This window comes from Salinimonas profundi (genome assembly GCF_014750655.1).
Taxonomy (GTDB): Bacteria; Pseudomonadota; Gammaproteobacteria; order Enterobacterales; family Alteromonadaceae; genus Alteromonas; species Alteromonas profundi_A.
Genome location: NZ_JABBXD010000001.1, coordinates 459,459 through 690,144 on the forward strand (window position 1 = coordinate 459,459; position 230,686 = coordinate 690,144).

Sequence of the window (230,686 nt, forward strand, 5' to 3'; positions counted from 1 at the left end):
TAAATGAATTTGCAGCATCCACAGTGCGGATATCGATGGGCTTATGATAGCTGAGCGCTTCCTGCATGCTGGTTGACAATTTGTCGTAGTTTTTTTCGTAAAATGTAATATCGGAATCCAACGATTCCGGGTCGGGCACATCAGGCATATCGGCGTACTGATGTGTCATGCCGCCCTCGACAGTCTGGAAAGAAGCGGTCATATAAAATATATTGCGGCCATCCTGAATGGCTTTTACCCGTCTGGCGGAAAAGCTGCGCCCATCGCGGACAACTTCAACATCATATACGACCGGCTTTTTGGCATCACCGGGCAATAAAAAATAGGTGTGAAAAGAATGAACCACGCGATCGTCTTCTACTGTGTTGTGAGCAGCTGCAAGCGCCTGTCCCAGCACCTGACCGCCAAACAGTGCCCGGAAACCGAGATCCCAGCTTTGCCCTCGAAACAAACCTTTTTCGATGGACTCCAGTTCAAACAACGAGGACATTTTAACCTCAGACATGGTTTATCTACTCCATTTCACTAATAACTTTGGGATTACGGGGATAGTATTTTTCCGGTTGCTGCGCCTTATGCTCAAAAAAGCGCGTATCTTTATAGGGCAGCTTCATGAATCCTGAAATTCCCAGTCCGCGAATCCTGGGTACCGCTTCTACAATATCGGCTAATAACTGTTCAAATTGTGCTTTCTGACTATGATCAAGCAACATGTAATAACTATGGATTTTCAGATGAGCAGGCAGTGCCTCAAAGATAATACACCCTGTATGATGAATAGTATTGAGTTGCTCAAGGCGTTGCATTATCGCGTCCGGCAACTTAAGTAATTCATCGGGATCTTCACCATCTTCAAAATATGAATGCGTTCGACTGGTATCCTTTACTGCCGGCGTGCGGGAAAGTTCAAAAGGAATGCGACACGTCGTATCCGGAAGGAAGGCTTCATCAGCAGAGTCGCGTTCAATATGGATAGTATCTTTTGCATTGAACATACAACATTTAAAAATACCAGAGCGATGAATGGCGCGGGCCAGATTAATCACATTATTCACAGACTGCTCAAATGCCGCCTGCCTGTTCACATCGTAAAGATTCAGACTGGAGTCGACATAGACGCCATCTGGCTCCCAGCGAATAGCCATGCCCCCTACTACGGGAAACTTGCCTAACCGGCTGACGGCGGCAATAAAACCTTTTTCAGTTTCACCCATGCCCATCAGATAATTTTTATAATATCGCTCAAACTGCGCATCATTGATGTATTTAAGTTGCGCATCAGCTTCAGGCGCATGCTGGCGAAGGTAAGATTTTCGTGAGCTGTAAACGACGGTTTCGATGTCTTTATGCTCACTGCCTACCCAGACCGGTATCAACGGTGCCAGTTTTACCGGCACATCATCACCAAATACCATTTGATTTAACACATGCAAATGGGCAAACAAATAATCGGCACCCGAGCGCTGGTCACGTGGATTATCACTGAGCATATACGACAAAATATTAGCCAGCATTTTCGGCAAGCCCAGCGACTGTGGCGTGATGACTTTACGTCCGAACCGGCTCGACTGGCCTGATGCCAGCGCGTAAATAGTACTGGCCAGTCCCTGTTCATCAAATCTGGGGGATGACAGCGCGCCATTTAACTGCTCGTCCCCGATAAAATAGACATCGCCCAGCCTTGCATTGGTTTGCTGCATGTCCGAAGACATCAGGTCCATGACATTGGAAACAACGAACTGCCCTTCATTGTCCAGCTGCGCAAACACCGATGAGCCCCAGTCGATAAGCTGCACTCGCTCGCTGAGGGGGTCCCAGACCAGATTGGACGGTTTAATATCGCCATGCACAATCGGCTTAGGTTCTTTGTGTTGGGTATTACTGCGCAACGCAATAAGGATATGGGCCAGTTGTACAGTGATCTTAACAATAATACGCGCGGGTAACGGGCCGACCTGAAGGCTAAGCTGTTCAAGATCATCGCCTTCTGCACGCTGCATAACTAATATTGCCTGCTTCCTGACCTGCTGAAATGCAACAAGGGGCGGCACATTGGGGTGGGTGACCTGAGACAACATGAAAGCCTCATCTTCAAGGCGGTCTCTGACATGCTGAGGCAATGTGATTCTGGAAAATTTAAAAACATGTCGGGCACCGGATTCAGCCACGCCAGCGAACACAAAACCAAACGCACCTTTGCCTATCAGGCCAATCTCGGAATATCCCAGCTGTGAGAGCTGCTCAATACAGAGATTAACCCAGTCTTTTAGCTTCTTTGCATCAGCATGACTGAGCAAATAAATAGACTGCTCTTCCGGGATATAAAAGTGTTTGAGTGCAACCGCTTGGACAGTCATGATGCTTCTTGCTTTAACCATTGCAGCGAAAAGCGGGCGTCCGGGCCTATCGCAAGACATGCTTCTTTCATCGCCTGAGTAAGATGTTCATCAAGTTGCCAGGCTGGATTTATAATACACACGCCCGAACCATACATACCCGCATCGGGCGTATTTTCAGTTACCGTAAGCTCGGCTTTGAAACAGTTTTTACCTAATTTAGCAATATCCTGTACCATTTCCTGACACAGTCCGGCTTTTTCTTTTGCCCGTTCGGACAATAACGGATACCAGACCACTGCCTGCGCATTTTGCCACCGCTGTAACACGGTCGTAAGCGTTGTCTTTACCTGCCCGTATTCATCTTTAACTTCATAGGGTGGATCGATAAGTATCGCGCCGCGGTTAGGTGTTGGCGGCGTCATGGCGATCAGTCCTTCCAGTCCGTCCCGGTGGTGCAAATGAATACTTCCATTCTGGCCGTGCGATGAACCAAACGATGCCAGATTGCTTTGCAAAGCAGGAAATTCAGCAGGATGTAATTCCATCATATGCGCAGCATCCTGAGCCCGCATCGCACGTGCAGCCAAGCCGGGAGAGCCAGGATAAATACCCGCCTCCATCATAGGTTGCACAATTGCCATGTAGTCGGACAGCAAAGCGCTGGCTGGCTCAACGTCATCCAGTCTGGCTATTCCGCTATCATATTCGCGGTTTAGCATCGCCTGCTCGCTGTCAAGCGCGTACTGGCCAGCGCCCGCATGAGTATCAAACAGGACAAATGGTTTTGTTTTGCGTTTTAAATGAGAAATGACACCCAGCCAGGCGAGGTGTTTAAGAACATCGGCATGATTGCCTGCATGAAATGCGTGACGGTAACTAAGCACAAAAATCCCTGCGAAAAAGCCTATCTTGCTATATTACCTTTGCCAGGGAGCAAATACCAAGAGCACATAACAAAATGCGCCCCTGGTACATTACAGGTTATCTCAAATGCATGAGCATACTGGTTGGATTCGACAGATAACTGCACCACAGATTATTGAACCTGACCATGGTTGCACCGTCAATTATCCGGTGATCACCTGACCAGTTCACCTGCATGAGGTGTTGCGCCATAACATTACCGTTTTCATCAAAGCGCGGTAACTTTTGTGTTTTACCCAATGCCACGATGGCGGCTTCAGGTTTATTGATAACCGGTGTTGCCGTCATACCACCAATCGCACCGATATTTGAAATACTGATGGTGCCGCCTTTAAGCATATCACCGCCCAGTTTCCCTTCTCTGGCTTTATCTATAATGTCCTGCATTTGCTGAGCAATCTCAAACAAGCTCAAATCCTGAACACGTTTGATATTAGGCACCAGCAGACCAATTTTTGAATCAACCGCAAAGCCGATATTGTGATCATCGAAGTAGGACAACTCCGTGGCATCATCGTTTAGCTGGCTGTTAATAATCGGAAACTCAGTCAAAGCCAGCGACAGCGCTTTTACAAAAAAGGGCATAAAGCTCAGCTTCACATCTTTTTCAGCAAATACCGGTTTCAATTCGCTGCGCAACGTCATAAGCGCATCCATTTGCAACTCATCGCTCACCGTGAAATGAGGAATGGTTTGTACTGATGCGGTCATTTGTTTAGCCATTGCAGCACGGATACCTTTGACCGGCTCTGTGGTGATACCACCAGACGGCTTGGCGGTACTTTGTGCAGGTTGCGAAGACGCTGCTTTATCCGCTTTATCCTCGTCCCTGGCAGGCGATGTGATATCCAGCACATCCTGCTTAAGGATACGGCCTTTTTTACCTGAACCTTCCACGTTAGTCAGATCAATGTCTTTTTCTCTGGCTACACGGCGAACGGCCGGGCTGGCCAACACACGTCCGGGAATTTCAACCGGTGGCTCAAAGTCGCCATCGGGCCATTTTTGCTCCTGAGACTTTGAGACATTGCTTGTCCCACCGGCAGAGGCAGACTTATCCGATGGCGTGGCTTTGCTGGTCGACTCTGGCTGTGCCTGGGAAGGCGAATCCCCTTCTCCTTCAACTACCAGAGCAAATAAGGGCGCGTGTACTTTTGCAATATCACCCTGCTGATAGTACAGCTCGTGCACCTCACCTGCATGCTTAGCCGGAATCTCCACCATGGCTTTATCTGTCATGACTTCAACGACAGGCTGGTCTTCTTCTATGGTATCGCCTTTAGCGACATGCCATTTTACAATCTCGCACTCAACAATACCCTCACCAATATCAGGCAGAATAAAATCTTCAATCTGCCCCTTACCAGTGCTTGCTTCCTGCGCCTCATCCTTTGCCGCGTTATTTTCACGGCCCGGCACTTCCTCTTCCGCGGTAGGTGCCTGCGCTTTTTCGTTTGCTGAAGATGCCGGCGAGTCAGCAGTGCTTTCATCACCTTCAACATCCATTGCAAAAAGAGGCTCATGCACTTTGGCAATGTCGCCGACTTTATAATGCAGCTTTCTCACTACACCTGCGTGCATTGCCGGGATCTGAACAGTTGCCTTGTCAGTCATTACCTCAGCAACAGGCTGATCTTCTTCAATGGTGTCGCCCTCAGCAACCAGCCATTCAAGCAATTCACACTCTACAATTCCTTCACCGATATCCGGTAAAATAAATTCTGTTGTCATTCCGGGCCCCTAGTACTTCAGTGTACGTTTGATGGCTTCGTACGTTTTAAGCTCATCTGGCATATATTCTTTTTCGTGTGCCAGCGGATACGGTGTATCCAGGCCGCAAACACGCGCGATGGGCGCTTCCAGATACAAGAAGCAGCGATCCTGAATAGTCGCTGCCACTTCACTGGCAAACCCACCGGTCAATGGCGCTTCATGGTTAATCAGCAGGCGACCAGTCTTCATCACAGACTCTGCCACTGCATCGGCATCCCACGGTAAAATGGAACGAAGATCAATGATTTCACAAGAGACACCGTCTTCCAGCGCCATGTCCGCTGCTTTTTGCAATATCTCAATCTGTGCGCCCCAGCCCAGCAGCGTAATATCGCTTCCTTCCTGCACGGTATCGGCTTTACCTAAAGGCAATTCATAATCTTCTTCAGGTACATCGCTCACCGATGCGCGGTACAAACGCTTAGGCTCTAAAAACAGCACCGGGTTATCGTCACGAATAGAGGCTAACAGCAAGCCCTTTGCCTGATAAGGGTTGCGCGGGATAACAATTTTCAGACCCGGACAATGTGCAAAAAACGCCTCCGGTGACTGACTGTGGTAGTGACCACCGGCGATCCCCCCACCATAAGGGGTTCGGATAGTCAGTGTGCCGCAGGAAAACTGACCGCCTGAGCGATAACGGAACTTTGCAGTTTCGTTCACAATCTGGTCAAACGCCGGAAAGATATAGTCACCGAACTGAATTTCCGCAACCGGCACTGAGCCCTGTGAGGCCAGACCATTTGCAAAACCGATGATGCCCTGCTCTGTCAAAGGCGTGTTAAAACACCGGCCCCGACCATATTTTTCCTGTAGATTACTGGTGGCTCTGAATACACCGCCGAAATGACCCACATCTTCACCGAAAACCATGACGCGTTCGTCCTGATCCATCACGGTAATCAGGGCATTATTAATTGCTTGTAAGAGATTCATTTTCGCCATTACTTCACTCTCCCTGATGTTTTTGGATAGGCGTCGGGATACTGGCGGATATGGTCTTTTAGATTATCCAGCTGCTCTTTTAAATGCCATGGCACTTCATCGTAGACGTCACTGACGATATCTTCGATGGGATTGATTGACACTTTTTCTGCTTCTTTAAGTGCTTTGAGCACTTCCTGACGCGTCTCATCAATGAGCTGCTTGTTGGCCGCTTCATCATACCAGCCTTTTTGCTGCAACCATTTGGCCATGCGTTGAATGGGATCTTTAGCACGCCATTTATCTTCTTCTTCGCGCGAACGGTAGCCCGTCGGATCATCAGAAGTAGAGTGCGCGGCAAGGCGGTAGGTCATTGCTTCAATCAATACCGGACAGCGCTCTTCCAGTGCCAGCTCCCGGGCACGTTTGGTGGCAGCAAATACAGCCAGAGGATCGTTACCGTCTACGCGGATTGTTTTCACGCCGTATCCCAGACCACGCGAGGCGATGCCGTCACCGGCAAACTGTTCTGCGGCCGGCGTTGATATGGCATAACCATTATTACGACAAAAGAAAATGACCGGGCACTTCAACACTGCAGCCATATTCAGGCCCGCATGGAAGTCTCCCTCTGATGCCGCGCCTTCACCGAAATAACAGATAGTAATGGCATCGTTACCGGCCATTTTCTGTCCATAGGCGTAACCTGCAGCCTGTGGGATCTGCGTGCCTAGCGGTGACGAGATAGTCATAAAGTTAAGTGCCTTATCACCATAGTGAATGGGCATCTGACGGCCTTTATTAGGATCTTTTTCGTTACTGAACATCTGGTTCATGAACTGAGAGGTGGTATAACCTCTATAGGCCAGCGCGCCCTGTTCACGATATTGCGACATAATCATGTCGTCCGGTGATAATGCAGCAGCACTGCCGACAGCTGCCGCTTCTTCGCCGGTAGAGGCCAGATAAAAACTGATACGTCCCTGACGCTGTGCACCAATCATACGCTCATCCAGGACCCGGATGTATTCCATGGTGTCATATATTTTACGGGCGACGTCTTCGCTAAGCGCAGGTTCCTGTGCCTCATCGTGCAGCGTGCCATCAGGCTTAAGGATTTGCAGCATGGGTATATCAATCAGACCATTTTCAATAATATGGACCTGATGGGTGGTTTCTACCCGTGCCAGATGATTTCTGTCTTGCACTGTGAATCCCTCTCGTTGAGTTGAGGTAAAAAACGACTATGTAATGATGGTCTATGCTAGAGCATGTTCGATTTACAGACCTTGCTATTTACGAATCGAAACACGACAAAAGAAAATACTTTATCCTTTAATCATGGCTATGATTAGGATTACCGTCCTAATAATTTAACCAGCCATTAAACAATCTCCATATTATTTAACATTTTCATCCTTTTGGGACTGATTACGGTAATGTAATCAATACCGTCCAATTTGATGTTGGATTATTCATCAACTATTCATGTCTGAACTGGTATAGTGAATTAATAATCGATTCATCAGTTTATGGAGTTTCACTTTGACGTCGATGATGACCACACTTGCGAGCCTGCTGCTGACAGCAGGGATGACAGGAAGCGTTACCGCACAGCCCACTGACTTTAGGCCTTTGCACCCTACCTCTCAGGGAAAGGCAACCAGTTATAATCAGGTACGGCCCAACAGTATGGATGCTGACGACAGGTCGCAGGTTTATATTGTTCGGTTTGAAGCCCCCTCTGCCGTGCAATATCATCAGAATATTATCCAGCCTGCAAAAAATCAGCTAAACGCGCTGGTCCCGTACACGTCATCTGAACCTGTGAGTCAAAGCAGTAATGTAATCGAGTACGTCAATGCACTCCAACAGAAACAGAAACACCTTCTTGATGCCATGCGCAGTAAGATAGGTAATTTTACGGTACTCAACCAGTATCACTACGCCATCAATGGTGTAGCAATAAAAGCAAGTGCGGAACAAGCTAGGCTGTTGCGCAGCGTTGACGGTATTAAAACTATCGAAGCAGACGCCGTTCGCACCCTTGAGACGGATACCGGGCCATTGCTTATTGGTGCCGATAATGTCTGGGCTGGCACAGCAGGAAGCACCCCAGCGACATTCGGTGAGGGGGTGACCATCGCCGTGCTTGATACCGGTATCAATACCGATCATCCCTCCTTTGCTGATATCGGCGGCGATGGCTACGACCATACTAATCCACTGGGCTCAGGTAATTATCTGGGTGATTGTGCCAGAGGGTCTGCGCAATTATGTAATGATAAGCTAATCGGCGTTTACAGTTATCCGGCAATTACAGAGGTCTACACTGACACCGATGTGTTTGAAGAGGCGCTGCCGCAAAATGGCGAAGACTATAACGGTCATGGCACTCACGTGGCCGCTATTGCCGCCGGCAATATTCTTAGCGATGTGGCTGAAGTGTTGCCTGATGCCGGCCAGACACAAAGTGATGGCATCGAATCGGGCTTTATCTATGAGCAGATTTCCGGTGTGGCGCCCCATGCAAATATCGTCTCGTTCCAGGTATGTCTGCCCGGCGAGGACGACGATACTTACAATGGGTGCTACGACTCTGTCATTGCCAAAGCCATAGAAGATGCAATTGCCAGTGGTATTGTTGATGTCATCAATTTTTCTGTTTCCGGCGGTGGCGATCCCTGGACCGGCGCGGTAAACGAAGCATGGCTGGCGGCGCACAGTGCCGGCATTTTTACCTCTCATTCTGCCAGTAATTCCGGGCCTGATGACTTTACTACAGAGAAACAATCCCCCTGGATGACCGTAGTCGGCGCCACAACACACGGGCGTCTGGTGGACTACGAAAAACAAATTCAGAATTTTTCAGGTGGCACATTTACGCCTGCTCCGATGACCGGCTCCAGCAATACCGGGCAGATTCGTGCCCCGGTCATTTATGCCGGTGATGTTCCCAACCCGAATGATCCCGGCAATGATCCGGCACAATGTCTTGAGCCCTACCCTCAAGGTACATTTAATGGCGAAATAGTGGTGTGTGACAGGGGCGATATCGCCCGTATTGAGAAGGCAAAAAATGTTGCTGCCGGCGGTGCTGGCGGATATGTGCTGGCAAATACAGAAGGCGGCGCGACCAATCTTGCCAATGACACCTACGTAATCCCCGGCATTCATATTGATGCGCAGGATGCGGAAACCTTACGAAGCTGGCTCGCTTCAGGCAGCGAGCATATAGCGACAATTACCGCCGCAGATGGGGGTATTTCAGTAGATCCAGACGCTGCCGATATTGTTGCTGATTTTTCCTCGCGTGGGCCAAACTCATTAATCAGTACACTGACGCCCCATCTGACTGCACCCGGCGTAGACATATTTGCTGCGTTTTCTGATGAGCATTTTGGTCATGACATAACAGGCCCGGCACCGGCAGACTTTGCCTATTTGTCAGGCACATCTATGGCAAGTCCACATGTAGCCGGTTCGGCTGCACTGATTAAAGCGGCGCATCCTGACTGGACCCCTGATGAAATTCGTTCTGCCATGATGTTAACTGCACAAACAGCCGTACAGACCGGTAACAGCGGCCGCGCAGCCAGCTGGTTTGATATGGGCGCCGGACGCGTTCAGATTGATGCTGCCATGCAAAGCTCTCTTATTATGAATGAAACAACGGCACGATACCGCAATGCAGATCCTTCTTTGGGCGGCGAGCCTCGCAGTTTGAACATGCCTGCAGTGATAGATAGCGAATGTTTCAATCGGTGCACCTGGCAACGAACGGTAACGGCCACGCATGATGGTAGCTGGACCGCTCAGGCAAGCAGTGATGGCAATGCCTTCTCTGTTTCTGTGTCGCCGACTGCTTTCTCACTGGCTGCAGGTGAGTCACAAACGCTCACCATTGCAATGGACACCGAGTCGCTGAGCAACAATCAGCGAGGCATCGGGCAAATAAGTCTTACCGGTAACGATAATGCCATACTCCATATTCCGGTGGTGGCGTTTGCCAGTAATGGCACTATCCCGGATGCAATTGATATCGAAGCGCATCGTAATTTTGACAGCTTGCTGATTGAAGATGTGTACACCACAGAAATCAGTCAACTCACTGCGTCGTCTTATGGTTTCACGCCGGCGACAAAAACCGTTGAAACCCTGGCACCTGATTCCGATAACAGCGAGCTGTTGGACGATACCAGTGATGGTGTATATATGCTGCCTTTGACACTGGCCAGCTCTGATATACGTCTAGTGGCAGAGATCACCGACTCTAGCGCCGACGATATGGACTTATTCGTTATTTATGACCAAAATCAGAATGGCATACCGGAAGTGTCGGAGATAATTGCAGAAAGTACCTCATTTAACGTCACCGAGTATATTAGCCTGGAGCGCCCACAGCCCGGAGACTATTGGGTGGTCGTTCAGAACTGGGCCGGTTCGGGCGCTTCACAGGATGATTTTACACTTTATACCGGTGTGTTAAGTAATGCACTTAAATCGAATCTTATAGTAGAGGGGCCCGAATCGGTCGCAGCAGAAGAAGAGTTTGATTTGCGTTTGACCTGGGCATTACCTGAGGCAGTCATTGGCGATCGCTACTATGGTGCCTTCGCGCTTAGCAGTGATGCGAACGCCACCGCTGATGTGGGTTTTAGTACAGTGGATTTAGTCAGAGATCGGGATGACGTCTATCTTACCACTGAGGCGCCTGCCAGAGTGTCTGTGGGAGATATTATTCCCTTTACCGTTAATGTAATAACCAATGATACTAACCAGGATCGTAACTACGTCATTGATGTAACCCTGCCAGATTCTCTGGCGTTGGACACCAGCAGTGTAACGGGCGCCTCGTCAGTTTCTGACAATCAGATTGTCTGGGAAGTCACGCAAACAGCAGTAGAGACGCCTGAACAGCAGGTGGCCATCACCACTGCCGCTACAGACCTGCAATGCCAGGATGGTGCTGACCAGCTGGAGCCGTTTTTCTCCTGGACACCCGATGCACCCGATGCCCGACAATTTAAAACGTTTACCACCCCTGTATCCTATCTGGGCCAGACACAGACACATGTGACGGTGACGCAGAACGGCAAGGTGAATTTTGATCCTACGATGTCTCTTCAGACCATTGAGCAAACCGGGCTTGAAACTATTTCTGCACTTAACCAGATAAGCCCGTTTTATATACCGTCGGATGCAGCCACAGGCATGGCTACCCGGATGGTCAAAGATAGCCAGAATAACTCAGTGATCCAGTGGCACGATACCCAGTCGGAACACAAAGCGGCGCTGTTGCTGCGCGCAGGAAATGATACGACTCTACCCTCTATCGTGATGGCGTTTGATGAGGCAAATTCCCTGGCGCCTGCGACCGCGGTTAACAACGGAAAACCTTTGTGGCAACCAGTATCGGTAACCACGCGTCAACGTGATGCTGTCTGTGTTTATCCGTTGAACGCCGCAGTTCAGGTAGTAGCACAGCTACAATTCGAGGCGCGGGTAACGGATGCGGCAGCTCCTGGCCCCTTTGATATTCAGGTGGTATCTGCCATTACAAATGTCGAAGGCACTCGCGAAGAACGGGCTGCTCAGTTTACCGGCGTACAGATCGAAGCGGTTCCGCAGGTCGCAATTAATGGTGGCGCTGTAATAGCCATAACAGCTGGTCAGTCCCGACAAATCAGTGTTACTGCAACGGATGCCAACGGCGATAGCTTGCAATACCAGTGGACGCTGAGCAGCGCGGCAAACGCCACACTGTCTAACGCGACAACGGATACCGTAACGCTTGTCGCCCCGCAGGTAAGTGAGCCAACGGATTTGTCGCTACAGGTAACCGTGACAGATAGCTTTGGCAATCAGGCGTCTGATACAACCACCGTATCGGTATCACCTGCAACAACGCAAAACCGCAATCAGAATAGTGGCGGCGGTGGCGGCACTGTTCAGGGGTATATTTTACTTATTCTGTGTGTGATGGCGCTGTTACGCAAAATAAATGCTAATGCTAGTCGTCGGCACTGATGATGTTACTTTCACCTATCGGCTGGTAAGTGGAAGGTTTGTCGATGGGTACGGCATTTAATGGCTGGCGAATTTTAGGTGTCAGCAGATAGTTAAGCGTGCCTGATGTCATCATTGGGTTGAGCCAGTCCTGCATGCTGCCATCACTGGCACTAAGCATTAACGGGCTGGCTTTTTTATGGATATGCTGAAATTTATCATGAGGCGGCAGCGTAACCACTGAGCATGAGTATTCTGTCAGTGACTGGCCCGAATCCGTAGTGTAATGCCAGGTCCGATAGAGACCGCCCAACGCCAGCGCGTCATCTTGCGGCACCATCATATCGTGATAATATTTTTTACCTTCAATATTGATGGTTTCACCGAAACCGCTGGCGGGAATTATACAGCGCTGGTTTCTGTAGGCCTGATAACCGGCACTGCCGCGTTTGTTCAGTTTATCGTAACGGGTGTTAAAAGAGGTATACCGGGATGGTTTGAAGGCACCCTCCGGGGAGGCTTTTTCCAGTAATAACCACCAAATGGCATTCACCATCTGACGTTTATCATCGGCAGCGTTGAAAACCACCGATACCCTGTCGGTGGCACCTATGAAACGGGAAAATTGCATCCCCTCTTCTGGCCAAAATTGTATATCAAGTTGTTCACACAGGGCTCTAACACCGGCAGAGTCGGTAACATTAATTCTTCCACACATACACCCATACCTCCTGTTGGTTAGGGCAATGATGAGCGCGCAGCGTCCTCCTCAAGCGAGTCATCGTCTGAATCCATCGCCCCGCGAATCATCTCGTCAGATAAACGCTTGCTTGGTTGTACGCCAAGCCCCCGAAATTGTTCGACCTGCCTGACCAGATTGCCCCGCCCGGTAGATAATTTCCCCAGAGCACCGTCAAAATGCTTCTGCGTTGCTTCCAGGGATTTACCAATTTTATCCATATCAGCAACAAAACCGGTGAATTTGTCGTATAGTCGCCCGGCCTGCGCTGCAATTTTTTGCGCATTCTGGTTCTGGTATTCATACTGCCAGATATTGTTAATCGTTCGAAGCGCAACCAGAAGGTTGGTCGGGCTTACCAGCATGATATTGTGGTTAAGCGCCAGGGTCACTAAATCCGGCTCTTCTTCAATTGCCAGTAAGAATGCCGGTTCAACCGGTATAAACATCAGTACATAATCAAGGGTTTTGAGCCCTGCCAGTTCCTGGTAGTCTTTTGCGCCCAGCCCTTTAATATGCCCTTTTACCGAGCTGACATGTTCTTTAAGAAGCTGGCTGCGTTGAACTTCATCTTCTGCGTTAAAATAGCGCTCATACGCCGCCAGACTCACTTTTGAGTCAATAATGACATCTTTATCATTGGGCAGATGGACGACCACATCGGGTTGTTGTAACCGGCCATGGTCGCTTCGCAGTGACACCTGCGTTTCGAATTCATGCCCTTCACGCAGCCCTGATTCTTTTAAAATACGCTCCAGGACTACTTCACCCCAGTTACCCTGTTTTTTATTATCACCCTTTAGCGCCATGGTAAGAGCTGACGCTTCTTCGGTAATGCGCTGATTTAATTCTTTGAGCGACAGTATTTCGGTTTTCAGCGACGCGCGTTCCTGGCCTTCACGGTTGTACTGATCACTGATTTGTCGCTTAAAGCTTTCCAGTTGTTCTTTAAGCGGGTTAATCAGTGCGTCCATGCCGGATTTATTCGTCTGGGTAAACGATTCGCTTTTTTCGGTGAAAATCTTATTGGCAAGATTCTCAAACTGCGTTTGCAGACGCTGCTCGGCTGCTTCAAGCATGGCTATTTTTTCATCGTTAGACTGTGCGCTTTGTTTGAAACTGGCAGACTGCGCCTCATGACGTGCGTTAAGTTGTGAGTGTGCCTGCTGAAGATCCTTCAGCTCCTGGCGCTGGGCTGCATAATCTGACTCAAGACGCGCCAGCTGAGCGGCCTTTTGCCCCAGTTCACCGATTTGGTTTTGTGCATCGAACAGCCGTTCCTGCGAAACGGCCAGTTCGTCCTGCTTTGCCGAAAGCTGTCGGTTAAAATATAACTCGGCCTGCTCAGTTTGTTGCTGCAACAGGTGGTTTTGTTCGGTCAGCGAATTCCGCTCAAGCGAAAAGCGACGCTGGCAAAGCCAGTATGTGACAAGCGCGCCGCTTACTAATCCCGCCAACGCGCCACTGCCGATAAGCGTCAATGCTTCTGTATTCATTCTTTTTATGTCCGATAAAACAAAAAACGGGCACTTGTCTCAAGTGCCCGTCTTATCCTACACCAGCAAAAGCTTATTTAGCCAGTTCGCTGTCCAGTTCTTCTATTTTCGCTTTCCAGATTGCCGGGCCGGTTTCGTGTGCATTGGCGCCGGTGCTGTCTACCGCAACGGTAACCGGCATGTCTTCTACTTCAAATTCGTAGATAGCTTCCATACCTAAATCTTCAAATGCCACAACCCGCGACTTTTTAATCGCTTTGGAAACCAGATAGGCAGCGCCGCCTACGGCCATCAGATACACCGCTTTGTGTTTCGCGATGGAATCCACCGTTGCCGGGCCACGTTCTGCTTTACCAATCATGCCGATAAGGCCGGTTTGCTCCAGCATCATATCGGTGAATTTATCCATGCGGGTTGCTGTGGTAGGCCCGGCTGGTCCAACAACCTCCTCGCCTACAGCATCCACAGGGCCGACGTAATAAATGAAGCGGTTAGTCAGGTCTACCCCGTCAGGCAGCCCTTCGCCATTTTCCATCATCGTCTGAATACGTTTGTGCGCAGCGTCGCGACCGGTAAGCATTTTGCCGGATAACAATACCGTCTCACCCACTTTCCAGTCCAGAATGTCATCTTTGGTCACTTCATCAAGATTAACGCGACGGGTATTTTCACCAACTTCCCAGGTTACCTCAGGCCACTCTTCAAGCTTAGGCGCCTTCAGTTCAGCAGGCCCGCTGCCGTCAAGATGAAAGTGGGCATGGCGAGTCGCCGCGCAGTTAGGGATCATTGCAACAGGCTTCGAGGCTGCGTGGGTAGGCACCGACATGATTTTCACATCCACCACGGTGGTCAGACCGCCAAGGCCCTGCGCGCCAATACCCAGGCCATTTACACGCTTGAAGATATCCAGGCGAAGTTTTTCTTCGGTCGTTTCGGGCCCGCGTTCCATCAGTTCGTGGATATCTACCGGATCCATGAGGCTTTCTTTGGCCAGTACAGCTGCTTTTTCAGCGGTACCGCCAATGCCTATCCCGAGCATCCCCGGTGGACACCAGCCCGCGCCCATTGTCGGCAATGTTTTTACTACCCACTCTGCGATATCATCGCTGGGGTTTAGCATCACCATTTTAGATTTGTTTTCAGAGCCACCGCCTTTGGCTGCGATCATCACCTCTACCTGATCACCGGGCACCATATCAATATGCACCACAGCAGGGGTGTTGTCTTTGGTATTTTTTCGTGCACCTGCCGGGTCAGCAACAATAGAAGCACGCAGCGGGTTGTCAGCATTGGTGTACGCACGGCGTGTGCCTTCGTTAACCATTTCCTGAACAGTCAGATCCGTTTTATCCCAGCTTACGCCCATACCGATTTTGACAAAACAGGTCACAATGCCGGTGTCCTGACATAAAGGGCGGTGACCCTCTGCAGACATTCTTGAGTTAATCAGAATCTGGGCCATGGCATCTTTAGCCGCCTGACTTTCTTCTTTCAGGTATGCCTTTTCAACCGCTTTGACATAATCCAGAGGGTGATAATAGGAAATAAACTGCAACGCATCTTCGATGCTATCGATAAAATCTTGCTGACGGATAACGGTCATGTCGTCCTCTTTAACTCGTCGGTTCGTGGTGTGTGCTTTTCAAAAATGCGTATACTAGCGTATCTCGCACTGCGGCACCAACAAAACGCAGTACGGTAGTCAAATTGAACACCGGCCTTGCAGGCCCGAAAAAAAGAGAATCTGAAAGCTGTTATGAACGACAAGGTAGAGCGCACGCTGCTGATTGAACCGCTTGACTATGAACAAGACACGTTTTACACCCTATTTGCGCAGGTTGAGCAACAGCCGTATTCAATGTTGCTGGATAGCGCGGCAGATACTGACGGTCGCTATCATATTATGGTCTGGTCACCACGCTGGATCGTGACCGCAGCCAATAGCAAAGTGGTCGTGCGCGACTGTCATACTGATGAGACTGAAATAAAAAACGATGCCCCGCTGGCGTGTGTCGATGCCCTGATGAAAGCCACCATGGCTGAAAATACCGTTCGCACAGATAATCAGACACTTTACGATGCCCTGCCCTTTGTTGTGGGTGCTGCGGGCTTATGTGGTTATGATCTTGGTCGTTACTATGAAACGTTACCGGATAAAAACCTCACCCCATATGCGTGTCCGGATATGGCGATTGGTATTTTTGAGCAGTCTGTTATTGCCGATACGCACACCGGAAAGCTGTATCATTGCCGCTTTAGCGATATTCCACCGTTATCTGAACAACTGGCAGAAATAACTACTCCTCCTGAGGCTACCACTCCCTTCAGACTGACCAGTGACTGGGCGTCGAATCTGACGCAACAGCAGTATAATGACGCGCTATCACGTATCCACCAGTACATTGTGGCTGGTGACTGTTATCAGATAAATATGGCGCAGCGTTTTTGCGCGAAGTACACCGGCAGTGAATGGCAGGCGTACGAAGCGCTGCGGGAGCAAAACAACACTCCATTTTCAGCGTTTATCCGCTTGCCCGAAAGCTGTGTGCTGAGCATTTCGCCCGAGCGCTTTTTAAGTGTCAGAAATAACCAGGTACAGACTAAGCCTATTAAGGGTACCCGCCCGCGCTTTAACGATCCTGATAAAGATGCAAAAAGCGCTGACGCACTACTTAATGCTGAAAAGGATCGCGCGGAAAACCTGATGATAGTGGATCTGCTCAGAAACGATTTGAGTAAACATTGTAAGGCGCACAGTGTAAATGTACCGCATTTATTTGCGCTGGAATCGTATGCCGCCGTGCATCATCTGGTCAGCACCGTTGAAGGTACATTGAAAGAGGATGCATCAGCACTGGATTTATTGGCCGGCGCCTTTCCCGGTGGCTCTATTACAGGGGCACCCAAAATCCGGGCGATGGAAATAATTGAAGAACTGGAGCCAGACCGGCGAAATATTTACTGTGGCAGTATCATGTATTATGGAATTAAGCGGGATATGGACTCAAGTATTACCATTCGAACGTTATTAGCCGAAAACAACCATCTGTATTGCTGGGCGGGCGGCGGTATTGTACTTGATTCACATGCACGTGAGGAATATCAGGAAACCCTGGATAAGGTTTCCCGTATCCTTCCTGCACTGGAAAACTATCGTGAATAAGGCAGAGTTTATCCATCGGTTTCAGCATGCGCGGCAGGTCAGTCTGGAGCCTGATTACCCGCTCACACGAAAAGGTCGCAGTGCAGCGGTGCTGATCCCCATGCTGGATTTTGATGACGGTATGCATGTCATTTTGACAGAACGGGCTCATCACTTACGTCACCATGCCGGTCAGATTAGTTTCCCTGGCGGCGGCTATGAACCGCAGGATGAATCCCTGATCGATACGGCACTGCGAGAAGCGTTTGAGGAAGTGGGACTGCCGCCTTCACATGTTCAGGTTATTGGGGCAATGCCCGACTATCGCACCATCAGCGGCTACCACATCAAGCCTGTGGTTGGCTTTGTTCAGCCCGGATTTGAATACCGTATTGACCCGAATGAAGTAGCCAGTGTTTTCGATGTGCCATTATCACATCTAATGGATAAAAAGAATCACCTGGTTCACCATATCACACGCAATCATCAGCAATTTCCGGTCTATTTTATCCCCTGGCAACAACGCATGATATGGGGTGCGACTGCTGCCATATTGCGGAACCTGGCTCACCACCTCGGCTAAAGTGAACGAATGTTTCATTCTGGCACTACAAGATTATCAAGATTTGTTTACATTGAATTAGCTTTTCTCATCTGCTGATTAGCTTTTCTGTATTGTAGTTGTAGCAACATACAGGCAAGATCACACAAGATTCTTATTGGGGATAGAACCAGATTTATGATTAGTGTATTTGATATGTTCAGTATCGGAATTGGCCCATCCAGTTCACATACCGTGGGGCCGATGCGAGCCGGTGCAGAGTTTGTATCAGAACTAGCGCAGGATGGCGTACTGGAAAGTATTGATGGCATCAAGGTTGAGCTGTTTGGCTCACTGGGACAGACCGGTAAAGGTCACGGTACCGGCAAAGCTGTGATCCTCGGGTTGTTGGGCGAGTCGCCAGAAACCATTGATGTTGACAGTATCGATGTCACCCTTGAAGGCATTCACGACAGTCAGAAAATTCTGCTTAACGGTACACACGAAGTTAAGTTTCCAAATAAAAATGCGATAGTATTTCACCGTCGCAAAACCTTGCCGCGCCATGCCAATGCACTGACATTTTACGTGTATAAAAATAAAGAACTCGTGCGCGAGCAAACCTACTACAGCATCGGTGGCGGCTTTGTGGTGCGACACGAAGATTTCGACGAGACCAAAGAGCACGCAATGTCGGTGCAGGAAAAGGTGCCCTATCCGTTTAAAACGGCTGAAGCACTGATTGACCTTTGCAAAACGAACGGCATGCGTGTCAGCTCTTTGATGCTTAAAAATGAAGCCGTGCATCGACCGGTTCATGAGGTTCAGGATAAGCTGTTTGAGATCTGGCAGACCATGAAGTACTGCGTGCAGCGCGGTATTGAAAGCGAGGGGATCCTGCCGGGCGGGCTTAAAGTCGTTCGTCGTGCACCGGCTCTGTATCGTCGCCTGCAAACCGAGCACACATCAGATCCCATGCAAACGATGGACTGGGTGAATCTGTTTGCGCTTGCCGTGAATGAGGAAAATGCGGCAGGCGGTCGCGTTGTTACGGCTCCCACCAATGGTGCTGCGGGAATTATTCCGGCGGTATTACACTATTTTGATAAGTTCATCAGACCGGTTGATACCGAGACGGCAGCCCGATTCTTACTCACGGCCGGGGCCATTGGTATTCTTTATAAAGAAAATGCCTCTATTTCCGGTGCCGAAGTGGGCTGTCAGGGCGAAGTCGGCGTGGCCTGTTCAATGGCTGCTGGTGCACTGACGGAAATCATGGGCGGCTCCATTCTGGCCGTAGAAAACGCCGCTGAGATTGGTATGGAGCACAACCTGGGCCTGACCTGTGATCCGGTGGGCGGTTTGGTGCAGGTACCCTGCATTGAGCGTAATGCCATGGGTGCCATTAAAGCGATCAATGCATCCAGACTGGCTATGCGCGGCAGTGGTGAGCACAAAGTGTCGCTGGATAAGGTAATTAAAACCATGCGCGATACCGGCAACGATATGAAAACCAAATACAAAGAGACCGCCCGTGGCGGCCTTGCGGTTAATATTATCGAGTGCTGATAATCAACGTGGCGCTACTTCACCGGTAGCGTCACGCCTTTAAACATTTTTTCCACCTCATCATTGTTCTTAAGCATCATCGCCTTTTCCACCTTGTCTTTGGTCAGGTGAGGCGCAAAGCGTTCGATGAAGTCATACATGTAGCTACGTAAAAACGAGCCTTTTCTGAAGCCAATTTTTGTTGTGCTGTAATCAAACAAATGGCTGGCATCAATTTTCACCAGATCACTGTCGAGCTCTTCACTCACTGCCATTGACGCAATAACACCAATTCCTACGCCCAATCTGACATACGTTTTAATGACATCGGCATCGGTGGCAGTAAAAACAATTTTAGGGTTTAACCCCGCACGTTCAAACGCCTGATCGAGCTCCGAACGGCCGGTGAAACCAAATACATACGTTACTAACGGATATTCGGCAATATCGCTGATATCGATGCTGGTTTTTTTCGACAGCGGATGGTCTTTATTGACAATAACGCTGCGATTCCAGTGATAGCAAGGTAGCATCACCAGGTCGTTGTAAAGATGCAAGGCTTCGGTGGCTATCGCAAAGTCTGCCTCACCCTTGGCGGCTAAATCAGAAATCTGCGAGGGCGTGCCCTGATGCATATGCAGCGAGACACGCGGATATTTGTGCATGAACCCCTGAATCACATCCGGTAAGGCATAACGTGCCTGGGTGTGGGTAGTGGCAATGTTCAGCTTACCCTGATCAGGTAGCGTGTGCTCTCTGGCAACCGATTTGATGCTTTCTACTTTTGATAAAATCTGGCGGGCAATATCTATCACATCGCGGCCGGCATCAGTAACGTGGGTAAGATGCTTACCACTGCGACCGAAGATCTGCACGCCCAGTTCGTCCTCAAGCATTCTTACTTGCTTGCTGATCCCGGGCTGCGAGGTGTACAGGCTTTCAGCGGTTGCTGATACATTAAGATTATTATTAACGACTTCTACAATGTATCTGAGTTGCTGTAATTTCATGCGTGATAACCCTTCGCTACTGGCGCTTCCCGTTAAGTGTGTTAGTGTTATAACCAAAACCGGCGCGCATTGCTATTGCCATTTTCGGTTATACACCTATTCTTATATCAAAAATATAGGCATTTATTCAATTTTAAGTTGATACCAGTATATGCGCCAACAGAAGTATAATGACGCCGTGATGCAGGACTTTGAAGCCGCCCCGCCCCAGAAAATAGAGTTTTCCTCTGTGCTCGCCGCTGCCGTGCACGACATGAAAAATTCGCTGTGTTTACTCATTCAGTCAATTGAACAGTTATCTGACAGCATTGATGCTGCAAACATCGCCGCCAGTAAACATGTCGCAGATGTTCATTATGAAGCCAGCCGGCTCAACACCAGCCTTGTACAGATTCTGTCGTTATACCGTGCACAGCTTGAAACGCTGCCCATAACCGTTGATGAGCATTTTGTCGCTGACGTCATTGAAGATGTGCTGAACGCGGTAAAGCTTTCCGTTAATCAGCGCAATTTCAGCGTCACCATCGATTGCGACCCGGACCTGGCCTGGTATATGGACGGTGAGCTGATTTATTTACTGGTTAATGATGCCGTCATCAATGCCCTTCGCTACGGTAATCACGCTATTCATGTAAGTGCCAGAGTGGCCGATAACAATCTGATCATACAGGTTGAGGATGACGGGCACGGTTATCCCGATACCATGCTGGCACAAAGCACCCGGGCCCTGAGCTCCACAGCGGTCAGCCAGGGACGTACCGGATTAGGTCTTTATTTTGCCCGTCTTATTGCCAACGCCCATAACCGACACGGTCTGCGTGGTGAGATTACCTTGCAAAATGGTGGAAAACTTGGCGGGAGTGTTTTTATGGTAAAAATACCGTAAACTCTGCCGTTATAATAAAAAAGACTGTCCTGTGCCTGCGTGCCGGAGACAAAGTGAAAGCGAACGGAACCAATATCCATGTTCACCATAATCATCATAATGATCGTTGTGCTTATCATAGCGGCCATCTTTATCAATGCTTTTCAGCAACACCGTGCCAAAATGGACGCAGAGCGCCGTGCTGAAGTATCTAAGCAGCGTAATATCATTGATGAAACTGAAAACATCATTATGGCGTGTTCAAATATGCCGGTATCAGCTCGCCTGATGCAGGTCCTTCACCGTCGAGTCTACAACGCCCTCAAAGCATTAAATGATGCCGGTGCAGGCAATAATGATATTAAACAGCGTCTGGAAGATGCCGAAGATCGCACGCAGGGTGACGCGGATGCCAATGAAAAGATGAGCGAATTTTCGTTGCCGGATAATGATCGTCTGATTATTCAATATATTCAGGCGGTTAAAAAGTTACGCGTACTGCTTCGCTCAGAACACTCAAAAGGCAAAGTGGATACCCGTACGTTCATCGAAGAAGACAAAGCGCTGGAGCGCTTACAGCTTAAAACTAACGTAGAAACACTGATAAAGCGTGGTCGTGCGGCTATGCAATCGGGCATGCTAGGATCTGCCCGCCAGTACTTTGAAAAAGCCATCAGCGCGTTGGAAAATCAAACCCAGCGTGATGAATATATCGAGTCCCGCTTAAGACAACTAAGCCAGTGGCTTGAAAGCATTCAGGACAACCTGAAGTCCGCGAATGCGGAAGACCGCGCCAAGCGCAAAGAAGAAGAGCGCGATGAACTGGATGAGTTATTCGCGCCCAAGAAAAAATGGTAATTACAGACACGTCGCGTGGCATTGTTCCCACAATGCCTGCGCTGCTACTGAAAAGCTCTGTCGATCTGCGCGAATCATACCTACCCGTTTAACCAAAGGGGCGTTACGCAACGCCACACACACCAATCCGTTACGCTGCATTTGTGCCTGACAAAGCTGCGGTACCACCGATACGCCCAGTCCCTGTGCAATTAGTTGGCCGACTGAGCCCAACTGTCCGGTTTCTGCCACGATATTGAGCGCGCCATACCTGTGCGATATCTGTTCGGTCCATTTTCTGACTGCAGAACCGCGGTTCATGGCGATTACCGGGCTTTGCAATAACGCTTCAAATGAAATGGTTTGCTCTGATGCCAGTGGGTGTTCAGGGTATAAAACGGCCACAAAGGCATCGTCAAATAACGGAGTAAATGTCAGTCCTTCTGTATTTTCAGGCTCAAAGGTAAAGCCTATTTCAGCCCGGCCGGCGAGCACTGCGTCAATGGTATCTTCCATTACCACATCCATTATCCGTAGCCGGATATTGGGGTAAGCCGCGTGGTACGCTTTGAGCAAGGTGGGCAGACGTGATTCGGCAAACGATGGCATGGCGGCAATGGTCAGCCTGCCCTGTCGCACTGCAAACAAATTTTGCATTTCCTCAAACGTATCATCCCACTCATTAACCAACCGGCGGGCACTGGGTAACAACGTTTCGCCTTCAGGGGTTAATTGCACACGACGTGTGCTTCTGCTGAATAACTTTCCGCCTAGTTGCTCTTCCATTTTTTTTATCGCACTGGATAGCGCAGGCTGTGTGAGATGCAGCTTTTCTGCTGCCTCGGCGAAGGTGGATGATTCAGCGACGCTTAAAAACGCCACCATGTTGCGGTATGAGACAGCCATATTGATAAAAATAATTTATTAATATTGATATAAAATTAATTTTACAAAATTTTTGCAAGCACAGATACTCTTATTGTCTTTAATTCACACAAAGGAGCGTCAGATGTCAGGTTTCGATAAGGTCGTGACCAGTTACGAAGAAGCAATGGAAGGACTCACCGATGGCATGACAGTTATTGCCGGCGGCTTCGGACTATGCGGAATTCCTGAGGGGCTAATTGGTCAGATCAAAACCATGGGGGTCAAAGACCTTACCGTGGTATCCAATAACTGTGGCGTGGACGGTTTTGGCCTGGGCATTTTATTAGAAGATCGCCAGATTCGAAAAATGGTGTCTTCCTACGTTGGCGAAAATGCATTATTTGAAAAACAATTGCTGGCCAATGAACTTGAAGTTGAACTGACACCGCAAGGTACACTGGCAGAAAAAATGCGCGCTGGTGGTGCCGGCATTCCGGCCTTTTACACGGCAACCGGATACGGCACGCCGGTTGGTGAAGGCAAAGAAGTAAAAGAGTTTAATGGTCGCCCCTACATACTTGAAGAGTCCATTACCGGTGACTTTGCCATTGTGAAAGCCTGGAAAGCCGATCGGTATGGTAACTGTATTTACCGACACACCGCCAGAAACTTTAATCCTATGGCCGCCACCGCAGGTAAAATTACCGTGGTTGAGGTTGAAGAAATAGTCGAAGCTGGTGAGCTTGATCCTACACAAACGCATACGCCAGGCATTTATGTTGACAGGGTCATCAAGGGGAGTTTTGAAAAACGCATCGAGCGCAAAGTACTGGCAAAGGAGGAACGTTAAGATGGCTTTAACCCGTGACCAAATCGCAATGCGCGTCGCTCAGGAATTTAAAGATGGCAGTTATGTGAACCTGGGTATTGGCATTCCTACCCTGGCTGCTAACTATGTCCCCGATGGCATCGACGTGATGCTGCAATCAGAAAATGGTTTATTAGGTATGGGCCGCTATCCGACTGAAGCGGAAGTCGATGCCGATATGATCAATGCCGGTAAAGAAACGGTGACGGCTATCAACGGCGCTTCCATATTTGATTCTGCCGAAAGCTTTGCCATGATCCGCGGCGGCCATGTTGATTTTACTGTATTAGGTGCCTTTGAGGTTGATGTAAACGGCAATATCGCAAGCTGGATGATCCCCGGTAAACTGGTTAAGGGGATGGGCGGTGCCATGGATCTGGTTGCCGGCGCGAAAAATATCATTGTGACGATGACCCATGCCGATAAGCATGGTAATTCTAAGTTGCTTTCAGAGTGCAAGTTGCCGCTTACCGGTGTCAATTGTATCACCCGTATCATTACCGATTTAGCAGTACTGGAAGTGAAAGACGGGGCTTTCCATCTACAGGAACGCGCACCAGGCGTAACTGTTGATGAAATACGTGAAAAAACCGCAGGAAAACTCGTCGCTGAGGGCGATATTCCTGAAATGCGCGTGTAAACACTATTCGGGGCAGACGCAATACGCTTGCTCTGCCCCAATTTTCTTTCTATCGCCTTTTATTTAATAGCAGCTTGATGGATAATGCGCCGGGTTTCATATTAAGGGCACGGCTTTGCAAATCAGCGATCTTCCGGTACATCATAAAATCATCTCCCGTCTTCAGGACAAGAGCTTCGACACCCTGACCGAGATTCAGGAGAAGACGATATTACCTGCTATGAGCGGCAAAGATATTATCGCATCGTCACAAACCGGCTCGGGCAAAACCCTGGCGTTTCTGATCCCGCTGGTAAATCGCCTGCTGAATCAAAAGGCGCTGAGCAAAAAAGATCCACGCGCAATGATTCTGGCCCCTACCCGCGAGTTGGCCAAACAGGTCTTTACCGAAGCCAAAAGCCTGACGTCGCAATTGAATTTACCCTGCGCTTTAATCGTAGGCGGTGAAAACTACAATACCCAGACAAAAGTGCTGCGAAAGAGCCCCGCCATTGTGGTGGGAACGGCTGGCCGAATTGCCGATCATCTGGAAGATAAAACCTTCTTTCTGAACGGACTTGAAATGCTCATCTTCGATGAAGCTGATCGCATGCTGGATTTAGGGTTTGCCCCACAGCTTAATCTGATTAATCAATATGCCGATCACCGCAAACGCCAGACCATGCTCTTCTCGGCCACCCTTGATAACCTGGCCTTACAGCACATCAGTAAAGCGTTGCTAAAAGCGCCGGTGCGTATCAATGTCGGACTGGCCACTGCTATTCATCAGGACATCAGCCAGCACATGTATTTTGCCGATAATGTCGAGCATAAAAATACTTTACTGACACAATGTTTGGGTGACACCGACTACAATCAGGCGATTGTGTTTACAGCGACACGAGAAGATACCAACCGTATTTGCGATATGCTCAATGAAGATAATCTTCATGCCGTAGCCCTTCGTGGTGACTTACCGCAAAACCAGCGGGCGCAGATTATGAGTGAATTCAGCCGGGGTCAGCACAGTATTCTGGTAACCACAGATGTGGCGTCACGGGGTCTGGATTTGCTTAAAGTTGGTTTGGTGATTAACTTTGACTTGCCCAAGCAATCAGACGAATACATTCACCGCATTGGGCGTACTGGCCGTGCCGGACAAAAAGGCACAGCGATTTCCTTTGTTGGACCACGGGACTGGCAAAGTTTTGAAAGTATTAAAGCCCATGTCGATTATCCGGTAGCTTGTGAGGCTCATCCTGAATCTCCTGCTGAATTCTCCGGTAAAAAACTCAAGAAACCTGTTAAAAAGAAAACGCAGGATAAGCAGTCTGAAAAAACAGCAGAGAGCAAAAAGCCTGCTGCAACAGCTAAGAAACGCGTCAATACTACTGCAGGAAAGGATGTTGGAGATATGCCGATTGTTCGCAAAAAGCGCCAGGCTGATCCTGAGGCTGATTCAGACAATGATGATGAGTAAAATGCAAAAGGCGTAAGAAGAGATACACGTCGGCTCAACGTGCAAATATTTATTTTTGTTTCCTATAATATCGTGCTCAATCATGAGCACGATAAGACTGTAAAATGAATGCCTCGTACCATTGACTCAGCATCACGGTTCCGCCACCGACAGCCTCACTCAGATTTATGACCACCCACTCTTTCCTTGATATCGCAGCGCATCTGATAAGCAAAATTAATCAACTTTTGAGATCGTCATTGTGACCGAAAAAGTTCATCCCACTTTGGTGTATTTCACGCCTGAAATACACCGTGAAAAAAATTTTGTTTGGCGATACGATAGGTTATGGATAGACGCGCTCTGAAAATGGTGTAAATGATTACCCCGTTTCGGGTGATATTAAATTGTTAGGTGCTACCTATTGAATTCATGTAATTGTCGTAATCTCGAAAAAACTTTAGCTATAAAATCTTCTCGTGATTCATTTGTTGCTAACTTTAAAAAACTAGAAACATCAAACGAAAATTGGGCTGAAATGTTCAAGTGCAATGTTTGTGAACAAAGGTGGGTGGTACAAGTAGGGGCAGAGATGGATAGAGAATATAATTACGCTTTTAAAACCGAAGTACCAACCTTAAGCGCATTCGATTTTAAGAAAGCAAACTTCGATTTAGAAGTCCACAAACATGGTGGTTTTAGCAATGACACTTGTATGATCCTTGGTTGCGAACAGAAAGCCCTTAAAGGAATTGCGTTTTGCCCAAATCACAAACTCTAAGAAGTTTCTTGCACGCACCTAACAAACAAATAATGGCACTCGCTCTCGCTCGTTGGGACGCAAACACGTGCGCGGCTTCGCCATTATCGCGCACGCGTCCACGCCCCATATTTGGAAGTTATGCATCAAGGAAAGATAAGTGAATGTTTCATTTTTAGCAGAGCAAAGTCATCATTCTAAGACCATTGCACAGTGGTATTACGATGAATGGGCTAAGAATTACAACGTCCCGTTCAACGCAGTTTTTGAAGACGTGAAAAGTAAATCAAAATCAAAAAATGATGTTCCTCTCTGTTTTGTGGCAACAGAAAATAACGAAGCCGTTGGCGCTGTTGAACTGAAACTCTATGAGAATAAGCAGTACGACTATAAACATTGGTTAGGTGGTTTATTTGTTATCCCAGGTTATCGACGCTTAGGTATCGGGAAAAAGTTAATTCAGCTTGCATTAGATCATTCTCAAAAATTAGGTATAGAAGACCTTTACTTACAATGTAAGAACGAGCATTCATATCTATATAGCTCATTCGGATTTACCGGCATCCACTTGCTATCAGACAGCACTTGCGTCATGGTTAGAGGGGTGTAAATGCATAACAAACCACTGTAGCCGCTCGCAGGCTCGCTGGGACGCTAACACATGGGCTGCATCACTTCGTTCCTAATTTTAGCCCATGTTTTATCACCTCTTAGTGGGGTGTTATAAATTTTAAATGAGGCGATGGTCGTTGAATCCAATAGAAGAGCAAAGACAAATCATTGATCAGTTGTATCATGGAATAATTTCTTGTCTGCCTAATACTTATACAAGTGCAGAGTGTTTATTTGAATATGATCACGGCTATGATGATGGTAGTTACTCAGTTGGCTCTCAACTTACTTATTTTATTGATGATAATAAGTTTACTGACAGAGCTGTAAGATTTAACAACATGTCTAGATTAGTTGTGGAGTTACATAAAAAAATGCAGCAGCATACGGGTGGCAACTGGGATTGTTTTAAAATTTCCATAGCTGATGACGGTTCAGTAAAAACAAATTTTGTTTATTAGGTACATCTTTGGAAAAAATTTATAACAAGTGACTCAAACGGACTCCGCAAAATTTTCGCGCTTTTTGCTGGCGCAAAAGGCGCGCCAATTTCGCTCCACCGTTTAGCCAAGCGTTATGTTTCTTAGGAAAAGAATGGAATCGAAATTATTGAAAGTAAAACTACAGCCTAATTCCAAAGAGAAATTGTTGAAGCTTATTGAATACATTAAGCAAAGACCTAACGAGCCATTTTCGGAAATGCAGCAAAAAGGTTATTTTTGGGATTCATTCTTCATGGATGGCGAAGGCAATCTGTATATGGTTTTAAAGTCCGAAGACTTCTCTTCTATCATGCAAGACGAAACATCTTTGATCGAGACTGAGTTCCGTTCGCACTACGAAAAGTTTCGCACAGAATGTTGGCAGAAGGCTTCATACCAAGACATCGAAGAGATATTTTGCTTCAATGAAGAACTGTCGTTTTTGGGCATTGTGCATGGAACATAACAAGGCGCTAAACACGTGTGCCACTACGCGGCACACTGCGACAGTAACGTGGCGGCGTTTGAGATACTCGCCGCCACGTTACTGCCTGTTAGCTTAGCGTTATGCCTAGGACTTACCCAAACTTAGTGGGTAAGTCCAGTTACAAGGAGAAGTTACCAGATGGAACCAAATTATTCAGAGTACTCAATTACAGAGCTAGAAGATGCTCTAGCCAATATAGATAGAGAAGCCTTTCCAGAACGGGCAGAGCAATTGAAAGACGAATTAGTCTCGCGGCAGCCATCAAAGAAAAGCAGTCTAAATACAGCTAGTGAGGATTTTGAACCAAACGAACAATTCTTCAAATGTCCGACCTGTGAAAAGAAAATAGGCTTTTTCTCTAAAACTGCTAATACGTGGGGAAAGAAAAAAACATGCCCACACTGTAACTCTCCATTCGAAACATCGGTTAAGCTTAAGGTATTCGCTATCGCATTTATACCTGCGTTTATTATTCACCTTTTCATATTGCGCCCGCTTTTAGTTGCTTTTGGCTTACATGGAGCAATAAGTACCGGCATAATATGTGGCACTCTCTCGGTCCTTGCCATGCGTTACAGGAAAGTCCAGAGCACTAATGTCACCTAACAAAAAAATATGTCGCCCGCAGGCGGCTTCGCCATTGTTGCCTACCTGTTTGTGCCCCATATTTAGAAGTTATGTTGCTTGAAGAAGTATGAACGCTAGAAAATATTGGACACCTGGAAATTACATCCAAATTCCTCTAGACGACAATAGATATTGTTACGGGGTAGTAACGGTCATGGAGAGGCTAGCTTTTGTGGATTATTGTGATGTTAAAGCGCTCGAACCGGATGAAATAGTCGCGCTTCCCATATTGTTTGAAATCTCTGCAGCCAAATATACTATTAAAAAAAGCGCTTGGTTAGTTGTGGGTAAAGCAGATTTAAATGAAAGGTTTGAAACCAAACCATTCTTTTACAAGAAAGATATTATTAGCGGTAAATACAGTATCGTAGACTCCACATGGTTGAACGAAGTTCCTGCTACAGAAACTGAATGTCGGAATCTGGAAAAAGCTGCTGTCTGGGAACCTTGTCATATCGAAGATAGACTGAGACAGCACTTCGGGATTCAATAGCGCAACATAACAAACCAAGTCAGCGGGACAATAATACACAGGCTAAGTCGCTTGGCTCTAATTTAAGCTCGCGCCACAAGCCGCTGAAGATGATTAGGCATTTATAAAAAAAGATTGGCGTTTGCGAAGCTTATTTAAGACCTTTTCTCGCCACCAGCACATTTTTTATCGGTTAACATATAACCACTTGCTCCTGTTATAGGGGTGTGCTAAATTCCGCACCGCATCTCAGGGACGACCCTGAGATGGCGTTAACTGACGGGGACGACCCCATTTACAGGTGTCGTTATGAATTGGTTAATACTTATCTTTGCGGGTTTGCTTGAGGTTGTCTGGGCTGTTGGCCTGAAATATACCCAGGGATTTACCAAGCCCCTCCCCTCTGTTGTCACTGTTATCGCAATGGCTGCAAGCTTTTACTGCCTGAGTCTGGCAATGCGCTCTCTGCCTTTGAGTATCGCCTACACTGTATGGATCGGTATTGGTATGGTGGGTGCCGTCCTTTTTGGAATTGTCTTTCTTAAAGAGCCAGTCAATCTGTTTAAAATTATCAGTGTGCTACTGATAATTGCCGGAATACTGGGTCTTAAGTTATCGACTGTTTCATAACATGGTGTTCAGCAGATAAACACCTGCACAGCGTAAGTCATGTGCTGCGTTAACAAGTAGCCCATTGAGTCAGGCCGAGCCGCTATACGAAATAATGGCCGTTTCAAAACAAATTACATGTTTAAAGGGGGGGCTCAGGGGCTATAATGAAGCGTTGCATTGCCGGTTAGCACAGGCTCTTCGGCGAGGCTTGAAATGATTACTGCGGTGCCGGTATCAGGTATCTGACCGTCAATGCACTACGCTCTTATAGCATCGCGGGGGAATGACATTTTTTAGCGCTAAAATGCCATAGCAGCCTGTTTTATTTTTTTACTTAGACGATTAGAGAACAAGAGATTTATTAATGACAAAATTTGACGACAGAGTTAAAGAGATAGTCGCAAAACATCCGAATTTGACAAAAGAGGAAGCGATGAAAATCGTTACCGAAAAAAACGAGCGTAAAAAGAAAAAAAGAGCTGAAAAAAACAGTGGCAAAAAAGACGCCTGAATAAACCAGATGCATTAGCAGCGTAATATCGGTGATTGGCTGGTCCGACGCTGCTAAGACTGGAAAAGATATGATAATCATAAATCACGGCATAACGGAGTGCCTGTTAAGCAATGAGTAAAACGCAGATCAATAACCCGCTACACGGGATCACACTTGAAACCGTCGTCACCCGACTGCAGGAACATTACGGGTGGGATGGATTAGCTTACAGAATTAATATTAACTGCTTCAAAAGCGACCCGTCTATCAAATCCTCGCTGAAGTTTTTACGCAAAACGCAGTGGGCAAGAGACAAAGTTGAAGACCTGTATATTAAGACTTTTGCTGAGCCGTCTCCCTGGGGGGATACGACAAAGCCGTAACTGCACATACGCTGCCAGCTCAGCAGTTATAGCATCAGCCGGGCGCTGTCTTATCATTTTGTGTAGTCAGTAAACGCCAGTATAGCGAACATGGCGTCCCGACCAGGGAAAAACACAAAGTATGTCTGGCTGAGAACAATAACTGCACGTAACCCCTGAAGCCTCCTATACGTTGTCACAGTTATTAAAGGGAGCGATATTAGGTGAATGAGAGCAAGCTAAAACGTGCTGAAGATCGCGCCTTTTATCTGTTTCTGGTCTGCGTGGCGCTGATTCCGTGTACCATTCTTTTTCAAATTTTCTTTTTGCAGACTGACTGGGCGGTGCTCGTTGGCTCTGTTAAAGCCTTTTTTATAGGCGGTACTGTCTGCCTGATACCCGGAACCTATGCTGGCTACCGGCTGGCTCGCCTAAAGGTTAAGTCTCGCACGCTAAAAGCTGTCCTCGTCCTCTCACTTTTCTGGTTTTTATCAGTCGCGTCTGTTTATATCTATACCAGGTAGTGTCTCAGTGCTTCTTTTTACAGTCTAATCGCATTATCACAGCGGTTTATCATGGAATTATCACAATGAAACTCTCATACAGGGTTAACGAATATGTTAGCTGTGAACAATTTATCGCGCTTTTGAACGCTTCGGGGCTGGGCGAACGTCGTCCTGTTGATGATAAACAGTGTATTGAGGGCATGCTCAACAATAGTAACCTCATTATTGCAGCCTGGCATGACGAGCAATTAGTAGGTATAGCACGCAGCGTGACAGATTTTCACTATGCCTGTTATCTGTCAGACTTAGCGGTTCATAAAAACTATCAGCATCTGGGGCTGGGAAAAACGTTACAAAATCTGACGCAACAGAAACTTGGCCCAAACTGTAAAATTATTCTGCTCGCGGCGCCTGACGCCAATAGTTACTATCAGAAACTGGGCTTTACCAGTCACCCGCGCTGTTGGGTGCTTGAAAGAAACAAGCGTATTAAAGAATAATCTTGCGTCAGGGCGTACCGCTGATCTGAAGGACAACGTTGAACCAAATCAGAATTGGACTCTTACTGACTTTTCTTGCATCAGCAATCGTTATTTTCTAAGCAATACTCTCCGCCCATCTGCCCTTCTTCCTGTTAGTGTTATCACTAACCTTTTTGGCGGTGGTTGCCGCGGTCAATAATAAGGATGGTATTGTGCTTTTATTTACTGCACTGGTACTAAGCGCATTGCTTGCATGTTGTGGGCTTATCGCTGTGGTACTGTTGGTCTCAACTTTCTATGGTCAGGCGTACGACCCGGTTTCATCCGTAATCCTTGCAAACTGCGGAGTACTGGGACCTTAGCTTTGCGTTATCTGCTAACGCGAATCAGGGCCGTTAAACCTGAACTATGCCCCGCTCAAGGGATGAAAAATTATGAAAACATGGATTATCTGCACACTATCATTTCTGGCCGGGGCGCGGTTGCCGCGTTTTTTGGTCTTAAAATGCTGACAGCCTCATGGCAGGCTGAAGTGCTTGTTCAGAATGACATTTATGCACGACATCTGAAGTATATAGCCAATGACGATATCGACACATTGATTACCGAGAGTTGTATGGCGCTGGCATCAGGCCTGAGAAACTATGCAGAGTTGGAAACTGTCTTTTGGGCCAGTGATGCGCCCTACTATTCTCAGGGTATGGTAAAGGAGATAAACCAAAGCGCACACCTGATGCTCAAAAACAATGATACATGCAATAAAACGTAAATTAGAACCTTCTCATTGTTGCCGGGCGACCCCGAACCGCTGTATTTTGATGGTCTATTAATAAAAACTTACTCTGCACATCACGGAACGATTCACTATGACGTATACAATGACCCATTTGAACGCGCACAAAACATCACTTACGTTGGCTGGTACCCTGGCACTGGTGTCCGTTATCACCTCTGTGTGTAGGGGTATTTTGCTGCTGCTTGGCAATAATGTTCACACCTCTTTCAACTTTCTTTTTACTATCTCGGGTTCGGGCATTCTCTATAACAGTTTGATGCTGGTTATCACCCCACTTCTGACTTTTGTAATGACCTATCTTGCGATACTGGTATTTTGTTGCCTGTTCAACGTAGTAGCTAAATATACCGGTGGCGTAAGCGTGTGCTTATCAGCCGTGGACAAGTCGTAGCACATTATTACGTGAAAGCATGCGCCATCTGGGTGTGAGACCAACGCGTTTTTCTGCTGCGGCTGTCAGGCGAAACACGTTGTTTATGTGGCAAAGAATAACTTTCACGGTCTATGTGAATAAATGTTTGCCCTGTTGCGCAGATTACCGCTAATTTGCTATCGGGCGACCGCTTAATTTTTGGTTAACGCGCAATTCATTCATGGTTAAAGGAGGCGATATGGCGTGGGTTTATTTAGCAATTGCCATACTTTCAGAGGTCGTAGGTACATTAGCATTAAAAATCTCTGATGGTTTCAGTCACGTGACGGCCAGTATTGTCTGCGTTATTGCCTATGGCATCGCGTTTTACTGTTTATCACTGGTGGTGAAAAGCGTACCTGTGGGCATCGCCTATGCGATTTGGGCAGGTGCGGGGATTGTCCTCATCACCCTGTTATCTGCATTGTGGTTTAAGCAGATCCCGGACATACCCGCCGTACTCGGCATGGTGTTGATCGTAGCAGGGGTGCTGGTTATCAATCTTTTTTCTGATTCAGTGTCGCATTAACTGATATGGACCACGGCTGAACAGGCGTACCCTCTCACTGGTAATTGGCTGGTTCTCTGTCATCGGCAGTGTCGATGATGGCGGCCAGTTTTACTCACCGGTGACTCGCTTATCATTCGTGATGAACAGGCAAAGCCGATCACTATACCGCTGTCGCAAGTTTTCTTTATCGGCACCAATTGTGAGGCGATTAAGCGCAGTAAGGGCATAAAAAAGGTGAGTTATTTTGATCAGCCAACTGTCATAATAGCACTGCATCTGCTGCTGGAAACTGTCAGAAAGGTCTACGTTGGGCTTGATACACACGAGGTCTTTATTGAGGCTCTTTACTAAGCAAAGCACAAGCATATTGCCTGATGCATACAAAAAAGCCTGACGTTAATCAGGCTTTTTTGTAGAAACTAAAGATTAATATTCCCACCAGCCTTCTTGCCACCAGGATAGAAACTCTTCAAAGTCGATATAACCATCATCGTTACTGTCGATAAGTTTAAAGCCTTCTTCTACATGACTGGCTTTTGTCTTTGGCGACAGAACGGTTAATAATTCAATGAATTCAGGCAGGTCAATCTGACCGTTACCGTCACGGTCAAAAAAACTGAAATCGCTTTTTATCTCAGCAATTTTTTCTTCTGAAAGTTGGGCGCTCACTGATAATCCCTATTTCTAACGTCTACATAATAAGGTTTTCAGTGTAACGCCCCGATTGCTGGCTGTCTACGCCTGTTTTTCCTTAGCTTTTAATGCGCGCTGCCGCTGCTCTTCAGCTTTTTCCTGACGGCGCTTTTCCATTGCTTCGCGAGCTTCAGTGCCTACATGCTCTTCATTGCGCGCTTTGGCCAACTGGACCTGCTTTTCCCGCTCTCTGAATCGCGCGATTTGCTCATCTGAGTGCGTACCAAAGCAATTAGGGCAGCTGACGCCCGGCTCATACTTATCGCTTTGCTTATCGTCTGCAGTAATGGGTAAGCGACACGCGTAACAGGCTTCATAATGACTTTTTTGTAAATCGTGATTAACCGCCACGCGGTTATCAAAAACAAAACAGTCTCCCTGCCACAGCGACTCTTCCTTGGGTACATCCTCCAAATACTGAAGGATACCGCCCTCAAGGTGGTATACCTCTTCAAATCCCTGCTCTTTCATGTACGCGGTGGATTTTTCGCAGCGAATACCGCCGGTGCAGAACATGGCGACCTTTTTGTGCTTGCCGGGATCCATGTTTTCTTTTACGTATTGCGGAAACTCACGAAAGGTTTTGGTATTGGGGTCGACCGCGTGCTGGAATGTCCCAATCTCGATTTCATAGTCATTGCGGGTATCTACCACAAATACGTCCGGATCGCTTATCAGCGCGTTCCAGTCCTGGGGTTTGACATACGTACCCACTGTCTGGCGCGGATCGATCCCCTCTACGCCCATGGTGACAATCTCTTTTTTCAGCTTCACCTTGGTGCGATAGAACGGCTGCTCTTCGTGCAGTGATTCTTTGGTAGAGATAGGATTAAGGCGTGAATCGGCATTTAACCAGGCAAGCAGGTTATCGATGCCGTTACGCGTACCGGATACGGTACCATTGATGCCTTCGGCGGCCAGTAGCAGTGTACCTTTAATACCCTGCTCTTCCATTTTAGCTAACAGCGGCGCGCGCAGCTGTTCGTAATCTTCAAGCGCGACAAATTTGTACATCGCGCAAACGATATATTGACTCATTGTATTGTTTACCTTTGCGAGTTGGAACGTAAAACCAGTGCAAAATGCGGCGGCGAATATAGCAAAGCCAGCACAAAATTTCCAACCAAAGTGTCAAACCAACAATGAACCAGAGCCCTCCACTACATCGGCAAGTCGAGTAGCATCCTGCTGAATTTCTGTATAGAGCGCTGCTTCTTGCTTATGCCAGCGACGCTGTGTGGCATAGCTGCAGTTAGCCAGTATTTCCGGGGCTATGTGACGGGCGTTATCTTTATGACTAAGCGGTTCCGGGTGCATGGCCCGCCATAATATCAGACCTGCGCCGTCATCGCTTTCAACCATCCTGGCGTAGTGTGGCTGCGTCTTAAAAGTCTCATCCGTGGCACAGGTCGGGCTTTGACGGTAATGATTCAGTTTCTCTAGTTGCGCGCTGATATCAGTGGCAGGTTGCTCATCAGCTGCGACCGTTAACGGGGTATTGCCCGGTTGCAGCTGAATTGCCAGATACAGTGAAAACAGCGAGGCATTATGAGAGGCGCGATTAAGCTGCCCGCCCCACTCAAGGCTTTGTCTGGTGATGGCATCAGTTTGAAAGGCCACGTCTGACAACACAATACTCCGGTTTTTTGCATGCTATAAACGGTATCGGAACAAAAAGTTTTTTCTTTAATGCTGCACAGGCATCACAGCCTGACAATATGTGCGTATAATAGCCTGATATACCTGAAGTCTACCAAGGTGGAACGGATTCACGAGTTATGAAGTACGCTGACAAACGAGTGCTTATTGTTGAGGACCAACGGCCTTTCCTGATGCTGCTCAAGGGGCTGCTGCAGTCCATGGGGGCCACCGAGGTGGTCACACATTTGTCTGCTGAAAAGGCGCTTACGGCGTGCCGTAAAGAGAAGTTCGATATCGTCATTGCCGATCTCCACTTGGGGGCAGAGCAAAAAAATGGTTTTGAACTGGTGGAAGAACTCAGGTTATCGCGGTTGATAAAGCCCTCTGCCATTTTTGTGCTTATCAGCGCCGATAGTGCCCGCCCCGTGGTTTTAGGGTCTATCGAGCGGCGACCGGACGATTATATCGTTAAGCCCTTTTCGCAGGCACAACTTAAAAGTCGAATCAGTCGTGCCTGGCAAAAACGTCAGGCGCTTTTACCGGTTTACCGCGCTATCCACGATGACGATACTAAAAAGGCTATTTCTGCGTGTCAGGAAATAATCGCGTTAAACACTAACTACCTTCACTCTACTGAACTGCTACTTACTGAACTACTCTGGCAAAGTAACCTATATTCCGACGCACTGACGCTGCTTGAACCGTATAAAGACGCTGCCGGCGTACAATGGGTTCAGGTCGCACTGGCGCGCACCTATTTATATCTCGAGCGGTTTGAAGATGCCATCCTGATGTGCCAGGCAGTGCTTGTGCAAAATCGATTCAGTGCAGAAGCCTTTGATATCATTGCCCAGGCCAGACAAGGCCTGTCAGAGGGTGAAGAAGCGCTCGCCGCAATTGGCCAGGCCATTAAGCTGTCACCCTACTCGTTACCACGCTATGTTGCGGCATGCGACATTGCCCGCAGCAATGATGATTTTATTTTTGCCCATGAAGCATGTGCCGCTATCTGGGATTTGTCCCGTCGCACTGCACATCAGGATATCGCGCATTGGTGCAGCTTTATTCGCAGCATGTTGGATGTGGCTGAACACGCTGATGAAAAGCGTGTCAAAAACCGCTATCAGCAGGATGCGCTGTTACATCTGCAGCGTGGCAGGCATGATGAGCGCGTAGTCAGGCTTAATCCGGAGTTTGATTTTGATATTTTCGAGCAGGTGATCATGGCGCGGGTTGCTGCTTTGGACGGCAAACTGCTTGATGCCAAGCGTGCTTTGTTTATGTCGCAGCAGGATATTGAAGCGAAATACGAAGAATACCCGGTAATGTACGCGCCGGATTCTTTGAATGTGATGATGGAACTGGGTGAGTTTGAAGAGGCGCAGCCTATCATTTCAATGCTTGATAAACATGCAGAGGCAGCGGGCAAACATATATTAACCTCTGCTCAGGGAATGTCGAAAAGGTCCAGACAGCGCCATAAACAATTCCTTAAGTTTAACCGTCAGGGTATCGGACTCTATCAGGAAGGTAAATTCGAGCAGGCCAAAGAGCAATTCTGCCTGGCGCAGGAATATGCACCGGTCAATACCGGCGTGGCGCTGAACCTGCTGCAGTGCATTATAAAACTGACCCATGGACGCAAAACGAGCAATGAGGAGTTGGTCAGCGAGTGCCGGCGGCTGAATAAAATGTTGCATGACATGCCACTTAAAGCGCAGCACAAAGAAAAATTTGAAGCCCTGAGTGAAGACATTGACGCGCTTCTTGCCAAAAAATAGACCGATGCTGTATTTAAAAGCTGTGATTCAATTAGCCGTTGCTCCTTCCCATCGGCCTATACCAAAGTTCATAAACCCATTTGCCCGTACTGTTGTTAATATTGCATTAAACACATGAAATTATACGAGTGAAACGATATACCTGCGTCTCACTTAGGGTAAAGCGTATATCCTGAACTGTCGCGTTTTGGGATTACATAGCGCGATGATACCCGGAACAATATAAACAACATTACAGGGCAACAGCCCGGAGTAAAAAATGACAGGTTATCTGTTACAGGCTTTTATCTATCTTGTCGCCGCGGTGGTAGTGGTGCCTGTTGCAAAACGTTTAGGACTTGGCTCCGTACTGGGGTATCTCATTGCCGGCGTACTTATCGGGCCGGTTCTGAATCTGGTCGGCAATGAGACGGAAACCATTCAGCATTTTGCTGAATTTGGCGTGGTGATCATGTTGTTTCTGGTGGGGCTGGAACTAGCGCCGCGGGCTTTATGGCGGATGCGTCACAAGCTTATCGGATTAGGGGGCCTTCAGGTTGGCGTTACTGTGCTGTTTGTTACGGGCTGCGCGATACTGTTGGGCCAGGTCTGGACCATCGCCCTGACCATCGGTCTGATTTTCTCGTTGTCATCCACTGCGATTGTTTTACAAACATTTCAGGAAAAAGGCCTGCAAAAAACCCAGGGCGGGCAACATGCTTTTTCGATTTTGCTGTTTCAGGATATTGCAGTCATTCTGATGTTAGCACTTATCCCGCTATTGGCACTGCCCGAGCTTGCTGAAGCTGCGCAGGCTGCCGGTTCGAAGGACGGCCATGCCGGTGCTTCCCACTGGCTAACCGCATTGCCGGGTTGGGCGTATGGCCTGGTTGTTATCGGTGCCATTGCCGCCGTCATTATTATTGGTCATTACTTCAGCCGGTCGCTATTCAGATTTGTGGCTGCGTCTGGCTTGCGGGAAACTTTTACCGCAACAGCGCTGATGCTGGTCATCGGCATTGCCGCACTGATGAATCTGGTTGGCCTTTCGCCTGCTCTGGGCACCTTTCTGGCAGGTGTCGTACTGGCTAACAGTGAGTTCAGGCATGAATTGGAATCGGCAGTTGAACCGTTCAAAGGTCTGCTTCTGGGACTGTTTTTCATCACCGTAGGTGCCGGCATAAATGTTGATGTGCTATTGGACAATATCGGCATAGTTACAGCCATTACATTATCCGTGATTGTGATAAAAGCAGGCATACTGGCAGGGCTGACACGATTATTCTCAATTCGCGGGACGGATCGCTGGCTGGTAACGCTAAGCCTGGCGCAGGCCGGTGAATTTGGTTTCGTACTGGTCAATTATGCTCTGCAGAATCACGTTATTCCGGCACAAACAGCACAGCTTTTATCACTTGTTGTCGCGCTTTCAATGTTTTTGACCCCCGGATTGTTTATTTTGTATGAGACGGTAATCGCCCCTCGTTATACGAAAAAAACTAATGCACAGCAGCCCGATGTGCCAGAAGAATCCGGTACGGTGGTCATTGCGGGTATAGGCCGGTTCGGGCAAATCGTAAACCGCCTGTTGGTTGCAAACGGTGTCGCCACGGTGGTGTTGGATGTCCGGGCAGAACAGGTGGCACTGATGCGGCGAATCAATACCAAAGCGTATTTTGGTAATGCGTCGAAGCCGGATATTTTGCACACCGCCGGGATTGCCGAGGCTAGTATGATGGTGATCGCCATCGATGATCGTGAAGCCAGTGTTACCCTGGTTAAATATCTCAAATCGGCAATGCCTCATATCAAAGTACTGGCCAGAGCATTTGACCGGGGGCACGGGTACAGGCTTCGGTATGCAGGGGCTGATTACACGGTCTCGGAGACCTATCATTCGGCATTGGAAATGGGCGCAGAGGCGTTACGCCAAACTGGTTTGCATGAAACGCTGGTTGAGCAGCGTAAAGCAGTCTACCTGAATATAGAGGCTGAGCAGTCAGATGGCCTGTATGCCGCCTGGGCTGATGATGCCTCTGGTGAAAGAATTGATAACAACTACCTCAAACTCTTTATGCAACTGGAATCACGCATTGCCGAAGCCATGCAGCAAAGCCATGACGATGCACAAACTGAGGTTACATCGCGCAACAGACAACATCGAACAGAAGACAGCGGTCCAATGTAGCTGTTAAGTTACGCAACGACAACGCTATTGGCTAAACCCTGTTGCGAGTGTGGCGTAAATCTACCGGCGTTGATAACTACAATTGCGGCAGGACCATGAGAACCAATATAGCGACGAAAGGCCCAGTAAAGGCCTTTCGCATCCTGTCTTCATTCTTTTAACGATGCAATGTCATCGAGCCAGCCATCCACTTTTTCCAACAAATGTTCTTTTTGTCTGTTAGTCATGGTGGGTACCAGTTCGGCCGCCATATCCAGATAGCGTTGACGATTTTCATCTCTGAGTTTCAGGTAAGCGTCACTACGGTAATCATCCGGATTTTCCAGAAGGTAAGTGAGATCCTGGACAAAGGTGTCACTGCTATTACGGGTTATAAACAGTCGACGCGCGGCATTTTGAATATCACGGCGATACGTGATCCACTGCATGCCTGATCGTTCAAATTGCGGGGCATACCGGGCAATAATGTCTTCCTGCTGATCAGTTAAATCACCCAGTCTGTCTTCAAACTCGTCTTCTATATCGTCTCTGAGATCCTCAATTCGCTCCTCTTTGCTGTCCTCTTGGCGCTCAAGGATTGACTCTTCTTCCTCTTCGTTTTCTCTTTCCAGCGCTGCAAACAAGTAAATAACCTGCTCATCATCAAGACGGCTGGCTAATTGTGCCAGCTCAGGTGCCAGCTTATCTCTGATTGCATCAATATGACCTTTGCCCTTATCCAGATGCCAGGCAATGGTCTGGCGATCCAGGGCATCGTTTTGAATCTGTTGTCGTAGCTGTTGTAACTGCTGCTGATATTTAGAGAGCTCTTCGCTGCGATGCCAGTCGATCCAACTATCCAGCTTTTCGTCAAACAATGCTTCCTGACGATCTTTGAGCTCTACGTAATCATCCATATACCAGTAAATTAACCAGTCCAAATTGTCATAGGCCAGTTTTGATGAGCACCCGCCACACAATAATACGATAAATATACACAGCCACTTTCTCATTAATCTTCCTGATTTTTTTGCTAAATTTGTTGTCAGATATAAACGCTTCTGGCTCAGATACGAATAAATAATGTATTCAGACCGCCAGTTTTACCTCTGACTGCAATGTACTGTGGAAAGTTGCCAACTGTTTGATTAAAAAGGTTTCAAATTGTGACAAAGCATATCGCTATTTTAACATCAGGCGGTGACGCCCCCGGAATGAATGCATGTATACGTGCCATCGTCATTGCCGCAGACCGACTGGGTTACCAGATTTCAGGCTATCTGCGCGGCTATAACGGGTTGCTGGATGATCAACGTATCACCCTTACCTGCGAACGCATGCACAATCTGCTTCAGCAAGGCGGAACCATTTTACACAGCGCACGTTGTAAAGCATTTACCACTGAGCAGGGCTTAAAAAAGGCGGCTGATAATCTCACTAAATCGAATGTTGACACCTTATTTGTTATCGGTGGTGATGGTTCATTTCGCGGTGCTCATGCACTTGGCCAGATCTGGGAGGGGCAAATCATCGGCTTGCCGGGGACTATCGACAACGATGTTGCCGGAACAGATGCAACCATTGGCTATTACACGGCTATTGAAACTGCAGTCAGTTCCATTGATAAGGTAAGGGATACGGCCGATGCATTTGACCGGGTATTTATGGTTGAAGTCATGGGCCGCCATGCTGGGTTTCTGGCCCTAAGCGCAGCGCTGGCCTCGGCATCGGACTATGTTATTTTGCCAGAGCGATTTTCAAACGAAGCAGACACATTGACGCAAATTTGTACGCAGATACAACAGCGACAGGCGAAACGCGGCCCCGTCAGCTATGTCATCGTTCTGGCTGAAAATGTCTGGCCGGGTGGAATCAATGATTTGTGTGTCAGGCTTGCCAGCCAGAGCAACATGGAAGTGAAACCCGTTATTTTAGGTCATGTGCAGCGCGGTGGAAGCCCCGTCAGCCAGGACCGCCTGCTCGCCGTACAGCTGGGCACCTACGCGGTAACGCTGGTTGAGACTTCCACCAGTGGTGTCATGGTGGGTACGTATGAGGATAAAGCGGTAACCGTGCCATTACCGCAAACCTGGGAAGATGCTAAACCGTTGCCTGACGATGCCGTCACCACTATGATGACACTGATGAACGAGCGTTACCGGTAATAATGATGTACCCGCAACAATGCCCTTACATCTTCATTGCAGCTTTCACCTTATCACGATGACTGCGGCTGACTTTTAATTCAGTATCGTTCTGCAATATGAGGTGATACTCGCCACTGATGTGACTTACCAGCTTTTTCACAAAGCGAATATTGGCAATGGCCGAACGATGGACGCGTACAAACCACTGTGGGTTCAGCTCCTGCTCCAGCTCTTTCATGGTTTTGCGCATAATATGCATACCGTCAAGGGCATGGACACACATATAGTCGCCTGCCGCATCAATCCACTGAATATCCTGCACAGCCACGCGCGTCACCTCGGAACCATCTTTGATGGCCAGCACTTCCGGGTATGGATTGGTGTCGATTGATTCTCCACTGGCGAGCTTCTGCAGAATAGTCTCGTAATCATCGCCGGTTAAATCAGCGACCAGACTCGCCAGTTTACGCGATTGCTCGTCTTGCTGCTGATTTGAAAGATGCTCGCGGACTTTTGTCAGTGCTTCTTGAAGCCTTTCATCATCGGCTGGCTTTAACAGATAGTCCAGCGCATGCACATCAAATGCTTTAATAGCATAGCTGTCATACGCGGTGACAAACACAATCAATGGAATGGGCTGATTGAGTTCCTGCAATTTGTGAATAACCTGAAAGCCGTTGAGCCCGGGCATCTGGATATCCAGAAAAACCAGGTCAGGACGGTGCTGGGAGATGGCACTCACCGCATCTAAACCGTTTTGGCACTCTGTCACCAGTTCGATATCGTCATACCGCTCAAGGCGGGCGCGTAAACCGCGACGAGCCAAAGGTTCATCGTCAACAATGATGGTTCTGATAGTTTGCTTGCTCATAATTTGCATTCTTTTAATTCACTGGGAATACGCAGTCTGACTCTGACACCGGTGGGCTGATTATGCTCCACTGAAAATGCAAAATTACGATGATACAACGACTGCAAACGTTCCCTGATATTAACCAAGCCGACGCCTTTTTCTCTGGAAAGCTGACCATCCTTAATATCAGCTCCGGGACCGTTATCGGCGACGTCCAACAATAAATCATTTCCAAATTTTCTGGCAGAAATGGCAATTCTTCCGCCCTGCTCCATTTTAGATATGGCATGCTTAATCGCATTTTCAATGAGCGGCTGAAGAATCATACTAGGCACCAGCGCATCCTCACAGGAAGGCTCTATATCCCATTCAACTTCCAGCCGATCATCAAATCTTACTTTTTCTATCTCAAGATACAGACGCAAGGCCTTAACTTCCTGACTAAGCGGCACCCGCTTAATAGGATCATTATCCAACGAGTAACGTAAAAAGTTACTCAGCCGCGACACCATGGCTTCTGCAGTTTCGTTTTCTTTTAGCAATATCAGCGTAGAGATAGCATTAAGTGTATTAAACAAAAAATGGGGGTTTAACTGATAACGCAACATTTTGATATGCGCCTGATGCGCCATCGTGCTGGCTTTCAATGCGTTCTGCTTTTCTTTTTGCAGCATCTGAAAATTTTTAATACCAAAATACAGGCCGCTCCAGCAGCCAATCATAATCATGGAATTGATAGTATTTGTGAAATACATATACCAGGCATCGGGCCGATAGCCGTGTTTGTAAATTTCCCAGTAATTAATATTCTTGATGACCGCCCAGATGAGGGCCGTAACATAGCAGGCCAGCAACACAACACCTAACATCTTTAACGGTGAAAGATGGCGGGCGCGCCGGAAGATATAGCGAAGCGGTATAGTTACCAGCCAGCCGGCGTAGGCGTTAAGCAATATGATAAAAACCCAGATAGGGCGAACGTCATGCAGAAAAGAACCGATATAATAGATAAGCGCAAACCCTGCCCAGCCCATGCTGTGAAAGGTCCAGAAAAGTCGCTCATTGCTTTCGAATGTTTTTTGCCAGCGGCTCACGTAACTACCGGATTTCTTGGATGTTACGTGCAATTATACGCATAAATATCAGCTCTGCGTGTCACACTATCGTAAACCTGTGCTATCTGGTCGCACATACGCCTTTTGCACCTGTTGTATTAATATCCAATATTCATACGTTTAAGCCAGTGCACCCACCACCATGCCGGGCCCACCAGCAAGAAGCGAAGATCTTCCAGAAAAGATGGCTTTTTGCCTTCTATTTTGTGACCGATAAACTGCAGGATCCACATAACAATAAACAGTGCCAAACAGAACTGCCACACTGATATACCGGCATTTTCTAACAAAGCAATTCCTCCAAAACATGCCAGCGTCAGTAGCGTCATTGCTGCGCCAATGGGGCCTGATAAGCGAAAATAGTAGTACAATACCGGAATAGAGATGATGTGCGCCCAGCTTACATCAAACTGAGCCAGCCATTGAGGCACCGGGATAGCGTATAACAGGCCAAGGGTTACAAAATAAATACTGGGTACAGCAATAGCGTGAATTAGGATATTCGTCTTATTCCGGTGACTTTCAGAATAACGATCTAACAGGTGTTCTATCTGGCGCATTATCAGCCCTTCTACTCATAATATAAAATGTGCCTTTCCAGTAAGGTGGCTACTGCGTCCTGCTTTTCATCAAATTGCAGGCCGATATACACATAGTCATTTTCATAGGTCACATTTTTAACCAATGCATTAATACTAAGGGTTTTACTTTCCAGTTGATAGTCTAATGTTAATATTTTGTTACCGTCAAATTCCGGCATAACCTGCTGTTTTATCGCTACCCGACAGCCCGATACGGACGCATCGGTGATAATCGCCTTTACCGGCTCATGACCTTCCACGGTGGCCTGTACACCTATCCCCGGATAGCCACGTTTCACTGCCCGCAACCCTCGCGACTGAAGGGATTCAGGAAAAGAGGTGATGAGTACTGACAAGGGATTATGCAGCAGGCGTAATACTTTAACTTTAAAGGCTATGATGGTCCCGCTATCACCTTCAAGCACATGTCTGATGACAACCGTATTCCCGGGTAAAAGAAGATCGCGGGTGGATGCCCATTTCGCAGTGGTAGGAATGGAGAAAAACAGCCCCTGCCCTTCTTCCATGCCTACATAGCGGGTTCTGACTCGTTTGGGCGCGGTGGGGGTTGCTATTTGCAAGTCGACACCATCACCCACGGCGATATCACGTAATAGCTGAAGTTCCTTCTGCGCTAACATACGACGGCTCCTGAGCAATTGATAGCTATCTGTTTTACCATCAGTTTAATCTATTGAAATGCCTGCTGCTACTGACATTAGCAACAATATTGGGCATCATAGGGGCAACATTTATTTATAATAGTCTGATTATGACAACATCAATAGCGCAGCCACACTATGAGCTGTCGGTCGCTTCAAAGCAAAAGCATATTTTTAGTGTAACGTTGCATGTTCCGGCGTCAGAGCAGGACACCATTACACTGACGCTACCGGCCTGGATCCCGGGAAGCTACATGATTCGGGATTTTGCCCGTCACATTCTCAGCATTGATGCGCATACCGCAAGCGGCGAACCCAGAAAAATAGAAAAGCGAAATAAACAAACCTGGGTTATTGATAGCCAGAAACAGGCGATTACCGTTAGCTATGATGTCTTTGCCTTTGATTTATCCGTGCGCTCTGCCTTTATAAATGACCAGTATGCATTTTGTAATGGCACATCGGTATTCCTTCAGGTTACCGGTATGGAAGACAGGCCCCAGGATTTAACTATCCATCAGCCCGATGAGTCAGACTGGTTACTTGAAACCACCATGCCGGCTTACGATAACCGTTATCAGGCCAGCGATTATGCTGAACTTATCGACCATCCTGTTTTTATTGGCAAGGCCCTGACAAAGAGCTTTATCGTAAACGGTGTTGAGTTTGTAGTGTTATTCAGCGGCCAAGACCCCATCGATATTGACAGAATTTGTAACGATCTTGTCCCTGTTTGCGAACACCATCTGTCGCTTTTCGGTGAACCCTCCCCGGTTGACCGGTATGTGTTTATGACGCTGTTGAGCAATGAAGGCTTTGGCGGACTGGAACACAGAAGCTCAACCGCACTGCTCTTTCCCCGATTTGAACTGCCTTTAGTCGGTGAATCTGCGACACATTCTGACGGCTATACCACATTTTTGAGTCTTTGCAGCCATGAATTATTTCATACCTGGCATGTAAAGCGCATCAAGCCAGAGGTGCTGGTCGCGCCGGATATGGGCAAGGAGGCGTTCACCAATCAGTTGTGGATTTACGAAGGCTTCACCAGTTTCTATGACGATCTTACACTGGCCCGTACCGGGTTGATTACACCTGAAAAGTATCTGGAAATTGTCGGTCAGAACATCACCCGATTGCTCCAGTCAGGCGGTCGTCACCGTCAGAGCGCCGCTGAATCCAGTTTTGATGCCTGGACGCGCTTTTATAAGCAGGATGCCAATTCAGCGAATCATATCGTCAGTTATTACACCAAAGGCGGTATCATTGCGATGGGCTTGGATTTGCTGTTACGTCGCCAGAGTGACGGCAAATACAGCTTGGATGATGTGATGCGCTTGCTGTGGGAACGATATGGTAAGGAAGTTTCAGGAACGCCTGATGATGTTATACGCACCCTGTGTAAACATGAGCTGGATATCGATGTATCCGAGTATCTTGACAGTGTGGTTTACGGTACAGATGATGTCGCCCTTGAAACCTGGCTTGACGATATCGGTATTCAAATTAAATACCGCCCTAAACAGGGCTTATCTGATAAGGGTGGGACGCCCTCTAAAAATACAGTGTCCCGCTTTCAGTTCGGCGCCAATATTAAAAATGCGGCAACCGGCGTGACTGTCGTTCAGGTGATGGATGCGTCGCCGGCGAGCAACGCGGGCATACAAACCAATGACACTATTATCGCGGTAAATGACTATATCGCCAGTGAAACCCTCTTGCCCAGGGTTATCAGTGCAAGTGAAAACGATTCCGTTAAGCTGACTGTGGCACGGGAAGGAAGGTTACTGACATTGACCATGGCACTTGAGCCGCTGACCGACGATGCCTGCTATTTTGTCATAGAGGATAAGGAAAAATTACAGCGCTGGTTAAACACACAGCGCTAGATAAGGGGCCGTCTCAGTTACGGGGCGGCACCAATAATTCCGGGTCAAGGCGCTGGTTATTCAGATTAATCCGCCAGTCAAGATGGGGCCCCGTGGCCCGGCCTGTTTCACCGATGGTGCCGACCTGGTCGCCCTGGGAAACGGTATCACCCACACTCACCGTCATGGTATCCAGATGCAGAAATGTGCTGAAAACACCCATACCGTGGTCAAGCACAATCGTATAACCTGAGTAGTAGAGATCATCAGCCAGCGTCACCGTGCCGTCAACCGGTGCGACAACAGGTGTGCCGGTAGGCGAGCCTACATCGAGACCGTAGTGCGGACGGCTGGGTTTACCGTTTAAGATACGCTGGCTCCCGTATACTCCGGTCACAGGTCCATCGGCTGGCCAGATAAAGCCGGTGAACAGCGCATCGCTGTCAGATTGCGCCGAACGCGCCTTATATACATTAGCAGCATCTTTTTGAATCCGTTTTAATACAGATTCCGGTGGCGTCACCATTTTTTGATCCAGGCCATCAATGCGCTGCGTGACATAATCGCGCTTAGTCAGGGTTAATGTTTTTCGTTGCGTGGTGCCATCGGGTAATGTCCACGCCAGCGTGTGGGTAAGACTATCGTCGCGATCAAAGCCAAACACAAATTTGCCTTGCTGGTTAACGGGCAACGTATCACCGTTTAGTGTCACCTTACTGCCGGCAGGCAATTGTCCACGCACCAAACTTCCCTGTGTCAGCTTACCATTTAAAGTAAGTTCATTGGCTGCCACAGTGCCTGTTGCCGACATCGCCACACTTAACAAAATACCCGCTAACATTCTTTTCATACTTTACCCGCTACCATTGCACCTTTACCCACGCCTTCATACGCCATGACACGCAGCTCACCGGAGCCAGTTCGTTTGCGCTGTTCATCAAAAATAAACTGGGCCAGACATTCCACGGTTGAATCAGTGTCAACAATTTCACAATATTTGCGTGGAATAATAAGTTCAAAATAGCCCTGAGACGATTCGTAGGCACAACAGTAGTAATCCAGTGGATTATCCAGTGAGCCTGACGAGCGGCGCGCCTCATAATCAATAATATCTTCGCGGGTGATAATGTAGATATCTTCCCAACGCTGCGCCCAGTACTGCTGACTTTCAAGACAGGCCTGTTCATCAATGAATATGCCAATTCTGGAACGGTGACCGTGGGCAATACGCTGACAATTACCGTCATGCTTTTTAAGCCCGTGCGTATAATGATAAAACGGCGTGAGAATTTGTTCCGCGCGCAGTTTCAGCTCAATATTGGCGACATTTTCCGGCAAGTGTGTGGCGATCACTTCCCGCATATAGCTGCCAACAGATGCCATGCTTACTGTATCTGCGTAGACAAATGCATAGGCTTCTGCCGGACAATACAGCTGAATGATTTCATCACTTTCAAGAGTGAAGCGCACTTCTACCTGCTCATCATCCAGATGTGTAATAGCGGCACCTGAGTGTTCAGCAGGTACCAGAAGTTTATGATCGACATATTCGTCAATCAGACGTTTTAAATCTTTTTTTACCTTACCGAAATCCTGGATCATGCTTTCATCATTCAGGTCACCATCAAGCATGACATCAACAATCCAGCTTTCGCCTACCATGCCGCGACGGGGGCACAGGTAAGAAAAATCCATTACGGTTAAATCGTTTACAAACAGTTGCATAAGTACCTTACAACTAAAATTTTCTTTATTATACGGCAAAACGCCAGAGTGCTCACCCGTATATGCGGCCGTTTAACTACCTGACTGGCGATTCAGCTGGTCTTTGAGGTTCGGCGGAATACCTTTGATTGTCAGCGTGTCCGTGGTTGGATCATAAATGACTCTGTCGCCCAACAGTTTCCGCTCGAAACTGACACTGACGCCCGCGCCGGCACCGGTAAATTTCGCCAACTGGCGCAGCGCGGCCGGATCTGGCTGAATGTCTTTTTCTAACGGCGTTTCAAGGGATTTGGTAAATTGCTCAAACGAGTGCTGTTCGTCTTCGCGGGCCGGTAATCGGCCTGACAGTTCGCTGACTGACAATGTTTCACCGGTATCTATCTTTTCTTTGAAATACGATTTCACCTCTTCACGATGCTGCTCTTGTTCATGACGATCAAGATTTTCGCCTGCCAGGTAAGCGTCTACCGAGGAAATAAGCTGTTTGTTTTGCTGTTTAACATCCACCAGTTCTTCACAGCCAATAAAGTCCATGAAAAAGTCGGATACTTTTCTGCCCATCCGGCCTTTGATAAAGCTAATGTAGCGCCGCTGTTCAGGCTGGGTATCAAGTTGGGTGAGATCTATTCGCACTGCCAGTTGCATTTTTGCCAGATCCAGATGCTCCCGCTCGTAAAGCTCCAGCGACTGGTCTACCTCAACGTGTGCACGGGTATTTAACAACGCGATCATCAGATACTGTGTGGCCAGATATTCATACTGGCAGAAAATCAGAAAGCCGGTCTCAACGCTACCGACGTTAACTAACGAATCAATCAGCCGTTTGGTTGCATCTACTGAAAACTGATGAAAGCGTGGTTCAAGATCATCGGCGCCTTGTTTCTGCGCCTGCATAAATGAAGACAACGCCTCGGCAAATTGCCCTGCCTCATCACTGACGCTTTCTGACTCTTCGGTGTCGTCAACCTGCGCGAAATGACCAACACCTTTGCCCGGCTTAGTATTAAAGCTATGATTAATCTGATGAGCCAGGTGCTCTATCTGTGGCGTGACAGACAGACATTTGTCTCTGGGGACCGCCTGAATCTTTTCCTCTTCGTTGACAATCAGACGATGAACAACAAAGTGGTGTATAAGTGCGCTCATAGTAGAAAAGGCATCCTGTTGATTAAAAATTGAAAATTTACGATATAGAAAGCGCGAATTATGAATGAATGATTGTTATCACTCAAACAACGATTATAATCGCACTATCTATATTACCATTCTTTTAAAAGAATAAATGACACAAAAGAGGCGTACTAATGCCCCAGAACAGCCGTTATCAGGATACGGAATTTGAAGCGTTAATGAATCAGGTAATTAAAACCCTGGAAGAAAACAACGCAGACCGCGATTTATCGTTAATGGTGTTGGGTAATGTCATTACTCACATTTTTGACACGCAGGTAAAACCAAACGATCGCGCTGCGATGGCAGAAAAATTCGCCAATGTGCTGGTTAAAAGTATCAAACAATAATACTGAGAAGTTATGATTTTAGCTGAATCCCCACGCCGCCAGCGGGTGACAAAGTTAGTTAACTGGGGGCATTGGTTTGCGCTGGTTAATATTGCCATCGCTATCATTATTGCATCGGTCTTTATCTTTTCCTCACCGTTGCCTGATACTGCGCTTGGCACAGCCTATTTATTTGCAAACTGGCTGGGACACATCAGCTTCATGACCTTCTCGGGGTTTGTGATATTTATCCTGCCACTGTGTTACCTGGCCACAAAACCCAATATTATCAAAGCCTGCGCGTCGGGAATTGCTGCTATCGGTCTGGCACTGCTGGCATTTGATGCTTTACTGTACAACCGCACCGGTTTTCACATCAGTTTCAATTCAGCCACCTTGCTTAAAAGCGAGGCACAAACCCAGATGAATCAGTTTACACTGCAGGACTGGGGATTTCTGGCGCTGCTGTTTATTGTCTGGCTGGGTTTCCAGCTTATTTTAGCCAATGCAATATGGAAACGTATTGCGCGTTTGCAGCAACACCGCATAGGGGCGCCGGTCACCAGCTTTTTTGTCCTTTGTTTTGTCAGCAGCCACGCGATTCATGTTTGGGCTGATGCGCAGCTGTATCAACCAGTAATCAAACAGGACAACATGTTTCCTCTGTCCTATCCGGCGACAGCAAAAACAACGATGTCACGCTATGGCCTATTGGATCTGGCGCGCTACGAAGAAAGAAAGCAGCTACAGTTTGATCCGGACATTCACAAGATCACCTATCCCATCAAGCCCGTTTATTGCTCGGTAGAAAGCACGAAAACAACGCTGATGATTGTACAGACCGACTCTGCGCCGCTGGATGACTTGTCACAGTTTAACCTTACAGAAATGGATAATTATTATTCTACGGCGTCGTCACTGGAAGGACTGGTGATGACGACACTGTTTGGGGTACCTGAAATTTATCAGGACACATTACGAACCGAGAATCCGGTACTGCTCGCGTTGCCGGTTGCACTGGAAACCGCAGTATCCATTCATACCAATGCGCCGCTACCTAACGCGCTTCTGGAAGGATTCAGGCAGCCAGTGACAAACACGCATGACGGGCTGCACATCGCGTTTTTGCCGGCTGCACAAATTAGCAGGATGTTGAATCAGGATGCCTTTGCGAAAAGCAACATTCTTATTGCATCTGGATTTCAGCCAGACGGCGGAATCGCACGTGGCCGCTTGCTTACCAATCTGGATATTCAACCAGGTCTTGCCAGCACGGAAGATCTTGCCCCCACTATACTCAATGCGTTGGGATGCTCGGCACCGGTGCCGTATTATTCCACAGGTCAGAACTTGTTAGCACCCAGCCGTAACTGGCTGGTCAGTACATCTGGCGAGCGCATTATTGTGATGCACGATAACCAGCGCATAGAAGTATTGAGTAATGGCAGTTATGAAATAACCGACCTTCAGACGCAGTCGCGCAGTACAGATAATCTGAATGTTGACTTACTCAGCCGGGCAATTAAGCATCTTACCCGGTTTTCGTCGCCGCAATAATTTGCGGTACCAGTGTCACAACCTGGGCAACGGTATCAGCCTGAAATACACTGGCATTACTTAACGCAGGCGTAGGTTGTGGCTGCTTACTTACGTAACATTGTGAGGCCAGTCCGGCGGCAGCACCGGCCTGAATATCGCGCCAGCTATCACCTAACAGAACGCTCTTACTCAGGTCCGCACCCAGATCGTTAGCGGCACTGAGCAGCATACCCGGGCTGGGTTTTCTGCAATTGCATTGTTTTTTATAAGGCGGCTTCGCCTCTGTAGGATGATGCGGACAATAATATACCGGAATAAACGGCATGCCCTTTTCAGCAAAGGCTTCCCGCATCCAGTGCGTTAACGCGTGAAAATCTGACTCAGTGTAAAAGCCGCGACCAATACCGGATTGATTGGTTACCACTACCGGCAAAAAGCCGTGCTCTACAAATGCCCCAACCACATCAAAAATACCCGGAATAAAACAAAATGCCGATTTGTTACCTACATAGCCCTTGTCTTCGTTGATGATGCCATCTCTGTCCAAAAACAAAAGGCGGGTCTGTTTATCATGCTGATTCATGATGTCTTACACCAGGTGCGAATCACAAAATCAGCCGTAACCTGTTTCAACGTTGCACTTAACCTCTCACGCTTTTCAGGTTGCAATTTCCAGTAAAGCGGCGTCATCCCCAGCAGACCTGAACGACGCCTGTCTTCCTGTAAATCAACACTGAAACACACTTGCGCCTGAGACGTCATGGTGAAGGCCACGCTCTCATTCACGCTACTATCATGTTTTTGAGGGTTCTCGTAAATATGCTGCTTGAGCTCAAACAAGTGCTCCGGACCAGGATCGACGGTAATCAGCTTTCCGTCGGGTGCCAGTATCCGGGCGTACTCTGTATGGCTCCCGGGTGCAAAAACCTCTAATACGATATCCACTGATTCGCTTAGCACAGGCAAGTGATAGGAGCTTGCCACAATGTACTGGCTTTCTTTATCGGCTTTTGCAGCACGCTCTACCCCAACCTTGGCAATATCATTGGCCGCCGTGGTCAGCGAACTAAATTCTGTCGATAACGCGCGGCGCAGATAGCGGATATAAGCGCCCTCACCACACCCGGCCTCAAACAGGCTGATAGCTGCTTTATGCGACGTCTCTTTGCGAATTTGTTCAGCAAGCTCAGCCATCAGAGGCGCATAACCACCGGTACTGTGAAATTCCCGTCGGGCAGCCAGCATAAGCTTATCATCGCCGGGCTGTTTGGAATTTTTGCTCTGAACAGGCAACAGATTCATATAGCCGCTTTTGGCTTTATCGAACGTGTGATTATTCTCGCAGTGCCAGAATTTTTCTGTCAGTTGAAGTGGTTGTTGGCAGAGTGGGCATTGCCACATGAAACATGTTCCGAATTACAAAAACTGGAACAAATGCTAGCAGATATGTGTTCAAAAGCGAAACCGGGTCAGTGTCTGCCCGGTTTCGAGGTGTTTACTTTTGCGATGAAAACATCGAAAAAATGCTGGAGAAGTCTTTATCAGCGAAACCATTTCCCTGGTGTAACCGGTAAAGACTCTGTGCAAGTGCCGCCATGGGCGTAGACGAATTATTCTGCGCCGCAGCATTCATGGCCAGTGTCAGGTCTTTATTCATCAGCTTTACCATAAAGCCGCCAGAATAATCGTTGGAAGAAGGCACATTTTCCATTACTCCCGGACACGGATTGTACTTTTCCAGCGTCCAGTTGGCGCCAGAGCTTTGCAACATGATATCGCTCATGACCTTTGGATCCAGGCCGTTATCAATCGCTAACTGTAAGGCTTCACTGGTACCTGCCATAAGCACAGCAAGCAGCATATTGTTGCAAATCTTAGCTACCTGACCGGCACCTAATGGGCCGGCATGGAAGATATTTTTGCCCATATGCGCCAGTACAGGACGCGCTATCGAGACGGCTTCCTCCGATCCACCCATGATAAACGTCAGCGTACCGGCAGCTGCACCGGCTGTACCGCCTGATACCGGCGCATCCACAAAGTGCCGGCCTGATGCTTCAATCGCTTCACCCACGTCCCGGGCGCTTTGTGCATCGATGGTGCTTGAGTCAATAATCAACGCATCGGATTTAGCGTGCGTGATAATACCGTCATCACCCAGATAAAGCGATTTGACATGTGTGGCGGCTGGCAACATGCTAATCACCACGTCTGCCTCGGCAACCGCTTCTCGGGCACTGCCAGCGGACTTAGCGCCTTTAGCACACGCTGCTTCAACGGCCGCAGGAACAAGGTCAAAAACAGTTACATCACACCCTGCATCGAGCAGGTTTGCAGCCATTGGGCCACCCATGTTACCCAGACCGATAAACGCTATCTTTTTCATGATTTCTCTCCCAGTTGCGCAAGCGGATGTGTTTCATCCTGCCAGGGGTCGCTGAAGAAATACTCAACAACCTCATCAGGCACCGATGCAACGTCATCAAACTTCCATTGTGGTGCATTGTCTTTATCAATGAGCAGTGCTCTGATACCTTCCTGGAACTCACCGTATTCACCACAGTGACAGGACACGCCAAGTTCTGTGCGAAAGCATTCAGCAAGGGACAGTGATTGTCCGCGTTTGATTTGCTCATAGACCAAATGTGCGGTGACAGGCGAGCCCGCTGCCAGTGATTTTTGCGCTTTTGACAGCCATTTGTCGTCGCCCGCATCCAACCTGGCGATGTTTTCAACTACCGCGGTCAGTGAGTCTGCGTCGCAGGCACCATCAATGGTTTGCCTGTGCGGTTCGACCTGACCGGCCACACGCTCGTCTTGCGCCACATCAAAGCGTTGCAAAGCCTCGGTTACCGACTGGCTGGCCGCTTCCGGGCTGCTGACATCGCATTGGGCCAGTGCACTAAGAACAGCCTCTTTATCATCAGCCCGACAATAATGGTCTGCAAGACCAATATAGAGTGCATCTGAGGCATTGATGCTGGCACCCGTCAGCCCCAAAAACAGGCCGGTTTTGCCGGGTAAGCGCGGCAGAAAGTAAGTACCGCCTACATCAGGATACAGGCCAATGGAGATCTCGGGCATAGCAAGCCGGGACGCGTCAGTCACCACGCGGTGCGATGCGCCAGTCATCAGCCCCATTCCACCACCCATCACAATGCCGTGTCCCCATGCAATAACGGGTTTATTGTAGGTGCGTATGGTGTAATCCAGCGTGTACTCAATAGTAAAAAATGTTTTTACAAAATGCGGCACACTGTCAGGACTGTCTTTCATTGCTTTGTACATGCTGACTATATCGCCACCGGCACAAAACGCTTTATCCCCGGTTGCGTCCATTAATACAAATGCCACCTCATCACGGTTAGCCCAGGACTTTAACGCCCCAAGCATGATCTCCGCCATTTCCAAATCCAGCGCATTAAGTGCTTTGGGTTTATTGAGTGTGAGATGGCCGGCCAGCATGCCGTTCGCCAGAGGAATTTCGCTGACAGTAACAGGTAAAGTCTGACTGTGTTCAGTCATTGCTGCCTCCTTTGTGCCTAAAGCACTTCTCGTTCATCTGCAATCAGTCGCCGGCCAATGATCACCCGCATGATCTCATTGGTCCCCTCAAGGATTTGATGAACACGCACATCCCGCACATGGCGCTCCAGCGGGTACTCTTTGATATAACCGTAACCGCCGTGAAGCTGCAGCGCCTCGTTACATACGTTGAAACCAACATCCGTAGCAAAACGTTTGGCCATAGCACAATAGGTGGTTTTATCCGCGTCATCGTTATCCAGTTTCCAGGCTGCCAGGCGAACCATCTGGCGCGCCGCTACCAGCTCGGTGCCCATGTCAGCCAGTTTGAATTGCAATGCCTGAAAGGCCGCAATGGGTTTACCAAACTGCTCACGCTCCTGCATATAATCACGGGCGGTATTCAGTGCCTGTTGTGCAGTTCCCAAAGAACAGGTGGCAATATTTATGCGTCCGCCATCCAGGCCCTTCATGGCAAGTTTGAAGCCTTCACCTTCATTGCCCAGTAGCCACTGTGAATCAACTTTAACGTCTTCAAATGTGATCATGCGTGTAGGCTGTGCATTCCAGCCCATCTTTTCCTCGGGCTTGCCATAGGTAATACCCTCGGCATCCGCCGGAACCGCAAACGCAGACACACCTTTAGCACCCGATTCACCGGTTCTGGCCATAACCACCAACACATCCGTGCTGCCGGCACCGGAAATAAACACTTTTGATCCGTTGAGTAAATAATGATCGCCGTCTTTACGTGCACTGGTTTTAAGGGATGCGGCGTCTGAACCGGCCCCGGGTTCGGTCAGGCAGTAAGAGGCCAGTTTTTGTCCGGTGACCAGTGATTCACACCACATCTGTTTAACCGCATCCTGTCCCCAGGTAGCAATCATCCACGTTGCCATATTATGGATAGTGAGCATCGCTGTTGTGGTCGTACACCCCATCGCCAGTTGCTCAAATATTATGGATGAGTCCAGACGGCTAAGGCCCAGGCCGCCGGCTTCCTCAGGTGTATAAAGCCCGCAAAAACCCAGTTCGCCGGCCTGCTGAATAGCCTCTACCGGAAAATGATGCTCGCGATCCCACGCTGCCGCATTAGGCGCCAGCACCTCACGGGCAAACTGACGCGCGGTGTCAGCAAAAGCCTGTTGATCATCAGTAAGTTCAAAATTCATAACCGCTACTTACCCCAGTGAAATTGTCATATTCGGGCCACCCGGAATATCATCTTCCAGCCAGCGCGATGTGATGGTTTTGGTTTCTGAATAAAAGCGAATCGCCTGTTTACCGTATGCATGCAGATCGCCAAAGAACGAGTTTTTCCATCCGGTGAATGAGAAAAATGGCAGAGGAACCGGGATCGGAATATTAATCCCTACCTGTCCTACTGTAACCTCATGCTGATACTTACGTGCTGCAGCACCGTTTGACGTAAATATTGACGTACCATTACCGTACGGATTGTTGTTTACCAGCGTCAACGCATCATCCAGTGAGTCCGCGTTCATAATGGATAATACCGGACCAAAGATTTCTTCCTTGTAAATATCCATCTCGTCAGTTACATCGCTAAATACGGTCGGACCGATCCAGTTACCATTTTCAAAGCCCTCAACCGTAAAGTCTGACCCATCTACCAGACAGGTTGCGCCCTGCTCTTTGCCACTCTTAATAAGACGTAATACACGCTCTTTTGCCTGCGGGCTGATGACTGGCCCATATGCAGAATCTTTCTTATCCCAGGGGCCTGGCTTAACGGCTTTAATACGTTCAGCCAGCTCAGGGATCCATTTTTGTGCTTCACCCACAAACACCGCGACCGAAATTGCCATACAACGCTGACCTGCTGCACCGACAGAGGCGCCCACCAGGTTATTCAGAACATGCTCTTTATTGGCGTCAGGCATAATGACAGTGTGGTTTTTCGCGCCGGCAAAACACTGAGCGCGTTTCATATGCGCCGTCGCGGTGCGATAGATGTGCTGACCCACCGGTACAGAGCCGACAAACGAAACCGCCTTGATGTCGGGGTGCGTTAGCAGCGGTTCAACCTGTTCTTTACCACCGTGAATAACATTGAGTACGCCATCGGGTGCGCCGGCTTCTTTGAAAAGTTCCGCCAGACGAACCGGCGTCAAGGGATCCTGCTCAGAGGGTTTAAGTACAAAGGTATTACCACAGGCGATAGCCAGCGGGAACATCCACAGTGGGATCATCGCCGGAAAGTTGAACGGCGTAATTCCTGCGCACACACCAAGTGGCTGTGTATAGCTGTAGGTATCAATGCCACGCGCAACATTTTCTGCTGTTTCGCCCATCATCAGCGAAGGCACATTCATGGCCTGTTCAACCACCTCAATACCACGCCATACATCGCCCATCGCATCATCAAAGGTTTTACCGGTTTCCTGCGCCAGTGTTTCCGCAATATCTTTTTGATGTTCTTTAAGCAGCGCCTGATAACGCATCATCAAACGAGCGCGTTCTGTGACAGGGACATCTTTCCAGGTTTCAAAGGCTGTTTTTGCAGAAGCAATGGCCTGCGTGATTTCTTCCTCTGTCGCACATGGCGCTTGTGCTATGACTTCGTTGTTGGCCGGATTGGTAACATCAATGTACTGAGTTGTATCAGATTTTTTGAACTCACCATTGATTAATAAGGGTACATGTTTCATCGCTGTTTCCTTAGATAAACGGACGTTGGAGACACCTTAACTCTGGCTCCCCTTGACGTAAACGTTAACCATAAACGTAAGGTTGGTTTTTTGTAAACATAATGTGACATGAAAAGTCTCAGAATGCGATGACTGATTCAACACGTCAGACGAGATAAATATGAAGTTATGATGACGGTGCAATTCTGTGCTGGTATGCTCACCAGTGATGTCGCCTCATACTGCGTACTGTCAGTATTAGCCAAATATAAAAAATGACACTGACAAACGATTAAATGACTTACCGCGTTGCAATTGTAGAAGATAATGCCACTGCCCGGGCCACACTCAGAAGCCACCTTCTGCAGATTGAGCCGTTTACGATCAGCAGCTTCAGCCAGGGAAGTGAATTACAGTCGGCGCTGCGTGTCCAGCACTTCGAAATTATCATTTTCGACTATTATCTGGGTGAAACAAAAACCGGCGTAGAGTGGCTTACTACCCTGCGTCAGGCGCGCTTTATTCGTCCGGGTACCGGTATTATCTTTATCACCTCGGACAGGCTCCCTCAGACGATTGGCGAAATTATCGATTGTGAGCCTGATTTATTACTGATCAAGCCTTATAACCTGCAGACCTTATCCCGTGGCATCAAACAGTATCTGACCTACCGAAAAGTTGCGCACAACGCGTTGCAGGCGCTTGATGACCAGCGGCCTGACAAGGCGTTAAAGTTGCTAAAAGCCTCTCTGGAGCAGGAAATACCGCTACGTATTCGTACCGATATTATCAAACTGAAAGCCCGCCTGTTGTTTGAGTCTGGTGACATACAACAAGCCCGACAGCTTTACGAAGCGGTGTTAGTAGATTGTGAGCGTGTGCTGTGGGCGCAATGGGGCAAGGTTAAGTGCCTGTATATGGAAGGGCGTTGGCATCATTGTCAGGACGATCTTACCGACCTAATTGAAAGTGAGCTGGCAAAAAACAAAGCATTTGAATGGCTGGCCGGCCTCAGTTTTGAACAAAAAGCCTACGAGAAGGCAGAGTATTATCTTGATCACATCGCTTTTTCAGCATTAAGTATCGCCGCAACGCGATTAAAATCACTGACCTATCAGCGCCAGGATCGTGTGCTTGATGCCATCGAACTCCTGCAGAAAAAACGCCACGCGCATACGTCATCAAAAGAAACCTTTAACGAATTCACCTTTGAGCTGGCTGAATTTTATCTGTCTATTGCAGAACATCAGCCTGCTGCGAACCGGAGTGAAAGCCTCAGTCAGGCGCGCCGCCTGATAGGTGTGGCTGGCCGCCACAACCATGACGCACAACACGGTCAGAAACAGGCTGTACTCATGGCGTATGCGGCAGTGTTGGACGGCGATGAGCATCGCGCACAGGTCTTGTTCGATCATGAAACCACAGAGTATTTTGCACGCACCGATGCTGCAACACTCATCAATGCCGCCAAGGTCTATTCGTATTTACGCCAACCGGAAAAAGTCAGGGAGATGTTGTCACTGGCTCACGACAGAACACAGGACAATCTCAGTCTGGCCCAGCGTACCTCTCATCAGGAAGCATTGCGCACCGCCGAGCAGCAGCTGGGCGTTGCCGCTGAGCAAGCTTTTGAACTCAATGATATTGGCACCAAATGGTTTTTACAAAAGCGTTATTTGAAAGCCATGTATTACTTTTATCAGGCCCATACATTGCTACCCGGAACGGCGGCATTTGCGCTTAACCTGTTGCATTGTATGACTGAGGCGGGGATAGCCAACTACCGGACAACCAGTGCACAGGCACTGTTTACCCAGCTCACCGCCACGACTTTATCTGCCTCCAATCAAAACAGACTGCAGAAAATTGAAAAGATGTATGCAAACAAGCCTGAGTTAAACAGCGGCGCCAATCATCATTAGTTGACTGTCGCGATAATACTGACTGGCTACTCAGCTGTGAAAGTACCGGCTGTGATTCTGATATAAAGGCATACATCAGGGATGCAAACGGGTTAGCAGGCTGGAGGTGTCCCAGCGCCCTCCTCCGCATTTTTGCACATCAGCATAATACTGATCTACCAATGCGGTGAGAGCCAGTGTTGACCCGTTTTTACGCGCTTCTTCCAGTGCAATATGCAAATCTTTACGCATCCAGTCTACCGCAAAGCCAAATTCGTACTCGCCGTTCATCATTGTGGCCGCTCTGTTTTCCATTTGCCAGGATTGCGCCGCCCCTTTGCTGATCACCTCAATCACTTGGTTACAATCAAGGCCGGCCCTTTCACCAAAATGCAGTGCTTCTGCCAATCCCTGCACAATGCCAGCAATACAGATTTGGTTCATCATTTTTGCCAACTGTCCACTGCCAGCATCGCCTATACGCTGAACGTGCCGGGCAAATACCTGCATAACGGGCAGCGCACGCTCAAAGGTATCAGTGCGGCCGCCGACCATAACCGTTAGCTGCCCGTTCTGCGCACCGGCCTGTCCGCCAGAAACAGGCGCATCCAGAAACCCGATTTGTTTGTCTGCGCACATCGCATCCAGCTGACGAGCCAGTTCCGCTGATGCAGTCGTATGATCAATCAGAATACTGTCAGGCTTCATAGCGGCTATAGCCTGCTGCGCCACTTCGCTAACATCGTTATCATTGCCCACGCACATCAACACGATATCCGCACCGGTAACAGCGTCAGTTATGGTGTGTGCCATTTGACCGGCGTAGTGCTTACACCAGTTACTAACTTTTTCCGTAGTACGATTGAATACGGTGACGTCGTATCCGTTGTCTGACAAGTGACCTGCCATGGGATACCCCATAACGCCTAAACCAAGAAAACAAACTTTTTTCATTGCTATACTCTGCGTATGACTGATTAATAATGCTTATGCTGCCACAAACTGTGCGAAGTGCATAATGAGACAGTATGTCGTGTTTTTTTTGTCTAACACAATCTTTGGATGACAAGTATGCAATGCAAAATTGGTGTATTTAGCTGTCAGGCGTATGATCGCGACACCCTCAGCCAGGCGGCAGCCCAACATGCTGGTGCAGAATTACGGTATTTTGAGACCGCACTTACCCAGCAATCCGTTTCGTTATGTCAGGGACTGGATACGGTATGCGTATTTGTTAATGATACGCTGGATGAGTCTGTGGTCAGCGCACTGGCAAAGCTGGGCGTACGACATATTGCACTACGCTGTGCTGGTTATAATAATGTGGACTTAAAAGCTGCCAAAAAATACCGCGTGTGCGTGACACGTGTACCAGCCTATTCACCACACAGCGTTGCCGAACACGCGATCGCCCTCATGTTAACGCTTAACCGTAAAACCCACCGTGCGTTTAATCGCGTCAGAGAGGGAAATTTTAATTTAAACGGACTGATGGGCTTTACCCTTCATGGTAAACGCGTAGGTGTTATCGGCACAGGACATATCGGTAAGGCAACAGCCCATATATTAAAGGGCTTCGGCTGTGAGGTACTTTGCTATGATCCTCAGCCTGATAGCACACTGGCAATTGACTGTACCTATACATCAATTCACGAAATTCTGAGTAAAAGCGATATTATCACGCTGCACTGCCCGTTAAATGACGACACCTATCATCTGATTAACCGCCAGAGTATCGGACAAATGAAAGATGGGGTTATGCTGATTAATACATCCAGAGGCGCCCTGATTGATACTAAAGCAATGATTACCGGCCTGAAATCTGAAAAAATCGGCAGTCTGGGTATCGACGTTTACGAACAAGAGGCATCGCTGTTTTTTTCTGACCATTCGATGGAAATCATTCACGATGATATTTTTGAGCGCCTGCAAACGTTTCCGAATGTACTGATTACCGGTCACCAGGGCTTTTTCACCCGAGAAGCCATGGAAGAGATTGCCTCTGTGACACTCGCTAATATTGTAAATTTCTGTCAGGGAAGATTAAGTGATAACAACCGGGTAATTTAGTTTTTCTCGAGCATAAGATGAAAATATTTACCCATCCAGCAAAAGGGCTCCTGTGCGCGATATTGTCTTTCAAGTGTCAGTAGCTGCTCAAAAATATCGTCTGATTCGGGTTTGTTTTTCATGTAATCATGAAAACACCGGATCCCGGATTTGGCTAACACTGTCATATTTTGCTGCTCAACAAAATTAATCACATCCACTGGCCGCAAGGCATTCGTGGGATTGAGCCTGACCTGGTTTTTAACCTTCAAGCCTCGCGCAATATAATCAAAATTGCCATAAACCGCATTGGTGAAAAGCGCGGCATCACGGTTAAAAAAGCTGAGACTTAACCGGCTGCCCGGGCGCATCTTTTCAGCAATAAATTGAAGCGCGTCAAATGGCTCGGCCAGCCATTCAAGTACAGCATGGCAAACAATCAAGTCATAGGAATCAAGCTGCTGGATTTGCTGAAGTGGGCAGTGAGTTATATCCACCTGGGGAAAATCATGTAAAAGATCAGCCGCCAGGTTAAGTATGTCCCGGGAGGCATCGGTCAGCGTGACATGATGCCCCTGAACGGCCAACTCCCTGGCCATAATGCCTGTACCACCGCCAATTTCAATGATCCGCTGTGCTGGCGTATCCAGAAACGGCTGTATTGACTCCAGTAACAATAAGTGACGCAGTTTCCCCTTGGTTGTGCCATAAATATTTCGCACGAACTTATCGGCAATACCGTCAAAATACTGGTCAGTGGCTTTCATTTTGTTTATTTACACTCAGGCTGGATTATCAATGTCTATGAAGGTGGTCGCCAGCCCGAACTTTTCCTGTAAAAATTCGCCCAGCGCCTTTACGCCATAACGTTCGGTCGCGTGATGCCCACAAGCGAAAAAATGAATGCCCTGCTCTCTTGCACTATGGATCGTCTGTTCAGAAACTTCACCACTGATAAACGCATCAATGCCCGCCTGCGCGACACTGTCGATGAAGCCCTGTCCGCCACCCGTACACCATGCAACAGTGGAAATGGGCTGATCAGGATCCCCTTCAACTAACGGCGCTTTACCCAGTGCAGCCTGAATATTGTCCGCCAAATCCTGTTGCGAGACCGGGGTTTCAAGCCGTGCTTCGAAAACAATTCTCTGGGGACTGATATCAGCGTGTGGCCGGGCATTTTCAAAGTTAAGTAATTTGCCTAATTGCGCATTGTTACCCAGTGTCGTATGCACATCTATGGGCAGGTGATAAGCAAACAAATTAATGTCATTTTCCAGCAGCGACTTTATACGTCGCTTCTTCATGCCGGTAATGACGTCGGCTTCACCTTTCCAGAAATAGCCATGATGAACAATAATAGCATCTGCATTTTGTTCAATAGCCGCATCAATCAGCCGTTGCGATGCTGTAACACCGGTAATAATTCGCTTAATACGATCTTTACCCTCAACCTGCAGTCCATTGGGACAATAATCTTTAATATCTGCGGGTTTGAGTAGGCCATCGAGAACTCGCTGCAATTCAGTTCTGCTGATCATTTAACGCTCCTGTCGCCTGCAATTTTATGGCGGCAAGTGTAACAAATGTAAACGGAAAATGTGGAGTTATTGGCCGGCAATTCCGGTAGCGACAAAAGGAATCAGATGGTCGATAACGCCAACCACATCAACGTCCTGATTGAAGTCAGAATGGGCAATTTGCGTCAATGCACTGCTTGATGACATCGAGAAGACAAAGGCGCCCATGGCAAAATGTAAGCGCCAGAAAAGTTCATCGTTTTGAATATCCGGTAGTCGTCTGTGAATTTCAGTGAGCAGCTTAGTAACACTGTGGCCGTAATGCCCCATAATGAAACGGCGCAGGTGACCTTGCGTCTCGTTGTACCCTTTGCCCAGTAACATCACAAAAGTTGCAGTACCATTCGGGCGAACGTCATTGAGACACAACATGGGCGGGACTAACGCTTCAAGCAACTCAACGATGCCCTGTCTGCCGGTGGATAAGGGAAGTGAATCCAGCGTCTCATCAATCCGGGGCATCAGAATATCAAAATACCGTTTGAAAACGGACTGGATAAGGTTTTTTTTGCTGCCGTAATGATAGTTGACCGAGGCGAGATTGACACTGGCACCGCTGGTAATGGCACGCATTGAAGTTTGGTCGAAGCCCTGCTCAGCAAACAGGGCTTCAGCCACATCCAAAATCTGAATTTTGGTGGGTTTTGTCATTATTGAACCAGTGGTTAATGGAACCAGGTGCGTGTTTGGCTCCACAACCGCATGAGTTGCTGCTGTGCCACGCTGGCAAATGACATACCCAGCTTTTCAGCCATATTTTTCTTATGCGAATATTTTACGCTGTAAATTTCTTTGTCAGGGTAAGCAGACAGAATATAGTCATCAGAGGTCATTATAGTATCCACCAGACCGAGCTCTTTGGCTTTAACGCCTGGCCAGAACTCACCCGTGGCGACTTTCTCTATGTCCATTTGTGAGCGTTGCTCACTGACCCAGTCTTTGAACAGTACATGAATTTCTTCAATTTCCTCACGAAACTTTTCGCGGCCTTCATCAGTATTTTCACCAAATACTGTTAACGTGCGTTTATAAGCGCCCGCCGTATGCTGTTCAAACTCAATGTCATTTTTCTTCAGCACTTTATGAAAATTAGGTAACTGCGCCAAAACGCCAATTGAGCCAATATACGCAAACCGGGAGGCCAGTAGATTATCGGCAACGCACGCCATCATGTAGCCACCACTGGCAGCGACTTTATCTACAGAAACCGTAAGTTTGATGCCTTTGTCTTTAATACGATGCAGCTGTGCGGCGGCCAGACCATAACCATGCACAACTCCCCCTCCACTTTCCAGCTTGACCAGAACTTCATCCTGCGATTCGGCAACACACAAGATCGCTGTGACTTCTTCGCGCAAACGTTCAACTTCATGGGCATCCATAGACCCTTTAAATTCAATCACAAACAAGCGTGACCGATCCTGTTTTTCTTTATCCTTGTCTTTCGCTTCTTTCTTCTGCTGCTTAGCCAGTTTTTTCATGCTCGCTTTATCCAGCAACACAGAGCGTGCGTAATTGGTGATGTCTTTTAATTGTTCGTTTAAAGAGGCAATCTCAAGGTGGCCCTTACCAGGCTTTTGACGATTTGCAGCACCGACTACCGATGCCACAATAATTACAAAAGCGGCAACAAAGGTGACGGCTTTTGCCAGAAAAAGCCCATATTCGTACAGAAACTCCAAGTTTGACTCCTGCTACTGATTGTCAGTTTATTTAGTGAGTTAATTTTGCTGGCATAAGTGTACCAGCGTTCACCTGTCGTGACGACATTGATGTTGTTTAGCGCATAAAAAAGGCCAGCATCTGCTGGCCTTTCACAACATCAAACTGTTAGTTGGCAACAACATCCTCGTTGTTGATTTGAATAACAGTACCTTCAGTAGCAATATAGGTTGCCACCTCACGCTGCATTTCTTCAGTGGTTGCCGCACTGGCATCAGGGCTAAGACTTGATGCGTGTGCGCCTTCGGTAAAGCGAACCTGACCTGAAACCGGATCGCCGGTCACCGTCGAGCTTACTTGCTCCAACCCGATGATTCGAGCCAACGGATTCTGGCCTGACAGCGGCAAACTGGTAGATACCGGGATCACCTGATCAGGCTTGTTTTCTTCGCTACCATCACCTACAACAGTCATCATGTGTACCGGCGTTGTTTCCCCCAGCGTCATGGCGTAGTTGTTAGGATCACCCTTATCCAATACTGACTGGGCAGCAAAAGCGAACTCACTCAGTGTTGCCTGCACACCCGCCGCCTGTTCTGGCGTCAGGGCCGCTTCAAATTGTGTCACTGCTGCGACTAATTGCTCCTGCGTAACATCCGTTGTTTCGTAAAGCTGCTGCAACAACCCCTGAAACTCTTCTGAGGACTCAGACAGCAACAAGCCTTTGATTAGCGGACCGAAACGAGGTGACTCAATCAGGAATTGCGCCAGACCACCTCCCGGAGATTCCAGAGACGCAACATCTACGGCATATGCACCATCAAGGGCCGCCAAATCGCCACCCATTGATGAATTTGCAACCGCAGCAAAGTTACCGCCGGTAATCGCACCCAGCGAGACGCCCATCACTGACACACGACCCAGGTTAACGTTGACATCCTGGTCAGTCGTCATATCCATAAGTGCATTCATGCCCAGGCGAAGCCCTAGTAAATCTGCAACGCTTTGACGCAAATTGTCACGAGCGGTAGGCAAGCTGCCTAAATTCATATAATGAACCGGGGTTACGGTTGTAGCATTGATATCGTCAGTTCCATCCATATCAACATCAAAGCCACGCGAGCCATGCAGAGGCTGGTCAATAGCGACAGTAGCAATACCAGCCAGAGAAAGGGTTCCGGTAATCGCCAGCATGTCTTCTTTCTTGCTGGTGATGCCATGATACAGAATAACGACCGGCCACCCTGATTCTGGCTGACTGATAGAAAAGCCAAGTCCTGCTGCCACCGCAGGATCAGGCACGGTCACCTGAACATCCAGTTGCTGCATACTTGTTGCCTGAGGAACAGGATTAAAGCGGGTTACGTTACGCTTAGGATCGAGTTTTTCACCTTTGACACGCAGGTCAGCCAAACCAAGCTGCTGACACAGAGGATTATTTGGACCGGCTTCGGCAGCGGCTTTGGTTTCATCAGAGACCGCACCTAACACAATGCCGCTGTCACAGGCTGCATGCCAGAACTCATTGACCGGCGCCATGGGGTTCTCTTCAGTTGGTACGCCAAGGTAATAAGGCAGCGTAATATTTCCCTGATAATGCTTAGCGGCGCAGAACGAGCCGACTTGCTGCAGCAAGCCACTGGCCAGCGGCTGTGCAAATTCGTTCAATGCGCCGTAGGTCGCAGCCATTTCACCTGCGGCCGTAGTCAGCAAACCACTACAGGTTTGTAACCCGTCAAAGCCACCCGCTTCAAGCGTAGCCTGAATCGCACCTTGCGTTGCCTCATCCAATCCTTCGGCGCCCTGAGCAACCGCGCCGGCAAGCACCTCGTCACTAACCAGGTTTAACGCCTCCATAGCATTAGTTGCACCTGTCGAATCGTTAACCTGAAGCGCAGGTAAAGATTGACCGGCGGTAGGATCGCCCGCAGCGACTTTCGCTGCATACGTAGAGATAGCCACCTTTTTAAGTGCTGAAAGAGATTGCCCTACTGACTGAGTCGTGAACGCGGAGACATATGTCAGCTCCTCACGGGAAAAGCCCGCCTCTTCCAGCGGCGTTACATAGGTATTTACCAGCGTTTGCAACTGCAGCTGCGACGCGGTAGAAAGCGGCTTAGTATCAATATCCTGCTTAACCAGATCCCATGTTGTCGACCCCATGACAGATTTACCACTGGTATCCTTCAATCCGGTGGTCATGATCAACATATAACCCTGAGCAGATTTCAGTGGACGCAGTGGAATCACCGAAATGGTATCGCCATCAACCAGTCTGAGCGCATAATCAGTACCCAGTTCCAGCGCATCACCAACTTTACAGCCAGATGATGGGATTTCAGCAGCGGCACAATCCGGATCACTCTGATCCAGGCCTAATGTTGCTTCATGAATATAGATACCGGCACCAAGGGTCGACTCATCAATAGCGGTGTCCCCTGGGGTTTCAACATCGATGACAAACGGATGTTGGGTTGACCAGCCATCCAGGGTGTTGAGTGCTGCACGCGGATCGCTGAAATCATTCGGATCAGCCACTGGAATATTCAGTGTATAATCAAAAAATCCATCATCGCCGGGCAGCATAAGTAAATCGTTCGGCGTATTCAAATTACCGTTGGCCGGGTCAAAGACAATACGGGAAAAGGGTGTCTGATCGGGCGTATCCGCCTCTATATCATCAATTGATTCGCCTGAGCCTCCGCACCCTGCTAACCCCAGTGCCATGGCAACACTGGAACTGATAAGTAGTTTTCTCATTGTTTCTCCCTATGACTCATTGTTTTTATTGTCTGTCTAAACCCCTGACCCTGTCTGCCCGCTGGCAGGCACCTTAGTCAACGATACTGACATCAAATCTGATTTCTAACATGTAAGACCAGTTTATTATTAAGCAATATTATTGACTTTGCAGCAACTTTGCAAAACTTTGTTAACTTTTTATTTTCTTTATTAACGTTGCGCTTAATCCTGCGCGTTTACCCGCTGAACCGGCATACGCTTTCATCGATTCGTTTCCCGTATTATGCTTGCGCTATAACCTACTTATCAGGGAGAGTGAATGAACGATTATAATGCGCCAGAAAACGTGTTAAGTGAAAAAGTGATTCTGATTACCGGTGCCGGCGCCGGTATTGGGGCTGAAGCAGCAAGAACATTTGCCCGTTTCGGAGCCACATGTATTTTGCTGGGACGAACGGTCAGTAAGCTCGAGGCGGTTTATGATGAGATTGTAGCGGCAGGATACGCTGAGCCGGCAATTATCCCGCTGGATTTAAAAGGCGCTACGGCAAAGAACTATGAAGATATGGCGCGTACTATACAGGATCAGTTCGGCCGTCTTGATGGCGTGTTACATAATGCCTCTGTGCTTGGTCAGCTCAGCGCATTTGAAGATATTCCCGAAGACGAATGGCAGGATGTCATACAGATAAACCTGACCGGTGCTGCGCTAATGACGCAGAAATTACTTCCGGTGCTCAGACTTGCCGACCATGCATCGGTAGTATTTACCACATCCAGTGTTGGCAGAACAGGGCGCTCATTCTGGGGAACTTATGCGGTGTCTAAATTTGCCACTGAGGGCATGATGCAGGTGCTTGCCTGTGAGTATGAAAACAGGAATGTGCGTTTTAACTGTATCAATCCGGGCGGCACGCGCACAGATATGCGGGCTAATGCCTTTCCGGCAGAAGATCCTCAGACACTGAAAACACCGGCAGATATCATGCCGTTATATTTATACCTGATGGGTGACGATAGTCTGGCAGTAAATGGTCAGTCACTGGACTGTCAGCCAAAATAAAAAGCCGGTTTTGAATGATTCCATAAAAAAAGGTTACCGTCAGGTAACCTTTTTTCGAACATAGAGTAGATAATTACTGGTTCTCGATCTTAGCCCATGTGTCACGCAGACCCACCGTCTGGTTAAAGACAAGCTGACCTTCACTGCTGTCTTTATCACAACAAAAATAACCCGTGCGTTCAAATTGCCAGTTACCGTCATCCACGGTGGCGTGCGCCAGACTGCTCTCCGCGTAGCCATTTTTTACAATAAGTGATGCATCATTAATAGCATTGACAAAGTTTTCCTGCGCAGCAGGATTTGGTACGTTGAATAACCGATCGTACAATCTGAATTGCGCCGGAGCAGCAGTGTTAGCATCTACCCAGTGAATAACGCCCTTCACTTTTCTGCCATCGGCCGGATCTTTACCCAGTGTCTGTTCATCGTACGTACAATAAATGGTTGTGATATTGCCAGCATCATCTTTATCAACACGCTCAGCCTTTATCACATACGCATTACGTAACCGGACTTCTTTACCCAACACCAGGCGTTTGAACTTCTTGTTTGCCTGTTCACGGAAATCTTCAGCTTCTATCCAGATTTCACGGCTAAACGTTATTTCACGGATACCCATTGACTCATCATTAGGGTGATTAGGGGCGGTTAAGGTTTCGCTGCTGCCTTCAGGCAGATTTTCAATGATAACTTTTACCGGCTCCAATACCGCCATTGCTCGAGGTGCATTGACGTTCAGATCGTCACGGATACAGGCTTCCAGCATGCCCATTTCAACCATGTTGTCCATTTTGGTAACGCCAATACGCTTACAAAACTCGCGCACGGCGCCCGGTGTATAACCGCGGCGACGAAGGCCTGCGATCGTCGGCATACGCGGATCGTCCCATCCACTGACATGTTTTTCATCCACCAGCTGAATAAGACGACGTTTACTCAATACCGTGTATTCAAGGTTAAGACGTGAAAACTCATACTGACGTGGGTGTGCGTCAATGGTGATATTGTCGATCACCCAATCGTAAAGACGACGGTTATCCTGAAACTCCAGCGTACACAAAGAATGAGTAATGCCTTCAATCGCATCAGAGATACAATGGGTGAAATCATACATAGGATAAATGCACCACTTATCCTTCGTTTGATGATGGTGAGCAAATTTCACACGGTATATAACCGGATCGCGCATACACATAAACGGTGATGCCATGTCTATTTTCGCGCGAAGACTACACTGCCCTTCCTGATACTCACCGTTCGCCATCTTGGCGAATTCCTGCAGATTTGTCTGCACATCGGTATCACGATATGGGCTGTTGGAACCTGGCTCGGTAAGCGTCCCACGCAGCGCACGCATTTCATCGTGGGTGGAAAAATCCACATACGCCAGGCCTTTTTCAATCAGCTCGACAGCGAAACCATGCAGGCGATCAAAATAATCAGAGGAATAACGGGCCTCTCCGGACCACTCAAATCCCAGCCAATGCACATCTTCTTTAATGCTGTTCACAAAAGAAATGTCTTCTTTTGCCGGATTAGTGTCATCGAAGCGCAAATTGCAGGTGCCCTGATAATCTTCGGCAATGCCAAAGTTCAGACAAATGGATTTAGCGTGGCCAATATGCAAAAAGCCGTTAGGCTCGGGTGGAAAACGCGTTTTCACCTGCTGGTGTAACCCAGACGCCAAATCTTTATCGATAATCTGCCGGATAAAATTGGTCGGACGATTTTCAGTCTCCGCCATTCGCGAATTCCCCTTAATAAACATAGTTAACGAAACAAAGCGAGTATAACATCACCCTTTTACAGGTGATATTTTTTCGTCACCTGGACGCATTAAACGCTTAAAATACCGACGATTACCGGCTATTTATCGCCAGACGGGCCGCTAAACAGCGGGAAAATGACGAATTTATGGTATCGTAGCGTAAAACAGGGTGTGCCTACACCGCATCAAAAAATAGTGTTTATGAAAGAAAAAGCAACCTCCTTTGATATTGCACACCGGGCAGGTGTTTCCCAATCTACCGTATCCCGCGCGCTGAACAACAGCCCACTGGTCAGTCAGGAAACCCGCGATCGTATCGTACAGATCGCCCGGGAACTGAATTATCAGGTGGATAAAAACGCCAGTAATCTTCGCAAACAAAAAAGTAATACGCTTGCGCTGTTACTGTTTGAGGACCCCACCACCGATGATTCACTGATCAATCCGTTTTTCCTGTCCATGCTTGGCAGTATTACCCGCGCCAGCGCCAGCCAGGGTTACGATTTATTGGTGTCGTTTCAGAATATGCAAAGTGACTGGCATGCAGAGTATGAAGATTCAAATAAGGCGGATGGCATCATTTTGCTGGGCTACGGCGATTATAGTGCTTATCGCAGCAAGCTGGACCAGCTCGAGGAGCAAGGTACGCATTTCGTGCGCTGGGGGGCGCAGGATAAAGCGCACCCGGGCGTAAACATTGGCTGTGATAATTATCAGGGCGGTTATGATGTGACTCGCCACCTAATCGGCCTGGGCTATACCTCTTTTGCCTTTATCGGCGATAACGGTGAGGATGCTCCTGAATTCCGGGCGCGGTATCTGGGGTTTACCGATGCACTGAACGAACATGGCCTGTCTGCAGCGTCGCAGCGTCAAATTGACGCTCACTCTACAGAGCCTTCCGGCTATGCGGCAATGCAATCCATGCTAAATATGAAACCACTGCCCCGGGCGGTTGTCTGTGCGTCTGATTTAATTGCGGTTGGAGTTTATGACGCGCTTCGCGAAGCAAACCTGCGTATACCGGAGGATGTGGCTGTGGTCGGGTATGACAACATTCCGATTTCTGGTTATACCACCCCTGCTTTGACAACAGTGCGTCAAAACACGACCAAAGCCGGAGAGTTGCTGGTCAATACATTAATAAAAGCGATCAATAAAGAAGAGGTTGAGGATTATCTGATGCCGGCTGAGCTTATCGTGCGCCGCTCGTGCGGCGCGCAATAAGGGATACATCACTGACGTTGCATTTGTTGCCGGGTTGTTTCCAGCAGCCCGCTGTGTGTCACAGGTGCATTTAGCACCCAGACCTGGGCACTGTTGGGTGCTACGGTGGTTGTAAGTTTACCGTTTGAAGACACCGTGCGGCGCTGCCCGGTTAATTGCTCTTCCCAGTCACCCGTCTGCAGCCACTTGCTAACAGTCATCTGTTCACTTTCATCGCCTTTGTTTAACAGGACCAGCGCAATTTGCCGGGCGTTATCGTCCTGCACGATTCGATAGAAGGCGGCGGTATTTTCTGTGAACGTCAGGTTTACCTGAAGCCCCCGCTGTAGCGCCGGGGTTTGCTTTCTGACATTAGCAATCGTTTTCAGTGATTTATAAATGTCATGGTTACCAGCATTGTCGATGGCATCCTGGCCAAGGTAGTTACGGTTACCAGCATGCTCAGCTGTCCCTCGCATGAATCCAATTTCTGACCCCTGATACACCACGGGAATACCGCGAGCAGTGAATAACCAGTTATGGGCATTGATGAAGCCTTCGTCACTGGCCTGCATGCGCGGCATATCATGGTTGTCATAAAAAGTCGTGAGCTCGTAGGGATTCGCATACGGCCCGTGCGTCAGGAACAGCACGTCCCGTAATTTTTCATAACCCTTACTCTCAGGTGCGTTATTTTCCTGTTGTGATGCCTCTTCTGTTGACGCTTCTCCAAACACCTCATTCATCGCTTTTTGCATTGGAAAGTCCAGTACACTTACCCCACCATTTTTGGGTAATGTGTGCTGGGCAATGAAGTTTGCGTCGTAAACAAAGCTTTCACCAAACATGAAAAAATCAGGATGCTGCTCGCGGATTCGATCTGACATCGTGCGCCAGAAATCGTGCGAAACATGCCGGATGGTATCAATTCTGAAAGCGTCGGCGCCCTGCTCTATCCAGTATAAATAGGAATTAATCAGATAATCCTGAACATCAGGATTGTGCTCATTCAGATTAGATAATTTCGCTAAGTCGGGATAAGGATGAAAGAACGCCTGTAAAGGTTTATCAGTGTCCAGCTCGGTAGGATGCAGGTTTTGATGATCTGCAACCAGCTTACCCTCTGCATCATACAGTTCACCATAACCGGGCTGGTCCTCTGGCATGGTATAGCTGGGAGAGCCATGATTCGCCACAATATCGAACACAGACTTCAGCCCGTAATCATCACGCATTGCCCGGGTATAGTCCGCATAAGATAAGTTTTCGCTGACCAGATGCTCATCGGCTTTATAAAAATTGGTCGCCCAGTAACCATGATAGCCTGTTTTGCCACCATCTTTGAACTGACCACCATAGCTGATGGGCTCGTCTCCGGTGAATGCCTGATCCGGATTATCCAGTACCGGCGTTAGCCAGACCGCGGTAAAGCCGAGATCACTGATATAGTCACCATTATTGAGCACACCTTGTAAATCGCCGCCCATGTATCCAACATTGGCAAACTTGCCCTCCGGCCCATCCAGGCGTAGCTCCCAGGTCGGATGCTCTCCACCCTGGTCTTCATGGTTGTTAGATGGATCGCCGTCGACAAACCTGTCGGTTACCACAAAATAAATTGCCTCTTTGGCGAATGGATTATCTGTTCCCCTGATAACCTCGCTTATCTGCGAGACTGATTTTTCCGGTGAATGGTTTGATGACTGGGCACAACCAATCAGTGCAACGGTGACACTTGCCGCAAGCAAATGGCGACTAAAACGTTTTAACATAAACATCCCTTACTCTTGGCCAGATGCAGGTTGATCAGGCTCTTTAACAAAAAAGACAGCCATGGCACCCGCAATCATTGATACACCTGCCACAACGATGATGTATTTTGCCTCGTTATCAAAAACAGCTGACAGGATATAGCCGGAAAATAAACCGGCGACAATTTGTGGTACGGCAACAGTAAAATTGAAAATTCCCATATAGACACCGGTCTTTTGCGGTGGCAGTGCACCTGCCAACATCGCATAGGGCATTGCCAGAATCGCAGCCCACGCTATACCTATCCCGATCATGGGGATTAGCAGTTTCACCGCGCCCAGTGGTACCGTAACTTCAGTAATAAGCAGATCGACATTGGTTGGGGTGAGATCCTGGAACACCAGAAAGCTGACATAGCCCAGGCCGCCGGCAAGCAGCGATAAGCTGTAAACCAGCTTACGGCCAAATTTGTCAGCCAGCCGGGCCAGAAACACAGAAAATACAGCCGCAAATACAGAATAGGCAGCAAACAGAATTCCCACCCAGTCGCCAGCCGCGCCCTTAGCCAGCACGATCTCCTGGGGGATGACCGCCAGCGTAGACAAGTAGCCGGGATCGAACCATTTTTTATCCACATTCCAAATATGCTGGGTAATCGCAGGCGTGGTATAAACCCACATGATATATAAAGAAAACCAGGAGAAAAACTGAACAACTGCAAGCTGTTTCATGGTGGTGGGCATATTAGCCACCAGCTGTAAGAATGCTTTGAAGCGTTGCCCTATGCTTTGTTTAGTGTCTGGCAGTGGCTCGTCAGTGACATCTTTGTAGTAATTGTATTCTTTGGGCGCGTACTCTTTGGTACGTACTACCGTCCAGATAACACTACCTAACAGCACCGTTGCGCCAATATAGAATGCCCACATCACTGATGGTGCGACTTCGCCCAATTGTGCGGTATTTTCAAGACCGATAACATTGGTCAGCAAAAACGGTAAAATTGAACCAATAACCGCACCAATATTTATCAACAAAGACTGTACAGAGTAGCCTATGTTACGTTGCCGGGGTGGCACCATATCTGAAACCAGAGAGCGGAACGGCTGAAAACAGATATTGAAAGACGCGTCCATCAGCGCCAGCATCAGAGCACCGAATATCATTGGCGTCATTAATGCCACGAACAATGGCGCGTTTGGCATTAGAAACATACCGATGGCAGCAGCGATGGCACCGGCAAGAATATAAGGACGCCGCCGTCCCAGCCGGTTCCAGGTTCTGTCAGAGGCAGCCCCAACAATAGGCTGGATAATCAAACCCATTATCGGTGCAACCAGCCAGAACAACGAGAGTGAGTGGAGATCGGCTCCCAGATCAGAAAGAATGCGTGAAACATTGGCATTTTGTAGCGCAAAGCCAAACTGCACACCTAAAAAGCCGAAGCTGACATTCCAGATTTGCCAGAAGTTTAATCCCGGTTGTTTTGTGTCCATAGTTACCACTAATTATCGTTATTGTTGTTTGTTTACTGTAATAGCCAGACCGTCGCACTTTGAGGTGCAACATCGACCTTAGCGTTTTTTACACTTAGCGACTGTTTATCTTGCCACCCTACCGCGGTAGAGAAACGTTTCAGTACTGGTTCGAACCGTGATAGCGCGACGCTGGCTACCTCATTATTTTTATTGAGTATAACCATCGCGCCTTCACCGGCATCATTCGTCCTGAAGTACACATAAATGCCATCAGCAGGCGCAAAATGCGTAAACTTGCCGGTGGCAACAACAGGATGGTCTTTTCGTAATGCCAGTAATGATTTAATTCGATTATACGCTTGGCGTTGCTCGTCTGAGAGACCCTTCTGTGTAAAGGCGTTCACCTTGTCACCCTGCCAGCCACCCGGAAAGTCGCTTCGAATAATCCCATGGTCATCGCTGTCCGGATTCGCCATTAAAATTTCCGTTCCGTAATATACCTGAGGAATACCGCGCGACGTGAGCAGGAATGTCATCGCCATGTCCCACAGCGGATACGACTCCTCAAGCTGCGTGTAAATCCGGCTCATATCATGATTATCGCCAAAGATAACCAGATTGTAAGGATCACCATAAATAAAGTCGCCCGCTAACAGATTATACAGACTGACAAGACCGGTTCCCCAAGTTTCCTTATCTTTCAGTGCGTTGACCAGTGTATCCTGGAGCGGAAAATCCATAACGCTGGGCAGCGAAGATGCATAATTATCAGCCCGGTAAGAACCAGCCTGCCAGTAAGCGGTAATGACCGGATTGGTTGTCCATTCTTCACCCACAATATTGAGGTTTGGATACTCGCTGGTCAGGCGGGCTGTCCAGTCGGACAGAAACGCTTTATCAGAATACGAGTAGGTATCAACCCGAATGCCACTTAAATTCGCGTATTCAACCCACCAGATTGCGTTTTGAATCAGATAGTTGGCCAGATAAGGATTTCGTTGATTCAAATCTGGCATACTGGGCACAAACCAGCCATCACTAAAGGCCTGCTGATCCGCTTGCACACCATGTGGATCATGTAATGATTCGCGTCGGTGGGTGGTAGGAGAAAACTGACCATCGTGATTTATCCAGTTCTTTGCCGGCATATCTTCCATCCATGGGTGGTTGCTGCCGATATGATTTAATACCATATCCATGATGATGCCTACGCCTTCGTCACCGGCCTGATGGGAAAACTGCCGATACTGGGAGTTAGTACCGTAACGAGGATCAATCTCGTAAAAATCGGTGATGGCATAGCCATGGTAAGAGTGGTCATCCATAGCGTTTTCCAACAAAGGCATTGACCAGATTTGCGTAAAGCCCGTGGACGAAATATAGTCCAACTGATCAATCAGCCCCTGAATATCCCCGCCGTGCCGACCACCAGGCGCGCTTCTGTTTGCTTTATCCTGCAGACCCGACACAGAATCATTGGACGGGTCGCCATTGGCAAACCGGTCAGGCGTTACAAGATAGATGGTATCTTTTTGATTAAAACCCTGGCGATTGGCGGAGTTGTGCGCCCTTTTTTCAATGGTATAGAGGGCTGAATATAACTGCTTACCCTGCTTACTAAATGTTAACGCGTAATCGCCAGGCATCAAATCAGATGTATCAACGTCAATAAACAGATAATTCTTGCTATCCAATGAACTAACCTTGTCTATCTTGAATGTACTGTCTCCGACAGAAACCGTGCTACCCGCGATATCAGGGGCGTGTACCATTAACTGCAATGTTGATGCGCCCATGTTCGCCCACCAATTGGGAGGAGAAATCTGGGGACCGCTTTCAACGCCTTGCGCTGAAAACACGACGCTAAGCGTCGCCAAGCATGCCGGAAATCGTAAACGAGTAGTTCGCATGAATAATCCTGTTTGTAAAGCCGGTGTGTGCTTACCGGCACTTTAGGTTAACAGGATGTTACCCTTTGCAGCCTGTGGTTACCAAGGGTTTGCATACGTATTCACGACTGTTGATTAATGCGCTTAGCGTAAGGTGCTATGCGTAATGCCAGCAAAACAATGAATAAAACAACAACACTATCAGGTTACGCGTAACCACGTAACGCACTGATTTAAAATAAGTAGTGGCAATATTAGTGGTTACAGACCACTTGCCGGTTATTTCATAGCCGATGTTGAAAGAATAAGCGATTGATTTTTAGCTAGTGAAAATTTTATGCTTATCACCCCATTATCAACCCGGGTAGCTACAGGTTCATTGTTTAACAAATCCACCATGTTAATACCCGATGCAACAACGCTATCGCTAAATAATCTTCGTGGAATATCTACCGCTCCAGTTACCGTATCATCACCGAAATGACTGATTACGACCAGGGGCGCCTTATCTAGTGTTCTCATGAAACTATACGTCGAATTCTCATCAGACGCTGTTCTGATAAATTGCTGTAAAGATTGAAAGCCGCCCTGCATTGCCGGATGAAATGCTGCAATAGTTAACACATGCTGATAATACGTACGCAGTGCCTGTTCTTTTGCGGTTAACTGTCCACCATCAAATGCACCTTCGTTCATCCATCTTTGATGCGCCGGCACACCAGCATAGTCGAAAATGGTAGTACGGGACGGATCGCCAAATCCGGTTTCCTCGCTGCCATCCTCACCCACTTCCTGACCAAAATATAACATAAATGGCGCGCGACTATTTAGCGCCGAGACCACCAGTGCAGGTTTGCCCCTTTCTGCATTACCGGCAAATGGCGCAGAGGCGATGCGTTGCTCATCGTGATTTTCCAGAAAATGCAACATGCTGTCGGCGATATCAGAAACCTCGTTTGTGGCGTTATCGATAACTGAGACGTCTTTGCTGCCCTGCATAACGTCTTTGATGGAATCGTATAAACCCACCTTATCGTAGAGGTAATCCATTTTGCCAAGATGCAGATAATCACGGTATCGATCCGGCTGATATACTTCTGCCAATAAAAACGCATCCGGATTTTCGTGTTTAATCGATGCGTTTAAAAATGACCAGAATTCAACAGGCACCATTTCTGCCATATCAAAACGAAATCCGTCAACGCCTTTATCCAGCCAGAATAAAGCAATATCCCGCATCTTGTACCAGGAGTCAGGTAATGATTTGTCTTGCCAGAATGCAAAATGTGCATCTATGGGTTTTGTTGCATAATCAGCAGGTAAAGCCGGGAAATCGTAAGAGCCATCTGGCCTGACGCCATAGTTAATTTTAACGGTTTCATACCAGTCGTTGACATCAGGCTGCGCCGACCGTGCCCCGTTGCCCGTCCATTTTGCCGGCGACTCATCAAACTTGCCATCTGCAAGAGGGTGTTCTGCGCCGCCCATAGGATCAAAAGAAGCAGAGTGCGCTGGTACATCAAATGATGAGCCCGGCACATAATAAAAGTTATTGTCTCTGTGATAGGCGACCGAGGTGTCATCCCCCTCCCCAAGCGCCGTTATCCCATTTGGTAGCTTAAATGGAGAATAATCCCGTGCGACGTGGTTGGGCACAATATCGATAATCACTTTCATGCCGTTGGCATGGGTACGTTTCACCAGCGATTCAAATTCCTGCATGCGAAAAGCCGGATCCGTCGCTAAATCAGGATCCACATTATAGTAATCCTTTACCGCATAAGGTGATCCTGCCCGGCCCTTTATGACATCCGGATCATCTAACGAAATACTATATTGCGTATAATCAGTACTTGTAGCGTGGTGAGGAACCCCCGTGTACCAGATATGCGAGACGCCTAGCGCTCGAATTTCAGACAATGCTTTATCGCTGAAGTCAGCAAACTTACCGACACCATTTTCTTTCATTGAGCCCCAGGGCTTGTTGGTCGAATTTTTATTGCCAAAAAGACGGGTAAATGCCTGATAGACGACGGGCTTCTGTTGTTCTGGATAGCGTGAATCGGATGATTCGGATGGATAGTCAGCAGAGTGCGAGGTAGAACATGCCATCATTACCAGGCCTGAGATAAGCGCAAGTGCAACCGGTACATGCTGTCGTAGTCGTAGGTTCATGGATATCGTCCTTTTAACAAATCTGGCAAAGCATACCTGTTAAAAGAACGTTAACCCATTGCCTGCATACGTATTCAGTATGAATTACGCTGCGCGTTGCTCTTCATGAATCTTAGTTAAGATAGAAGGCTGGTGGCGGAAAATAGCACCAAAGTTCGGTACTTCTTCCAGCTCGTTCATAATTTTGCGCTGAAAGCGCTGTAACGCAGGTGAAATCTGTTGCATGAACTCCATTGGCGACAACTGAAACGCTGCGCGTTTACCATGATAATCAATTTCATTGCCTAGCTGCTCGAAATTGATACCCAGCATTCTTAAACTGCGTGCCAGTCTCGGTTCCATCATTACATATACGTTTTCGATGTCACGCAGTATACAAATGCTGGCAGCGAAAAAATACAACGCTAATGAAAGATAAGGGAAGTTACGGCCAGGCGCATTACTTTTAAATGCACCACTTAATGACTTACCTGTAACAGGCGACACGTTGCTGTCAGAATGACGGCGACGGAATTGTTTAGGAATAGCCAGTCGAGAGATTTCGCACACCTGAAAACGAGGGTAACGCTGTGGGCTGTGCTCATCCATCCGGATTGCTTCCGGACAATTTTGCTCAACAGGCAGTAGTTGTCCGGGGTGTTGGGGCATAACCAGACGAATAGTACCGGCACAATCGCCTGTCGCTTTGTGTTTGATATAACAACTCAACGCAAACTCATCGAACTCATCAACTTCCATTTTCGATGCTCTGGGTGGCTCGAATCCCATCTCTTCACAATAAACCTGGTGACGGGTTTTGAAGCACGTACGTTGTTCATTTTCATCATTGGCAACGACAAGTGTGAAGTGTTCAAAGAAATGATCAGCAGCGGCGTCAATGACTTTATTCATTTTGCGACGTATTACAGGCCGAATCATATGCTTGATTCCTGGTACTTTGTGTACTCTTTTAAAAGCATTTAGCAAGCGACGTTTCACTTTGGCTCCCGTTACTCAGTTATTATACAGTTGCAAACACTCCTTAAAATGATTCCCTGCTGCGCACAAACAAAGATCGTCGTAGATCTCGCGCGCTGATAAGACTGCCGGATCAATAACCTAAAGTAAACCTTATATTTCAGATCCGCTGGCTGTAACAGGTCGGGTGTTAACCGTAAGAAAACTCATTTTGAGGAAGGTATTATCACGTGCGAATTGTATTACAACATCTGTGCCAGACTGTAGAAAGGTAACGATAATTGAAAATTTAACCTGAGTTCTGTGTACTTATTTCAGACTGCTCTGGTCTCTCATTAACACCTATACCATGCGCATCGCCAGGCCGACTTTATTAATTTTTATTCATTTATACAAAGAGATACGTCTCTAAATCTGAAGATTGCATTGGTGTAATCTTGCTACGTAATTCTACACAGTGGGCTAACGACAGCCAGCGTATGAATGACGTAAAATTAGACCAAAGACTACCTCTATCGTATGAGCGCTTTTCGAACCGAAAATGTCGAAATCTGATAGCTGACATCTAAAATGCCTTTAGATGAGCAAAATTTGTTGCAAATGTGCATCACCCAAATTATCAGTATTGCCACAAAACGGTACATATTCTTAGCATAATCTGATTTATCGCTTTAAAAACATAGTGTTAATTCGGTGTGTTGCAAAAATGAAACATATATATACTGGCAACAGTTTGCCGTCAGTTTTTTACCCGGGTCCGATTATTGATATCGCGACTGGCCTGTATAAGGCTATTTCCGCCCCGTAACTCTGATTTTGCCAGTCTGTCGTACAGCAAAACATTGACGGTTGCAGCCAGATTCATACAACCATTTGTTGGTATGTAAACAACATCCCGACACCAATCAACAATATCCTGACTGACAGAGCCATCCTCAGGGCCAAATACATAAAATGCATTCTCAGGATGGGTGTATGCTGGCAACGGCGTCGCCCCCTCTACCAGCTCAACCACGACCGGCGTAGCGCCTTTCGGTAAGGCCACTTGTAGTGATTCGACACCGATTGTAGGAATTTGCTTATGCATCTGGCGGGTATCAGCGTTGAAATCCTTAGCATACCCATAGCGCTGACCGGTATAAAACACACTACTGGCACCGTAACAGCCCGCTGCGCGAAGAATGGATGCCACGTTAGTGGCTGATTTGGGATTGATCAGACCTAGACTGACAAGTCCCCATGCAGAAAAATGGGAATACGAATTCATAGATTACTGAATTAAAAAAACGGGCGCAGAGTATGCCAAAACCTTCATCGCTTGTCATACTTTACACCCGATGCCACTTATCGGGTCATGCTGATCGAGCAGATACGCTCTACATGTCGCCACAACGACCCTTGACGTATAAGTTGTGCAGCCGCCTCAATGTCAGGAGCAAAATAACGATCTTTATCATAAAACCGCACGCTGTTTCGCAATAATCCATGTACCGACTCCAGCGGCTCAGACGTTTCCAGAGGACGTCTGAAGTCAATGCCCTGTGACACGGACAACCACTCGATAGCAAGTATACCCGCGACATTTTCAAAGATATCTCGCAACCGGCGGCCGGCGAACGCCGCCATGGATACATGATCTTCCTGATTTGCCGAAGTTGGTAACGAATCGATGGAGGCCGGATGAGCCAGCGTCTTGTTCTCACTGGCTAGTGCAGCGCAGGTTACCTGCGCTATCATAAACCCTGAATTTACACCGCCGTTTTCAACCAAAAATGGCGGCAGTCCGCTAAGATTAGTATCAATTAACAGTGCCATGCGCCGTTCTGATAGCGCGCCGATTTCACTGAGCGCGATGGCCAGGTTATCCGCTGCCATCGCAACGGTTTCAGCATGAAAATTACCGCCAGATAAAATATCTTCATCATCGCTGAATACCAGTGGATTATCTGACACACCATTGGCCTCAACCATAAGCAGCTCGGCGGCATTGCGAATCTGATGCAACGCAGCCCCCATTACCTGCGGTTGACAGCGCAGTGAGTACGGGTCCTGTACTTTTTCACATCCTTCATGAGAATCGCCAATGGATGACGTTAAGAGCAGGTTTCTGAAAAGAAATGCCGTATCAGTCTGACTCTGGTGGCCTCTTACTGCATGAATGCGCTCGTCAAAGGGTACCCGGGACCCCTTGGCTGCATCCACAGCCAGAGCCCCAATCGCTGCCGCGCTGTACCATGCGTTTTGCGTGTAAAACAGGCCTTCGAGCGTAAATGCCGTGGATGCCTGGGTCCCGTTTAGCAGCGCAAGCCCTTCTTTAGGTGCCAGTGCAATTGGCGACAAGCCGGCTTTTTTAAGCCCTTCCTGTGCAGAGCAACGCTTTTCATCAATGATTACCTCACCCTCGCCCAACAGGACCGCACTCATATGAGCAAGCGGCGCCAAATCACCGGATGCTCCCACCGAGCCTTTTTGAGGGATGGCTGGCCACACGCCATGGTTAAATAAGCTGATTAACGCATCTATAACCTCAGCCCGAATACCGGAATAACCTCTTGCCAGTGAGTTTATCTTCAAGAGCATCATCAACCGGACAGTGCTGGTATGCATGAATTCGCCAATGCCCGCGGCGTGAGACAACACAATACTTCGCTGTAATAATTCCAGCTCGTCGGTGGCTATCCGGGTATTTGCCAATAACCCGAATCCGGTGTTTATCCCATAAACGGTGCGCCCCTGCTCAAGCACATTTTTAACCGTTTGATGAGACGCATGAATAGCCGGATAAGCCTGATCATGCAGTGTAAGTATCATGTGTTCATCAAGACAACGACGACAGTCTTCAAGCGTTAACTGGCCCGGATACAGTGTAAAGGATTTAGTTGTCATCGCTGACTCCTGTCATGGGTAAATCTAAGTGGTGTTCTTTAGCGCACTGCAGCGCCAACTCATAGCCGGCGTCAGCGTGACGCATCACTCCGGTGGCCGGATCATTGTGCAGAACTCGCGCGATTCGTTCGTCTGCTTCTTTACTTCCGTCGCACACAATAACCACCCCGGAGTGCTGGCTAAACCCCATTCCTACGCCACCGCCGTGATGCAGACTAACCCAGGTAGCGCCGCCAGCAGTGTTAAGCATCGCATTAAGTAATGGCCAGTCAGACACTGTATCCGAGCCATCCTGCATGGCCTCTGTTTCCCTGTTAGGTGAGGCTACTGAACCAGAGTCAAGATGATCACGTCCTATCACAACCGGTGCGGCAAGCTCTCCGGTCCGAACCATTTCATTGAACGCCAGACCAAGTTTCTGACGCTGTCCTAAGCCCACCCAACAAATTCTTGCCGGCAGTCCCTGAAACTGAATGCGTTCTTTTGCCATGTCCAGCCAGTTGTGCAGATGTGCATCATCGCTGATAAGCGCTTTGACTTTTGCATCTGTCTTGTAAATGTCTTCCGGATCACCGGAAAGCGCCACCCAGCGGAACGGCCCGATACCGCGGCAAAATAAGGGACGGATATACGCTGGCACAAACCCGGGAAAATCGAAGGCGTTAGTGACTCCCTCTTCCAGTGCCATTTGTCGGATGTTGTTACCATAATCAAGAGTTGCCGCCCCTTTTTTCTGAAGTGCCAGCATCGCGTTAACCTGCACCGCCATCGACTGCTTAGCGGCTTTAACGACACCCGCCTCGTCAGTCTTGCGTGCTTTGGCGGCCTGGGCCAGCGTCCACCCCTGAGGCAGATAGCCATTTAACGGGTCATGTGCACTGGTTTGGTCGGTAACCACATCCGGCAGGATGTCCATTTGATGAATTTGCTCAAACACATCGGCTGCATTGGCAACCAAACCGATTGATACCGGCTTATCTTCCTGTTTTGCCTGCTCAAGCATTGTGATCGCCTCATCCAGCGATTGAGCTTTTTTATCCAAATAGCCGGTCCGGATACGAAAATCCACGCGGCTTTCATCCACTTCCACAGCCAGCATGGAGAAGCCTGCCATGGTGGCAGCCAGTGGCTGAGCGCCGCCCATACCGCCAAGCCCACCGGTCAGAATCCATCGGCCTTTGGCATCGCCATCAAAATGTGCTTTAGCGACACTGACAAAGGTCTCGTACGTTCCCTGAACAATGCCCTGTGAACCGATGTAGATCCATGAACCGGCTGTCATCTGGCCGTACATCATTAACCCTTTTTGATCCAATTCGTTAAAGTGCTCCCAGTTAGCCCAGTGTGGAACAATATTAGAGTTAGCAATGAGCACCCTTGGCGCATTTGAATGGGTGGGAAATACACCGACAGGTTTACCGGACTGCACCAGCAACGTCTCATCGTCTTTCAGACGCATCAGCGTTTCGACGATTTTATCGTACGCCGGCCAGTTACGTGCAGCCCTGCCTATTCCACCATAGACCACCAGTGATTGGGGGTGCTCGGCCACTTCCGGATCCAGGTTGTTCATTAACATCCGAAGTGGAGCCTCGGTTTGCCAGCTTAATGCGTTTAATGACGGGCCCCGGGGGGCTTTTATTGTGCGTGATGCATCTTCACGGTTCATATTGATTCCTTAATCGCGGAGGTAAAATTAAGATGTGCGCCCAGCCGATAACGCTGTCCGGGATGGGTAAGTGTCGCCAGACTGACAATGCCTTTGGCGCAGTACGTCCGCCGACTGATACATAAACAGGGCTGCGTGACATCAATATTGAGCAGCGCTGCATCTTGTGGCTCAGGGAGTATGGCTTCCACACTGTGATCAGCTTCGGTGAGTGGCGCCACCTGATTTAAATACTGATTCACTGAAATGTTTGTAAAATTCTGTTCTAAAAACAGGGGCGCCAGCACCGGATTGACCAGCCTTGACTCTAACTGCACCGGCTGTGCATTTTCAAAATGGACCAGCTGAATAAAAAACAAACTGGCGCCCTGCTCCACCGAAAAGTGACGCGCCTGTATTGCATCGGCTGCACAGGCATTCTGACTGATAATCTGGTTGCTGTAGTGATGGCCACGGCTTTCTATTTCTTCTTTTATGCCAATAATAGTGAGCATTGAGCTCATTGGCCGGTTATCACTAACAAATGTGCCTACCCCCTGAGTACGGGCCAGTATGCCTTCATCCACAAGTTCTGAGACTGCTCGTCTTGCCGTCATTCTGCTAACACTGAAGCGTTCTGCCAGTTGATTTTCAGAACCAATCTGATCGCCCGGTGACAATGCTCCCTGTTCTATTTGCTGTATGAGAGCGGCTTTAATCTGAATAAATCTGGGCTGCATTTCTCGTGACCACCTGTTAATTTATTGTTACTCTACCTGCAGCAACTTGTATATACAAGTATAAGCTTGTTAATTGCCGGTTCGCCTACGAGGTGAATTATCGCTTCATTTTTCCGCTGACGTGACAGGAGCTTTCATGACGACAACGCAGATAAAAAACGTAAATTTGGCCACCATGACGGGCGCGAAAAACGATACGCTGGCAATTCAAGAAAACACCGAGCTGTGGCTGCAAGGCAGCAAAATTCTGGGTATTGGCCCTCAGCAACATCAGGATTTTGTTCATACCGACACGGTAGATGCACAGGGCATGTGGTGTTTACCCGGCTTTATTGATTGCCACACTCACCTTGTCTATGGCGGCAGCCGCGCCGGCGAATTTCAGCAACGATTAAGCGGGGTCAGCTATCAGCAAATTAACGAACAAGGGGGCGGCATAAAGTCCACGGTTGCAGCCACACGAGTGCTTGATGAACAAGCCCTGTTAGATGCCGCAATCCGACGCACCGCCAGGCTGACCGAAGAAGGTGTAACCACTGTTGAAATTAAATCCGGTTATGGACTGGACAAAGATACCGAGACACGAATGCTGACCGTCGCCGCCCGGGTGCCCGACCATTTACCGGTGAATGTTCAGCGAACGTACCTGGGTGCACACGCCCTGCCTGTGGAATATCAGGGCAACAGTGACGGCTATATCGATTATGTCTGTCAGACAATGATGCCCTACATTGCGCAGCATAAACTAGCCAGCGCCGTGGATGTATTCTGTGAGTCGGTGGGCTTTTCACTGACGCAAACCCGACGGGTGTTTGAAGCGGCACAGCGATACAATTTGCAGGTAAAAATTCACGCTGAGCAACTCAGTGACAGTAAAGGCGCCAGGCTGGCTGCGGAATTTCAGGCATTAAGCGTCGATCACATTGAATATCTGCATGAGGAAGATATCAGCGCCATTGCCGATGCGGGCTCAGTGGCAGTGCTTCTTCCCGGTGCATTCTATTTTCTTAAGGAAACAAAGCTACCGCCAGTAGAGGCACTGCGCTCACATCAGGTACCAATGGCCATTGCCACTGATATGAACCCGGGGACATCACCGGTTTCTTCCATTCTCATCTGTGCCAACATGGCCTGCATTCAATTTGGCTTAACGATTGAAGAAGCCTTGCGAGGCATCACTGTTAATGCCGCCAGGGCACTGGCACTTCCGTTAAAAGGCCAGCTGGCCGCTGGCTACGATGCCGATTTATGCCTTTGGGATATTGATAGTCCGGCAGATCTAATTTACGAAATTAATGGGTTTCGTCCATCTGCAAAATGGTTAGGGGGCAAGCGTGTCTTATAAAACATTATGGCAGGGTCGCACCGATACAGAAGATGGGGTGAGAGGTCAGCGCTGGCACCAGGTTGTCAATGTGGCGCCGACAGATTCGCAACGTGACACAATAGCACTCATTGGCTATCCGGTGGATCAAGGGGTGGTCTTAAACAAAGGCCGACCGGGCGCGGGAGGTGGTCCCAATGCATTACGCCAGTCGCTATCATCATTGCCCTGGGTTATTGAAGGCTCACTTTCCGATCACGGAGATATCTCCCCGCAATCAACTTTACCACAAACGCAACAGCGCTATTCTGACAGTGTCACTGAATTGCTATCCCATCATCAGTGCGTGCTAGGACTGGGTGGCGGACACGATATCGCCAGAGGCAGCTTTCACGGGTTGCAGCAGTTCACGGGCAAACAGGCACGAATCGGGATTATTAATTTTGACGCGCACCTGGATTTACGCAAACCCGCACCGCACTCCTCCTCCGGAACGCCGTTCAGAGATATCAGTGAATGGTGTAAAAACAATAGTCGAACATTTAATTATTGCTGCATGGGAGTCTCAGTTGCCGCTAATACACCGGCACTGTTTGATTACGCCAGACAAACAGACACGCTGTGGCTGGAGGATATTGATTTTGATCTGAACACAGCAACATCTGTTTTACCCACTTTTTTAAGTCGTATTGATACGCTTTACGTTACCGTATGCATGGATGCATTTCCCGCCTCCGCCGCGCCGGGCGTTAGCGCCCCCGCGGCGGTTGGCATCGACGCGGCGACTGTGATTAATCTCATCCGCTGGTTGGGCAGATATTGCCGACAACACACCATCACATGGTCGCTTTCGGACATAGCAGAGCTGAGTCCTTTTTTTGATAAAGAAAATAAGACCGCCAGGCTCGCAGCGCGTATTGCGTTTGAACTTACCCGTGCGATGACAAAATAATGTAAATATTGTGTTGCCATTACATTGCTCTCTGGTTAAATTGTAAGCGCTATCATTATTTTCTAATGTCGGTTTTGGGATGACCGGCATTATTGAGCACCAAATAATGTAAGCGCTAACATACCTTGGAGATACACATGAACTTGCGCAAAGCAGCAATTTTGCTAGCTCTGTCGGCGGTATGGCAACCCGCGTATGCCTCATTACTGACTAACGGAGATTTTGGAACCTGTACCCTTGACGGATGGAATACTGATTCAGACGGTAACAGTGTAAATAGTGGTGATTTCACAATCCTATCAGATGGGGGCACCTGCAGTGCTCGCATTTACATTGACCAAAGTAACATATTTGCAAACACGCTTTATCAGCGTATAGATACATCAACTCTTGGTAGCACGCCGCTTACCCTGTCTTACGACTTCACTGTCGATAGCGAATTACAGGGCCAGGCGCCTTTCACCGCGGACTACTTTACTATCGGCTTCGGTGATGGCTCAGGCCAGCTGTACAATGCCGATGGCGAGTTCGGAAGCCTGTTTAATCAGCCCGATATTGACGGACCCATGGCCTACCAGGGCGAGGTTACCTTAAGTGAAGAACTTAATGAATGGGATATGCTAACGCTTGAAATACAGCTTATCAGTAATTTTGATGCCAGCCCGGCATGGCTGACCGTGAACAGTTTTTCGCTGGATATTACTAACGAACAAGTAGCTGTATCCAGCCCCGCAACCGTCCCCCTATTACTGTGTGCATTAGGCTTGATTCGTCGCCGCACATCAAATAAGCAGGAGTGCTAAAATGAAAAAACATCTTATTCAACTTGCTGTGGTTGCCGGGCTGGCTCATCTGCCGCTGGGCACTGCCATGGCGCAGTGGCAACCAGCAGATGAAACGCTGGATGTGAAGCAGCGTCGTGCTGCTTTTGATCGCATCAACCGACAGTTCAGTGTACTTGTTAACATTACAAATAACGGTAACGACGTCATGGACATGCCGCTGAGACTCAATATTGATAACAGCACTCATGTGGTTACAAACGCCGAACAAGACGGCGATATCAGCTTTATTCCTGTTGACAATGATAAGCTGGCACCCGGTGAAAGTATTCGTGTACCTGTGTATCTGGCGTTTGCACCTAAACGGTTAATCCTGGATGTTTCGCTTATGGAAGACGCCGGGCCGGGTAATAACTGGACGCTGGTGTGGCAGGATGAATTCAATGAATCGGCCATCGATACGACAAAATGGGACTTTGAGCAGAATTGCTGGGGCGGCGGTAACAACGAACAACAATGTTATACCGACCGAGAAGAAAATGCCTATATCGAAGACGGCAAGCTGGTTATCAAAGCGCAGCGCGAAGACTTTACCGGTCCGGATAATCCGGAAGGCAACCCAGACAGTGTCACAACACTGCCTTACACATCCGCGCGCCTGCGTACATTAAATCAGGGCGACTGGACTTACGGTCGCTTTGAGATCAGAGCCAAACTGCCCTTTGGCCAGGGCACATGGCCGGCCATCTGGATGCTGCCCAGCGATTACAAATACGGCACCTGGGCTGCATCTGGTGAAATCGATATCATGGAAGCGGTGAACCTGAAGACTCCTTCTGATGATCCGGCTGCACAGGGTGCGCCAGAAAACCGGGTATACGGCACCTTGCATTTTGGTCGTACATGGCCAGGCAATGTGTATGTAGAGTCAGACTATCACCTTCCCAATGATGTAAACCCTGCTGATGGGTTCCACAACTACGCTATTGAGTGGGAACAGGGCGAGATCCGCTGGTATGTTGATGGTTATCACTTTGCGACTCAAACGCAGGATGGCTGGTATACGCAATATCAGGACGAAAACGGGCAATGGCAGACAGGTGTTGGCGATGCACCATTTAACGAACGCTTTCACTTACTGCTGAATCTTGCAGTCGGTGGGGCATGGGCTGCAAACACCAACGAAAAAGGCATTGATGAATCCGTCTTCCCACAAACCATGGAAGTAGACTATGTTCGGGTTTATGAATGCTCTATCAATCCGGCTACAGGTCAGGGCTGTGCCACCATCGGTGACAACCCGAATCGTCCGGCAGGTATTGAGCCTCCACCATTACCAGGCGAAAATTCTTTAGCGGGTAACGGGCCTGTCTTTATGTTGTTTGACGATATGTTAAACGATGCGCTGGCGGTGCAAAGCTACAACCCTGAAGGCACGGTGTCCAGTTATACAGAAGCCGTTGAAGGCCGCGGTGATGTCTTCACAATGGAACAGGTCGGGAATGTTGGCAATGTCTTTTTCAATGCTGATGCACCGCTGGATCTGCAGCATTTTGAACAGTTAGGTAAGCTGAAGTTTGATTTGCGGGTATTAAGTCAGGCCGAGGGCGCTGAACTACTGGTCAAAGTGGACAGTGGCTGGCCAGCCGTTGGCGATGTAGCTATAGAAATAAACGACGATCAATGGCAGCAAATCAGCCTGGACGTGTCTGCGCTGGTTGAGGCAGGCAACCGCTATGCACCGGGTAATACAGCGGACCTGGCACAGGTCTTAAACCCGTTTGTGCTTGAGGCTAATGGCCCGATGCTGATTCAGGTTGACAATGTTCGTTATGAGTATGATCTGGCCGGTAAATCAGAAGTGGTGGTTTACGATGAGAACGATCAACCGCCGTTTGCTGTGGGTCAGTATGTCGCAAGTGGCTCTGTGCAAATGGAAGATGTTTTGAGTGAAGACGGTGCGTATGGAAATGTGAAGCAGTTCAGCTTTAACACCAACGAATCCGTCGTGTATTTTCAGACAACCGCTAATAACGAAGGGCAGACCCAGAAGATTGACTTCAGTGGTTTTGATACCTTGTCGTTTGATTTAAAAGTCGTGGAAGATCCACGTGCAGAGCAGAACTTTTTCATCAAAATGGACTGCGGCCACCCCTGCTCTTCCGGCGACTTTGCAATAGCGACACCACAGACAGGAATCTGGACACATTACGATATTGCTATTTCCGATCTTATCGCCAATACCGGATCGACTCTTAATCTGACGCAAGTCGACACGCCACTGGTTATTTTCCCTGCCTGGGGTAACCAGCAAGGCGTAGTCATGCAGGTGGATAACATCGTGTTATCGGGTGAAGGAAGCACATCCACGCCCACACCCAATGTTGTCACTATCACTGATTCGTTGACGGTTTTCGATGAGGTAATGGCACAAGGCTGGTCACTGTGGGATTGCTGCGCCAATGCTGACCTGAGTATTGTTGCTGATAACGATCGTGGCAATGTTGCACAAATTGACTATTTCGGGCCTGCACCTACCGTCTCAGGATTCAGGGCGAACATTGCACATGACGCTACAGCAATAGAATCTGGCGTGCTCTCATTTGCAATGAAAATGGTCAGTGCACCTGATGATGCCAGTGCTGAACTGCTGCTTAAAGTTGAAGGTAATGATGGTAGTTACGCACAGGTACCGGTAGCGATGAATCTTGAGGGAACCACGCCACAGACAGGCCAATGGCAACAATACAGCTTTTCGTTAGCTGATTTGGCTGCACAGGGGCTTTCTCTGGATAAAATTAATCTTATTATGATGTTCCCTGAGTGGAACAAAGCTACAGGTGCTGTATTACAGATAGATGATTTGAGGCTATCGTTATAATCGGCACGCGAATGAAGTAAGAGCACGAAAGCCCGGCATGACCGCCGGGCTTTTTTTATTCATTTCTTTACATAACAATCCACTCATTTTCAGAAAACTTTTCAGCTATCTTTTTATTATTGAGTCGTTAGCTGTTTGTGAATGCTATACGAACATCCGTTCTGCCTTCGCGCTGAAATTCGCCCACCTCCTACTGATTAATCGTTACAACACTCATAGACACAGTATGAGACCGGTTATATGAGCAAATCAGGAGCCAGCGTCACGATATTTAAGTTTGTGGATAGATAGCCGCTTAACTCACTCAGGTAATGAAAACAGTCACTGAGTTATAAAAAGCCAAACAGAAATTTAGTCGCTAGCGCTTAGCGTGGTATCAATGCATAAGTAGCAGGATCAAAAAAGCCGCAGAAAGCTGCGGCTTTTTTACAGAGATTATCGTTTAGAACGAATAGTTAAACCCTAACAGGTAGTTGGCGCCATAGGACTGATGCAATGTTACCTGTCTGGCATCAGTACCAGCAGTCTGAACATCTTCTTCATCAGTCAGGTTCTGCGCTTGCAGCGTAACTCGCAAGCCTTCCAGAGACTGGATGCCTGATTCGCTGAAGTCATAACCAATCTGCGCGTCAATAAATGTCCCGCCCTGGTTGGTAGAGTCAGACAGCGCAAGGCTCAGACCACGTGTTTCTGTCAGATAGCTTGAACGCTTAGTACCTGCTACACGGAATTCGAATCCGGCATTTTCGTAATACAGCGTCAAACTGTAGTTTTCATCTGACAAACCGGGAATACGCGTTTCAGTCGTACCCGGAGCGGCGTCAGCTTTACCATCCAGGAATGTGGCACTGGCAAACATACCAAAGCCTGTAAGCGATTCATGGATCAAATCAGCCGGCAGGCTTCCCTGGATTTCATAACCTCTAACGAATCCTTCGTAACCATCTTCCGGGCGTGAACGTTCACCAACAAATAAAACGGGCGCCTGGTTGCCTGTTTCATCAGAACTTTGATGAATCTCAGGCATATAGAATTCAGTAAAGTCTGCTGCGACGGCATTACTTCTGTGCCAGTTCTTAAGATCTTTGAAGAAATAGGAAATAGCCACATAGCCAGTATCAGCAAAATAATTTTCATACGCTAAATCGATTTGATTTGCTTCATACGGCTTAAGTTCTGGGTTACCAGAGCTCGCGCCCCACGGGCTGTTATCCGGATCATCACTTAAAATCTGCGCATCATTGTATGAGAAAGTGACCTGGCTGTTAGGGCGCATATCATCCATACGTGGACGTGTAAGCACCTTAGCAAGACCCAGTCGTACAAACTGGCCTTCTGCAATTTCAGCACTAAGGTTCAACGTTGGTAACATATCAGTATAATCTGTACCACCTGATACCGGTGTCGCTTCAACAAAGCCCAGGCTATCTGAGGTCGTAGCAAATCCTGTAGATTGCTGATCAGCATGAACAATTTGTAAGCCGACATTACCGCGGATGTAAATACCATCAAATTCGGTATCAAGGTCAAGTTTGGTGTACAGCGTGGTAAGCTCTTCATCAACGTTGTAAGTATCACCTAAACGGTCAGCCTGTACAGTTTGTGCATCTAACTCGCTATAATAGCCACTGTTGTATAAGCCTAGTGAGTCATAAGCCAATACGCCTTCGATACCAACAAAATCAAGCGGTACTGTACCCAGTACATCAGGAATAGCTCCGTCATTCGGATACTCCGGCGCCGTCAGGTAGGCACCACGGTTAACCTTAGATTTAGAGCGATCAGAGAATATGGCACCGACCTCAATACCAGTCACCATGCCCCACTCCACAAAACCTTTTGTGCTTAAGCGATAAGTAGACAGCTCTTCTTCAAAAACAGGATCGTTAACAAACCCATCCTGCTGATCTGCAAAATAAAGACGATTTCCGTCAGCATCAATTAGTGTAGGTCCCCAGCTTTGCGGCCCCGCTAAGCGAATCAGTGACGGATCGGTCAAGTCAGCTGTAGGAATAGTCGGATGGTCTGAGAACATCACGCCATCACCGGTCATTTCCCAGGAACGCGCTGTTGCCACGCGACCTTCGGTACCTGCGCGACCAGTACCAGAATAACTTTCTACATCGGTAATCGTCTTGTCAACTTTACCGGTAGAGATATCCGCGTTGATGCTCCAGTTGTCATTTAAAAGATATTCAACATTTAAACCAAACGTTTTGAGTTCGGCATCCTGCTGGCGCACATCGTTACGGACAACGCTAAAGAAACCATTATGGTAAGCGCGTGTGGCCAGTCCGTCCTGAATTTCAGTGACAGTATAATCAACACCACCCCAGACTGGGCCACCTTCTTCCACACCACGACGCGCGTCGTCTTCAAGAAAATCGATGTAAAGTGCGTCGAACTGCATGTTGAGATTATCAGTAGGCGCCCATTGAATCACAGCAGCCAGAGAATCACGTTCCATCATCGCTGAGCGCGCAAAGCTGTCATGCCCGCCTAAGATTGCCGTACCTTCCGGAACTTCCAGACCATCAGCGCCTGTTCCAGCTTCAGCATTAGGATAGCCCCAACCGCGGAACTGTTGTTCCTGTCGCGGAGATTCCATCGTCGCAAATGTTAACGCTACGCCTAGCGTATCGTCAGCAAACTGATCGATGTAGTTGACTGAAACACGGTGACCATTGTCGTCGAAATCCGGGTTAGCGGCATCTTCAGCATTTTGTTCATAAGTACCATTGATGGTAAACGTTTGCTCTGCAACCAGTGGTTTTACGGTTTGCAGATCAACGGAGCCACCGATATTTTGCGTGGTCATACCCGCTTCAGGCGTTTTATAAACAAGAATATTTGAGATGATCTCGGTAGGATACAGATCGAACTCAACACCACGGTTATCACCCATACCTAGCAGCTCGCGGCCGTTTAACGAGGTACCCACGTAGTTCTCGTTGAAACCACGTACAGAAATACCACTGGTACGGCCGTTGCGACGCTCACCTGATAGGCCTGGCAATCGTGCCAGAGATTCTGCGATACTGGTGTCAGGAAGTTTACCGATATCTTCTGCTGACAGCGCTTCAACGATGGACGTGTTATCCATCTTAATCGCCTGGGCGCGTTGCAGGCTGCCGCGAATACCAGAAACTTCGATAACTTCAACAGCAGGTTCATTTGGCTGCGCAGTATCATCTTGCTGAGCAAGGGCCGGAGCACTGATTGCTCCCAGACCGCTAGCGATAAGAGCAGCGTTAATCATATTTGGTTTAAAGTGTTTCATTTGTAGGTGTCCCATTACTATCCACAGAACCCTGCCCTTATTGTTATCTCTCTGGCAGGCAAGATGTAAAATTTCAGGATAAATCCTATCCCCAAGCCTTCCCTGCTACAATATTATGCATACGTATTCATAATTTTATTTATACATCTGATTAACAGAAGTAAGTCCTCTTGTTACATGATATTTTCATCAATCTCACTTTAAGTTTATGTATTTTAAGGATTTTTATTTTTTAAGACCAAAAGGATCATGCCAAATTTTAAAAATTAATTAACGGGGAGATTGAAGAAGATCAGGTGTTAACCGGGGATTAAAATATGCATTTTTTATTACTAACGACGCTATCGTACTGATTGTAATAATGAGAGGTAGATTTTCGGACATAAAAAAGCCCGCCAATAAGCGGGCTTTTATGATGGATTGGCTGATTACCAGCCTGTTGCTTCACGCAATGCTTTACCGATATCGGCAAGTGAGCGAACGGTTTTAACACCCGCATCTTCCAGAGCTGCAAATTTCTCGTCAGCAGTACCTTTACCGCCTGCGATGATTGCACCTGCGTGACCCATGCGCTTACCCGGAGGTGCCGTCACACCAGCGATGTAAGAAACAACAGGTTTAGTCACATTCTCTTTGATGAAAGCTGCGGCTTCTTCTTCGGCAGTACCACCAATTTCACCAATCATGACAATGGCTTCAGTCTGAGGATCGTCCTGGAACAATTTCAGAATGTCGATGAAGTTTGAACCCGGAATAGGGTCACCACCGATACCAACACACGTAGACTGGCCAAAACCTTCATCAGTGGTTTGCTTAACGGCTTCATAAGTCAGTGTGCCAGAACGCGATACGATACCCACTTTACCTGGCTTGTGGATGTGACCAGGCATGATGCCGATTTTGCTCTCTCCCGGTGTGATTACACCCGGGCAGTTTGGACCGATAAGGCGTACACCCTTGGCATCAACGTACTCTTTCACGTAGAGCATATCCAGCGTCGGGATACCTTCAGTGATACAAACGATGAGCTCAATGCCAGCGTCTGCCGCTTCAACGATAGAATCTTTACAGAAAGGCGCTGGTACATAGATTACAGATGCTGTTGCACCCGTTTTCTCTACTGCTTCACGCACTGTATTAAATACAGGCAGACCCAGGTGCTCAGTGCCACCTTTACCAGGTGTAACACCACCAACCATTTGCGTACCGTACGCAATGGCCTGCTCTGAGTGGAACGTGCCCTGTCCGCCAGTAAAACCCTGGCAGATTACTTTTGTATCTTTATTAATTAAAACTGACATTATTTGCCCTCCGCTGCTGCAACAACTTTCTGCGCCGCATCGGTTAGCGATTCAGCAGCAATAATATCCAGACCTGAGTTCGCAAGAACGTCACGGCCCAAATCAGCATTGGTGCCTTCAAGACGAACAACAACTGGCACTTTAACACCTACTTCTTTAACAGCACCGATGATACCTTCTGCAATCATATCGCAACGAACGATACCGCCGAAGATGTTAACCAGAACGGCTTTAACATTGTCATCAGACAGGATGATTTTGAATGCTTCTGCAACACGCTCTTTGGTTGCGCCACCACCAACATCCAAGAAGTTAGCTGGCTTGCCGCCATGCAGATTAACGATGTCCATAGTTCCCATGGCCAGGCCTGCACCATTAACCATACAACCTACATTGCCATCCAATGCTACATAGTTCAGCTCGTATTGTGCTGCATGCGCCTCACGTGAATCTTCTTGTGAAGGATCGTGCATTGCTTTTACTTTAGGCTGACGATACAACGCGTTGCCGTCGATACCAACCTTCGCATCCAGACAGTGCAGATTGCCGTCGGTCTTGATAACCAGTGGGTTAATTTCGATTAGCGCGACGTCAAGTTCTTCAAACATTTTCGCCAGACCCATGAAGATCTTAACAAATTGTTTGATTTGATCACCTTCAAGACCCAGTTTGAACGCCATTTCACGTGCCTGGTAAGGCTGTGGGCCAACAATAGGATCAATCTCAGCTTTCAGAATTTTCTCTGGCGTTTCTTCTGCAACGGTTTCAATTTCAACACCGCCTTCAGTAGACGCCATGAAAACGACGCGGCGTGTGCCACGGTCTACAACAGCACCAAGATACAACTCATTTGCAATATCAGTACAAGACTCAACCAGAATCTTGCTCACCGGCTGACCATTTTCGTCAGTCTGGAAAGTTACCAGATTCTTGCCCAGCCAGTTTTCAGCGAAAGCACGAATATCATCTTTGCTTTTGAACAGCTTTACGCCGCCCGCTTTACCGCGACCACCTGCGTGGACCTGACATTTTACAACCCATTCTTCACCGCCGATGCGGTCTGCAGCTTCTACAGCGCCGTCGGCTGTATCAGAAGCGTATCCTTCAGAAACAGGCAAGCCGTATTCTTTGAACAGCTGCTTACCTTGGTATTCATGCAAATTCATGGTGTTTCTTTCCGATTATTAGTAAGACAAAAGCCGCTTTAAGCGACTTGATTAACTTGACTGACTACGCGAGCGATTCTCGGTAGTCAGCGTTGTGCCAGATGCGACCCAAGCATACCTTCAGGCAGCATCTGCACACAATTCACTGAGACGAAAGTCTTAAACGTCTAAAAGAAGACGTGTTGGATCTTCCAGCATTTCTTTCACTGTGACCAAGAATCCAACTGACTCTTTACCGTCGATGATGCGGTGGTCATACGATAATGCTAGATACATCATCGGCAGAATCTCTACTTTACCATTGACCGCCATAGGACGATCCTGGATTTTATGCATACCCAGTATCGCACTTTGCGGCGGATTGATGATAGGCGTAGACATCAGTGAACCAAAAACACCACCATTAGTGATGGTAAAGTTACCACCCTGAAGCTCTGCCATTGACAACTTGCCATCGCGACCTTTAATTGCCAGCTCTTTGATGCCTTTTTCTACACCCGCCATGCCCAGAGTATCTGTATCTTTCAATACAGGTGTCACCAAGCCTCGAGGTGTTGAAACAGCAATAGAGATGTCAAAGTAGTTATGATAACAGATATCGTCACCATCTAGCGATGCGTTTACTTCGGGGAAGCGCTTGAGGGCTTCGGTCACGGCTTTTACGTAAAATGACATAAAGCCAAGACGTATACCATGACGCTTCTCAAAGCTATCCTGATACTGCTTACGAAGTTCCATGATAGGTTTCATATTAACTTCGTTGAACGTTGTCAGCATTGCTGTAGAGTTTTTCGCTTCAAGAAGACGATTAGCAATGGTCTTACGCAAACGTGTCATTGGTACACGTTTTTCTGTGCGTTCACCGGCAGGCGCCTCAGACGGTGCTGATTGCGTTTCGGCTTTAGACTGTCCGCCACTACTTGCTTCGCTTTTGCCTGATTTCAGATATTTCTCGACATCTTCTTTGGTAATTTTACCGTTTTTACCCGTACCTTTTACGTCAGAAGCGCTAATGCCTTTTTCGGCAAGCAGACGACGAACAGACGGACTCAATGCATCACTGTCTGACTCTGCACCGGCATCGGTCGAGCCTTCCTCAACCTGCGCTGAGCTTTGCGATGCACCACCTTCAGAGAATTTTGCAATAACCTCTTCAGCGGTAACAGTAGCGCCTTCTTCTGCAAGAATCTCTGACACCGAGCCATCGGCAGGCGCCACGACTTCCAGAACAACCTTGTCAGTTTCAATATCAACCAGGTTCTGATCACGGCTTACCTGTTCACCCACAGACACGTGCCAGGTCGCAATGGTCGCATCCGCCACAGACTCAGGCAGTACAGGCACCTTCACGTCGCTCGTTTTGCCACCTTTACTTTCTGTTTTAGCTTCTGTTTTTTCCGAAGACTTTTCATCATCTGATGATGAGTCGCTGCTGTCAGATGACGCAGATTTTTCTTCGCTATCAGCATCTTTGCTTTCAGCTTTGCCGTTCTCATCAAGCTTCGCGATAACCTGCTCACCCAGAACAGTTTCACCTTCATCATCGATGATTTCGCTGATGACGCCGTCTGCAGGTGCGACAACTTCCAAAACAACTTTATCTGTTTCAATATCAACCAGGTTCTGGTCGCGTTTTACCGTGTCACCGGGCTTAACATGCCAGGTTGCAATCGTGGCATCGGCAACTGACTCAGGTAAGACCGGAACTTTAATCTCTATTGTCATCACTGTTCCTTATTTAATCGTGAGTGCGTCTTCAACCAGAGCTTTTTGTTGCTGGTTGTGGACTGATACATAACCTACCGCAGGTGAAGCCGATGCTTCACGGCCGGCATAAGATAACTTGGCGCCTTCAGGAATGGTCGCCCAGAAGTGGTGCTGGCTGTTATACCATGCGCCCTGATTCTGCGGCTCTTCCTGACACCAAACCCAATCTTTCACGTGGCTGTAATTGGCCACTACTTTAGCACATTCTTCTGAAGGGAATGGGTAAAGCTGCTCCAAACGTATAATGGCAACGTCTGTTTGCTCATTTTTGCGACGCTGATCCAGTAAGTCGTAATAGACTTTGCCCGAACACATCACAACACGCTTCACATCAGACGGATCCAGTTCATCGATTTCGCCAATAACATTATGGAATACGCCGGACGCTAATTCCTCAAGTGATGAGGTCGCCTGAGCGTGACGAAGCAATGATTTGGGTGACATAACAATCAGCGGCTTACGCATAGGGCGTAGCATCTGACGGCGCAGCATATTAAATACCTGAGCCGGCGTCGAGGGCACACAAACCTGCCAGTTGTGATCGGCACACATTTGCAGAAAACGTTCAAGACGGGCTGAACTATGTTCCGGTCCCTGCCCCTCATAACCATGAGGCAGTAAGACTGTCAATCCACACAACCGGCCCCATTTTGCTTCACCAGAGCTTAAGAACTGGTCAAACACAACCTGTGCGCCGTTGGCGAAGTCACCAAATTGTGCTTCCCAGATTGTCAGACAGCTTGGCTCCGCTGTGGCAAAACCGTATTCAAAGGCCATAACGGCTTCTTCTGACAACACTGAATCATAAATTTCGATAGCGCCCTGACCGTCACGAATATTTTGTAACGGCATATAGGTTGAGCCATCGGTTTGATTATGCAAGACAGCATGACGATGAAAGAAAGTCCCGCGACCCGAATCCTGACCGGTCAGACGAATGCTTGTTCCTCTGTCCACAAGATCTGCGTAAGCCAGATTTTCTGCCATACCCCAGTCGATACGCTTTTCACCGGCGGTCATCGCCTTACGGTCCTGATACAGCTTGTTTACCCGAGAGTGTAGCTTTACATCCTCAGGGTATGAGCTGATTTTCTCGCTTAGTTCTTTAAGCTTGTCGATACTGATCTCATGGTCATATTCAACGTCCCAGTCATGACCAATAAACGGAGACCAGTCAACAGAATGCTCTGTCATAGGTCGCCATTCATCAACAACGCATGCACCATGATCCAATGCGGCGCGGTAATCTTCGAGCATTTTATCTGCATCACGCTGCTCAATGACCCCTTCAGCGATCAGCTGGTCCGCGTACAAGACGCGTGGCACTGGATGCTTCTTGATTTTTTGATACATCAGAGGCTGTGTGGCGTTAGGTTCATCGGCTTCGTTATGGCCGTGACGACGATAACAGACCAAATCAATTACCACATCTTTCTTGAACTTATTGCGGTACTCAAGCGCCAGCTTGGTGACAAATGCTACTGCTTCCGGGTCATCAGAGTTTACATGGAAAATCGGCGCCTGCACCATTTTCGCAATATCAGTACAATATTGCGTTGAGCGGGTATCTTCCAGTTTTGATGTTGTAAAACCAACCTGATTATTAATGACGATGCGAACCGTTCCGCCGACCGCAAAACCACGGGTCTGAGACATATTAAATGTCTCCTGGACCACGCCTTGCCCTGCAATCGCCGAATCACCGTGAATGGTGATAGGCAACACTTTGCTTGAGTCATTATTACGACGAACCAGACGCGCACGCACCGACCCCATTACCACAGGGTTTACAATCTCAAGGTGAGAGGGGTTGAATGCTAGCGCCAGGTGAACATTTCCACCGGGAGTGGCAAAATCTGACGAATAGCCCGCGTGATACTTAACATCACCAGAACCCAGACTGTCATCGTGCTTACCAGCAAACTCGTCAAACAGCACCGACGGGTTTTTGCCCAGTACATTAACAAGAACGTTTAAGCGGCCACGGTGCGCCATGCCCACTACAACTTCTTTGGCTCCTGCGGTCCCCGCTTCGCTGATTAATCCCTTAAGCATAGGAATTAACGCATCACCGCCTTCCAGTGAAAAACGTTTAGCGCCTGGGAATTTGGAGCTTAAGTATTTTTCCATACCATCAGCAGCGACCAAATCTTTAAGAATTTGTTTTTTCTTATCGGTACTGATTTCTGGTTTTGCCTGTACGGACTCAATTTTTTGCTGCAACCACCGTTTCTGTTCGGTATCGGTGATATGCATATATTCTGCACCGATAGATCCACAATAAGTGCGGTTTAGCGACTTAAACAAATCGCCCAGAGACATCGACTCGCCATTATAGGCATAAGAACCTGTATTGAACCGAATATCAAAATCATCTTCAGACAGATTATGGTGAGCCAGCTCCAAATCACGCACCCGTGGCTGTTGCCACAATCCTAAAGGATCAAGGTTGGCGTGCTGGTGACCACGAAAACGGTAGGCATTAATTAATTGAAGTACTTTGACCTGACGTCCGTCAGAGGACGTCGCCCCTTCCTGAGAAGGGATAGTCATTCGCGCCGTTGGCCCTAATGCGGCTAGCTTTTTAAACTGGTCGCGAATCACTGAGTGATTTTTTTCCAGCTCTGCACCTTCAACTTTGGGCAGGCTATCGAAGACTTGTCGCCAGGAATCTGAAACACTTTGCGGATCTTCGAGGTATGCTTCGTACAATTCTTCGACATAGGCGGCGTTCGCGCCAGCCATGTGCGATGAATCCCACCACGCTTTCATCTCGCTTTCTTGCATTTTTGTGCCTTGCTACGTTTTTAGAAACTGAAATAACACGAGACGCTATTATGACTGTTATTTGCAACAGAACCAACCATTTAGGTCACGTATATAAAAAAATAGCCATCCGTAACCGGATGGCCATTTAGAGCATCACATTCTGTAAAACTTCAGTTTACAGAAAAATAACTAAACAGCCCGCTGTAACAGCATTGACTTAATCTGACCAATCGCTTTAGTCGGATTCAGACCTTTCGGACAAACGCTGACACAATTCATGATGCTATGGCAACGGAATACGCTGAATGCATCATCCAAATCGTTAAGACGCTCTTCCGTCGCGGTGTCACGGCTATCGATCAGGAACCGATATGCATGCAACAAACCTGCCGGGCCGATGAATTTGTCCGGGTTCCACCAAAAGGACGGACACGATGTCGAACAACATGCACACAAGATACATTCATACAGACCATCTAGCTTAGCGCGCTCTTCAGGAGACTGAAGATGCTCGCGTGCCGGCGGCTGCTTTGCATCATTAATAAGAAATGGCTTAACTTTTTCGTATTGTGTATAAAATTGTGTCATATCAACCACAAGGTCACGAACGACCGGCAAACCCGGTAGCGGGCGAACCACAATTTTACCTTTACCTAGTGCAGAAACCGGAGTAATACATGCCAGACCATTTTTGCCGTTCATGTTTACGCCATCCGAGCCACATACACCTTCGCGGCACGAGCGGCGCAGCGATAATGTTGGATCCTGCTCTTTCAGTTTGAGCAGCACATCCAGTACCATTAAATCAACACCGTCTTCCACTTCAAGTTGATAGTCCTGCATACGCGGCGCGTTATCAACCTCAGGGTTGTATCGATAAATTGAAACATCTAGCTTCATAACGGGTAACCTCTTTTAGTATGAGCGCGCTTTTGGCGGGAATGCTTCCCGAAGCTTAGGCGACATGTTCACCTGGCGCTTCAACATAGACTCATCTTCCGGACGATAGATAGTGTGGCAAAGCCAGTTTTCATCGTCACGATCCGGATGATCGAAACGGCTGTGCGCGCCACGACTTTCTGTACGGAAGTTTGCTGCTACTGCTGTGCTGTACGCGGTTTCCATTAAATTGTCTAATTCAAGACACTCAATACGCTGCGTATTGAAGTCCATGCTCTTATCATCCAGTCGGGCGTTTTGCAGGCGTTCGCGGATTTCACGCAACTCTTTCAGGCCATCGGCCATTGCATCACCTTCGCGGAATACAGAGAAATTAAGCTGCATGCATTCCTGCATGTCCTTTTTAATCTGAACAGGATCTTCGCCTTTACCTTTATCGGAGTTTTCCCAACGGTTAAAACGAGACATCGCTGCATCTAAATCTGATTCGCTGGCATCACGGCTTGGTCCCATTTCGCTTAACGTCTCACCAAGGTGAAGACCGGTAGCGCGGCCAAACACAACCAAATCAAGCAACGAGTTACCGCCCAGTCGATTTGCACCATGAACAGATACACAGGCAATCTCACCACAGGCAAATAAGCCTTTAACAACCTGATCCTTGCCATTTTCATCAACACGCAATGCCTGACCATGAACATTCGTCGGGATACCACCCATCATGTAGTGACAGGTTGGGATTACCGGAATCGGCTCTTTAACTGGATCGACGTGCGCAAATGTTCGAGACAACTCAAGTATACCCGGTAATCTCGATTCAAGAACGTCTTTGCCTAAATGATCCAGTTTCAACTTGATATGAGTCCCCCAAGGGCCATCACAACCACGTCCCTCACGAATCTCGGTCATCATTGAGCGCGCCACAACATCACGTCCGGCCAAATCTTTTGCGTTTGGTGCATAACGCTCCATGAAACGCTCGCCATCTTTATTAAGCAGATAGCCACCTTCACCGCGGCACCCTTCGGTCACCAGCGTACCAGCGCCAGCAATCCCTGTTGGGTGGAACTGCCACATTTCCATATCTTGCATGGAAACGCCTGCACGTAGTGCCATACCGACGCCGTCACCAGTATTGATGTGAGCGTTAGTGGTAGAGGCGAAAATACGGCCTGCGCCACCCGTTGCAAGTACTACTGCACGGGATTTGAAATAAACAACCTGTCCGGTTTCGATATCGATGGCAGTACAACCAACAACATCGCCATCCTGGTTTTTAACCAGGTCCAGGGCGTACCATTCACTGAAAACTTTTGTTTTGTTTTTTACATTTTGCTGGTAAAGCAAATGCAGTAACGCGTGACCAGTACGATCTGCTGCTGCTGCAGTACGTGCTGCTTGCTCACCACCAAAGTTTTTGGACTGACCACCGAATGGGCGCTGATAAACTTTTCCATTTTCGAAACGTGAAAATGGCAAGCCCATGTTTTCCATCTCAAGAATGGCTTTAGGGCCTGTCTCACACATGTATTCGATAGCATCCTGGTCACCAATGTAATCAGAACCTTTTACTGTGTCATACATGTGCCATTCCCAATTGTCTTCATGGGAATTGCCCAGCGCTACGGTAATACCGCCCTGGGCAGACACTGTATGCGAACGCGTTGGAAAAACTTTCGACAAAAGCGCACAGGACTTACCTGATTGCGAAATTTGCAGTGCAGCACGCATACCTGCACCGCCGGCGCCAATTACGATGGCGTCAAATTCATGTACTGGTAAACTCATATTACACACCCCACAGAACGAACAGGCCAACTAAAACATACGCAAATGCAATAAGGTTGAGAATCCATTGCAACAGACCGCGCACTTTGACTGATTTAATGTAGTCGGTAAGAACCTGCCACAAGCCGATGCGAACGTGGATCATAACTGATACCAGCGCCGCCATTGTAAACACCTTCATCGCCAGACCAGAAAACAGTCCACGCCACTCTACAAACGTGATGCTGTCTGTGGTGATAAAAAACCACGCCATGACGAGTGTAAACGCAAAAATAATAACTGCGGTGGTACGTAACGATACGTAATCCTGTACACCATTACGTTTAACGCTTGCCTGATTCGTTACCATAGTACTACTCCCAATACGATGGTCAGAATAATCCACAATGCAATGATTGCCTTTGCACTTAAATTACCTGATTCCAATTCTTCCCAATATCCCATGTCCATAACCATATGACGTAAGCCGCCAAGAATGTGGTAGGTCAATGCTGATAAGGTGCCAATCGCAACTACTTTACCTAAGACACCAGCCATAAGGCCCTGTACCTGTTCGAACCCTTCAGGCGACGATACAGATACCGCCCATGCCCAAATTACAAACAGCAATGCGAAGAACATCGCGACGCCGGTGATACGGTGAAGAATTGACGAAATAGCAGAAGGAGGAAATTTAATGGTATTGAGCTCTAAATTTACTGGTCTTTGCTTTTTCACAATGTATGCCTGTTATATCCGTAGGGACTATGAATCACTCGTTGTTTTTATGTCCTGACTAAGCGATTCAGTTTATTTCTGTTAATTGTCTCTTCCAATGAGATGTTAACAATTTGTGAACGTGTCGTTGCCTGAAATAGGCAGAAAAACCTTCCCTAAATCAAGCACGCATGAGTATATCTACCGCACTGTATAATTACAATTTTTTGTGCCGCTATCACACCATGGTCTTAGATAGCTGTCATGGATATGCAACTTGGACAGATTATGATCAGAATCATCGCTGGGCATAGTATAAACCTGGCCCGTCGTTGACTGAAAAAAGCACCTGTTCAAATATCACGCAGCACAGTGGCGCGAGTTGCCAACAGATTGAGACCGCGAACTGCTTCGCTCGTCAAAAGTCGGAATACTAATTTGCATATCACCGTATATATTATTGTGTTGGGCAATATTTGGCTGTGAAGTTTTTTTAATCGATGTATGAATACCGCGGTGGTAGACAGGTTTATCACCATAGGCAATCTAGAATATTTATTGTACAAATATGCATTTAAATTGACTTCTGCATGCATTTTAAAGTACAAATACGCCACTTTTCCCAGCAGGACGTCATATTTTTGACGATATTGCTGAAAACAGAACCATTCTGAGGAGAGCAATTTATGGCAGATCAGAAAGCCATTTTAAAAGCCGGTGATAAGGAAATCGAACTTCCGATTTATTCCGGTACCGAAGGACAAGACGTTATAGATGTACGTTCATTAGGCGCACATGGGTATTTCACTTTCGACCCAGGCTTTATGGTCACAGGTTCTTGCGAGTCAGAGATCACCTATATTGACGGTGCAAACGGTGTATTACTTCACCGCGGTTATCCTATTGAAGAGCTAGCCCGCGATGCGAGCTATCTTGAGGTGTGCTACCTGTTATTAAACGGAGAAGCCCCTAACAAAGAAGAATACGAAGAGTTTCGCGCAACCATCACGCGTCACACGATGGTGCATGAGCAAATCAACATGTTCTTCCACGGCTTCAGAAACGATGCCCACCCAATGGCAATGTTGTGTGGCACTGTAGGTGCAATGTCGTCGTTTTATCACAGCGATCTGGATGTTGGTAATCCAGAAGAGCGTATGCGAAGCGCGCACCGCCTGATTGCTAAGATGCCGACACTGGTAGCAATGTGTTACAAGTACAACATCGGCCAGCCGTTTGTTTACCCGCGTAACGATTTGAGCTACGCCGCTAACTTCCTGAATATGATGTTCTCAGTACCTGCAGAAGATTATAAAATCAGCCCTGCGGTTGAGCGTGCGATGGACAGAATTTTCACGCTTCATGCTGATCACGAGCAAAATGCATCGACTTCGACAGTACGTCTGGCAGGTTCATCAGGCGCTAACCCTTACGCATGTATTGCTGCAGGTGTTGCGTCACTATGGGGTCCTGCCCATGGTGGTGCGAATGAAGCGTGCCTGAATATGCTTGAAGAAATCGGCAGTGTGGATCGTATCCCTGAATTTATTGAACGCGCAAAAGATAAAAATGACCCGTTCCGTCTGATGGGCTTTGGTCATCGCGTTTATAAAAACCACGACCCTCGCGCAACTGTTATGCGTGAAAGCTGTCACGAAGTACTTAAGGAACTGGATTTACAGGATCCGCTACTTGATGTTGCAATGGAGCTTGAGAGAATCGCTTTGGAAGATGATTACTTTGTAGAGAAGAAATTGTTCCCGAACGTTGATTTCTATTCCGGTATCATCTTAAAGGCAATCGGTATTCCAACAAACATGTTTACCTGTATCTTCGCCCTGTCTCGTACAGTTGGCTGGATTTCACACTGGCACGAAATGATGAGCGATTCGAAGCAAAAGATTGGTCGTCCTCGTCAGCTTTATAAAGGCTATAGCCAGCGCAAATTTGACCCTATCAAATAATGCGTTGCATGCTTCAATATTAAATAGCGCCCATTGGGCGCTATTTTTTTAGGGGGCGTATTAGCCTATATCTAAATAGTGAAAGGAGAACAGAATGCCCTATCCGGCCGTTGTTTTAGGCGTTGCAGGACTTATCCCGTTTATTGGCTTGCCACTGTTAGCTGTGACTGGCGTGTTAGGTATCTTTGAGGCAATGCACTACTTCACATTGTATTCCGCCGTGCTTTTGTCATTTTTTGGTGGTGTTCACTGGTATGACGCTATAGCAAACCGGAATACGGGTCATCAACTTTATGTAGCTATGTTGCCTACCATCGTCGGTTGGCTGTGCCTGATACTGGGAAGTGATGTCAGAACGCTTGGGGTCCTCTCAATCGCTTATCTTGCAATACTTATCTATGACAAATTTACCCTGGCGTTGCCCAGGGATCTCATCATGAGCTACACAACATTGAGGATAGGATTAACCACGGTTGTTGTACTTTCCCATGCATTGATGATTTATCTGATTAAATAAAAAAAGGCACCTAAAGTGCCTTTTCCTTTTATACTCGTTTACTCCGCTCGAATTAACGTCAGTAATTCAGCTGTTTTCTCTTCCATGAGCGGTATATCGCCCCGAGACTCAACGTTAAGTCTAATCACTGGCTCCGTGTTTGATTTACGTAAATTAAAACGCCATTTGTCAAACTCAAGGCCTATGCCATCCGTTTCATCCACAACGAGCGCTTCTGCTTTGTACTTAGTAAGCACTCTGTCCAATGCCGCATCCGCATCCTTAAGCTTGCTGTTTATTTCACCGGAAGAAGGATATTTATGGATGCGCTGCTCGACCATTTGCTCCAGTGTCTGTTGTTTCGTGCAAATTAACTCAGCGACCAGTAACCAGGGGATCATGCCTGTATCACAATAGGCAAAATCACGGAAGTAATGGTGGGCGCTCATTTCACCGCCATAGACTGCATCTTCTTTACGCATTCTTTCCTTGATGAACGCATGTCCGGTTTTGCATTTGACAGGTCTGCCGCCTAGCTCCTGAACAATATCTTCAGTATTCCAACAAAGCCGCGGATCATAGATGATGGCTGCTGAGGGATCTTTTTCCAAAAATGCCTGCGCCAACAATCCAACGATATAGTAGCCTTCAATGAAATTACCTTTTGCATCAAATAAGAAACAGCGGTCGAAATCGCCATCCCAGGCAATACCAAAATCAGCATTACTGTCTTTGACAGCCTGTGCTGTATCAGCACGATTTTCAGTCAGAAGCGGATTTGGAATGCCGTTAGGAAATGATGGGTCCGCATCGTGATGGACTTTAATGAATTCAATGGGTATCTGACGTGCTTTGAAAGCCTCTTCCAACGCATCAACAACTTTACCTGCAGCGCCATTACCTGAGTTGGCGACAATTCGCAGCGGAGTAAAGTGCGATGGATCCACATAGCCCAGAATGTGTTCGATATAGGCTGACATGCAGGAGTCTTGTCTGTACTGGTTTGAAGCCTCCAGTTTGTCGCGGCGAATGTGGCCATTCCCCTGATAAAACGCATCAGGATCAATCGACTTACCATCAGTGTAGAAGTCTAACCGCTCCTTTACATAGTCATCATCCAGCTCTTCAGCACCAAGCTGTATAGCCTGAAGCCCGGTATCACCACTGATAGGAATTGAGCCTGCTTTGACCAGTTTCATGCCATTGTAGTTGATTGGGTTATGGCTAGCGGTAACTTCAATACCACCATCAACGTTAAGATGTTTCGTGGCAAAATAAATTTCTTCTGTACCAGTCATCCCTAAATCGACAACAGACGCTCCACCATCAATCAACCCTGCACTTAGTGCCAGTTTGAGCGGCGCTGAGGTAAGTCGGACATCGCCGCCGACTACCACGGTGCGCGCAGCCAGAACGTTAGCAAACGCATAACCAATACGATAGGCGACACTTTCATCCAGCTGCTCATTAAGCTCACCGCGAATATCGTAAGCTTTAAAACACGTAATCTTCTGGCTCATTCCTACCCCTGCTTTTCTGTTCGGCCGTAACGGTCAGAGAAGCGTACGATATCGTCCTCACCCAAATAAGCACCAGACTGTACCTCGATCAGCTCCAGCGGAATTTTTCCCGGATTTTCAAGGGCATGAACTTCACCAATTGGAATATAGGTAGATTCATTTTCGGTAACCATGCGCGTGTTTTCACCAATGGTTACACTCGCGGTACCTGATACCACTATCCAGTGCTCTGCACGATGGTGATGCATTTGCACAGACAATTTTTCGCCCGGCTTCACAGTGATCCGTTTAACCTGAAAACGCGCACCATGATCAATTGAGTCATAGCTTCCCCAGGGGCGGAATACTTCGCGATGGAATTCAAATTCAGGACGTTTCTCTTCTTTCAGGCGGTTTACTACCTTTTTGATGTCCTGGACCTTATTTTTATTCGCAACCATGATGGCATCTTTGGTTTCAACAACCACGACATCATCAAGGCCAATAACAGAAATGAGACGCCCCTCTGCGTTGATATAACTATTGTGTACGTCCTCCAGGATGGCATCACCGACCACGGCGTTACCATTTGCGTCTTTGTCGGCAACATCCCATAACGAAGACCAGCTACCTACATCTGACCAACCCGCATCAAGGGGAACCATCGCCGCTTTTGCTGTTTTTTCCATAACAGCATAGTCAATTGAATCATCTGGACAGGTCGCAAAAACATCTGCATCAATGCGGATAAAATCAAGATCCTGCGTCTCTGTTTCAATTGCGCGTTTGCAGATATCCAGAATATCGGGGTGATATTTTTCCAACTCTTCCAGATAACGGCCGGCTTTGAACATGAACATGCCGCTGTTCCAGAAATAATTACCGGAATCAACATACTCTTTCGCTGTACTCATATCTGGCTTTTCCACGAATTGCTCGACGACAAAGCCCGTATCCAGCTCCTGAGAGGCCTTTATATAGCCGTAGCCGGTATGCGGGCAGTCCGGAACAATTCCGAAAGTTACCAGATAGCCAGCCTGAGCCAGCTGCTCTGCTTTTTTAACTGACGCCTGAAATACCGCTTTATCTTTAATCAGGTGATCAGCGGCCAGAACCAGTAATGTTTCGTCGGCGTCACTTTGCAACGCATGCAATGCGGCCAACGCAATGGCTGGCGCTGTATTACGTCCCACAGGTTCCAGCAATATTCCACCATGCTCGATACCCTTTTGACGCAACTGCTCAGCCACCAGAAACCGATGAGAATCGTTACAGATGACAATTGGTTCTCTGGCATCCACACCGTCTAACCGGGAAAGTGTTTCCTGTAACATCGTCTGTTCAGAAGTAAGAGCAAGAAATTGCTTGGGTAGAGCAGCACGTGATTTAGGCCACAAGCGGCTGCCTGAGCCACCTGCAAGAATTACTGGTTTCATTTTCTATCCTATGAGTTTACAGCTAAAGCGCTTATATCCTGGCGACATAGTAATTGAGCCTCACAACTCAATCAACGCAACGCTTTGTGATAATGTCGATTGTTACTTCAATAATGGCAAAATGGATGAAAAAAGTATCGGGTTTTCTGCTCCTAACACTTTTTATGTATACAAATTCACCAGCATGCGTGTTGACTTGAGTAATGATTGCTAATTTACAAGCAACAAACAGACCACTACCCCATGTTGACTAATTTGCGAGGCGCTAAAGCGATTCCGCTTCTACCCACCAGTATTTGTTATTCAGGAAACAACGCGTCACGACCGTGCGGTTTGTCCAGATGTAGTTCAGGCCCTACCGGCACAACTTGTGTTGGATTTATCATGGTGTGGCTATAGTAGTAATGACGGGTGATATGGTCCATGTTCACCGTATCACTAACCCCGCGAACCTGATACAACTCGCGCAGGTATCCACTTAATGCTGGATAATCATTGATTTGCTGTCGATTACATTTGAAATGACCATGATAAACGGCATCAAAACGTATAAGTGTCGTAAATAGGCGCCAGTCCGCTTCTGTAATTTGTGTGCCTGCCAGGTATCGTTGGCTCGTCAGGCGCTGCTCAATGGTATCAAGAGCGCGAAACAGTGCATTTACGGCTTCTTCATACGCGTCCTGCGTAGTCGCAAAGCCTGCTTTGTAAACGCCATTGTTTATATGGTGATAAACCAAGGCGTTAACCTGATTGATTTCTTCCTGTAGCTCAGCGGGATAATAATCATCGTGGTTTTGCGTAATATGGTTAAACTCACTGTTAAACATGCGGATAATATCTGCAGACTCGTTGCTGACAATGGTCTTTTTTTCCTTATCCCACAATACCGGTACGGTTACCCGGGTAGTAATGTGCGGGTCGACCATCGTATAGATCTCCCGTAAAAACTGCTTGCGGTAAAGGGTGTCCCCGGTTGCATCAGGGTAACCGGCAAATGTCCAACCTTCGTCCAGCATTTCCGGCGACACCACAGAAACACTGATATGTGACTCAAGTTGCTTTAATTTTCTGAAGATCAGTGTGCGATGAGCCCAGGGACAAGCCAGTGAGACATACAGATGGTACCGTCCCGATTCAGCCGGAAATTTTGCGTCTTTATCTGCGCTTATCCAATCACGGAATGATGCCTCCTCGCGCTTGAATTTCCCGCCGTTGCTATCAGTGTCATACCATTTGTCTTTCCACTGCCCGTCTACCAGTAGTCCCATTCTCGCCCCCTGTAATATGGCATTATATTTACATTATGGGTGTAAAACGGCGCAGACTCAGTTTCGGATTGAAGTACTTACAAATAACGCATTATTTGCGCTGTCAAGCGTTACGTACAACCCTGCTTGTTTGATATAATCGGCGGTAATAAACCTCTTTCTCTCATTCTGACATACAGGTAGTTATGACTGATAAGCAACGGTTCGGTGGTATTTCACGTCTTTACGGTCTGGCTGGAACAAAAAATCTGGCTGATGCTCATGTTGCAGTAATCGGAATAGGTGGTGTGGGATCCTGGAGTGCTGAGGCGCTGGCCCGCTCGGGTATTGGTCAAATCACGCTTATTGACCTTGATGATGTCTGTGTGACCAATGTTAACCGACAAATACATGCACTGACACAAACGGTCGGACAGCCCAAAGTTGAGGTTATGGCAAGCCGGTTACGTGACATTAACCCATCGATTATCGTTAATGCTATCGAAGATTTTGTCACCCCTGAAAACGTTCGCGATTCAATTCACCCTGCATTTGATGGCGTTATCGAAGCCACCGACAGTATTCGCGCCAAGGCTGCAATTATCTACAGTTGTAAGCGCCAGAAAATTCCGGTGGTTACAGTGGGCGGTGCAGGCGGCCAAATTGACCCGACAAAAATTACCTGTGCTGACCTGAGCAAAACGATACAGGATCCGCTTGCAGCTAAATTACGCGCTGCTTTACGTAAAGATTATGGGTTTAGCAAAAATTCCAAACGACGATTTGGCGTCGATTGTGTATTTTCGACCGAACAATTACGTTACCCGCAACCGGATGGTAGTGTATGCTTCAATAAGTCAATTATGGAAAATGGCACACGTCTGGATTGCGCGGGAGGCTTTGGCGCGGTCGTTACTGTTACCGCTACGTTCGGCATGTTTGCGGCAGCCAGACTAATAAATAAACTCACCGAAAGTTAGCCGTGTGTTAAATATAAGAATAAGGGTAATACATGCAACAACAAGAGCTCGAAGTGTTGATGAAGGATTCAGCAGCAAATGCTGTAGAAACCGCGCAAAGTGAGTTTTCAGTCAGCCTGGACTATAGCACGCAAAGCATCAGACTCGTGGATGATGTCATCTTGATGTTCTTAGAAAAATTTCAGGATAAAGCGTTAGAGGACACAGCCGTATTCACAATATGTAATATTTATGGTGCGTACTTAGGCGAAGTTTTCAAAAAGCAGGTTGGCGGCACATGGCGCTATGATGACTCTGATCCTGAGGCGCCTTTCGTGCTTCTGGATGTAGGCGAAAACTCTTACGCATTTGCAGGTATCTGCTATGAGCGTTTAGTTAATGACAGCCAGATAAGTGTCTACAATTACTTTGACCTGGCATTGCAAAGTAAAACGCAGTGATATGTCATTTTTGCCAGTCAGCCAGCATCAGACGAAGGTGCCGGCTTCTGGCAATGAGCACGCCCAGTACCATTAAGCTAACTATCTGCGCAGCCAGCAAAGGTTGAAACCGCCAGTCGAGCGCCTGTAATTGTCCACCAACGACTATCAGCGATGCACCGATACCTGTCCACATGACCGCTGGCATGTAACGCCACCATTTTATACTGGTCTTTTTCCACAACCGCTCACGATTACCCAGCAACAGCGCAACGATAATAAATGGTAATGTAACGGCAAGTTTTGACCACAATAAGGTTTTTTCCGGATAAAACATCTCCAGCAGTTGCGTTGTATGTCGCCGGCTGGCAACGGCAAAGAGAAAAATAACCCAGTCAACACTGTTCAGTATTAAAAACCAGTATAGCCAGCGAGGGGGCCTGATAATACCGGCTTCATCATAGCAATGGATAGGGAGAGGCAGAACAGGCATGCGGCGCCTTCCATATAAAAAAAACAGTGTATGGTAACCAAAGCAACGGAAAATTCAATGGAGGCAGTAAATATTGCCGGACAGGCTTATCTGTTATTAATTGATGAGACCGAACGATGCTTAATGTTACAATGTCGCTATCATGCACGACTAAAACGCATTGTAGCAATAAATGACAGTAGAAAAATTTTCCCCCAATCCTACCACTACCCTGAGCACGCCAGTTAAGGTGCTTGAAGCAAGCCAAAGTAAATCGGCACGGCATACAAACCGTGCACGCATAGGCTTCATTAGCCTGGGTTGTCCGAAGAACCTGGTCGATTCAGAAAGAATTCTTACGCAACTGCGTACTGAAGGATATGATGTTGTTCCCACTTTTAATGATGCTGACTTGGTAATTGTAAATACCTGTGGGTTTATAGATGCAGCGGTAGAAGAGTCACTGGATACCATCGGAGAAGCGTTGGCAGAAAATGGCCGGGTGATTGTAACGGGATGCCTGGGCATTAAAGATGATGAAATTCGCGAGGTTCATCCTAACGTACTTGCAGTAACCGGCCCGCATGCTTATGAGGAAGTGGTTAATCAGGTTCACGAACATCTTCCTAAGCCCGGACACAATCCATTCGCGGATCTGGTACCTGACCATGGCATTAAGCTAACCCCGAGACACTACGCTTATTTGAAAATCTCCGAAGGCTGTAATCATCGATGCACATTTTGCATTATTCCGTCGATGCGTGGCAACCTCATCAGTCGTCCGGTGGGCGAAATTCTGGATGAAGCAAAACGTCTTAAAGCCGGTGGTGTTAATGAGCTACTGGTTATTTCTCAGGATACCAGTGCCTACGGGGTAGATTTAAAGCACCGTACTGGCTTCTGGAATGGTATGCCAGTGAAAACACATCTTAAACAGCTTAGCGAGAAACTGGGTGAGCTGGATATGTGGATACGTTTGCATTACGTGTATCCCTACCCTCACGTTGATGACCTGATCCCCCTAATGAACGAAGGTCGCATCCTGCCCTATTTGGATATTCCTTTGCAGCATGCCAGCAAGCGCATTCTTAAACTGATGAAGCGTCCGGGCAGCGCAGATCGTACCCTGGAACGCATTAAAAAATGGCGTGAAATATGTCCTGAGCTTATTATCCGTTCAACCTTTATTGTTGGTTTTCCCGGTGAAACAGAAGAGGAGTTTGAAGAGCTGCTTACGTTTATTCAGGAAGCCCAACTGGATCGTGTTGGGTGCTTCATGTATTCACCGGTTGAAGGTGCAGTAGCCAATGACTTACCCGATCCGGTACCTGAGGCAGTGAAGCAGGCACGTCATGCTCGCTTTATGGAGATTCAGGGGCAAATCAGTGCGCAGCGTTTACAGCAACGTATCGGAAAAGAATATCAGATCGTTATCGACAGCGTTGACAGCGAGGGCGCCGTAGGCCGCACCTATGCTGATGCGCCGGAAGTGGATGGTGTTGTGCATCTGAACGGTGTGTATGATGTGAAGCCGGGGGACAGGTTATGGGCCGAAGTGATACATGCTGATGAGCATGATATCTGGGCAGTACCGGCTGAGGAAGATGCTGAAGAGGCATAAAAATCAGGGCAGCATACCTGCCCCGTTTAATTCATATTTTTAAATTTGCTCACCACAGCGCTGGTACCGTCGGCACCGGCGCGTGTTGCTCCGCCAATCAGCCATACCTGATCATTAAAAACAACCGCGCCCAGACCATGTCTGGGCATCGGCATCGTAGACACCTGCTCCCATTTTTTTCGCGCTATGTCATACCGCCAGACATGGGTGAACACAGCCCCACCGTCGATAAAATGCTCACCGCCAAATACATAAATACTGTGCCGGTAAGCAACACATGCCAGCCCCGCCTGCTTCTTCGGTAAGGGCTTGAGTGTTTGCCATTGCGCGGTCGACGGATCGTACATTTCGTGGGTATCAAGATTACCAGCGTCAACCTGACGTCCGCCGATAACGTGGATTTTACCCTGATATTCAACGGCACATGCACTGTTACGCGGTGTAGGTAATGGCGTCGCGGTTTTCCAGACACCCGCTTCACTGTCGTACACACCATGCCAGTCAGTGTCTGTATGATCATGCCAGCGGCCATTGGCACGCCCTTTTACCGTTCGTCCACCGATGAGATGTATTTTATCGTTTAGTACGACGGAGACGGTTTCTGAGAGCGTTACCGGCATGGGGCTTTTCTGTTCCCAGGTTCCTGTTGCTTTATCGAAGCGCAAAATAGAATCGGTGTTAACCCACTGTCCGTCGCCAGCAGTAACAAATCCGCCAAAAGACCAGAGTGCATCTTTCCTGGCCACCAGCATGGCGTGATGACGTGGCTCCGGTAATTTCGTCAGTGTTTGCCAGGATTCAGAAGACGCATCAAGCCGGTAGACCGTATCTTTAACTGTTATTCCCTCATCGCCCTCAGATAACCCGCCGGCCACATAAATTTCGTTACCGTAAACTGCCGGATATATCTCCTGCGTGGCTTGTGGTAACGCCGGACCAGCTGACCAGTAATAATCAGGCGCACTACTGACAACAGGGCTAAGTAATGTGGTGCAACACATCATGAGTGCGATCCACCTCACCATGGTAGCGTATCCCCGTTCGCGTGATGGAAGTGACCGGTGTGCTCAAGTTCCAGTTCATCCAGACGCTGTAACAGACCTTGCGCTGCCGTTGTCGTATCAATATCACCGGCATTATTTACCATTTCGGTTTGAACAAAGCCGGGGTGTAACAAAGCGACCGGAATACCACGATCTTTCAAATCAATTGCCATTGACACGCCGGCGGCATTCAATGCCGCTTTGGACATTCGGTAACCATAATATCCGCCGGATCCGTTATCGCCCATAGACCCCATTCGGCTGGTGACAAATCCTATCTTGCTGCCAGCTGATAAGTTTTTCAGCAAGCATTGTGTAAGCAGCAACGGGCCCAGTGCATTCACTCTGAATTGATAATCAATTGTGGCAGGGTCCCAGTCTTCAAGCGACTCTTTGCCTAACACGCCAGCATTGTTAATGAGTAAGTCAATAGCTACCCCATCCAGCGGGGCAACGCTCTGCCCCAGCCCTTCCGGATTAGAAAGATCAACACCACAAAGAATTCTGGCATCAAGATTGTTCAATTCATCACTACTGTTTCGACACAGTGCATACACCGTATCGCCGCGCTCGATGCATGCTTTAGTCAGAGCAAGGCCAATTCCACGATTAGCACCGGTAATCACTACATTCATAGCTATGTCTCCGCTAATTAGTTGCCAGGGATTTTAATAGCGCCTCGAGGTCCTCAGGTGTATCAATGCCTACGGGTGGAGGCGCACTGGCGACATCAACATGAATTTTATCTGCGTACCACAATGCCCTGAGTTGCTCTAAGGATTCTGTTTGCTCAAGCGCGCTCGGCGCATAACTGACATACTGCTTAATGTAACGGGCACGATAGGCATATAGACCAATATGACGAAAAAAGCTGCCAGGGTTAACAGGCTGGCTGTTTTCAAGCATTGCCGCGCGATCATAGGGAATGGGTGAACGCGAAAAATAAAGTGCCTCACCCTGATGATTGACCACGACTTTGACCATATTCGGATTGCAGATATCCGCTTCATCGCTAAAGGGTGTAGAGAGTGTCGCCATACTTGCCTGCGGATTCTGGCGCAGATTCACCGCCACCTGCCGAATATTTTCTGCTGGCACGAAAGGCTCATCGCCCTGCACGTTTACTATTACTGTGTCATCAGCAAGGCCGAGCGTTGCAACGACTTCGGCCAGCCTCTCCGTGCCGGAGCTATGGTCATCCCGGGTCATGCAGACTTCACACAACGATGTCGCAACGGACGCAATGTCATTAGAATCAGTGGCCAGAATTACCCGGTCTGCACCGGCTTCGAAAGCCCTCTCAATCACATGCTGGACCATTGGCTTGCCATTGATATCAACCAACGGTTTACCGGGAAATCTGCTGGATCCGTACCTGGCAGGGATAATTACTACAAAAGACATGCCATTACCTATTGCTGTTGTTCCAGCTCATCGCTGGTTAACTGGTTAGCTTCGCTTTCTATCAGCACCGGGATCCCATCTTTTATCGGATAGGCAAGCCGATCGTAACGGCACAGCATGCCAGACTTATCCTTGCTCAAAACAAGCTTCCCTTTACACACCGGACAGGCCAGTACATCCAATAGCTTAACGTCAAATGTCATTATCGTGTTCCTTTTGTGTGTTTGAGGTGTGTCAGCTTCTTATCAAGCTGATGATAAAAAGTGTCAGGCAAAGTGGCGGAAACTTCAAGATACCAACACGCATCATGACCGATATCCTGCATTTTTACCGCATCTTTTTGCGTCATGATTACCGGGCCAGACGGAATATCTCTGGCCTGGAAAACATGGTGATCAGAAAATGTAATCGTACGCTGACAGTTTATACCCATCTGCTCTAGCTGTTTAAAAAAGCGCGGCGGGTTGCCAATACCTGCAAGCGCGTCGCATTCGGGGTATTTTGCCGCAAAGGCTTCGGGCGACAACTGCTGCGTCGGGTCGCAAACATTAATTATGTTGCCAGCCGACAGTGTCATTGGGTATTGAAAAGCGCTGACCCCCAATAACTCTGCCGATTTGTAGTTGCTGACATTATGAATGATGCAGTCAACAGTATTCAGGCGCCATGTACCTTCCCGCAGCGGTCCCATAGGTAAGAGGTACCCGTTACCGTAACGGCGATCATCCATCACAACGCATTCTATATCACGCCCCAGAGCGTAATGTTGCAGCCCGTCGTCACAGATGATGATGTTACACTGACAATGCTGTACCAGATAATCAGCACCCCGCGGGCGTTTAGGATCGATAACGACAGGAACCCCGGTTCGCTGTGCAATCAGCTTAGGTTCATCGCCCACCAGTGATGCTGTATCTGCAGGATCGACCTGATAGGGAAATTGCTTTTGCTCCCCGCCGTAACCGCGGCTCAGTACGCCGGGCCGCCATCCCTGAGCTTTCAGATAATCGGCTAATGCTACAACAACCGGTGTTTTACCATTCCCCCCAACACTGATATTGCCCACGATGATGACAGCGGCATTTTGTGGTTTATGGGTGGTCATAAAGCCCGCTTTATACAGATAACGTCTGAGGGTACTTAACAGCCAGAACAACGCGGTGAACACGGCCAAAAACCATACCCATTTGCCCTTACCATACCAGGCCTTCTCCAGTTTACTCACCTGCCATTCCTATTGATTTTCGCCGAACTGCAGGGCGTGAAGTTGTGAGTAAGGCCCATTATTGGTCAGTAATTCTTCATGTTTACCGCGTTCAATAATTCTACCCTGCTCGACCACCATAATCTGGTCTGCCTTTTCAATCGTGGAAAGCCTGTGCGCAACCACAAGACTGGTGCAGGATTTTTGTAGTGTTTCCAGTGCATCCTGAATAAGCCTTTCAGATTCTGTATCCAGTGCTGATGTGGCTTCATCCAGAATCAGAATCGGTGCATTGGCAAGAATGGCTCTGGCAATTGCTATTCGTTGACGCTGCCCGCCAGATAGCATCAGGCCATTTTCACCGATAACAGTGTCCAGCCCTTCCGGTAACTGTTCCACAAATTCTGTCACGTGCGCCATGGCGGCAGCGTCTTCAATTTCTTTAGGGCTGACATCCTGATTTGCGCCATAGGCAATATTATTTGCAATAGTATCGTTGAACAGCACTACATGTTGGGAAACCAGCGCAAATTGTTTGCGCAGTGAGGTTAGTTCTATCTCTGACAGTGGTATGCCATCAACCGTAATCGTGCCCGCCTGGGGTGAATAAAAACGGGTAAGCAGGGATGAAATAGTCGACTTGCCGCTACCGGAGCGACCGACCAGCGCAATGGTCTGGCCGGGCTCTGCACTAAAACAAATGTCAGTCAGCGCCGGACTGGACTTGTTCGGATAGGTAAAGGTAACGTGATCGAATTTGATACTGCCGTGCGCCCGGTCAAGCCGTTTATTGCCGGTATTTTCTTCGGGCGCTTCATCAAGAATTTCAAAAATACTGGTACAGGCAGCCATACCCTTTTGAAATTCGTTATTCACGGTTGTCAGTTGTTTAAGAGGTTTAAGCAGCATTACCATATAAAAAACTACACTGACGAAGGTACCGGCTGTCAAATCTTCCATCATTGATGGCAGACTCGCCATATACAGGACAAACGCCAGTGCTATGGATGCAATGACCTGAATAGAGGAAACGCTTAATATTTGCGTCACCTGTAATTTCATATTTTGCTGACGGTTGTGGTTATTCTTGCGCTCAAAACGCGACTGCTCTATGCCCTGACCACCAAACATAAGAATCACTTTATGCCCTTTCACCGCTTGCTCGACAGCAGCGGTCACGGTTCCCATGGATTGCTGGATACTGCGGCTGACTTTGCGAAACCGTTTACTCACAATGGTAACGATAACCGCGACAACCGGACCAATCAGAAGAAAAATCAAAGAAAGTTGCCATGAGTAATAGAACATGACGCCCAACAATCCGATGACCAGAGCGCCCTCCCGGACCAATGTCAGAAAGGCCTTACCGGCAGCATTAGCCACTTGTTCCGTATCGTAAGTAACTTTACTGATGAGCGTACCTACCGCCTGGGTGTCATGAAAAGCGACAGGCAGATGAAGATATTTTTCGAATAACTGCTGCCGCATTCGCATGACGACCTTCGCGCCAATCCACCCCAGCGTGTAGGTTCCCATAAAATTAAAAATACCGCGCAGTATGAAAAGGGGCACAATGGCATACGCAGCTATCTTTAAAAACTCACTATCGTTGTTAGATAGCGAATCATCAATCAACGTTTTCAAATGCGCAACAACATAGGTATCCAGCGCGGAATAGCCAATCATTCCGATAATGGCGACTGAGAATTCTAGTTTGTAATCTTTAAGGTAACGTAAAAACCGTCTGACCTGGCCTTTGGAATAATCCATCTGTTGCATGTATTTCATTCACCACATTTAAAATCGCCGCTATTGTAACTGTTTAGCGGCAATTTCCATAGGCTGATATTCCCCACCACCAATTCGACGCGTTACTGCCGGTGGTACCATCTGCGTGAGGTGCTTCGCGAGTGTACATGTACGGCAACGTTATCCGGCAACATCCTAAATCTCATATAGCCGGATTCAGAGGTTTTCATTTGTCTGGCATTAAGTCTCTGGTAACGTTGCGTGACGGATAAGGCGGGAAACCCCCACCGGTTATCCCGGCCTTGTGTATAAATCACCCATCTTGGCGATGTCGCTTTTATGAGCAAATTACCGGACGAGGTGCGACTTCCATGATGCGGTGCGATGACGATGTCTGCATCAGGTAAACGCCGCTTATAAAGTAACTCATATTCTGCCCAGCGTTCTATGTCCCCGGGAGCAAGGACCGTATATTCGCCATCACTTACAACCAGTACGCATGAATAATTATTCCCCTTAACGTTCGTGCCCTGCTCTGGCCAGACTGACGTGATAGTCAGTCCGGCGAAGGCCTGAGAAAATCCATTCTGACATTTATCGACAGGCGTGATGATGGAGGCGGGTTTAACTATCTGCTTGATATCAGGTAAAAAGGGCAACCCACCTGCATGGTCATTATCATGGTGGCTGATAAAAACGTGGTGAATCTGCGTGATACCAAGCCTGGTTAGCGCAGGCGCAACCTGACTTTTTATTACACTGTTTCCGGCATACGCTGCACCGGTATCAATAAGGACACCGTCATTGCCTCTGGAAACCAGCAATGCGGTTCCCTGACCCGCATCGAACACATGCAGGTACCATTGGGAAGCATCAAACGCCAACCTGTCTGTCAGAGCCGGGAAGAATAACACACCAGTCAGATACCACTTTCCTTTAAAGGAAGGCACGAAAGCGATCACCACACCAAGCATGATACACAGAAGGCTCGACGTGGAAAGGGATAGCGTTAACAGGGGAATATCTTTTGTCAGCGTTTTAATAAGCGCCATCAGATGGCCTACTCCGGTGTCGAAGGTATAAAGCAACAATATCGACAAATCTGGCAGCACATTGATAAGCAGAAGGCCTGTAAGGCCGACAGGCAATAGTAGTGTAACAACAGGAATCGCAATAACGTTGATGAGCGGCGCTAGCACAGATTGCTCGCCAAACCACATCAGCGTTAGCGGCGACAACGTAATGCTCAACAATATCTGTAGCTTCACTGCCCAACGAACTTTGTCGTAAAAGGTAAGAAGCGAAGGATTATATCGCCAGGTCAAAAACCAGATGAAAATAACAGCGACAATACTTAAATAGAAACCGCCAGAAAACAGCGAGAAAGGAAACAACAGACAGCACAGGAAGATCATTAGCCAGATTTTTTGATGGGCACTGACATGTCTGGACATACACTGCTGCCATAAAAACACCCCTATCAGTAACAGGGCTCTGACAACTGGTAGCTGCCAGTCAGCAAGCGCGGTGTACATCATACAAGCGAAAAAATTAACGATTGCCACACCCCGTCGCAGGTTCCATTGCGCCGGTGCAACAGGTGACAGATGCAGCAGTGGCAGTAAAATACGGGATACTACAGCAGCCCACAATGCGACTAATCCCAGATGCATACCTGAAATACTGAAAAGATGTGCGGTTCCACTGCTTGCTAACAGTGCCCAGTCAGCCGGTGTCATCAGATTTCGATTACCCACCAGCAATGATTGAGACCATTTTTCGTTAGGCATATCGAGCGTGTTAAGCAAACCGACCATACGGTCATGTAAATGCGACGCTTCTGGCGTGAGCGTCGATTTCAACTCTTTAACGTTCCCGGTTCTCACTATCTTTTCAGATAACAGCCACTTAGCGCGATCCGGTGCGCCGGGATTTAACAGGCCAGCAGGCTTTTTCAAACGCGCGGTAATTTCAAGTATTTGACCAGCCGATGGGCAAGATTCACCTGCCAATCGCCAGTAAAGTAAAAAGTTGGGCTGCAGAATGTTATCAACAATGCGATTGGTCAGAGGCACTCCCTGTAATCGACAAACGTCATCTTCTTCTCTTCGGCTTTCTGTCACTTTAAACCTAAAAACCGAAATTTGTGGATTATTCTGTTCTGGCAGTTGCCAACACAGGTACCAATACCCTAAACTCGCCATCCATACACACCCGGCAATAAAACCAACAATAAATGAACGGGCAGAATATGTACGCAACCCGGGCAAACTATTTCTTGCTAACCGGGGTACAAAAGACAGATGCCGTCTCAGACCTGCACCTAAGTGGAATAAACAGGCAGCGATTAACATAACTGTCAGTAATAACGGATGGGGTAAAACAGGCCAGACAGTAGCTGATAAACAGGCAACAGAAAAGCCCGACAGGGTCAACGTTATTTTCTTTTGCATTGATTAATCTGCTTCGTTTTTGGCCCTGGTTCCAGATATGCCTAGAAAATTTATTAAACGATTTTTGCCTGACCACCAGAAAATAAAGCAAAACCGTGCGCTGAGTATGTTTGGCACACTGTTACATGAGCCCAATCTCTGGCATCTAAACCGTAAGTCCGCCAGCGGTGCCTTCGGTATAGGGTTATTTTTTGCTTTTTGGCCGGTACCTTTCCAGATGTGGTTGTCAGCAGCAATGGCAATCCCGTTTCGCGCTAACCTCCCTTTGTCTGTGGCAACGGTGTGGATTACAAACCCCTTTACAATGCCGCCAATATTTTATGCTGCTTATAAGGTAGGAACGACTGTACTTGGGACCGAATCGCGACACTTTGAGTTTCAGTTTAACTGGCAATGGGTTGTCGAAAGCATTACAACAATCGGCCCGGCCTTTTTAGTTGGCTGCGCAATATGTTCTGTGGTCGCCGGACTGGCAGGATATTTTGGACTCAATTGCGTATGGCGCTTTTCTGTGAAAAAAGCATGGGATGCGCGCAGAGCAGCAAGAGAAGATAAACAAGCTGATTAAATATATGTTTATCTGCTAGCCTCTTTATACTGAAATACCTCTTCAAGCGGTTTGCCGAATACGCGTGCAATTTTAAATGCGACCTCCAATGATGGAGAATACTTCCCTTTTTCAATTGCCATGATGGTCTGACGAGTCACCCCTACCCGCTCAGCCAATGCTTGCTGCGTCATCTCATCTGCCATAAAGCGCAGCGTCCTGATTTTGTTGGCTATCTGAAAAGTACCCGTCATCAGCTTTGTGCACGATATAAATAGAGTTCTGTGGTAAACCTCACCATTTCCGCAATCCAAAAAATGGTCAGCAGTTTTAGTTCGATGGGCGCCAGTGCGTAGCGAATGAAAGCCGAGGAGGACTCCATTGGCGTATAATGATTTATCACTTGCTGTACGATGCAGCTTATTACACCAATAGCTAGTACCCAGTAAGCGGCGTTTGTACCTACCAGCCGATAACCACGTTCTCGCTCATCTTCTTTTTCACCGGCACCGCGCTGATTGTCCATCGCCAGCGCAAGATGCAACACAACCTCAATAATGATAAAGCTAACAACAACACGGAGAATCAATGCTGCACTCTCTTGTGGTCTGACAGCATCACCCGCGATCAGCGCATGATAAATATTATCGGCATAAATTGAGGCAATTATTACTGTCACTAACAGCGACACCCACAAACTTTTTTCTCTGAAAGAAAACATCTGTCCATTCCAATGTTTTATATGTTTAACCAAGAGTAATATAAAACAAACACAATGTTAAAAATTTTATACATTAAATGTAAATATATGTGATCAGAAAAATGAATTTATATTTGGATTATCCGGTTAGGTGAATGGGTAAAAGTGTGTTGCATAATGCTGACCTGCATCAGGCCAGCATATAAATTGCACTGATGAAAGGCGACTACGTATAAACACCGAACTGACGAAGCGATGCAATAAGCTTTTCTTCATCCCAGATATCAAGCCCCAGGTCCTGTGCCTTGGATAATTTGGAACCGGCTTTTTCGCCTGCAACCAGAAAATCAGTATTTGCAGAAACTGAACCTGCAACCTTAGCACCAAGCTGCTGTAATAGAGATTTCGCCTCACTACGCGTCATTTGTGTTAATGAGCCCGTTAGCACACAGGTTTGACCGGCTAGTGGCTGTTCACCCGCTGGCTGCTCTATTTCAGGCCAGTAAACGCCCTCATCAAGCAATGCATCAACAATTTCGCGATTATGCGGCTCATTGAAAAAATTAAAAATGTGCTGTGCAACAATACTACCAATATCGTTGACTTCCTGTAGCGCCTCTACATCTGCCTGTATGACCTTTTCAAGGGTTTTGAAATGCATTGCGAGATTATTCGCAGTGGACTCACCAACCTCACGAATGCCTAACGCAAACAAAAACTTAGGCAAAGTGGTTTGCTTTGATGCTTCCAGTGACGACAGCAAATTTGCAGCGGATTTTTCCGCCATACGCTCAAGGCCAATAAGACGTGACATATCCAACCGGAAAAAATCTGCAGGGCTTTTCACCATATCGGCATCCACCAGTTGCTCGATAAGTTTATCGCCTAGTCCATCTATATCCAATGCTTTACGTGATGCGAAGTGCTTTAACGCCTGCTTTCTCTGCGCGCCACAGATTAAACCTCCTGTACACCTTGCTACCGCCTCATCATCGAGCTTTTCAATATTTGAATCACAGACCGGGCAGGTAGCCGGAAATTCTATATCTTTGGCATCATCAGGACGCTCATCGAGTATTACTGATACAACCTGCGGTATCACATCACCCGCGCGGCGAATGGTAACGTGGTCTTTAATTTTTACCCCTAAGCGTGTGATCTCATCCTGGTTGTGTAAGGTCGCATTCGATACCGTTACGCCACCCACATAAACCGGTTTCAGCCTCGCTACGGGCGTGATAGCACCAGTGCGTCCGACCTGAAATTCAACATCTTCCAAAACGGTTACTTCTTCCTGGGCAGGAAACTTCTGCGCAATTGCCCATCTTGGCGCTTTGGCAACAAACCCTAACCGTTGTTGCCTGGCAATATTGTTAACCTTAAACACAACGCCATCAATATCATAGGCTAAGGATTCACGCATGCTGAGGATTTTCTGATAATACGCCAGGCAGCCCTTACCATCCGTGGCAGTGTCTACTTCAGGACACAGAGGCATGCCCCAGGAAGCAACCAAAGCCAGACGTTCGCTGTGCGTATCAGGTAATGCGAAATCGTCCGGCGTCACTAAGCCCAGTGAATAGGTATAGAACATCAATGGACGTTTGGCTGTAATTTTAGAGTCCAATTGCCTTAAGCTGCCTGCAGCCGCATTTCTCGGGTTGGCAAAAACTTTCGCACCTTGCGCTTTTTGCCTTTGGTTAAGTTTTTCAAACCCTGCTTTTGGCATAAAGACTTCGCCGCGGATCTCCACCCTGCGTGGAATATCATCTGCATTCAACCGCAGGGGTATATTCGCAATCGTCTTTACATTCTGAGTAATGTTCTCACCCACCTGACCATCGCCGCGGGTCGCAGCTCTGACAAGTTCGCCCTCTTCATAAAGCAAACTTACCGCCAGCCCGTCAAGCTTTGGCTCACAGCTAAAAGCAATCGACTCACTGTCTTTAAGCCGGTCTTTTATTCGCTTTTCAAACGCCAGCAACGCCTCATCATCAAAGGCATTATCTAACGACAGCATCGGCACTTCATGGGCTACCTGCTCAAAAGCAGACAATGGGGCACCGCCCACCTTCTGGCTGGGCGAGTCGGTCGTTTTTAATGCTGGATGTTCAGTTTCCAGTGCAATAAGCCGCTGCATAAGCCTGTCATATTGAGCATCCGGGACGCTTGGCGTATCCAACACGTAGTATTCATGATTGTATTGCCGTATGCGCTGTTTAAGCTGTTCGATTTCCTGCTCAGGATGAGAAGAGTTATCTGCCATAGTATTAGATTTATCGCTTTATAAAGAAAAAGGCCATCCGGAAAGGATGGCCGAGAAAAGTTATGCCCGTGAAACGATTCGGCGCCGCTCGAAGTCTCTGATTTTTTCGATATATTGTTGCAAACCTTGTTTGCTCAGCACACTGCGTCGTCCATCAAGCACCTGAGCATCAAACTCATCGGCTATTTTGCGAGCGGCATTATGCATCATATTAAATACCTGGTGTGCATCGCCTTCAATCGGCAGAATCATAAACAGTGACACACCCTTGGTCGAAAAGGTTTCCAGATTATCGATATCAAAGCTCCCCGGTTTAAACATATTGGCCAGACTAAACAGCACGGGCCCCTTCCCATTGGAATTTACATGTCGGTGAAAAATATCCTGATCACCGAACTTAAAGCCAAGGGTCAAAAGCAGAGGTAATAATGCTGCACCGGAAATTTCGTTATCCTCAGCCGCTTTCACATTCAGAATCAGCACTTCCTGAGCAGACGAAGATGACGTTGAATGACCTCTTGTATCGCCTGTGTCACTGCTTGCATGAGTGTGATCTGGCTGCGAAGCAGGCTCATCGAAATCAATACGCATCTGATCATCGCCAAAACCAGGCTCCTGACGCTGCTTCGATGGTGCCCGACTGCGGCGTTTTTTCATAAATCGGTCGGTGCTGTCGGTGTCTTCTGGCTGACTTTCCTGAGCCGCAGGGCTATCAAGACTGAACGAGGGCACATTGTCATCAGGCTGAGGATCGGCTTTGACGACGCGATCCGTGCCTTTTAATAAAAACCCGGGCGGTTCGGGAATAGCGTCTCTGGCTTCATCGGTTTCATGAGCACTCGCATGGCTGCCTGCCATATGCGGTTTAGGATTGGAAACCACCGACCCGTAAAGCTTCTCTTCCGGGGCACTGGTCAGCGATTCACGGGAAGATTCATGAGTGTCAGAATTTGCTGAGTCGCTGTTTTGTTTATCAGATGAAGCGGGTTTAGATGTTTCCTTACCACCGTGTTTGGAAACCGCATCGCGACTGGCACTGACTACGCGGACTTTACCTAACCCAAGGTCATCAAAGTCGTTGGACGGACCGTCATTGTCATCGTCAGGCGTATCCCATCCATCGTGCTCAAAGCCAGGCTCCTGCCGGTGACGTGCGCTATTATCCCATTCCCCTGGCTCGACACGCTCACGGGAATCAGGCTTATTACTTTTTCTGATTTTCCATATACCGTGGGCAAGCACGCCTAAAATGATCAGGGTGCCTACTACCAGTAACGACAGACGTAATTCATCTTCCATCTTAATTAAGTCGCCCTTTGTTATGATTCTACAAATGCCATGGCTTCGTCGACATCAACCGCGACCATACGTGATACGCCGGGCTCAGCCATCGTAACGCCAGTCAGGTGCGTCGCCATTTCCATAGCAATCTTATTATGGGTGATATATATAAACTGTACTGTCTGCGACATTTCTGACACTAAGTTACAAAAACGCCCCACATTGGCATCATCTAACGGCGCATCCACTTCGTCAAGTAAACAAAAAGGTGCCGGATTCAGCCGGAAAATTGCAAACACCAATGATAAAGCGGTTAGTGCTTTTTCTCCACCGCTTAATAGATGAATTGTGCTATTTTTCTTACCCGGTGGCCGTGCCATGATGGTCACCCCGGTTTCAAGCAAATCGTCGTCAGTGAGTTCAAGATATGCCGAGCCCCCTCCAAATACTTTGGGGAATAGCGTCTGGACATCTTTATTGACTCTGTTAAAAGTCTCTGCAAACCTGTCCCGTGTTTCTTTATCTATCTTCCTGATTGCCGCAACCAGTGTTTCAAGGGCATCATTAAGATCTGCGTATTGTTCATCCAGGTGCGCCTTACGCGTGGACTGCGCCTCAAACTCCTCGACTGCCGCAAGATTTACCGCACCCAGACGGGTAATGGCTTTTTCGGTATCCTCCAGCATTTTCTGCCATTCGCTGTCGCTGGCATTGTTGTCCAACGATGCCAACACTGGTTTCAGTGAATAACCTGTGCCATTCATTTGTTCCAGTATTGCATCACCCCGGGCGCGGGTGCTTTCAATATCAACTGTCAGACTATCAATCGACTGCTGCCTGCTGGCGATCGATGCTGCAATGGATTGCGTGTCCTTTTTTCCCTCGTCAATAATTGACTCAAGTTCGTTGAGCGTCGTGCTTGTCTGCAGAATTTCAGTCTCAACAGCGTCGCGTTGCGCTAACAATAACTGTAGCTCGTGCTGCTGCTCCTGTGCCGGAGAGGAAAGTTTTTGCAGCTCTTCATTTAACTTATTAATACGTGCCGCGTAACTTTCCAACTGCGCCTGGTTACGCGTAACCTGCTCAGCATAACGTTCTACTGCATGCTGCTGCTGACTGAGCGCCAACTCAAGCTGATGGCGCTGATTCTGGTATTGCGAAAGCATCGTGCGCTGGGAAGAAACGCTGGCGGACAGTCTTTCCTTTTCTGTCGTTAATGTTTCAGATTGTTCAGACAGTTCACTGAGAATTGCCTCCTGCTCTTCGAGCGACGCTGACAATTGTGCTAACTGGGCAGTTTCCTGTGCTTCAGTTTCAAGCTGTGCTTCAAGCTCATCCTGTTTGCGTGTCAGTTCACTCTGGTGCCGCTCATAAAGCTTCACCGCCATTGCCTTACGTTCAGAGGCCGAATCATGCGCCAGCCGCTTTTGCTGTAGCGCCTGTTTACTGTCCTCATAAGCTTGTCGAGCATCGGACACGTTCTGTCTGGCAGCGTCACGCTGCTGCTCAAGCGCGTCGACCTTTTCACGGTTTTTCTTCAGCGACGCGCTGAGCGTCGCAATCTGATTCTGCCGGCGAACTGCCCCGTCTGCGGCATTATCACCTGGTGTGAATATCCAGCCCTTCGCAACAACGAAACCATCACGACTTAACAGCAAGTCTTTATCCTGCATTGCGGGGGCCCGGCTTAAGGCTTCATCCAGATCGCTGCAAAGATAAATCTGATTAAAATAAACCGGCACCGGTTCGTCTTTAAATAAGGCGTGCGCCAGTGTTCCCGGAGTAATGTCTTTTTCTGTCCCAACCGTTTGCGTAATGGCGAGATGGCCGCCCGCGATTAGCCCGGGCTCAACATTGTTTGTATCATTAAACTGTACTGGCTGATGCAAAAAGCGTAGTACGCTCTCCACTGCCGTTTCCAAAGAAGCCGGCACAGTAAGCGTTTGCCATAAGGGTGTAACCAGTGCACTGTCAATGTCTTCCAGACTATCTTCCTGCAGCGTTTCCAGCGCGGCGAGTTTTGATGTCAGAATCTGGTTTTGCTGATCTGCACTACGGTATGATTGTTCCAGTTTTTCCAGTTCGGTGACACGAATATCAAGCTCGCGATGATTTTGGTCACAGGTCTGCGCCATGACGTCGATATCGCCTTTCAATGTCGAAATCGCGCTGGTCAACTCCGTGATCGTTTCGCTGTCGGACTGTCGACTTATTTCCTGTACCTCGGCCTTAAGTTCACTGATACGCTGGCTGGTACGTAATTGCATGGACAGTGCCGATTGGATCTGCGCGTGAGACCGCTGTACTGCGTGCCGGGCTTCGTTGTACTGACTATCGTGAGTACGGGTCTTTTCAGAAAAACTGTCCATCTCACTTTGGGCCAGTTCAAGTGATTCCTCACACTGCTCGAGTTGTGCACTGGCGGTTAAACATTGTGGCTCAAGCGTCTCAACCTGCGCGCGGGCGCTTTCATGAGCACGTTGCGCTTCAGCGGCTGACGCTGTAACAAGGTCCTGTTGTGTGTGAAGATCATCAATTTCAGCATTAATCTGCTCGGTGCGCTGTTTACTATGTAGTGCATTTTGTTCGAGGCGGGTAATATCGTTAGCTAGTGCGAATGACTTTTGCCGCAGATCATCCAGCGTATCTTTTTGATCCTGTGCTTTTTCAATGTAGCGGATCAGCCCGGCCTCATCGCCTCTGAGCTTAGCTTCTAAACTGTCGAGCTCCCGCTGCTCACTGTGCTGGCGCTCTGTAAGCCTGGCTATTTTTTCATCATGAGCAAGCCAGCGAATTGCAGTAAGCTCAGCTTTATACTGACGCTGTCTGGCTTTCAGCGCTTTATAGCGCTGAGCAGCAGCAGCCTGACGTTGTAGCTTTTCCAGTTGTCGGCCCAACTCCCCGCGAACATCATCCAAGCGCTCAAGATTTTCGCGGGTATGACGGATACGATTCTCGGTTTCTCGTCTGCGTTCTTTATATTTTGACACCCCCGCGGCTTCTTCCAAAAAGATTCGAAGCTCCTGCGGCTTGGATTCTATCAGTCTGGATATCATCCCCTGTTCGATGATGGCGTAACTTCTTGGCCCAAGTCCGGTGCCCAGAAAAATATCGGTAACATCTTTACGACGACAACGGGTACCATTTAAAAAGTAGGTGGACTGCGCCTCTCGGGTAACTAACCGCTTAATGGCAAGTTCATTGTAGCGGGCATACTCGCCCCCGACTCTGGCCTGGCTATTATCAAAGATAAGCTCAACTGAACACTGACCCACAGGCTTTCGGCTCGAGGAACCGTTAAAAATGACGTCTGTCATTGCATCGCCGCGAAGGTTTTTGGCTGAACTTTCTCCTAATACCCATCTGACAGCATCAATGACATTGGACTTGCCGCAACCATTGGGACCAACGATCGCCGTCATCTCCCCGGGAAAAGGAATAGTGGTTGGTTCAACAAACGACTTGAAGCCGGCCAGTTTGATTTTAGTCAGGCGCACAAACAGGCTCTCCAGCCAAAAATGTATGCAGACCAGTCACGTAACTTATCATCCAGATGTCCGGGTGTTCATACGCACCGTATGGGAAGTGGCATATTGGAATTATTATTATGCGCAAAACTTTAGCAGAACTCACAGGCTGTAACAATTCGCATTTGAAACTAAGGGGATAGCTTCATGTATACTATCATTTTACCCTTTCTGACAGGAGCAAAAATGATAGCAAGAAGCGGTGTTGCGTATTTCACCAGTGGCTTTTCTCTTATTCGGACAAAAGGCCTTAAACGCTTTGTCTTTATTCCGATGGCCGTAAACCTATTACTTTTTGCAACAGCGTTTTACTTTTTATTCGGTCAGATAGAAATGGGCATTGCGTATTTGATCAACCTTATACCTGAATGGCTTGGTTGGATCCAGGAGGCATTGGTTTATCTGCTTTGGCCCGTTGCTGTCATTTCCGTGCTGCTGGTATTTGCATTAATTTTTGGCACCCTGGCTAATTGGATAGCCGCTCCCTTTAATGGCATTCTCGCTGAAAAAGTAGAGCGCCATCTGACGGGTCAGGATATGGGCGATGAAGGTGTGCTGAGCCTGATAAAAGATGTGCCCCGAACGCTGGGCAGAGAGTTTTCCAAATTCATCTGGTATCTACCCAGAGCAGCGTTATTTTTTCTTATTTTTCTTTTCGTACCGATCGTGGGTCAAATTATCTGGTTTCTTTTTTCAGCCTGGATGCAGGCCATTGTGTATTGCGATTATCCTTATGACAATCACAAAGTGCCATTTAACAGAATGCGACTCCACCTTAGTCAGCATAAAGGACGAGCAATGACATTTGGTATGATGGTCAACATCTTCTCATTGATACCCGTGGTGAATTTTATAGTGATGCCTGTCGCAATTTGCGGGGCAACAGCGATGTGGGTCAATGAATTACGCGAAGAAGTCGTGCGCTAAAAAATGGACAAATGCCCTACTCAGCCTGCCTGGTGGCTTGCGCGTTAAACGCGTTGTAACGATCAAGCCACTTTCCAGCGCGCTGCTGGTCACCCGCGTAATGAAAGTGCTGGAAAAAGTTCATAAACACGGGCCGTTGTGCTTCAGGAGAAAGCAGTTGTTTTTTCCACAGCTCAAGATATATATCAGGAATTACACCACTGTCATGGTGCTCCATAAACGTTATCTGACGACTTGGTTTATAAGCATTGACGGCCACCGAGCTGCAGGACTTCGACGCCCCGATAGCGACGGTTTTATTTAACGCCTGCCACTGGTCAAGCGTGGCCAAAGGTTTATAGGTAATTTTCCCATCCACAATCAGATTGGGGGCTTTTGCGCCGTCGCAATACTGCTGTGCAGTATCAAGCGGTAGAGGATACTCATCCACAAAACCAGCAAAATGTGCCAGTTCATGCACCAGGACCGAATAACTGTCTGATAAATCCAGATACATAATTCCATTATGGACATTCGCTTTGCCCGCATCGCCTATCATTATGATGTGTGTTGCGCGAGTACTTTCGACCGGCTTCTCCAATTGACGGATATCGCAGCCCATACGACCTGTTTGCTTCCAGTCAGACGCGCATCTAACGCTATCCTGGCTTAACCAAATGGGTTTTTGCAGGCAAACAGGTAATGATTGAAGACGTTCGTCGGTTATAAACGCCTCGTAAAGCTGACTGGCACGTTCAATACTGGACAACGATGTCGCGAACATCTGAATTTTCTGGGCACACTGCTGCTTTTGCGTCCAGGGTGTGAACGTCACTGCCTGAGGCGTTTGTACCTGATAATCCTGAATGATCTCCAATAAGCGTTTGGCCATGGCATGGTGATTAATGGCTGCGCGTTGCAACAACTTCATGCCACCTTTCATGTCCCCTTCCTCAAACAACATCCGACCTAGTTGAAAAGCACTTTGCGGATAGGCATCGGCGGTTTTCTCCAGCCACGGTCTGGCTTTATCAACAGATTGATTAAGCAGATACAAATCCGCCAGCGCGGCCTGTGCTGGTGCGTGGTGTTGTTCAGCAGCCCGAATAAGCCAGTTCTCCCTGACTGCCATGTCGTCGCTGGTCATGGCGTAGGCAAGCTGTGCGTCGGCAACGCCCCCGCGCGCTGCCAGGCGCAATAAACGCTCACTATTGGTTGCATCCTTATCCAACTGATATAGCGCCCACGCCGCTTCAGGCTGACGCAAGCTCACCAGCTTTTCAAGCCAGAATGCGTTTTTATCAGCAGCGGCCAGCGACACTAATCGTTGCCGGGCTTTTTCGCTACCCAATAGCGAGGCTTGCCACAAAAGCGGTTCGGGCTTTTTGGCATGACTGGCGTTATTCAGTAACTGAGGAAGATGAAAACTGCTGTCACCTGCGACCAGCACAAGTGCCAGCAAGGCAATGATTAACCCACGCATAGTAAAAGTGTTTACTGAACTTCAGTGGCAGGATCACGAAGCCGCTTTAGTTCTTTGCGAGCGTAGCGATGTTCGACATAGTCATGGACATTGGTACTGAGCGCAAGTTTGAAATAATTTGCCGCCACACCCTGATTTTGCTTTTCGCTATGATATTTACCCAGGTAAAAGTATGCCTCGCATAATCTTTCCGTCAGTTCCCGCTGGTTTGATACCCCCTCGATTAGCGAACTGAGGAGCTGCTCTTCCTGCACGCTACCGGTATACAAATCAATGAGACCGATTGCCCAGTGGCCGGCAGTCAAATCTGAACGTATGCTTTTGAGATAATCCTGTGCGTCCTGTTCATTCACCTTCGCCATAGCGAAATAGAGCCATAGCGCGCGAAACGGGTCAGAAGGCTCCTTGAGATAGAATGTTTTAAGATCTTTAACCGCAAGATCTGAGCGATCACCGTAATAAAGAGCAATGCCACGGTTTAAAAATGCAAAATCATAGTCAGGATTAATATCCAATGTTGAGTCAAAAGCTTCATAGGCCTGAATGTATTCATCTTGCTGAATAAAATGAATACCAATTGAGTTATACGCCTGTGCCATATCCGGTTTAAGCTGTAATGCCTGACTATAGTCAAACTGTGCCAGGCCACCTAAACCGACGCTGTCATATAACATGCCGCGCTGATACGTCAATTCGGCACGTTCTTCATCACTCAGATCGCTACTGTCGAGAATCTGGTTATAACGAAGAATCGCCATTTGTGAGCGAGGACTGACAGGAACCGGTTCAGCAAGCAACAAGTTGCCCATCTGGCCGCGCGATTCGGGTTGAGGAGTCTGCGCGCAACCAGCCACTGTTATGGCAGTGAATAAAAAAAGAATGAGACTTATCAGTTTGTGCATGTTAAAAATGGCATCACTTTAGTAAACAGGTATATCGCATAACGACATTATGCTTTACCCGGGAGCAACCAATCATAAAATGAAAGCCGCTTCCCTGATGGAAATGACTGGCGCAACCTTCGCCCATTTGCCCTGAAAAGTAAAGCTTATCGATGTTTTTGCAGGAATAATATGGACAATAAAATTATTCAAAAACTCGTAGAAAGTGCCTACGACGCTCAGACACACTCACATTCGCCCTACTCCGGATTCAAAGTGGGTGCAGCTGTCCTTAGTAAAAACGGAAATATTTTTGCCGGCTGCAATGTGGAAAATGCGGCGTATCCTCTGGGACAGTGTGCAGAGGCAACCGCAATAGGCGCAATGATAACCAGCGGTGATAAAGCAATAGACGCCATCGTCATCGCCAGCCCCAATGATGATGCGTGCTTTCCCTGCGGCGGCTGTCGTCAGAAAATTGCTGAATTTGCTGACGATGATACGCCCGTTTATATGGTGACCAGGACCGGAAGTTTACATCAGGTCACCATCGGCGAATTGTTACCTTTCGCATTTCGCGATACAGCACTGGCAAGCTAGAAAATGATGTTACTCGCTGGCAGATTTTTTCTGCTGGCGGGCATTTAAGGCATCTAATTGTTGCTCGGTAGCAGGCAGCTGATAATGTTCTTTCCACTCGGCGTAGGGCATCTTATAGATAATTTCGCGTGCAGCTTCATACTCCAGCGTTTCGCCCCGCGCCTGGGCTTCAGCTACATACCATTTTGCCAGACAATTACGGCAAAAATCAGCTAACACCATCAAGTCGATATTCTGGACATCTTTGTTGGCATCCAGGTGATCAAGCAATCGTCTGAACGTCGCCGCCTCAATTTCAGTTTGCGTTTGTTTTTCCATTTTTTTCTCCAATAAAAAAGGAGGCCTCAGCCCCCTTTTAATCAGCGATAATAATTATTCGCCCTGCTCGTTTTGTTCTTTAGGTGCAGGTTTTTCCAGCAACTCTTTGATGCTAAGACGAACACGATTCTGACGGTCGATTTCCATCACCTTCACGTCAACCATCTGACCTTCTGACAGGTAATCGGTCACTTTATTCACACGCTCGTGAGCGATCTGTGAAATGTGAACAAGCCCTTCTTTACCAGGTAGTACTTCGACAAAGGCACCGAAATCAACGATACGCGTGATTTTACCATGGTAAGTTTTGCCAACTTCGATTTCTGCAGTCACCTGCTCAATCTTGCTGATAGCGATATCAGCCTTTGCACGCTCGGTAGCAAAGATCTTGATTGTACCATCGTCTTCAATTTCGATGTTCGTGTCTGATTCTTCAGTAATCTGACGAATCATCGCACCACCTTTACCAATTACATCACGGATCTTGTCCTGATCAATCTTCATGGTATAGATGCGCGGTGCAAATTCGCTAAGCTCATCACGGTGACCGGAAATCGCTTCGTCCATCACTTTTAGAATATGCAGACGAGCTTCTTTCGCTTGCTTCAGCGCGATCTGCATGATTTCTTTTGTGATACCTTCGATTTTGATATCCATTTGCAGCGCAGTGATACCTTCAGTGGTACCCGCTACTTTAAAGTCCATATCACCAAGATGATCTTCGTCACCCAGGATGTCTGAAAGTACCACGAAGTTCTCATCGCTCTTAACCAGACCCATAGCAATACCGGCTACAGACGATTTGATTGGTACACCTGCATCCATCAGAGCCAAAGACGTACCGCAAACTGACGCCATTGACGAAGAACCGTTAGATTCAGTGATTTCAGATACTACACGCACAACGTACGGGAAGTCTTCTTCACTTGGCATTACTGCCTGGATACCACGTTTTGCCAAACGGCCATGACCAATTTCACGGCGCTTAGGCGAGCCCATCATGCCCGTTTCACCGACACAATATGGAGGGAAGTTGTAGTGCAGCATGAAGCGGCTGTCACGTTTACCCTGAAGCTCATCGATCATCTGCGCATCACGTTCTGTACCCAGTGTTGCTGCAACCAGCGCCTGCGTTTCACCACGGGTAAACAACGCCGAACCGTGTGTACGCGGCAGTACACCTGTTGCTACGTCCAGTGCCCGAATCATCGCAGGATCACGGCCATCTATACGTGGCTCACCGGCAAGGATACGAGAACGTACTACGTCGCTTTCCAGATCGTGCAGAAGATTCAGCACTTCTTTTTGGTCCTGCTCTTCATCCTGCGCGATAATATCGGCAAGCGCTTTCTCAGTCACAGCATTTACTGCGTCTTTACGTTCCAGCTTATCTGAAATCTGATAGGCCTGAACCATGCCGTCATGTGCGGCGGCTTTAACTTTCTCTTTTAAAGACGTGTTTTCTTCAGCTGGCTGCCAGTTCCACGACTCAGTGCCGACTTCTGAGGCAAACGCATTCACAGAATCAACTACAGTTTGTAGCTGCTCATGTCCGAACATGACTGCACCGAGCATAACATCTTCAGAAAGCATGTTTGCCTCTGACTCAACCATCAGTACTGCGCTTTGTGTACCAGCAACAACCAGGTCAAGCTCGCTCTCTTCTTGTTCAGAAGCGCGGGTATTTAAGATGTACTCACCATTGGTATAACCAACGCGGGCAGCGCCGATAGGCCCGTTAAACGGAATACCGGAGATCGCCAGCGCGGCTGACGTACCAATCATTGAAATAACGTCAGTAGGAATTTCAGGGTTGGCAGACATAACTGTCACAACAACCTGTACTTCGTTTTTGAATCCCTCAGGGAACAGCGGACGAATCGGACGATCTATCAAACGCGCGATTAATGTCTCACCTTCTGAAGGACGTCCTTCACGCTTGAAAAAACCACCCGGGATTTTACCTGCTGCGTAGGCTTTTTCCTGATAGTTAACAGTTAGCGGGAAGAAATCCTGATCTGCTTTGGCTTCTTTTTTACCAACCACTGTTACCAGTACAGATGTGTCATCCATACTTGCCATAACAGAAGCTGTTGCCTGACGAGCGATTACACCCGTCTCCAGAGTCACAGTATGCTGACCATACTGAAATGATTTTGTAATAGGAGTCACTATTTGTCCTTTATGTCTCTGTATCTATTTTTTCGCTTTTAAACGCGGCGCCTAGTATAGCTTTGAAATCAAATCAATACCATCCACAGATGGCTAAATGACGATTCCAAACGTACATTCGCGTTTCATTCTGCGCGCTGTAAAACTGTCGCTACCCTATCAATGGCGACACAAAATGCCAAGCACGGTCAACAGACAGAAAGCCAGATTGCTCTCCTGTGCGTGCATGAGATTACAATTTTGATAATAACTATCGGTATTGTATGTATTTTCATCAAATTGCCATATTTTAGCGTATGATAGTAATAGAGGTTTGTTGGAGTAATCTATGCTTGTATTACGATTAAACAAAGCAGGAATGCCGCAGGACTGGATCCACCCGGAACAGGCAGCACGATTGTACTGTCAGGAAAAAGTCATTTTTGAGCTGGGCGACGATTGTCGGATTTTACACGGCGGGCATAATCGTCTGGGGATACAAAGTACATTACGACTGGCTCCGATTATAGCCTGCGAGGGTAAAGTTACCGACCTTTCAGGTAAGGTTGCGCTGACGAATCGCTATCTGTTCAGGCGGGACAATGATATATGCTTGTACTGCGGACATGCCTTCTCACCCAAAGTATTGACCCGCGATCACATTCTGCCGCGTTCACGGGGCGGAAAGGATAGCTGGACAAATGTTGCAACTGCCTGTCAGCGTTGCAATCATGCAAAAGGAGCGCGTACACCGGAAGAAGCCGGTATGCCGCTTCTCGCTGTGCCTTTCCGGCCAAATGTTTACGAGCGATTCTATTTGATGAACCGGCGAATTTTAGCTGACCAGATGAATTTCCTGGCCAGCCACTTTTCGCGTCAGCGAGACTGGCAGGTAATGATTTAGCCTAACGCAGGTTTGGCTTCTGCCTCCTGCTCAGCCAGCGCGCGATGCCACAGGTTCATCCAGTCTGCCGAAATTTTTTGCTGCAGATCATGTGCCTCGTCAGTTGGACAAAACAGGGCAACAGAAATAACAGTGTGTCCCAGCTCATTGGTTTGAACTCCGATAGTGGGATCGATCTGAATGAATTCCACTTCCATATGACGTTCAATAAGGCTTTTGTAACGTTCTGCTACATCGCGGTAAAAGTCACAGTGCGCTTTGGCCCTGGCGATAAACGATGGCAGCAACGTATAAGGGTTTAACTTTGGTTCGTTAGTGATAGTAAACGTATGCAGCTTATAGCGACGTAAAAAATTCAGGTTCTTAACCACTTGCGTCACCAGGTGACTGTTGGGGACATAGACGTGCTTTCCTGTATAGTCATGCGTTTCCTCATCAACTTCCAGCAGCGCCGTTTTCGCCCAGTCCATCTCAACGACCTCACCAACAATTTTATTCATCTGAACCCAGTCGCCAACACGAAACGGTTTCGCCCCCAGGTAATAAATAAACCCCAGAAAACATTGAATGAACTCACGCATCGCAATAACAATGGCGACCATAAAGGCTGCGATGGAAATGGCCAGACTTTGAATCTCGGAGCTCCACACCAGGATAATCAGTATCACCAGGAGCCCATTACTGATCTGCTCTAAAATATTGATGGTATGACGACGATCTTCACCACGGCGTCTGCTGCGCAGGCGAATGAGCTTCAGCGCGAGTCGCTGCAAGCCCAGAAAAAGGACAATGATTATCGCTGACGTGACAATTTTATTATCAGCGGCGAAAGCCGTAATTTGCTGCCAAAGTACATCCACAGAATAAGGCAATCCTGATCTCCTGAATTTAACGATTAAGCGATTGACGCCCATAAAAAAACACCGGGCTGGCCAGCCCGGTGCTCATTATGACGAAACCCTAATTCAGGAACAATCCCAAACCATTAATTTCTGATTTGCCCTTCACCATTAACCAGATACTTTTCAGTAGTTAGTGACTCAAGACCCATAGGGCCATAAGCATGCAATTTGGTTGTTGCAATTCCAATTTCAGCGCCCAAACCAAGCTGACTACCATCAGAGAAGCGCGAAGAAGCATTGACCATGACAACCGAAGCATCAACGGCTAACTGGAACTTCTTAGCGGCGTCTTCATTTTTGGTACAAATAACTTCAGTATGGTTACTGCCAAATTTAGCGATATGATCGATGGCTGCATCAAAGTCTTCAACAACGCGCACAGCAATCTCTAGTCCAAGATATTCTGTACCAAACTCATCGTCGCCGATGACATCTGCACCATCAAAGTATTTGCTACCTTTCTCATTCACATGAATTTTTACGTCATGCTTGGCCAATTCTTCAGCAACACGAGGTAGGAAGTCGTCAGCTACGGCCTGATGGACGACCAATCCTTCCAGCGCATTACACACACCGGTACGTTGAGTTTTGCCGTTAAGCAGAAGCTGCAGCGCCTGATCAAGATCCGCATCCTTATCAACATACAAGTGACAAACACCCTCAAAATGCTGAATAACGGGCACTTTAGAATTATCAGTAACGTAATTAATCAGGCCTTCACCACCGCGAGGAATAATTACATCAATATAATCACGTTGCTCCATCAGTTCCTGCATCAAAGCACGATCCGGATTAGGCACAACCGTAATCAATGCTTTAGGCAGGCCATGTTTTTCCAGCGTATCCTGCAGCAATTCGGCAATCGCCAGACTGGAATCTAAAGCCTCTTTACCACCACGCAGTATGACAGCGTTGCCCGATTTGAAGCACAATGCGCCAGCATCTGCAGTCACGTTCGGACGTGCCTCATAAATCATACAAACCACACCCAGTGGAATGCGCATTTTACGAATCTTTATTCCATTGGGACGCGTACCGAAATCTCTGACCTTGCCGGCCGGATCTTCTAAATCAATTATTACCTCGATACCCGCAGCCATATCCTCGATACGATCATCATCCAGGATCAGACGGTCAATCATTGCGGCATCCAGATTATTTTCTTTCGCTCTGGCAACTTCTTTTTCGTTGACTGCTTTTATCTTGTCTTTATTAGAGCGAATGGCCGCTGCCATATCTTTAAGTACTTCATTCTTCTTGGCAGTATCAAGAATCGCCAGCTTTTGAGCGGCTTTTTTTGCATCTTGTGCTAATTGCGTAATAATACTCATTCTTTCTCCAAATTTGCTAAATGCTGATTTGAAATAATCGGGCCAGTCTTCTCTTCGAATTCAGAGGCGAATTCTTCATTATCCTGTTTGGCTATGAAGTTGAGCAGACAACTGCTGTAATTTGATTTTGCTTTTACTAACTTCGTGCCATCGTCTTTTCTGACGAGAATAGTGTCACCGACAGAAAACTCGCCCTTGACATCAATTATTTCACTACTGGTTAATTCTTCCGTATTGTCTTCCAGTGAGGCCGCGAAATTACTTTCAACAATCACCTCACCCTGTGCATTAGAGGTATGCCTCATCCAGTGCACATTTTCTTTCATCGGTACTTCATACGCCTGGAAATGTGTTCCCGGATTTTTTCCATCTAACAACATGTTAAAGGACAACTCAGTAAATCCGTTGATGATGAACGTATCAATACCGTGAGAAACCGCTTTTTCCGCCGCTTCAATCTTGGTGCGCATACCACCTGTACCTACACCGCCTTTTACAGCACCGCCGGCCATCGCATAAATACTTTCATCAATATTTTCGACCCATGAAAGTAATTTTGCATCATCATTTTCATGAGGATTTTTATCGTAGAGCCCGTCGATATCTGAACAGATGATCAGCGCATCCGCATCCGCTGCCGCAGCAACCATTGCTGATAGATTATCGTTATCTCCCACTTTCAGCTTATCGGTTGTTACAGTATCGTTTTCGTTAACGATAGGCAGAATCTGGTTATCTAACAACGAGAAGAGCGTTTCCCGAATACTCACATACCGTTCTCTGTCACGAAGGTCTGCGTGAGTGAGTAGGATTTGAGCTGACGGGAAATCAAAAAGCTTATCCCATGTAGAGATCATCTCAGTCTGCCCTGCAGCAGCCATTGCCTTTTTCACTGCGATATCCGTATTTTCCTGATTAGGAAACATGTGCGAGCCAGCAGCAACAGACCCTGAAGATACCAGAACGACCTGGATTCCTTCAGCGCGGCATTTAACAATAAACTGCGCGATGCTCAGCAGATAGTGACTACTACACCCTTGTTGATTGGGTGCAATAAGTGCACTTCCTACTTTAATTACAATGCGTTTCCAATTTGCACGATTCATAGCTTCGATCACCTCAAGACTGTTGTTCTGCTAGTTCCTGACTGGCTTGCTGATACATTTTCTGCACATTCTCGGCAGGTTTTGTATCCAGCGCTGACACCACCCACAGGGTTATAGTGCTCACAATAAACCCTGGAACAATTTCGTAAATTACGCTGCTAAGTGTTTTGCCGTCGCTTAAAACTGGCGCGTAAATCCAGAATAAAACGGTAATTGCACCTGTAATAATTCCCCATAGTGCAGCCTTCTCAGTCAGGTTTTTCTTATACAGACAAAACAGCACTAATGGACCAAATGCAGCGCCAAAACCTGCCCAGGCATTACTTACCAGCGAAAGAATAGTATTTGATGAGTCCATTGCCAGTAGTAACGCAACAATCGCTACACCACCAACGCCGAACCGACCGATAGTAACGGTCTTTTTCTCACTCACTTCTTTTTTAGAGATCACTCTGTACATATCTTCAGTCAGCGAACTTGCAGAGACCAACAACTGAGACGAAATCGTGCTCATGATTGCTGCAAGTATTGCCGCCATTAAAAAACCACTAATTAATGGGTGGAACAGAAGTTGTGAAAATAAAATAAAGATAGTTTCAGGATCATCGACCTGTAATCCGAATTGATTGGCATAAGCCACGCCAACAAACCCAGTAGCTAACGCACCAATAATTGTTACCAACATCCAAGACATGCCGATATTGCGCGCTGTGCTTACCGCTTTTACAGAACGAATCGCCATAAACCTGACTATGATGTGCGGTTGACCAAAGTATCCCAGTCCCCACGCAAGACTCGACAATATTCCAATCATTGTCATCCCTTCCCAGGATGCGAGAAGTCCCGGAACCGATTCCGATGCAGCCGCGCTCATTTGCTCAGCGCTGTCAAACTCAGTAAATGCCACAATGGGAACAAGAATCAGGGCAACGAACATGATGCAGCCCTGAACAAAGTCGGTCATACTTACGGCCAGGAATCCACCTAACAGGGTATACGACACCACAACGCCCAGAGTAATTATCAGGCCCCAGTGGTACTGCACACTAAACGCACTTTCAAATAGCTTGCCACCGGCAACCAGGCCCGCAGACGTATATAGTGTGAAAAACATAACAATAATGGCAGCAGAGACCATTCGAATCGGGGAATTTGCCCGGCCGAACCGTTTGGCAAAAAATTCAGGGACAGTGAGAGAATCATCCGCAACTTCGGTATACACACGCAGCTTTGGTGCAACTAAAATGTAATTTGCCAGCGCCCCGGCCAGCAGACCTATTGCGATGTACATTGCGTCGAAACCCGTGACGTACATTGCACCAGGTAACCCCATTAGCATCCATCCACTCATGTCAGATGCGCCGGCTGATAATGCGGTTACCTGGGGACTCACCGCACGTCCTCCAAGGATATAGCCAGAAATGTCGCTGGTTGATTCCCGGTAGGCAAATAAGCCTATTCCCAGCATAGCTAAAAAGTAGATGGCCAGTGAAATATAACTTTCAATCGGCATACTGCGTCGCTGACTCCTGTGTTGATTATACATCGCGATGGCGCACTCATGGTTACCTGACTACGGTAATTCGTTAAGTACGTGGATCTTCACATCGCCCGTTAATTTGAGTTCTAACTATATCAGTCAAAAACATTTAAATGCAAATGATTAGCCATTTAATACTGACTAAACCATAACTTTAAACTAAATCTTTATAAAGCTGATTGTTAACATTCAAAACCTTAAGCTTGTAGAGGCTTATGCACGTATGACGTGGTTTCAAATCACATGTTACTTACATTTGCATTTGTTAACATCACGTTAATCGAGCGACTTTTCATGCAGATAACGTGACTTTTTATTCATTTCAATTGAATTATATTTTAAGCGCTTTGTTTGCTTATAATTTGACCTAGCACCTTTTCAGTCTCTGCTATCGATGCATCGCTTAATCCTAATTCATCAACAATATCGCTCATGGTTGAGATCAGCGGCTTGCGACTATCGTCCTCTTCTACGATGGAATAGATGTTAGGATGAAGATAATACTGACGACATACCGTTGGCGTGTTGCCTAGCATCGTTGCGACATGACTTGTAAGCGTAGCAGGCCAGCTACGCCGTTTATTTTCCTGAACTTTCAAAGCTACTTCCGGCATTGAGAAAAGCGCGAACCGACTAGCTCCCCAGGTCCTGAAATCCTTACACGAATAATCTGCGCCTAAATTATCGTGAATAAACTGATTAACATCATCAGAGTCAACATCATGCCAGCGCCCTCCTTTATCCTCGTACCGGAAAAGTGCATACCCTCTTTCTTGTGCACTTTGCGCAACAAGATCAGCAAGTTTACTGTCTTCAACCTCTACGTTTCGTGGCTTATTATGTTTACCCACAAAAGATAGCGTTACGTGCTCTTCATCCTGCTGTACGTGTTTTCGCCTCAGTGTGGTCAGTCCATAGGTATTATTTTGTTGTGTGTAACTACGATTGCCGATACGCAGACCGGTATGATCAAGAAGAAGACATACAAGAGAAAGGGTTTTTTCCGGAGTCCAGTTGTCTTTTTCGACTCTTTCCCAACAATACTGTCGAAATTCGGGCAGGACACTTCCGAAGCCAGCCAGCCTCTCGAACTTCAATGCCTGTTGCTGCTCATGCCATTTTGGATGATAAATATATTGCTTCCGATCTTTCGCATCATAGCCGGTAGCCTGTAAATTATCAGAAGGGTTCGTGGTAATTCTGACGTCTCGCCAATTCGGAGGAATTACCAATTTCGTCAGTCTGTTTATGACTCTGGAAGATTGCACCTTCCTACCGCTCAGGTAAAAATACTCAAACCCTTTACCGCGTCGCTTTCTCATTATTCCTAATTCAGAGTCTGCCATACACCTGCTGCCTATCAATGTATTGTCGGACGTGCCCGCCCTGTTATGACAAAATAATACGCAGTTATGCAAAATCAGGACTCATCATTACAATTCCATAATCTGTGCGCGGTATCACAATGACATTGCTAATGTGTCTAGCATTATCTGGCTTGCCAGTAACTATTTGGTTCAGGAAATTATTGCCCGTTCTCAAGCAAATATTTCCTGAATCCCCCTCCGCGCAGTCTTATAGATTGGCTAAGGCGGATAAATCTCACTTCTTTACAGCCAGTTAGCAGAAGGCACGGAACTTGATTGTCAGATTGTGTTCAATACTTCTTATATTCAACACATTTCCTTGAATCTTGGAAATCAGCACTGTGTATTGACTAACAATCTTATGAAATGGTGAACAAATGAATCAAAGATCAAATCTTGATGAAATGCGAGAAGCTATTTTAAGTACGGCACATACGCAGGTCGCTGCCGTATTTGACAGTGAAGCATCTGCGCGGGCATCAATCAGCGAGGTGGAAGAAGCCACTGATGTTGATGACCAGCAGATTACTATTGTTAATCCGTCAGACGCAAATTTCAGCGAGAAGCTGGAAGCAGATAGCCAGAAACTCGGCAAGCACATGTGGTATGCCCATCTATTACTCGGGGCAGCCGGATTGATAGTAGGCTTGATGGTTGGGTGGTTGTTAGTTAATTATGGTCCTGCCCTGACGCAAAGTAATCCACTGTTTACTTACATAGCGATGATCAGCCCGGGCATTTTCGTCGGATTATTTGTTGCCGGCCTTATCAGCTTGCGTCCCGATCGAAGCGAGATTATCGATACAGTCCGGCATGCCATTCGTCGTAAGCACTACGCTGTCGTTATCACTATGAAAAAGCATCAGTCGGTAAAAACAGTGACGGAAGTTCTTTCACGAAAAAGTCATAAAGTGGTTGATGCCGCATCATAAAAAAAGCGCCGCATGGCGCTTTTTTATTCACGTTACCAATTAATTTCTTTTTTATCCCTGAAGAACTTACCAGAAGGACCATCTTCTTCAAGCTGTCCAAGCCAAATCGCTGTTTCAGCGCCTTTTTCAGGTGAACGCGGCGCATCTCTTCCGCCCATCCGGGTATGGACCCACCCCGGACACATTGCATTAATTTTAATATTAGAATGGTCAGCTGTCTCATTAGCTAATTTTACTGTCATCGCGTTTAGCGCAGCTTTGCTGACTGCATAAGCAAGTGGCCCTTCCATGCCTTCAGCAAATGACCCATAGCCGGACGATACATTTACAATCCGACCATAACCACGGTCTATCATCCCTGGCAACACCTGCTGGCATAATGCAAACGGACCGTTCACATGGACCTGCATCGAACGCTTCAATTTAGCCAAATCGAGCTCCTGCCAGTTTTCGTCGTCCATCACACCGGCATTATTAACCAACACATCAATTCTGCCGAACACTGCAGCGGCGCGGGTAATATTGTCAATTACTGCCTGTTCGCTGGACAGATCCATTTCAATGATCTGAATGTCAGCGCCCACAATATCTTGTTTTACTTCTTCGCCGGCTTCTTCATCGCGACAGCCCAACAGCACTTTACACCCGGCTTTCGCATACCCCCTGACAATTTCAAGACCGATTCCCCTGTTTCCACCGGTAACAAAAACAATTGGTGTCATGATTTCTCCTGTCTTTTAAGTTGTGATTTATCTTTAAAATAGGTTTCAACATATCGGGTTAGCACCATACAAAGCGGGAAAATCGCCGCCCACACTATTGCCAGAGTGAATAGTGTCAATCCCAATGATTGAGGAAATACCACCGCCCCGAACCGTTCACCCGCCCAGTAGCTTATTGGGCCAAAAATAGCGCCAAGTAATGCGCACAACAGTGTCTTACTCTGTAAATAATTCAGGCTGTAGGGCAATGTCAGGCCAAATGCACCCCATAGTGCAATCAGCCAGAAGGGGATGGGCACGACAAAAACTGCTGAGTTGAATAAAAACAGATTTGCCAGCGTCAGCGCGCTATCAACAACGCAACCCAGTACGATAACGATGGTAAGCAGAACCATATCCCTTGTTTTAGCAGGAGATATAAGAAAAAAAGCGACAAAAAGTAAGCCTATCACCCAGATAAACTCGTACTGTGTAAAAATCGCCAGAAACCAGATTGTCTGAAACCAGATAAAATTCGCAGCTTTATTTAACATACTGGAATTCATGGCAAAAATTCTGCATTAGCTGTATCCCGTTTTTTATAAAAATACGCATTACGAAGACATGTTGAATTAATTACGCATTATCGGGTCGACGGTTCATTCGCCAGAATGACGAATAATTAAATCTATAAGGGAGTAAGCACGTTGAAAATGGTAAAGTATTACGTTCTGGGCGCAGTCGTTTCTATTCTGCTGGCTATTTTCATTCCTTCAATTGTCGCTGCGATTTTCTTTGGCTGGATTGCTTTTTCTCTGGCAGTAGTAAGCTTTGCTTACATCTGTAATTACCCTTCACTCTTCCGCAAGCGGGAAGATGGCTCTATTCCTTTCTATGTGCGATGGGCATTCATCCCTTTTTTAATTGGTACTGGCGCATACAATCACTTCGCGAGAAAATACGATAAAGTGCCCGCGATTCAACAGATTGATGAAAATCTCTATCTTGCCTGTCGTCTGTTTTCTAAAGACATTGAAGAGATGAAAGAAAATGGGGTTACGGCCGTTTTAGATGTCACTGCAGAGTTTGACGGTCTCGACTGGACAGCGCATCAACTGGATCTTGAATATCTCAATATTCCCGTCCTTGACCATACCAGCCCCACTGAAAATCAGCTAAACACAGCGATAAACTGGATTGAGCAGCAAATTGACAGCGGCAGAAAAGTCGTTGTGCATTGTGCGTTGGGTCGGGGACGCTCGGTACTCACCGTCGCTGCATATCTTCTGGCAAAAGATTCGCGCCTTTCAGTGATTGATGCCCTCAATACGATTCAATCGGTGCGCTCTACCGCTCGATTGAACAAACGCCAGTTAAGCTCGCTTAAAAAGATTAAGCAAGGCGGCAGGCTACAACTTACACGATCTCTGGTGCTTATTGCTAATCCTGTCGCCGGCGGCGGTAAATGGATGATGGAGAAAAATGATATTCTTGCTCAGTTAAATCCCCATTTCAGAGTTCATGTGCTGGAAACCAGTAAAGAGCAAAATGGTACCGTCATGGCCGAAAAAGCAATCAGCGAGGGTGCAGATATCCTCGTGGCCTGTGGCGGGGATGGCACAATCGCAGAAGTCGCGCATGCCTGTATCGATCGCAATGTCATACTCGGTGTCATTCCGCTGGGAACTGCAAATGCTCTGAGTCAGGTCATCCACGGCTATTATTCAAAACTTGTTCCCATCAGCCACGCGTGTGACGTCATAGTGGAAGGGAATACCATACAAATGGATACTGCACAGTGTAACGATAAACTAATGCTGTTAGTGGCAGCAGCGGGCTTTGAAGAACAGATGATTTCATCGGCGGATCGTGAGCAGAAAGATGCCGGTGGTCAGATGGCGTATCTTCGTGGACTGTGGGAAGCCATCACCCAAAACGATGTGCAGGAACTCGTTGTCACCTTTGACAATGATGAGCCAGTGACCATTACTACTCCCAGTTTTGTTATCGCCAACGCAGCTCCATTGACGACAGCGTTGGCTCAGGGCGGTGATGAACCTGACATGACAGACGGAAAGCTTGATATCACGTGGTTGCAGCCTCAGGAGCAGGCAGACCAACAGTTCTTATCACTCGCTGAACTGGTTTTTTCCAATCATGATTATAAGAAACAATCAGAGCGCCTTGAACACAGACAAGTAGAAAAAGTCGTTGTTGAGTTTAAAGAAAAGAGCGACTACGCCCTGGACGGCGAAATTCTTCAGGCTAAATCAATCACAGTAGAAACAAAGCCTGCCAGTCTGACGATATTTAATTACAGGCAGCCAGACTAGCGGTTATTCGCTGAAATAAATACCGTTTTTCTTTACCCGATGATCAATGTCGGGCTACAGCGGGTAAACAGATTTATTAGTGGCCAATAAAGTTTACCTATGAGTTACCAATCAAATTTTGATGATTTTAATGACTGGATAACAGACGTGTTTCCCGATCAAAGCGAATACTTACAAGCGACCCGCGAAATAGCCCGGGACGTTGTAGATGTTTACAACGCCCATGACCCGTATAAAAAAAATGACGTGTTGCGCCGGCTAAGTATACCGGAGCGCATTATTCATTTTTCTGTTACATGGCTAAACGATAACGACGAGGTTGAAATTCATCAGGGTTGGCGGGTCCAGCACAATGGGACGATAGGCCCTTACAAAGGAGGGTTACGTTTTCATCCAACCGTCAACGAATCTATTCTTAAATTTCTTGCCTTCGAACAAAGTTATAAAAATGCCCTGACAGGCTTACCCATCGGTGGAGCAAAAGGCGGCGCTAACTTTAATCCTAAGGGGCGTTCAGATCGTGAAATTATGCGATTTTGCCAGGCATTTATGGGTGAGCTTCAGCGCCATATTGGCCCCTACACCGATGTGCCAGCTGGGGATATCAATGTCGGTTCACGGGAAATCGGTTATATGTATGGCGAATACCGACGCATCAATAATCGGTTTGGCGGCGCATTGACCGGAAAAGATCTGAGCTTTGGCGGCAGTTATGTGCGCACAGAAGCCACAGGCTTCGGGCTAATCTACATGCTGCAAGCTGTGCTTAAAGAACATCACGAAAGTATTCAGGGTATGCGAATTGGCATTTCAGGCGCCGGCAACGTTGCACTGCACGCCGCGCTTAAAGCTGCAGAACACGGCGGTACAGTTATCACGCTATCTAACAGTCGCGGATACCTTCATTATGACAAAGGGATTTCGTGTGATGATATTAAATGGGCAATAAACAACAAAGGAAAAGAAGACAACATTCTTACAGCACTCGGCGAACGTATTGGTGCTGACTGGCATGACAGTAAAGCGCCCTGGCATGAAAAAATGGATATTGCCCTGCCCTGTGCCACACAGAATGAATTGGACGGAGAGGCAGCCAAAACTCTGCTTCAAAACGATCTGAAGTATATTCTTGAGGGCGCCAACATGCCCTGTACGGATGACGCGAGACAAGAATTTGAGCGAAGTGAAACGCCTTTTGTGCCAGGCAAAGCGTCAAATGCTGGCGGCGTGGCAATATCGGGTTTGGAAATGTCTCAAAATGCGAGTTTTCGTCGTGGTTCATATGAACAGATTGATAAAACTCTGGAAGATATCATGCAAAGCATTCATCAACAGTGTGTTGAAGAGGGCAAAGAAAACGGTCGAATTAATTATGCAAAAGGCGCCAATATCGCCGGTTTCAGACGCTTAGCTGACGCAATGGTTGCACAGGGCGTTTAACCGTTTTTGCATACCGTTGTGTAATAACTACGAAACAAGCAATAGAAAATCGTGATAACAATGTTAGAGAACAAGAGCAAAGTCATGATTTAATTAGATTTTTATAGTGATGCGTTGATGGTATGGAATTAGCTTGTTGTATTGAAAGACGGTAGAAAGGAGTAGCTAATGAAAATTTTTGATGAGCTTCGTGAAGATCATGAAAAGCAGCGTACATTATTAAAGATTCTGGCTGAAACCAGCGGCGATACCCCCGCCAGACGCGAGTATTATTCTCAGTTAAAAGAACAACTGGAAAGTCATGCTGTTGCGGAAGAGCGCTATTTTTACTCCAGATTGATGGAGTCTGATACTACTGTTGAGATGTCCCGCCATGGTATCGCTGAACATCATGAGATAGATGAGTTAATCGAAACGCTGGATCAAACAGACATGGGCTCATCTGCCTGGCTGACGCATTTAAAGTCATTGCAGGAAAAGGTAGAGCACCACCTTGCAGATGAAGAGCAAGAATTCTTTCAGGTAGCTGGTCGGGTCTTAAATGACCAGGAGAAAAATCAGTTAGCTGGGGAGTATCGTGAAGAAATGGAAAAAGAACTGGCTAAGCACTAATAGCAGTTAAATTAACTAGGAGAAAAATCATGTTGAAATGGGCACTGATATTTTTAGTCGTAGCAATTATTGCCGCTATCTTTGGCTTTGGCGGAGCAGCAGGTACAGCCGCCACCATTGCACAATACTTATTCTACGGTTTTGTTATCTTATTGGTAGTTTCACTGATAGCATCCGTTGTTCGTGGTGGCTCACGAAGATAAATGGCCAACAAAAATGCCTTTCCGGAACTGACAGTCAGGTTCCGGACATGGTGGGAAGGCGTTAGCACCAGCTATTGGTTTATACCGGTATGCATGATGCTAACGTCTTTTTTATTGTGTTATTTATGTCTGACATATATTGAACGAACAAAATTACCCGATAATTTGCAGTCGTTAGTTCCAATGGTGACCCAAAACGGGGCACAACAGATCTTATCGACTATCGCTTCGTCAATTATTACTGCGACCAGCATTGCCTTTTCAATGACGGTTGTCGCGCTTACTCTGGCCTCCTCACAGTTCGGACCACGGTTATTAAGAACATTTATGCTCGACCGGGGCACTCAGTATGTTCTTGGGCTACTTGTCTCATCTTTTACATTTTGTCTTATATCGCTACATCACTTAAGTAGCATGGTCGAGAACGACGATGCGCTTGCTATTCTCAGTGGTATTTCTGTTGTGGTCGGCATTCTGGATATATTTGCCATCATTTTCTTTATCCATCACATCGGAAGATTTATACAGGCAGATGAAGTTATTTTCAGGTGTTATGACGAACTGATGCAGAATATTGACGAACTTTTGCCCAAACCGGAAGATGCGCCAAGAGAAAGAGCACTACCAGAAGCGTTAATTTCAGATTCACATTTTCAGATTGCGATAAAAATTGACAAAAGTGGTTATGTGCAGTCAGTCAATTATGAAAAGTTGCTGACCAGTGACTATGAAGGTCTTGAGGGAATAGAAGTAAGAGCAAGGTCAGGAGACCATGTTTTCCCCGATGCTTCGGTGCTGATAATACACAGTCGATATCGCAAACCACCTGAACATTACCAGGATTTACTTGACCTGATTATTCTGGGCCACCGAAGAACGCCTGTCCAGGACCCTGAGTTTGCGATAAGTCAGATGGTAGAATTAGCTCTGCGTGCACTATCACCAGGGATAAATGATCCCATCACAGCGATCTCATGTTTGGATAGATTGACAGCCAGTTGTATTTACATGAGTAAACGCACCTTTCCGGCTCAATGTGTAATGAATAAAGAAACCGGCGTATGGTTGAAACGACGAACTTTTAGTATAGAAGGGGTCATTAATACAGCATTTGACCAGATAAGACAGGCGGGCAAAGACCACGTGGATATTGCACTGCACATTTTGTTTTGTCTGAAGACACTGACCGCTCACCTACCCGACTATTTACATCCATTATTAAAACTGCAAGCTGAATCAACCTACCAGCTAATTCTTGATAACCCCTTAAGTGAACAGGATAAGAAAACAATTAATAATGCTTTTATATTCTTTCGCTAAGTAACGAGTATGCGCTTAACACACAAAAAAGCCTGGTGATGACCAGGCTTTTTTTCGTTCTATCGGGTAGCGATAATATAAACCGCGTGGACAATTCCTGGAATATAACCAAGCAGTGTCAGAAGTACATTTATCCAGAATTGCGCGCCTATACCAACTTGAAGAAAGACGCCTAACGGTGGTAACAGAATTGACAAGATAATACGTAAGATATCCATTTCGCGTTCCTTTAATAATAAAGATAGTTGTATACCCGTACGTGGTTGCAAGTCCTTTGCCACACTCAAGTATTTTGACGAGATGCTTGGTTTATTTACCCCTTCAGCGCCAGGCCCCGTGCAGCTTAGCCTCACAAGATGCAGACATCAGCGACCGGAACGTAGAATTGCCTGCGCCAATCAGAAACAACAAGTTACTTGGAAGTTATCAATACACAAGTGTAAATTATACACTGTCACTTTATCGAACACGGTTAAAAGCGCTGAAGCAAAGGTGGCTAGTCAAAGAGCGAGAGAGAATTAGCTGACTGTTGTCTTTGAAACATCTGCTGTTGAAGCGGGCCTGCTAAACAAAAACAGTATTCAATGGTCTGGAGCGGTAAAGAAAAGTCTGAACGGTTTAATATATTAGTGACCCCGCTCCGGCGCAGCAAGTTTATTGCAGTACCAGAGCGGGAAATCGAGTCGTAACAAATTTACTTCTTACGACGTAATTGCACTAACCCAGCCATTGATAACGCAAGAATAGCAAGTGAAGAAGGTTGTGGTACCTCTACACTGATATTACGAAACTGAGTAGAGTTACTGCAATTTTCATCATCACAGTCATTCATAAATACGAGGTATTGGTACTGGCCATTCAGGGCAGAGGAAAGATCGATGTTAAAGCTTTGCCATGTAGGCGTACCGTTATCCAGATTATTAAAATCATAGCGGAAAGCTTTACTTCCCCAGTTCTGGGTACCAGAAAGATTAAAACCGAACACACCGTCATTTCCGTCGATGTTCTTTACAGTCTCACCGTCAGCAACCATAACACCACCGATTTCAGAAGGCATACCCGGGTTGTTGTCACCTTGCGAAATGCGCATGTCGAAATTAAGTGAGTAAAAACGGTTGTCAAAGTTCAGACTGCGCAGACCAAATAAATCTTCAGTTGAGATATACGTCCAGGCTTCAGTGCCTAGGTCGAGACGGCCGCCATCTACATCACGAACTGTGTATTCGCCTTTATTTTGATTGGAATCAGATTTGAAATCACCCTGAGCAAAATTTTCGACAATATTAGTTTCAATAACTGCAGAATGAGAGGCAAAGCTTAGCGCTGACAGACCTAATGCAACAAACACGTTTTTCATATTTAATAACCTACTACTAAATTTATCATCCAGATATTACTACATATCCCTGAAACCCAACCAAAGCAAAGATAATGCCAAAGCCGTAGGTGCTTGTTATTTATGAAAAAATTAAGAAAGCGAAATGATATAAAACAAAACTGTAAAATAGTCAGACAGTACTATGACTGTTTTTATTACACCTTTATTAGTAATTTAAAGGTGTGCGTTTAACGGTGTCCGTTTACATTTCATCTGATTTCAAATGGTCATATCGATAGTTATTTTGGATCAGCATTTTGCTCGGATGATTCAATAACGCCCTACTTGGCTAGTTCCCCATGAATTTCCGCTCAGTGAGTTACATGGGCCATGTAGATCCATTTTGCAATGGTTTCGGACATGTAGATTGAAAATGAGAAACAGCGAGGAGTCTAACGAAATTTAAATTTTTTCGTGTAATTATCAAAGGCTGAATGACCGCATCTGGTAAACCTGCAACACCTATGTGGCATGCATTAATCTTCTTTACTGCACATTCACGTAAATCGCTTAACGAAAGAGGATTACCCGACTGAACAAATATTTATTTACCGGCAACAAAAAAGCCTGCACAACATAACTGTACAGGCGTTAAGATTTGGTGCGGAAAGCGGGACTTGAACCCGCACGACCGAAGTCACCACCCCCTCAAGATGGCGTGTCTACCAATTCCACCACTTCCGCAAAACTTTTATCAATCAGGTGTATCAGACGACTCGTTGTCATCGCCACCCGGAATATCTTCTTCTGTAACTGCTGGCGCAGTTTCTTGCGCTGGCGCTTCAAGGTTATTCCAATCATCTGACGGGCTCTCACGATTTGCCGTTAAATTACCCAGAGTCAGACTTATCAAAAAGAACAACGTTGCTAATATCGCCGTTGTACGTGTCATAAAGTTGCCAGAGCCAGAAGAGCCAAACACGGTGTTTGAACCGCCAGCACCAAAGGAGGCTCCCATGTCTGCACCTTTACCTTGTTGAATCAGAATAAAGCCAACAAGAATAAGTGCTACTACCAAATAGGCTACTAACAGAACTTCGTATACCATAACTTCCTCGTCAAATTGCCGCTTGGCAAATTGCCATAAAATCGTCAGTCTTCAGACTGGCTCCGCCGATCAGGCCACCATCAATATCAGGCTGACCAAATAGCGCTTTAGCATTATCAGGCTTTACACTGCCGCCATATAAAATGCGGGTGCGATGAGCTAACGCTTCATCGTGTTCAGTCAGGGTCTTGCGAATAAAAGCGTGTACTTCCTGAGCCTGCTCCGGTGTCGCAGTCTTACCTGTACCTATAGCCCAGATAGGCTCATAAGCGATAACGGCATCATTAAGCGTATCAGACGTCATTTCTGCAAACAGCGCCGCTATTTGTTCGCCAACAAAGGATTTCACGTCGCCCGCCTCACGAACTGATAGGGATTCCCCGACACAGATAATGGGAATCAATCCAGCCTGTTTGGCTTTTGCTGCCTTTTTGGCTACCAACAAATTGGTTTCGTTGTGATCTTCACGACGCTCAGAATGCCCGACAATAACATACTTTGCACCAAGTTCCTTGAGCATATCCGTCGACATGTCACCGGTATGCGCCCCATTATCTAAATGGCTAACATCCTGAGCCCCGAGTGAAAAATGTTCGTTATTGAACATGCTCAGGTACCCATCTGGTGGACATACGACGACATCGAGCCCTTCAAATGATTGCGCATTAAGCGAATGGCTAAATGTTTCAACCAGAGAACGACTTCCGTTCATTTTCCAGTTACCCGCAACCAATGGCGTTCTGTTATTTGTCATGCTTAGACCTTACCCTGTCTGTAAAGCGGGCGTGATATTAACGATATACGCCCGAATATACAAGTGGAAAAATTGATAATGTATCGAATTTCAGTTAATTGGCCACTTCACGAACAACATCGGCTATCTTCTGTGCCCACGCTGTTGCATCTGAAGCTTGCTCAGCCTCAACCATGACCCGAATAAGAGGCTCCGTACCACTTTTTCGTAACAATACCCTTCCACCATCACCCAGTGCTTCTTCCGCTGTTGCTTTGGCATCAAGGACCTGAGCCATTTCAAGTGGATTTTGCGGTCCCGGAGTATACCGGACGTTAACCAGCTCCTGCGGATACTTTTCGAAGCCCTTACTGAGATCATGAAGATTCATGCTGGCGCGTAACATAGACGTTAACACCTGCAGTCCGGCAACAATTCCGTCTCCTGTCGATGCTAAATTAAGGTTGAGTACGTGCCCGGAGCTTTCACCACCAATTGCCCAGCCTTTACGCTGTAAAAGCTCCATGACATAACGATCACCAACAGCACTGCGTGCAAAGGGAATACTTAGCTTTGTCAGTGCGTTTTCTAACCCCAGATTAGTCATTAGTGTACCGACCACGCCGCCCTGCAAACGACCTGACTTGAGCGCATCACGGGCAACAATATAAAGAATTTGATCACCATCAAGGATATTCCCCTTGTGGTCTACCATCATGATGCGATCACCATCGCCATCCAACGCAAAACCCAGGTCGGCGCCTTCTTCCAGCACGCGCTGTCGGATACCTTCCATCGATGTCGCACCTACCTCGTCATTGATATTTAAACCATCAGGTTTAGTACCTATTTCAATGACATCAGCACCCAGCTCTGACAACACATTCGGCGCAATGTGGTAAGTTGCCCCATGGGCACAATCAACCACGATTTTCAGCCCCTTTAATGATAAGTCCGAAGGGAACGTTCCTTTACAAAATTCAATATAACGACCAGCAGCATCACTGACTCTTACGGCTTTGCCCAATCTGTTAGACGCCACACATTCCATTGGCTCGTCCATCATCTTTTCAATAGCGATCTCAATGTCGTCGTCAAGTTTGAAGCCGTCTGCAGAGAAAAACTTAATTCCATTATCATGATAAGGGTTATGCGAGGCACTTATTACAATCCCCGCTTCCGAACGAAAAGTACGGGTAAGATAAGCAATAGCCGGTGTAGGCATTGGCCCTAATAAGCCGATATTAATGCCTGCCGCTGACAAACCAGATTCCAGCGCAGACTCAAGCATATAACCGGAAATACGGGTATCCTTACCTATCAGCACCTTATTTGTACCTCTGCCAGCAAGCACTTTACCTGCCGCCCAACCCAGCTTCACCACAAACTCGGGGTTGATCGCACTTTCACCCACTTTGCCGCGTATACCATCAGTACCGAAATACTTACGCTCACCCATTTCTTTATTCTCCTTTTAAAGTGTAGTCACGATAAGCATTAACGATTGCAATCACATCAACCGTTTCCTGCACATCATGCACACGAATTATTTGTGCGCCGGCCTGTGCGGCGATTGTGGCAAGCGCAAGGCTGCCTGCCAGTCGTTCGTTAATCGAATTATTTAAGACATTACCGACCATCGATTTACGGGACATACCTACCAATAATGGGTACCCCATCTCTTGGAGTCGGCCTAAGCCCGCTAACAGCTGATAATTATGCGCCAGAGTTTTTCCAAAACCAAAGCCGGGATCCAGAATTATGTTGCTTTTATGTATACCAGCGTCTGAACAGGCTGCTATTCTGGCGCTTAAAAATGCCTGGACGTCACTGATAACATCGTTATATGAAGGGGCGTTTTGCATTGTCTCAGGCGCGCCCTGCATATGCATCAGACAGACCGGAACGTTGCACTCTGCGGCTGCGTCAAGCGCACCGGGCTCCTGCAATGCTCTGACATCATTTATTAACGCCGCACCGGCGCTTACCGCTTGCCTCATGACTTGCGGTTTACTTGTATCCACTGAAACAACGGTGTCGAATCTGTCAGAGAGAGCCTCAATAACAGGAATAACTCTTTCAAGCTCTTCGTCAAAAGATACCAGAGGTGCTCCAGGACGCGTCGACTCCCCCCCTACATCAATAAATGCAGCGCCAGCCTGAACCATGGCTGCACAGCGATCTATGGCGGCATCTACACTATTAAACCGCCCCCCGTCCGAAAAAGAATCCGGGGTCGTATTTATTATTCCCATGACCACCGGTCGGGTCAGGTCTACAGTTTGGTTTTTGAAATTCAACGTCTTCACCATTTATGGATAATGGGATACTTTAGGCAGGAAATATTAGATCGATTATCACAAATGAAAAAGCGCCAGCAAGGTGCTGGCGCTTCAACTATTAACCCGGCAAGTCGCCTGGTTTACCTACTGAGGGCTTATCGACACCATCATCGGTAATTTCACCTTCTCTGGCAGGTTTACCACCACTGGGCTTATCACCGCCATCTGGAGTGCGATCATCCCAATCTGCAGGAGGACGAACATCGGTACGGTTCATCAAATCATCAATTTGCTTTGCATCAATGGTTTCGTAACGCATTAACGCATCTTTCATTGAATGCAGAATATCGACGTTCTCTTCCAGTATGGTTTTCGCTCTGTCATAGTTTCTGTCTATGATGGCTTTGATTTCAGCATCGATGGCACGCGCTGTGTCATCAGACATGCTGGACGCCTTAGACATCGACTTACCTAAAAAGACTTCACCCTCTTCTTCGGCATACAGCATCGGCCCCATTTTACTGGACAAGCCCCATTGTGTGACCATTTTACGGGCTATTTCAGTAGCTCGCTCAATATCATTTGAAGCGCCCGTCGTGACTTTATCGTCACCGTAGATTATTTGCTCAGCAATACGGCCACCGAACAAGCTGGAAATCATGCTCTCCAGATGCTGTTTGGAATGACTGACACGATCTTTCTCTGGCAGATACATCGTCACACCCAACGCTCGGCCGCGCGGAATGATGGAAACTTTGTATACCGGATCATGCTCAGGAACCAGACGACCTACAATGGCATGTCCAGCCTCGTGGTACGACGTCATCGCCTTCTCATCTTCAGACATCACCATCGACTTGCGCTCTGCGCCCATCATGATCTTATCTTTAGCTTTATCGAACTCTTCCATCGATACTAAACGCTTGTTAGCGCGAGCGGCAAACAACGCAGCCTCGTTAACAAGGTTAGCCAAATCGGCCCCTGAAAAACCAGGTGTTCCGCGAGCTATAACAGCAGGGTCTACATTATCAGCCACCGGTACCTTGCGCGCGTGAACTTTAAGAATCTGTTCACGTCCACGAATATCCGGTAATCCGACCACAACCTGACGGTCAAAGCGTCCGGGACGCAATAATGCAGGGTCTAGTACATCCGGGCGGTTGGTTGCAGCAATAACGATGATGCCTTCGTGACCTTCGAAACCATCCATTTCAACAAGCATCTGGTTAAGGGTTTGCTCACGCTCATCATGACCACCACCAAGGCCTGCGCCACGCTGACGACCAACAGCATCAATCTCGTCAATAAAAATGATACATGGTGCTGACTTTTTCGCCTGCTCAAACATGTCACGAACACGCGATGCACCTACACCGACGAACATTTCCACAAAGTCAGAACCAGAGATTGTGAAGAAAGGCACCTTTGCTTCACCGGCAATCGCTTTTGCCAGTAGTGTCTTACCGGTTCCCGGTGGACCCACCATCAACACGCCTTTAGGAATTTTACCGCCTAATTTCTGGAATTTAGAAGGATCACGCAGGAAGTCTACCAGTTCAGACACATCTTCTTTTGCCTCATCACAGCCAGCGACATCCGCAAAAGTCGTTTTAATCTGATCTTCACCCAGTAGTCGCGCTTTACTTTTACCAAACGACATAGCACCGCGACCACCGCCGCCCTGCATTTGTCGCATAAAGAAGATCCATACCGCGATAAGCAGCAACATAGGGAACCAGGAAATGAAGATAGACGTCAAAATTGACGGCTCTTCAGTAGGCTCACCATAAATGCGGATATCTTTTGAAGCTAAGTCAGATATTAATTTATCGTCATAATAAGGAATGTACGTGACAAACGTTTCGCCGGAACGCTTCGTTCCACGAATTTCCCGAGACTCGCTGTCAATGCGGACCTCACGGATGTTGCCCTGATTAGCTTCTTTAAGAAAGGTTGTGTAATCCGTCTGCGCTCGTGTCGACTCTCCCGGAGAAAAACTCTGGAAAACTGACATCAGAACTACAGCGATGACTAACCATAAAATTAAATTCTTTGCCATATCGCTCAATGCTACTAACCTCTAAAAATACCGGAATAAGCCTGTATAATCAGCATTATCAGTACGTTACTGTACTTAACTGCTATACAAAACCGGACGAATGTCGTTCCTTTTTGCACTATCTGTAAGCGTACTACACTTTATAGCCGCAAGCCACCAGATAGACTTCCCGCGAACGTGCTCTGGATGAATCAGGCTTTCGGGTCTTGATTGTCGTGAATGACTGGCGCAACGCCGTTAAAAACTCGTCAAAGCCTTCACCCTGGAATACTTTGATAGCAAAGTTTCCTCCTGGCTTAAGCACCTGATGACACATGTCCAAAGCCAATTCACACAGATACATGGACCGCGCCTGATCGGCCGCATTATTGCCAGACATATTCGGTGCCATATCAGACAACACAATATCTACGTTGTTCCCATCGATTCTGTTCAACAATGCATTGAGAACTGCCTCGTCGCGAAAATCTCCCTGCAAAAAATCAACGCCGGCAATAGGGTCCATCTCCAGTATATCGCACGCAATAACCTGTCCGTTACTGCCGACCAGATCAGACGCCAGCTGCGACCATCCGCCCGGCGCCGCGCCCAGGTCAACCACCGTCATACCCGGCTTTATAAGCTTATCTTTTTGCTGCATTTCCTCAAGTTTGAAAACCGCACGAGACCGTAAGCCCTGCTTTTGTGCTTTTTGCACATAATGGTCATCAAAATGCTCTTTGAGCCAGCGCTTACTGCTGGCTGAATGTTTCTTTTTAGTCATCGCCGCACTTTGTGATTGGGAATGTGGTCAAGATGGCGTTAGAATATAGGTTTTCAAGTTATAAATGCTAAATAATTAAAGAAGCAGGTAATGAAACTTTCCAATAAACAAAAGCAATTTCTAAAAGGTCTGGCCCATTCACTGAAACCCGTCGTTCAACTGGGTGGCAATGGTCTTACAGAAGGTGTTGTCGCAGAAATTGATAACGCGCTGAATCACCACGAACTGATTAAAGTTAAAGTGCCTACTGATGATCGTGAGGAAAAAACACTTATAAATGATGCCATCGTCAGGGAGACCGGCGCGGTGAAGGTTCAGGTTATTGGTCACATGCTTGTTCTGTATCGCCCTACCGAAGAGCGTAAAATACAATTGCCAAAACAGTAAATAATCCTTTTCTTCATTTTTGCTTTCCATAGTTATTTAACTGTTAAACAAGTAAGCTTTATGCCTCTTTTTCGTTAACAGGAATTAAAAATGGATGTAAGTCAAATTACGGCTATTGTAACTGGTGGGTGCTCAGGCCTTGGGCACGCTACGGCGATTGCCTTGCGAGAAGCCGGCGCGAAAGTCGCATTGTTCGATTTAAATGATGAAATGGGTGCGCAGCGCGTTTCTGAGTTAGGCAGCGATGCTACCCGCTTTTTCAAAGTCGATGTTCGCGATGAGTCTCAGGTACAATCCGCTATCGACAGCGTAAAGTCAGAATTTGGCGATATTCATGTATGTATCAACTGTGCTGGTATCGCGCCCGCTAAGCGCACTCTGGACAAAGACGGCAACGCTGCACCTCTGCAGGACTTTCAAAAAACCGTCGATATCAATCTGATTGGTACATTTAATGTTGCGCGGTTGGCTGCAGCCGCAATGAGCGGACAAGGTATGCTCAATGATGATGGTGAGCGTGGTCTGATAATCAATACCGCCTCTATTGCCGGCTATGAAGGCCAAATTGGTCAGACCGCTTATGCGGCAAGTAAGGGTGGCATCATTGCTTTAACCTTACCGATGGCAAGAGATCTGTCTGCGCTGGGTATTCGCGTAAATACGATAGCACCGGGCGTGATGGGAACGCCACTGCTGCTGGCCATGCCAGAGAAGGTTCAGGATGCGCTGGCAGCTAATGTCCCCTACCCTAAACGACTGGGTTACCCTGAAGAATTTGCCAGTCTGGTTACTCATATGATCAGTAATACCTATATGAATGGCGAAACGGTTCGCCTGGATGGCAGTTTGCGTATGCCACCGAAATAGATATTGCTTACGCACATTTACAGCAAGCTACAGTAAAATAACAGGTCTTATTTTACTGTAGCTTCTTTTGTCGGAACTCTACTCTTCACCGCCATTCACGATAAGCGCAATGTTATACAAACGGTTCACCGCCAAATAGTTAATAGTATTTTTGGGATAGCGACCACGAGAGCTCAGGGCTCCCGCTTCCTGCTGCATCAACAGACTGAGCGCTTCGTCCACAGTTTTTACCGGATAAATATGAAACTGGCCACGGGATACTGCATCAACAACCGTATTATCCAGAACAAGGTTCACTTTGTTCGAATAAGGAATGATGACCCCCTGCTCACCGGTCAGTCCCCGGTGCCGACACAGGTCAAAAAATCCTTCAATTTTTTCATTGACACCACCAACAGCCTGCACTTCGCCGTATTGATTGATTGAGCCGGTGATTGCCAGTCCCTGCAATGCAGGCAGCTCGGTAAGCGCAGAAATAAGTGCTACCAGCTCTCCCAGCGAGGCGCTGTCACCATCAATATGGCCATAAGACTGTTCTAGCGCGATATTAGCCGACAGTGTAAGAGGAAAATGCTGCGCATATTTGTTACCCAGGTAACCGGTCAACAACATGACCCCTTTAGAGTGAATAGGCTGACCGAGTTCAACCTCGCGTTCAATATCCACAACGCCATTAGCCCCGGCGTATACGGTCGACGTAATACGTGCTGGGGTGCCAAACGCTGTATCGCCTATCTCCAGTACCGTCAGACCATTCACTGTTCCTACAGACTTACCTTCGGTGGCAATAAGCACATGGCCTTCTTTTATATCATCAAGTAACGTTTGACTGACCCTGCCGGTCCGGCGTTTTTTCGCATGCAAGGCGGTTTCGATATGTTGCTCCAGCAATACGGAATCTTCAGTTTTTTTACAAAAGTAAACCGCTTCATTCACCAGTTCGAGAATTTCGGCAATGTGGGCAGACAGCTTATTTTTATGTTCTGCCATTCGTAAAGACTGGTGTATAAGACGGTGCATCGCACAGGCTGCAACTTTTTCAAGTCCCTGCGTCTGAACATGTTTGTTCACGCGTCCGATAAAACTGTAGAGGTTACTGTCTTTAGCCGGTATTTCGAGATCAAAGTCGACCAGGACACGGAATAGCTCATCGAATTCATCATCGTAATCCTGCAACATATAATAGAGATCCCGGGAGCCCAGCAATATCACTTTGACATCCAGGGACATCGGCTGTGGATTCAGTGTAATCGCATTCACCATCCCGACTTCCTGCTGCGGCAGGTCCATTTTCAGAATACCCGACTTAATTGCACGCTTGAGACTGTCCCAGACATAAGGTTGCTCAACCAACTGGTCAGCATCAAGTAGCAGATACCCTCCATTTGCCTTATGCAGCGCGCCAGGGCGTATCATCCGGTAATCGGTATACACCCCGCCATGCATATTCTGGTATTCGATGCGACCGAACAAGTTTTGCCAGGTGGGGTTGGATTCGTAAATGATTGGAGCACCAGCATCATATTTATGCGAGACAAGAATATTGGGCAGATATAACTCTTCCAGATACCCTCTTTTTTCAGCATCGTCAGACTTCTCTTCACGCTGCTCATCAAGCCAAATCTCAGCAACAGTATTTGGTAAATGTGTGCGTAACTGGCGCAAGTATTTCAGGACGCCGAGGTTATCGGCATACGCATGCTCCAGCGCCTTGATTAATGGTTTTACCCCACCTTCGGCCGTCTGCCGGTTGAGGGTTCTTAGCTGCTCGGCATTTTCACGTCGCCATACCGGCAAGCTGAGTAAACTTTCACTAAGTCGATTTTCTAACTCATCAATTAAATCAAAAAAGTGCTGGCGTCGGGTGGTATCAAGCTGCGCAAATTGCGTTTCGGTGGCAGGTGCGTCCTCAATAACGGGCACAAAGTTGATGGTGCCTGACTGTTCCTGCATCACCAGCTGATTGGCATTCGCGTAACGTTCAACCCCGTCTACCGCCTCATCATACTTTTGCTGATACGCGCGGTTGATTGCAGCTTTTTTTCGTTGATAGCCAGGCGTGTCAAATGCTGCAGGAAAAGTAGCCAGTACATCATCAATCAAATCTTTCATCGCCTTTTGAAAACGATGGGCTTGTGAGGCTGGTAATTTTAGCAACAGCGGCTCACGCTCTTCTTCAAGATTGGCAATATAGCACCAGTCGTCGGGCGAGCTGAGTTTCGCCGCCGCACGTTCAATGTGCGACTTTACTAAAGAGAACCGCCCGGTTGCCGGTTCTCCCATAACGTACAGGTTGTAGCCAGGCGCGGTGATGCCAAGCCCGAACGCCATTGCTTCCTGAGCACGTTCCTGACCGACAAAAGACGCCTCGACGGAGGCAGGATCATTAAGGGTTTGCTCAATAAAGCTGCGATCAAGCGTCGGCGCCAGCTCATCGTGAGAAATTGCCGGTATCGTCTTAGCAATTGGCATAGCGATTCGATTACTCTTTTGATAGTGCCCCTGCACAGCGACCTTTCCAGATACATCCGGAATACATTCGTTGTACAGTGCCATAATACATAATAGGGTTATTATTCCAGTCTTGTCAGGATAACGCTATGAAACGCGCACATTTTCTATCAGGTTTTTTAGTTTTAAACGCCGCAGTGGCACCTGAGGCGTTCGCCGAGGTTACAGAAGTCTCTGAGCATGGCTTTGTCATCAGAAACTCATTTGTAACACGTCAGCCTGCAGATACGGTGTGGTTATCGCTGATTAATGATGTCGATAACTGGTGGCCTAAAGATCATAGCTGGTGGGAGGGCACGTTTTCTATCAATGCAACCGCAGGCGGCTGTTTCTGCGAAAGAAAAAATAACAAAAGTGCCGAACACATGCGGGTAAGCTATGTCGATCCGCCCGTTTCACTGGTGATGACAGGCGGCTTAGGCCCCCTGCAGTCGATGGGTGTATATGGTGCGCTAAACTGGCAGATAACCCCTGATGACGGTCAGACAAGGGTGACACTTACCTACCAGGCACAGGGCTATCTGCCATCGGGTTTTAAACAACTGGCCCCGGTGGTGGATCAGGTCCAGGCGGGTCAGCTGGCGCGTTTGCACGCCTGGCTACGTCAAACTTATCCTGACTAAGCATAGTTTGGACAGAAAAACCCGTGGCGGCTATTGTGGGGCGGCGGGCCCCTGGGGTATTCTATGCCGCTAATTATTTCTACCTACAACCAACGCGGAATTTTCGATTTTCATGGCCGAAAAACAGTATAACCCGAAAGAGATTGAGCAACAGGTTCAGCAGTACTGGCAAGAAAACCAGTCTTTTAAAGCAACTGAGAATCCCGACCAGGAAAAATTTTATTGTCTGTCGATGTTCCCGTATCCCAGTGGCCGACTCCATATGGGACACGTGCGCAATTATACCATCGGCGACGTCATCAGCCGCTTTCAGCGTATGCAGGGCAAAAACGTGCTACAGCCTATGGGCTGGGATGCGTTTGGCTTACCCGCCGAGAATGCCGCCATTAATAATAAAACCGCGCCGGCAAAATGGACTTATGCCAATATTGACTATATGAAAGGTCAATTGGCGTCTCTGGGATTTGGCTACGACTGGGATCGTGAGGTCACGACCTGTAAAGCAGATTACTACCGTTGGGAACAGTGGTTCTTCACCCGTCTATACGAAAAAGGCCTGGTGTACAAAAAAAATGCCACAGTCAACTGGGATCCGGTTGATCAAACCGTGCTCGCTAATGAACAGGTGGTGGACGGACGTGGTTGGCGCTCAGGCGCCCTGGTCGAACAAAAAGAAATTCCGCAATGGTTTATTAAAATTACTGATTATGCTGAAGAGCTGTTGACCGACCTGGAACAACTTGATGAGTGGCCGGAGCAGGTTCGTGCCATGCAGGCAAATTGGATCGGCCGTTCTGAAGGTGTGGAGATAACTTTTGATCTGGAAAAGCCGGACACTGAGCTTTCAGCGTTGGACGTTTACACGACCCGCCCAGATACACTTTTTGGTGTGACCTACGTAGGTATTGCCGCACAACACCCTCTTGCTGAAAAAGCCGCAGCCACCAATGACGCTGCCGCACGCTTTATTGAAGAATGCAAAAACACTAAGGTTGCCGAAGCAGAATTGGCGACCATGGATAAAAAGGGTTGTGCCACCGGATTTTATGTCATTCATCCTTTAACCAAAGAAAAACTGCCTGTATGGATTGCTAACTTTGTTCTGATGGATTACGGCTCCGGCGCTGTAATGGCGGTTCCGGGGCACGACCAGCGCGACTGGGAGTTTGCTACCAAGTACGATTTGCCCATCAAACAGGTGGTCGAACCCGCTGATGAAACAGACAGCCAATGCGATCTTAGCCAAAGCGCCTACACCGAAAAAGGTAAATTAATCAATTCTGGTGGCTTCAGCGGGCTGGCGTTTGAAGACGCTTTCGACCAGATAGCTGCTGAATTAGCCAGCCTGGGGCATGGCAAAAAGAAGGTGAATTACCGGCTACGGGATTGGGGTGTCAGCAGACAGCGCTACTGGGGCTCTCCCATCCCGATGCTGAACCTGGAAAATGGTGAATCGGTACCTGTTCCGGCAGAAGATTTACCGGTCAGACTGCCTGAAGATGTTGAGATGGATGGCGTCACATCACCGATAAAATCGGATCCTACCTGGGCCTCCACAACGTACCAGGGCCAGCCTGCTACCCGGGAAACAGATACCTTTGACACCTTTATGGAGTCATCCTGGTACTATGCGCGCTACAGTTGCGCGCAAAATCAGGACGCTATGCTGAATCCTGAACAGGCTAATTACTGGTTGCCTGTAGATCAGTATATTGGTGGTATCGAACATGCAATTTTGCACCTGCTCTATTCACGTTTTTTCCATAAGCTGCTGCGCGATGAAGGTCTGGTTAAATCTGACGAGCCCTTCAAACGCCTGTTATGTCAGGGAATGGTGCTGGCAGACTCTTACTACAGTGAAGATGAAGTGGGCAAAAAGACCTGGCATGCTCCTTCTGATGTGTCCGTTGAGAAGGATGATAAAGGCCGGATAACCAAAGCCTGGTTAACCACAACCGGTGAGACTGTCACTCATGGTGGCATGACTAAAATGTCAAAGTCTAAGAACAACGGCATCGATCCTCAACAGGTTATTGACCAGTATGGTGCTGATACCGTGCGTTTGTTTACTATGTTTGCAGCGCCGCCGGAACAAACCCTTGAGTGGATTGATTCAGGTGTTGAAGGTGCAAACCGCTTTTTACGTCGTGTGTGGAAGCTGGTACAGGACCACCTGGTACATACCGATGTACCTGATATCGATACATCAGCGCTAACCAAAGCGCAGAAAGATTTGCGCAGAGAAGTGCATCGTACTATCGAAAAAGTTACTGATGACCTGGGTCGTCGTCAGACATTTAACACGGCGGTGGCGGCTGTTATGGAGCTTTTGAATCACCTGCAAAAAGCGCCGGCAGATGATGCGCAGGATAAAGCCATTATGCGCGAGGCGATTACAGCGTTACTGCAGCTTCTTAACCCTATTACGCCACACATCTGCCATGATTTATGGCTGCAGTTAGGTCATACCCAGCCGGTAGAACAGTCCGGCTGGCCGGTGGTCGATAAAGATGCGCTGGTTGAGGATGAAAAGCTGATCATCGTTCAGGTGAATGGCAAGTTGCGGGCGAAAATTACGGTCAGTGCTTCAGCCAGTAAGGATGAGGTAGAGACAGCCGCAGTCTCGCATTCCAATGTTCAGCAGTTTACTGACGGCAAGACGATCAGAAAGGTGATTGTCGTACCGGGTAAGCTGGTCAACATTGTCGCTAACTGATGCCATTCATGCGCAGTGCGATTATGCTGATAACAACCTGCCTGGTCATGGCAGGTTGTGGTTTTCACTTGCGGGGATCTCAGACACTTCCTCCTGACATCAATGCCGTGGCATCAACTTCCGTCGTTGCCCATTCACTATTAAAACGTGAACTTGATGAACGACTGAGCGTCTATGAAATTCCGCGAAAACCCTTTGACGCGGTGACGCGCGAAGATATGAACGACACCGTCATTATAAGGTTACTTCCTGAGACTATTGAGCGACGACTGCTGTCAGTATTTTCTACCGGCCAGGTTGCTGAATATGAGCTCATCTATGGCGTAAATTATCTGGTGACCTTTCCCGGGCATGATCCCATAAAAGCGTATTTTGAAATAATGCGAGATTATCAGGATGATCCGGACAAAGTGCTGGCCAAGTCCAGAGAACTTGACCTGGTAGTCAGCGAAATGCGTAAAGAAGCAGCGGACAGAATCATCCGCCGACTGGCTTTACAGGCCAGCGAGCTGTAGACCTGATTATGCAGGTATATCCAAATCGCTTCGAGAGCGAAATTGCCGGGTCACTTAAACCCTGCTATATGCTCTTTGGTGATGAGCCACACCAGAAACTCAGCATGCTACAGTCTGTTCGGCGACACGCCCGCGAACAAGGATTTGATGAGCGTACGGTGCTGGTTGCCGATAAAGATTTCAGCTGGTCACAACTGATTGAGGCCACGCAAACACTGTCATTGTTTTCAACTGCCCAGATTATCGAGTTGGAGCTTCCAACCGGTAAACCTGGCACCGAAGGCAGTAAAGTTTTGCAGGATATCGCCCCGACGCTCGGCCAGGATGTGTTGTTGGTAATTCACGGTCCGAAAATCGGCAAAGATGTACAGCGGGCTAAATGGTTCAAAGTCCTGGATGACATCGGCGTTTTTTCCCTTGCCTACCCCCTTGAAGGCAAACATCTGGATACTTGGCTTAATCAGACGCTAAAAGCATTTTCCTTATCAGCGGACGCTGACGTAATTCAATTGATTGCGGAATTTACCGAAGGCAACATGTTGGCTGCCTATCAGGAAATTGAAAAGCTTGCGCTGGTTTATCAGGGCCAGCATGTGGATCGTCATCAGGTAGAGGCGATCATTGTTGACCAGTCGCGCTTCAATGTATTCCAGCTGGTTGATGTCATGCTAAGCGGTGATCAACAGCGCTGTGTGAAGATGCTGTATCGTCTGGAAAGTGAAGGTATTGAGCCAACCATCGTGTTGTGGGCCCTTGCCCGGGAGTGGCAGCTGTTATGGAAACTGAAACAAATGCTCAACCGGCATGAAACCATTCAATGGCAGCGTCATGGGATCTGGCGTAACCGGCAGGCAGGTTATCAGGCTGCGCTGTCGCGCTTGTCGATGACGTCACTGGCTGCATTGCGTGATCAGTTGCGCGACGCTGATATTGCCTTTAAGCAAAATCAGGTTGTCAGGCCCTACGTTAAGCTGTGTCACCTGACATTATTGTTTATGGGCATGCCCGCCACGCTATCACTGGGTGTCTGATGGACGCTTCTGTGATATGCCTGCTTGGTGGCACCTTTAATCCGCCACATGAAGGACATGTTAAGGCCGCACTGGATGTAGCCTGTGAAATTCATGCGCCTTCGGTCGGGCTTATGCCATGTCGCATGCCGCCCCATAAAGAAACAGAGGGCGTCTGTGAAAAACACCGGGTAGAAATGACCCGGCGTGCCACCCACAATCACCCGACGCTTTATACCGAATTAGCGGAGCTGGCGCTCGACGAGCCGTCATATACGGTAAAGACCCTCCAACATTTGCGTAAAGAGAATGCACAATCGTCGATTATTTTTGTGATGGGTGAAGATTCATGGCATTCGTTGACCAGTTGGTTCAATTGGCAGCAATTACTTGATCTTGCGCACATTGTTGTTATGCGACGTCAAACGACAGAAAAAAAGTTAGCACCTGCGCTTGTAAAGATAAAATCAGACCATAAAATATGCGACCCGGCTAAGCTTTACCAGCAACCGGCTGGCTTTATCTATTTTGCCGAAACCCAACTGCAGCCGATTTCCTCTTCGCAACTCAGAGCAGCGTTGAGACAATCTTCATCCCATTCATCGTGGCTTGATGACTGGTTGCATCCATCTGTACTACACTACATAAGAGAGAATAGACTGTATGTCTGATACCGCACCGTCACGGGGAGAACCTTTGCAGAACACAGAATTAAAACAGTTTGTGGTCGATAAAATCGACGACATGAAAGGCCGGGACATTATTGAAGTTGATGTCGAAGGTAAATCTAACGTCACCGATACAATGATTATTTGTTCGGGTAACTCTAAACGTCATGTTATGGCTATTGCGGATAATCTTCTTGTTGAAGCCAAGCACGCTGGCCACCCCCCGCTTAGTGTTGAAGGCAAGGATACCGGAGACTGGGTATTGGTTGATCTTGGCGAAATCATCGTGCATGTTATGCAGGATGAAACGCGGGATTTCTACCAACTCGAAAAGTTGTGGGCGTAAATTAACCACTGATACAGCCTGACATGTCTGATAGAGCAGGATGTAGATTAGAATAATAAGAGAGTGGCGCTGTGCGAATTCAAATAGTGGCTGTGGGCACAAAAATGCCCGACTGGGTAAGTACCGGAGTAGAAACTTTCCTTAGCCGCTTTCCTACCGATATGCCCGTTTACTTTACTGAAATCGCTGCTGGCAAGCGCGGTAAAAACGCAGACATCAAGCGTATTTTACAAAAAGAAGGTCAGGCGACATTAGCAGCCATCCCGAAAAGTAATCGCATTGTCACGCTTGAAGTTAATGGTTGCCCCTGGGATACCCCTAATCTAGCCAGTCAGCTTGATAACTGGAAGATGGATGGCCGCGATGTCTCGCTTCTTATCGGCGGGCCTGAAGGGCTTGCGCCGGAATGTTTGCGTGTTTCAGAACAGCGCTGGTCACTGTCTCCACTGACCCTGCCCCATCCCCTGGTTCGAATCATCGTGGCTGAAAGCTTATATCGGGCCTGGTCCGTTACACAAAATCACCCCTATCATAGAGAGTAAACCGATTGGCTCGTAAACGTCAGCATATTCGCGATCACAGTGCAGAGGCCAACCTGTTTGCCCGGCGCTGTGCTATTGCACTGTTGATCGTAATTGGAATGCTGGGCGTGGTCGTCAGCAATCTGTACAGCCTGCAAATCAGTCAGTTTGAAGACTATCAAACGCGGTCAAACGGAAACCGGATAAAAGTGTTGCCGGTAGCCCCTAACCGCGGTCTGATTTACGACAAAAACGGTGTACTGCTGGCGGAGAACCGTCCGGTTTTCAGTCTTGAGGTTATTCCTGAACAGATAGATGACCTGGCCTCCACCATCGCAGACTTGTCTGCCCTGATGAATATCAGCCAGGAGGAGCAGGATGATTTTTTCAACACTCTGAAAAGCCAGCGACGCTTTAAACCGGTTGCGCTGAAATCACAGTTGAGTGAACAGGAGGTGGCCAAGTTTTCCGCCCACCAGCATCAGTATCCTGGCGTATCAATTGAAGCGCGCTTGTCCCGCTATTATCCTTATGGCGATACGCTGACACATATCCTGGGTTACGTTGCCAAAATTAATAAAACTGATTTACAGAAAATTGTCGAGGCCGGCCAGGAAGCCAACTATGCGGCCACCCACGATATCGGTAAGCTGGGTATCGAAAAGTTTCATGAAGATCTTTTACACGGAGAAGTGGGTTACCAGCAAGTGGAGGTAAACAGTCAGGGTCGCATTATCAGAACTCTGGATGTCGATCCGCCGGTACCGGGTAAAGACATTGTACTGAATATTGACCTACAGCTGCAGATGGCCGTGCAGAAGACGCTGGAAAATCAACGTGGCACCGTGGTTGTGTCAGACCCGCACACTGGCGGACTACTGGCAATGTACTCCAGTCCAAGTTACGACCCCAATTTGTTTGTGCACGGCATCAGCCGGGCCAACTATGCCGCGCTGCTCAATTCGCCTGACCGACCGCTGATCAACCGGGCCACTCAGGGGCAGTACCCGCCTGCCTCCACCATTAAGCCTCACCTGGCGTTGATTGGACTGGACTCTCAGACCATAGATAAAGGCTATACAATCAACGATACCGGTCGATTCCGACTGCCTAACGTCTCCCATGTCTGGCGTGACTGGAAACGTTGGGGACATGGCAAGGTCAATGTCAGTAAGGCGATTGAAGTATCCTGTGATACGTTTTATTACGATCTGGCCTATAAACTGGGGATCGATAAAATCAGTGCCGCGATGACCGACTTTGGTTTTGGTGACTATACCGGTATCGATCTGTATGAAGAGTCTGATGGAAATATGCCCAGCCGGGGCTGGAAAAGGGCCCGCTTTAATCAGCCATGGTATATCGGCGACACCATCCCTGTTGGTATCGGACAAAGTTTCTGGACGGCTACACCAGTGCAGCTTAATCAATCCATCAATACATTGATAAATCGTGGTACACGCTTTGTGCCTCAATTACTGCACGGCTATATGCAGGACAATGGCGAGGTGATTGCTGAGCCGCCAAAAACGCTTCGGCCGTTTTTAGTACAGCAGGACAAAAACTGGGACATCGTGTTAAATGCCATGTGGAAGGTGGTCAATGGTGAGGAAGGGACCGCGCGACACGCCTTCGACGACGTGCCCTATATCTCAGCGGGTAAAACCGGAACCGCACAACTTTTTTCTATTGGTCAGAACGAGTCTTACGAAGAAGACGAGGTTGCTGAGCATCTTCGGGACAATGCAATGTACGTCGGGTTTGCCCCTTTCCAGGACCCTGAAGTGTCAGTAACGGTGGTAATTGAAAATGCCGGTGGCGGCAGTTCCAACGCCGCCCCGGTGGCGCGACAGGTCATGGATTACTACTTTGAAAATATCTCAACAACCCGCCTGCCGGAGGATGAAAGTCAGACCCAGGATGCAGCACCATGAAGCAAAAACGCGCAACGCTGAACACCAACGCCCCACGGTTTCTGGAACGTTTTCACATCGACGTCATACTACTGATGGGCCTGCTCACCTTAATGGCAGTAGGAATGGTCACCCTTTACTCTGCCTCAGGACAGGATATTGCTCAGATGGAACGTCAGCTTGCCCGCCTTGCCGTAGGCCTGGGGGTTATGCTGTTTATGGCACAGATACCGCCGATGGCCTATCGACGTTTATCAACCTATGCCTATATAGCCGGACTGCTGATGTTGGTAGCTGTCTTACTGTTCGGTGACATGGGCAAAGGTGCACAGCGCTGGCTGGACCTGAAAGTGATTCGTTTTCAGCCTTCTGAACTTATGAAGCTGGCAGTGCCCATGATGGTGGCCTGGTATATCAGTAAATTTACCCTGCCACCGCGAACCATCCATGTTGTGACCGGCTTCACACTGGTCGTTATTCCTACGGTTCTTATTGCCAAACAACCTGATTTGGGGACCTCATTACTGATTGCCAGTTCGGGGGTATTTGCAATATTTCTGGCCGGAATGAGCTGGCGTCTTATTGGTATTGTCGCGGGGTTAGGCGGGGCTTTTTTGCCTGTCATGTGGTTCTTCCTGATGAAAGAATACCAAAAGCAACGGGTGTTAACGTTTCTCAACCCGGAAAGCGATCCCCTTGGAGCAGGCTACCACATCATCCAGTCTAAAATAGCCATTGGCTCTGGCGGTGCGCAGGGCAAAGGCTGGCTTCAGGGTACACAGTCTCAACTGGAGTTTTTACCCGAGCGTCATACCGATTTCATCTTTTCGGTTTTCAGCGAAGAATTTGGCCTGCTGGGTGTGATTGGTTTGCTGGCAATTTATGTTTTTATTATCTGCCGCGGGCTGATTATCGCCACACGGGCACAAGATGCGTACAGTAAATTACTGGCCGGCAGCATTACGCTGACCTTTTTTGTTTATGTTTTTGTCAACATGGGCATGGTATCAGGATTATTGCCAGTGGTAGGCGTTCCCCTGCCCCTGATCAGCTATGGTGGCACGTCTATGGTGACATTGATGGCAGGATTTGGCATTCTGATGGGAATAGGAACTCAGAAACGTTTTTTATCACGATGATGAAGTCAGTATTACGTTTAACGGTAATAGCCGGCGTCATAACGCTGGCCGCTTGTCAGGCACCGGGCCGATACGCTCAGAAGCAGGATTCTGAGCCTACCTTTGCGTATGAAGAGCCGCTCATGGAAGATATGATGCCTCGTTACGAGCCCTACCGCACCTTCAATTCCCGTCCTTATGAGGTGTTAGGTAAGCGCTATTATCCGTTGCAGACCGGTAAAGGGTATGAGGAGGAAGGCCTGGCTTCCTGGTATGGTCAGAAATTTCATGGCCATCTGACCTCAAATGGCGAAGCGTACAATATGTTTATGATGACGGCGGCACACAAAACGCTGCCGCTACCAAGCTTTGTCAAAGTTACAAATCTGGCAAACGGCAAGACCGCCGTTGTCAGAGTTAATGACCGCGGGCCATTTCATGATAATCGCATCATCGATTTATCATATGCTGCAGCGAAGAAACTGGGCTATCAAAAACACGGTACAGCCCGGGTGAAGCTGGAAGTCATTCATTTCGACGAAGATAATAATGTTACCGTAGGCAGTGCGCCCACCGTCTCTTACGAAGAATATGCCGGGCTTACGCCCTCCGAACCGGTAACAGTGACGGTGAATGCAGCCAAGAAGTTCAGTGTTGAAGAAACAGATGTGAAAGCCTCACCGGTTTTCGACAACACCGAAGGTGACAACGAAACATTCATACAGGTTGCCGCGTTAAGCGATCTGGATAAAGCCAAGTCGGTATCGACCGTATTGTCTGCGCTGTATCAGGTTCCTACACAGATTCCGTTTATCGACGATATTTATAAATTGCGTCTCGGTCCTCTCAAAGATCGCTTTCAGGTGCAAATGTTATTGGAAGAGTTAAAAAATAACGGTTACCCGAATGCTTATACAGTACAGGGAACGTTATAATTTTTTCGCCGGATAGGGATGTTCCTTAGTTTAGCGTCTCAAATTGTGGCAGGAATATGGAAATCTGCAGTTTATGGTCGGAAAAAGATAAACTTTTACCCCGTAAACTAGTCCTATACCGGGGCTTGCGATAGAATCCTGCGCTAAGACCCAGTTAGCAACATCAACACGGTATTAAATAAATCATGCATAATTATAATCTACGCGCTAACCCGTCGACATTTGCTCGATTTTTATCAGTTTTAGCATTCACTCTGACATTCTTCAGCGCAGCGACGTTTGCCGCTGTTGTTACGCCGCCTGCACCCGATGTCGCAGCCGAAGGTTTTGTCCTGATGGACAATGATACAGGGCACGTCATTGCAGAAAAAAACGCGGATATGCAGCTTGCCCCGGCCAGTTTGACCAAGATGATGACGACCTATGTCATCGGTAAAGAACTTGAAGCGGGCAATATCAGCCTGAACGATGAGGTGACTATTTCAGAAAACGCCTGGGCGAAGAAATTTCCGGATTCATCAAAAATGTTCATCGAAGTGGGGACCCAGGTGAAGGTCTCTGACTTACTGCGCGGTATAATTATCCAGTCGGGTAATGATGCGTGTGTTGCGATGGCTGAGCACGTTGCCGGGTCTGAGAGTGCATTTGCCAGCATGATGAATGCCCACGCGCAGTCATTGGGAATGACATCTTCGCATTTTGTTAATAGTCACGGTCTGCATGATCCAGACCACTACACCTCCCCGCGTGACATGGCAATTCTGTCCCAGGCGTTGGTGGATGAAACCCCTGAAATCTACGGCATGTATAGCGAAAAAGAATTCAGCTATAACGGTATCAAGCAATACAACCGAAACAGCCTGTTATGGGATAAGAGCATGAACGTGGACGGCATCAAAACCGGTCATACGTCAGATGCCGGCTATAGCCTTATCACCTCTGCCAAGCAGGGAGATATGCGTTTAATTTCTGTAGTAATGGGCACAGATAGCGAACGTGCCCGTAAAGTAGAAAATAAAAAGTTGTTGCGCTATGGCTTCAGATTCTATGAAACCGTAACGCCTTATAAAGCCGGCGAAAGCTTCGTATCTCATCGCATTTACATGGGCGACAGAGAAACAGTTGACCTGGGAATCAATCAGGCCACGCCTATCACGATTCCGCGCGGTCAGGCTGAAAACCTGGAAGCAAATTTTGAACTGGATAAAAAGCTGGAAGCACCTTTGGACAAGGGTCAGGTAGTCGGCACGCTTTACATTCAGCTGGAAGGCAAAGATGTTGCCGAATATCCGCTGGTTACCTTACAGGAAGTGAATGAAGGTGGCTTATTTGACCGGGTTTGGGACTGGGCAATGTTACAAATCGGTTGGGAAGAGTAATTAGTTATTATTAACTAAACCTAGTTCTCATGCGGCCAGATTTGTTACAATCTGGCCGTTTTTATTTGCAGTCAAGGATATCACATGGATACCCGTTTTGATGAATTACTGGATTTCCCGACATTCCAGACATTTAAAGTACTGGGCGTAGCGCACGATGACCTTCCCGGTCAGGTTGTGGCTTGCCTTCAGGAACACGCACCTGGCGATTACTCGCCGGCAGTTAAGCCAAGTGCAAAAGGAAATTATCACTCTGTTTCTGTCAGTGTTAAGGTAACCAGTAAAGAACATATGGAAACCATTTACACGGAGCTTGCGAAAATTGAATTGGTCAGGGTTGTTTTATAAGTGAGCAATCAGCCCTCCCCTTTAATAGTTCGCCAGCTGGGACGTCAGGCATACCTGCTGGTATGGCAGAAAATGCAGGCGTATACCGATGAGCGCCAGGCTGATGATGCAGATGAAATCTGGCTGGTCGAGCACGATCCCGTTTTTACGCAAGGCCAGGCAGGTAAAGCTGAACATATTCTCATGCCTGGTGATATCCCTGTCGTAAAAGTGGATCGCGGTGGTCAGGTAACCTATCACGGCCCGGGTCAGCAGGTGATTTATCTGCTGCTGGATATCAAACGCCGTAAACTGGGTGTCCGGCATCTTGTGAACGCGATGGAAAACGCCGTGATTGCGCTATTGGCAGCAGATGATGTGGTTGCTTATGCCAAAAAGGATGCGCCGGGCGTTTACGTTGATGAAAAAAAAGTGTGTTCGCTGGGTCTGCGCATTCGCCGTGGTTGCTCATTCCACGGTCTGGCACTTAATGTCGCGATGGATCTTGAGCCTTTTACCCGCATCAACCCCTGCGGTTATGCCGGAATGGAAATGACCGACACCCGGACACTGGGAGGCGCAGATTGCCTTGAAGTTGCAGGCCCTGCCCTCATAAAGAAGATACTGAACGAGCTGGATATCCAGCAGACAGAATGTAAAGAAGGTTTTGATGAGTAATGCACGTCCCCAAGCCGGAGTGAAGCTCCGCGACGATGAAAAAGTCAAACATATTCCCGTCACCGTCATTCCTACTGAAAAAGAGGAAATGCTGCGTAAGCCTGAGTGGATAAAGATCAAGCTACCTCGTACAACTGATCGTATCGACCATATCAAAAAGACGCTGCGCAAAAATAATCTTCACTCTGTGTGTGAAGAAGCCAGCTGCCCGAACCTGGCCGAATGTTTTAACCACGGCACGGCAACGTTCATGATTCTGGGCGATATCTGTACCCGCCGCTGTCCGTTTTGTGATGTGGCGCATGGTAAGCCGTTACCGCCAAGCGCTGAAGAGCCTGAGAAGCTGGCCAAAACTATCGCAGAGATGGATTTAAAATACGTGGTCATTACCTCTGTGGACCGCGATGATCTACGCGACGGTGGCGCCCAGCATTTTGTTGACTGTATTAATGCCATCCGTGAACATAGCCCGAGCACGACTATTGAAGTTCTGGTACCGGATTTCCGTGGTCGCATGGACCGTGCACTGGAAATCTTCAAAAACGGTGTGCCGGATGTGTTTAATCACAATCTTGAGACCATTCCGCGTTTGTACCGGGAGTGCAGACCTGGCGCAAATTATCAGTGGTCTTTGGATTTGCTGAAGAAATTCAAAGCGCAGCATCCTCACGTGCCGACCAAATCGGGCTTGATGATGGGTATGGGAGAGGAGTCTGAAGAGATAAAAGGCGTATTACAGGATTTGCGTGATCACGGCGTAGACATGTTGACACTCGGGCAATACCTTCAGCCAAGTCGCCATCATTTCCCGGTCAAAAAATACGTGCACCCTACCGAATTTGACGCATTGGGCGATTTCGCCCGCGAAATTGGCTTTAAACAGGCTGCATGTGGTCCGATGGTGCGCTCAAGCTACCACGCAGACCAACAGGCTGCCGGCAAGGAAGTTAAATAACCAGCAGCGATATTCTGGTATAAAAAAACCCGGCCTTAGCCGGGTTTTTTATTAGCTGAGCTGCAATTTATCCATCAGCAACACCGCCTGAGTTCGGGTGTTGATTTCCAGCTTTCTCAAGATGGCACTGATATGTGCTTTTATGGTTGCCTCTGTCACATTCATTTCATGGGCAATTTGCTTATTCATCAGTCCGGCGCGTAAAAAAGATAATACCTGTATCTGTTTGGGCGTCAACTCTCTGAAGCGTTTGAGCAGGGACGACAACTCTTCGTTAACGGCCTCCAGGTCTGCTTTTTTATCTTCAGGTACCCAGGTTTCACCGTCTTGCACCCGTACAATCGCATCAGCAATATCTTTGGTTGCTGAAGATTTGGGTATAAATCCCTGCGCACCAAGACTCATTACCTGAGCAATAACTTCAATGTTCTCGCTGGCTGAAACCACTGCAACCGGCGTATCAGGAAATGCATCTTTTAATGTAATTAAGCCATTGTAGTACTCACCGCCTGGCATATTTAAATCCAGGAGTACCAAATCAATTTCATGATGTTGCTCCATTAACGCCATCATTGAATCGAGCGAGTCTGCCTCTGAAATTTTAGCTTCTGTAAAATGCGGCGACAACGCGCCACGCAATGCTTCACGGAAGAGTGGATGATCGTCCGCTACCAGAATATGGGTCATGGGCTAATTACATACCTTGTTACGAAAAACTACTTACATGACACTTTAGTCTAACATACCGCTGCATGAAAGGTTTTGACGTTAAAAACGTGGGGTAACGGCTGTTCTAATTGGAAATTGCGCTCAAACAGGTAAAATTAACGTATTGTGACCCTGAAGGTTAATACCGTGCAAAAACAAGATACCATCTTTGCCAATCCCATGGATTCGGTAAAAGACTTTAAATTTGACGAAGCAGTGGCTGATGTTTTTCCGGACATGATACAGCGTTCGGTACCGGGCTATCAGACCATAATCCATACTATCGGGGAGCTGGCGGCACGCTACGTGCGCTCTGCCAGCAATGTGTATGATTTAGGATGCTCGCTGGGTGCCGCCAGCTTATCGGTAGCCAGGGCTACCGCTGATACACCCTGCGACATCTTTGCGATCGACAGTTCACCGGCGATGACCGGGCGTTGTGAAAGAATGGTTCGCTCTTTTTCACTGCCTAATCCGATTAATGTGCAATGCCAGCTGGCTCAGGACACGACCATCAATAATGCGTCGATGGTTATCATGAACTTTACGCTTCAGTTTATTGAGCCAGAGCATCGCTTAGCATTACTCAGGCAAATTTTTGATGGCATGAATGAGGGCGGTATTCTGGTGCTGTCTGAAAAAGTCAGTCATCCTACAATTGGGGGTAACGAACTACTGATCGATCTTCATCATCAGTTTAAACGCGACAATGGCTACAGCGAGCTGGAAGTCTCTCAAAAGCGCGCCGCGCTGGAAAATGTCATGCTGACCGATTCTTTTGCGACGCATGAGCAGCGTCTTAAAGATGCCGGTTTCAGCGATGTCGTCATGTGGTACAAGTGTTATAACTTCATGTCATTAGTTGCCATCAAATCCGGCCAGGAAAACGATAATGAATAAACAGGCACAGAGCTGGTTTGAAAGTACTTACCGGTCGTTATTAGGTACACCGCTGGCCCATTGGCTTGAGACGCTACCGCAACAGATGCGAGAGTTTGACCGACAAGGCAAGCATGGCGAGTTCGACAAATGGTGCAGGATGTTAGAAAAGCTACCGCAGACGGCCCCCTCCACCACGAACTTCAGTAATGCGGTCACAATTGGGCATGCAGAGGACATTGATACATATACCGCGAAACAAATTTCAGGCTTATTGAAACAATTCATGCCATGGCGTAAGGGCCCCTATGCACTTCATGGGATTGATATCGACACCGAATGGCGTTCTGACTTTAAGTGGAACAGGGTCGCCCCCCATATCAGTGATTTACGTGACAGAGTAGTGTTAGACGTAGGCTGCGGAAGCGGCTACCACATGTGGCGAATGCTTGGTGCCGGTGCACGTGGTGTTTATGGCATAGACCCTACTCAGTTGTTTATGATTCAGTTTCAGGCCATCAAGCACTTCGCGCCAGATAACAACATTCACTTTTTGCCACTGGGCATAGAACAAATGCAGCCGCTAAACGCGTTTGACACGGTCTTTTCGATGGGTGTGTTATATCACCGTAAGGATCCTATCGCCTTTCTGGAGCAACTTAAGCATCAGTTAAGACGTGGTGGTGAGCTTATTCTGGAAACGCTGGTTGTCGATGGTGATGAAAATACCGTATTAATGCCGGGAGAGCGTTATGCCCAAATGCGAAACGTGTGGTTTTTGCCCAGCGTTGACGCATTAAAGAAATGGCTGGAGCGGCTCGGTTTTGTTGATATTACTCTGGCTGACATTAATCACACAACACTTGAAGAGCAACGTGCTACAGAATGGATGACCGGCCAGTCCTTGCAAGATTTTCTAAACCCTGAAGATCTTTCACTGACGGTCGAGGGCTACCCCGCCCCCCAGCGTGCTGTGCTTATCGCAACCCGTAAGTAACTGCCATACGTCCAGTTTTGTGTCTCTTGGCACAATAGTTGTTACCTGTTTTGCTATTATTAATGTGCACAATGCACCAAGACAGGTAATGACATGGATATTGCCCCCTTTATCGCAGCGCATCAGTTACCCGACAATTACGCAGATGTTGCACAAAATTGGTTCAATCCACTGGCTGAAGAGATCGCTATGCTCCAGCATAGTGCAGATATGCCAGTATTTGTGGGCGTGAATGGGAGTCAGGGTTCCGGCAAATCAACCCTTTGTGACTATATTGCGTTCTATCTCAAAAATACCCGTTCGCTCAACGTCGTCGTGCTCTCTGTTGATGATTTTTATCTGTCCAGAGAGCAGCGCTTTAAACTTGCTGAAAAAGTCCATCCTTTATTAACGACCCGCGGTGTACCGGGCACGCACGATACCCAATTGGCCCAGGCAACGTTATGGGCGTTGAAAAATAACCAGCATGTCGCACTGCCACGGTTTGATAAGGCCACTGACGATCCAAAACCAGAATCTGACTGGCCTGTGATCAATAAACCGGTAGACATCGTTCTTATTGAGGGCTGGTGTTGGGGTGTGCCTGCGCAGGCTGACAGCGCACTTACTGAACCGGTGAATGCGCTGGAGCGCGGCGAAGATCCTGAAGGAATTTGGCGCCGGTTCGTCAATACGCAGCTTGCAGGTACCTATCAACAGCTTTTTGAGCAAATGGATTATTGGGTGATGTTAAAAGCCCCTTCCTTTGAACATGTCTACCGATGGCGCTGCGAGCAGGAACACAAATTAGCAGCACGCCAGCAACCTGGCGAAGTCAGCAATGTGATGAGTGATGACCAGATTGCCCGGTTTATCCAACATTATCAACGCCTCACTGAACACGCACTCAGCACTCTGCCTGGTCAGTGCGACAAAGTCTTCGAACTAGATGGCGACAGAAAAATAACGAACGTACTTAAAGGTAACCGATGAGTTCTAAGGACACACTAGTATTCACCGACATGGATGGCACCCTGTTGGACCATCATACATACAGTTTTGATGCGGCCAGACCCGCGTTGACGGCACTCAAGGAAAAAAATATTCCGGTTATCCCCTGTACCAGTAAAACCTACGCTGAAATGGTTGAGCTGCGAAATTACATCGGACTGACTGGTCCGTTCATTGTTGAAAATGGGGCAGCGGCGTTTGTTCCTCATGGCGTACTTAGTCAGAAGCCGGTCGGCGCAATTTGGCAGGATGGCTTCTGGTGCCAGTCGTTTACCTCGCCTAAAGCGCACTGGCTCAAGCTGCTTGAAATGATTAAGCCTGAGTTTGACGGTGAGTTTACGCACTTTAGCGAAATGAGTATCGATGCCATTGTTCAGGCGACCGGACTTGATGAAGCGTCTGCCGCTCGTGCTGCTCAGCGACAGTATGGCGAGCCGGTCATGTGGCTGGGTGACGAAAAAAGAAAAGCAGCGTTTTTAAGCGCTGTAAAAGCACGGGGCGCACAACCGCTGGAAGGTGGTCGTTTTATTCACGTTTCCGGTGATTGTGATAAAGGTGCCGCTTTGCGCTGGCTCGTCCAGGCGTTTAGTCGTCAAAGTGAGGCAGCACCGCGCGCTATTGCATTAGGCGATGGAAAAAATGACATTGCGATGCTAGAAGCAGCGGATATTGCAGTGATTATTAAATCACCCAATCATCCGCCCCCTGAGGTTAAAAAAGAAAAAGCGCTTTACACCAGTACCCTACCCGGTCCAGAAGGCTGGACAGAAATGCTTACTAAATTGCTTTCATTAAAAAATTAGGAGGTACCATGGCCGATTTTTATCAAAACGGTGTGGTGACAACATTACATAACCTGGCTAATCGTCCCACGGAAGATCTTGAAGCTGAGTTATTACGCTTTTCACAAAAGCGCCCTATGGCCCTTATTCTGCCATCTTTGTATTCCGAACTTGAAGGCAAAGCGCTACCCAATATTCTTGACGAACTGACCAATGTTCCCTATTTGTCGGAAATTGTCATCGGTCTGGACCGGGCAGATAAAGCCCAGTACCAGCATGCGCTGAAGTTCTTTGGCCGACTGCCTCAGCACCACCGGGTCTTGTGGAACGATGGCCCGCGCCTCAAAGCAATTGATGAAGAACTGTTAGAGCTTGGTCTGGCCCCTAAGGAGCTGGGAAAAGGAAGAAATGTCTGGTATTGCATGGGGTATATTCTTGCCTCCAACCGGGCTGAATCGGTAGCACTTCATGATTGTGATATCGTCACGTATAACCGGGACTTACTGGCCAGACTTATCTATCCGGTTGCCAACCCGATGTTCAACTATGAATTTTGCAAGGGTTATTATGCCCGGGTGGCCGATGGCAAGATCAATGGACGTGTGTCTCGCCTGTTAGTCACGCCATTGCTGCGTGCTTTGAAGCGTACGTTAGGTGATCATGAATATCTTGAATTCATGGATAGCTTTCGTTACCCGCTTGCCGGCGAGTTCTCTTTCAGACGCGACGTGTTGAATGATATTCGAATTCCAAGTGACTGGGGCCTGGAAATCGGCGTGCTATCTGAAATGCATCGAAATTATTCTCACAACCGCCTCTGCCAGGCCGATATCGCTGAAACCTATGATCACAAGCATCAGGATCTATCGTTAAATAACGATCAGGGTGGCTTGTCTAAAATGTCTATCGATATCACCAAAGCGGTATTCCGTAAGCTGGCCACACAAGGGTTTACATTTAGTAACGAGATGTTTCGTTCAATAAAGGCTACGTACTACCGGATTGCGCTGGATTTTGTCGAAACCTATCATAATGACGCCATCATGAACGGTCTGACTCTGGATATTCACCGGGAAGAAAAAGCCGTCGAAATGTTCGCAAGTAACATTATGAAAGCAGGCCAAAGCTTTCTGGAAAGTCCGATGGAAACGCCTTTTATACCTAGCTGGAACAGGGTTACCAGCGCGGTGCCGGATATTTTAGACCGACTGTTAGAAGCAGTGGAAGCAGATACGTCCGAATTACTGGGGTAGCCCATGACAGCTAATCTGAAAGCATTACACGAAAAAGTTTCGCATCATCTTCAGGCGATTTACGCTGATGTGGTGCTGGACCGGCCGGTTGGTGAGCTGGCCACTGCACTTATGCAAACAATGCGCATTGATACAGATGATGACATTACGGCGCCGCAGTCTCACTGTAATTACTGGGATGAGGGCGATGTAGTAATGATCACTTATGGTGACAGTATTACCGACGGCCATGAAAAGCCGTTGTCCACGCTGCATCGCTTTTTAAACACATATTGTGTTAATACCATCAATAATGTGCATATTTTGCCATTTTTTCCATACAGCTCAGATGACGGATTTTCAGTTATCGATTATTCCAGTGTCAATGAGTCCCTGGGGGAATGGGAGGACATCACCAGTCTGGCCGAAGAATACGGGCTGATGTTCGATTTGGTGGTCAATCATTGCTCTTCTCGCAGTGCCTGGTTCGAAAACTTCATCAAGGGCGAAGGTGTTGGCAGTGACTTTTTCTATACAGCCAGTCCGGATGATGATTTGTCCATGGTAACCCGGCCACGAGTCTCCCCTTTATTGCGTGAAACCCAAACCAGCGAAGGGACAAAGTATGTCTGGTGTACGTTTAGTCATGACCAGGTCGATTTTGATTTTCGTAATCCCAAAGTGTTACTCGCATTTATGGAGATAATTCGTCTGTACATCGACAAAGGTGCGAAGATTTTCAGAATGGATGCGGTCGCTTTTTTATGGAAAATTGTCGGCACAACCTGCATCAACCTGGAACAGACGCACGAAATCATACGCCTGATGCGCACGCTCATTGAGCATGTCGACCCGCGAATTATCATCATCACTGAAACTAACATACCGAACCGGGAGAACCTTACCTATTTTGGTAATGCCAATGAAGCGCACGCAATCTATAACTTTTCTCTGCCTCCTTTATTGGTCAATACGCTGGTCACTGGCGACTGCCGTTACCTGAAAAGCTGGATGATGAGTATGCCACCCGCGCAAAGCGGTACGACTTACTTTAACTTTATTGCTTCGCATGATGGTATCGGTCTGCGTCCGGCAGAAGGATTGCTGGCAGATGAAGAGATTTCATCACTGGTGCATGCCATGCAACATTTTGGCGGCAAAGTTTCCTGGCGCGCTTCAGCACACGGCCAGCAAAAGCCATACGAAATTAACATCACCCTGTTTGATGCGTTACAGGGGACCATTGCAGGACCTGACAGGTGGCAGGTAGACAGATTTATTTGTGCTCATGCGATTATGCTGGCTATGGAGGGCATTCCGGGAATTTATATTCACAGCTTGCTTGGCACATCAAACGATTATGAAAAGGTTGCCAATACAGGGCAGAATCGTTCAATCAATCGCAAGCGCTGGGATCTTTCTGAATTGGAAGCACTGCTTGACTCACCCTTTTCACAGCACCATAAGGTACTGACGCGACTGTCACAGCTTATACGTATCCGAAAAGTCCAACCGGCCTTTCATCCCAATGCAACGCAGTTTACTTTGCAATTAGGCAATCAGGTATTTGGCTTCTGGCGACAAAGCCTCGACCGTCAGCAGAGCCTGTTCAGTATCAGCAATATCAGTGATAAAGAGCAGTCTGTCCTGCTTTCTGATATCAATCTGTTCGGTACCGATCACTGGATGGATCTTATTACCAGAGAGCCCATCGATAACGATGAAAATTACCTGCAGTTAAAACCCTATCAAACTGTTTGGATAAGTAACCGCGATCCTTCCTGACTATTCAGGCGCTCCGGCGCCTGATTTTTCTTTGATATCAACTGCAAAGCGGTAGCCTCACTGCCGCTTTTCATGGATAATCCCGTTTTTATCGTGATACCAAGGAGCGTATTTATGGCCCCACCTGTCTGGCTTTCTCTGGACGATGCCTTAAATCACTTGCGCTCAGCTGCGCCCCGCCCCACCGCTACAATGCTATGTAATACAGAAGCTGCCCTCGGGCGGGTTGTCAGTATAGACATTGTCGCTCCCTGCAACGTGCCTCCGCTCGCGGTATCAGCAATGGATGGGTTCGCGATTTGTCTGGATAACCTCACAAGCGAAATAGCATTGCCTGTTACCCAGACCATTTTGGCGGGTCAGGATATTTCGACCATACAACTTGGTAAAGGTGAAGCTGCCAGAATTATGACCGGCGCAGGCATACCGTCAGGTGCAGATGCTGTGGTCATGCAGGAAAATACCACCTATGACGAAGATACCGTGACCGTAAATCAGATTCCGGTCCATGGTGAGAACATCCGGCCACAAGGCAATGATATTTGTCGCGATGATATTATTATTACCAGGGGCACCCGATTACAAGCCCGCCATCTGATGCTCCTGGCGTCTGTGGGCCAAACCACCTGTGAAGTTTATTCGCCCCTCAAAATCGGGTTGCTGGCGACCGGTGATGAAATTAAAGCACCAGGTACGACGCTGAATCCGGGCCAGATTTTCAATGCCAATAGTATTGGGATTGCAGGACTATTGGCACCACTTGGTGTTCAGGTGACTGACCTGGGCATTTGTCCGGACGATGCGGATGCTTTGCAGCGCTGTCTGCAGGAGGCAGCTGAAAAATTTGATCTCATTATCAGTTCTGGCGGCGTGTCAGTTGGCGATGCGGATCACGTCAAGCCGGTCCTGGACAAACTGGGCCAGGTTGATTTCTGGAAGGTTGCCATAAAGCCCGGTAAACCCTTTGCATTTGGCACATTGGGTAAGAGTTTATTTTGTGGGCTGCCTGGCAATCCGGTATCAGCTTATGTCACCACTGAGCAATTGGTCATTCCCCTGATAGCGTCGATGCAGGGGCTTGCTTCAAGTCCCACACCTGTTATCGGACTCGCTGCGCTTACTACCGATATCAAGCGTCAGCCTGGTCGACAGGAATTTATGCGCGCAACGCTTTGTGTACAGCCAGATGGTCAGTGGCAGGTCACGCCACTAGCAAAGCAAAGTTCAGGCGTGATGACCAGCGTCACCAAAGCGAATGCCTATATTGTCGTGCCCGCACATACAAAGCACCTGGCAACCGGCGAGCGCGTTCAGGTTCTTCCTTTTACCCGTTAACACAAGAACAGCCCTACAGGGCAATATGAGGCAGTGGTGAATTTTTTCTCAAAACGGTTTCTGTTGGAAAGTAAACGACTGGTCCAGCTAACCTGGCCACTTCTGGTGGCACAACTTACTCAAATGCTTATGGGCGTTGTCGATACCGTGATGGCTGGCCATTATGATGCCCTGGATATGGCTGCGGTTGCTTTGGGTTTCAGTGTTACGATCCCGCTGATGTGCTTTTTGCAGGGCATTGCACTGGCATTGCCGCCGATCATCTCGCGCTATCAGGGAAGCAGGCAATCTGATCAGGTTGCGTTTGCTGCGCAGCAGGCAGGTTATTTGTTGCTCGTTATCAGTTTGATTATTTTGCTTCTGTACCCGGCCATTCCGACGATATTACAGTGGTTCCCCATGGAAGACGGACTGTTTCAGATTACGCTGGACTATGTGCGCTATGTCCTGCTGGCGATGCCAGCATTTGCCCTCTATCAGTGGTTACGCAACTATTGTGAGGGGCTGGGGAATACTAAGCCAACCATGATTATCACCGTTATCGGATTGCTGTTTAATGTGGTTGCTAATTACTGTTTTATTTATGGTGCCGGCCCTCTGCCTGCATTTGGTGGCGCAGGATGCGGTATTGCGACCGCAATCGTTATTACCGTGATGTTCATTAGCACACTGATTTACACCCGTATGAGCCGCCGATTGGCGCATTACGCACTGTTTTCTGTTTTATTCGGCCCCGACTTAAAGCAAATGTTACGGACTTTTCGCCTCGGCTTTCCTGTCGCCATGACGTTGTTGTTTGAGGTCACGTTGTTTGCTGTGGTTGCGCTTATGCTCACGCCTTTTGGCGCCACCACCATTGCCGCGCACCAGATTGCCCTTAACTTTTCATCCTTAATGTTCATGTTTCCGCTGAGCATGGGCATGGCGATCTCTATCCGGGTAGGCTTTCGCGTAGGCCAGAACAATTACCGCCAGGCAGCAACGGCAGTAAAAAGTGCGCTTGTGATAGGCTTATGCGTAGCCGTACTGACTGCCACGTTCACGGTGGTTGGCAAAGGGATTATCATCAGTCTTTACACCACCGATACGGCCGTTATTAATACTGCCAGCGCACTGCTCATCTATGCAGCTTTGTTTCAGTTTTCTGATGCGATTCAGGTTATCTCCGCCAATACGCTACGCGGGTATAAAGACACGACGGCCATGTTTATTCTGACGTTCTTTGCCTACTGGATTATTGGTCTGCCGGCCGGGATCATCCTGGGGCGAACTGATTGGATAACTGACGCACCGATGGAGGCAGCAGGCTTCTGGATTGGGTTCATCATCGGCCTGAGTAGTGCCGCTGTATTACTGGGCCTGCGTGTGTGGGTGTTGCATCGTCGTTATGCATCCGGACAGTCCCCACGCGAGGTACATGCCTGACAGCGATGCCGGGCAGCATTACTCGCGGTGCTGCTCGTTGCGTTCAGGTTCCCGCCAGAGATCCTGAATAACGGGGTCATCTTCTTCGTCTTCATTTTCCCACGAATACGTTTTACGGACTGGCTTAGGATCGTCGCGCCAAAAGAGTAGCGCGCAAGCCAGCCCCCCCACTGCGCCAAAAAAATGCGCTTCATATGAAATATCCGGCTCTGTGGGAAAAATAGTCAGAATCATTGTGCCATACATAAAAAATGCGATCATCATCAGCCCTACAGACCGTGTGTCACGGCGCAGCACCGACACCACAAACAGATAGAAAAACATGCCGTGAGCGACGCCACTGGCTCCCAGGTGGGTAGCCTCACGACCAAACAGCCAGACGCCCAGTCCGCTTACCAGCCAGGCAAACGCTAACACTTTCAGACGGGTTCTCGGGTAGCCATATAAAAGCGCACTGCCAAGCACAATAAGCGGCAGGGTATTGTTAAAAAGGTGCTCGTAACCTGAATGCACCAACGGGGCGGTAAGAATGCCGTACAATCTGACCGGGTCCATAGGAATAATGCCCAGCACTGACAGGGATAAATTGAAAAGCTCGCCGGCAGACTGTATGACCCATAAAACGGTGACTACCAGCGTGCTGGTAACTATTGCCTGACGAAGCGAGTACACATTCTTTTTTGCTGTATTCATCAGCAATACATGGGGGAGACCTGGAAACTCTCAATCACAACTTTATACTTTTCAGCGCACTGACGGTATCAATATCGTAAGCCGCCTCTGGATGAGGCACTGCATAAGTGTGTACAGGCTCAGTATACATGCCTGCACTTAACAGTTTTCCGGCACCGCTGTCACCACGTAAATTCACTAACTGATTCCAGTATTGACGAGGGAAAATAGCAGGTGCGGTGCACCGGTTGTCCCAGTAACTGGCTATCATCATATCTGGCTTTAGTGCGGCGACCTCTACAAGTACCGATAAAGACTGCGTCGTGATCAGGGGTAAATCTGCCAGCATGATCAGAATATGGGAGGTCGAAGAATATTCGGCCTGCACATGCTCTACTCCCGTCCGAATGCTTGCGGCCATGCCGTCCTGCCACATTTCACTAAATACGATGTCGACATCGGGGCCCATATATCGCGCTATTGCGTCATGATAGGCGCCCGTAACAATAGTAATGTTGTCGCACAGAGGTTTACACTGCTCAAAAACGCGTCTGAGGATGGGTTGACCGTCAGGAAGCTTTGCAAGTAATTTGTTTGCGTTAAATCGGCGGGCGCTGCCGCCAGCAAGAATCACTGTATTGAGTCGCATTGCCAGTCGCTACTACTTTGAGCATAGGGTTTATCATACAGCGCTGCATGGGCCTGGGATAAGATTGAAAGCGCGATAGACTCAGGTAAATCCCCCCCTACATTAAATCCCGCCGGCGACTGCAATGGCACAGGCAGTTCTTCAACGGCAATGCCTGCCTGCGAAAGCACACGCTCTGTGCGATGCATTGGTCCCAGCAAACACAGATATTTTAAGTACGGCGGCGGAAAAGCTGCCACACTGGCCAGAAAACGGGCATCCATTTCCACCTGGTGATGCATTACGATCATCGCCTGCGCCTGTTGATAGGCAGTTTGCTCCTTGAGCTCAGCCACCGGATGCGCCAGACACGCACAGGATGAGGGAAAATCACCGGCTCGCGCGTAGCGGGCCCGTTCATCGTTAACGGCCGTCTGCCACCCCAAGGTATGTGCAATTTGCGCAACCGGTACTGCATCCACGCCACCGCCGGCGATAAAGACGGTATTGGGGGGAGAAACAGAATGACAGAACCAGTCCTCGGAATCCGGTTTATCACCGATGTGTATCTGTGCTTTTGAATTATCTAACCGGTGACACACAGACACCGCCTGATTTGTTTCCAGCGCATCAAGAACTTGGGGCAGGCAAAGATAATCATTGTGCTCACTGACCGGCTGCAGTAACAGAGTAACCTCCCCCCCACATCCAATGCCAAGCCGCCAGGCTACATCGCCCTCTTCCTGCATGTCATACGTCACAGTGCGACTGGTATTGGTCATCCAGCACTTTCTGGCGTGATGAAACAAATCGCTTTCCAGACACCCGCCGCTCACCACACCAAACTGATCACCGGTATCGCTGAATAACATCATCGCCCCGGCCTTTCTGTATGCCGAACCCCGGGTGCTGATAATAGTGGCAAGCAACCACTGGCCGACATCCTTTTGTGGAAACCAGGTCTTAAGAATGTGATAGATGTGGTGTCTCATTCACTGCTCATGATTTTTGCGATAATGCCGTAATTACGTGATCCAGCTAGACTTTGTTCACCGGGTGCATACCGGTTACTAACCCGGCCTGCTCAGTCGGGTAATCGCCTCACTCAACCCATCAAGGGTTAAGGGAAACATACGCTGATTCATAATTTCATGCATGATTCCCACAGAATGGTAGTACTGCCAGTGCTGACGAGGCTGGGGATTAAGCCATACTGCAGAGGAAAAATGGTTAAGCAAACGTTCCATCCAAACGGCGCCGGCTTCTTCGTTCCAGTGCTCTACGCTGCCGCCGGGATAGGTAATTTCGTATGGGCCCATTGTTGCGTCACCAACAAAGATGACTTTGTAATCAGAACCAAAACGATGAATGATATCCCAGACGGGTATGGTTTGTTCGCGTCGTCTTGCATTGTCCTGCCAGACCGCCTCATACACGCAGTTGTGAAAATAAAAGTACTCAAGATATTTAAATTCACTGTGCACCGCAGAAAACAACTCCTGGGTTTCCTTGATATAGGGATCCATCGAGCCGCCGACATCAAAAAACATCAACACTTTTACCGCATTGTGTCGCTCCGGCGTCATATGAATATCCAGCAACCCACCCTTTCGCGCGGTCTCACGGATGGTGCCAGGTACATCTAATTCGTAACTGGCGCCGGTACGGGCAAACTTTCTGAGTTTTCGCAGTGCCATTTTGATGTTACGCGTTCCCAGTTCGACATCACCGGAAAGGTTTTTAAACTCCCGCTTATCCCATACTTTGGCCGCGGAGAAATTGCGGTTGCCTTTTTGACCGATCCTCACCCCCTCGGGATTGTATCCATACGCGCCAAACGGCGATGTGCCGCCGGTGCCTATCCATTTATTACCTCCCTGATGCCGCTCTTTTTGCTCTTCAAGCCGTTCTTTCAGGGTTTCCATCAGCTTATCCAGCCCGCCAAGGGCTTTGACCTGCGCTTTTTCTTCTTCAGTCAGGTGCTTTTCAAGCTCTTTACGCAACCAGTCTTCAGGAATTTCCTCACCGAAAAGATCAATCGATTGCACGCCATCGAAATAATCTGCAAACGCTTTATCAAAGCGGTCGAACTGCGTTTCATCCTTCACCATTATCATTCTGGCAAGGTAGTAAAACGCTTCAATGTCGGCGTAGACCACCTGCTGTTGCAAGGCTTTAAGCAGATCCAGCAGCTCTCTGACAGTGGTTTTGACCTTATAGCGGCGAAGCGTGAAGAAAAAATCTATAAGCATCAGCGACGCGCCATAAATGCCAGCTTTTCAAACAGATGGATGTCCTGCTCATTTTTCAACAGTGCACCGTATAAAGGAGGAATAGCCGCCTTACCCTCTTTGTTGTGTAATGCCTCGGGCGGAATATCTTCAGCCACCAGCAGCTTCAGCCAGTCAATGAGTTCTGATGTTGACGGTTTTTTCTTCAAACCGGGAACATCACGTAACTTAAAGAAGGCCTGCATCGCTTCTTCCAGTAGGTTTTGTTTAAGCCTGGGGAAGTGAACCTCAACAATTTTTTGCATCTGCTGCACAGTAGGAAACTGAATATAATGAAAAAAGCAGCGGCGTAGAAACGCATCTGGCAATTCTTTTTCATTGTTTGAAGTAATAATCACAATGGGACGTTGACTGGCTTTTACCTGTTGCTGCGTTTCGTAAACAAAAAACTCCATCTTATCCAGCTCAAGCAACAGATCGTTAGGAAATTCGATATCGGCCTTATCAATCTCATCAATCAGCAACACAGGACGCTTTGGTGCTTCAAATGCCTGCCACAACTTGCCTTTAACGATGTAGTTACTGATATCATGCACCCGGTCATCCCCTAGTTGCGAGTCACGCAGCCGGGAAACCGCGTCATATTCGTACAAGCCCTGCTGAGCCTTGGTGGTTGATTTGATGTGCCATTGAATCAGTTCAGTATCGAGCGCCTCGGCCAGCTCCTCGGCCAGCATGGTTTTCCCTGTACCGGGCTCGCCTTTTATTAAAAGCGGCTTTTCAAGGGTTATCGCCGCGTTTACCGCAAGTTGCAGTTCTTTACTTGCTATGTAATTCGTTGTACCGGTAAAGGCCATTACCACTCCTTTTAGGGTGTGAAGATTATCTCAGCGGACCAGTTTAACGTGCTTGCTACAAATAACCATATCATATAGCGAAAAATCACTTTGCTTTTCTGACTGTGACCCTAATGATAAGGAGGTAGAAATAAAAATTGCGTTGTACACTGAGTATTTATTACGTTTCAAACGTAACGTAAACTACATAATACCCACAACGTATTCCACGAGAATAAAGGATAAGCAATGAGAGTATTTGACGACAACTCACTGGCAATCGGCGGCACCCCTTTGGTGAAACTAAACCGTGTAACCAGTGGTAATGTTTACGCCAAGATGGAATCCCGTAACCCAAGCTTTAGCGTAAAATGTCGTATCGGCGCTAATATGATTTGGGATGCAGAGAAGCGCGGTGTCCTGACCGATGGTAAAGAAATAGTCGAACCTACCAGTGGTAACACGGGTATCGCACTGGCTTTTGTCGCTGCGTCGCGTGGGTACAAAATCACTCTTACCATGCCCAGCAGCATGAGTCTGGAACGTCGAAAGCTGTTAAAAGCGCTAGGTGCGAATCTGGTACTGACCGAAGCCCCCAAAGGGATGAAAGGCGCAGTTGCCGCAGCGCAGGAGATTGTTGAGTCCGATCCGGATAAGTATGTGTTGCTACAGCAATTTGACAACCCGGCAAACCCTGAAATCCATGAAAAAACGACGGGCCCGGAAATCTGGCAGGATACCGACGGGAAAATCGATGCCTTTGTTGCCGGTGTCGGAACCGGTGGTACGATTACAGGTGTCAGCCGTTACATCAAGAAAACACAGGGTAAAGCAATTACTTCAGTCGCCGTTGAGCCAACTGACTCGCCCGTCATTACACAGGCTAAAAATGGTGAAGAACTGACACCAGGACCTCACAAAATTCAGGGGATCGGCGCTGGGTTTATCCCCGGTAATCTTGATTTGGACATGGTGGACGAAGTTGAGCAAATTACCAACGATGAATGCATGGAAATGTGCCATCGCCTGATGAAAGAAGAAGGTATTCTTGCCGGCATTTCATCCGGTGCCGCAGTTGTTGCCGCTAAGCGCTTTGCCGAGCGTCCTGAAAATAAAGATAAAATGGTTGTTGTGCTGCTGGCCAGTGCTGCTGAACGTTATTTGAGTAGTCCGCTTTTTGCCGGCGCATTCGGCGACCAGGAAGAAGTACAATAAGACTCAGAAAATCGTCTATATCAAAGCGAAGCATGATGCTTCGCTTTTTTTTGTCTATAATTTCTGTTATTCATGATAAAAAAGGTTATACCTTAGTCTGAAGGGCGCTGATGCCCGACACTAGCAGTAGGAAGCTTTGTCATGCGTTTATCGATGTATCCGTTTTTTATGTTGTGTAGTATCACACTGTTGTTACTGAGCGGGTGTAACAAACAAACGGGCAATGATACCGGTGAAGCCAGTGAGGGCACGCCGGAATACGCGGCCGTTGCCTTTGCTCACGCTTTGTATAATGATGCCGATATTAATGAAGCGCTGGCGCTGAGCACAGACCGGATGCGTCGTATTCTATCCAGCTATCACACTACACGAAACGCCCAGCGCCATGTAATGAATCTTAAATATGATTCAGTAGAGATTAAGCCGGATGGTGGCAATCGCATAGGCCGGATGCAATTTGCCGAAAAAGCAACCATCACCTTGTTTTTCAGCGGATCATACAACAATGAGCGCATAGAAGATTTGCGCAATGTTCATCTGTTGCGACAAGGCGGTCAATGGAAAATTGACCGCGTGTCTAATGATTATATGTAGCGCTACTGACCTACCGCAACACCTTCACGGCGCGGATCCGCGCCGCCGATATACTTTCCATCTTTAATTTGTATACCGTGCAATCCACTGTTCAGGTCGATCACTTTCACATTGTGACCTAACTTCTCCAGTGGCGCTTTTAACCTTGCAGCATCAGTGCCTTTCTCCAGCGCTGTATAGTCATTTCTATTGGTAAATCTGGGCATGTTAATCGCCTGTTGAATATCCATATCAAAGTCCAGTACACCGATGATGGTTTGCGCTACATAATCGATAATCCGGCTACCACCGGGTGAGCCGACAACCAATTCGAGATTCCCGTCTTTATCAAATACCATTGAGGGACTCATTGAGCTTCTGGGTCGCTTATGCGGCTCCACACGATTTGGCACTGGCTCGTGACCTCTGGAAGGATTGAAGGAAAAATCGGTCAGCTGATTGTTCAGCAAGAATCCTTCGACCATAAGCCCTGACCCGAACATAAATTCGATACTTGTGGTCATTGAAATAGCATTGCCCTGCTTGTCAATGATGGATATATGACTGGTGTTAGGCTGCTCCATAGAGCGGCCCAGCGTTACCCGGGCATCTTTATACGGTTTACCGGCTCTTGCTTTTTGCCATGGTTTATCAGCATTGATGGCCTGGGCACGACGTTTCAGATAAGCCGGGTTAATAAGCGCAGCAAAGGGCAGATTGGTAAAATCTGTATCACCGATATACATCTGACGATCAGCAAAGCTTAAGGCACTGGCCTGCGTGAACACATTGGCAAATTCAGCACTGTCAGCGGACATCGCTTTAAGATTCTTATCCTCCAGCATTTTCAGGATCTGGTAGACATTAATTCCACCTGAGCTGGGTGGCGCCATGCCACACACTTTTTTGTCGTGATAGTTTCCACAGACGGGCTGACGCAGCTTCGCCTGATAACTGCTGATATCATTTTTGCTGATGTTGCCCGGATTAACAGGTGCCGAATTAACCGTTTTTACGATTTTGTCCGCCAGTTCACCGGTATACAGATAGTCAGCGCCTTGCTCGGCAATCCCTTTGAGTGTGCGTGCCAACGGATTATTGGTTTTATTTACTCCAGCCTGAAGCGGTTTTCCACCAGGAAAAAAATAGGTGCTACTGGTTGGAAACTCATCAAGTCCGGGGTGGTAGTCCAGAGCAACCAGTCGCGCCAGCCGCTCAGAAACTTTAAACCCTTCATCTGCCTGCTTAATGGCGTCACCAAACAACGCATTCCACGGCAGCTTTCCGAATTTATCATGAGCTAGCTCAAGGCCACGTAACACACCGGGTACGCCCACCGATTTTCCGCCGACTACCGCGTCCAGCCAGTCCATTTGCTTATTACCCTGCATAAACCAGTAAGCATTCACTGCTGCCGGTGCAGTCTCTCTGCCGTCAATGGTATAGAGCTTTTTCTCCTGATTATCCCAGTACAGGATGAATGCGCCTCCGCCTATGCCGGATGATTGCGGCTCTACCAAAGTAAGCATGGCCTGTACGGCAATAGCGGCATCAATAGCACTCCCGCCCTTTTCTATTATGTTTTTACCGGCCCAGGACGCATAAGGGTTTGCGGCCACAACCATGTACTCACTCGCGGTAAACGCTATTTTCTGCGTAAAACCGGTATTTGCTTCTGGCTCGCGTGTTTCGACGTTTTGTGCCAAGGCCAGTGGCGCTATACACAGAGAAACCGTCAGGACAATACTGCGAAGGCGCGTTTTATATGAAACGATAGCACGTTCTCCTTATCTGAATTTTTCCGGGTTAATCGGACGCTTATGCAAGAACGCATCAAATGCTTCTCTGGCCGCTTCGGTCGTCATTGCTTCTAAAAAGACATCCAGCTCATCATTAATATGCTGATCGATGGCGTCTTTGTTATTCGTCAGTAACGATTTTGTATGCTTTAAAGAAAAAGCCGGTTTTTGCGCCAGCGATTCACACACAGAATGAACCCGGGCAGCCAGGGTATCCGCATCGGTCACGTCATTGACCAGTCCGAATTGCGCAGCCTGCGCAGCATCAAATGGCTCACCCAGCATCAACCATTCAGCCGCCTTTCGGTGACCGGCCATACGGGGCAAAATGTAACTTGAGGCAAATTCAGGTACAAGACCAAGGTTGATGAATGGCAGAATAAAACGGGTCTGCGGCTCGCAGTAAACCAGATCGCAGTGCAACAACAATGTGGTACCTATTCCTACCGCCATGCCATGAACCTGAGCAACTACCGGCTTTGAGCAGTGCAGCAGTGCGTGCATAAAGGCAGACACCTCGGCAATATGCTGATTATCTTCCTGGCCGGCAAAATCACGGATATCGTTTCCGGCAGTGAAACAATCACCGTTAGCGGTTAGTTTGACGACTTTTACAGACTCATCACCATCCGCTTCTTTCAGCGCATCAGCCATAGCCTGATACATGTCACGGGTCAGTGCATTTTTTTTATCAGCACGATCCATGGTGATAGTGACGATACCACCTTCGCTGCTCGTTGTTATATTGCTCATCGTGTTTTCCTTTTTATTAAAGTGATGACAAATACCATTTAATTTTCGGTATGATAGCGATCCTGTTCAAAAATAAAAATCACTAAAAAGATGTTGTCACTTCCGCTTTCCTTAAAATACAGCGCTGGCCCATTGATAATTGGTGTTACCGCACTGGTTCTCTTTCTTTTTGAACCAGCATCGAATGCTCTACTGGCGTACGACCGATATGCATTACAGGGCTGGGAAACATGGCGCGTCATCACCGGCAACTTCGTACATACGAACGGCTATCATCTTCTGCTCAATCTGGCTGGTCTTACACTATTGTGGCTGCTATTCGCCGAGCACTTTTCAATCTTTCGTTTTATCAAAGTGTTTATCTGGTGTTGTCTGGGTACATCACTGGGTATTTACTGGTACTCGCCTGATCTTATCTGGTATGCCGGATTATCCGGTGCATTGCACGGCGTATTTGCCTGGGGAGCCTGTCGCGACGTTACCAAAAACATTGTGTCAGGCTGGCTGTTGCTACTCGGTGTACTGGTTAAGGTAATTTACGAGCAACTTGCCGGAAGTGCGACCAGCATGGCTGAGCTGATAGACGCGAATGTCGCGGTAGATGCCCATTTGTACGGCACGTTGAGTGGCATTCTGCTTTTTGCAGCGATGTATACCATACCGCTCATGAAACGGCAGATTCACCGTTCAGACTAATCCATCGTCTGGCCTTTAGTGCTTATCTATTATAAAAAAAACGGCGCTCGATGCGCCGTTTTTTTTATCGCTTTTGCAGGTTCAGTAAGAACCGTATATTGCTCTTATCAAAGATTTTCCTCAAACAGCTTATAAATACGGCGATATTCATCCAGCCACGAGCTGGGCTGAACAAAGCCATGTGGCTCAACCGGGTAAATAGCCGTTTCAAAATCTTCTTTTTCCAGCTCGATCAGACGCTGAACCAGTCTAACGGTATCTTCAAAGAAGACATTATCATCGACCATCGGTGCATTGATAAGTAGTGGATATTTTAACCCTTCAGCGTGATAGATGGGAGAGCTGCGGCGGTAGGCAATGGGGTCAACATCCGGGGTATTAAGAATGTTTGCCGTGTACGGGGTGTTGTAATGCGCCCAGTCCGTCACAGGCCGCAGCGCCGCGCCCGCTTTGAACAATTCAGGGGCATTAAACATCGACATAAATGTCAGGAAGCCACCGTAAGACCCCCCGTAAGTGCCTATCCGTTCACGATCAACATTGGCATTTTCGACCAACCAGTTTACGCCATCTTGTAAATCCTGTACTTCCGGCTCGCCCATATTCCGGTAAATGGCGGTTCGCCAGTCACGACCATAGCCTGCCGATGCTCGATAATCCATATCCAGCACCACGTAACCCTGCTGCGTCAGCAAACTGTGAAACATAAACTCGCGAAAATAGCCTGACCAACCCAGATGAGCATTTTGCAAGTAGCCCGCCCCATGATTAAACACCACCGCACGACGCGGTTCGCTGGCGTCATAGTTTTCAGGCAGATAAACTCGCGCATAAATGGGCTGGGCGGTGTGCGTGGAGGGAATGGCCACAATCTGCGGCGCTTTCCATGGCATGTTGGTGAAGGTCTTACTGACCGTGTCCGTTATTTTCTGTGCCGGTTGCGCACTGTCTACAGGTTTAATGTAAAGCTCTTCGGGACGGGTCACTTTACTGTGTGTCAGCAATAACGTTTGTTCATCGGGGCTGAGAACATAATCGGTCATGCCGTCAAGATCAGTCAGTGCTTCGCTTTCACCTGTCTGCGTGTTTACGCGATAAATTTCGTAGATACCCGGATGCTTTTTATTCGCTTTGTAATAAAAATATTGATCATCCTTACTTAGCGTGGGCTCATCAACAATGAACTGACCGCTGGTCAATGGACGGGCAGCCTCCCCCGGCGTTTGGGTGTAAAGCTGAGAATAGCCTGATTCCTCAGATAAAAAGTACAATGTTTCGCTGTTATTCATCCAGCCAAACTGATTAAAACGGTAGTTAATCCAGGCATCATCATGCAGACGGCGCTGGCTTACCAGGCTGGCCTTGTCTAAATCAACGGTCGCAATCCAACGATCTTTGTTATCCCATGCTTCCAGCATAACGGCAACCTGCCTGCCGTCAGCATGCCAGCGGATTGATGGTTCGCTCCAGTACCAGCTCTCAAGCAGGGTGATTTCACGCGGCAAACGATTTACCTGATAGGTTTCGCCCCGGGCTTTTGCATTTTCCGCTTTGACTTCCGCCAGCACGTCTTCGTTATAGCCCGGCAAACTGGTATAGGATAGCTCACGTTTCTCACCCGTTTTGATATCTACCAGCCATAAAACATGATTTTCAGGCTCTGCATCAGCCACTCTGCGTCTGACTTCTTTTGATGCAATGCGACCATCTTCCTGAATATAGTGCGGCATAATGTCGCCTTCACCACGCCAGGGTTTATCTTCGGTGGTGGCGACAATCGCTTTATCGCCTCGGGGAGAAACCGAAATTCCGACCAGGCGGTGCGCAGGATCAAAGTAAACGGGGTCCGGTGCTACAGATGCGTTGTTCTTGGCTAGCGCAGCGTCCCGGTCAGCTTCCTCCTGCCGTTGCTTTCGCTGCAGTGCGATATAATCGATAAGGGTAATTTGCTCCTGTGCAATGAAATCCTCTGGAGCGGATACCGCTTCAGGCTTTTCTGCAAAGTACCAGGAAAATAATTCTTCGCGCTGCCCGGTTTTCAAATCTATAGCGATGACGTTGGTATCGCTTTTTGCCATCAACCGACCATCAGTCATGAATGACAGATTCGATAAAGGCGCGCCGCCGCGCGTGAGCTGAACGGTTTTTCCGTTATCAAACTGTACAAAGACACTATCTTTATAGCGATAAGCCATGTTGCCAGTATTCGGATCAGTCACCAATTCATCAAAGCGATATTCCTGCATCGCTGAAAGGGCAATCTCACTGGCTTTTGTTGGCGCAGATAATGGTGCTGCATAGGCCTGCATCAGAGCGCTGTCCATTTTTTCCCGCTCATACACTATATGTGTACCATCAACAGAAAAGCCCGCATTTTGCGGTGCTCTGCCCAACCATTGTGGGTCAGCCATAATCTGTTCCAGGGTAATTTGTCCGTCTGCGGAGGCAGAAGAATCGGTTTTTGGAGTAACAATGCTGGCAGGTTCAGAGGCCGCTGGCTGATTAGCCGCAGGAGCTGACTGGGTGTGCTCGGGAGTCGAACTGCACGCGCCCAGAGCTGAAGAAACGGCAGCAGCCACAAGCAACGTTTTTAATTTTTTCATGTGCTTATCTTTTGGTTTTGTTATAAGAATCGTCCCATTATAAGCAGGCACTTGTAACTGCGGTCAAGCTTCGTCGAAAATGTAAGGCAAACCGTCTTACCCGATAACCGCTCTATACCTGCTTACGGTTACCGAAAAAATCTACGGGCATAAAAAAGCCCCGCAATCCGGCGGGGCAATCAAGCACACTCAACTTGGAACACACTTTAGCGGACTCGTGTTATACAAAACTCAGCACGTCTGCATAACACATTTGGCTAACTGCATTAATTTAGTCAACGGTATCACTGGTAAGTTCAACAATTTTTTCATTCGCATTATTAAATGCTTTACTGGCCTGCTCATCCCCCATCGCGAGCCCCTCTGCATAAACAAACCGGATATCGGTTATACCGATAAATGCGAAGAAGTGTTTAAGGTATTCGGTCTGGGTATCCATAGGCGTTCCGACGTACTGACCACCACGAGCAGCAAGAATTGTTACCTTCTTACCTTCCAGTAGTCCCTGCGGCCCGTTCTCAGTATAGCGAAAGGTAATACCAGCTCGCGCAATACGGTCAATCCAGGCTTTTAACGCAGAGGGAATACCGAAATTATACATGGGTACACCGATAACAATTTCATCCGCAGCCTGTACTTCTGCAATCAGCGTATCAGATAACTCCGCCAGCTTAGCCTGCTCATCAGTGCGCGAATCAGCATCAGTCATCCAGGCTTCCATCTCACTGGCTTCAAGGTGCCCCAGATTGCTGGCGTACAAATTACGTGAAGTCACAGAAACCGACTTACTGGCCTGCAGCGTTTCGATATATTTTTCGGTGAGTTTAGAAGAGTTCCCTGACGCTTCGTTCAGGCTTGAATTGATAACGAGAATATTTGACATAATAGCTCCGTAACTAGCTGTTTGATGGGTAAAGTTTAGGAGCAGCGTTATCGAATTAAAACATCAAAATCTTTAATCAAACGTTCTATAAATTAGAATTTCAGTTAGCTAAATTATCACCAGTGACTGGGCCTTTAACCTGGCCAGCGCATACTGACCAATAGAAAACGACCGTTTTATCAACAACCTGAACTGCTTGTCTGCACTAAAAAACCATCTGCCGAGTAATACTGTACGAGGAACCTTATTCAGGTCATTATTGTCAGCTATACAATGAAAAATCTTTTACCAGGAACCACCATGCGAATGTTTGCGATGGGGCTGATCCCAGTAATACTGTTAAGCGCTTGTACCACTCGTGAGCCAATTATCAAGGGCGAGCCTTCCCGGGAACTTTCTACTCCCTACACGCTTAAATCAGGCGGCTTTGCTCCGCCTTTGCAGCAGGGTTTGGTTATTAATCACGCCGATTTATGGTTTAATTTTGATTTCAAGCGCCACGTTCTTTTTGGCTCTGCCACGCTCAAGCTTGACAGCGAACGGCCCAGGCGTACCCTGTCTGTGGATCTGGACACGCGGTACAAAGTCGAAAATGTCTGGATAAACGGTGAACCTGTCCCCGCGGGCAATATCAAAAATCCGGATGGTCAGCTATTGATTACCCCTCAGCACGCGGTGGCGTTTCCGCTGACCATAAAAATCGATTATTTTGGTCAGCCCCGAAAGCCGCCCAATCCGCCATGGGACGGGGGCGTGATGTGGACACAAACCCCCAATGGCGATCCCTGGGTTGCAACCGCGGTGCAGGGTGAAGGCTGCGATCTCTTCTGGCCATGCATCGACCAGCCGTTTGGCGAGCCACGTCAGGCTGATATTCATATCACTGTGCCGACCAATCTGGTTGCCGCAAGTAACGGTAACCTGGTCAAAGTAACCGAGCAAAAGACGGCGAAAACCTATCACTGGAAGACCTCATCTGCGGTCAACACTTACGGCATCGCGTTAAACATCGGACCGTACGAAACCCTGACGTCGCGTTTTCGCAGTATCTATAACAACGCCTATCCCCTGGTTTATTATTATCTTCCTGAGGTCAATCCGCAGGGCGCTGAAGCATTATTTAATGAACTGCCGGATATGCTCACCTTCTTTGAAAGAGTCATAGGCCCCTACCCTTTCCCCCAGGAAAAAGTCGGTGTGGTACAGACACCGCATAAAGGCATGGAACATCAGACCATCAATGCATATGGAAATAATTACGAGAAAGATGAGTACGGGTTTGACTGGCTGATGCAGCACGAACTGGCGCATGAATGGTTTGGTAATCAGATGACCAATACTAACTGGGATCACATGTGGCTTCATGAGGGGCTGGGCACCTACATGCAGCCCTTGTACGCTCAGTATCTTCATGGCGATGTCGCCTACATGGCCTACCTGAATAAAATCAGAAAAAATATCAGTAATAAGGCGCCTGTTGTGTCGGGCATGCCCCGCTCGGAAAAAGAGGTATATAATTCACAAAACGGTCCCGGACTGGATTTATATTATAAGGGCGCGTGGATAATGCATACCTTGCGCGGACTTGTGGGCGATGAAGTCTTTTTTGATATTGTGAAAGAGTTGGTGTATGACACAACTGAACCACGCCCCGGAAACTTTTCGCCGGTCTATCGGGATACAGAGGATTTTATCCGTATTGCCAATAAGCATTATGGTGAATCACTGGACTGGTTTTTTGATGTTTATCTGTTCCAGAACGCTCTGCCGAGGCTAAACGTGTCGCGCAGTAAAACAACCTTGAATCTTTCCTGGACAGTACCTCAGGCCATGCCATTTCCCATGCCCGTCGATGTCAGAATAAATGGTGAGGTACGGACACTGGACTTAACCCAGCCCAAAAGCCTCGTGATCAACCCTGAGGACGTTATCGTTGTCGATCCTCAAAGTAAGTTATTGCGGTTTGAACAACGTTACGAAGACATCAAGAAACAATAAACCGGAAAATCACTGCGCTGCGATTTATCCGCAGCGCTGTAAATCTTCATTACATTGCGTCTAAGGCCTGACTGAAGTCAGCAATAATGTCATCAATATCTTCAATACCCACTGAAATTCGAATCATTGAATCTGAGATGCCCATTTTCTGGCGCTCCTGCTCCCCGCTTTCATAAAATATGGTCGAGGCCACGGGTAACGCGAGTGTGCGGTTATCACCTAAATGTGTCGCGCAAATAATCAGCTTAAGCTGATTCAAAAATGCGATAGGGTCGATATCGTTAGCCAGATCGATACTTAATATTGCGCCATATCCACAACGCATTTGTTCGCGCGCAATAAAATGCTGTGGATGATCCGCCAGACCCGGATAAAAGACATTCGAGACCTTTGGATGATTATCCAGAAACGTAGCCAGGTGTTTGGCGTTATCGCAGCTTCGCGGAATACGAAGCCCCATGGTCTCCATGCCAACAGCCAATTTATGCGCGGCCTCCGGGGCCAGGGTCGCACCCAAATCGCGTAGTCCTTTCTTTTTGATTTGTGTCAGCCCCCACTGAGAGGTATCAGCCACACGATAGGCTGGCTTTATATTGTCAAACGACTGCCAGTCATACAGCCCGGTATCGATTACCGCACCACCCAGCGCATTGCCGTGGCCGCCAACATATTTTGTCAGCGAGCAGACAATCAGACTGACCCCGGCGTCGCAGGCCTGAAATACCGGCGGTGGTGTCATTGTGTTATCCACAATCAACATGACGCCACGCTCATGACAATAACGGCCAATCGCCTGTATATCAGCAACCTGTGTCACCGGGTTAGCCACCGTTTCGGTAAATATCGCCCGGGTGTTAGGCTGATAAGCTTCTTTGATATCCTGCAGGCTGGTTACATCGACAAAACTGATTTGAATTCCCAAGTCGATAAGCGTATTCATCAGGCTGCGCGTATTGCCAAACAGGTACTGGCTGACAATAAGATGATCACCGTGTTTAAATAGCGCCAGAAAGGTACTGCTCAGTGCAGCCATTCCCGTTGCAAAACATACTGCACCGTTACCCTGCTCAAGTGCATTGACCTGATTGGCCAAAGCAACGACTGAACCTGACGAAGACCGCGAGTAGACATGACCTGCTTTTTTGCCCTGAAAAACATCGACGATGTCCTGCGCATCTTTATATTCGAATAAAACAGAGTTCGTAGATGGTGTGTGCACCGCCCCGTCTTCAGGTGTATTGAGCTGACGATCAGCATGAACCTGGGTGGTGGTGAAGCCTGATTTTGTCACGAAGCCATCTCCTGAATATTTCCTCAATTAGCACCGGAATAGCCTACCATAATCGGAAGTAAATATGCTGTACGTCTTTTACACTTACGCACGCCGGTGATGTGTGTGCTTCGTTCCCGCCTGATCAAATGATCTAACGTATGCGTTGACTTATATAAGGAACACACACTTAAGGCTGAGAGGAGAAGTAGTGCCGTATGTGTATCTTATTCATAGCCAGGGATCAACGAAAAGATTTCCCTTTAATCATCGCAGCAAATCGCGATGAATTTCATGCCCGACCGACTAAGGCCTCACATATCTGGTCGTCTCATCCTCCCATTTTCGCAGGTAAAGACCTGAAAGCCGGTGGCACCTGGATGGGTGTGACGCGCAGTGGTCGAATCGCTGCGCTGACCAATATTCGACAACCAGACAAAGAACGTCAGGATGCAAGGACCCGTGGTGAATTGGTGGTTAACTATCTGACACATAAAGGTAGCAATCCGCAATTTCATGATGTGCTTAGGCGGCGGCGCGAAAAATACAACGGCTTTAACTTGCTACATGGCACCTGGCGGGACCTGAAGGTCTACAATAATGAATCCGATTCGCTCTTATCATTGGAGCCGGGTATACACGGGCTCTCCAATGGGGCGCTTAACGACCCCTGGCCCAAAGTATCTCGCGGCGTCAGTGCGCTGTCACAGTATTGCTCAGAAAGTGACACCTTAAGCGAAGATGCACTCTTCTCATTACTTAAAGATAAAACCGAAGCCCCCGAAAGTGCGCTTCCGGATACCGGAATATCGAAAGACTGGGAAAAGCGACTCTCGCCAATTTTCATACAATCTGATGAGTACGGGACCCGGGCATCAACACTGCTTCTGGTTAACCGAAATGGAAATGCCAGTTGGAGTGAGCGAACCTACGACATCCAAGGACAGGTGACCGATCAGGTTACAGCACATTTTCAGTTTCTGTGAGCCGGTGCAGTTTTTGGTGCGCTGTATCTAAAAAAAGTCTGACAGGACTCGTATTTTTTAGCATCAGTGGCATAATGCTGAACTCGCTTATCAATCACGCAACGTGAGGACTTATTGTGTTTGAAGTATTACCTTATCTGGAACCCGATCCCATTCTGGGTTTGTCTGCTGCATATAAAGAAGATTCCAATGCTGCTAAAATTGACCTTGGTGTAGGTGTCTATAAAGACGAACAGGGTAATACCCCTATTATGACGTCGGTCGCCAAAGCACAAAATATTCTTCTTGAAAGAGAAAACACAAAAAGTTACATCACGCCGCAAGGTCATCAGGGTTTTATCGATAACATGCTTACCTTGTTGCTAGGCGATAAAAGCCCGGTATTGATGGAGAATCGTGTGGCAGGCGTTCAGGCACCGGGTGGTTGTGGAGCATTACGTATCCTTGCTGAACTTATCGCGCGAAGCAATGAAAAAGCACGGGTTTTTGTCAGCGATCCCACCTGGGCCAATCACATTCCGCTGATGGGCTCCGCCGGTCTGCAACTGGAAACTTACCCGTATTTTGATAAAGAAAAAGCCGGCATCCGCTTCGATGCCATGATGGATACTCTTAAAGAGGCCGGAAAAGGCGATATCGTGTTATTACACGGATGCTGTCATAACCCTACGGGTGCCGACTTAACCAATGAACAATGGGATGCCGTTCTGGAGCTTGCCCAGGAACGTGGCTTCACCCCGTTTATCGATGTGGCTTACCTTGGCTTTGGTGACGGACTTGATGAGGACGCCTACGGCATACGCTTGTTGGCTGAGAACCTGCCAGAAGTTGTCATTGCCGCGTCTTGCAGTAAAAACTTTGGTTTATACCGTGAACGTGTCGGTCTGGCCGCCATTATCACTGAAGATTCCAAAACACGGGATATCGTGCAGGGTCAAATTCAGTCAGTAGCACGCGGCAGTTATTCGATGCCGCCCAGCTATGGTGGTGCTCTGGTCGATATTATTCTGTCAGATACCAGCCTCAAAAAAGAATGGATGAGCGAAGTAAACAGCATGCGAAACAGAATGCAGAGCCTGCGTACTATGCTGGTAGATAAACTGGAAGAAAACGGCGCGCAACAGGATTTCAGCTTTTTGAATACTCAAAAAGGAATGTTCTCGTTTTTATGCATTACGCCAGAACAGGTACGTGAAATGCGTGATAAGCATAGCGTGTACTTTGTCGGTTCCAGCCGCATTAACGTGGCAGGTATCAACCAACAAAATGTTGATACCCTGGCCCGCGCGTTGGTCTCTGTTCTATAAAATCAAAAAGGCCAGCGCATTTTCGCGCTGGCCTTTAGTACACTATCTGCCTGACAGACAGTACTCTCTCACAGCATCATTGGCTTTTTCGGCTGCATCGTCATCGTTAATTTTCTTCGCTTTCAGATACGCTATTTTCGCCTCTTCACACTGCTGCTTTAATTCCGCATTCCTGATAGTCGCCTGATCTTTACTGTATTGGCGCATGCCTTCGGCACCGTTATTAGTGTCTCTGTCCTGTGGCTTTCTGTCCGTCTTATATGCGTCCGATTGCGTTGAACCGCAGGCCGTTATCGTGCTTGCAATAACGAGGATGATAAGTAAGCGCAGCATAAGCTAAATTCCTTTCGAAGTACCCTTCACCTGAATGTATGTTTTGACATAAAAATCAAAAAAACGGCAATCATTATTCTGATGGCTTGATTACCGCCGAGTTGTTTGTCGGAAAGCTGTTTTTTCCAGCATAGGCAGCGTCAACTGAATACACGAAGCTGAATGATATTGCCATCACAGTCAGTAATATTGGTCACACTGAATATCGGATTCGCCCATTGCCCGTCCATTGACTGCCCACCCAGCTGCCTGGCCTGTTCGTGTGTTTCAGCGTGGCTATCTACAGTAATAAACAGCTTTACCGTATTGTACCGCGCCTCGGGAAGTGGTTCGGGTGGCAAATGAATCACAATGTTTAATCCATCTGAAACAAGACTGTGCATCTGCTCCGATGACTTTACTATCTGCATATCAAATAATTTTGAATAAAATTGTGTCAGCCGATCCAAATCGTTGGTGTAAACAATTACACCGTGCTTAGCGGGTCCCTGCATAAACGTCCTTTAAAGTGAATATTCGAAGATATAGGTATGACTGTTCTCATCCTGATTGATTTGCATTGAACCTGTCAGCGACGCTAACTCCCCTGAGCCAGATCCCTGGATAACCGTCACACTGAGCTCTCTGCTCTCGCTACTCATTTTTCCCTGATGAAGCAGGGTGAAGCCTCCCGATTTGCCTGCCAGATGGCCTTCAAACTCTTCAATTGCACAGTAAACAGACATGCCACCATCAACCTGCTTGCTAAGCATTTGCCCTTTACCGACGCCCTGTAATTCACCTTCATAATCTTTTTCAATGATCATTCGTCCTGCGCCAATAGCATCCTGCTGAGGCAGAATATTGACAGTGAACTGGCCTGTTGCTTTTTGCATAGTGCGCATTTGTTGACTCCTTTTAACAATTAGAAATTCCTGTCCGGGAAGACACGTCAGTACGATAACGTATATTCATAACCACTTGTACATCACAAGTGCATCTGTCAGTCCATATTCAGGATGCTGAAACGCGCGGGGTAGTCGTCCCTGAACAGCAAAGCCCAGTTTTTCCCACAGGCGAATTGCGCCGATATTGCTGGCCGCGACAAAATTAAACTGCATGGCCAGATAACCCATCGCTTTGGCTATCTGTTGTGAGTGCCTGCACATTTGGGTGGCGAGTCCCTGCCCCCGCGCATCAGCAGATACCATATAGCCACAGTTACAAACGTGACGGCCAGGACCAGCATGATTGGTTTTCAGATAATATGTACCTGCAATCTGGTTATCCAATAACGCCACATACGACTTTTCAGGCACATCAAACCAGAGTGTTTTTGCCGCCGCCATATCAATATCAGGATCAATGCCGTAAGTACTGGCTTGTCTTACAATGTCGTGAAAAAAAGGCCACACCGCTTCCCAGTCGTCAGCCCTGGCTTCCCGAATGTGAAGAGTCGTCATCTCAAAAATTTCGCCTTTTTCATCACCAGATTTACCTGTCTTTCTCACTCACAGTGAATCAAAAAACACATAAAACCGCTACACATTCCTGCCTAACGAGGGCTGGTCGGGCGCGGTTTACCGCAATTAAGAAGTTCAGATTTCAAATAAGCTTTTATTATAGATTGCTCGCAGCGTCTGCCAAAAAGAAGCGCTCCGTATAGGGCTGTCAGAAGCATCGTCCACCGGATAGCGCCATGGAGACTGAATACCCCACTGTAAAACAGCGTTGTATAGGTGGGTACCAGCACGATAACGATGCAACATACCTTTATGCACTCAAGCATAATCGCTGTCCCGGGAGTGATCCTTTCAATCAGACTATCGACATCGTCAAAGGAAATATGACGCAGTTCCGGGTAGGTCCGTTTGAACCAATAGGCATAATCCATTTTACCTCCTGATGAACTATCACATGTCAGTACTGATAGTTCGCGAGTAAGAAAACCGTTTAAAGAGTTCAGGAACACGTCTATGGAGGCGCTACCTGTTGATACTATATTTGTAAGCGTCTTCGCTAACGCTAATATTGTTAACCGGGGAAAGATAACCGACACGTTGCAACGTTGTACGGAAACTTTTCAGCCCACCCACTATAAATAGTGAAAAAAGCTTAAGCCGGTTCACAGGTATGTCTAAAGTCTTACTTTCACTCTTTTATCATTGCCAGAATATCTGCAAACGCAGGATGCTGACTACTTCCCAACAGCTGGTACAGACACATCTCTACACTGCTGATAGCGGCACCGGCGTCACGTAAATTGGCCAGTGCCAGCTGCTTGTTATCAGGATCTCTTGATGACACTGCATCACTGACCGGGAAAACCGTGTAACCACGCTCAAGCAGCGATAATGCTGTCTGATAGACACAAATATGCGCTTCGATACCACATATCAGCCACTGATTTTTCCCGTTGCGCTGTATCGTATCCACAAATTGTGCGTTCTGACACGCATCAAACGTGCATTTTGTTATCAGTGAATTCCGGTTGATGAAAGGCTGTAAAACAGGCGTTGTTGCACCCAATTTATCCGGCACTTGCTCAAGCCATATAATGGGCAAAGCCAATACTTCTGCAGCCCTGATAAGTTGCTCACACTTCAACAGGAAAGCCTCACTTTGATACACCGTTTTTGCCAGTCGCCCCTGGATGTCAGTAACAATAAGTCCGGTGTCTTGTTCGTTAAGCATCGACAGAACTCCTGAAACAGGCTGATACAAAGTTTATCCGCTTTACAAATAGCGAAGTGATTTAGTCAGTGTAGCCATCAGGTTGATGACGGGTAACGGTAATACTGAACGTCGAATACCGTTTGGATAACAATGTCTTGATGATCCATATACTCATTACTAATGAGATAATCGCACCAGCCAGTTGGGCTAACAGTATATAGGGTCCTGGGGGAACATCCGCAATGGCCATCATTGTCCCAATCACGAGACCAACAATGAAGACGGCGGGAAAGATAAATACGAGCGTTCGCCATGTCAGACTCCACCAGACCCGAGCAGCCATCGACCAGGTTATCGTTGTGCTAGTTGAACTATCCATTGTGTATATCCATTCCTTTGTTGGTGCTTATAAATTACTTTACGCTGTTTTTAATCTAACCTGAAGTAACATTCTGGTGCTCAGCAAAACCAGAGCAAAAAAAATCAGCACGCTTTGGTCGCGTGCTGAAGATACTTGCATAATAGTTACATGCCCGTTAAGCCGGTCGGTCAGGCGAGCATGCCACCGTCCACCGTGAGTGTTGTTCCGGTGGTGTAGCTGGAAGCATCTGAAACCAGATACAAGACTGCACCGGCCATCTCCTCAGGATCTGCCACTCTTCCAAGTGGGATTTGTGACAGCGCGCCTTTGAGGATTTTTTCATTGCTGGTCAATGCAGAGGCAAATTTCGTATCCGTTAATCCCGGCAGTAGCGCGTTCACGCGAATGTTTAACGGCCCGCATTCTTTGGCAAAAGCGCGGGTCATACTGATCACCGCCGCCTTGGTGATGGAGTAAATACCCTGCATATCACCCGGCACTACACCATTAACCGACGCGGTATTCAGGATAACGCCACCACCCTGTGCTTTCATCATCTTGCCGGCAGCCACCGACATGAAAAAATAGCCACGGATATTCACATCCACTGTTTTTTGATAGGCCCCAGGATCCGTATCCAGAATGTGACCGAAATAAGGGTTCGCCGCAGCATTGTTGACCAGAATATCCAGCTTGCCATGGTCATTTTTAATGGTGTCGAACGCTGCTTCTATTTGGGCCATATCTCCAACGTGGCAGGCCAGTGCTGATGCGCTGCCCCCTGCATCTCTTATCGCCTGAGCGACGTTTTCGCAACTCTCCTTTTTACGACTTGAGACAATAACGTGCGCACCATAGGCTGCAAGCAGGTGTGCGATAGACTCACCAATACCGCGACTGGCGCCTGTAACCAGTGCAATTTTACCGGAAAGGTCAAAAAGATTTTGCTTATCAGTCATGGTCCACCTTCAATACCAGTTTGCCGAAGTTCTCGCCCTTAAATAGCATCATGAGTGTATCGGGGAATGTTTCAATACCGGTTACTACATGTTCTTTTGCTTTTAACTGGCCCTGTGCTATCCAGCCGGCCATTTCCTGTGCCGCCTCACCGTAATGTTTGGCGTTATCAAATACCACGATACCTTCCATTCGGGCACGGTTTACCAGCAATGACAGATAATTTGATGGCCCTTTTACTGTACTGTTGTTGTTGTACTGACTGATGGCGCCACAGATAACAATACGTGCATGCAAATTAATACAGGTTAACACCGTATCAAGAATGTCACCGCCCACATTGTCAAAATAGACATCGACACCATCCGGGCACTGTGTTTTTAGACCCTTGCGGACATCTTCGTTCTTGTAGTCAACTGCGCCGTCAAAGCCCAGCTCATCAATAAGGTACTGACATTTATCCTTGCCTCCGGCGATGCCAACCACCCGACAGCCTTTTATTTTAGCGATTTGACCGACCACACTGCCTACCGCACCTGCGGCACCGGAAACCACCACCGTTTCGCCGGCTTTAGGCAAACCTGTCTTGAGCAACCCGAAATACGCGGTCATACCCGGCATTCCCAGCACCCCCAGATAGCGTTCAAGCGGAGCCAGTGAAGGATCGACCTTATGCACACCTTTCGTATCGCAGACGGCAATTGACTGCACGCCAAAGCTGCCATAGACCTTATCTCCGACTGCAAAACCCTCGGCATTAGATTCCATCACCTCGCCCACCGCGCCGGCACGCATTACATCACCAATCTGAACCGGTTCAATATAAGATTTCCCTTCGTTCATCCAACCGCGCATAGCCGGGTCCAGAGAAATATACTGCACGTTGACTTTTATCTGCCCCTGCTTAACGTCTCCAACATCGGCTTCCTGATATTGCCAGTTTGCTTCTGTGGGCGCTCCCTGTGGCCGTGATGCCAGTAACCATTGCTTGCTTTTCATAATCTCTCCGTATGTGCGAACACGTTAATAGGTTGTATTCCTATTGTTACACAGGTCTGACCTTGCCTTTACTGTCAAAAATGACACAATAATGGTGAAAAAAGACATCCATAATTTTTACTGATAGCAGACTATGGGATTTTCTGATGCGACAAAAAGCACCAGCACGGATCGCGATATATGGTTTTGATAATGCGTTGGCGTCTGCCATTACCGGTGCCGTCGACTTATTCGCTCAGGCCGGTGTCACCTGGCAGAAAATTCATCACGTCACGCCCTCACCGGTTTTTTCTGTTGAGCTTCTGTCCACAACCGGCGCACCGGTCCGTTGTGTAAACGGTATCACACTGCATACCGATGCCAGGCTTGATGCACGGCAGCCGCCGGATGTACTGCTGATACCGACCATCGGCGGTAATATCGATGAGGTGCTCAGTCAACAGCAGTCACTGCTTCCAATATTACGGACTTTTCATGAGCAGGGCGTCGATATAGCGGCGAACTGTACCGGTGTATTTCTGTTAGCTGCCGCGGGCATTCTCGATGGCAAATCAGCCACTACCCACTGGGGATTTGCAAATGAGTTCAAAGTACGGTTTCCTCAGGTAAACCTAAACAGTGATAAATTGCACACTTATGAAGAAAATGTGTTTTGTGCCGGTGGCGGCATGGCGTGGTTTGACCTTGCCTTATTGCTTATTGAACGTTACGCCGGCGCCGATGTCGCCCGCCAGACTGCGAAGGCACATGTTCTTGACCTGCCCCGTCTTAATCAGTCACTTTATGCGGGAAGTCGCCGCGAGCAATCTCATCACGATGAAATAATCAAACAGGCGCAGCGATATATGGCTGACAACATCAAGTTAAGATTGTCTGTCGATGCGCTGGCCTCACGGGTAAATCTGACACCACGTACATTTAACCGTCGGTTTAAAGCGGCCACAGGCCAAACGCCGGGCCATTATTTACAGTCATTGCGCATCGATCACGCCAGGAAACTGCTGGAAAATCAAAAGTGGACCATTGAGCAGATTCTGTCTGAAGTGGGCTATGATGATCCCAGCACCTTTTCCAGATTGTTTAAAAAACGCACCGGTTATTCCCCCTCACTTTACCGGACAAAGTTTACAACTTTTGTACAATGCTAAAAGTTTTACTTATATATTTTGTTCAAAGCTAGTACACTGTCGTCCCGCTGGCGGTCCGATCAGTTGACCTCCAAAAACACCCTTAATTTATACCTTCACTTGGTGAACACATGAAAACACATCGTATTGCCTCTCTTGCGTTGGCAGTCAGTGCCGCGTTTAGTAGCACCGTAATGGCTCAGGAGTCTGGAACTAACCAACAAACAAAAACAAAAGATAGTTCCCTTGAGCAAATCACGGTAACCGCCCAAAAGCGTACCCAGTCCATTCAGGAAGTGCCACTTTCAATTGCCACGCTAAGTGGTGAAAAGCTAGATAGCCTGTTCGCTGGTGGTGAAGATATTCTGGCTCTGGCTGTACGTGTACCAGGCCTTTATGCAGAATCATCAAATGGACGTGTTGCACCGCGTTTTTATATTCGTGGTCTGGGTAACACCGACTTTGACCTGGCTGCGTCACAACCGGTTTCTATTATCATGGATGAAGTGGTAATGGAAAACGTGGTATTAAAAAGCTTCCCGCTTTTTGATGTCCAGCAGGTTGAGGTCTTACGTGGACCGCAGGGTACTCTGTTCGGTCGAAACACAACAGCGGGTATTGTAAAGTTCGATACAGTCAAACCTTCACAGGATTTTGAAGGCTTTGCCAAGCTGGGCTATGGTAGCTACAACACAGTAAATCTGGAAGCCGCTGTTGGCGGTGGACTGACCGATGACCTGTCGGGCCGTTTCTCAGTTTTATCTCAGCACCGTGATGATTACATCGATAACGGCTTTACCGGCCAGGATGATGCGCTTGGCGGCTTTGATGAGCGTGCATGGCGTGCTCAGTTGCTGTATGAACCAAACAGCCGTTTCTCTGCACTTTTGAATGTGCATGGCCGTTCTTTGGAAGCCACAGCATCTATTTTCCGCGCGAATATTTTCGATAAAGGCAGCAATGACCTGAATGAAAACTATGACCGCGATGTTGTCTATTACGATGGCGACATCGATGGTAACGGCGCAGATAACAACCCGCAAGAATACGATGGTTTCGGTTCATCATTAAAACTGACTTACGACTTCGATGCGGTTGAACTTACGTCAATCACTGCACTTGAAACTGCTGATGGCTTTAGTCTTGGCGATATTGACGGCGGTGCCGGTGAAGGTGCAACTGAAAACTCTGGCTTTATTCCGTTTACTGCGGTTACACAGGATAAACTGGATGACCTTGAACAGTTTACCCAGGAATTCCGTTTCGCCAGCCAGACAACCAAGCCGGTAAGCTGGCAGGTGGGTGCTTTCTTCTTTGACTCATCATTCAACGTAACCAGCATCGATGGCTACTACGGTGCGACCACCGTTTACCACGACAATACTACCTGGGCTGTTTTCGGTCAGTCTTCTTATCAGGTTAATGACAAGCTGGAAGTAACCGGTGGTCTTCGTTACACCTATGATGAAAAATCTCTGCGTGTGGGCATGCAGAATGAAAACGGCTTTGCACTGGTAACTGGCGATGCGACTATTCAGGATTACGATCCGATTGATGTCGATGACGGCCAGATGAGCTTTGAGCTTAGTGCAAACTATCGCCTGACTGAGGATATGTCTGTTTACTCACGTTATGCCAATGGTTTCCGTGCCCAGACGATTCAGGGTCGTGACGTGGCATTTGAAGGGGCGCCTTCAGTTGCTGATGCAGAAACCATCAACTCTTTTGAGCTTGGCTTTAAATCCGACATGCTGGACCGCACCCTGCGTTTGAATGCCGCGGCATTCTACTACACGGTTGACGACATGCAGTTTTCTGCCATCGGCGGTGGAAACAACTTTACCGCTCTGGTAAATGCAGATAAGGGTGAAGCCTATGGTTTTGAAATCGACACGCAATGGCTTGCTACAGACGCACTGACGCTTACTGCCGGATACAGCTATAACCACACTGAAATCAAAGATGATAGTCTGACTGTTTCACCGTGTGGCACCAACCCGGCATTTGGTTCAACCGGTAACTGTACAGTGCTGGATCCGCGTCCGGACGGCTTCAACGCGGTTATTGACGGTAATCCGTTCCCTCAGGCACCTGAGCAAATCTTCACGTTCACTGCGCGCTATGCCATTCCGGCTGGAAATGACGGCGAATTTTTCGCATTCACAGACTGGGCATTCCAGGGTGAAACCAGCATATTCCTTTACGAATCTGTTGAATTTACTACAGACGACAATTTCGAAGGCGGTTTACGTATCGGTTACGAAAACTTCAACGATGGCTATTCTGTAGCCCTGTTTGGCCGTAACATTACTGATGAAGACAACGTTAAAGGCGCTATCGACTTTAACAACCTGACCGGTATTGTTAATGAGCCACGCATCATTGGTGTAGAAGTGAAGAAAACATTCTACTAAAGAGTGTGATTTTCAGATAAACAAAAAGCACGTTGAAAAACGTGCTTTTTTGTTTCTGATACTCTGATAACACAGGTAACAAGACCGGATATTAATTATCCTTGTCGTCTTCCTCATCATCTTCAGGCATTTCTACGTCGACTTCCGGCACCTCGACAACTTTCTTTTCAGTACCGACTTCAACGTCAGCGGTATCTACGTCATACTCTGGCATTTCACCGCCTTCAACATCGACGCTGGGCATCTCGCCTTCTTCTGTCTGCTTGACTTCATACTCAGGCATTTCACCGGCATCAGCTTCAACTTCCGGCGCTTCACCTTCCTGAGTTTTATCAACATCGCAACCCGCCAGCGCCAGTAGCGCGCCAAGGGTAATAGCTAGTTTGCTAAGATTTCGCATAGTGTTTCTCCCTAAATCAAACGATTAGTGATCAATAGACACTATTTGTTACTCTCAAAGTTCTAATTTTGTTTACTCTACAAATAAGTTACTTTCCCAGCCAGACAATCGCTGGGTATATATCAACGGTGCAGGCCCTTTCTGTGCAGATGTGTGCAATTGTATGCAGATGAATATCAGCTCATTGTCATACCGGTTTACCACAGCGCAAAAAAAACACTTCGCAAGGAAGTGTTTTTTAACATTATCTTATGACTCTTCAGCAAAATGGCCTGGGTGAGCATCTTGCTCAGCCTGCTGAGGCTTTTTCTTTCTGAACAAACCGCGGATATCATCCAGAATAAGATAAAGTGCTGGCACCAGTAACAATGTAATAACGGTAGCAAACAAAATTCCGAACGCCAGAGAGATAGCCATGGGAATTACAATTTGCGCCTGCAGACTACGTTCAAAAACGATGGGCATGAGCCCCATAAATGTCGTTAAGGATGTAAGAATGATGGGACGAAACCGCTGCGTGCCGGCACTGATAGCGGCATCAACGAGACGATGCCCTTCCGCACGGGCACGATTAACAAAGTCGACCATGATCAGGCTGTCATTCACCACTACTCCCGACAACGCGATAATGCCGCATAGCGAAAGGGAACTTACCGCCATACCCAATACCAGGTGCCCGACTATCGCTCCCACTACCCCGAAAGGAATCACCGCCATAATAATTAACGGTTGCGAGTAAGAACGCAGAGGAATGGCCAATAATGCGTAGATAGCAAAGAGCGCAAACAACAGTCCCTGAAGCATACTGATCATAGCCTCCTGCTGCTCTTTAGAGTTACCTTGCAACTGGAAGTTAACTTCTGGGTGACGCTCCATAATCGCCGGAATTTCCGTCATTACCACATCACGGGTTACTTCACCCGGATCAAGCAGCGCTTTATCCACTTTCGCACTGACGGTGACTGAGCGGCTGCCATCCACCCGAATGATGGATGAAAAGCCTTCTCCCAAAGAAATTTCGCCGACTTCTTCAAACGGAATCGCTTCTCCGCCAGGCGCGCGAACCCGCATGTCCTGAAGGTGCTCCACAGAGGTACGTTTTTCTTCAGGATAGCGCACCATCACTTTGACTTCTTCATCATCACGCTGGACACGCTGTACTTCAGCCCCGTAAAACCCGTAGCGCACTTGCTGACCCAATTGCTGCAAACTAATACCCAGCGCATCGGCCTGAGGCGTGGTAGACAACTGAATTTCATCGCTGCCGCCAGCAAACGAATCATTGATATCGCTCACGCCATCATAATCTGCCAGACGATCTTTAAGTGCCTGCGCGGCAGACTGCAATGCGGCGGTGTCAGACGACGTAAACTCAAAGCTTAAGTCCGGCCCGCCGAAGCCACCGCCGCCACCAATATTGAGGGTTTTGACCCCCGCAATTTCAGGCATCTGCTCACGCCAACGCTGATGTATTTCATAATCCGGCAGTTCGCGGGTCTCGCCCTTTGACAGCTCAACAAATATTTCACCGCCGGTGTTGCCGTTATCAAAAGCAATAGCGTGTTTAATAACACCGCTTCCCGTCTCTTTTTCAACGTTTTTATCCATACGATGCATCGCACTGAGCATGCTTTGCAATGTGTCGTCACGCTGAGAAATCGACGAGCCCGGCTCCAGCTCAAAACTGGCAGACATAAAGTCACTGGGTACATTAGGGAAGAAAACGAAGCGCACGATACCGCCTGCGAACAAGCCTGCAGTGATAATGAGCAGCGCGATAAATGTGGCCAGCGTGATGTAACGATTGCGAACTGCTTTTGCCAGAAACGGGGCATAGCGCTTATGCACAAAAACTTTAATACCTTCGCTGAAAAAGTTTCTGAAGCGCTGAAACGCATTGAGTGTGTCCGGATCATGAGGCTTGAGATTCATATGAACCAGATGCGCCGGCAAAATCAGCTTTGACTCTATCAGCGAGAAAATCAGGCAGATGATGACCACCCAGCCGATGGACTGCCAGATAACACCGAAAGGCCCCGACACCATTAACATAGGGGTAAATGCTGCAATGGTCGTCAGCACCCCAAAGGTTGCCGGCATTGCCACCCGCTTCACTCCGGCGATGACATTATCCGTCGTATGCCCTTTCTTATCGATTTCGGTGTATGCTGACTCCCCCATGATGATGGCATCATCCACCACAATACCCAGCACCAGAATAAACGCAAAAAGACTCAACAAGTTTATTGAGACACCGACAAATTCCATCGGCATGACAAAAATTGCGCCCAGAAAACAGACCGGCAATCCCCATATTACCCAGAACGCCAGTTTCACCCGCAAAAACAGTGACAGTACGATGAACACAAGTAAGGCACCAAAGCCCATATTTTCCAGCATCATGTTAAGCCGGTCGTTCAGGTAAAACGAGGAGTCCCCCCAGGTATCGGCGTGCAGATGGGCAGGAAATGTCGGCTTCGCCTTATCGATATAGGTATTAACCTGTTCGGCGATTTCCAGGGCATTCTGATCACCCACGGCTTTAACCCGCATACTGACAGAGGGTTTGCCATCAAAATACGCAAAGCGATTATCTTCGACAAAGCCATCGTTAATTATCGCAACATCGCCAAGCTGCACGCGAGTGCCATCAGCGCTTGTCAGTAACGTGATTTGTGAAAAATCATAACCGGTGTAGGCCTGCCCCTTGGTACGCAGCAGAATATCTCCGTTGTCAGTTCTGATAGAGCCGCCGGGTAAATCAACACTGGATTGTCTGACCAGGGCGACAACTTCGGAAAATGTCAGGTTATACTTTTGCAGGTCTTCTTCGGAAAGCTCAATGGAAACTTCATAATCACGGGCACCAACAATATCAACATTGGAAATGCCGCTTAGGTTAGCAATATCATCGCGAATATTTTTTGCAAATTCTTTAAGCTCGCGCTCATTAGCATCGCCGTATACAGATACCCAGATAACATCTGATTGCATTTTCTGACGATAAATAACCGGTTTTTCTGTATTGGCCGGAAAACTGGGGATTGCATCGACCTGGACCTTTACCTCGTCCAGCACATCCTGTACGTCGTAGCTTTCTTCTACTTCGATGCTAACCGTGCCCATGCCTTCTGAAGCGGTTGAGGTGACCTTCTTGATGCCGTCAAGGTTTTCAATGGCCTCCTCAACTTTAAGGATAACGCCCTCCTCAACTTCCTGTGGCGCGGCCCCAAGATATGGCACCCGAACATTGATCACGTTAACTTCAATGGGCGGGAATATCTGCTTTTGAATCGTAAAGACAGAAATGACACCACCGATAAGCAGAACCCACATTAACAGGTTCGATGCGACATTATTGCGTGCAAACCACGCGATAATTCCTTTATGTGTATCAATCTTACTCATCTGCCTGCGCTCCTACCTCTACCTTTTCAGAGGATTCAGGCTTATCTTTTTCAGCGGGAGTCGGTGAATCGCCTTGCTCACCGGATAGCCGAACCTTCATCCCTTCAAATGGATTGGGAACAGCGCTCATCACCACCATGTCGCCCTCTTTAAGACCCGCTGCAATGTAGACCTTCTGTGCATTTGTACGCGCAACATCAACAGGTTTTATTTGTAATTCATTATTGTCATTTACAGTCAGCACCGTCTGATCCAGCCTCAGTACGCTGCGCGGTAATACAAACAGGTCACGGGACTGTCCGGCTGAAATATTAGCCTGAACAAACTGACCAAACCGCAAGGGCATATCCTGATTGTCCTGCTCACCGCGATTATAAGGATCCTCAACACGGGCCACCACATAACTGACCCGGCTGGCAGCATCCAGAATGCCTTCACTTCTGACCAAATCAGCATGCCACTGATGCCTGACCCCATTGACCCGCGCCTGAAGAACGACATTATCTTTTTGCTGAAATCCACGCTCCAGGTCAATAAATGCCATGTCGCTGTCGGCGACCGGCAGGCGAACCTCCGCAACGTCCGTGCTGTAAAGGGTGCCAATTTGCATGCCGATAGACACAAACTGGCCAATATCGACATTACGACTGACGACCAGACCATTGTAGGGCGCACGAATCTGCGTACGATCAAGGTTACGCTTGGCACGCTCCAGTTTGGCCAGAGCGGCCTTTACGTTGGCCTGTTCACGGGCAAGCTGTGGCTTACGCAGTCCAAGCTCAGGGGGGGCCATAGAATTTACCGATTGCCATTCCTGGCGGGCAACTTCACCGCGTGCCAGCTCTTCCGTAAGGGCAGCCTGCGCCTGAGCCAGCTCTGCTTCTGCCAGCTTAAGTTCGGTTTCATAATCGTGCTGTTCAAGGGTAACCAGTACATCACCTTTTTCAAACATGCCGCCAGCAACAAAAACCTCTGACAGTTCGGCCACTCTGCCACTGACCTGAGCACTGATATCTGTTTGATTCCGGGGTAATACATTGCCCTGGGTCTCGACCGCAAACTGTACTGACTCGCGATTAACCGCCTGTGCGTCCACTAAAAACGCTTTCGTCTCAGCAGGTTTTTTCTCGGGGGGCTTTTTACTGGTAATCAGGATAATCGCGACGACCACCGCCCCCAACAAAATAATGACGGGCAGAAGTGTTTTTACCAAAGATGATTTGTTCATGCAGATCCCTTCACAACATGGATTTTTACGGTAATTAGCTGATTTATCATTTTTTTATGACAGCCTAATTATCTGATCTAAAAATTATCAGTTGTGGAGTGTACCGCGAATGCGTCGGTTGCGCGCGGTTAAAACTGTTAATAAATATGACTAAATGTGAGGGTGTCGGCAAAAGGTTCACAACACTGCTCGCAATACGAATTTATGCGATTGTCGAGCTGGATAAATGTTCTACAGCGGGCTTGAAGATAATAAAAATAACGCTTAACTTAGTGGTGGATTTTTGTTCAAAACTTTTAAAAAGAGCACGATAATGAGTCTTACCAAGCAATATTTGAAATCCAAACCTGTTTGTAAAGTGACCTTTCGCTTAAAAGCGCAGGAAGCAGGTAACGCGTCTTCAGTGCGACTGGTTGGCGATTTTAACCAGTGGGATGAATCGGTCTCCCCTATGCGCCATCTCAAAAACGGTGACTTTACGCAGACACTTACACTGGAAAAAGACAAGCAGTATGCTTTTCGATATTTACTGGATAATGCTCGGTGGGAAAACGATTGGCAGGCAGATGCCTATGCCCCCTCGCCAGTGAGCAGCGACGACAATTCAGTCGTGTCAGTCTGAACAAAAAAAAGGGCTGTGAACACAGCCCTTTTCGCGATTAATGGCGCAAATCTTTACAAAGACTTTTCCAGTTCAGGTAGTACGTCGAACAAATCGCCTACCAGACCATAATCCGCCACCTGAAAAATCGGGGCTTCTTCATCTTTATTGATAGCAACGATGACTTTTGAGTCTTTCATGCCGGCCAGATGCTGGATAGCACCCGAGATGCCAACGGCAATGTAAAGTTGCGGCGCAACAATCTTACCGGTCTGACCAACCTGCATATCGTTAGGAACAAAGCCCGCATCTACCGCTGCACGCGATGCACCGATAGCAGCGCCGAGTTTATCCGCGATACCTTCAAGCAAAGAAAAGTTTTCACCATTTTGCATGCCGCGACCGCCAGAGATAACGATATCTGCAGCGGTCAGTTCAGGGCGCTCTGACTCAGTGAGTTCCTCGCCAACAAAGCTGGATTTTTCAGACGTTTTCACCACATCCAGTGTTTCTACAGACGCATCATTGCCCTGCCCAGCTGCATCAAACGACGCCGCGCGAACGGTTATTACCTTGATAGCGTCTTCAGACTGCACTGTAGCTATCGCATTACCGGCATAAATGGGCCGTGTAAAGGTATCAGCAGATTCTACACTAATGATGTCTGAGATTTGGGCAACATCCAGCAATGCCGCAACACGCGGCATAAAGTTTTTACCTGTGGTAGAAGCGCTGGCCACAATATGGTCATAGTCCTTACCAAGCTCAACCACTAAATCTGCAATATTTTCAGCCAACTGGTGACCATATGCCTCGTTATCCGTAACGATAACCTTTGCAACGCCATCAATTTTTGCCGCGGATTCAGCGATGCCGGCACAATCTGAACCAGCCACCAGCACGTGGATATCACCACCCATTTTGCTTGCAGCATTGATCAGCTTGGCCGTATCGCCTTTGAGCTCATTATTATCATGTTCTGCATAAACTAATACTGTCATCAGATCACCTTCGCTTCGTTCTTAAGCTTATCTACCAGCTCGGCAACATTCTCTACCTTAATACCACCTTCGCGTTGCGGCGGAGGTGTTACCTTCAGCGTTTTCACTTTTGATGTTAAGTCCACACCAAAGTCCGATGCTGACATGACATCTAGCGGCTTACGCTTAGCCTTCATAATATTTGGTAGCGACGCATAGCGTGGTTCGTTCAGACGTAAATCGGTAGTAACGACCGCTGGCAGGTCAAGCTGAACCGTTTGCAGTCCGCCATCAATTTCACGTGTTACGCTGACTTTTTGCCCGTCAATATCGACCTTGGACGCAAAAGTGCCTTGCGGCATGCCAGTAAGGGCTGCCAGCATCTGGCCTGTCTGGTTGTTATCTGAGTCAATACTTTGTTTACCCAGAATAACCAGTTCTGGTGATTCTTTTTCTACCAGTTTGCTCAACAATTTAGCAACCTGTAGGGAGTCCAGCTTTTCATCCGTATCTATCTGAATACCGCGATCAGCACCCAGCGCTAAGGCGGTGCGAATCTGTTCCTGGCAGCTTTTATCACCGATAGAAACCACCACGACTTCTGAAGCTACGCCCTGCTCTTTTAATTTAACCGCTTCTTCAACAGCGATTTCACAAAACGGATTAATCGCCATTTTTGCATTGGTCAGGTCAACGCCGGAATTATCGGCTTTAACCCGTACCTTCACGTTGTAGTCAATTGCACGTTTGACTGGTACAAGTATTTTCATTTGTTACCTCAAAATTTGAGTTAGCCGGTGATGTACCACCCTGTCTTGATATCATCAGCCTCTTTATATGGTTGATGGACCGATAAAGGTTTACCCTGCATTAACGTAGAGTATACATTGAGACCAACTTGCTTTACGTTAACGTAAACTAAGCTGCAATCTACTTCCTGTTGACGTAAACGTCAACCTGCATTACCTTTCGAGGCGACAATTAATTTACAACTTTTTGACACGTGGCATTATTTGTTTCACCTATAGTGCACTATAACAATGAATTTTAAGGAGCCACCCATGGAACGTGAATCAATGGAGTTTGACGTCGTCATCGTTGGTGCCGGACCGGCCGGTCTGGCAACGGCATGTCGACTCATGCAACTTGCTAATGACGCCGAGCAGGAGCTCATGGTCTGCGTTGTGGAGAAAGGCTCTGAAGTCGGCGCGCATATTTTATCCGGTGCGGTCTTTGAACCTCGCGCCTTAAATGAGCTGTTTCCTGACTGGAAAGAAAAAGGCGCGCCGCTCAATACCCCCGTTACCGGTGATGATATTTATCTGTTTAACGATGCCACCTCCGCGCGCAAGCTTCCTAACTGGATGACGCCTAAAACAATGCACAATGATGGTAACTATATTGTGTCGATGGGTAACGTCTGTCGCTGGCTGGCACAGCAGGCAGAGGAGCTTGGTGTAGAAGTCTTTCCGGGTTTTGCAGCCGCAGACATCATCTACAACGAGGATGGCAGCGTGGGCGGCGTAGCGACAGGCGATATGGGTATTGGCGCCGACGGTGAGAAAAAAGACAGCTATATGCCCGGTATGGACTTAAAAGCAATGTATACAATCTTTGCTGAGGGGTCTCGTGGGCATTTAGGTAAAAGTCTGATTGAGAAATTTGAGCTGGATAAAGATGCCAGCCCGCAGCACTATGCTATTGGTTTTAAAGAAGTCTGGGATATCGATCCGTCTAAACACCAACCCGGTCTGGTCGTGCACTCTGCAGGCTGGCCGTTAGATGACGCTACCGGTGGCAGTTATCTCTATCATGCTGAAGATAATCAGGTACTGGTTGGGCTTATTGTTGACCTTAATTACGAAAACCCGTACCTGAGTCCGTTTCACGAATTTCAGCAATTAAAGCACCACCCTACCATCAGTCAATATCTGGAAGGCGGTAAACGCGTAGCTTATGGTGCCCGTGCAATTACCAAAGGTGGTTTTAATTCATTACCTAAAATGTCCTTCCCGGGTGGATTACTGGTCGGTTGTAATGCCGGTACGCTGAATTTTGCAAAAATTAAGGGTAATCATACTGCGATGAAGTCGGGTATGGTGGCTGCAGAAACGCTGTTTGAAGCATTAAAAACTGACCAGCCTGAAAAAGAATTGACACATTTTGCAGATAATATTAAAGCGTCATGGTTGTATGATGAGCTTTACAAATCGCGGAATTTTGGCCCTGCCGTGCATAAATACGGTAATTTCTGGGGCGGTGCGTTTAATACGCTCGAACAGAACTTTTTTGGCGGCAGTCTTTTTGGAAAAACACTGACAGATAATTCCAAAGATTATGCACAAATGAAAACGGTAGATGAAGTTACTAAAATAGACTACCCGAAACCGGATGGAAAGCTAAGTTTTGATAAGCCTTCTTCTGTGTATCTTTCAAATACCAATCATGAAGAAAATCAGCCTTGTCATTTACAGTTAAAAGACCCGTCGATTCCAATTGAAGTTAACTGGCCGAAATACGCAGAACCCGCGCAGCGATATTGCCCTGCTGGCGTGTATGAGGTCATTGATGATGACAACGGAAATAAGAAGTTTCAGATAAACGCGCAGAATTGCATTCACTGTAAGACGTGCGACATTAAAGATCCTTCACAGAATATCCGCTGGGTAACGCCGGAAGGCACCGGTGGGCCAAACTATCCGAACATGTAATTACGTTAGTAATTAAAATAAAAAGAAAAGCAGCAAAACGCTGCTTTTTTTTTGATTAAAAATTAACTATGATTATTTAAATACTAATGCAATTAAACGTAAGGTTAATAAATGAGCGAGTTTTTGGATATTTTAACCCACGGAAGACGTTTACAGGGAGCAGTAAAAGAATTGTCGATTTCTGAACTTGAAGAGGTTCGGGCAAAATTAGACAATATTATTGAGAAACGCCACGAAAAGGCAGCTGAACAAGAAAAACAGGCAGAAGAAAAGAAAGCAAAGATTGCTGAAATTCAAAAGCAATTGGAAGAAGCTGGTCTTGCTGTCAGTGATTTAAAAGAAACATCGCTACCCGCTTCAAAACAGGGTAAAACAGGTAAAAAGCGTCCGGTTAAATATAAACTGACCGATCAGTCAGGAAATGAACATAAATGGACGGGTATTGGCAGAATGCCTAAAGTATTTAAAGAAGCATTAGATGGCGGAAAGTCGCTCCAGGATTTTTCTATCTAATATGTAATTAATTTAAAGGCGACTTATGGTCGCCTTTTTTATTCCTTTCACAATATTGTCATTTATTGTTAAATAAATTCCCGGCTAATTGGGCCAAACACGTGGCTCAGCGGTAACCAAATAGATTAAAAACGCTATCATTTCACTATGCCTATTTCTTTAAATTACGAAATCACACGCAGTGCCCCGGCACACCCCTGGCTTATTCTAATACACGGATTGTTTGGGAACCTGGATAACCTGGCGGTGGTTCGCCGCCACTTTCAAAAATCCTGCAATGTCGTAAGTATCGACTTACCTGACCATGGCGAATCTCCGCATACCCAGGGTTTTTCATTCGAAGCATGCGCGGAAGGGGTAGCCACCATCATCGAAAAGACAGAGGCTGACCAGGTGTACCTTTTGGGGCATTCATTAGGCGGCAAAGCGGCAATGATAACAGCGCTACACTACCCTGCGCTTATTCGCGCATTGGTTGTGGCCGACATTGCCCCTGTAACCTACCCCGCACAACACAATGCCATTATTCGTGGCCTGCGGGCCGTTGACCTGAGCGATGTCGAAAAACGCTCAGATGCTGACAAACAACTGGCGCAACATATCGCAGAGCCCGGCATTCGCCAGTTTTTATTAAAAAGTCTCTATCAGGATAACGATGGTCACTGGCAATGGCGGTTTAATCTTGAAGGTATTGCGGCGCATTACGACACCATCAGAAGCTGGCCGGAGACAGACTTGGAATTCTCAAAAGACACCTTATTTATTAAAGGAAGCCGTTCAGATTATTTAAGCAGTGAGTACAGAAGCGATGTAATGCGACTATTTCCAACAGCAAAAGCACGCGTTATTGACGGTGCAGGTCACTGGCTTCACGCTGAAAAACCTGAAGCGTTTAATCTTGCTGTGGAACGATTCCTGAGCGGCGTTGCGCCTTAACGAGACGTCACGTGAGATAAATTTAAGCGGTTTTCTGTGCGCCATTGAATTAGAATATGCTATAGTCTGCGCCTGATTTAGAAGGGGTGTTATGCCCAACAGTACGTACGAATTATTTGAATCCGTCTCAATATATCTCGGGCTTGGTGGCCTTTTCATTCTGATGGGTTTGGCAGTACACGATGTGCTTAAAAAAAATGATGTCCCCCTGGTAGGAAAGCTGGTGGTCTACGGCGTGCTCGGCGCCGGTGCACTGGGTTTTCTGGCTAAAGGGTTGATCGAAATGTTTTGGATAAGCACAGGCGTGTAAAGACAGTTAATAGATAGAGGGTAATTATGGCAAGTGTTGGCCTTTTTTTTGGAAGCGACACAGGAAATACTGAGCACGTCGCCAAGATGATACAAAAGGAATTAGGTAAACACCTGATTGATGTTTTTGATATCGCGAAAAGTACCAAAGAAGCCATTGCTGAATATGACCTGCTGATATTCGGCATCCCCACTTGGTATTATGGTGAAGCGCAGTGCGATTGGGATGATTTCTTTCCGGAACTGGAAGAATTGGATTTCAACGATAAACTGGTCGCAATTTTCGGCTGTGGTGACCAGGAAGATTATGCGGAATATTTTCTGGATGCTATGGGTATGGTTCGCGATATCGTAGAGCCTCGCGGCGCAATTTTAGTTGGCCAGTGGCCGACTGAAGGCTACGATTTTGAAGCCTCAAAAGGTATGGCAGACGACAATCATTTTGTCGGATTAGGCATCGACGAAGACCGTCAGCCAGAGCTGACAGATGAACGTGTCAAGGCGTGGTGCAAACAATTGCATGATGAGTTATGCCTGGCTGAACTTGCCTGATAATTGTTAAAAAGCTGCCCATGAGCAGCTTTTTTTATCTGTTCTGAAATAGATCACAGTTTAAACCGTTCTACCGCACCACGCAGACTGTCCATTTGCCCGTCAAGTTGCATGACTGATTTATTGACGTTCTGCGTGCTTTCAGCGCTGGAGTCAGCCAGTTGAACTATTTTATTCAGACTGGCAGCCACATCTGCAAGCAGCCCGTTCTGTTGTTGCGTATCGCTGACGATGCTTTGATTGATCTGGCTTAGTGAGTGAATAATATCCCGGATCTGACTCACTTGCTCATCAACCTGCCCGATGATTTCAACCCCCCGGTTTGCCTGCGTTTTACCGTCTTCAATAGCGTGCACTGCCTGACTGGCATCGCGTTGTAACGTCGCTATCATCGCCTCGATTTCCTCCGTGGAGTTTTGCGTACGGGTAGCCAGTGTTCTGACTTCATCAGCAACGACAGCAAATCCTCTGCCCTGTTCGCCGGCGCGTGCTGCCTCGATGGCCGCATTTAACGCTAACAGGTTGGTCTGCTCGGCAATGGTTTTAATCACGTCCAGTATACTGCCGATACTGCGGCTGTTCTCTTCCAGTCTGTTTATAGTCTGTGCAGACTTCTCTGCCTGTGAAGCTTGCTGGTTGCTTTGCTCTCTGCTTTGCGCGACCAGTTCGGCGATGGCCTGACTTTGTGTGCTGACTTTATTCAGTGATGCTGTTGAAGCGTTAATCTGCGCTAAGTTACTCTGGCTGGTCTGCTGAACATTTTCGGTATTCTGCGAGGTCTTTCTAACCTGCTCACGCTGCTCGGCGACATCCTTTAACGAGCGCTCACCCATTGCTACGCTTTCTTTTGACACCTTATCCAGCTGCTCTTCCTGGGCCAGAATGTTACCGATAAGCTCCCGTAAACTGGTAGTTAAGGCATTTACCTTTTGTGCTAATGCGGCAAACTCATCATGGCCACTGGTATCAAGCTGACAGGTTAAGTCGCCTTTTGACAACTGACTTAACCCACTATTTATACGTGACAGAGGGCGAGCAATACTGCGCGTGGCGATGGTTCCCAAAACGATTGCTGCCAGCAGTCCCAGGGCCGATACGACCAGCGTCTCTACAACACTTTCCTGAACCGTTTCAAGAATACTTTGTTGCCCATCCAGGGTGGACTGGCTGGCCTGGTCAAACAATGCATTGATGGTGGTGAGAGCGGCAGCGAGTGCCTCATCAGCCTGTTCTCGTCGACGTTGGCTCTCAGCGATGGCATCAAGCTTCTGTTGCTGCAAATCGATCAACCCACCATCGCCGGTAAGGTTTTCGGTAACGAGGGCATACTGCTCGTTAAACGCATCAACGGTACCGCCGTTTTCGATGGTTTCAGACAGCCTGTTGAGATAATCCTTATCCACCTGCAGATTACTTAACTGGTAATTGAGGTCTTCAACAATGTTTGCCGTGGTTTGTGGATGAGTTGTCTCGGCAAGTTCATTAAGTGCAGTATTCAGTGTCAGTAATTTATTGTCGACATTAGTACCAGCGCCAATAAGTGTTTCAATACCCGGATCGTTGCTGTCGATGTAACTTAAATCAAGCATCAGCGCGCTGGCTTCATCCGTCATACCCAACAGTGTATTCAATTGCTCTTCAAGTGCCCGGGACACAACAATGCGCTGCACGAGTGCATCGTACATAGCCTGGCTTTGTTCAACAAATTGTTCTCCATCCTCCACAGCCTGAGCAACCGCCTGGTTGCGCGGGCGGGATTGGCGAAGCTCATCAAGCTGGGTAATAAACTCGGTGGAGAGAGTGCTGAACGCGTCACGGTTGGTGGTCAGTTTTTGCGCATCAGATTCATAAAAACCATTTGCAACAATAGTCGCCAGAGATTGCGTTTCAGATTTGATTTCCATCATCTGGATCTGCAGAGGCATTTTTTCGTCGGCCACCGAGCGTGCCGCTTCCCGAATGTCAGAAAGCCCTGAGTAGGACAAAATACCTATCAGGAACAGCAGACACCAAAATACCACAAACCCAAGAATTATCTTTCTGACAACTGTCAACTGCATTTACTACGTTCCTGTCCCTATCACTGCATCGTTAACATACAAAAATGTTATTACTAAGTAAATTTATCTTTAACAGAAAATGAACATTTCAATGATAGTATCGGCACATTCGACAATTTTATTATCATTCTTTGGTATATTTTTAGTAAACCCGAAGTAGAACTGAGACACCGGTTGATGTTGGCTGGGTATTAAATGATTAATTTTTGTGCGTCAGTTTGACAAAAGACGGCTTTTCCTTTCAAATCATATCAACTTACCTATAATAACGGCTACCTCAAACACAGCCCTGAAGTTGGTATTCAATGGATCAAAATAAAGAGCTTAAAAAGGCCGGTCTGAAAGTCACGTTACCGCGCCTGAAAATACTGCAGATTCTGCAGGAACCTGAAAATCAACACATCAGCGCAGAGGATGTGTATAAAATCCTTATCGATCAGGGAGAGGAAATCGGACTGGCTACCGTTTATCGCGTGCTGAACCAGTTTGACGACGCCGGTATACTTAGCCGTCATCATTTTGAAGGCGGAAAATCCGTGTTTGAGATCAGTCACAAAGATCACCACGACCATCTTGTGTGCCTGAAGTGCGGAAAAGTTATTGAGTTTGAAGATGATGTGATTGAACAGCGTCAGATCGAAATTGCAGAAAAGAATAATATGACACTTACTCATCACAGCCTGTATTTGTACGGCGAATGTGCCGATGAAAACTGCGATCAGTTGAACGACTAATTGTCAGCATCTGACTGACCGATAAAAAAGCCCATAGATTTATTTTCTATGGGCTTTTTTCTTTGCCCCGGCATAGCCCAAGCAGTGTTAACGAATCATAGTACGAATTTGTAGCGGTTATAGATGTCCAGGCATTTTTCCCAGACCTTCCCTGGGCTCCCCTCTCCAATCACCTGTTCATCAATACTCAGCACGGGTGTGATTTCTTTGCTGGAGCTGGTTAGCCACACTTCCTGTGCGTTCAGCAGCTCTTGTTTGGTCATTCTGCGCTCGCGGACGATTACCCCTTCCTTGCGCAGACTGTCAATAACCAGTTGGCGGGTGATGCCCGGCAACAGCTGATGATCAAGTGGCGGCGTAACGATTTGATCATTTATCACTGCAAAAACGTTACAGGATGCCGCTTCTGTAATCTCTCCCTGTTGATTGACCAGAATGGTCTCGTTTTTACCCTTGCTAACGCCTTGCTGATAATGCATCACATTGCCCAGCAATGAGGTTGATTTAATATGACACCGCTGCCAGCGCAGATCTTCACTTAATGCTACATGCAGCCCTGTTACTTCTTCGCGTTTGGTCTTGGGCGGCGTGGCCATTGCAAAGCCGTAACCAAATACCGTGGGCGTAATATCCTGCCCGTACGCATGGTGGCGCTG

General features: G+C 47.7%; 207 protein-coding genes and 1 tRNA gene (2 of these 208 only partly in view). 91 read left to right on the top strand and 117 right to left on the bottom strand.

The window, feature by feature from the left end:
- From tesB to HHX48_RS02015, 6 genes are all read right to left on the bottom strand, one after another.
- Positions 1–505, bottom strand: partial view of an acyl-CoA thioesterase II gene (tesB, locus tag HHX48_RS01990; protein ID WP_191021955.1) — the 5' portion only. It extends 356 nt beyond the left edge of the window; 505 of the gene's 861 nt are visible here — the first part of the coding sequence; its start codon is at positions 503–505; its stop codon lies beyond the left edge, outside the window.
- Positions 506–512: 7 nt separating this feature from the next.
- Positions 513–2,357 carry a protein kinase domain-containing protein gene (locus HHX48_RS01995; RefSeq protein ID WP_191021956.1) on the bottom strand — a complete coding sequence of 615 codons (1,845 nt, stop codon included), beginning with the start codon at positions 2,355–2,357 and terminating at the stop codon, positions 513–515.
- Positions 2,354–3,223, bottom strand: a complete 870-nt coding sequence (locus tag HHX48_RS02000; protein WP_191021957.1) for a 23S rRNA (adenine(2030)-N(6))-methyltransferase RlmJ — start codon at positions 3,221–3,223, stop codon at positions 2,354–2,356. The genes HHX48_RS01995 and HHX48_RS02000 overlap by 4 nt, the downstream gene beginning before the upstream one ends.
- A gap of 97 nt (positions 3,224–3,320) precedes the next feature.
- Entirely contained in the window at positions 3,321–4,994 is a 1,674-nt protein-coding gene (locus HHX48_RS02005; protein ID WP_191021958.1) for a dihydrolipoyllysine-residue acetyltransferase, read from the bottom strand.
- 9 nt (positions 4,995–5,003) lie between these two features.
- On the bottom strand, positions 5,004–5,981 hold the full coding sequence (locus tag HHX48_RS02010) for an alpha-ketoacid dehydrogenase subunit beta (RefSeq protein ID WP_191021959.1): 978 nt from the start codon (positions 5,979–5,981) through the stop codon (positions 5,004–5,006).
- Positions 5,981–7,168, bottom strand: coding sequence for a thiamine pyrophosphate-dependent dehydrogenase E1 component subunit alpha (locus HHX48_RS02015; protein ID WP_191021960.1), 1,188 nt, complete (start codon positions 7,166–7,168; stop codon positions 5,981–5,983). The genes HHX48_RS02010 and HHX48_RS02015 overlap by 1 nt, the downstream gene beginning before the upstream one ends.
- A gap of 346 nt (positions 7,169–7,514) precedes the next feature.
- Here HHX48_RS02015 and HHX48_RS18905 point away from each other — a divergent pair, with 346 nt between their 5' ends.
- A complete protein-coding gene (locus tag HHX48_RS18905; RefSeq protein ID WP_317983473.1) occupies positions 7,515–11,990 on the top strand; it encodes a S8 family serine peptidase in 4,476 nt (1,491 codons plus the stop codon).
- Here the strand turns inward: HHX48_RS18905 and HHX48_RS02025 are convergent.
- From HHX48_RS02025 to HHX48_RS02035, 3 genes are all read right to left on the bottom strand, one after another.
- The gene (locus HHX48_RS02025) at positions 11,974–12,687 is read right to left on the bottom strand and encodes an SOS response-associated peptidase family protein (RefSeq protein ID WP_191021962.1); all 714 of its coding nucleotides are present in this window, start codon (positions 12,685–12,687) and stop codon (positions 11,974–11,976) included. The two genes, HHX48_RS18905 and HHX48_RS02025, sit on opposite strands and share 17 nt — an antisense overlap.
- A 20-nt stretch (positions 12,688–12,707) precedes the next feature.
- Positions 12,708–14,204: a DNA recombination protein RmuC gene (gene rmuC, locus HHX48_RS02030; RefSeq protein ID WP_191021963.1), complete on the bottom strand. Its 1,497-nt coding sequence runs from the start codon at positions 14,202–14,204 to the stop codon at positions 12,708–12,710.
- A 73-nt stretch (positions 14,205–14,277) separates the two neighbouring features.
- On the bottom strand, positions 14,278–15,807 hold the full coding sequence (locus HHX48_RS02035) for a fumarate hydratase (RefSeq protein ID WP_191021964.1): 1,530 nt from the start codon (positions 15,805–15,807) through the stop codon (positions 14,278–14,280).
- A 153-nt stretch (positions 15,808–15,960) separates the two neighbouring features.
- On the opposite strand from HHX48_RS02035, the gene pabB reads away from it, so the two are divergent.
- The 3 genes from pabB to HHX48_RS02050 all read left to right on the top strand — a co-directional run bounded on the left by pabB (position 15,961) and on the right by HHX48_RS02050 (position 19,456).
- The gene (pabB, locus tag HHX48_RS02040; protein ID WP_191021965.1) at positions 15,961–17,367 is read left to right on the top strand and encodes an aminodeoxychorismate synthase component I; all 1,407 of its coding nucleotides are present in this window, start codon (positions 15,961–15,963) and stop codon (positions 17,365–17,367) included.
- Positions 17,360–17,929, top strand: a complete 570-nt coding sequence (locus HHX48_RS02045) for a CoA pyrophosphatase (RefSeq protein ID WP_191021966.1) — start codon at positions 17,360–17,362, stop codon at positions 17,927–17,929. The genes pabB and HHX48_RS02045 overlap by 8 nt, the downstream gene beginning before the upstream one ends.
- 156 nt (positions 17,930–18,085) lie before the next feature.
- Positions 18,086–19,456: an L-serine ammonia-lyase gene (locus HHX48_RS02050; RefSeq protein ID WP_191021967.1), complete on the top strand. Its 1,371-nt coding sequence runs from the start codon at positions 18,086–18,088 to the stop codon at positions 19,454–19,456.
- Between the two features lie 14 nt (positions 19,457–19,470).
- On the opposite strand, the gene cysB is transcribed toward HHX48_RS02050, so the two are convergent.
- Positions 19,471–20,445 (bottom strand): HTH-type transcriptional regulator CysB, encoded by a 975-nt coding sequence (gene cysB / locus HHX48_RS02055; protein WP_191021968.1) that lies wholly within the window; start codon positions 20,443–20,445, stop codon positions 19,471–19,473.
- A 181-nt stretch (positions 20,446–20,626) separates the two neighbouring features.
- On the opposite strand from cysB, the gene HHX48_RS02060 reads away from it, so the two are divergent.
- A complete protein-coding gene (locus tag HHX48_RS02060) occupies positions 20,627–21,331 on the top strand; it encodes a sensor histidine kinase (protein ID WP_223858017.1) in 705 nt (234 codons plus the stop codon).
- 78 nt (positions 21,332–21,409) lie between these two features.
- Complete coding sequence (locus HHX48_RS02065; protein WP_191021970.1) at positions 21,410–22,168, top strand: hypothetical protein; 759 nt, start codon at positions 21,410–21,412, stop codon at positions 22,166–22,168.
- On the opposite strand, the gene HHX48_RS02070 is transcribed toward HHX48_RS02065, so the two are convergent.
- A complete protein-coding gene (locus tag HHX48_RS02070) occupies positions 22,169–23,053 on the bottom strand; it encodes a LysR family transcriptional regulator (RefSeq protein ID WP_191021971.1) in 885 nt (294 codons plus the stop codon). It lies immediately after the preceding gene.
- A 103-nt stretch (positions 23,054–23,156) separates the two neighbouring features.
- Here HHX48_RS02070 and HHX48_RS02075 point away from each other — a divergent pair, with 103 nt between their 5' ends.
- The 17 genes from HHX48_RS02075 to HHX48_RS02155 all read left to right on the top strand — a co-directional run bounded on the left by HHX48_RS02075 (position 23,157) and on the right by HHX48_RS02155 (position 33,592).
- Positions 23,157–23,864, top strand: coding sequence for a CoA transferase subunit A (locus HHX48_RS02075; RefSeq protein ID WP_191021972.1), 708 nt, complete (start codon positions 23,157–23,159; stop codon positions 23,862–23,864).
- A gap of 1 nt (position 23,865) precedes the next feature.
- Positions 23,866–24,522 carry a CoA transferase subunit B gene (locus HHX48_RS02080; protein WP_191021973.1) on the top strand — a complete coding sequence of 219 codons (657 nt, stop codon included), beginning with the start codon at positions 23,866–23,868 and terminating at the stop codon, positions 24,520–24,522.
- A 115-nt stretch (positions 24,523–24,637) separates the two neighbouring features.
- On the top strand, positions 24,638–25,981 hold the full coding sequence (locus HHX48_RS02085; RefSeq protein WP_191021974.1) for a DEAD/DEAH box helicase: 1,344 nt from the start codon (positions 24,638–24,640) through the stop codon (positions 25,979–25,981).
- 403 nt (positions 25,982–26,384) lie between these two features.
- On the top strand, positions 26,385–26,741 hold the full coding sequence (locus tag HHX48_RS02090) for a hypothetical protein (protein ID WP_191021975.1): 357 nt from the start codon (positions 26,385–26,387) through the stop codon (positions 26,739–26,741).
- A gap of 139 nt (positions 26,742–26,880) precedes the next feature.
- Positions 26,881–27,330: a GNAT family N-acetyltransferase gene (locus HHX48_RS02095; protein ID WP_191021976.1), complete on the top strand. Its 450-nt coding sequence runs from the start codon at positions 26,881–26,883 to the stop codon at positions 27,328–27,330.
- Positions 27,331–27,469: 139 nt separating this feature from the next.
- Positions 27,470–27,793 (top strand): hypothetical protein, encoded by a 324-nt coding sequence (locus HHX48_RS02100; RefSeq protein ID WP_191021977.1) that lies wholly within the window; start codon positions 27,470–27,472, stop codon positions 27,791–27,793.
- Positions 27,794–27,926: 133 nt separating this feature from the next.
- Complete coding sequence (locus HHX48_RS02105; protein WP_191021978.1) at positions 27,927–28,280, top strand: hypothetical protein; 354 nt, start codon at positions 27,927–27,929, stop codon at positions 28,278–28,280.
- Positions 28,281–28,439: 159 nt separating this feature from the next.
- Positions 28,440–28,907: a hypothetical protein gene (locus HHX48_RS02110; protein WP_191021979.1), complete on the top strand. Its 468-nt coding sequence runs from the start codon at positions 28,440–28,442 to the stop codon at positions 28,905–28,907.
- An 88-nt stretch (positions 28,908–28,995) separates the two neighbouring features.
- On the top strand, positions 28,996–29,421 hold the full coding sequence (locus HHX48_RS02115; RefSeq protein ID WP_191021980.1) for an Imm26 family immunity protein: 426 nt from the start codon (positions 28,996–28,998) through the stop codon (positions 29,419–29,421).
- Between the two features lie 288 nt (positions 29,422–29,709).
- A complete protein-coding gene (sugE, locus tag HHX48_RS02120) occupies positions 29,710–30,030 on the top strand; it encodes a quaternary ammonium compound efflux SMR transporter SugE (protein WP_191021981.1) in 321 nt (106 codons plus the stop codon).
- Between the two features lie 346 nt (positions 30,031–30,376).
- Positions 30,377–30,523 carry a hypothetical protein gene (locus HHX48_RS02125; RefSeq protein WP_191021982.1) on the top strand — a complete coding sequence of 49 codons (147 nt, stop codon included), beginning with the start codon at positions 30,377–30,379 and terminating at the stop codon, positions 30,521–30,523.
- Between the two features lie 113 nt (positions 30,524–30,636).
- Entirely contained in the window at positions 30,637–30,888 is a 252-nt protein-coding gene (locus HHX48_RS02130) for a VF530 family protein (RefSeq protein ID WP_191021983.1), read from the top strand.
- A 203-nt stretch (positions 30,889–31,091) separates the two neighbouring features.
- The gene (locus tag HHX48_RS02135; protein ID WP_191021984.1) at positions 31,092–31,391 is read left to right on the top strand and encodes a hypothetical protein; all 300 of its coding nucleotides are present in this window, start codon (positions 31,092–31,094) and stop codon (positions 31,389–31,391) included.
- A 65-nt stretch (positions 31,392–31,456) separates the two neighbouring features.
- Positions 31,457–31,873, top strand: coding sequence for a GNAT family N-acetyltransferase (locus HHX48_RS02140; protein ID WP_191021985.1), 417 nt, complete (start codon positions 31,457–31,459; stop codon positions 31,871–31,873).
- A gap of 406 nt (positions 31,874–32,279) precedes the next feature.
- Positions 32,280–32,624 (top strand): hypothetical protein, encoded by a 345-nt coding sequence (locus HHX48_RS02145; protein ID WP_191021986.1) that lies wholly within the window; start codon positions 32,280–32,282, stop codon positions 32,622–32,624.
- A 97-nt stretch (positions 32,625–32,721) separates the two neighbouring features.
- Positions 32,722–33,042 (top strand): hypothetical protein, encoded by a 321-nt coding sequence (locus tag HHX48_RS02150; RefSeq protein WP_191021987.1) that lies wholly within the window; start codon positions 32,722–32,724, stop codon positions 33,040–33,042.
- Between the two features lie 220 nt (positions 33,043–33,262).
- Positions 33,263–33,592 carry a DMT family transporter gene (locus tag HHX48_RS02155; RefSeq protein WP_191021988.1) on the top strand — a complete coding sequence of 110 codons (330 nt, stop codon included), beginning with the start codon at positions 33,263–33,265 and terminating at the stop codon, positions 33,590–33,592.
- Positions 33,593–34,000: 408 nt separating this feature from the next.
- On the opposite strand, the gene HHX48_RS02160 is transcribed toward HHX48_RS02155, so the two are convergent.
- The 3 genes from HHX48_RS02160 to HHX48_RS02170 form a co-directional block, all read right to left on the bottom strand.
- Positions 34,001–34,243 (bottom strand): EF-hand domain-containing protein, encoded by a 243-nt coding sequence (locus HHX48_RS02160; protein WP_191021989.1) that lies wholly within the window; start codon positions 34,241–34,243, stop codon positions 34,001–34,003.
- Positions 34,244–34,309: 66 nt separating this feature from the next.
- Complete coding sequence (gene trhO, locus HHX48_RS02165; protein ID WP_191021990.1) at positions 34,310–35,305, bottom strand: oxygen-dependent tRNA uridine(34) hydroxylase TrhO; 996 nt, start codon at positions 35,303–35,305, stop codon at positions 34,310–34,312.
- Positions 35,306–35,398: 93 nt separating this feature from the next.
- Positions 35,399–35,899 carry a VC2046/SO_2500 family protein gene (locus tag HHX48_RS02170; protein ID WP_191021991.1) on the bottom strand — a complete coding sequence of 167 codons (501 nt, stop codon included), beginning with the start codon at positions 35,897–35,899 and terminating at the stop codon, positions 35,399–35,401.
- Between the two features lie 146 nt (positions 35,900–36,045).
- On the opposite strand from HHX48_RS02170, the gene HHX48_RS02175 reads away from it, so the two are divergent.
- Together HHX48_RS02175 and HHX48_RS02180 are read left to right on the top strand one after the other, a co-directional pair.
- Entirely contained in the window at positions 36,046–37,689 is a 1,644-nt protein-coding gene (locus HHX48_RS02175) for a tetratricopeptide repeat-containing response regulator (protein ID WP_191021992.1), read from the top strand.
- Positions 37,690–37,948: 259 nt separating this feature from the next.
- Positions 37,949–39,856 carry a monovalent cation:proton antiporter-2 (CPA2) family protein gene (locus tag HHX48_RS02180; protein WP_191021993.1) on the top strand — a complete coding sequence of 636 codons (1,908 nt, stop codon included), beginning with the start codon at positions 37,949–37,951 and terminating at the stop codon, positions 39,854–39,856.
- A 149-nt stretch (positions 39,857–40,005) separates the two neighbouring features.
- Here HHX48_RS02180 and HHX48_RS02185 read toward each other — a convergent pair whose 3' ends face one another.
- A complete protein-coding gene (locus HHX48_RS02185; protein ID WP_191021994.1) occupies positions 40,006–40,848 on the bottom strand; it encodes a DUF6279 family lipoprotein in 843 nt (280 codons plus the stop codon).
- Between the two features lie 153 nt (positions 40,849–41,001).
- Here HHX48_RS02185 and HHX48_RS02190 point away from each other — a divergent pair, with 153 nt between their 5' ends.
- A complete protein-coding gene (locus HHX48_RS02190) occupies positions 41,002–42,000 on the top strand; it encodes a 6-phosphofructokinase (protein WP_191021995.1) in 999 nt (332 codons plus the stop codon).
- A gap of 25 nt (positions 42,001–42,025) precedes the next feature.
- On the opposite strand, the gene HHX48_RS02195 is transcribed toward HHX48_RS02190, so the two are convergent.
- From HHX48_RS02195 to HHX48_RS02210, 4 genes are all read right to left on the bottom strand, one after another.
- Positions 42,026–42,853: a LytR/AlgR family response regulator transcription factor gene (locus HHX48_RS02195; protein ID WP_191021996.1), complete on the bottom strand. Its 828-nt coding sequence runs from the start codon at positions 42,851–42,853 to the stop codon at positions 42,026–42,028.
- Positions 42,850–43,929: a sensor histidine kinase gene (locus tag HHX48_RS02200; protein ID WP_191021997.1), complete on the bottom strand. Its 1,080-nt coding sequence runs from the start codon at positions 43,927–43,929 to the stop codon at positions 42,850–42,852. Before HHX48_RS02200 ends, HHX48_RS02195 begins: the two co-directional genes overlap by 4 nt.
- A 119-nt stretch (positions 43,930–44,048) precedes the next feature.
- Complete coding sequence (locus HHX48_RS02205) at positions 44,049–44,510, bottom strand: Mpo1 family 2-hydroxy fatty acid dioxygenase (protein WP_191021998.1); 462 nt, start codon at positions 44,508–44,510, stop codon at positions 44,049–44,051.
- 11 nt (positions 44,511–44,521) lie between these two features.
- Entirely contained in the window at positions 44,522–45,172 is a 651-nt protein-coding gene (locus HHX48_RS02210; RefSeq protein WP_191021999.1) for a PilZ domain-containing protein, read from the bottom strand.
- A gap of 131 nt (positions 45,173–45,303) precedes the next feature.
- Here HHX48_RS02210 and HHX48_RS02215 point away from each other — a divergent pair, with 131 nt between their 5' ends.
- A complete protein-coding gene (locus HHX48_RS02215) occupies positions 45,304–47,082 on the top strand; it encodes a M61 family metallopeptidase (RefSeq protein ID WP_191022000.1) in 1,779 nt (592 codons plus the stop codon).
- 13 nt (positions 47,083–47,095) lie between these two features.
- Here the strand turns inward: HHX48_RS02215 and HHX48_RS02220 are convergent, their stop codons facing one another.
- From HHX48_RS02220 to yejK, 3 genes are all read right to left on the bottom strand, one after another.
- Complete coding sequence (locus tag HHX48_RS02220; protein WP_223858023.1) at positions 47,096–47,872, bottom strand: M23 family metallopeptidase; 777 nt, start codon at positions 47,870–47,872, stop codon at positions 47,096–47,098.
- A gap of 35 nt (positions 47,873–47,907) precedes the next feature.
- Entirely contained in the window at positions 47,908–48,786 is an 879-nt protein-coding gene (locus tag HHX48_RS02225; protein WP_191022002.1) for a 6-carboxytetrahydropterin synthase, read from the bottom strand.
- A 72-nt stretch (positions 48,787–48,858) separates the two neighbouring features.
- Positions 48,859–49,932, bottom strand: a complete 1,074-nt coding sequence (gene yejK, locus HHX48_RS02230) for a nucleoid-associated protein YejK (protein ID WP_191022003.1) — start codon at positions 49,930–49,932, stop codon at positions 48,859–48,861.
- A gap of 158 nt (positions 49,933–50,090) precedes the next feature.
- On the opposite strand from yejK, the gene HHX48_RS02235 reads away from it, so the two are divergent.
- Together HHX48_RS02235 and HHX48_RS02240 are read left to right on the top strand one after the other, a co-directional pair.
- Entirely contained in the window at positions 50,091–50,306 is a 216-nt protein-coding gene (locus tag HHX48_RS02235) for a YejL family protein (RefSeq protein ID WP_191022004.1), read from the top strand.
- 12 nt (positions 50,307–50,318) lie between these two features.
- Positions 50,319–51,842, top strand: a complete 1,524-nt coding sequence (locus HHX48_RS02240) for a DUF3413 domain-containing protein (protein ID WP_191022005.1) — start codon at positions 50,319–50,321, stop codon at positions 51,840–51,842.
- Here the strand turns inward: HHX48_RS02240 and HHX48_RS02245 are convergent.
- From HHX48_RS02245 to HHX48_RS02270, 6 genes are all read right to left on the bottom strand, one after another.
- Positions 51,817–52,407: a D-glycero-alpha-D-manno-heptose-1,7-bisphosphate 7-phosphatase gene (locus HHX48_RS02245; protein WP_191022006.1), complete on the bottom strand. Its 591-nt coding sequence runs from the start codon at positions 52,405–52,407 to the stop codon at positions 51,817–51,819. The genes HHX48_RS02240 and HHX48_RS02245 overlap by 26 nt on opposite strands.
- On the bottom strand, positions 52,404–53,225 hold the full coding sequence (locus HHX48_RS02250) for a putative RNA methyltransferase (protein WP_191022007.1): 822 nt from the start codon (positions 53,223–53,225) through the stop codon (positions 52,404–52,406). Before HHX48_RS02250 ends, HHX48_RS02245 begins: the two co-directional genes overlap by 4 nt.
- A 94-nt stretch (positions 53,226–53,319) precedes the next feature.
- Complete coding sequence (mmsB, locus tag HHX48_RS02255; protein ID WP_191022008.1) at positions 53,320–54,210, bottom strand: 3-hydroxyisobutyrate dehydrogenase; 891 nt, start codon at positions 54,208–54,210, stop codon at positions 53,320–53,322.
- Positions 54,207–55,349: an enoyl-CoA hydratase/isomerase family protein gene (locus tag HHX48_RS02260; protein WP_191022009.1), complete on the bottom strand. Its 1,143-nt coding sequence runs from the start codon at positions 55,347–55,349 to the stop codon at positions 54,207–54,209. The genes mmsB and HHX48_RS02260 overlap by 4 nt, the downstream gene beginning before the upstream one ends.
- Before the next feature lie 17 nt (positions 55,350–55,366).
- On the bottom strand, positions 55,367–56,521 hold the full coding sequence (locus HHX48_RS02265) for an acyl-CoA dehydrogenase family protein (protein WP_191022010.1): 1,155 nt from the start codon (positions 56,519–56,521) through the stop codon (positions 55,367–55,369).
- 9 nt (positions 56,522–56,530) lie between these two features.
- Positions 56,531–58,021: a CoA-acylating methylmalonate-semialdehyde dehydrogenase gene (locus HHX48_RS02270; protein WP_191022011.1), complete on the bottom strand. Its 1,491-nt coding sequence runs from the start codon at positions 58,019–58,021 to the stop codon at positions 56,531–56,533.
- A gap of 275 nt (positions 58,022–58,296) precedes the next feature.
- Here HHX48_RS02270 and HHX48_RS02275 point away from each other — a divergent pair, with 275 nt between their 5' ends.
- Entirely contained in the window at positions 58,297–59,922 is a 1,626-nt protein-coding gene (locus tag HHX48_RS02275; RefSeq protein ID WP_191022012.1) for a response regulator, read from the top strand.
- A gap of 75 nt (positions 59,923–59,997) precedes the next feature.
- Here the strand turns inward: HHX48_RS02275 and HHX48_RS02280 are convergent, their stop codons facing one another.
- Entirely contained in the window at positions 59,998–60,861 is an 864-nt protein-coding gene (locus HHX48_RS02280; protein ID WP_317983474.1) for an NAD(P)-dependent oxidoreductase, read from the bottom strand.
- Positions 60,862–60,972: 111 nt separating this feature from the next.
- Between HHX48_RS02280 and HHX48_RS02285 the strand changes: the two genes are divergently transcribed.
- The gene (locus HHX48_RS02285; protein WP_191022014.1) at positions 60,973–61,971 is read left to right on the top strand and encodes a 2-hydroxyacid dehydrogenase; all 999 of its coding nucleotides are present in this window, start codon (positions 60,973–60,975) and stop codon (positions 61,969–61,971) included.
- Here HHX48_RS02285 and HHX48_RS02290 read toward each other — a convergent pair.
- The 5 genes from HHX48_RS02290 to HHX48_RS02310 all read right to left on the bottom strand — a co-directional run bounded on the left by HHX48_RS02290 (position 61,968) and on the right by HHX48_RS02310 (position 67,952).
- Complete coding sequence (locus tag HHX48_RS02290) at positions 61,968–62,717, bottom strand: methyltransferase (protein WP_191022015.1); 750 nt, start codon at positions 62,715–62,717, stop codon at positions 61,968–61,970. The two genes, HHX48_RS02285 and HHX48_RS02290, sit on opposite strands and share 4 nt — an antisense overlap.
- A gap of 15 nt (positions 62,718–62,732) precedes the next feature.
- Positions 62,733–63,491 carry a Nif3-like dinuclear metal center hexameric protein gene (locus HHX48_RS02295; protein WP_223857963.1) on the bottom strand — a complete coding sequence of 253 codons (759 nt, stop codon included), beginning with the start codon at positions 63,489–63,491 and terminating at the stop codon, positions 62,733–62,735.
- A gap of 66 nt (positions 63,492–63,557) precedes the next feature.
- Entirely contained in the window at positions 63,558–64,181 is a 624-nt protein-coding gene (locus HHX48_RS02300; protein WP_191022016.1) for a TetR/AcrR family transcriptional regulator, read from the bottom strand.
- A 14-nt stretch (positions 64,182–64,195) separates the two neighbouring features.
- Positions 64,196–65,212 carry a protease SohB gene (gene sohB / locus HHX48_RS02305; RefSeq protein WP_191022017.1) on the bottom strand — a complete coding sequence of 339 codons (1,017 nt, stop codon included), beginning with the start codon at positions 65,210–65,212 and terminating at the stop codon, positions 64,196–64,198.
- Positions 65,213–65,360: 148 nt separating this feature from the next.
- Positions 65,361–67,952 (bottom strand): VolA/Pla-1 family phospholipase, encoded by a 2,592-nt coding sequence (locus HHX48_RS02310; RefSeq protein WP_191022018.1) that lies wholly within the window; start codon positions 67,950–67,952, stop codon positions 65,361–65,363.
- A 301-nt stretch (positions 67,953–68,253) separates the two neighbouring features.
- Here HHX48_RS02310 and HHX48_RS02315 point away from each other — a divergent pair, with 301 nt between their 5' ends.
- Positions 68,254–68,997, top strand: coding sequence for a YciK family oxidoreductase (locus tag HHX48_RS02315; RefSeq protein ID WP_191022019.1), 744 nt, complete (start codon positions 68,254–68,256; stop codon positions 68,995–68,997).
- 73 nt (positions 68,998–69,070) lie between these two features.
- Here HHX48_RS02315 and glnS read toward each other — a convergent pair whose 3' ends face one another.
- Complete coding sequence (glnS, locus tag HHX48_RS02320; protein WP_191022020.1) at positions 69,071–70,741, bottom strand: glutamine--tRNA ligase; 1,671 nt, start codon at positions 70,739–70,741, stop codon at positions 69,071–69,073.
- Positions 70,742–70,966: 225 nt separating this feature from the next.
- Here glnS and HHX48_RS02325 point away from each other — a divergent pair, with 225 nt between their 5' ends.
- Positions 70,967–71,992 carry a LacI family DNA-binding transcriptional regulator gene (locus HHX48_RS02325; protein ID WP_191022593.1) on the top strand — a complete coding sequence of 342 codons (1,026 nt, stop codon included), beginning with the start codon at positions 70,967–70,969 and terminating at the stop codon, positions 71,990–71,992.
- A gap of 8 nt (positions 71,993–72,000) precedes the next feature.
- Here HHX48_RS02325 and HHX48_RS02330 read toward each other — a convergent pair whose 3' ends face one another.
- From HHX48_RS02330 to hutC, 9 genes are all read right to left on the bottom strand, one after another.
- Entirely contained in the window at positions 72,001–73,743 is a 1,743-nt protein-coding gene (locus HHX48_RS02330) for an alpha-amylase family glycosyl hydrolase (RefSeq protein WP_191022021.1), read from the bottom strand.
- A gap of 9 nt (positions 73,744–73,752) precedes the next feature.
- Positions 73,753–75,216: an MFS transporter gene (locus HHX48_RS02335; RefSeq protein WP_191022022.1), complete on the bottom strand. Its 1,464-nt coding sequence runs from the start codon at positions 75,214–75,216 to the stop codon at positions 73,753–73,755.
- Between the two features lie 32 nt (positions 75,217–75,248).
- Positions 75,249–77,108 (bottom strand): glycoside hydrolase family 13 protein, encoded by a 1,860-nt coding sequence (locus tag HHX48_RS02340; protein ID WP_191022023.1) that lies wholly within the window; start codon positions 77,106–77,108, stop codon positions 75,249–75,251.
- A gap of 258 nt (positions 77,109–77,366) precedes the next feature.
- On the bottom strand, positions 77,367–79,262 hold the full coding sequence (locus tag HHX48_RS02345; RefSeq protein ID WP_191022024.1) for an alpha-amylase family protein: 1,896 nt from the start codon (positions 79,260–79,262) through the stop codon (positions 77,367–77,369).
- Between the two features lie 84 nt (positions 79,263–79,346).
- Positions 79,347–80,180 carry a PEP-CTERM/exosortase system-associated acyltransferase gene (locus HHX48_RS02350; protein WP_191022025.1) on the bottom strand — a complete coding sequence of 278 codons (834 nt, stop codon included), beginning with the start codon at positions 80,178–80,180 and terminating at the stop codon, positions 79,347–79,349.
- 778 nt (positions 80,181–80,958) lie between these two features.
- Positions 80,959–81,486 (bottom strand): RNA methyltransferase, encoded by a 528-nt coding sequence (locus HHX48_RS02355; RefSeq protein WP_191022026.1) that lies wholly within the window; start codon positions 81,484–81,486, stop codon positions 80,959–80,961.
- 77 nt (positions 81,487–81,563) lie between these two features.
- Entirely contained in the window at positions 81,564–83,105 is a 1,542-nt protein-coding gene (gene hutH / locus HHX48_RS02360) for a histidine ammonia-lyase (RefSeq protein ID WP_191022027.1), read from the bottom strand.
- Positions 83,095–84,774, bottom strand: coding sequence for a urocanate hydratase (gene hutU, locus HHX48_RS02365; protein ID WP_191022028.1), 1,680 nt, complete (start codon positions 84,772–84,774; stop codon positions 83,095–83,097). The genes hutH and hutU overlap by 11 nt, the downstream gene beginning before the upstream one ends.
- A complete protein-coding gene (hutC, locus tag HHX48_RS02370) occupies positions 84,771–85,493 on the bottom strand; it encodes a histidine utilization repressor (protein ID WP_191022029.1) in 723 nt (240 codons plus the stop codon). Before hutC ends, hutU begins: the two co-directional genes overlap by 4 nt.
- 136 nt (positions 85,494–85,629) lie before the next feature.
- Here hutC and hutI point away from each other — a divergent pair, with 136 nt between their 5' ends.
- The 4 genes from hutI to HHX48_RS02390 all read left to right on the top strand — a co-directional run bounded on the left by hutI (position 85,630) and on the right by HHX48_RS02390 (position 91,432).
- Positions 85,630–86,838, top strand: coding sequence for an imidazolonepropionase (hutI, locus tag HHX48_RS02375; RefSeq protein WP_191022030.1), 1,209 nt, complete (start codon positions 85,630–85,632; stop codon positions 86,836–86,838).
- Positions 86,828–87,769 carry a formimidoylglutamase gene (gene hutG / locus HHX48_RS02380; protein ID WP_191022031.1) on the top strand — a complete coding sequence of 314 codons (942 nt, stop codon included), beginning with the start codon at positions 86,828–86,830 and terminating at the stop codon, positions 87,767–87,769. Before hutI ends, hutG begins: the two co-directional genes overlap by 11 nt.
- Before the next feature lie 137 nt (positions 87,770–87,906).
- Entirely contained in the window at positions 87,907–88,572 is a 666-nt protein-coding gene (locus tag HHX48_RS02385; RefSeq protein ID WP_191022032.1) for a hypothetical protein, read from the top strand.
- Between the two features lies 1 nt (position 88,573).
- Positions 88,574–91,432: a glycoside hydrolase family 16 protein gene (locus HHX48_RS02390; protein ID WP_223857965.1), complete on the top strand. Its 2,859-nt coding sequence runs from the start codon at positions 88,574–88,576 to the stop codon at positions 91,430–91,432.
- A 442-nt stretch (positions 91,433–91,874) separates the two neighbouring features.
- Here the strand turns inward: HHX48_RS02390 and HHX48_RS02395 are convergent, their stop codons facing one another.
- The 9 genes from HHX48_RS02395 to sdhC all read right to left on the bottom strand — a co-directional run bounded on the left by HHX48_RS02395 (position 91,875) and on the right by sdhC (position 105,120).
- Positions 91,875–94,712, bottom strand: coding sequence for a TonB-dependent receptor (locus HHX48_RS02395; RefSeq protein ID WP_191022033.1), 2,838 nt, complete (start codon positions 94,710–94,712; stop codon positions 91,875–91,877).
- 428 nt (positions 94,713–95,140) lie between these two features.
- Complete coding sequence (sucD, locus tag HHX48_RS02400) at positions 95,141–96,013, bottom strand: succinate--CoA ligase subunit alpha (RefSeq protein ID WP_191022034.1); 873 nt, start codon at positions 96,011–96,013, stop codon at positions 95,141–95,143.
- Entirely contained in the window at positions 96,013–97,179 is a 1,167-nt protein-coding gene (sucC, locus tag HHX48_RS02405) for an ADP-forming succinate--CoA ligase subunit beta (RefSeq protein WP_139756322.1), read from the bottom strand. The genes sucD and sucC overlap by 1 nt, the downstream gene beginning before the upstream one ends.
- 159 nt (positions 97,180–97,338) lie before the next feature.
- The gene (odhB, locus tag HHX48_RS02410) at positions 97,339–98,904 is read right to left on the bottom strand and encodes a 2-oxoglutarate dehydrogenase complex dihydrolipoyllysine-residue succinyltransferase (protein ID WP_191022035.1); all 1,566 of its coding nucleotides are present in this window, start codon (positions 98,902–98,904) and stop codon (positions 97,339–97,341) included.
- Between the two features lie 9 nt (positions 98,905–98,913).
- Positions 98,914–101,733, bottom strand: coding sequence for a 2-oxoglutarate dehydrogenase E1 component (locus tag HHX48_RS02415; protein ID WP_191022036.1), 2,820 nt, complete (start codon positions 101,731–101,733; stop codon positions 98,914–98,916).
- A 171-nt stretch (positions 101,734–101,904) separates the two neighbouring features.
- The gene (locus HHX48_RS02420) at positions 101,905–102,615 is read right to left on the bottom strand and encodes a succinate dehydrogenase iron-sulfur subunit (protein ID WP_191022037.1); all 711 of its coding nucleotides are present in this window, start codon (positions 102,613–102,615) and stop codon (positions 101,905–101,907) included.
- Positions 102,616–102,630: 15 nt separating this feature from the next.
- Complete coding sequence (gene sdhA, locus HHX48_RS02425; RefSeq protein ID WP_191022038.1) at positions 102,631–104,403, bottom strand: succinate dehydrogenase flavoprotein subunit; 1,773 nt, start codon at positions 104,401–104,403, stop codon at positions 102,631–102,633.
- Between the two features lies 1 nt (position 104,404).
- On the bottom strand, positions 104,405–104,752 hold the full coding sequence (gene sdhD, locus HHX48_RS02430; protein ID WP_191022039.1) for a succinate dehydrogenase, hydrophobic membrane anchor protein: 348 nt from the start codon (positions 104,750–104,752) through the stop codon (positions 104,405–104,407).
- Positions 104,746–105,120 (bottom strand): succinate dehydrogenase, cytochrome b556 subunit, encoded by a 375-nt coding sequence (sdhC, locus tag HHX48_RS02435; RefSeq protein ID WP_139756328.1) that lies wholly within the window; start codon positions 105,118–105,120, stop codon positions 104,746–104,748. Before sdhC ends, sdhD begins: the two co-directional genes overlap by 7 nt.
- A 665-nt stretch (positions 105,121–105,785) precedes the next feature.
- Here sdhC and gltA point away from each other — a divergent pair.
- Positions 105,786–107,063, top strand: coding sequence for a citrate synthase (gene gltA / locus HHX48_RS02440; protein ID WP_191022040.1), 1,278 nt, complete (start codon positions 105,786–105,788; stop codon positions 107,061–107,063).
- Between the two features lie 94 nt (positions 107,064–107,157).
- The gene (locus HHX48_RS02445; protein ID WP_191022041.1) at positions 107,158–107,580 is read left to right on the top strand and encodes a DUF3429 domain-containing protein; all 423 of its coding nucleotides are present in this window, start codon (positions 107,158–107,160) and stop codon (positions 107,578–107,580) included.
- Between the two features lie 38 nt (positions 107,581–107,618).
- On the opposite strand, the gene HHX48_RS02450 is transcribed toward HHX48_RS02445, so the two are convergent.
- The 3 genes from HHX48_RS02450 to HHX48_RS02460 form a co-directional block, all read right to left on the bottom strand.
- Positions 107,619–109,079 carry a phosphohexomutase domain-containing protein gene (locus tag HHX48_RS02450; RefSeq protein ID WP_191022042.1) on the bottom strand — a complete coding sequence of 487 codons (1,461 nt, stop codon included), beginning with the start codon at positions 109,077–109,079 and terminating at the stop codon, positions 107,619–107,621.
- Positions 109,080–109,081: 2 nt separating this feature from the next.
- Positions 109,082–110,494: a mannose-1-phosphate guanylyltransferase/mannose-6-phosphate isomerase gene (locus tag HHX48_RS02455; RefSeq protein ID WP_191022043.1), complete on the bottom strand. Its 1,413-nt coding sequence runs from the start codon at positions 110,492–110,494 to the stop codon at positions 109,082–109,084.
- A gap of 299 nt (positions 110,495–110,793) precedes the next feature.
- Positions 110,794–111,762 (bottom strand): glutathione S-transferase family protein, encoded by a 969-nt coding sequence (locus tag HHX48_RS02460; protein ID WP_191022044.1) that lies wholly within the window; start codon positions 111,760–111,762, stop codon positions 110,794–110,796.
- A gap of 185 nt (positions 111,763–111,947) precedes the next feature.
- Between HHX48_RS02460 and tcdA the strand changes: the two genes are divergently transcribed.
- Entirely contained in the window at positions 111,948–112,721 is a 774-nt protein-coding gene (tcdA, locus tag HHX48_RS02465) for a tRNA cyclic N6-threonylcarbamoyladenosine(37) synthase TcdA (RefSeq protein WP_191022045.1), read from the top strand.
- A 32-nt stretch (positions 112,722–112,753) separates the two neighbouring features.
- Positions 112,754–113,161 carry a hypothetical protein gene (locus HHX48_RS02470; protein ID WP_191022046.1) on the top strand — a complete coding sequence of 136 codons (408 nt, stop codon included), beginning with the start codon at positions 112,754–112,756 and terminating at the stop codon, positions 113,159–113,161.
- Between the two features lie 4 nt (positions 113,162–113,165).
- On the opposite strand, the gene HHX48_RS02475 is transcribed toward HHX48_RS02470, so the two are convergent.
- Positions 113,166–113,633, bottom strand: coding sequence for a DUF2919 family protein (locus HHX48_RS02475; RefSeq protein ID WP_191022047.1), 468 nt, complete (start codon positions 113,631–113,633; stop codon positions 113,166–113,168).
- A gap of 172 nt (positions 113,634–113,805) precedes the next feature.
- On the opposite strand from HHX48_RS02475, the gene rimO reads away from it, so the two are divergent.
- Complete coding sequence (gene rimO, locus HHX48_RS02480) at positions 113,806–115,233, top strand: 30S ribosomal protein S12 methylthiotransferase RimO (protein WP_191022048.1); 1,428 nt, start codon at positions 113,806–113,808, stop codon at positions 115,231–115,233.
- Positions 115,234–115,259: 26 nt separating this feature from the next.
- On the opposite strand, the gene HHX48_RS02485 is transcribed toward rimO, so the two are convergent.
- The 7 genes from HHX48_RS02485 to HHX48_RS02515 all read right to left on the bottom strand — a co-directional run bounded on the left by HHX48_RS02485 (position 115,260) and on the right by HHX48_RS02515 (position 123,086).
- On the bottom strand, positions 115,260–116,258 hold the full coding sequence (locus tag HHX48_RS02485; protein WP_191022049.1) for a Kelch repeat-containing protein: 999 nt from the start codon (positions 116,256–116,258) through the stop codon (positions 115,260–115,262).
- Positions 116,252–116,911, bottom strand: a complete 660-nt coding sequence (locus tag HHX48_RS02490; protein WP_191022050.1) for an SDR family oxidoreductase — start codon at positions 116,909–116,911, stop codon at positions 116,252–116,254. The genes HHX48_RS02485 and HHX48_RS02490 overlap by 7 nt, the downstream gene beginning before the upstream one ends.
- 13 nt (positions 116,912–116,924) lie before the next feature.
- Positions 116,925–117,680 (bottom strand): 3-deoxy-manno-octulosonate cytidylyltransferase, encoded by a 756-nt coding sequence (kdsB, locus tag HHX48_RS02495; RefSeq protein ID WP_191022051.1) that lies wholly within the window; start codon positions 117,678–117,680, stop codon positions 116,925–116,927.
- An 8-nt stretch (positions 117,681–117,688) separates the two neighbouring features.
- Positions 117,689–117,883, bottom strand: coding sequence for a Trm112 family protein (locus HHX48_RS02500; RefSeq protein ID WP_191022052.1), 195 nt, complete (start codon positions 117,881–117,883; stop codon positions 117,689–117,691).
- Positions 117,883–118,905 carry a tetraacyldisaccharide 4'-kinase gene (lpxK, locus tag HHX48_RS02505; RefSeq protein WP_191022053.1) on the bottom strand — a complete coding sequence of 341 codons (1,023 nt, stop codon included), beginning with the start codon at positions 118,903–118,905 and terminating at the stop codon, positions 117,883–117,885. Before lpxK ends, HHX48_RS02500 begins: the two co-directional genes overlap by 1 nt.
- Before the next feature lie 9 nt (positions 118,906–118,914).
- Positions 118,915–120,663 carry a lipid A export permease/ATP-binding protein MsbA gene (msbA, locus tag HHX48_RS02510; protein ID WP_191022596.1) on the bottom strand — a complete coding sequence of 583 codons (1,749 nt, stop codon included), beginning with the start codon at positions 120,661–120,663 and terminating at the stop codon, positions 118,915–118,917.
- A gap of 92 nt (positions 120,664–120,755) precedes the next feature.
- Positions 120,756–123,086, bottom strand: coding sequence for a DNA internalization-related competence protein ComEC/Rec2 (locus HHX48_RS02515; RefSeq protein WP_191022054.1), 2,331 nt, complete (start codon positions 123,084–123,086; stop codon positions 120,756–120,758).
- Positions 123,087–123,123: 37 nt separating this feature from the next.
- Here HHX48_RS02515 and HHX48_RS02520 point away from each other — a divergent pair, with 37 nt between their 5' ends.
- Entirely contained in the window at positions 123,124–123,654 is a 531-nt protein-coding gene (locus HHX48_RS02520) for a DUF2062 domain-containing protein (RefSeq protein ID WP_191022055.1), read from the top strand.
- A gap of 8 nt (positions 123,655–123,662) precedes the next feature.
- On the opposite strand, the gene HHX48_RS02525 is transcribed toward HHX48_RS02520, so the two are convergent.
- The 5 genes from HHX48_RS02525 to smc all read right to left on the bottom strand — a co-directional run bounded on the left by HHX48_RS02525 (position 123,663) and on the right by smc (position 131,377).
- Positions 123,663–123,887 (bottom strand): helix-turn-helix transcriptional regulator, encoded by a 225-nt coding sequence (locus tag HHX48_RS02525; RefSeq protein WP_191022056.1) that lies wholly within the window; start codon positions 123,885–123,887, stop codon positions 123,663–123,665.
- Entirely contained in the window at positions 123,887–124,354 is a 468-nt protein-coding gene (locus tag HHX48_RS02530) for a hypothetical protein (protein WP_191022057.1), read from the bottom strand. Before HHX48_RS02530 ends, HHX48_RS02525 begins: the two co-directional genes overlap by 1 nt.
- 205 nt (positions 124,355–124,559) lie before the next feature.
- Complete coding sequence (ligA, locus tag HHX48_RS02535) at positions 124,560–126,599, bottom strand: NAD-dependent DNA ligase LigA (RefSeq protein ID WP_191022058.1); 2,040 nt, start codon at positions 126,597–126,599, stop codon at positions 124,560–124,562.
- A 60-nt stretch (positions 126,600–126,659) separates the two neighbouring features.
- Complete coding sequence (zipA, locus tag HHX48_RS02540) at positions 126,660–127,898, bottom strand: cell division protein ZipA (RefSeq protein ID WP_191022059.1); 1,239 nt, start codon at positions 127,896–127,898, stop codon at positions 126,660–126,662.
- A 20-nt stretch (positions 127,899–127,918) separates the two neighbouring features.
- Positions 127,919–131,377: a chromosome segregation protein SMC gene (smc, locus tag HHX48_RS02545; protein WP_191022060.1), complete on the bottom strand. Its 3,459-nt coding sequence runs from the start codon at positions 131,375–131,377 to the stop codon at positions 127,919–127,921.
- 216 nt (positions 131,378–131,593) lie between these two features.
- Here smc and cysZ point away from each other — a divergent pair, with 216 nt between their 5' ends.
- The gene (gene cysZ / locus HHX48_RS02550; RefSeq protein WP_191022061.1) at positions 131,594–132,334 is read left to right on the top strand and encodes a sulfate transporter CysZ; all 741 of its coding nucleotides are present in this window, start codon (positions 131,594–131,596) and stop codon (positions 132,332–132,334) included.
- A gap of 16 nt (positions 132,335–132,350) precedes the next feature.
- On the opposite strand, the gene HHX48_RS02555 is transcribed toward cysZ, so the two are convergent.
- Both HHX48_RS02555 and nlpI read right to left on the bottom strand, forming a co-directional pair.
- Complete coding sequence (locus HHX48_RS02555) at positions 132,351–133,796, bottom strand: tetratricopeptide repeat protein (protein WP_191022062.1); 1,446 nt, start codon at positions 133,794–133,796, stop codon at positions 132,351–132,353.
- A gap of 11 nt (positions 133,797–133,807) precedes the next feature.
- Entirely contained in the window at positions 133,808–134,698 is an 891-nt protein-coding gene (gene nlpI, locus HHX48_RS02560) for a lipoprotein NlpI (protein ID WP_191022063.1), read from the bottom strand.
- 171 nt (positions 134,699–134,869) lie between these two features.
- On the opposite strand from nlpI, the gene cdd reads away from it, so the two are divergent.
- The gene (gene cdd, locus HHX48_RS02565) at positions 134,870–135,277 is read left to right on the top strand and encodes a cytidine deaminase (RefSeq protein ID WP_191022064.1); all 408 of its coding nucleotides are present in this window, start codon (positions 134,870–134,872) and stop codon (positions 135,275–135,277) included.
- Between the two features lie 9 nt (positions 135,278–135,286).
- Here cdd and HHX48_RS02570 read toward each other — a convergent pair whose 3' ends face one another.
- Positions 135,287–135,595 (bottom strand): DUF1244 domain-containing protein, encoded by a 309-nt coding sequence (locus HHX48_RS02570; RefSeq protein WP_191022065.1) that lies wholly within the window; start codon positions 135,593–135,595, stop codon positions 135,287–135,289.
- Between the two features lie 54 nt (positions 135,596–135,649).
- Positions 135,650–137,767: a polyribonucleotide nucleotidyltransferase gene (pnp, locus tag HHX48_RS02575; RefSeq protein WP_191022066.1), complete on the bottom strand. Its 2,118-nt coding sequence runs from the start codon at positions 137,765–137,767 to the stop codon at positions 135,650–135,652.
- Between the two features lie 328 nt (positions 137,768–138,095).
- Here pnp and HHX48_RS02580 point away from each other — a divergent pair, with 328 nt between their 5' ends.
- Positions 138,096–138,650 (top strand): HNH endonuclease, encoded by a 555-nt coding sequence (locus HHX48_RS02580; RefSeq protein WP_191022067.1) that lies wholly within the window; start codon positions 138,096–138,098, stop codon positions 138,648–138,650.
- On the opposite strand, the gene HHX48_RS02585 is transcribed toward HHX48_RS02580, so the two are convergent.
- From HHX48_RS02585 to HHX48_RS02605, 5 genes are all read right to left on the bottom strand, one after another.
- The gene (locus tag HHX48_RS02585; protein ID WP_191022068.1) at positions 138,647–139,522 is read right to left on the bottom strand and encodes a mechanosensitive ion channel family protein; all 876 of its coding nucleotides are present in this window, start codon (positions 139,520–139,522) and stop codon (positions 138,647–138,649) included. The genes HHX48_RS02580 and HHX48_RS02585 overlap by 4 nt on opposite strands.
- Before the next feature lie 113 nt (positions 139,523–139,635).
- Positions 139,636–140,883: a glutamate-5-semialdehyde dehydrogenase gene (locus HHX48_RS02590; protein ID WP_191022069.1), complete on the bottom strand. Its 1,248-nt coding sequence runs from the start codon at positions 140,881–140,883 to the stop codon at positions 139,636–139,638.
- Positions 140,880–141,989 carry a glutamate 5-kinase gene (proB, locus tag HHX48_RS02595; RefSeq protein WP_191022070.1) on the bottom strand — a complete coding sequence of 370 codons (1,110 nt, stop codon included), beginning with the start codon at positions 141,987–141,989 and terminating at the stop codon, positions 140,880–140,882. The genes HHX48_RS02590 and proB overlap by 4 nt, the downstream gene beginning before the upstream one ends.
- A 13-nt stretch (positions 141,990–142,002) precedes the next feature.
- A complete protein-coding gene (gene putP / locus HHX48_RS02600) occupies positions 142,003–143,502 on the bottom strand; it encodes a sodium/proline symporter PutP (protein ID WP_191022071.1) in 1,500 nt (499 codons plus the stop codon).
- A 365-nt stretch (positions 143,503–143,867) separates the two neighbouring features.
- Positions 143,868–144,875: a DNA topoisomerase IB gene (locus tag HHX48_RS02605; RefSeq protein WP_191022072.1), complete on the bottom strand. Its 1,008-nt coding sequence runs from the start codon at positions 144,873–144,875 to the stop codon at positions 143,868–143,870.
- A 398-nt stretch (positions 144,876–145,273) separates the two neighbouring features.
- Between HHX48_RS02605 and HHX48_RS02610 the strand changes: the two genes are divergently transcribed.
- Positions 145,274–145,828: a hypothetical protein gene (locus HHX48_RS02610; protein WP_191022073.1), complete on the top strand. Its 555-nt coding sequence runs from the start codon at positions 145,274–145,276 to the stop codon at positions 145,826–145,828.
- A gap of 32 nt (positions 145,829–145,860) precedes the next feature.
- On the opposite strand, the gene HHX48_RS02615 is transcribed toward HHX48_RS02610, so the two are convergent.
- Positions 145,861–146,550, bottom strand: a complete 690-nt coding sequence (locus HHX48_RS02615; protein WP_191022074.1) for an SDR family NAD(P)-dependent oxidoreductase — start codon at positions 146,548–146,550, stop codon at positions 145,861–145,863.
- Complete coding sequence (locus HHX48_RS02620) at positions 146,547–147,083, bottom strand: DUF2878 domain-containing protein (RefSeq protein ID WP_191022075.1); 537 nt, start codon at positions 147,081–147,083, stop codon at positions 146,547–146,549. The genes HHX48_RS02615 and HHX48_RS02620 overlap by 4 nt, the downstream gene beginning before the upstream one ends.
- Before the next feature lie 159 nt (positions 147,084–147,242).
- On the opposite strand from HHX48_RS02620, the gene HHX48_RS02625 reads away from it, so the two are divergent.
- From HHX48_RS02625 to HHX48_RS02645, 5 genes are all read left to right on the top strand, one after another.
- The gene (locus HHX48_RS02625) at positions 147,243–148,862 is read left to right on the top strand and encodes a diacylglycerol kinase family protein (protein WP_263406906.1); all 1,620 of its coding nucleotides are present in this window, start codon (positions 147,243–147,245) and stop codon (positions 148,860–148,862) included.
- A 99-nt stretch (positions 148,863–148,961) separates the two neighbouring features.
- Entirely contained in the window at positions 148,962–150,302 is a 1,341-nt protein-coding gene (gene gdhA / locus HHX48_RS02630) for an NADP-specific glutamate dehydrogenase (RefSeq protein WP_191022077.1), read from the top strand.
- Between the two features lie 168 nt (positions 150,303–150,470).
- Positions 150,471–150,914 carry a hemerythrin domain-containing protein gene (locus HHX48_RS02635; RefSeq protein ID WP_191022078.1) on the top strand — a complete coding sequence of 148 codons (444 nt, stop codon included), beginning with the start codon at positions 150,471–150,473 and terminating at the stop codon, positions 150,912–150,914.
- A gap of 29 nt (positions 150,915–150,943) precedes the next feature.
- Positions 150,944–151,117, top strand: a complete 174-nt coding sequence (locus HHX48_RS02640; RefSeq protein ID WP_139756367.1) for a DUF1328 domain-containing protein — start codon at positions 150,944–150,946, stop codon at positions 151,115–151,117.
- Complete coding sequence (locus tag HHX48_RS02645; RefSeq protein WP_191022079.1) at positions 151,118–152,437, top strand: DUF2254 domain-containing protein; 1,320 nt, start codon at positions 151,118–151,120, stop codon at positions 152,435–152,437.
- Between the two features lie 59 nt (positions 152,438–152,496).
- On the opposite strand, the gene HHX48_RS02650 is transcribed toward HHX48_RS02645, so the two are convergent.
- From HHX48_RS02650 to rlmE, 9 genes are all read right to left on the bottom strand, one after another.
- A complete protein-coding gene (locus HHX48_RS02650; RefSeq protein WP_191022080.1) occupies positions 152,497–152,655 on the bottom strand; it encodes a YqaE/Pmp3 family membrane protein in 159 nt (52 codons plus the stop codon).
- A 476-nt stretch (positions 152,656–153,131) separates the two neighbouring features.
- The gene (locus HHX48_RS02655) at positions 153,132–153,794 is read right to left on the bottom strand and encodes a PEP-CTERM sorting domain-containing protein (RefSeq protein WP_191022081.1); all 663 of its coding nucleotides are present in this window, start codon (positions 153,792–153,794) and stop codon (positions 153,132–153,134) included.
- 620 nt (positions 153,795–154,414) lie between these two features.
- A tRNA-Leu gene (locus tag HHX48_RS02660) sits at positions 154,415–154,499 on the bottom strand.
- 10 nt (positions 154,500–154,509) lie between these two features.
- Complete coding sequence (gene secG / locus HHX48_RS02665) at positions 154,510–154,863, bottom strand: preprotein translocase subunit SecG (RefSeq protein WP_191022082.1); 354 nt, start codon at positions 154,861–154,863, stop codon at positions 154,510–154,512.
- Between the two features lie 10 nt (positions 154,864–154,873).
- Positions 154,874–155,617 carry a triose-phosphate isomerase gene (gene tpiA, locus HHX48_RS02670; RefSeq protein ID WP_191022083.1) on the bottom strand — a complete coding sequence of 248 codons (744 nt, stop codon included), beginning with the start codon at positions 155,615–155,617 and terminating at the stop codon, positions 154,874–154,876.
- Between the two features lie 94 nt (positions 155,618–155,711).
- A complete protein-coding gene (glmM, locus tag HHX48_RS02675; RefSeq protein WP_191022084.1) occupies positions 155,712–157,055 on the bottom strand; it encodes a phosphoglucosamine mutase in 1,344 nt (447 codons plus the stop codon).
- Between the two features lie 4 nt (positions 157,056–157,059).
- A complete protein-coding gene (gene folP, locus HHX48_RS02680; RefSeq protein WP_223857967.1) occupies positions 157,060–157,896 on the bottom strand; it encodes a dihydropteroate synthase in 837 nt (278 codons plus the stop codon).
- Positions 157,897–157,996: 100 nt separating this feature from the next.
- The gene (ftsH, locus tag HHX48_RS02685; RefSeq protein WP_191022086.1) at positions 157,997–159,946 is read right to left on the bottom strand and encodes an ATP-dependent zinc metalloprotease FtsH; all 1,950 of its coding nucleotides are present in this window, start codon (positions 159,944–159,946) and stop codon (positions 157,997–157,999) included.
- Positions 159,947–160,070: 124 nt separating this feature from the next.
- On the bottom strand, positions 160,071–160,700 hold the full coding sequence (gene rlmE, locus HHX48_RS02690; RefSeq protein ID WP_191022087.1) for a 23S rRNA (uridine(2552)-2'-O)-methyltransferase RlmE: 630 nt from the start codon (positions 160,698–160,700) through the stop codon (positions 160,071–160,073).
- A 90-nt stretch (positions 160,701–160,790) separates the two neighbouring features.
- On the opposite strand from rlmE, the gene yhbY reads away from it, so the two are divergent.
- Complete coding sequence (gene yhbY / locus HHX48_RS02695) at positions 160,791–161,087, top strand: ribosome assembly RNA-binding protein YhbY (RefSeq protein WP_139756377.1); 297 nt, start codon at positions 160,791–160,793, stop codon at positions 161,085–161,087.
- A gap of 90 nt (positions 161,088–161,177) precedes the next feature.
- A complete protein-coding gene (locus HHX48_RS02700; RefSeq protein WP_191022088.1) occupies positions 161,178–161,954 on the top strand; it encodes a 3-hydroxyacyl-CoA dehydrogenase in 777 nt (258 codons plus the stop codon).
- Between the two features lie 78 nt (positions 161,955–162,032).
- Here the strand turns inward: HHX48_RS02700 and HHX48_RS02705 are convergent, their stop codons facing one another.
- The gene (locus tag HHX48_RS02705) at positions 162,033–164,426 is read right to left on the bottom strand and encodes a Lon protease family protein (protein WP_191022598.1); all 2,394 of its coding nucleotides are present in this window, start codon (positions 164,424–164,426) and stop codon (positions 162,033–162,035) included.
- 128 nt (positions 164,427–164,554) lie between these two features.
- Between HHX48_RS02705 and HHX48_RS02710 the strand changes: the two genes are divergently transcribed.
- The 14 genes from HHX48_RS02710 (at position 164,555) to lipA (ending at position 178,169) form a co-directional block, all read left to right on the top strand.
- Complete coding sequence (locus tag HHX48_RS02710) at positions 164,555–165,088, top strand: SRPBCC domain-containing protein (RefSeq protein ID WP_191022089.1); 534 nt, start codon at positions 164,555–164,557, stop codon at positions 165,086–165,088.
- Between the two features lie 112 nt (positions 165,089–165,200).
- Positions 165,201–167,804: a leucine--tRNA ligase gene (gene leuS / locus HHX48_RS02715; protein WP_191022090.1), complete on the top strand. Its 2,604-nt coding sequence runs from the start codon at positions 165,201–165,203 to the stop codon at positions 167,802–167,804.
- An 8-nt stretch (positions 167,805–167,812) separates the two neighbouring features.
- On the top strand, positions 167,813–168,319 hold the full coding sequence (locus HHX48_RS02720; protein ID WP_317983468.1) for an LPS-assembly lipoprotein LptE: 507 nt from the start codon (positions 167,813–167,815) through the stop codon (positions 168,317–168,319).
- An 8-nt stretch (positions 168,320–168,327) separates the two neighbouring features.
- Positions 168,328–169,350 (top strand): DNA polymerase III subunit delta, encoded by a 1,023-nt coding sequence (gene holA / locus HHX48_RS02725; protein WP_191022092.1) that lies wholly within the window; start codon positions 168,328–168,330, stop codon positions 169,348–169,350.
- Entirely contained in the window at positions 169,350–170,000 is a 651-nt protein-coding gene (gene nadD, locus HHX48_RS02730; protein WP_191022093.1) for a nicotinate (nicotinamide) nucleotide adenylyltransferase, read from the top strand. Before holA ends, nadD begins: the two co-directional genes overlap by 1 nt.
- Complete coding sequence (rsfS, locus tag HHX48_RS02735; protein ID WP_397541055.1) at positions 169,993–170,343, top strand: ribosome silencing factor; 351 nt, start codon at positions 169,993–169,995, stop codon at positions 170,341–170,343. The genes nadD and rsfS overlap by 8 nt, the downstream gene beginning before the upstream one ends.
- A 71-nt stretch (positions 170,344–170,414) precedes the next feature.
- Entirely contained in the window at positions 170,415–170,885 is a 471-nt protein-coding gene (gene rlmH / locus HHX48_RS02740) for a 23S rRNA (pseudouridine(1915)-N(3))-methyltransferase RlmH (RefSeq protein WP_191022094.1), read from the top strand.
- Positions 170,886–170,890: 5 nt separating this feature from the next.
- Positions 170,891–172,798, top strand: coding sequence for a penicillin-binding protein 2 (gene mrdA / locus HHX48_RS02745; protein WP_191022095.1), 1,908 nt, complete (start codon positions 170,891–170,893; stop codon positions 172,796–172,798).
- On the top strand, positions 172,795–173,916 hold the full coding sequence (gene rodA / locus HHX48_RS02750; protein ID WP_191022096.1) for a rod shape-determining protein RodA: 1,122 nt from the start codon (positions 172,795–172,797) through the stop codon (positions 173,914–173,916). Before mrdA ends, rodA begins: the two co-directional genes overlap by 4 nt.
- Positions 173,913–174,830, top strand: coding sequence for a septal ring lytic transglycosylase RlpA family protein (locus tag HHX48_RS02755; protein ID WP_191022097.1), 918 nt, complete (start codon positions 173,913–173,915; stop codon positions 174,828–174,830). Before rodA ends, HHX48_RS02755 begins: the two co-directional genes overlap by 4 nt.
- A gap of 185 nt (positions 174,831–175,015) precedes the next feature.
- Positions 175,016–176,209 carry a D-alanyl-D-alanine carboxypeptidase family protein gene (locus tag HHX48_RS02760; protein WP_191022098.1) on the top strand — a complete coding sequence of 398 codons (1,194 nt, stop codon included), beginning with the start codon at positions 175,016–175,018 and terminating at the stop codon, positions 176,207–176,209.
- Between the two features lie 84 nt (positions 176,210–176,293).
- Positions 176,294–176,557 carry a DUF493 family protein YbeD gene (ybeD, locus tag HHX48_RS02765; protein ID WP_191022099.1) on the top strand — a complete coding sequence of 88 codons (264 nt, stop codon included), beginning with the start codon at positions 176,294–176,296 and terminating at the stop codon, positions 176,555–176,557.
- Positions 176,558–177,214 (top strand): lipoyl(octanoyl) transferase LipB, encoded by a 657-nt coding sequence (lipB, locus tag HHX48_RS02770; protein ID WP_191022100.1) that lies wholly within the window; start codon positions 176,558–176,560, stop codon positions 177,212–177,214.
- Positions 177,207–178,169: a lipoyl synthase gene (gene lipA / locus HHX48_RS02775; protein ID WP_191022101.1), complete on the top strand. Its 963-nt coding sequence runs from the start codon at positions 177,207–177,209 to the stop codon at positions 178,167–178,169. Before lipB ends, lipA begins: the two co-directional genes overlap by 8 nt.
- A 51-nt stretch (positions 178,170–178,220) precedes the next feature.
- On the opposite strand, the gene HHX48_RS02780 is transcribed toward lipA, so the two are convergent.
- Positions 178,221–178,856, bottom strand: coding sequence for a response regulator transcription factor (locus HHX48_RS02780; RefSeq protein WP_191022102.1), 636 nt, complete (start codon positions 178,854–178,856; stop codon positions 178,221–178,223).
- Between the two features lie 168 nt (positions 178,857–179,024).
- Between HHX48_RS02780 and cmoA the strand changes: the two genes are divergently transcribed.
- The 8 genes from cmoA to HHX48_RS02820 all read left to right on the top strand — a co-directional run bounded on the left by cmoA (position 179,025) and on the right by HHX48_RS02820 (position 188,302).
- Positions 179,025–179,777: a carboxy-S-adenosyl-L-methionine synthase CmoA gene (gene cmoA, locus HHX48_RS02785; RefSeq protein ID WP_191022103.1), complete on the top strand. Its 753-nt coding sequence runs from the start codon at positions 179,025–179,027 to the stop codon at positions 179,775–179,777.
- Complete coding sequence (gene cmoB, locus HHX48_RS02790; protein ID WP_191022104.1) at positions 179,770–180,753, top strand: tRNA 5-methoxyuridine(34)/uridine 5-oxyacetic acid(34) synthase CmoB; 984 nt, start codon at positions 179,770–179,772, stop codon at positions 180,751–180,753. The genes cmoA and cmoB overlap by 8 nt, the downstream gene beginning before the upstream one ends.
- Before the next feature lie 93 nt (positions 180,754–180,846).
- Positions 180,847–181,725 (top strand): kinase, encoded by an 879-nt coding sequence (locus HHX48_RS02795; protein WP_191022105.1) that lies wholly within the window; start codon positions 180,847–180,849, stop codon positions 181,723–181,725.
- The gene (locus HHX48_RS02800; RefSeq protein WP_191022106.1) at positions 181,722–182,546 is read left to right on the top strand and encodes an HAD-IIB family hydrolase; all 825 of its coding nucleotides are present in this window, start codon (positions 181,722–181,724) and stop codon (positions 182,544–182,546) included. Before HHX48_RS02795 ends, HHX48_RS02800 begins: the two co-directional genes overlap by 4 nt.
- Before the next feature lie 8 nt (positions 182,547–182,554).
- Positions 182,555–183,778: a glycosyltransferase family protein gene (locus HHX48_RS02805; RefSeq protein WP_191022107.1), complete on the top strand. Its 1,224-nt coding sequence runs from the start codon at positions 182,555–182,557 to the stop codon at positions 183,776–183,778.
- 3 nt (positions 183,779–183,781) lie between these two features.
- Positions 183,782–185,542, top strand: a complete 1,761-nt coding sequence (locus HHX48_RS02810; protein WP_191022108.1) for a sugar phosphorylase — start codon at positions 183,782–183,784, stop codon at positions 185,540–185,542.
- A 114-nt stretch (positions 185,543–185,656) separates the two neighbouring features.
- Entirely contained in the window at positions 185,657–186,877 is a 1,221-nt protein-coding gene (moeA, locus tag HHX48_RS02815) for a molybdopterin molybdotransferase MoeA (protein WP_191022109.1), read from the top strand.
- A gap of 63 nt (positions 186,878–186,940) precedes the next feature.
- Entirely contained in the window at positions 186,941–188,302 is a 1,362-nt protein-coding gene (locus HHX48_RS02820; protein WP_223857969.1) for an MATE family efflux transporter, read from the top strand.
- An 18-nt stretch (positions 188,303–188,320) separates the two neighbouring features.
- Here HHX48_RS02820 and HHX48_RS02825 read toward each other — a convergent pair whose 3' ends face one another.
- The 5 genes from HHX48_RS02825 to HHX48_RS02845 all read right to left on the bottom strand — a co-directional run bounded on the left by HHX48_RS02825 (position 188,321) and on the right by HHX48_RS02845 (position 192,690).
- Complete coding sequence (locus HHX48_RS02825; RefSeq protein WP_191022111.1) at positions 188,321–188,995, bottom strand: rhomboid family intramembrane serine protease; 675 nt, start codon at positions 188,993–188,995, stop codon at positions 188,321–188,323.
- 34 nt (positions 188,996–189,029) lie between these two features.
- Positions 189,030–189,623: a nucleotidyltransferase family protein gene (locus HHX48_RS02830; RefSeq protein ID WP_191022112.1), complete on the bottom strand. Its 594-nt coding sequence runs from the start codon at positions 189,621–189,623 to the stop codon at positions 189,030–189,032.
- Positions 189,605–190,594: an XdhC family protein gene (locus HHX48_RS02835; RefSeq protein ID WP_191022113.1), complete on the bottom strand. Its 990-nt coding sequence runs from the start codon at positions 190,592–190,594 to the stop codon at positions 189,605–189,607. The genes HHX48_RS02830 and HHX48_RS02835 overlap by 19 nt, the downstream gene beginning before the upstream one ends.
- A 78-nt stretch (positions 190,595–190,672) precedes the next feature.
- Positions 190,673–191,854: a vWA domain-containing protein gene (locus HHX48_RS02840; RefSeq protein WP_191022114.1), complete on the bottom strand. Its 1,182-nt coding sequence runs from the start codon at positions 191,852–191,854 to the stop codon at positions 190,673–190,675.
- On the bottom strand, positions 191,854–192,690 hold the full coding sequence (locus tag HHX48_RS02845; protein WP_191022115.1) for an AAA family ATPase: 837 nt from the start codon (positions 192,688–192,690) through the stop codon (positions 191,854–191,856). The genes HHX48_RS02840 and HHX48_RS02845 overlap by 1 nt, the downstream gene beginning before the upstream one ends.
- Before the next feature lie 228 nt (positions 192,691–192,918).
- On the opposite strand from HHX48_RS02845, the gene cysK reads away from it, so the two are divergent.
- Positions 192,919–193,884 carry a cysteine synthase A gene (gene cysK / locus HHX48_RS02850; RefSeq protein ID WP_191022116.1) on the top strand — a complete coding sequence of 322 codons (966 nt, stop codon included), beginning with the start codon at positions 192,919–192,921 and terminating at the stop codon, positions 193,882–193,884.
- 141 nt (positions 193,885–194,025) lie between these two features.
- Positions 194,026–194,478, top strand: coding sequence for a hypothetical protein (locus HHX48_RS02855; RefSeq protein ID WP_191022117.1), 453 nt, complete (start codon positions 194,026–194,028; stop codon positions 194,476–194,478).
- 2 nt (positions 194,479–194,480) lie between these two features.
- Here HHX48_RS02855 and ggt read toward each other — a convergent pair whose 3' ends face one another.
- Together ggt and HHX48_RS02865 are read right to left on the bottom strand one after the other, a co-directional pair.
- Positions 194,481–196,169, bottom strand: coding sequence for a gamma-glutamyltransferase (ggt, locus tag HHX48_RS02860; RefSeq protein ID WP_397541060.1), 1,689 nt, complete (start codon positions 196,167–196,169; stop codon positions 194,481–194,483).
- 75 nt (positions 196,170–196,244) lie between these two features.
- Positions 196,245–197,009: an enoyl-CoA hydratase gene (locus tag HHX48_RS02865; protein ID WP_191022118.1), complete on the bottom strand. Its 765-nt coding sequence runs from the start codon at positions 197,007–197,009 to the stop codon at positions 196,245–196,247.
- 90 nt (positions 197,010–197,099) lie between these two features.
- On the opposite strand from HHX48_RS02865, the gene rrtA reads away from it, so the two are divergent.
- A complete protein-coding gene (gene rrtA / locus HHX48_RS02870; RefSeq protein WP_191022119.1) occupies positions 197,100–197,705 on the top strand; it encodes a rhombosortase in 606 nt (201 codons plus the stop codon).
- Between the two features lie 107 nt (positions 197,706–197,812).
- On the opposite strand, the gene HHX48_RS02875 is transcribed toward rrtA, so the two are convergent.
- Positions 197,813–200,308, bottom strand: coding sequence for a prolyl oligopeptidase family serine peptidase (locus HHX48_RS02875; RefSeq protein ID WP_191022120.1), 2,496 nt, complete (start codon positions 200,306–200,308; stop codon positions 197,813–197,815).
- A gap of 271 nt (positions 200,309–200,579) precedes the next feature.
- Positions 200,580–201,191 carry an FMN-dependent NADH-azoreductase gene (locus HHX48_RS02880; protein ID WP_191022121.1) on the bottom strand — a complete coding sequence of 204 codons (612 nt, stop codon included), beginning with the start codon at positions 201,189–201,191 and terminating at the stop codon, positions 200,580–200,582.
- Between the two features lie 300 nt (positions 201,192–201,491).
- Between HHX48_RS02880 and HHX48_RS02885 the strand changes: the two genes are divergently transcribed.
- Positions 201,492–203,189, top strand: coding sequence for a M1 family metallopeptidase (locus HHX48_RS02885; RefSeq protein ID WP_191022122.1), 1,698 nt, complete (start codon positions 201,492–201,494; stop codon positions 203,187–203,189).
- A gap of 49 nt (positions 203,190–203,238) precedes the next feature.
- Here the strand turns inward: HHX48_RS02885 and HHX48_RS02890 are convergent, their stop codons facing one another.
- Positions 203,239–204,480 carry a cystathionine gamma-synthase family protein gene (locus HHX48_RS02890; RefSeq protein WP_191022123.1) on the bottom strand — a complete coding sequence of 414 codons (1,242 nt, stop codon included), beginning with the start codon at positions 204,478–204,480 and terminating at the stop codon, positions 203,239–203,241.
- A gap of 197 nt (positions 204,481–204,677) precedes the next feature.
- Between HHX48_RS02890 and HHX48_RS02895 the strand changes: the two genes are divergently transcribed.
- Positions 204,678–205,445, top strand: coding sequence for an NRDE family protein (locus HHX48_RS02895; RefSeq protein WP_191022124.1), 768 nt, complete (start codon positions 204,678–204,680; stop codon positions 205,443–205,445).
- A gap of 116 nt (positions 205,446–205,561) precedes the next feature.
- Positions 205,562–206,752, top strand: coding sequence for an amino acid aminotransferase (locus tag HHX48_RS02900; RefSeq protein ID WP_191022125.1), 1,191 nt, complete (start codon positions 205,562–205,564; stop codon positions 206,750–206,752).
- Positions 206,753–206,794: 42 nt separating this feature from the next.
- Here HHX48_RS02900 and HHX48_RS02905 read toward each other — a convergent pair whose 3' ends face one another.
- The 9 genes from HHX48_RS02905 to HHX48_RS02945 all read right to left on the bottom strand — a co-directional run bounded on the left by HHX48_RS02905 (position 206,795) and on the right by HHX48_RS02945 (position 212,057).
- On the bottom strand, positions 206,795–207,085 hold the full coding sequence (locus HHX48_RS02905) for a hypothetical protein (RefSeq protein WP_191022126.1): 291 nt from the start codon (positions 207,083–207,085) through the stop codon (positions 206,795–206,797).
- Between the two features lie 140 nt (positions 207,086–207,225).
- A complete protein-coding gene (locus HHX48_RS02910) occupies positions 207,226–207,579 on the bottom strand; it encodes a VOC family protein (RefSeq protein ID WP_191022127.1) in 354 nt (117 codons plus the stop codon).
- Positions 207,580–207,588: 9 nt separating this feature from the next.
- Positions 207,589–207,969, bottom strand: coding sequence for a DUF3224 domain-containing protein (locus HHX48_RS02915; protein ID WP_223857972.1), 381 nt, complete (start codon positions 207,967–207,969; stop codon positions 207,589–207,591).
- 66 nt (positions 207,970–208,035) lie between these two features.
- Complete coding sequence (locus tag HHX48_RS02920) at positions 208,036–208,527, bottom strand: GNAT family N-acetyltransferase (RefSeq protein WP_191022128.1); 492 nt, start codon at positions 208,525–208,527, stop codon at positions 208,036–208,038.
- 92 nt (positions 208,528–208,619) lie between these two features.
- The gene (locus HHX48_RS02925; RefSeq protein ID WP_191022129.1) at positions 208,620–208,958 is read right to left on the bottom strand and encodes a hypothetical protein; all 339 of its coding nucleotides are present in this window, start codon (positions 208,956–208,958) and stop codon (positions 208,620–208,622) included.
- A 257-nt stretch (positions 208,959–209,215) separates the two neighbouring features.
- Positions 209,216–209,758, bottom strand: coding sequence for an isochorismatase family protein (locus HHX48_RS02930; RefSeq protein ID WP_191022130.1), 543 nt, complete (start codon positions 209,756–209,758; stop codon positions 209,216–209,218).
- Between the two features lie 61 nt (positions 209,759–209,819).
- Positions 209,820–210,119, bottom strand: coding sequence for a hypothetical protein (locus HHX48_RS02935; protein WP_191022131.1), 300 nt, complete (start codon positions 210,117–210,119; stop codon positions 209,820–209,822).
- A gap of 170 nt (positions 210,120–210,289) precedes the next feature.
- Positions 210,290–211,060 (bottom strand): SDR family oxidoreductase, encoded by a 771-nt coding sequence (locus HHX48_RS02940; protein ID WP_191022132.1) that lies wholly within the window; start codon positions 211,058–211,060, stop codon positions 210,290–210,292.
- Positions 211,053–212,057 (bottom strand): NADP-dependent oxidoreductase, encoded by a 1,005-nt coding sequence (locus tag HHX48_RS02945; RefSeq protein WP_191022133.1) that lies wholly within the window; start codon positions 212,055–212,057, stop codon positions 211,053–211,055. The genes HHX48_RS02940 and HHX48_RS02945 overlap by 8 nt, the downstream gene beginning before the upstream one ends.
- Positions 212,058–212,203: 146 nt before the next feature.
- On the opposite strand from HHX48_RS02945, the gene HHX48_RS02950 reads away from it, so the two are divergent.
- Positions 212,204–213,205, top strand: a complete 1,002-nt coding sequence (locus HHX48_RS02950; protein ID WP_191022134.1) for a GlxA family transcriptional regulator — start codon at positions 212,204–212,206, stop codon at positions 213,203–213,205.
- A gap of 110 nt (positions 213,206–213,315) precedes the next feature.
- Positions 213,316–215,598, top strand: coding sequence for a TonB-dependent receptor (locus tag HHX48_RS02955; RefSeq protein WP_191022135.1), 2,283 nt, complete (start codon positions 213,316–213,318; stop codon positions 215,596–215,598).
- Positions 215,599–215,689: 91 nt separating this feature from the next.
- On the opposite strand, the gene HHX48_RS02960 is transcribed toward HHX48_RS02955, so the two are convergent.
- The 3 genes from HHX48_RS02960 to HHX48_RS02970 all read right to left on the bottom strand — a co-directional run bounded on the left by HHX48_RS02960 (position 215,690) and on the right by HHX48_RS02970 (position 220,634).
- Entirely contained in the window at positions 215,690–215,998 is a 309-nt protein-coding gene (locus tag HHX48_RS02960) for a hypothetical protein (protein WP_191022136.1), read from the bottom strand.
- A 249-nt stretch (positions 215,999–216,247) separates the two neighbouring features.
- A complete protein-coding gene (locus HHX48_RS02965) occupies positions 216,248–219,406 on the bottom strand; it encodes an efflux RND transporter permease subunit (RefSeq protein ID WP_191022137.1) in 3,159 nt (1,052 codons plus the stop codon).
- A complete protein-coding gene (locus HHX48_RS02970) occupies positions 219,399–220,634 on the bottom strand; it encodes an efflux RND transporter periplasmic adaptor subunit (RefSeq protein ID WP_191022138.1) in 1,236 nt (411 codons plus the stop codon). The genes HHX48_RS02965 and HHX48_RS02970 overlap by 8 nt, the downstream gene beginning before the upstream one ends.
- A 313-nt stretch (positions 220,635–220,947) precedes the next feature.
- Here HHX48_RS02970 and HHX48_RS02975 point away from each other — a divergent pair, with 313 nt between their 5' ends.
- Positions 220,948–221,256 carry an isoamylase early set domain-containing protein gene (locus tag HHX48_RS02975; protein ID WP_191022139.1) on the top strand — a complete coding sequence of 103 codons (309 nt, stop codon included), beginning with the start codon at positions 220,948–220,950 and terminating at the stop codon, positions 221,254–221,256.
- Positions 221,257–221,309: 53 nt separating this feature from the next.
- On the opposite strand, the gene HHX48_RS02980 is transcribed toward HHX48_RS02975, so the two are convergent.
- Entirely contained in the window at positions 221,310–222,236 is a 927-nt protein-coding gene (locus tag HHX48_RS02980; protein ID WP_191022140.1) for an electron transfer flavoprotein subunit alpha/FixB family protein, read from the bottom strand.
- The gene (locus tag HHX48_RS02985) at positions 222,236–222,985 is read right to left on the bottom strand and encodes an electron transfer flavoprotein subunit beta/FixA family protein (RefSeq protein ID WP_191022141.1); all 750 of its coding nucleotides are present in this window, start codon (positions 222,983–222,985) and stop codon (positions 222,236–222,238) included. Before HHX48_RS02985 ends, HHX48_RS02980 begins: the two co-directional genes overlap by 1 nt.
- A gap of 291 nt (positions 222,986–223,276) precedes the next feature.
- On the opposite strand from HHX48_RS02985, the gene HHX48_RS02990 reads away from it, so the two are divergent.
- From HHX48_RS02990 to fldA, 5 genes are all read left to right on the top strand, one after another.
- A complete protein-coding gene (locus tag HHX48_RS02990) occupies positions 223,277–224,926 on the top strand; it encodes an electron transfer flavoprotein-ubiquinone oxidoreductase (protein WP_191022142.1) in 1,650 nt (549 codons plus the stop codon).
- A gap of 111 nt (positions 224,927–225,037) precedes the next feature.
- The gene (locus tag HHX48_RS02995) at positions 225,038–225,439 is read left to right on the top strand and encodes an H-NS histone family protein (protein WP_191022143.1); all 402 of its coding nucleotides are present in this window, start codon (positions 225,038–225,040) and stop codon (positions 225,437–225,439) included.
- A gap of 147 nt (positions 225,440–225,586) precedes the next feature.
- Positions 225,587–226,375: an alpha/beta fold hydrolase gene (locus HHX48_RS03000; RefSeq protein WP_223857973.1), complete on the top strand. Its 789-nt coding sequence runs from the start codon at positions 225,587–225,589 to the stop codon at positions 226,373–226,375.
- Positions 226,376–226,466: 91 nt separating this feature from the next.
- Positions 226,467–226,685 (top strand): DUF2788 domain-containing protein, encoded by a 219-nt coding sequence (locus tag HHX48_RS03005; protein ID WP_139756434.1) that lies wholly within the window; start codon positions 226,467–226,469, stop codon positions 226,683–226,685.
- 26 nt (positions 226,686–226,711) lie between these two features.
- Positions 226,712–227,236: a flavodoxin FldA gene (gene fldA, locus HHX48_RS03010; RefSeq protein WP_191022144.1), complete on the top strand. Its 525-nt coding sequence runs from the start codon at positions 226,712–226,714 to the stop codon at positions 227,234–227,236.
- Positions 227,237–227,289: 53 nt separating this feature from the next.
- Here the strand turns inward: fldA and HHX48_RS03015 are convergent, their stop codons facing one another.
- Entirely contained in the window at positions 227,290–229,296 is a 2,007-nt protein-coding gene (locus HHX48_RS03015; protein ID WP_191022145.1) for a methyl-accepting chemotaxis protein, read from the bottom strand.
- A 305-nt stretch (positions 229,297–229,601) separates the two neighbouring features.
- On the opposite strand from HHX48_RS03015, the gene fur reads away from it, so the two are divergent.
- Positions 229,602–230,030 (top strand): ferric iron uptake transcriptional regulator, encoded by a 429-nt coding sequence (fur, locus tag HHX48_RS03020; protein ID WP_139756437.1) that lies wholly within the window; start codon positions 229,602–229,604, stop codon positions 230,028–230,030.
- Between the two features lie 95 nt (positions 230,031–230,125).
- Here fur and HHX48_RS03025 read toward each other — a convergent pair whose 3' ends face one another.
- Positions 230,126–230,686, bottom strand: partial view of an aminotransferase class IV gene (locus HHX48_RS03025; RefSeq protein WP_191022146.1) — the 3' portion only. Its footprint extends 306 nt past the window's final position; only the last 561 of its 867 coding nucleotides appear in the window; its start codon lies beyond the right edge, outside the window — the gene reads right to left on this strand; its stop codon occupies positions 230,126–230,128.

What these genes read in the sequence shown, in the direction of transcription:
- HHX48_RS01995 (WP_191021956.1), bottom strand. Translation starts at nt 2,357, where the DNA reads ATGACTGTCCAAGCGGTTGCACTCAAACACTTTTATATCCCGGAAGAG.
- HHX48_RS02005 (WP_191021958.1), bottom strand. Translation starts at nt 4,994, where the DNA reads ATGACAACAGAATTTATTTTACCGGATATCGGTGAAGGAATTGTAGAG.
- HHX48_RS02010 (WP_191021959.1), bottom strand. Translation starts at nt 5,981, where the DNA reads ATGGCGAAAATGAATCTCTTACAAGCAATTAATAATGCCCTGATTACC.
- HHX48_RS18905 (WP_317983473.1), top strand. Translation starts at nt 7,515, where the DNA reads ATGATGACCACACTTGCGAGCCTGCTGCTGACAGCAGGGATGACAGGA.
- HHX48_RS02025 (WP_191021962.1), bottom strand. Translation starts at nt 12,687, where the DNA reads ATGTGTGGAAGAATTAATGTTACCGACTCTGCCGGTGTTAGAGCCCTG.
- rmuC (WP_191021963.1), bottom strand. Translation starts at nt 14,204, where the DNA reads ATGAATACAGAAGCATTGACGCTTATCGGCAGTGGCGCGTTGGCGGGA.
- HHX48_RS02035 (WP_191021964.1), bottom strand. Translation starts at nt 15,807, where the DNA reads ATGACCGTTATCCGTCAGCAAGATTTTATCGATAGCATCGAAGATGCG.
- pabB (WP_191021965.1), top strand. Translation starts at nt 15,961, where the DNA reads ATGAACGACAAGGTAGAGCGCACGCTGCTGATTGAACCGCTTGACTAT.
- HHX48_RS02050 (WP_191021967.1), top strand. Translation starts at nt 18,086, where the DNA reads ATGATTAGTGTATTTGATATGTTCAGTATCGGAATTGGCCCATCCAGT.
- cysB (WP_191021968.1), bottom strand. Translation starts at nt 20,445, where the DNA reads ATGAAATTACAGCAACTCAGATACATTGTAGAAGTCGTTAATAATAAT.
- HHX48_RS02060 (WP_223858017.1), top strand. Translation starts at nt 20,627, where the DNA reads ATGCAGGACTTTGAAGCCGCCCCGCCCCAGAAAATAGAGTTTTCCTCT.
- HHX48_RS02065 (WP_191021970.1), top strand. Translation starts at nt 21,410, where the DNA reads ATGTTCACCATAATCATCATAATGATCGTTGTGCTTATCATAGCGGCC.
- HHX48_RS02070 (WP_191021971.1), bottom strand. Translation starts at nt 23,053, where the DNA reads ATGGCTGTCTCATACCGCAACATGGTGGCGTTTTTAAGCGTCGCTGAA.
- HHX48_RS02075 (WP_191021972.1), top strand. Translation starts at nt 23,157, where the DNA reads ATGTCAGGTTTCGATAAGGTCGTGACCAGTTACGAAGAAGCAATGGAA.
- HHX48_RS02080 (WP_191021973.1), top strand. Translation starts at nt 23,866, where the DNA reads ATGGCTTTAACCCGTGACCAAATCGCAATGCGCGTCGCTCAGGAATTT.
- HHX48_RS02105 (WP_191021978.1), top strand. Translation starts at nt 27,927, where the DNA reads ATGGAATCGAAATTATTGAAAGTAAAACTACAGCCTAATTCCAAAGAG.
- HHX48_RS02110 (WP_191021979.1), top strand. Translation starts at nt 28,440, where the DNA reads ATGGAACCAAATTATTCAGAGTACTCAATTACAGAGCTAGAAGATGCT.
- HHX48_RS02115 (WP_191021980.1), top strand. Translation starts at nt 28,996, where the DNA reads ATGAACGCTAGAAAATATTGGACACCTGGAAATTACATCCAAATTCCT.
- sugE (WP_191021981.1), top strand. Translation starts at nt 29,710, where the DNA reads ATGAATTGGTTAATACTTATCTTTGCGGGTTTGCTTGAGGTTGTCTGG.
- HHX48_RS02125 (WP_191021982.1), top strand. Translation starts at nt 30,377, where the DNA reads ATGACAAAATTTGACGACAGAGTTAAAGAGATAGTCGCAAAACATCCG.
- HHX48_RS02130 (WP_191021983.1), top strand. Translation starts at nt 30,637, where the DNA reads ATGAGTAAAACGCAGATCAATAACCCGCTACACGGGATCACACTTGAA.
- HHX48_RS02140 (WP_191021985.1), top strand. Translation starts at nt 31,457, where the DNA reads ATGAAACTCTCATACAGGGTTAACGAATATGTTAGCTGTGAACAATTT.
- HHX48_RS02145 (WP_191021986.1), top strand. Translation starts at nt 32,280, where the DNA reads ATGAAAAATTATGAAAACATGGATTATCTGCACACTATCATTTCTGGC.
- HHX48_RS02150 (WP_191021987.1), top strand. Translation starts at nt 32,722, where the DNA reads ATGACGTATACAATGACCCATTTGAACGCGCACAAAACATCACTTACG.
- HHX48_RS02155 (WP_191021988.1), top strand. Translation starts at nt 33,263, where the DNA reads ATGGCGTGGGTTTATTTAGCAATTGCCATACTTTCAGAGGTCGTAGGT.
- trhO (WP_191021990.1), bottom strand. Translation starts at nt 35,305, where the DNA reads ATGAGTCAATATATCGTTTGCGCGATGTACAAATTTGTCGCGCTTGAA.
- HHX48_RS02175 (WP_191021992.1), top strand. Translation starts at nt 36,046, where the DNA reads ATGAAGTACGCTGACAAACGAGTGCTTATTGTTGAGGACCAACGGCCT.
- HHX48_RS02180 (WP_191021993.1), top strand. Translation starts at nt 37,949, where the DNA reads ATGACAGGTTATCTGTTACAGGCTTTTATCTATCTTGTCGCCGCGGTG.
- HHX48_RS02185 (WP_191021994.1), bottom strand. Translation starts at nt 40,848, where the DNA reads ATGAGAAAGTGGCTGTGTATATTTATCGTATTATTGTGTGGCGGGTGC.
- HHX48_RS02195 (WP_191021996.1), bottom strand. Translation starts at nt 42,853, where the DNA reads ATGAGCAAGCAAACTATCAGAACCATCATTGTTGACGATGAACCTTTG.
- HHX48_RS02205 (WP_191021998.1), bottom strand. Translation starts at nt 44,510, where the DNA reads ATGCGCCAGATAGAACACCTGTTAGATCGTTATTCTGAAAGTCACCGG.
- HHX48_RS02210 (WP_191021999.1), bottom strand. Translation starts at nt 45,172, where the DNA reads ATGTTAGCGCAGAAGGAACTTCAGCTATTACGTGATATCGCCGTGGGT.
- HHX48_RS02215 (WP_191022000.1), top strand. Translation starts at nt 45,304, where the DNA reads ATGACAACATCAATAGCGCAGCCACACTATGAGCTGTCGGTCGCTTCA.
- HHX48_RS02220 (WP_223858023.1), bottom strand. Translation starts at nt 47,872, where the DNA reads ATGTCGGCAACAGGCACTGTGGCAGCCAATGAACTTACTTTAAATGGT.
- HHX48_RS02225 (WP_191022002.1), bottom strand. Translation starts at nt 48,786, where the DNA reads ATGCAACTGTTTGTAAACGATTTAACCGTAATGGATTTTTCTTACCTG.
- yejK (WP_191022003.1), bottom strand. Translation starts at nt 49,932, where the DNA reads ATGAGCGCACTTATACACCACTTTGTTGTTCATCGTCTGATTGTCAAC.
- HHX48_RS02235 (WP_191022004.1), top strand. Translation starts at nt 50,091, where the DNA reads ATGCCCCAGAACAGCCGTTATCAGGATACGGAATTTGAAGCGTTAATG.
- HHX48_RS02240 (WP_191022005.1), top strand. Translation starts at nt 50,319, where the DNA reads ATGATTTTAGCTGAATCCCCACGCCGCCAGCGGGTGACAAAGTTAGTT.
- HHX48_RS02245 (WP_191022006.1), bottom strand. Translation starts at nt 52,407, where the DNA reads ATGAATCAGCATGATAAACAGACCCGCCTTTTGTTTTTGGACAGAGAT.
- HHX48_RS02250 (WP_191022007.1), bottom strand. Translation starts at nt 53,225, where the DNA reads ATGTGGCAATGCCCACTCTGCCAACAACCACTTCAACTGACAGAAAAA.
- mmsB (WP_191022008.1), bottom strand. Translation starts at nt 54,210, where the DNA reads ATGAAAAAGATAGCGTTTATCGGTCTGGGTAACATGGGTGGCCCAATG.
- HHX48_RS02260 (WP_191022009.1), bottom strand. Translation starts at nt 55,349, where the DNA reads ATGACTGAACACAGTCAGACTTTACCTGTTACTGTCAGCGAAATTCCT.
- HHX48_RS02265 (WP_191022010.1), bottom strand. Translation starts at nt 56,521, where the DNA reads ATGAATTTTGAACTTACTGATGATCAACAGGCTTTTGCTGACACCGCG.
- HHX48_RS02270 (WP_191022011.1), bottom strand. Translation starts at nt 58,021, where the DNA reads ATGAAACATGTACCCTTATTAATCAATGGTGAGTTCAAAAAATCTGAT.
- HHX48_RS02275 (WP_191022012.1), top strand. Translation starts at nt 58,297, where the DNA reads ATGACTTACCGCGTTGCAATTGTAGAAGATAATGCCACTGCCCGGGCC.
- HHX48_RS02285 (WP_191022014.1), top strand. Translation starts at nt 60,973, where the DNA reads ATGCAATGCAAAATTGGTGTATTTAGCTGTCAGGCGTATGATCGCGAC.
- HHX48_RS02290 (WP_191022015.1), bottom strand. Translation starts at nt 62,717, where the DNA reads ATGAAAGCCACTGACCAGTATTTTGACGGTATTGCCGATAAGTTCGTG.
- HHX48_RS02295 (WP_223857963.1), bottom strand. Translation starts at nt 63,491, where the DNA reads ATGATCAGCAGAACTGAATTGCAGCGAGTTCTCGATGGCCTACTCAAA.
- HHX48_RS02300 (WP_191022016.1), bottom strand. Translation starts at nt 64,181, where the DNA reads ATGACAAAACCCACCAAAATTCAGATTTTGGATGTGGCTGAAGCCCTG.
- HHX48_RS02310 (WP_191022018.1), bottom strand. Translation starts at nt 67,952, where the DNA reads ATGAGAAAACTACTTATCAGTTCCAGTGTTGCCATGGCACTGGGGTTA.
- HHX48_RS02315 (WP_191022019.1), top strand. Translation starts at nt 68,254, where the DNA reads ATGAACGATTATAATGCGCCAGAAAACGTGTTAAGTGAAAAAGTGATT.
- glnS (WP_191022020.1), bottom strand. Translation starts at nt 70,741, where the DNA reads ATGGCGGAGACTGAAAATCGTCCGACCAATTTTATCCGGCAGATTATC.
- HHX48_RS02325 (WP_191022593.1), top strand. Translation starts at nt 70,967, where the DNA reads ATGAAAGAAAAAGCAACCTCCTTTGATATTGCACACCGGGCAGGTGTT.
- HHX48_RS02330 (WP_191022021.1), bottom strand. Translation starts at nt 73,743, where the DNA reads ATGTTAAAACGTTTTAGTCGCCATTTGCTTGCGGCAAGTGTCACCGTT.
- HHX48_RS02335 (WP_191022022.1), bottom strand. Translation starts at nt 75,216, where the DNA reads ATGGACACAAAACAACCGGGATTAAACTTCTGGCAAATCTGGAATGTC.
- HHX48_RS02340 (WP_191022023.1), bottom strand. Translation starts at nt 77,108, where the DNA reads ATGCGAACTACTCGTTTACGATTTCCGGCATGCTTGGCGACGCTTAGC.
- HHX48_RS02345 (WP_191022024.1), bottom strand. Translation starts at nt 79,262, where the DNA reads ATGAACCTACGACTACGACAGCATGTACCGGTTGCACTTGCGCTTATC.
- HHX48_RS02350 (WP_191022025.1), bottom strand. Translation starts at nt 80,180, where the DNA reads ATGATTCGGCCTGTAATACGTCGCAAAATGAATAAAGTCATTGACGCC.
- HHX48_RS02355 (WP_191022026.1), bottom strand. Translation starts at nt 81,486, where the DNA reads ATGAATTCGTATTCCCATTTTTCTGCATGGGGACTTGTCAGTCTAGGT.
- hutH (WP_191022027.1), bottom strand. Translation starts at nt 83,105, where the DNA reads ATGACAACTAAATCCTTTACACTGTATCCGGGCCAGTTAACGCTTGAA.
- hutU (WP_191022028.1), bottom strand. Translation starts at nt 84,774, where the DNA reads ATGAACCGTGAAGATGCATCACGCACAATAAAAGCCCCCCGGGGCCCG.
- hutC (WP_191022029.1), bottom strand. Translation starts at nt 85,493, where the DNA reads ATGCAGCCCAGATTTATTCAGATTAAAGCCGCTCTCATACAGCAAATA.
- hutI (WP_191022030.1), top strand. Translation starts at nt 85,630, where the DNA reads ATGACGACAACGCAGATAAAAAACGTAAATTTGGCCACCATGACGGGC.
- HHX48_RS02385 (WP_191022032.1), top strand. Translation starts at nt 87,907, where the DNA reads ATGAACTTGCGCAAAGCAGCAATTTTGCTAGCTCTGTCGGCGGTATGG.
- HHX48_RS02390 (WP_223857965.1), top strand. Translation starts at nt 88,574, where the DNA reads ATGAAAAAACATCTTATTCAACTTGCTGTGGTTGCCGGGCTGGCTCAT.
- HHX48_RS02395 (WP_191022033.1), bottom strand. Translation starts at nt 94,712, where the DNA reads ATGAAACACTTTAAACCAAATATGATTAACGCTGCTCTTATCGCTAGC.
- sucD (WP_191022034.1), bottom strand. Translation starts at nt 96,013, where the DNA reads ATGTCAGTTTTAATTAATAAAGATACAAAAGTAATCTGCCAGGGTTTT.
- sucC (WP_139756322.1), bottom strand. Translation starts at nt 97,179, where the DNA reads ATGAATTTGCATGAATACCAAGGTAAGCAGCTGTTCAAAGAATACGGC.
- odhB (WP_191022035.1), bottom strand. Translation starts at nt 98,904, where the DNA reads ATGACAATAGAGATTAAAGTTCCGGTCTTACCTGAGTCAGTTGCCGAT.
- HHX48_RS02415 (WP_191022036.1), bottom strand. Translation starts at nt 101,733, where the DNA reads ATGCAAGAAAGCGAGATGAAAGCGTGGTGGGATTCATCGCACATGGCT.
- HHX48_RS02420 (WP_191022037.1), bottom strand. Translation starts at nt 102,615, where the DNA reads ATGAAGCTAGATGTTTCAATTTATCGATACAACCCTGAGGTTGATAAC.
- sdhA (WP_191022038.1), bottom strand. Translation starts at nt 104,403, where the DNA reads ATGAGTTTACCAGTACATGAATTTGACGCCATCGTAATTGGCGCCGGC.
- sdhD (WP_191022039.1), bottom strand. Translation starts at nt 104,752, where the DNA reads ATGGTAACGAATCAGGCAAGCGTTAAACGTAATGGTGTACAGGATTAC.
- gltA (WP_191022040.1), top strand. Translation starts at nt 105,786, where the DNA reads ATGGCAGATCAGAAAGCCATTTTAAAAGCCGGTGATAAGGAAATCGAA.
- HHX48_RS02445 (WP_191022041.1), top strand. Translation starts at nt 107,158, where the DNA reads ATGCCCTATCCGGCCGTTGTTTTAGGCGTTGCAGGACTTATCCCGTTT.
- HHX48_RS02450 (WP_191022042.1), bottom strand. Translation starts at nt 109,079, where the DNA reads ATGAGCCAGAAGATTACGTGTTTTAAAGCTTACGATATTCGCGGTGAG.
- HHX48_RS02455 (WP_191022043.1), bottom strand. Translation starts at nt 110,494, where the DNA reads ATGAAACCAGTAATTCTTGCAGGTGGCTCAGGCAGCCGCTTGTGGCCT.
- HHX48_RS02460 (WP_191022044.1), bottom strand. Translation starts at nt 111,762, where the DNA reads ATGGGACTACTGGTAGACGGGCAGTGGAAAGACAAATGGTATGACACT.
- tcdA (WP_191022045.1), top strand. Translation starts at nt 111,948, where the DNA reads ATGACTGATAAGCAACGGTTCGGTGGTATTTCACGTCTTTACGGTCTG.
- HHX48_RS02470 (WP_191022046.1), top strand. Translation starts at nt 112,754, where the DNA reads ATGCAACAACAAGAGCTCGAAGTGTTGATGAAGGATTCAGCAGCAAAT.
- HHX48_RS02475 (WP_191022047.1), bottom strand. Translation starts at nt 113,633, where the DNA reads ATGCCTGTTCTGCCTCTCCCTATCCATTGCTATGATGAAGCCGGTATT.
- rimO (WP_191022048.1), top strand. Translation starts at nt 113,806, where the DNA reads ATGACAGTAGAAAAATTTTCCCCCAATCCTACCACTACCCTGAGCACG.
- HHX48_RS02485 (WP_191022049.1), bottom strand. Translation starts at nt 116,258, where the DNA reads ATGGTGAGGTGGATCGCACTCATGATGTGTTGCACCACATTACTTAGC.
- HHX48_RS02490 (WP_191022050.1), bottom strand. Translation starts at nt 116,911, where the DNA reads ATGAATGTAGTGATTACCGGTGCTAATCGTGGAATTGGCCTTGCTCTG.
- kdsB (WP_191022051.1), bottom strand. Translation starts at nt 117,680, where the DNA reads ATGTCTTTTGTAGTAATTATCCCTGCCAGGTACGGATCCAGCAGATTT.
- HHX48_RS02500 (WP_191022052.1), bottom strand. Translation starts at nt 117,883, where the DNA reads ATGACATTTGACGTTAAGCTATTGGATGTACTGGCCTGTCCGGTGTGT.
- msbA (WP_191022596.1), bottom strand. Translation starts at nt 120,663, where the DNA reads ATGCAACAGATGGATTATTCCAAAGGCCAGGTCAGACGGTTTTTACGT.
- HHX48_RS02515 (WP_191022054.1), bottom strand. Translation starts at nt 123,086, where the DNA reads ATGCAAAAGAAAATAACGTTGACCCTGTCGGGCTTTTCTGTTGCCTGT.
- HHX48_RS02520 (WP_191022055.1), top strand. Translation starts at nt 123,124, where the DNA reads ATGCCTAGAAAATTTATTAAACGATTTTTGCCTGACCACCAGAAAATA.
- HHX48_RS02525 (WP_191022056.1), bottom strand. Translation starts at nt 123,887, where the DNA reads ATGACGGGTACTTTTCAGATAGCCAACAAAATCAGGACGCTGCGCTTT.
- HHX48_RS02530 (WP_191022057.1), bottom strand. Translation starts at nt 124,354, where the DNA reads ATGTTTTCTTTCAGAGAAAAAAGTTTGTGGGTGTCGCTGTTAGTGACA.
- ligA (WP_191022058.1), bottom strand. Translation starts at nt 126,599, where the DNA reads ATGGCAGATAACTCTTCTCATCCTGAGCAGGAAATCGAACAGCTTAAA.
- zipA (WP_191022059.1), bottom strand. Translation starts at nt 127,898, where the DNA reads ATGGAAGATGAATTACGTCTGTCGTTACTGGTAGTAGGCACCCTGATC.
- cysZ (WP_191022061.1), top strand. Translation starts at nt 131,594, where the DNA reads ATGATAGCAAGAAGCGGTGTTGCGTATTTCACCAGTGGCTTTTCTCTT.
- HHX48_RS02555 (WP_191022062.1), bottom strand. Translation starts at nt 133,796, where the DNA reads ATGCGTGGGTTAATCATTGCCTTGCTGGCACTTGTGCTGGTCGCAGGT.
- nlpI (WP_191022063.1), bottom strand. Translation starts at nt 134,698, where the DNA reads ATGCACAAACTGATAAGTCTCATTCTTTTTTTATTCACTGCCATAACA.
- cdd (WP_191022064.1), top strand. Translation starts at nt 134,870, where the DNA reads ATGGACAATAAAATTATTCAAAAACTCGTAGAAAGTGCCTACGACGCT.
- HHX48_RS02570 (WP_191022065.1), bottom strand. Translation starts at nt 135,595, where the DNA reads ATGGAAAAACAAACGCAAACTGAAATTGAGGCGGCGACGTTCAGACGA.
- HHX48_RS02580 (WP_191022067.1), top strand. Translation starts at nt 138,096, where the DNA reads ATGCTTGTATTACGATTAAACAAAGCAGGAATGCCGCAGGACTGGATC.
- HHX48_RS02590 (WP_191022069.1), bottom strand. Translation starts at nt 140,883, where the DNA reads ATGAGTATTATTACGCAATTAGCACAAGATGCAAAAAAAGCCGCTCAA.
- proB (WP_191022070.1), bottom strand. Translation starts at nt 141,989, where the DNA reads ATGAATCGTGCAAATTGGAAACGCATTGTAATTAAAGTAGGAAGTGCA.
- putP (WP_191022071.1), bottom strand. Translation starts at nt 143,502, where the DNA reads ATGCCGATTGAAAGTTATATTTCACTGGCCATCTACTTTTTAGCTATG.
- HHX48_RS02605 (WP_191022072.1), bottom strand. Translation starts at nt 144,875, where the DNA reads ATGGCAGACTCTGAATTAGGAATAATGAGAAAGCGACGCGGTAAAGGG.
- HHX48_RS02610 (WP_191022073.1), top strand. Translation starts at nt 145,274, where the DNA reads ATGAATCAAAGATCAAATCTTGATGAAATGCGAGAAGCTATTTTAAGT.
- HHX48_RS02615 (WP_191022074.1), bottom strand. Translation starts at nt 146,550, where the DNA reads ATGACACCAATTGTTTTTGTTACCGGTGGAAACAGGGGAATCGGTCTT.
- HHX48_RS02620 (WP_191022075.1), bottom strand. Translation starts at nt 147,083, where the DNA reads ATGTTAAATAAAGCTGCGAATTTTATCTGGTTTCAGACAATCTGGTTT.
- HHX48_RS02625 (WP_263406906.1), top strand. Translation starts at nt 147,243, where the DNA reads ATGGTAAAGTATTACGTTCTGGGCGCAGTCGTTTCTATTCTGCTGGCT.
- gdhA (WP_191022077.1), top strand. Translation starts at nt 148,962, where the DNA reads ATGAGTTACCAATCAAATTTTGATGATTTTAATGACTGGATAACAGAC.
- HHX48_RS02635 (WP_191022078.1), top strand. Translation starts at nt 150,471, where the DNA reads ATGAAAATTTTTGATGAGCTTCGTGAAGATCATGAAAAGCAGCGTACA.
- HHX48_RS02640 (WP_139756367.1), top strand. Translation starts at nt 150,944, where the DNA reads ATGTTGAAATGGGCACTGATATTTTTAGTCGTAGCAATTATTGCCGCT.
- HHX48_RS02645 (WP_191022079.1), top strand. Translation starts at nt 151,118, where the DNA reads ATGGCCAACAAAAATGCCTTTCCGGAACTGACAGTCAGGTTCCGGACA.
- HHX48_RS02650 (WP_191022080.1), bottom strand. Translation starts at nt 152,655, where the DNA reads ATGGATATCTTACGTATTATCTTGTCAATTCTGTTACCACCGTTAGGC.
- HHX48_RS02655 (WP_191022081.1), bottom strand. Translation starts at nt 153,794, where the DNA reads ATGAAAAACGTGTTTGTTGCATTAGGTCTGTCAGCGCTAAGCTTTGCC.
- secG (WP_191022082.1), bottom strand. Translation starts at nt 154,863, where the DNA reads ATGGTATACGAAGTTCTGTTAGTAGCCTATTTGGTAGTAGCACTTATT.
- tpiA (WP_191022083.1), bottom strand. Translation starts at nt 155,617, where the DNA reads ATGACAAATAACAGAACGCCATTGGTTGCGGGTAACTGGAAAATGAAC.
- glmM (WP_191022084.1), bottom strand. Translation starts at nt 157,055, where the DNA reads ATGGGTGAGCGTAAGTATTTCGGTACTGATGGTATACGCGGCAAAGTG.
- rlmE (WP_191022087.1), bottom strand. Translation starts at nt 160,700, where the DNA reads ATGACTAAAAAGAAACATTCAGCCAGCAGTAAGCGCTGGCTCAAAGAG.
- yhbY (WP_139756377.1), top strand. Translation starts at nt 160,791, where the DNA reads ATGAAACTTTCCAATAAACAAAAGCAATTTCTAAAAGGTCTGGCCCAT.
- HHX48_RS02700 (WP_191022088.1), top strand. Translation starts at nt 161,178, where the DNA reads ATGGATGTAAGTCAAATTACGGCTATTGTAACTGGTGGGTGCTCAGGC.
- HHX48_RS02705 (WP_191022598.1), bottom strand. Translation starts at nt 164,426, where the DNA reads ATGCCAATTGCTAAGACGATACCGGCAATTTCTCACGATGAGCTGGCG.
- HHX48_RS02710 (WP_191022089.1), top strand. Translation starts at nt 164,555, where the DNA reads ATGAAACGCGCACATTTTCTATCAGGTTTTTTAGTTTTAAACGCCGCA.
- leuS (WP_191022090.1), top strand. Translation starts at nt 165,201, where the DNA reads ATGGCCGAAAAACAGTATAACCCGAAAGAGATTGAGCAACAGGTTCAG.
- HHX48_RS02720 (WP_317983468.1), top strand. Translation starts at nt 167,813, where the DNA reads ATGCGCAGTGCGATTATGCTGATAACAACCTGCCTGGTCATGGCAGGT.
- holA (WP_191022092.1), top strand. Translation starts at nt 168,328, where the DNA reads ATGCAGGTATATCCAAATCGCTTCGAGAGCGAAATTGCCGGGTCACTT.
- nadD (WP_191022093.1), top strand. Translation starts at nt 169,350, where the DNA reads ATGGACGCTTCTGTGATATGCCTGCTTGGTGGCACCTTTAATCCGCCA.
- rsfS (WP_397541055.1), top strand. Translation starts at nt 169,993, where the DNA reads ATGTCTGATACCGCACCGTCACGGGGAGAACCTTTGCAGAACACAGAA.
- rodA (WP_191022096.1), top strand. Translation starts at nt 172,795, where the DNA reads ATGAAGCAAAAACGCGCAACGCTGAACACCAACGCCCCACGGTTTCTG.
- HHX48_RS02755 (WP_191022097.1), top strand. Translation starts at nt 173,913, where the DNA reads ATGATGAAGTCAGTATTACGTTTAACGGTAATAGCCGGCGTCATAACG.
- HHX48_RS02760 (WP_191022098.1), top strand. Translation starts at nt 175,016, where the DNA reads ATGCATAATTATAATCTACGCGCTAACCCGTCGACATTTGCTCGATTT.
- ybeD (WP_191022099.1), top strand. Translation starts at nt 176,294, where the DNA reads ATGGATACCCGTTTTGATGAATTACTGGATTTCCCGACATTCCAGACA.
- lipA (WP_191022101.1), top strand. Translation starts at nt 177,207, where the DNA reads ATGAGTAATGCACGTCCCCAAGCCGGAGTGAAGCTCCGCGACGATGAA.
- HHX48_RS02780 (WP_191022102.1), bottom strand. Translation starts at nt 178,856, where the DNA reads ATGACCCATATTCTGGTAGCGGACGATCATCCACTCTTCCGTGAAGCA.
- cmoB (WP_191022104.1), top strand. Translation starts at nt 179,770, where the DNA reads ATGAATAAACAGGCACAGAGCTGGTTTGAAAGTACTTACCGGTCGTTA.
- HHX48_RS02795 (WP_191022105.1), top strand. Translation starts at nt 180,847, where the DNA reads ATGGATATTGCCCCCTTTATCGCAGCGCATCAGTTACCCGACAATTAC.
- HHX48_RS02800 (WP_191022106.1), top strand. Translation starts at nt 181,722, where the DNA reads ATGAGTTCTAAGGACACACTAGTATTCACCGACATGGATGGCACCCTG.
- HHX48_RS02805 (WP_191022107.1), top strand. Translation starts at nt 182,555, where the DNA reads ATGGCCGATTTTTATCAAAACGGTGTGGTGACAACATTACATAACCTG.
- HHX48_RS02810 (WP_191022108.1), top strand. Translation starts at nt 183,782, where the DNA reads ATGACAGCTAATCTGAAAGCATTACACGAAAAAGTTTCGCATCATCTT.
- moeA (WP_191022109.1), top strand. Translation starts at nt 185,657, where the DNA reads ATGGCCCCACCTGTCTGGCTTTCTCTGGACGATGCCTTAAATCACTTG.
- HHX48_RS02825 (WP_191022111.1), bottom strand. Translation starts at nt 188,995, where the DNA reads ATGAATACAGCAAAAAAGAATGTGTACTCGCTTCGTCAGGCAATAGTT.
- HHX48_RS02830 (WP_191022112.1), bottom strand. Translation starts at nt 189,623, where the DNA reads ATGCGACTCAATACAGTGATTCTTGCTGGCGGCAGCGCCCGCCGATTT.
- HHX48_RS02835 (WP_191022113.1), bottom strand. Translation starts at nt 190,594, where the DNA reads ATGAGACACCACATCTATCACATTCTTAAGACCTGGTTTCCACAAAAG.
- HHX48_RS02840 (WP_191022114.1), bottom strand. Translation starts at nt 191,854, where the DNA reads ATGCTTATAGATTTTTTCTTCACGCTTCGCCGCTATAAGGTCAAAACC.
- HHX48_RS02845 (WP_191022115.1), bottom strand. Translation starts at nt 192,690, where the DNA reads ATGGCCTTTACCGGTACAACGAATTACATAGCAAGTAAAGAACTGCAA.
- cysK (WP_191022116.1), top strand. Translation starts at nt 192,919, where the DNA reads ATGAGAGTATTTGACGACAACTCACTGGCAATCGGCGGCACCCCTTTG.
- HHX48_RS02855 (WP_191022117.1), top strand. Translation starts at nt 194,026, where the DNA reads ATGCGTTTATCGATGTATCCGTTTTTTATGTTGTGTAGTATCACACTG.
- HHX48_RS02865 (WP_191022118.1), bottom strand. Translation starts at nt 197,009, where the DNA reads ATGAGCAATATAACAACGAGCAGCGAAGGTGGTATCGTCACTATCACC.
- rrtA (WP_191022119.1), top strand. Translation starts at nt 197,100, where the DNA reads ATGTTGTCACTTCCGCTTTCCTTAAAATACAGCGCTGGCCCATTGATA.
- HHX48_RS02875 (WP_191022120.1), bottom strand. Translation starts at nt 200,308, where the DNA reads ATGAAAAAATTAAAAACGTTGCTTGTGGCTGCTGCCGTTTCTTCAGCT.
- HHX48_RS02880 (WP_191022121.1), bottom strand. Translation starts at nt 201,191, where the DNA reads ATGTCAAATATTCTCGTTATCAATTCAAGCCTGAACGAAGCGTCAGGG.
- HHX48_RS02885 (WP_191022122.1), top strand. Translation starts at nt 201,492, where the DNA reads ATGCGAATGTTTGCGATGGGGCTGATCCCAGTAATACTGTTAAGCGCT.
- HHX48_RS02895 (WP_191022124.1), top strand. Translation starts at nt 204,678, where the DNA reads ATGTGTATCTTATTCATAGCCAGGGATCAACGAAAAGATTTCCCTTTA.
- HHX48_RS02905 (WP_191022126.1), bottom strand. Translation starts at nt 207,085, where the DNA reads ATGCTGCGCTTACTTATCATCCTCGTTATTGCAAGCACGATAACGGCC.
- HHX48_RS02910 (WP_191022127.1), bottom strand. Translation starts at nt 207,579, where the DNA reads ATGCAGGGACCCGCTAAGCACGGTGTAATTGTTTACACCAACGATTTG.
- HHX48_RS02915 (WP_223857972.1), bottom strand. Translation starts at nt 207,969, where the DNA reads ATGCGCACTATGCAAAAAGCAACAGGCCAGTTCACTGTCAATATTCTG.
- HHX48_RS02920 (WP_191022128.1), bottom strand. Translation starts at nt 208,527, where the DNA reads ATGACGACTCTTCACATTCGGGAAGCCAGGGCTGACGACTGGGAAGCG.
- HHX48_RS02925 (WP_191022129.1), bottom strand. Translation starts at nt 208,958, where the DNA reads ATGGATTATGCCTATTGGTTCAAACGGACCTACCCGGAACTGCGTCAT.
- HHX48_RS02930 (WP_191022130.1), bottom strand. Translation starts at nt 209,758, where the DNA reads ATGCTTAACGAACAAGACACCGGACTTATTGTTACTGACATCCAGGGG.
- HHX48_RS02935 (WP_191022131.1), bottom strand. Translation starts at nt 210,119, where the DNA reads ATGGATAGTTCAACTAGCACAACGATAACCTGGTCGATGGCTGCTCGG.
- HHX48_RS02940 (WP_191022132.1), bottom strand. Translation starts at nt 211,060, where the DNA reads ATGACTGATAAGCAAAATCTTTTTGACCTTTCCGGTAAAATTGCACTG.
- HHX48_RS02945 (WP_191022133.1), bottom strand. Translation starts at nt 212,057, where the DNA reads ATGAAAAGCAAGCAATGGTTACTGGCATCACGGCCACAGGGAGCGCCC.
- HHX48_RS02950 (WP_191022134.1), top strand. Translation starts at nt 212,204, where the DNA reads ATGCGACAAAAAGCACCAGCACGGATCGCGATATATGGTTTTGATAAT.
- HHX48_RS02955 (WP_191022135.1), top strand. Translation starts at nt 213,316, where the DNA reads ATGAAAACACATCGTATTGCCTCTCTTGCGTTGGCAGTCAGTGCCGCG.
- HHX48_RS02960 (WP_191022136.1), bottom strand. Translation starts at nt 215,998, where the DNA reads ATGCGAAATCTTAGCAAACTAGCTATTACCCTTGGCGCGCTACTGGCG.
- HHX48_RS02965 (WP_191022137.1), bottom strand. Translation starts at nt 219,406, where the DNA reads ATGAGTAAGATTGATACACATAAAGGAATTATCGCGTGGTTTGCACGC.
- HHX48_RS02970 (WP_191022138.1), bottom strand. Translation starts at nt 220,634, where the DNA reads ATGAACAAATCATCTTTGGTAAAAACACTTCTGCCCGTCATTATTTTG.
- HHX48_RS02975 (WP_191022139.1), top strand. Translation starts at nt 220,948, where the DNA reads ATGAGTCTTACCAAGCAATATTTGAAATCCAAACCTGTTTGTAAAGTG.
- HHX48_RS02980 (WP_191022140.1), bottom strand. Translation starts at nt 222,236, where the DNA reads ATGACAGTATTAGTTTATGCAGAACATGATAATAATGAGCTCAAAGGC.
- HHX48_RS02985 (WP_191022141.1), bottom strand. Translation starts at nt 222,985, where the DNA reads ATGAAAATACTTGTACCAGTCAAACGTGCAATTGACTACAACGTGAAG.
- HHX48_RS02990 (WP_191022142.1), top strand. Translation starts at nt 223,277, where the DNA reads ATGGAACGTGAATCAATGGAGTTTGACGTCGTCATCGTTGGTGCCGGA.
- HHX48_RS02995 (WP_191022143.1), top strand. Translation starts at nt 225,038, where the DNA reads ATGAGCGAGTTTTTGGATATTTTAACCCACGGAAGACGTTTACAGGGA.
- HHX48_RS03000 (WP_223857973.1), top strand. Translation starts at nt 225,587, where the DNA reads ATGCCTATTTCTTTAAATTACGAAATCACACGCAGTGCCCCGGCACAC.
- HHX48_RS03005 (WP_139756434.1), top strand. Translation starts at nt 226,467, where the DNA reads ATGCCCAACAGTACGTACGAATTATTTGAATCCGTCTCAATATATCTC.
- fldA (WP_191022144.1), top strand. Translation starts at nt 226,712, where the DNA reads ATGGCAAGTGTTGGCCTTTTTTTTGGAAGCGACACAGGAAATACTGAG.
- HHX48_RS03015 (WP_191022145.1), bottom strand. Translation starts at nt 229,296, where the DNA reads ATGCAGTTGACAGTTGTCAGAAAGATAATTCTTGGGTTTGTGGTATTT.
- fur (WP_139756437.1), top strand. Translation starts at nt 229,602, where the DNA reads ATGGATCAAAATAAAGAGCTTAAAAAGGCCGGTCTGAAAGTCACGTTA.